Source organism: Pseudomonas sp. B21-041 (assembly GCF_024748675.1).
In the GTDB taxonomy this organism is placed as follows: domain Bacteria; phylum Pseudomonadota; class Gammaproteobacteria; order Pseudomonadales; family Pseudomonadaceae; genus Aquipseudomonas; species Aquipseudomonas neuropathica.
The window spans coordinates 2,540,835-2,770,728 of the sequence record NZ_CP087175.1; the positions used below are offsets into that span (position 1 = coordinate 2,540,835).

Consider the following 229,894-nt stretch of genomic DNA (forward strand, 5'->3'; position numbering starts at 1 on the left):
AGTTCGGTTACTTGCCGTCGTGAAGGCGTACGTTCAGCTCGTCGAAGACGATTGTCCTGTCATCGTCTTTGCTGATCCACTCTTGTAGCGTTTGCCTTTGAGAGTCCGACCAGAAATGGGCATCGACTAGTTTGGTGTCAGCGTCGAGAGGATGCGCGTCGATGAAACTGTCGATCTCCGGTCCTTCTGAAGGAAGACCTAACTGATCGAACAGAGTTTTCAAGTTATAACCTTCCAGATCCATCGTGTTCTCCTTTTTGATTTGCGCCGGGATGGCACAATCGGTCGCTCTCTTTATCTGAGGCAGCCATTCGCCAGGAGTTCGATCTTCGACTCAAGTGAGCGGGCGAGGGCGCAGGCTTCGTTGTGATCTTCACGGAAACCTCTTACGCGCCCGGTCGATGTTTCCTTTATATGGAAGAAAGCGTTGCCGGCGGGTACCACTTGGAAACGCGGGTAATCGTCGTTGATCGTGGTGGCACTTAGTATCAGCGACGATTCGATCCGGGCGTCAACGGTCATGGCAAAGTGAGTCCGAGTGCACATATGAAGTCCTTTTCATCAGTTGGCCGGTATTTACCGGCCGTTTCGGGTAGTCGGAATGAGCATCGCTGCTCTAGAATCGCCAGTACCTGTTGACGACAGGGCTTATCTAAAGCAATTTTTCGCCAGCGATATGTCGGAGAAGTGCTTTTTTTCGTGAGAATTTTCCCTAAAGTTCGTAGTCAGACTGCTCTTGCTGACGCTGAGGAATTTTCCTTCAGGTTTTGGCGACATCGGGATGAGTTTCCCGAGTGACAATCCAGTAGTCTTACCAACCTCGCGTTGAATGAGCACTCTGCTCGATTCGGGCTTTATTGATTTGTTTGCAGTGACATCGGCCTGGCCGTTTTTTTGCCGTGCGCGTTTTCCGTGTGCGGTTTTTTCAGATGTGGGGATGTTTCTTTGGCAGTCAGTAATCTCGATATGCATGCTTTGTTCGTGTTGGGTGATTTGCGTGCAAAGCTGGTCAAGCTGTTCCAGTCGCGTTTTGTTTACATCACCGAGCAGAACGCCGAAGGCATTTACGTGGCCGAGATCGACACCGAAAGTGCCTTGGTGGTCGATGACAAACCGGGGCTCAAGCTCAAGGTCGGCGATCATTTCAGTGCATCGGTCTTGCCCAGCCGCGAAGGCGGCAAGATGGATCTGCGTTTTCGCGAAATCAAACTCACGGTCTATGGACTGGGTGATTACGCTTTCGTCGAAACCGCTGACGGGCACGCAATCCTGTTCAAGGAAGGCCATAGCGTGGTGACCGTGTTCGCCGCCCATGAGCAATTGCAGGAAGGCCTGACCAAAACCCTGAAAGCCGTTACGGCCAAAGCCGCCAAGTGGCGCAAGGGTGAGCTGGTGACGTTCAAGGCCAGCGAGTGAGCCGCGCGGATTTCCATGCGCAGAACCTCGACACTGCACGCGAGGAAGCCCTGCGGCTGTTCGCCGCCAAGGCGGAACAGCAAGGTGCCTGGCTGAATTGGGTGGCTGCGCAGATCTATCAGTTGCGCCCCGCGGAATACGCCAGCATGGTCAGGCGCGAGCTGCAAAGCTTGCAGGAAAAGTCTGATTCATAACCTCGTCCGCAGCATGACCCGGAAAAAGCAGGAACCTCGGCTACAGTCAGTTGACTGAGTATTCAGAGGCTTGCGGTCTTCTGTCAGGCCAACCTGCCATTGCTGTGAACAGCACGAGGTGCAATGCATGAACGGATTTCGACGGTTATTGGCCGCCAGCGTGGCCACGTTTGGTTTGCTGGCATCAGCGCCATCGGTGATGGCCGCGCAGGCGCCGATCCACTTTGCCGACCTGAACTGGGAAAGCGGCAGCCTGATTACCGATGTTCTGCGGGTCATCGTCGAGAAGGGCTACGGCTTGCCGACCGACACGTTGCCCGGCACCACCATCACGCTGGAAACCGCACTGGCCAACAATGACATTCAGGTCATTGGCGAGGAGTGGGCCGGGCGCAGTCCGGTGTGGGTCAAGGCTGAGGCCGAAGGCAAAGTCGTCAGCCTGGGCGATACCGTCAAAGGCGCTACCGAGGGCTGGTGGGTGCCGGAGTACGTGATCAAGGGCGACCCGGCCAAAGGCATCAAACCGCTGGCGCCGGATCTGCGCAGCGTCAGTGATCTGAAAAAGTACAAGGACGTGTTCAAAGATGCAGAAAATCCGAGCAAGGGTCGGTTCCTCAACAGTCCGATCGGCTGGACGTCGGAAGTGGTCAACAAGCAGAAGTTGACGGCTTATGGTCTGCAGGACGATTACACCAATTTCCGCAGTGGTTCGGGTGCGGCGCTGGACGCCGAGATCAGCTCTTCGATTCGTCGCGGTAAGCCGGTGCTGTTTTACTACTGGTCGCCGACGCCGCTGCTGGGCAAATTCAAACTGGTGCAACTTGAAGAGCCGCCGTTTGATGCCGAAGCCTGGAAGACGCTAACCGATGCGGATAATCCCAATCCGAAACCGACCCGGTCGCTGGCTTCGAAGCTGTCGATTGGTGTGTCTACGCCGTTCCAGAAGCAATATCCGCAAATTGCCGAATTCTTCAGCAAAGTGGACTTTCCGATCGAGCCGTTGAACAAGGCGTTGGCCGAGATGAGCGAGAAGCACACGGCGCCGCGTGATGCGGCGGTGGCGTTCATGAAGGCCCACCCGGATGTGTGGCAGGCCTGGTTGCCGAAGGATGTGGCGGATAAGGTATCCGCTGATCTGAAATAGAGGCTGTAGCGCCCGGCCTCATCGCGGGCAAGCCCGCTCCCACAGGTATTGTCGTTGAATGCAAATTTTATGTACGACACCAAACACTGTGGGAGCGGGCTTGCCCGCGATGCTTTTAAAACTTCGTCTGCACGGCCAGTTCGAAGGTGCGCGGTGTCCCCAGGTAATACGCCGGCGAAACATGCGCAAACTCGGCATACACCTCATTGGTCAGGTTACGCACGCGCCCGGTGACGGTGGTATGCGAATCAACCTTGTAGCTGAGAAAGCTGCCGAACAATGTGTACGACGGCACGGTCATGGTATTCGCAGTATCGGCATACACCGATGCCACATATCGTGCATCCACCCCACCTTGCCATTGCGGCGAAAAATCATAAGTCAGCCACAGATTGCCAACCCGATCCGGCACGTTGGTCGGCGTGTTGCCCTTGCGTGATACCACCACGCCGGCGGCATTCTTTTCGGTGAAATCATCGTATTGCGCATCGACCCAAGCGAAGTTGCCTTCAGCCAGCAGCTTGTCGGTGATCCGCAACGAGCTGGCGATCTCTAAACCTTTCGACGTCTGCTGACCGACCGGAATACTGCTGGTCGGGTCCAGCGGATCGGTCACGGCGAAGTCCTTTCGCTCAATGGTGTAGGCCGCAATCGTCGCCGAGCCGCGCCCGTTCAGATAATCAAATTTGCTGCCAATCTCCCATTGCTTACCGGTGGAAACGTCGAAGTCTTGCGTGCCGTTCGGTTGCTCGGCGGCGGTGCTGTATTGCACGTAGACGTTGGCCGACGGAATGAATTGGTAAGTCAGGCCGGCGCGGCCGGTGACTGGTTCCCAACTGCGCTTGAGGTGTTTCGGGTTGGTGGCGGTTACCGTGCGATGGTTGGTCACGTCGAGGTCAATGTCGTCATAGCGCAGGCCGGTGAGCAGCGACAGTTTGTCGGTCAACGCTAAACGGTTTTCCACGAACAATGCTTTGGTGGTGACCTCGTTGGTTTTGTCGCTGATCAGCTTGGGGTTGGTGCCCGGGATGTCGTAAAAATGCCCCGGACGGTAGTTGTTCGGGTCAACCGAGCTCGCACCTTTGACGTTCAGCGGCGAGTTGGTGGTCTGGTTGACCTTGTATTCGAAGCCCCCCGACCACGTCGTATCGAGACCGAACAGCGTGTTGTCATGGCGCAACTCGAACTGGTTGCCGTTCTGCTCGCCTTGATGACGCACCTGATACGCAGTGGAGCGATTCACCGCGGTGTTGTCGGCGTTGTACTGGTAGGTTTCGAGGTTGCGGTAATCGCGTTGGCTGTCGAGGTGGTACAGCGTATTGCGCAGGGTGGTGCTGTCGTTGATCCGGTAGTCGATGATCGAACGGACCCAGATCGTCCGCTGCTCGTAGCGACCGTCCTCGACGTTGTAGTTATTGAAGCGGTTGTGTTTATCGATCTTCAACTCGCCGGCCTTGGGATTGAGCACGGGCGTGCCCCAGTACGGACTGTCTTCGTGTTCATCCTGATATTCCAGGGCCAACGTGTGCGACAGGTCGGGTGTGAGATCGCTGAGCAGCGAGAACGCCACGCTCCAGGCATCGCGCTCCTGGCGGTCGATGTAGCCGTTGCTGGTGTTGTGACTGACGTCGAGGCGCGCGTAGTGCTGCACGTCGGCGCTCGGGTCGGTGAGGGCGTGGTTGAGGCCGAAAGCGGTTTCGCTGGTGTCGTAGGTGCCGTAGCTGACCCGGCCTTCAACCGCTTGTTCATCACGGGTGGCGAGTTTGGTCGCGTAGTTCAGCGATCCCCCCACCGAGCCTGCGCCGTTGATCAGCGACGACGGGCCGCCGACCAGTTCCACACGATCATAGATCCATGAATCGACGGGCCGCGCGAGTCCGCCGGAGACGTTGATGCCGTTGAACATCTGGGTGATCTGGCTGCTGGTGAAGCCACGATAGGAGACGAAGCCGCCGAACCCCGGCGGTGCGCTGGCGTTGACCCCAGGCAAGGTGTTGGCGGCGTCCTGGAAGTTCTGCGCGCCATGGCGTTCGATGTCATTGCGATTGGCGATGGCCACCGAGGCCGGCGTGTCGCGCACGCTCAAACCCAGTCGCGACGCCATGCCGCTGGATTGGTCGAGGCTCAGACCCGGTTCTGCGCCGGACTCGCCATCGATGGTGATCGGCGCCAGATCCACGGTGGATTGCGCCCAGACGTTAACGGACAGGCAGCCGCACAGGCTCGCCAGCAGAGTGAGTTGTTTCATCATTGAATCCTGAATGCTTGTCTAGGAGTCAGCGCACAGGCAAACGCCGCGCGTTGGCGCAGTGGGCTGACAAATCAAAAAGGCAGAGACACTCAGGCGAGCGGTGGGGCGCGAGGATTGGCCGACGGCCAGGTGAAGCGGGCAGGGAGGTCGGCGCTGACGATGGGCGCCAGTGGTGGGCTGTGTTGTTCGGGCAGGATCGCTAGCGTCAGGCTGGAGTTGAACGCCGGGCCCATGCCGCCGCCGACCGAGCACAGCGGGCAGCCAAATGCCTTGGACAGGGTCGGCAGTTGTTCTTCAGTGGGGTTGCTGGCGAGCGGCGCTTGAGTGGCCGGGTCGACTGTACAGAACTGGCCGCCGATACCGTTCAGCTGCATGCCGACCATTTGTCCGTGACCGATGCTGCAGGCGAACACGTTGAACAGGACGCAGCAATAAAGCATCCAGGCCAGTAGTGAGCGATCGGAACGGGAGAATTTCATGGGGCGGCACTTTACCGTACCGCTGATCGGTCGTGCACTTGGAAAAAATGCGACTAGGCTGATTTGTTCAAATCCCTTTCCAAGGATTTCAACCATGACCTTTGTATTGGCTCAATGGCTGGTGACAACGTTTGCGGTGATCGCCTTGATGCACGTGTATTGGGCGCTGGGTGGGCAGTGGGCGGCAGCGGTGGTGGTGCCGCAGGTGCCGGTGCGCGGATTTGTCGCAACGGTGCGGCCGGCGTTCAAGCCGTCAGGCTGGCTCACGTTGATCGTGGCGGCGGCGTTGCTGGTGATTGCTGCGTTGGTGTGTATGCGGGTTGGCTGGGGAGTGCCGGCGGTGACACACAAAGCGCTGCAATGGGTGATCAGCGCGATTGCGCTGTTGATGTTTGCCCGGGCGATTGGTGATTCGAATCTGGTCGGGTTTTTCAAGGAAGTGACGGATTCACGGTTTGCGCGGCTCGACACCTGGGTGTATTCGCCGTTGTGTGCGGTATTGGGAGCGGGGTTGTTGGCGGTGGCTTGGGTTTGAGGTGAGTCGGATATCGCTATCGCGAGCAGGCGCACTCCTACATTTGGAATGCGTTCCCCTGTAGGAGTGAGCCTGCTCGCGATGGCGTCATATCAGCCCCTACAAATCTTCAGCTACCACTCTCGGTGCGGCGGCTACTGACCTCGGCCGGCACATCATCCCCAGCCATGCGCTTGCGGAACAACGCCGCCCGCGCCAGCAGCAAAGTAGTCACCGGCACAGTAATCGCCAGCAAAACCGGAATCAGCCAGGCATGTATGACCGGCCCGGACTTCAGCGCCGAAAAACAGATGATCGATGCCAGCGCCACACACCATGCGCCTAGCGTCGAAGCCAGTGCCGGCGGATGCATGCGCTGGAAGAAATCCTTCATACGCAATAATCCGATCGCACCGATCAGCGCAAAAAGCCCGCTGAGCACCAGCAGGATCGCCACCGGAATCTCGATCCATAGCGACAATTCAGCGTTCATTCGATCACCTCGCCACGCAGCAGGAATTTCGCCAGGGCAAACGAGCCGACGAAGCCGAACAGCGCAATCAGCAGCGCCGCTTCGAAGTAAGTGTCACTCGAATACCGAATGCCAAGGGTCAGCATCATCAACATCGCGACGATGTACAGGTAGTCCAGCGCCAAGACCCGATCTTGCGCCGAAGGGCCTTTGAACAGGCGCACCAGGGTCAGCACCATCGCCAGCGAGAACAGGAACAGCGTCAGCAGGATCGCGTTCGACAGTAATGGGCTCATTCGAAAATCTCCATCAGCGGCCGCTCGTAGGTGCTCTTGAAGTGCTCGATGAACTGCGCTTCGTCATCCAGATCCCAGACGTGCAACAACAAAATGCTGCGATCCAGCGCCAGCTCTGACCATACCGTGCCGGGCACCACCGTGCAGATCATCGCCAGCGTTGCGAGGCCGTGAGCATCGCGCAGGTCCAGCGGGACTTTGACAAAGCCCGAGCGCGGAGGGCGCCGACCAGCATTGAGCACGCCCCACGCCACGATCAGGTTGGACATCACCACATCACGGCCCACGAGCAGAAACAGGCGCAGAATCGTTCCCGGACGGCGAATGCGAACTTGTTTCGGACGCAGTTTGCGCATCATCAAAGGTGCAGCAAAACCCAGTATCGCGCCGAGCAGCAGATTGCCCGGGCTGATCGACAGGTTCAGGGTCAGCCACAAGGCGCACAGCGCCAACGACAATAAAGGTGCAGGAAACACGCGCTTCATGGCTGCACCTCCAGCATCGCCGATTTGGCTTCCGGGCTCGGGACGGCGCGGGTGCCGAGCACCGCCATGACGTATTGCTGCGGGTTGTTCAGTGCCTCGGCGGTGGCCTGGGTGTAGCGCAGCAGCGGCTCAGCCTTGAAGGTCAAGACGATGCTCAGCCCCAGCAACAGGAAGATCGGCGCGCATTCGAGTTTGCGCAGCAGCGGCGAAGGGCGCTCCTCCGGGGTCCAGAAGCGCTGGATGCCGAGGCGCGAGAACGCCATCAACGACGTCAGCCCGGTGAGGATCAGCAGTGCCAGCAACGCCCAGGCCGCGTTGGATATCGGCGCGCCGGTGCCCAGGCCTAGCGGATTGAGCAAGGCGCCGATCAGGCTGAGTTTGCCGATAAATCCGGACAGCGGCGGCATGCCGATAATCAGCAAAGCGCAGGCGATGAAGCTCAGGCCGAGAAACGCCATAGTCCACGGGATAACCTGGCCGACCACGGCTTTCTGCTCGTCATCGAGGTTGATGCCTTTGGGCGGTTGCAGGGATTCCTGTGGGCGTGGCAGCAGTTCGCTTTCGTCTTCCAGCGGGATCTCGTTGGCCGAACGCGAACGTTCGATCAGTTCTGCCAGCAGGAACAGTGCACTCAGCGCCAGGGTCGAGCTGACCAGATAGAACAGCGCCGCGCCGATCAGGTTTGGCTGGGCGAAACCGACGGCCGATAACAGAATCCCCGCCGACACCAGAATGCTCAGGCTGGCCATGCGCTCCAGCCGTTGCGCGGCCAGAATCGCCAGCGCCGCACAGGCCATCGTCGCCATGCCGCCGTAGATCAGCCAGTCGCCACCAAAGAATGCCGACGCTCCGGCCTGGCCGGAAAACAACAGGGTCCACAGACGCAGCAGGGTGTACACGCCAACCTTGGTCATGATCGCGAACATCGCCGCCACCGGTGCACTGGCGGAAGAATAGGCGGGTACGAGCCAGAAGTTCAGCGGCCACATGCCGGCCTTGGCCAGGAAGGCGACAGCGAGAATCCCCGCGCCGGCGTGCAGCAAGCCGCGGTCGGCCTCCGGCACCAGTGGAATCTTCAGCGCCAGATCGGCCATGTTCAGCGTGCCGGTGACACCGTAGATCAGGGCCGCGCCAATCAGAAACAGCGACGAGGCAAGCAGGTTGATCGAGATGTAATGCAACCCCGACGAGACCCGTGCCCGACCCGAGCCGTGCAGCAACAGGCCATAAGACGCGGCGAGCAAGACTTCGAAGAATACGAACAGGTTGAACAGATCCGCCGTCAGAAACGCGCCGTACAGGCCCATCAACTGAATCTGGAACAGCGCGTGGAAGCTTGAACCGGCGCCGTCCCAACGGGCCATGGCAAACAGCAGGGCGCTGACGCCGATGATCCCGGTCAGCACCAGCATCAGCGCCGACAGGCGATCAACCACCAGCACAATGCCGAACGGCGCCTGCCAGTTGCCCGGCAGGTAAACCCCGATGGAGCCGGGCACGCCGGTGGTTTGCGTCCATTGCAGCAACAGCACCGAAATGAACAGGCCGACGAGGCTGGAGAACAGGTTGATTTTTGCCTTCAACGGTCGGTGCCGCTCGCCGAGCATCAGCATGATGGCGGCGGTCAGCAGCGGCAGCAGGATCGGTGCGGCGATCAGGTGAGTCATCGCCATCATTCCTTAGGCTCCCGGCCGTCAACGTGGTCGGTGCCGGTCAAACCGCGTGAAGCGAGCAGCACGACGAGGAACAGCGCGGTCATGGCGAAACTGATGACGATCGCGGTGAGTACCAGTGCCTGTGGCAGCGGGTCGGTGTAGTGCAACAAATCCTGGGTGACACCGTCCTTGATCACCGGCTCCTTGCCGATGAACAGGCTGCCCATGCTGAAGATGAACAGGTTGACGCCATACGACAGCAGGCACAGGCCCATGACCACCTGGAATGTCCGTGGCCGCAGTATCAGCCAGACGCCGGACGCGGCGAGCACGCCGATGGCGATTGCGATGACTTCTTCCATCAGACGGCTCCTTTACTAGCGACGGACTTGGGCAGCGATGCGGTCTTGTGACCCCGCACCGATTGGTGGGCGAGTGCGGTGAGGATCAACAGCGTCGAACCGACCACCACGCCGTACACGCCAATGTCGAAGAACAGCGCGCTGGCGACATGGATGTCACCCAGCACTGGCAAGCTGAAATGCCAGGTGTGTGTGGTCAGGAACGGATAACCGACCAGCATCGCGCCCAGACCTGTAGCGGTGGCGAATAGCAATCCGGTGCCCATCCAGCGCAACGGCCGCAGGCTCATTTGTGCCTCGACCCACTGTGTACCGGCGACCATGTATTGCAGGATGAAAGCCACCGACATCACCAGGCCGGCGACGAAACCGCCGCCCGGTTGGTTGTGCCCGCGCATGAACAGGTAGCACGACACCACCAGCGCAATCGGCAGCAGCAGACGCACCAGCACTGCCGGCACCATCATGAAGCCGAGCGCGGTGTCGCTGGCGGAACGCGGGTTGACCAGATCGGTGACCACGTCCGGTGCCAGCAAGCGTTGCTGGGCTGGCAATTGCAGGCTTTCTTTCGGAGGACGGAAGCGCCGCAGCAGGGCGAATACGGTCAGCGCCACGGCAACCAGCACGGTGATTTCGCCGAGGGTGTCGAAGCCACGGAAATCCACCAGCATCACGTTGACCACGTTGCTGCCGCCGCCCTCAGGCATGGCGCGGCTCAGGTAGAACGAGGAGATGTCGTTCGGCGTTTGCCGCGTCAGCATCGCGTAGGACAGCAGCGCCATGCCGCCGCCGACGGCAATCGACAATAGCAAGTCGCGCAGACGACGAATGCGTGCTTTGCGCAGGCTGCTCGGCAGTGGCGAGACTTCTTCGATGCGGCGTGGCAACCAGCGCAGGCCGAGCAGAATCAGCACGGTGGTGACCACTTCCACTGCCAGTTGCGTCAGGGCCAGATCCGGAGCGGAGAACCAGACGAAGGTCACGCAGGTCATCAACCCGCAGACGCTGACCATGGTCAGGGCGGCGAGACGGTGATACTTGGCTTGCCACGCGGCGCCGAGCGCGCAGGCGATGGCCAGCAACCACAGGGTCACGAAGACAATGGAACCGGGGATTTTCGGCCGGTCGCCCCAGCTCAGCGTGCTGTGCAACATCGGGATCAGGCCGGCGAGTACCGCCGCCAATACCATCAGGAACAATTGCATCTGCAGACGCTTGGTGCCGAGTCGTCGCTCCAAGCGTCGGGCCATACGCATCATGACGACCAGACTACGCTCGAACAGGCGCTTACCGTTGAAGCGCCCCACCAGTGGCGGGTATTTAAAGCGCCCGCGCTTGAGCTGTTTGCGCAACAACAGATAGACGACGATGCCGCCGGACATGGCGATCAGGCTCATGATCATTGGCGCGTTGAGGCCGTGCCAGATTGCCAGGCTGTATTCCGGCAAGGTGCCACCAACGACGGGCAGTGCTGCCGCCGCGAGCAACGGGCCGACGATTTGCGCCGGGAAAATCCCCACCAGCAAGCAGGTGAACACCAGCAACTCGACCGGCGCACGCATCCAGCGCGGCGGCTCGTGCGGGGTGTGGGGTAGGTCGGTGGCCGGCGGGCCGAAGAACACATCGACGGTGAAGCGCAACGAGTAGGCAACGCTGAATGTACCGGCGATGGTCGCGACAATCGGCAGCGCCGCTTCAACCCACGCCGTGGCATTGATGAACACGGTTTCGGCGAAGAACATCTCTTTCGACAGGAAGCCGTTAAGCAGCGGCACGCCTGCCATCGAGGCGCTGGCAACCATGGCCAGCGTCGCTGTGAAGGGAATCAGTTTGATCAGGCCGCTGAGTTTGCGGATATCGCGAGTACCGCTTTCATGGTCGATGATGCCCGCGGCCATGAACAGCGAGGCTTTGAATGTCGCGTGATTGAGGATGTGGAATACCGCCGCCACAGCGGCCAACGGACTATTGAGACCCAACAACAGCGTGATCAGGCCGAGGTGGCTGATGGTCGAGTAAGCGAGCAGACCTTTGAGATCGTTCTGGAACATCGCGCAATAGGCGCCGAGCAACAGCGTACACGCACCAGCGCCGCTGACGATGTAGAACCATTCTTCGCTGCCGGACAGCGACGGCCAAAGACGCGCGAGCAGGAAAACCCCGGCCTTGACCATGGTCGCCGAATGCAGATAGGCCGAAACCGGAGTCGGCGCCGCCATTGCGTGGGGCAGCCAGAAGTGGAAAGGGAACTGGGCGCTTTTGGTGAGGGCGCCAATGAGAATAAGGGGAAGGAGGATAGGGTAGAGCGAATGTGCGCGAATCATGTCGCCGGCGGCCAGGACCTTGTCGAGGTCATAGCTGCCGACGACATGGCCGAGAATCATGACCCCCGCCAGCAGGCATAACCCGCCGGCACCGGTGACCATCAACGCCATATAAGCACCGCGACGGGCGTCGGCGCGGTGGTGCCAGTAACCGATCAACAGGAACGAGAAGAGGCTGGTCAGCTCCCAGAAAAACACGATCTGAATCAGATTGCCGGAGATGACCAGACCGAGCATGGCGCCCATGAACGCCAGAAAAAACGCGAAGAAACGCGGCACCGGATCGTCCGGGGACATGTAATAACGGGCATAGAGAGAAACGAGCGTGCCGATGCCAAGTACCAGCATCGAAAACAGCCAGGCGAAACCGTCCATACGCAGAACGAAGTTCAGACCGAGGCTGGGCAGCCACATGAACTCTTCGCGGATCACGCCGCCGTGGGCAATTTGCGGGTACAACATCGCGACCTGGACGGTGCCGATCAAAGCGACCAGACCTGCCAACAGTGATTCGGTATTACGCGCGTTGTGAGGCAGCACCGCTGCCAGACAGCTGCCAATGAATGGCAGAAGCAGTAGAACTATCAGGGACATAGGCTTCTAATCTGCGGAAGTTTGTGAAGCATCATACGTGCCAGCTCCCCGATCACCAAACGCCAGGATGTCTCAGAATCCTACAAAGTAGTCTGGAATTTTCTGTTTGGCATTGTTTCAGGTAGATCGATGTTGCTTGGAATGGCCTCATCGCGAGCAGGCTCATTCCTACAGGGGGGAACGCATTTCAAGTGTAGGAGTGAGCCTGCTCGCGATAGCTATAGTCCAGGCACTAAAGATATTGCAGATTAACCTTGAGTTTCTCGCTCCAGCTCTGCTTCGGCTTCTGCAACCTTACCCTTGGTCTTCAATTCACTGACAATCACCGCCGCGACAATCAACCCGGCGCCCACCAGCGCAATCGCCGGCAACCGCTCCCCGGCAATCCGCCCGACAATCCCGGCCCACACCGGCTCACCGGCATAGATCAACGTCGCCCGGGTTGGCGAAACACTCTTCTGCGCCCAGTTCATCGCCACCTGAATCGCCGCACTCGCCGCGCCCAACCCCAGCGCGGTCACCAGCAGGGTCAAGGAAAAGTCCGGTATCAATTCGCCAGTCGGCACCACCAGCAGGAACGACAACACCGAAGTCGTGGCCAGTTGCACCACGGTGACCCGACGCACATCCACCTGGCCGGCGTAGGTACTGATCAAAATGATTTCGGCGGCAATCGCGATCGCACTGATCAATGTGGCGATTTCACCTGGACTGAAATTCAGCTCAGCCCCGGACGGCCCCGACAGCAGCATCAAACCGGTGAACGCCAACATGATGCCAATACTCGGCATCAAGCCCGGACGACGCCCGAGCACCAGCCATTGCAGCAACGGCACGAACGGCACATACAACGCGGTGATAAATGCAGATTGACTGCTCGGGATCGTTTGCAAGCCGACCGTCTGCAAGCCGTAACCAAGCATGATCGCCACGCCAATAAAGGCGCCGGCCTTGAGTTCGAACAGGGTCAGTTCGCGTAGATGACGCCATGAGAACAGCGCAACGATACAAGCCGCTGCCGCAAAACGCAGGCCGACAAAAAACATCGGGCCGCTGACCGTCATCGCGTGCTGCACCAGCAGGAACGTGCCGCCCCAGACCATGGTAATCAGCACCAGCACGCACTCGGCTTTGCTGAAACGAGAGAAACGGAGGGGAGTGGGGGAGCTGTTCTGCGACGTCATGACCTTGCGCACTATAAAAAGGAGGCCGCACAATGCGCCCAACGTTGCGCAGTATACTGCCCAACCTCACCGAGTGAGCAATATAGTGCACAAAGATTCAATGCAACGGGCATCCGTCCTGCAACACGTCAGCCAGAACGTCCGGCGTCTGCGGCATGCCGCCGACCTGAGTCAGACCGCGCTGGCAGAAAAGTCCGGTGTCAGTCGGCGAATGCTGGTGGCGATCGAGGCGGGCGAGAAGAATGTCAGCCTGACCACCCTTGATCGCGTCGCCGAAGCGCTCGATGTAGCGTTCAGCGATCTGATCCAGGCGCCGGATGCGCGTGATCCGAGCCGCATCAATGAGGTGGCCTGGGCGGGCACTCACCCAGGCAGCAAAGCGGTGCTGCTCTCCAAAGCCACGGCGACGCGCGAAGTCGAGCAATGGGAATGGTGCCTGCAACCGGGCGAGGTCTACCCCTCGCAAGCCGATGCCGAGGGCTGGAGCGAGCAGATTTTCGTCTTTGAGGGTTGCCTGACCCTGATGCTCGGCGATCAGCCGCAGCACATCGGCACGGGCGAGTTTTTTATGTTTGCCAGTAACCAGCCGCATTCCTATCGCAACGATGGGGATGTGCCGGCGCGGTTTGTTCGTAATGTGGTGATTTGAATGAATCAGCGTGCAGACATCCTGATTATCGGCGGCGGCCTCAGCGGCACGATGCTGGCCGTGCAATTGTTGCGTCTGCCGGGCCGGCGCCATGTCCTGATTATCGAACCGCGTGCCGAGATCGGTCGAGGCGAGGCCTATAGCGCGGTCGAGTTGGGTCACACGCTCAACGGCAACGCCGCGCGGATGAGCGTTGATCCGGATAATCCCGATGACCTGACGCAGTGGCTCACCGAGCACATTACTGCTGGCGGCTGGCCAGAGTCTGCCGAGCAGAAGGTGCCGATCAGTGAACTGTTTCCGCCGCGTGGATTGTTCGGGGTCTATGTGCAGCAGCGCTTGGCCGAAGCGCGCCTTGTCGGTGCGAGAAATGGCTCGAACGTTGAACACCTTCGCGCGGAGGTCGTCGACCTGCAAGTCGAGGCCGATTCAGTGCAGCTCACACTGAGCAATGGTCAGGCACTGCGCGGTGGCTACGCGGTCTTGGCGACTGGAATGTTCCCGGCCGCGCGAACCCCGCAGAAAACCTCCAGTGGTCTCAACGCCGCAGCGCTGGATCCGTGGGATGTCGCGGAGATGCGTCAACTTGACCCGCAATCGACCGTATTGATCATCGGCTCTGGCCTGACCATGGTCGATGCCGTGGTGTCGTTGGAGCAGGCCGGGCATCGCGGGCCAATTGAAGTGTTTTCCCGGCACGGTTTGTTGCCCCATGTGCGCCGACAACCGCCGGCCTGGATGGATTTTCTTGGCGACGATCACAGCCTGTGCACGCCTCGGCAGCTGTTGCGCGAATTGCGTCGGCAATGCCAGGCAGCCATCGCACAAGGCATCGATTGGCAAGCGCCGCTGGACACGGTTCGCGTGCACATCGCCCGCTTATGGAGCCAGGCGACTGACACGCAGCGTCGACAATTCGTACGGCATGTACGTCCGTGGTGGGAAAGTCATCACCACCGTTCGCCGCCGTTGAGTGCGGCGCTGGTTGAACGGTTGCATGCAGAAGGACGGTTGCGGATTCAGGCGGCTTCGTTCAAAGGGCTTGTGCCGAGTCCGCAAGGTGGCGTCAGCATTTGTATTCGGCGTCGCGGTGAGTCTGGAACTTGTGTAGTGCAGGGCGCTGCACTGATTAATTCCAGTGGCATCGAATACGACTGGCGCCGCGTGGCACGACCGTTGCCGCAGCAGTTACTGGCGCGGGGTTTGGTGCAGCCGGGGCCATTGGCGCTGGGAATCGCAGCGGCAGTGGATGGCGCGGTGCTGGATGCCGAGGGGCGTGCGACTGGCCGGTTGTTTGCCATGGGGCCGCCATTGCGCGGGATGTGGTGGGAAAGCACGGCGGTGACGGATGTGGCGTTGCAGGCCAAGGCGTTGGCGGCGCGGTTGGTGGGATAAGGTTGATAGTGTTCTTTCGGGCCTCTTCGCGAGCAGGCTCGCTCCCACAGGGGGACTTGGGTTGTAAACACCCTTTGCGCTACACACCAGACCCTGTGGGAGCGAGCCTGCTCGCGAAATCGGTGGATCAGTCGACATCACAGCGACTGATATACCGCTATCGCGAGCAGGCTCGCTCCTACATTTGTTGCGTGGTAACCGAAAGAGTTACGCCACCACTCGATAACACGGCACATACGCCGCGCCACCCGGCAGTTTCATCCGGTGCTGGGCGACGAAAGCTTTGAGCAGCGCATCGAGCGGTTGCATGATCGCCGCATCACCACGGATCTGGTACGGCCCGTGTTCTTCGATCAGGCGAATGCCCTTGTCCTTGACGTTGCCGGCGACAATGCCCGAGAACGCTCGGCGTAGGTTGGCCGCCAGTTCGTGCGGTGGCTGGTCGCGGTGCAGTTTCAGGTTGGCCATGTTTTCGTGGGTCGGATCGAACGGGCGCTGGAAGCCTTCGTCGATTTTCAGCAGCCAGTTGAAGTGGAACGCATCGTTACGCTCGCGGCGGAACTGCTTCACCGCTTTCAGGCCTTGAGTCATCTGCCGCGCCACCTCGGCCGGGTCGTCGATGATGATTTCGTAGTGCTGCTTGGCCGCTTCGCCCAAGGTCGCGGTGACGAAGGCGTCGAGTTGTTCCAGATACGGCGCGGCATGTTTCGGCCCGGTGAGGATCACCGGGAACGGCAGCCCCTTGTTGTCCGGGTGCATCAGGATGCCCAACAGATAGAGGAACTCTTCAGCCGTACCGGCGCCGCCTGGGAAAATGATGATGCCGTGGCCAACGCGCACGAAGGCTTCCAGACGTTTCTCGATGTCCGGCAGGATCACCAGCTCGTTGACGATCGGGTTCGGCGCTTCGGCAGCAATGATGCCCGGCTCGGTCAAACCCAGGTAACGACCGCCATGAATACGCTGTTTGGCGTGGGCAATGGTCGCGCCTTTCATCGGGCCTTTCATCACGCCGGGGCCGCAGCCGGTGCAGATGTCGAGGCTGCGCAGGCCCAGTTCGTGGCCGACTTTCTTGGTGTATTTGTATTCTTCGGTGTTGATCGAGTGGCCGCCCCAGCACACGACGATTTTCGGCTCGACACCCGGACGCAACGTGCGCGCATTGCGCAGCAGGTGGAAGACGTAATCACTGATGCCTTGCGAGGTGCTCAGGTCGATGCGTTGGCTGTCGAGTTCGTTTTCGGTGTAGACGATGTCGCGCAGGGCGCTGAACAACATTTCGCGGGTGCTGGCGATCATTTCGCCGTCAACGAAGGCGTCGGCCGGAGCGTTCAGCAGCTCCAGGCGTACACCGCGATCCTGCTGGTGAATGCGGATTTCGAAGTCCTTGTAGGCTTCGAGGATGGTCTTGGCGTTATCGACATGGGCGCCGGTGTTGAGGATGGCCAGGGCGCACTGGCGGAAGAGGGTGTAGGTGCTACCGGATCCGGCTTCGCTCAGTTGCTGAACTTCACGTTGAGAAAGGGTTTCCAGGCTGCCTTTCGGGCTCACCGAGGCATTGATTACGTGTCGTTGGGTCATGCAATGATCCTTAAAACGATGTCATCTCAAGACTAGGCGATGGCATCCGAATAGTGTGTATCCATGAATGAAGATGGCACGATCTGCGCTGTACCGCCATGTCCCCGTTGGACGCTGAAAAGATGAAAAGGAGCCCCAGCATAGCTAAATCCGCGGTAGAGGCGATAATGCGCCGGCCGGTTTTTTCAGTTAGCCCTTTTGTCGCTCGAGGAAGTCATTTGTGATGTTCGAGATTCAGCCGATGGATGCCGCCACTTTTCGCCAGCAGACCCGCCGCAGCACGATCATCATCGCCGTGCTGTTCCTGGTGCTGGCGATGTTGTTTTCCAGCGTGGCGGTGGCGCTGTTCGGCGAGCCTGGCGGCGATAACCTGCGCTTCAATGTCGGCGGCGTGTTTGTGGCGTTTCTGCTGACCGCAGCGTTACTGCGCGGGCGCTTCTGGAATCAGAGCTGGATGGCGCCAGCGGTGTACAGCTGGCGGCTCAAGCGCAATCTGATGAGCATCACCAACGTCATGCATCAGGTCACTGCAGCCGTGGAGCAGAATGATCCGACGGCCATGAAGGTTCTGCGCTTTTACCATCTCGGGTTAACGCAAATGCACGAACTGGACGGCAACTCCAGTGATCACGGGCAACTGTGGCGAGAAGTTGAAACGCACAAGGAGCGGATGCAGGCGCTGGGACTCGATACCGAGCAGACGCGCCTGGATCCGGCCTGGCTGGAGGCGTTGAAGCCAACTTCGCGCTGAAACGTCCGCAGTATAAGTTTCAGCCAAAGATCATTGAGCGATGAGTGCCTGCACCGGCGCGGGCCCCATCGCCAACTGCTAGCGCTACTGAACCGGCAGCCAATGCCGCATCTCCGCAGGCAAATACGCCGGCGACGCTGGTTTGTTGTGTCGCGTCAGTCTGAATAAACGGCCCCATCGGGCCATCCTCGAATGTACATCCCAATTGTTCAGCCAGCGGGCTGGCCATGCGTGTGCGCGGCATGGCAAACAGGCCTGCAACGGCGATGACCTGACCATCGCTGAGCACCACGTCCGCACGCTCGCCACGGATGTGACTGACCGGCCGGGTTTCCAGAATTACACCGCGGCGATCCAGTTCCGCCAATTGTTCGGCATCCGGCTCGAAGACACCGTTGGTGAAGAACGTGGTCGGACCCCAATCCGGCAGTAGCAGGGCGTGATGAATCGACATGGGTGACGTCGCCAATACGCCGATCGCGCCTTGATTCAGTTCATAACCGTGGCAGTAGGGGCAATGGAAAACACTTTGGCCCCAGCGATGCCTGAGACCGTCGATGTCCGGCAACTCGTCGATGACGCCCGAGGCCAGGATCAGTCGCTTGGCGCTGAGCCATTGGCCGCTCTCTGTGCGCAAATCGAATCCGCTGTCAGTCCGAGTCGCTTCAACTGCTGTATCCGTTAGCCATTGCACGCTGGGGTAAGCCAGTAATTGTGCGCGTGCTTCGTCAGCAATTTGCTCCGGAGCACGTCCATCCTGGCCGAGGAAACCGTGGGATGTTTCGGCAAAACGGTTGCGTCGCAGGCCCGAATCCAGCACCAGCACATTGCGTCGGGCGCGGGCCAGTTGCAGGCCGGCGGACAGCCCGGCATAGCTGCCGCCAACGATGATGACGTCGTACACCATGAGCGAATCTCCTCTTGAGTTTTCAAGGCACACCGTAAGTTACGAGAAATATTGCTGTCAATAGTCTCGTAACTTCAGACCTTGCAAGCGATACTCGGCGCATCTTCTCAAAGGCTTGAAAAAAGGATCATCGATGAGAAACGACACGCGGTTATCGCGCATGCTCCATGTGTTGATTCACATGGCCCGCCATGAAAAGCGCGCGACCTCGGAAACCATCGCCGGCATGCTTGGCACCAACCCGGTAGTGGTGCGGCGCACCATGGGTTTGCTCAAGGAGCAGGGTTTTGTGACGTCAGAGAAGGGCCATCAGGGCGGCTGGGCGCTGGCCAAACCGCTGGCGCAGATCACCCTGCTGGATATCCACCAAGCGTTGGGCACGCAGTCGATTTTTTCCATCGGTTTGTCGACGGATCACCCGGAGTGTCTGGTCGAGCAAGCGGTGAACGCCGCACTGACCCGAACCTTCGATGAGGCGCAGGCGCTGTTGCTGTCGCGGTTGGGCGGCATCACCCTGGCGGACCTGGCAGCGGATTTCGAGGCCCGCTTCAAGTCAGTCGGCGAGGATAATTAAAGCGGTGAAGCGGCGCGACGATGTTTCCATGAGCGAATTGCCCGCCCGTACACCAGCAGGTTGACCGCCAGCACCACGCTGCCGAGTGCCAGTTGAATCTGCGGGGTGAGCCCGGCCGGATAGATGATCGGCCAGATGTAATGCTCGATGAAGCCGCCGGCATATTCGGTCTGCCCGGCGGCGTGGCGCATGAGATTTTCCCAGTAAGTCAGCGGGCAGGTCAGATGCAGCACCTCGACCGCCACGCCCCAAGCAGCGGCCGGCAAATGCAGCCACATCACCCGTGGCCATTTGAGGACCAGCAGCCCGCCAAACAGCACAAACAGAATGAAGGACAAATGAAACAGCACCAGCCCGTCGGCTGCGATTCGGTACAGCATGTCGTCTCCCTGACGCGGTTGTGAATGGCGCTATGTTACGCCGCTCAGGGCATTAAAGGTCAGTGCGAAAGTCAGCGAATTGCGCGCGCATCCGGCCGATTTCCCACAAGTGCGCAAGATTGTTCAAGCCAGAAAAGCGAAATGGCTGGCACAGTCTTCGACCGTTTTCCTGGTTGAAGAACGTTTATGTCTGATTCACTTATGCCGCGCAGTGCGTTCCTTCGCGGCGCTGTGGCGATCATGCCGTTGTCTCTGGCCACCGCGCCGTGGGGACTGTTGGCCGGCTCGATGGCGATCGAAGCCAACCTTACGCCGCTGCAAGGCCAAGGCTTGTCGAGCATCGTGTTTGCCGGGGCGGCGCAATTGGTGGCGATCGGTATGCTCAAGGGCGGGGCGGGTATTTTTTCGATTCTGTTGACCACGCTGCTGCTGACTTCACAGCACTTGCTGTATGGCATGAGCATGCGTTCGGTGATTTCGCCACTGCCGGGGCGCTGGCGCATCGGGCTGGGCTTTTTGCTCACCGACGAGTTGTTTGCACTGACCAGTCAACATGATCGTCAACAATTCAATCGCTGGTATGCGCTCGGCGTCGGCCTGACGTTCTACATCGCCTGGAACCTGTTCACCCTCGCCGGCATTGTCCTTGGCAGCAGCATTCCGGGGCTTGAGCACCTGGGGCTGGACTTCTCGATTGCCGCCACCTTCATTGCCCTGATTACACCGGTAGTGCGCAACGTGCCGACGGTGGTTTGCGTGGCAGTGTCGCTGTTTTGTTCGGTGTTGTTCAGTTACTGGCAATGGGGCTCGGCGCTGGTGTTGTCCGGTCTGGCCGGGATGACGGCAGGGTTTATCTGCAACAAGCTGTATCGGGAGCGCACATGATGGTTTGGGCGGTGATTTTCGGCATGGGGATTCTGGTGTTTCTCAATCGCTACGTGTTTCTTGAACCGCGTTTGCCGGTGCGCTTGAGTAGTAATGCGCGGCAGTTTCTCGGTTTTGCAGTACCGGGGATGCTCACCGCGATCTGCGGGCCGATTGTCTTCATGCCGGACAAACAGCTGAATCTGCAGTGGGACAATCCGTACCTGCTTAGTTCGCTGGTAGCGATCGCTCTGGTGATTTACACGCGCAGTACTTTGCTCAGTATGTTGTTGAGCATGGCGTTCTTCTTTTTGCTGCGGTGGTGGTTGTAAGTTGTGCGTTTGAAACTGTTCTACGCTTCAAGGATAACGGGTAACTGATGACGGGAGGTGTACATGACGACTGAGCCAAAGCAGCCAGAGACGGATGACCAAGACACGGATCAACCGACGCAAGAAGAAATAGAGCGGGAGAAACACAACGAACAGACCTGGAAGCGCGATGAATCCACAGAGCTTTCAGATCCAGACCGCAAGTTTTGAAGATTTTTACGAAAAAGCCCCGCACATGCGGGGCTTTTTTTGGGTTCAGAGATCGTCCAGCTGCGTGAAATCGGGGTGTGAAGCCCGATATCCCAATGTTCGGTCGATCCATGCGTTCAGCTCGTTGACCATCACCGGCGCGTGGCCGGGATACCCTTCGAGGGTGGTGCGCAGGATGCGTTCGATATCGGGAACGGCACGCAGGTTTCGGGTCTTGATGTAGTGGCCGATAAAACAGTCGAGTTCAAAGCGTTCTGTCATGGACAGATAAATACACTCCAGGCCGCTGACCTGTTTGATTGCAAAATCGTCGCGCAACTTATTTCTCTGCAAGGCTTGTAGACGTTGTGGGGATTCCTGGTTTGTTGACTCTTTGGTCAACTGGTATACCAATCGGAAAGGCGGCGCGCATGCTAGCCGTAGTGCATCTAAATGTATGTATGACGGTTGAAATGTCAGACAGGCGGTTTGTTCACTCGAACGTGTGTTTTATTTGCAGCGTTTCAAAGATGAAACAGAGTTTGTAACGGCAGTGATTCGCCTTTATGAGTCGCTGAAGGTTGCAATAGTTTTATTCTTCTAACGCTGCGTCAAAAGATCGCAGCCTTCGGCAGCTCCTACATGGATAGACGCGTCAAGGCGGTAAATGTTTAAGTCTCCTCGATAATCAAACTGGCCCCCTGATTGCGCACGTTACCGACGGCTTTACCGACTTTGTACCACTCGAACACTTCACTGCCTTCACCTTCGAACAACAGCATTTGCTCGGCGCGTTCAACGGGTGTCGCGGGGTCGAGCCATTCGCGCACCAACTCTGCGCGGAACACCACCGGTCGGCGATCGTGGATATCGAGCATGCCGCCGGCGGCATCGGCGGTGATGATCACGAAACCGTCGTCGTCTCGGGCCGCTGTTTCGGCTGTCGGAAATTGGCCAATGGCAGCGCAGAAAACCGCCCCATGATCCGCCCGACGAATCAGCCACGGTTGTCGGGATTTGTCTTCGCTATCAACCCATTCAAACCAGTTGTCCACGGGCACAATCAAGCGATGTCGCCAGATCGCCCGGAAGAACGGTCCGTGGGCGACTTTCTCTACCCGGGCATTAATCGGTGGTGGGCGATCCTTGGCCCAATGCGGGCGCCAGCCCCAGCGCAGATTGTCGGCTTGCAGGTGTTGCTCTTGTTGATGCAGGACGGCCAGCGCGGTGGTCGGCGCCGCGTTGTAACGATTGAGCGGTGCATCGCCGACGTGATTGATCAACGCGTCAGGAATGCTCAGCACGGCGACAAAGTCGTGAATGCCACGGTACTGCGAGAGTCTTCCGCACATGGCTGAATCTCCGGTTGGAGATTTCAGCTTAGTCGCTGGCGCCTTGGCCGGTGAATGTGTCACGCCAACTCAGCCAGCGGCGTTCGAGCATGGCCAGCAAACCATCGCTGAATTTACCGAGCAAGGCGAGCACGATAATCGCGGCCAGCACGATGTCCGGCCGCGAGGTTTCCCGGCCGTCACTGAGCAGATAACCCAAGCCTTTGGTGGCCGCGATCAGTTCCGCTGCCACGAGAAACATCCACGCCAGACTCATGCCGCTGCGCAACCCGGTGAACAGGCCGGGCAGGGCGGCCGGCAGCAATATTCGTCGCACAAGTTGCAAGCGGCTGAAGCCATAGATGCGGCCGACTTCCACCAGTTTGCGGTCAATGTTGCGTATGGCCGCGACGACGTTGACGTACACCGGAAAGAACGCACCAATGGCGATCAAGACAATTTTCGAGGTCTCGTCGATGCCCAGCCACAACAACAGCAAGGGCACCCAGGCCAGGCTCGGGATTGAACGCAGGGCGGCGAAAGTCGGTTCCAGATAGGCCTCGGCTTCGCGGCTCAAACCGACCCAGGCGGCAAACACCAGCGCCAGACTGGCGCCAATGGCAAACCCCAGCAGCACGCGTATCAGGCTGGCGCCGATGTGTTTCCACAGCGCACCCTCAGCGAGGTCGGTGAGGGTCAGGGCAATCTCGCTCGGTGCCGGCATCTGGTAGGACGGCAGCCACCCGATGCGTACGATAATTTCCAGCGCAACGATGATCAGCAGCGGCAGGGCCAGGCCCTTGCAGCGGCGCTGCCATGCCGGATTTAAACGCGCAGGACGCTGGCGCGATACGGCAAGTGGCGCGGGCAAGTCTTTGCTGTGAGTGGTCATGGTTTTTGGCTCCGCTCACAACAAATCCGCGACGGGCGCGGATTTGTCCTGAGGCTGATCGGTTACTGGCGGGCGACGGCTTGCTGCACACCGCTGTCGAGCAATTGATCGATGACTTGATCGACATTCACCCCACGGCGCACCAGTTCCTCGGAGACCAGAATCGGCGCCGCTGCCTTGGAGGCACTGATGTCCTGTTGGGTCAGTTGCGGGCTGCTCAGATCGGTACGCGACAGTTGCAACTTGGCTACGTCCAGCGGCAAGCCGGACTCCTTGGCGAGGAGGGCGGCGAACTCATCAGGATTTTTCAGCGCCCAGTCGCGGGCCTGTTCGTAGGCTTTGATCACGGTTTCGATAGTCTGCGGATGTTCTTTGGCGTATTGCTCGGTGACACTGACCACGCCGTAGCTGTTGAACGCCGGGTTGCGGTAGAGCAGGCGCGAACCGGCCTGCACCTGACTGGCGGCCATGTGGGGATCAAGGCCGGCCCAGGCGTCGACATCGCCTTTTTCCAGCGCGGTGCGGCCATCTGGATGTTGCAGATGAACCAGTTCCACATCGTCTTTTTTAAGTCCGGCCTGTTGCAGGCTGCGTAGGGTGAACAGGTACGGGTCGGTGCCCTTTGTGGCGGCGATCTTCTTGCCCTTGAGGTCGGCGACGGTCTGATATGGCGAATCCTTGCGCACCACCAGCGCTGTCCATTCGGCGCGGCTGTAGACGTAGACCGATTTGATCGGGCTGCCATTGGCCCGGCTTAGCACGGCGGCGAGGCTGGCGCTGGAGGCGAAATCCACGCCCCCACTGTTCAGGTATTCCAGCGAGCGGTTGCTGCCCTGGCTCAATACCCAACTGACTTTGGTTTGCGGCAAGGCCTTTTCGAGGAAGCCGAAGTGCTTAAGCACCAGGCTGACTGGCGAGTAATAGGCGTAGTCGAGATGCACTTCAGCCGGCGCGGTTTCAGCCGCGTGGGCGAGCGGTTGCAGGCTCAGCACCATGGCGCTGGCAGCCAGCAGGGTTTTGAGTCGGGGAAAGAACGATGTCATGGGGGCGCTCCGGCAAAGGCACAGGTTTCTTATGTCCAAAAAGATATTTTTATCGAATGCTTCCTGCATGAATGGAATATTGCAGGCTCTGTGCCATGTGCTTGAGAGCGCCGGTTTATAAGGGTTTTAACGCCAGGTGCAGGATTTCAGCTGTTGCGTGGGAAACAGTGTGGTTCGCAACTGTTGCCAAGCAAACAGCAAGTATCAACCGTGATGAGCTTATGCATTTATCGAATTTCAAAACCGCGAATCAACAGCGTTATGGTCTATGCAATTACTTTCGCAGGACTCGCCATGAAGCTTTCTCGTTTCCTCCGCAGTGGGTTAATCACTGCATTATTTACCTCGCCGCTTTCCTACGCAGCCGAGCCCTTGGTCCTGCACGTCGGCGATCAGAACTACTACAACATCCGTGCCTCGGTGGAGGCGTCCGGCGTGTTGAAAGACGCGCCTTATAACGTCGACTGGAAGCACTTCCAGGCCGCTGCACCCTTGGCGGAAGCCTTGCAAACCGGTTCGCTGGATCTGGGCTTTCTGGGCGATTCCGGTTTTCTGTTTCTGGCTGCCAAGCAGGCGCCGGTGAAACTGATTGGCGTATCGCGGCAGAATCCGGACACCATCGCGTTACTCGTGCCAAAGGATTCGCCGGTAAAAACCATCGCTGATCTGAAGGGCAAGAAAGTCGCTTATTGGCCTGGCGCCTGGAGTCAGCAGTTGACCTTGCGCGCCCTGGAGCAGGGCGGTCTGCCGGAAAACTACGTCGATTTCGTCAAGCTGATGCCGATCGATGCCGCCGCAGCGTTGCCACAGGGCAGTATTGACGCTTTCCCGGTGTGGGAACCGTACATTTCCCAGCAGATCGTGTTCTCCGGCGCGCGACCGATCCTGACCGCAAAAAATCTGATGCCGGGGCTCAGCGCTATCGCCGCGTCGACGCCGTCCATCGACAGCAAGCGTGCCGCCATCGCGGATTTCCTCGGCCGTTTGAAACAGGCGCGAGCCTGGGTCGACAGCCACACCGATGACTACGCCGATCTGTGGGCAAAGAAAGCCAATCTCGATCAGCAGGTGTCTCGGCACTGGTTGCGTCAGGCGCACATGACTGTGGGACCTGTAGACGAGCAGGCGGCTTCAGACCTGCAAAGTACTGCTGATTTCCTGTTCAAAGTGAAAGCGCTGCCGGCTCCGTTGGCCACCGCTGGCATTATCGACACGTCTTTTCAACAGGCATTGGCTCACTGAGCGAGCGCCGGAACCAAACCCTGTGTACCTTATCCAACCTCGGCTCGAATATCCGAGCGCAGGGATGGATAAGGGCGAGGGAGTTTTGCCAATCGATCACATGACGGCCGTCGCCGTGCTCAAGGCAAAACATGACATCCGGATTCAAACTTCTTTGTGCTGCGCTGATTGCGCTTGGGCTGGCCGGTTGCATCGCCGCCCCGATAGAAATGACTGCGCAAACCGAAACGCGCCTGAAGACCCAGGCGCCGGTGCGTTTTCTGTTGACGTTCGACGATGGCCCCAGCGCTTCGAGTTTGTGGAATCCGTCGGCCACAGTGCTCGACAGTCTCAAGGACAATCCGCTGCAGCCAGACATCAAAGCGGTGTTCTTTGTGCAGACGCGTGCGCCACGAGCGGGCAACAGTGACATTGGTCGCAGCATCATGCGTCGTGAACATGATGAGGGGCACATTCTCGCGTTTCACACCGCGACCCACTGGCACACCAATCATCGTTTGCTCGACCCGCAAGAACTCGAAGAGTCGCTGACCAACGGCACGGCTGATATCGCTGCCATCACTGGCGCGCCGCCGAAGTTGCTGCGCCCGCCGTTCTGGAATTACGACAAACGTACCTTTGCCGCCTATCAGCAGCACGGCTTGCATGTGTTGCTCACGGATTTAAGTGCCAACGACGGCAAGATCTGGGGCTTCAATGCCAGCCCGAGGCGCCGGGCCAACCTATTGCGGCAGTTATCGGAAGTCCGTGAACGGATTGCCCTTGGCGAGCTGCCGACTGTGGACGGGGTGATTCCGGTGGTGGTGACGTTCCATGATCTCAACCGCTATACCGCGCGGCACACGCGCGAATACCTGCAGATTCTGCTCGATAGCGCCGCTGCCACGGGCGTGAAGCTGGCTGACAAGCCTTTCTACGATGATCACGCTGAACTTGAGAAAGCGGCATTGGCTCGTACGGTGGAAAAAAGCTCGGAGCCGGTGAGTTTGCCGGGGATGTGGAACTGGATATGGGATCACGACGCGCACTGAGGGCGGGGTGGAAAGTTGTGATCGGGTTGGCATTTTGTATCGGGCAAGCCACAACTGGCTCATCTATGCTCAACGAGTCGACCGACCCATCGCCTGCGAGGCGTGCACTCATGCTTGCCATTAACGATATTTGCCGGATTGTCGAATCCGGCTTTCCTGCGTTCAAGTGCGAGTGCATTCCGAATTCGCAGGGCCTGCTGCAGATCAAGGTTTATGAGGCTGACAGCGAGCGCGTCGAATTGCTGCTCACTGGCGTTTCCCCGGAACACCTCGTCACGATCCGTGACATTTCCAACTTCATCGGTGAATTACGCACCGAAATGAGCGCTGGCCGTCGAGCCTTCGCGGGCTAACACCTCATAAACGCCGTTGAAACGCTTCAACGATGCGCAGCGTCGCCTCGCTGGTGTGCAGATTGCGCACCGCGTCCAGCGGATGCCAGATGCAATCAATGATCTCGTTCTGCGGCCGCAATTGCTCGAAGTCCAGCACGGAGACCTCGTAGACATGATGCTGTGTGCTGCCGCTCTGCAATTCCATTAAATACAACACATCGTCGGCGTCCAGGCCGGTTTCTTCTCGCAGTTCACGTACGGCAGCCTGCGCTCGGGTTTCCCCAGGCTCGACCTTGCCGCCGGGCAATGTCCAGCGGCAGCGGGGTTTGCGTACCAGGAGAACGTGGCGATCCTGTTCGCATATAACGGTTGCGCGTACTTTCATCTGTTACCTGTTTATTGCTTGTCACGAAATGGTAATAAAACTGCAATATTTGAGCCGGAGCCAGCAACAAAGGTTTCATTGGAGTTTGGAGCGTTTGCGGCGGGGAAAAGTGCCAGAGCCATGGCGGACGCGGCTTGCGACACCCGGTCGGCATTTCGGGCGGATCAGGGTGTAAGGTAAAAGCGTGAAGCTGGATCTGACCGTTAGCGAAATGGAGGTGTCCATGAGCATGCCGATGTTGAACAAGATGCACATGAACGGCTATGACGTGCTAAGCGTGAACAATGGCCCATGGCGGGTTTGCACCCAGGGCGATCGGCTGGCGTCGTTTGGCAGCCAGGAGGAAGCACTGGCCTATGCCGCCGCACTGCCTGGCTACAAAAAACGCTCGACGCGCGCGCAAAGTCACAAAACCCACTGACAGGCAGGCTGTAACGAAAGAGCCCCGGCATGTGTCGGGGCTTTTGTTTGAGGTAGGCGGGTGGGTCTCAGTGGACCTTGGTTCGACTGATGGCGCGGGCTTTCACTTCCTTGGCATAGAGTTGCAGCCGTTCCTCATCGCTTTGCAGCACCTCACAGGATCTCAGCACGCTTTGCGCATCTGCCTCGTTACCGGATTTGCGCAGTTGTTCTGCGATACGTTTGAGGTCGACCGCCGACCATCTCAAGTCCGATGCAACGCTTTGCAGGTCGCGTTGAAGTTCGTGTTCGTATTCATTGAGCCGCATGATCACCTCCAGAACATTCTCGGTAGAAAAGAGTAGTCGCATTTTTCGTCGATGGGCAAAGCCTGTTCGTCAGCACGCTGAACGGTTGTGAAAAGTTGTGCAGATTGCGCCAAGGGCGCGGTGCCACGATGGATGTAGTGCCGCTTACACGCTACATTCACTTTTTTCAGATCAGGAATACACCATGCGGATATGGATCGGGAGTCTGGCGTTGACCCTGTTGGCAGGTTGCTCGTTGCCGGCATCGCTGGTGCCGGGTGAGCCGAATATCAGCAAGACCAGCGCCAAGTCGCCCAAGGACTATGCTGCGTGTTTATTACCGTTGTGGCAGAAGGATGTGGCCAAGACTTCGCAGACATCGATTTCCAACGGCTTCCGCATCACCGCGCCGAGCATCATCACGGCGGACGAGATTCTCGACATCGTCAAGTACAAGGATGGCAGTCGGGTTTCGCTGTATCAGGGGCCTCCGTGGGCCAAGTCCGGGTCGTTGCGCCAATCGGTGCGTGACTGCCTGTAACGACGCCTGCATAGACAAAAAAGCAGAAGCCGTATCGTCGGTTTCTGCTTTTTTTTGCCTGCCTGGAGACTGATAAGGTGGGATCTGATTCGCGAAATGAGCGGTGACAGTTGCGCACGAAGGGTTTCCTCCGTGTGCACTAGGCTTTTGCTGGGCGGTCGATAGTCAGATCGGCCGGTCTTTCAAGGAGCCTCGGATCATGGATGATCTGGTCAAAGAAGTTATTCCGCTGTTGCAGTACCTGATTCCCGGTTTTTTGTCGGCGTGGATTTTTTATTCGCTGACGGCTTTCAAACGACCCGATACGTTTGGGCAGATTGTGCAGGCGTTGATTTTTACGTTTGTGATTCAGGGCGCGGTATTGGGGATTGGGGCAATTTGTCTGTGGGTGGGTTCGAAAGGCTTTTCTTTAGGGAAATGGGATGCTCGGGCGGAAGCATTGTGGGCATTTATTGTTTCAGTATGTCTCGCCGGGCTTTTCTGTTATTTGGCTTCAAACGGGATGTTGCATGTGTGGCTACGCAAGCGACACCTGACACGCAAAAGCTCCCATCCTAGCGAGTGGTACAGCGCTTTTGAACGACAGGATCGCCTTGTCACTTTGCAACTGAATGACGAGAGGCGATTGTTTGGCTGGCCTTTGGAGTGGCCTTCCAGTCCCTCGGAGGGGCGATTTATCTTGCTGAATCCACAATGGCTTGGCGATGGTGGCGAGGTGTTTACTTTTGGCGCCGAATTAATGGTGATAGATTCCTCAAAAGTTCAGTGGGTCGAATTCAATTCTGTCGAGGAGGTTGTTTCATGAGCGCAAAAGCACCCAATCCCATGCCACCTCACGTGGCACGTCTCTTCGTGGGCCCAGACGGCAAGCCATTGGCAAAACCCCTGGTTAAAGGACCCAGTGCGCCTCCACCGCCAAAGCGCTAATCAGCGTCGCCAGTCACCTGGCCCCACCCCTCAGCCACCGCCCGGCGAATCGCTTCCAGCAACATCGCAAACGCCGGGTTGTCGTTGTTCTCCCGCCAGATCAGATGCAGCTCGCTCTGCACCCCTTCGCCCAAATCGATATCGCGAAACACTACATTTTTGAACACCACACTGGTGGCGCAACGCGGCACCAGTGCCAGGCCCATGCCCGCATTGACCAGTGCCAATATCGTCAGCGACGACCCCAGCCATTGCACATAATCCGGCGCAACCCGGGCTGAACGCAGCATGCCGGTCAGCAATTCGTTGAACGGCGGATAAGCAGCGTGGGAGTACATCAGGAAGGGTTGTTTATCCAGGTCATTGACCGACACTTCAGTCGCCGTTGCCAATGGATGTCCGCTTGGCACTGCCAGCACAAACGGCTCGCGCACCAGGCACTCGGTGGCGTACCCCGGTTCCAATAGCGGCGCGCGGGCGATGCCCAAATCGATGCGTCGCGCGCGCAGGGCTTCGTGCTGCTGGTAAGTGTTCATCTCCGACAGATCGATTTTCACCTGCGGTTGTTTCAGGCGCGCCTCGGCAATCACCTTAGGCAGAAATTCATACACCGCGCTGCCGACAAAACTGATGTTCACCGACCCGATGTCGCCCTCGGCAAACCGCCGGGCAGTGACGGCTGCTTGCTGTGCGCGCTCCAGCAGGTTCTGTGCTTCGATGAAGAATGCTCGGCCCGCTGCGGTGAGAGCGACGCTACGAGTGCTGCGGGTAAACAGTTCGACACCGAGGTGATGCTCAAGCAACTGAATCTGCCTGCTCAGCGGCGGCTGGGTCATGTTCAGTCGCTCAGCGGCGCGGCGAAAGTTGAGTTCGGTGGCGACGGTGGTGAAGCAGCGTAGCTGGGTCAGTTCGAACATTGATCTAATCCGGGTATCAATCGAATGCCAAGTTAGATTAGACGGGATCAATGGTCGCCGTCCATGATCGGCCCATCGCTTTACGCCATCCCTAAAAAAACAAGATCGGGAGTCGCCCCTTGAAAACCCTCCAGAGTCCGCTGGACGTCACGGTTCTCGCCCGTGCCGCCGCCAAGGTCAAGCGCCACGTGCTGCCGCTGTTCGTGGTGATGTTCATCGTCAACTACATCGATCGGGTCAACATCGGTTTTGTGCGCAGTCACATGGAAACCGATCTGGGCATCGGTGCGGCGGCTTACGGCCTCGGTGCCGGTTTGTTCTTCGTTGGCTACGCGCTGTTCGAAGTGCCGTCCAACATGCTCCTGCAACGTTACGGCGCACGGGTCTGGCTGACGCGGATCATGTTCACCTGGGGCGCGGCCGCCATGGCCATGGCGTTCGTTAGAGGAGAAACCAGTTTCTATGTGCTGCGCTTTATTCTCGGCGCGGCCGAGGCAGGGTTCTTTCCGGGGATCATTTATTACTTCACCCAATGGCTGCCAGCCTCCGAGCGCGGCAAGACCATGGCGGTGTTTCTCAGCGGTTCGGCGATTGCCTCGGTGATCTCCGGCCCGGTCTCCGGTGCGTTGCTGCACATCAGCGGCCTCGGCCTGCATGGCTGGCAGTGGATGTTTTTGATTGAGGGCGCGGCTTCAGTGGTGCTCTGCGCATTCGTCTGGTTCTGGCTGCAATCGCATCCGCGTCAGGCCAAGTGGCTGAGCGAAGAAGAGCGCGAAGCGCTGGTGGCGGCGATTGCCGAGGAGCAGCGCGCTCGTGAGGCGTCGCAGGTGGCCAAACCGTCGATGTTCAAGTTGTTGGCGGATCGGCAGATTGCGCTGTTCTGTTTCATCTACTTCTCCATTGCCCTGACCATTTACGGCGCGACGTTCTGGCTGCCAAGCATGATCAAGAAGATGGGCAATCTCGGCGACTTCCAGGTCGGCCTGCTCAATTCGATTCCGTGGATCATTTCGATTGTTGCCATGTACGGTTTTGCGGCGATGGCCGGCAAGTGGAAGTTTCAGCAAGCCTGGGTCGCGCTGACGCTGGTGATCGCGGCGATCGGGATGTTCATGTCGACCACTGGCGGGCCGATCTTCGCCTTCGTTGCGATCTGTTTCGCCGCCATCGGCTTCAAGGCTGCGTCGGCGTTGTTCTGGCCGATTCCGCAAAGCTATCTGGATGCGCGCATTGCCGCTGCAGTGATCGCGTTGATCAACTCCATCGGCAACCTCGGCGGCTTCGTTGCGCCGACGGCGTTCGGCATCCTCGAAGAAACCACTGGCTCCATTGAGGGCGGTCTGTATGGCCTGGCGGCGACGTCGCTGATCGCGGCGGTGGTGATCTTCTTCGCCCGCACGGCGCCAGGAGCCAAAGGCAAAACCCCGGCAAAGCCGCATGACGACACCGCCGTTATTGCGACGGCCCGCCCGGCCGCGAGCCATTGAATTGATTGTCGATCTGTCAGGAGCGTTATCTTGAAAATCACCCGCGTAACTGTGACTCCGATTGCCTTTCGCGATCCGCCGCTGCTCAACGCCAGCGGCATTCATGAACCCTTCGCCTTGCGCTCGATCATCGAGATCGAAAGCGACAACGGCTACATCGGCCTCGGCGAAAGCTATGGCGATGCCCCGGCGCTGGCGATCCAGCAGCAGTTGCAGGCGCAACTGATCGGTCTCGATCCGTTCAACCTCAACCAGTTACGCGCGATCGTGCAGGCCACCGTTGCCGCCAACAAACCCGCCACTATTGCCGGTGCCGAACTCGCGCCCGGTTCTCATGCCAGCAAAGCGGTAAGCAATGCTTATTCGGCGTTCGAAGTAGCCTTCCTCGATTTGCAGGCGCATTACCTGAATGTGCCGCTGGTGGACCTGCTCGGTGGCGCGATTCGCGATCAGGTGCCGTTCAGCGCCTATCTGTTCTTCAAGTACGCGCAGCATGTCGATTCGCCCTACAAGCCGGATAACTGGGGCGAGGCACTCAGCGAGCAGCAGATCGTTGCCCAAGCTGCACGGATGATCGAGGCGTACGGTTTCAAGAGCATCAAGCTCAAGGCCGGTACGTTGCCGCCGGAGCATGAGGTGGCGTGCATCAAAGCGTTGAAAAAGGCTTTTCCCGGTTACCCGTTGCGCATCGATCCGAACGGCAACTGGTCGCTGGAAACCTCGATTCGCATGGCCGAATTGCTCGGCGATGATTTGCAGTATTACGAAGACCCGACCCCGGGCCTCGACGGCATGGCCGAACTGCACAAGCGCACTGGTCTGCCGCTGGCGACCAACATGGTGGTCACCGATTTCGACGAGTTCCGTCGCAGCGTTGCGCAGAACAGTGTGCAGATCGTGCTTGCCGATCACCATTACTGGGGCGGCCTGCGCGACACGCAGACGCTGGCGAAAATGTGCGATGTGTTCGGCGTTGGCGTGTCGATGCATTCCAACTCGCACCTGGGTATCAGCCTCATGGCAATGGCCCATGTGGCGGCGGCGGTGCCGAATCTGGATTACGCCTGCGACACCCATTACCCGTGGCAGGAGCCGGATGAGGAGGTGATCAAGGGTGGCAAACTGCTGATTGTCGATGGCTGCGTGAAGATCACCCGCGCGCCGGGGCTTGGGCTGGAGCTGGATCATGAGCAGTTGGGCAAGCTGCATGATCAGTATCTGACGTGCGGGATTCGTCAGCGTGATGATGTGCGGCAGATGCAGCGCTACAAGCCGGACTGGAAGGCGGTCAAGCCACGGTTTTGAGGTGTTTGATTTGACGCCATCGCGAGCAGGCTCACTCCTACAGTTGGAATGCGCTTCCCTGTAGGAGTGAGCCTGCTCGCGATTGGCGTCCTCATGTTCACAACGTTTTTACCAGCCAATCCCGAAACGCTTTCAGCGACGGCAAATTCTCATTGCGCGGCGGATACACCAGGTAATAGCTGCGCCGACTGGTAATCGGCTCGCCCAGTTGCAACAACTCACCACTCAACAACTCATCCTCAACCAGAATCCGCGGCACCAAACCCACACCAATATTGGCCCGCACTGCCTGAATCAAGTGCGAAGTCATTTCAAAGCTCGGCCCGATGCGCATGCTGCGGTGCGGCAGACCTTGATGGCTGAACCACTCCGCCCACGCCTGGGCATTGCTGCTGACATTGAGCAGCAGTTGCCCGGCTATGTGTTGTTCGGCGTCGTCGCGTTCGGCGTCGGACAACTGCGCACTGGCGATCACCACCAGTTCCTCGGTGTGCAAGGGCAGGGCGGTCAACCCCGGCCAGTCCCCGCCGCCGACGCAGATCGCCGCATCGATTTCGCTGGTATCGAAATCGATCGCTTCGATCCGCGAATGTAAATGCACGGTCATACCCGGGTGCGCGGTGTAGAAATCCTTGAGTCGCGGCAATAGCCACTTCGAACCGAAAGTCGGCAGCGTTGCCAGGCGCAAGCTGTGAATGCCCGAGCCAAATGCCATGGCCTGCAAGGTCGCGCTGCGAATCTGCCCAAGCGCTTCGGCGAGTTCGCGCTGATACATGCGCCCGACATCGGTCAGCACCACTTGCCTGCCTTCGCGCGTGAACAAACGCATGCCGAGCATCTTCTCGAGAATCTGCACCTGACGGCTGACCGCACTCTGCGTCAGCGACAGTTCGTGGGCGGCGCGGGTGTAGCTTTCATGGCGCGCGGCGGCCTCGAAAGCCAGCAATAACGACATGGAAGGAGTGAGCGTGCGCGGATTCATTCGTAAAAGTCATCAATAGCGGGTCGAATTTACGGTTGTCCCTGCGTTCGCCAGCAATGAACATGGACACCATGAGATGGCGGAGCCTGACGCAATCATTCGTTGCGTACAACTGTTCACCGCCACACGGCCCGATTTGACCGAGATACCCTGACCGATGATTGCCCAGCTGTCCCCCGCCAAAGCCCTGGCCAACGATTACCAGCAGTTCCTCACAGCCCTGAAAGCCAGCGGCTTTCGCGGTGAAATCAGCGCCGATTACGCCAGCCGTGTGGTGCTGGCGACCGACAACTCGATCTATCAGCGCCTGCCGCAAGCGGCGGTGTTTCCGCTGGACGCTGATGACTTGGCACGGGTGGCGCGGCTGATCGCCGAACCGGCCTATCAACAAGTGGTGATCACCCCTCGCGGTGGCGGCACCGGCACCAACGGCCAATCGCTGACGGACGGCATCGTCGTCGACCTGTCGCGGCACATGAACCGCATTCTGGAAATCAACGTCGAGCAGCGCTGGGTGCGCGTGCAGGCCGGAGTGGTCAAGGATCAGCTCAACGCCGCGCTGAAATCCGCCGGGCTGTTTTTTGCCCCGGAACTGTCGACCTCCAACCGCGCCACCGTCGGCGGCATGATTAACACCGATGCCAGTGGTCAGGGCAGTTGCACCTATGGCAAGACCCGCGACCATGTGCTCGAACTCGACATGATCTTGCGCGGCGGTGAGCGTCTGCACGGTCTGCCTCTTGAGGAAAGCGAACTCGAAGCCCAGTGCGCCCGCGAAGATCGCGTCGGTGAAGTCTACCGCTGTGCGCGGCAAATCATTGATGAGCAGGGCGAGCTGATCAAAGAGCGTTTCCCCGATCTCAACCGTTGCCTGACCGGTTATGACCTGGCGCACCTGCGTGAGGCGGACAACCGTTTCAACCTCAACAGCGTGCTTTGCGGTGCCGAAGGCTCGCTGGGGTTTGTCGTCGAAGCGCGGCTGAATGTCTTGCCGATCCCCAAGCACACAATGTTGGTGAACATCCGCTACGCCGGGTTCATGGACGCACTGCGCGACGCCCGCGCCTTGATGGCGCTCAAGCCGCTGTCGATCGAAACCGTTGACTCGAAAGTCTTGCTGCTGGCGATGCAGGACATTGTCTGGCACGGCGTCGCCGAGTATTTCCCGGAAAGCGCCGAGCGCCCGACCTTGGGCATCAATCTGGTGGAGTTCTGCGGCGACGATCCGGAGGATTTGCAGCGCCGGGTCGAAGCATTCGTCGACCACTTGGGCTGCGACCGCACGGTTGAGCGTTTGGGCCATACGCTGGCGGTCGGTCATGCGGCGGTAAACAAGGTCTACGGCATGCGCAAACGTGCGGTAGGCCTGCTCGGCAACGTCGCCGGAGAAGCGCGGCCGCAGCCTTTTGTTGAAGACACAGCGGTGCCGCCGCAGCATTTGGCCGAGTACATCGCCGAATTACGCGACTTGCTCGACAGCCACGGCTTGCAGTACGGCATGTTCGGCCACGTCGATGCAGGCGTGCTGCACGTGCGGCCGATCCTCGACATGAAAGACCCGCAGCAAGCGGCGCTGGTGCGTCCGGTGTCCGATGGTGTCGCCGCGCTGACCCAGCGTTACGGTGGCCTTCTGTGGGGCGAGCACGGCAAAGGCTTGCGTTCGGAATACGCGCCGGCCTTTTTCGGTGAACTCTACCCGGCGCTGCAAGCCTTGAAGGCCGCGTTCGACCCGTTCAACCAGTTCAACCCAGGCAAGATCGCCACCCCGGCCAACACTGGCGCTGCGCTGCTGAAAATCGACGAAGTGACTTTGCGCGGTGAACTCGATCGACAGATCGACGAAAAGGTCTGGCAGAGCTACGGCGCGGCCATGCACTGCAACGGCAACGGCGCCTGCTACAACTTTGACCCCGACGACGCCATGTGCCCGTCGTGGAAAGCCACCCGCGAGCGCGCTCAGTCGCCCAAGGGCCGTGCCTCGTTGATCCGCGAGTGGCTGCGTTTGCAGGGTGAGGCGGGTGTCGATGTGTTGTCCGAGGCGATTCGCAAGCCGGCGTTTTTCAGCACGTTGTGGCAGCGCTGGCGCAACAGTCGTGCGCAGGCCGAAGACTTCTCCCACGAAGTCTACGACGCCATGGCCGGTTGCCTGGCGTGCAAATCCTGTGCGGGACAGTGCCCGGTCAAGGTCAATGTGCCGGAGTTTCGTTCGCGTTTTCTTGAGCTGTATCACAGCCGTTATCTGCGCCCGGCGCGGGATTACCTGATCGCCTCGCTGGAATACAGCATCCCCTACATGGCGCGGATTCCGGCGTTGTACAACGGGTTGATGGGCGCTGAATTTGTTCGCAGCCTGTTGGAACGGGTCGGTGGCATGATCGATGTGCCGTTGCTCAGTCGCTTTGATTTCCATGCGGCGATGCGCCGCTGGCAGGTGCAAGCGGCGACGGCGTCGACCTTGGCGACGCTGACTCCAGCGCAACGTGAACGCAGTGTGGTCATCGTGCAGGATGCCTTCACGCGCTACTTCGAAGCGCCGCTGTTGGCTGATCTGGTCGAGCTGATTTCGCGTCTGGGTTATCAGGTGTATCTGGCGCCGTTCAGCGCCAATGGCAAACCGCTGCACGTGCAGGGCTTCCTCTCGGCGTTCAACCGCGCGGCGCTGCGCAATGCCCGGCAGTTGCGCGAATTGGCGGACATCGGTGTGCCGTTGCTGGGCCTCGATCCGGCGATGACGCTGGTGTACCGCCAGGAATACCTTAAAGTCCCGGGCATGCAGCAATGCCCGGAGGTGGCACTGGTGCAGGAATGGTTGCTCAAGGTGATGCCGGAGCAGGCGCCGCAGGATAAAAACGCCTCGTTCCGACTGCTCGCCCATTGCACCGAGAAAACCAACGCCCCGGCCGCGACTCGGCAGTGGGAGCAAGTGTTCGAGCGCGCAGGGTTGAAACTGGCCACGCAAGCCACCGGTTGCTGCGGCATGTCCGGCACGTATGGCCACGAGGCGCGCAATCGTAAAACTTCAGCGGTGATCTACGAGCAGTCGTGGGCCCGTCAGGTGGCGGCGCCGGCAGAGCAGGGCGAAGCGTTGGCCACGGGGTATTCCTGCCGCAGTCAGGTCAAGCGCCAGTCGGATCAGGCACTGCGCCATCCGTTGCAGGTGTTGCTGACGGCTCTGCGTCGCTGAGTGGTTCATCGTCTGGAGCGTTGTCCCAGATCAGCCGAGGGTCGAAGCTCATTGCCGAGAGCATGGTCAGCACCACGACCATGCCGAAGAACAGGATGCCCGGTCGCGGTTCGATATCGCCCAGTGTCTGGAACTTCACCAACGCTGCGACCAGTGCGACCACCAGCACATCGAGCATTGACCAGTAGCCGATCAGCTCGACGAAGCGGAACATTTTCGAGCGCTCCCGGCGTGCCCAGCCACTGTCGCGTTGCACAGTGATCAACAACAGCGACAGGGCGACGAACTTGACGCCCGGCACGGCGATACTGGCGATAAAGATGATCAGTGCGATGTCCCACGCGCCATGCTGCCAGAACTCCAGCACGCCGCTCATGATCGTGCTGTCGGCGCCGCTGCCAAGCATGGTGGTGTTCATCACCGGCAGCAGATTGGCCGGCACGTAAAACGCCAGCGCCGCGAGCATGTAGGCCCAGGTGCGCGCCAGTGAATTAGTCTTGCGCCGATGCAGCGGCGCGTCGCAACGGGGGCATTCATGTGGCTCGTCGGTCATGTCGCAGGCCAGGCCACAGCTGTGGCACAGGCACAGGTTGAGTTCGCTGGCAGTCGCGGGTCGGTTCATGGAATGTCCCATAGGTCGCGGATATCGCGGCCGGCAATCCTGATCATCATCAAACTCAGCACGGCCAATGCGAACAGGCCGATGCCGGGCAACACGTCGAGCAATCCCGCCAGTTTGAACACCGCGACCATCGCCCCCAGCAGGCACACTTCGAGCATGCTCCACGGCCGCAGGGTTTCCAGCCAGCGCATGCACACCTTGAAGCCCGGTGCGCGTCGCGATGACAGGGCGAAGCTAAGCACCCAGGTCAGCAGGACCAGTTGAAATGCCGGGGCAATAATGATCGAAATTGCCGCGACCATCGCTATGAAGGTGATCGGCCCCTGACTCAGCGCCAGCACCGAATCCCACAGCGTCGCACTGTTTTTCAGGCCTTTGAGGCTGATGCTCATCACCGGATAGAAATTGGCAAACAGCCACAGCATCGCCGCCGTGAAGGTCAGTGCCAGGCGCTGTTCGACGGTCAAACCGTTGAAACGCTGGAGTACGCCGCCGCAACGCACGCACGAGGTTTTCTGGTGTTTGCCCAGCACGGCTTTTTCGTAAACGCAGTCGCAGTGCTCGCAGATGATCAGGTGTTCGGTGTTGACCATGGACAACGCTCGACAACAGGCCGCAAGGGCAGGGGACTTGATCACTATAGAAGCCTGAGGCCATTGGGCAACCTGGACGGTGTGATCGGCTGCGGTTTTCTGAGAATTGCTATCGATTGGGCTTTGGATTTTGCTTTTTAGTGTTATAAGGTAACGCAAAATTTTCAGGGCAGTCCTTGTCGGCGCCCGCTGTTAACCCTTCGATTGCGAAACGCTCATGACAATTGCGCTCCCCCGTTCTGCCTCGCCCACTGGCCGGCTGCTGTCCATTGACGCCCTCAGAGGCTTGGTCATTCTGTTCATGCTGCTGGACCACGTGCGCGAAACTTTTTTGCTGCACCGCCAGGTCGCCGACCCGATGGACATTGCCAGCACTGAACCGGCGTTGTTTTTCAGTCGCACGCTGGCGCATCTGTGTGCGCCGGTGTTCGTGCTGCTGACGGGATTGTCGGCGTGGTTGTTCGGCGAAAAGTACGCAGGCAAGGCCGATGTCAGTGCGTTTCTGTTCAAGCGCGGTCTGTTTCTGGTGGTGCTGGAGTTCACGCTGGTGAACTTCGCGTGGACCTTCCAACTGCCACCGAGCGTGATTTATCTGCAAGTGATCTGGGCGATCGGTTTGAGCATGATCGCCTTGTCATTGCTGGTGTGGCTGCCGCGCTGGTTGTTGCTGGCGTTGAGCCTGATGATCATCGCCGGACACAACCTGCTCGACGCGGTGCATTTCCCGGTGGAGTCGGCGCTGCATGTGCCGTGGGCGATTTTGCATGATCGCGGCTGGATCGAAGTCAGCGAAAATCTGCGCCTGCGCACCTCCTATCCGTTACTGCCGTGGATCGGTGTGATCGGTCTGGGTTATGCGCTCGGGCCGTGGTTTGCTCGTGGCGTTGAAGCAGGTTTGCGTCAATGCCACCTGCTGATCGCGGGTAGCGCCGGGCTGCTGGGTTTTGTCGGCTTGCGGCTGATCAACGGCTATGGCGAAAAACCATGGGTCGTGGGTGACACGTCGGTGCAAACCCTGATGAGTTTTTTCAACATCACCAAGTACCCGCCGTCGTTGTTGTTTATCGCGCTGACCGTGAGCGTCGGGCTGTTGCTGCTACTGGCATTCGAACGCTTGCAGGATCGCCGCTGGATTCGCTGGCTGACTGTGTTCGGTTCGGCGCCGATGTTTTTCTATCTGCTGCATCTGTACGCGTTGAAGGTGTTGTACCTGATCGGTGTGGCCCTGTTCGGGCTGAATCAGGGCAGCTATTTCGGCTTCTCGTCAGTGGCGGCGATCTGGCTGGCGGCAGCGCTTCTGTCAATTGCGCTGTTCCCGGCCGTGCGCTGGTTCTCGGCATTGAAGGCCCGTCGCCGCGACATCGCCTGGCTCAAGTATCTGTAAACGCCTAGCGCCGGTTGCGCACGAAGTCGATAAACGCTTTGAGCGGTGCTGGCACATGACGCCGGCTCGGGTAGTACAGGTGCAGGCCCGGATAGAACGGGCACCAGTCTCCCAGCACTTGCAGCAGACGCCCGCTGGCCAGGTGTTCGCTGACCATGTCTTCGAACACATAGGCCAGGCCCAGCCCTTGCAGCGCGGGCCCGACCATCAGGCTGACATCGCCGAGGGTTAACGGGCCTTTGACTTCGATTTCCTGGGCGATGCCGCCACGTTCGAGTTCCCAGCGGTACATCGAGCCGCTGGGAAAGCGGTGGCGGATGCACGGCAGTCCGTGCAGGTCTTCGGGTTTTTGCGGTGCTGCGTGGCGTGCAAAAAACGCCGGTGAACCAACGACCACTGAACGCATTGTCGGGCCGATCGGCAGCGACACCATGTCAGCCTCAAGGCGATCGCCGAAGCGCACGCCGGCATTGAACCCATTAGCGACGATATCCAGCAGCGCATCGCTCTCGACCACTTCCAGACGGATGTCTGGATAGGCCAGCAAAAACTCGCTGGCAATCGGCAGCAGCACCAGTTCACAGGCTTGCCGTCCACAGGTGATGCGCAGGTTGCCCGAGGGTTTATCGCGGAAATGGTTGAGGTCTTCCAGCGCATCGTCGATGTCGCGAAACGCCGGTTTCAACCGCGCATACAGACGCTCGCCAGCCTCGGTCAATGCCACGCTGCGAGTGGTGCGATTGAACAGGCGCACGCCAAGACGATTCTCTAGTGCCTTTACTGAATGGCTTAACGCGGACGGCGTCAGGCCTAGCTCGATTGCCGCTTTGCTGAAATTCAACTGCTGAGCGGTGCAGAGGAATACCGAAAGATCTGCCGCTGAAGGGGTTTTCATCTGTGAATGCCTTTCACAAAGTCATGCAAATTTGTTGGGATTATCACATCAGTAACACGGCCTTAAAGTCGCTTCAACTCATCAAGAAGACCCCGGCACCACCGCTAGGGTCGCAGACAGGAGGGGTTGATATGCGTACCTGGTTCATTACTGGCGCTTCCCGTGGTTTTGGTAGCCTCATTGCAGAACGCGCCCTGCATGCCGGCGATGCGGTGATCGCCACTGCACGTAACCCGCAAGACATCACTGACCGTCTCGGCGAGCAACCGAACCTGCTGGCGGTGCGTCTCGACGTCACCCGTGAAGACGAAGCTCACCAAGCGGTTGCTGAAGGAATCAAGCGGTTTGGCCGTATCGATGTGCTGATCAACAACGCCGGGTTTGGCGTACTCGGCGCGGTGGAAGAAACCAGTGCCAGCGAGACCGAGCGCCTGTTCGCCACCAACGTGTTCGGCCTGCTCAACGTCACCCGCGCGGTGTTGCCGCCTATGCGGGCGCAACGCAGTGGCCGGGTGATCAACATCTCGTCGATCGGCGGCTACCAGGCTTATATGGGCTGGGGTGTTTACGGCTCGACCAAATTTGCCGTCGAAGGCATCACCGAAGCGCTGCATCAGGAACTGGCGCCGCTGGGCATTCAAGCCACGGTGGTCGAGCCGGGCTTCTTCCGCACGGATTTCCTTGATGAACAGTCGCTGATCAAAACCCGGCTTGAGCTGGCGGACTATGACGAAACCGTTGGCAAGATGCGTGCGTTCGCCGAGGCGGCCAACCATGCGCAACCGGGTGATCCGCAGAAGTTTGCCGAGGCGATGCTGGCGCTGGTCAATGCGCCAAATCCGCCGCAACGCCTGGCGCTGGGCAGTGACACGGTGGCGCGGATCGAGGCGAAGAATCGGTTGGTGGCGCAAGAACTGGCCGAGTGGAATGAGCTGGCGCTGTCTACCGATTTCGCCAACTGAACGCCGGAGCTGTGAGAGCGAGGTTGCTCGCTCTCATCTTTTTGGTGCGCAAACTTCGGTGGATTTTTCTGCGGTTTTCGCGCCTTATTCGCTGCGTTATGCAGCATTGTGATTGCTCAAGGGATGGAATGATGAACGCTATGACTCCGCCGCACGGAACGCGCGACAAGTTGCTCATACTGGCGGCCGTGTGCCTCTCGGCGCTGGTTCTGCCGTTAAGTTTTACCGGAGGCGCGGTGGCGACGCCGGCCATTGGCCGCGATCTGGGCGGCAGTCCGGTGGCGCTGACCTGGATCACCAATGCGTTCATGTTGTCGTTCGGCAGTTTGCTGATGGCCGCCGGCGCATTGGCTGACGTGTACGGACGCAAACGCCTGTTTACCTTCGGCATGCTGCTGTTCACCGCCGCCTCGATCGCGCAGAGTCTGGCGCCGTCGGTGTTCTGGCTGGATGCGTTGCGCGCGGTTCAAGGAGTGGCGGGAGCGGCGGCGCTGGCCAGCGGCTCGGCGGCGCTGGCGCAAGAATTCGAAGGCCATGCCCGAACCCGGGCGTACAGCGTGCTCGGCACTACGTTCGGCATTGGTCTGGCTTTCGGTCCGCTGGTGGCCGGCGCGTTGATCGAGGCCTTCAACTGGCGGGCGATTTTTGTCTTTACCGCGTTGATTGGAATCATCGCGCTGGTTTTCGGTGTGCCGCGCATGCGTGAAACCCGCGACCCGCATGCCAAAGGGCTGGACTGGCCGGGCACGCTGCTGTTCAGCGCAATGCTGGCGCTGTTTACGTTTGGCCTGATCCAGGCGCCGGACAGTGGTTGGGACAGTCCACTTGTGCTCGGTTTGCTGTGCGCTTCGGCGGTGCTGCTGGCCGCCTTCGTGATCGTCGAAATGCGTGTCGAACGGCCGATGCTTGATCTGACCCTGTTCCGTTATCCGCGATTCATTGGCGTGCAGATGCTGCCGATCGGCACCTGTTTCTGCTACATCGTGCTGGTGGTGATGTTGCCGCTGCGCTTCATCGGCGTTGAGGGGCTGAGCGAGATAGACGCCGGTCTGCTGTTACTGGCGTTGTCGGCGCCGATGCTGGTGGTGCCGATGCTGGCCGCATCGCTGGCGCGCTTCGTTTCCGCCGGCATCTTGTCCGGTGCCGGATTCCTGATGGCCGCTGTGGGCTTGCATTGGCTGAGTCTGTACAACGTCGGTGAGCCGAAAATCGCCTTGGTGGTGCCGATGCTGCTGATCGGCATGGGCGCCGGTTTACCGTGGGGGCTGATGGATGGTTTGTCGGTCAGTGTCGTGCCGAAAGAGCGCGCCGGCATGGCGGCGGGCATCTTCAGTACCGTGCGCGTGGCGGGTGAGGGGATTGCTCTGGCGATTGTGGCGGCAGTGCTGGCGTCATTGCTGCACGCTGATCTGTCGAGTGCCCTGCACGCAGTGACAGGCAGCGCTGAGGCGTCGCTGATCGCCGAGACCGCGCACCGGGTGACCACCGGCGATATGGCGCATGCGATCAACACCGTGCCAGGTCTGGCCAATGAACGTTTGGTGCAAGGTTATGCGGCGGCGTTTCAGTATCTGCTGCACATCCTGACGGTGATCACCCTCGCATCGGCGGCGGTGGTGCTGGGATTGTTGAGCAAAGATCGCAGCGTCGCCGAGCCACAACAGGCTGCTGCATAAAGCCAATGTGGGAGCGAGCCTGCTCGCGAAAGCGGAGTATCAGTTGGCATAAATGTCGACTGATGCACCGCTATCGCTGGCAAGCCAGCTCCCACAGGGTTCCAGGGTGTCTGCAGCATCAGTGGTTACACCGCAGTCATTGTGGGAGCTGGCTTGCCAGCGATGGGGCCGGTGCATTCAGCATCTTCATCGCTTGATGTACCGCTATCGCGAGCAGGCTCACTCCCACAGGGTTTTCCGGTGTCTGGATTATTTACGATCCAGCCACACGGTCTGCGCGTTGCAGAACTCGCGTACGCCGAAGTGCGACAGTTCACGTCCGAAACCGCTCTTCTTCACGCCGCCAAAGGTCACGCGCGGATCGCTCGCGGAGTAGCCGTTGATGAACACGCCGCCGGTGTCCAGTTCGCTGGTCAGTTGCTGGGCCAGTGCCACGTTGGCGGTGTAAATGGTCGCGGTCAGGCCGAACTCGCTGTCGTTGGCCAAGGCCACGGCATGCGCGCAATCGCGGGCGGTGATGATCGAGGCGACCGGGCCGAACAGTTCCTGTTTGAACGAAGTCATGCGGTCGGTGACATCGGCCAGCACGGTCGGCTCGTAGTAGTTGCCCGGGCCTTCAGACTTGCCGCCGCCGAGCAACAGCGTTGCGCCTTCTTCAAGGGTGTCGCGCACTTGCTGGTCGAGTTCATCACGCAGGTCGAAACGTGCCATCGGACCGATGTAGGTCTCGGCGGACAGCGGATCACCGACCTTCAACTTGCGCGTGGCTTCGACGAATTTACGCGTGAATTCTTCGACCACGCCTTCTTCGATGATCAGCCGTTTGGCTGCTGCGCAGACCTGACCGGAGTTCTGGTAGCGACCGATCACAGCGGCTTGCACGGCTTCATCCAGATCGGCGTCGTTGAGCACGATGAACGGGTCGGAACCGCCGAGTTCCAGCACGCATTTCTTCAGCGCGGCACCGGCCTGAGCGCCGATAGCCATGCCGGCACGCACGCTGCCGGTCAGGGTCACGGCGGCAATGCGCGAATCGGCAATCGCGGTGGAAACGCCTTCCGGGGTGACATTGATCACTTCAAACACACCATCAGCGAAACCGGCGCGAGTAAACGCGTCGCGCAACAGGTAGGCGCTGCCCATCACGTTCGGCGCATGTTTGAGCACGTACGTGTTGCCGGCGATCAGCGCCGGTACGGCGCCGCGCAGCACTTGCCAGATCGGGAAGTTCCACGGCATCACTGCGAGGATCGGGCCGAGCGGACGGTATTCGATGCGCGCCTTGCCGCCTTCAACTTGCGTTGGTTCGGCGTCGAGCATGGCCGGGCCGTGTTCGGCGTACCACTCGCAAAGCTTGGCGCATTTCTCGATTTCGCCACGGGCCTGAGCAATTGGCTTGCCCATTTCCTGAGTGATCATGGTGGCCATGGCTTCGCTGGTTTCGCGCAGAGCACCGGCGAGGGCGGTCAATAAACGCGAGCGATCCTGCAGCGGCTTGCGCTTCCATTTGCCGAAGCCATAAGCGGCGCGGGTCAGTGCGGCGTCGAGCGCTTGCGCGGATTCAAACGCGTAGTGACCGATCTGCTCGCCGGTGGCGGGATTGATCGAGATGGCGTGGGTCTGGCTGGAAATCTGGCTCATGGCATCGTCCTGCATGTTCGTCGGATGGGCCTAGAGTAGGGTGGTGTTTGTTTTCTGGAAACTGAATAATAAAGATCGTTTCTTTCACGATTGGAGAATGACTGTGGATCTGGTGCAGCTGGAAATCTTCAAAGCCGTTGCCGAGCACGGCAGCATCAGCGCCGCCGCCGCGCAGATTCATCGCGTGCCGTCGAACCTGACCACGCGGATCAAGCAGCTTGAGCAGGATCTGGGCGTTGATCTGTTTATCCGCGAGAAAAGCCGTTTGCGCCTGTCGCCGGCCGGGTGGAGTTTTCTTGAATACGCGCGACGGATTCTCGACCTGGTGCAAGAGGCCCGGGCGACGGTGGCGGGGGAGGAACCGCAGGGCGCGTTTCCGTTAGGCTCGCTGGAAAGCACGGCGGCGGTGCGTATTCCCGAATTGCTCGCGGCGTACAACCAATTGCACCCCAAGGTCGATCTCGACCTCTCGACCGGCCCCTCGGGCACGATGATCGACGGCGTGCTGTCCGGGCGTCTGGCTGCAGCGTTTGTCGACGGCCCGGTGCTGCATCCAACGCTGGAAGGCGTGCCGGCGTTCGAGGAAGAAATGGTCATCATCGCCCCGATCAGCCACGCGCCCGTCAAGCGCGCGGCGGATGTCAACGGCGAGAATATTTATGCCTTCCGTTCCAACTGTTCCTACCGTCACCACTTTGAAAAATGGTTCAGCACCGACGCCGCTGTACCGGGCAAGATCTTCGAAATGGAGTCCTATCACGGCATGCTCGCCTGCGTCAGCGCCGGTGCAGGTCTGGCGCTGATGCCGCGCAAAATGCTGCAGAGCATGCCCGGCAGCGCGACCGTCAGCGTCTGGCCATTGGCCGCGGACTTTCGTTATCTGACCACTTGGCTGGTGTGGCGACGGGGCACGGTATCGCGCAGTCTGAGCATGTTTGTGCGCTTGCTGGAAGAGCGCGGGGTGGTGCGCGCAGATGCATGATCGCGTCCGCCGCGCACTGGATCGCTGTTATTGCCCGTCGACGCTACGTGGCAGTTGCAGCGGATTGCCCTCGCGCAACGGCTGTGGCAACAACTCATCCGGAAAACCCTGATAAGTCACGGGACGCAAGAAGCGTTCGATCGAGGTCATGCCGACCGAGGTGAAACGGCTGTCCGACGTCGCCGGAAACGGCCCGCCGTGCACCGTGGCGTACGTCACTTCCTGTGGATGCGCGAAGGCGTTGGCCACGATGCGTCCGGTGCGGCGTTCGAGGATCGGCAGCAGGCGCCGCGCGAGTTCCAGGTCCACCTCTTCAAGGTGGATGGCAGCGCTGAGCTGTCCCCTGAACGAGCGGGCGACCGCCAGCAGTTCCTCGGCATCAGTGACCGCCACCAGCAGCGCCGACGGGCCGAACACTTCGTGGGCCAATCCCGGTTCACTGAGCAATTGGTGTCCCTCGACTTCCAGCAACGCAGCGCGTCCGGCGAATGTGGCATCGGCCGGCGTGCCTGCCGCGATCACCTGCGCGCCGGCACCTTCCATCACCATCAGACCCTCGACGTAGGCGCCATGAATGCCCGGCGTCAGCATCGTCCGCGCCGGTGCCGCGCTGACCCGTTTGCGCATGGCGCTGCGCAGCTCTTCAAACCCGGCACCACGGATGGCAATCAGGATCGACGGACACAAACAGGCCTGACCGACGTTGACCAGCATGCGCTCGATAAAGCCGTCGCCGATCTCGGTGCCGCGAGCCGCCATGGCCTCGGGCAGGATGAAGGTCGGGTTGACGCTGGTCATTTCGGTGAATACCGGGATCGGCTCGGGGCGCAATTGCGCGCGGCGATAGAGCGCCATGCCGCCCTGTTCAGATCCGGTAAACGTCACAGCCTTGATCAGCGGATGATCGACCAGCGCTTCGCCAATGGCATTGCCGCCACCACGCACCATCGAGAAAACACCTTCGGGCAAGCCATGCGCCTGCACGGCTTTACGAATGGCGCGGGCCTGGATTTCCGAGGCGCCGGGATGCGCGTTGTGTGCCTTGAGAATCACCGGTGCCCCGGCCGCGAGTGCCGACGCGGTATCGCCACCTGCCACCGAATAGGAAATCGGGAAGTTGCTCGCGCCGAAAATCGCCACCGGGCCGATGGCGATTTTTTGCAAGCGATGATCCATCCGTGGGCGCGGCTGACGCTGGGGTTGCGCCGGGTCGATGGCCAATTGCAGAAAGCGGCCCCGGCGCACCACATCGGCGAACTGGCGGAACTGGATCGCGGCTCTCAAAGCTTCGCCCTCAAGCTGTGCTTCGGGCAGTCCGGTTTCCAGTGCCGCGCGTGCCGCCAGTTCGCTACGAACCTCATCGAGGTTGTCAGCGATGCTCTCGAGAAACGCGGCACGCTCGGCCAGCGAGGTGTGGCTGTAGTGGTCGAACGCGGCATCGGCGAGTGTTGCAGCCTGATCAACCTGTGCCGCACCGCCGAAAGCGAAGTCCGGTTCTATCCGTTGATCGGTGGCCGGGTTCAGCGCTTTCATCGTGCCTTCGGTGGCGGCGACATCCGCCGCGCCGATCAGCAAATGGCCGGTCAGATTCATTGCGCTTCACCCTGGGATTGGAGGTTGGCAATTAGTTCGTCAGTGCTGGCAATCACGTGAGCGAATGTCGGGCCGTTGAGTTCGTGAGCGGCGTGCATCATTTCCGCTTTGAAGGCCGCTGTTGCATCGCGTACCAGGGTGACGTGGTAGCCCAGTTCCGAGGCATAGCGCGCGGTGGCTTCGATGCAGGTATTGGCCAGCAGGCCGACGATGATTACGTGGGTGACGCCTTGCTGCTTCAGGCGAAAATCCAGGTCGGTGTTGGCGAATCCACTGGAACCCCAATGTTCCTGAACCACGATATCGCCATCCTTCGGGGCGAAATCCGGGTGCCATTCGCCGCCCCATTCGCCCCGGGCAAAATGATGCATGTGCATGATTTTGCATTGCGTCGGGGTCGGGTGGTCCCAGGTTTCGTAGTCGCCTTTTTCCCAGCGATGATGGGGTACGATGACCACCGGAATGTTCAGGTCGCGCACCGTGCGATCGAGTTTGCGCAGGTTGTCGAGCAGGCCGTTCTGCTCGGCCATGGGTTTGATCAAAGGGAAAATCTTGCCGCCCTCCGAGAGAAAATCGTTGTACGGATCGACCAACAGGTAGGCGGTTCTGTCCAGCGGATAGGGGGTATTCGACATGGCTGCTTGCTCCGGCAATGGGATTATCGGTGCACAGGGCTTGTCCCGGCATCGTGTAGATATGATAATCATAGTAACTGTAAAAGAGGCAAGCCCTGATGGCAGTAAACGATAGTCTTCCCGATACGCTGTGCCCGATTTCCCGGGCCGAGACGATCGTCGGCGACCGCTGGACCGTGCTGGTTTTGCGCGAGTTGTTCATGGCCAATCATCGCTATGACGAGATCCAGGCGCAGACCGGCGGTACGCCGCAGATGGTTGCCGCGCGTCTGAAATGCCTGGAAGCGGAGGGGCTGGTTGAGCGCCGGTTGTACAACGAAAGGCCGAAACGCTACGAGTACCACCTCACGGCGAAAGGTGAGGCGTTCTACCCGGTGATCATCGCGTTGCGGGCGTGGGGAGAGACCTGGTGCAAGGCACCGGAGGAGGGACTGGCGGTGAACATGACCCACAAAAACTGCAACCACGACGCCGGCCTCGGGCCGCTGTGCGAGCACTGCGGTGAACCGTTGCGTCGGCAAGATTTGATCAGCCAGCCACAAGCAGCCTACGCCGCCGAACGGCAGGCGCGGCGTGAGGCGTTCAAAAGCAAATAACCGCGATTACGGCGTGCCGTTGCGACCGTGCAGCACGTAGCCGGGGCGCAGGTTCAAGCGATTGTAATAGGCTTTCACTGCGGCAAAATCCGGGTGAGCCAGTGGGGTTTCGAACCAGCGGTTCACCGACAGCCCGATGGGAATGTCCGCCAGGGAAAACTGTTCGCCGCTGACGTAGGCGCCGGTCTTCTCCAGTTGCCGGTCGAGGATTGCCATGTTCTTCGACCATTGCTCAATCCCGACCGCCAGTGCGGCGCTGTCCTGATGCTCAGGCGACTGTCGCACCAGAGACAGAAAGGCGTACGACCACGAGCGATTCAGCTCCGACGCTTGCCAGTCGATCCACTGATCAATCCGCGCCCGTGTTTGCGCGTCAGTCGGGTAGAGGTGCGAACCGTCGTAGCGCGACACCAGATAACGAATGATCGTGTTCGATTCCCACAACGTGAAGTCGCCGTCCTGAATCACCGGCACCATGGCACAGGGATTGAGCGCGAGAAACTGCGCATCGTGCGTCGATCTGAATCCCGAACCCCAGTCTTCACGCTCGAAAGGAATCTGCAGTTCAGCGCAAGTCCACAGGACTTTGCGCACGTTGATCGATGAGGCTTTACCCAGTATTCGCAGCATTGGATTTCCCTTACCCAATAATCGTCAGGCCTGAAGTAATACCACACCGCAATAGACAAGGCCCGCACTGGGCGGGCCTTGGTTGTTCATCAGGTCAAAATCACAAACTGCTCGCCAGTTTCCCGCCCATCATCCGCCGACGATAGGAGGTGTCCCGATTGGCCAGCCAGAAGTACAGCGGCGAGGTCACCAGCAGCCCCACCAGCCAGGACAGGTCCGCACCGTTGATGTGCGCCGACACCGGGCCGACGTAAAGCGGCGTGTTCATGAACGGGATCTGCACGGCGATGCCGATCGCGTAAGCCAGCAACGCCTGCGGGTTGTAGCGGCCGTAGATGCCGCCGTCGACCTGGAAGATCGACTGGATGTCGTACTGACCTTTGTGGATTGCGTAGAAGTCGATCAGGTTGATCGCCGTCCACGGCACCAACACCACCAGCAACACCAGCACCATGTCGACGAAGTGGCCGATAAAGTCTTTCGAGGCGCCGACAGCGGCAAAGCAGCAGGCCAGCAACACGATGATCGAGATCACCGCACGGCTTTTGGCGGTAGGAATCCAGCGGTAGGCGAAGGTTTGCACCAGGGTGATCAGCGACAGCACCGCGCCGTAGAGGTTGAGGGCGTTGTGGCTGATTACGCTGAGCAGAAACAGCACCAGCATCAGCGGGCCAATGGAACCGGTGGCGAGTTTCACCGCGTCCATGGTGTCCATGCCGACGGGCGTTGCCAGCACCGCGACGGCACCGAAGATGAACGCCAGACTCGACCCCAGCGCTGAACCCAGATACGTGGTCCAGAACGTCGACGAGACTTTAACGTCCGCCGGCAAGTAACGCGAATAATCAGACACGTAAGGCGCAAACGCGATCTGCCACAACGCCGCCAACGACACAGTGGCCAGCCAGCCGGACAGGTTGAAGCTGCCGCGAGTGAGGAAGTCGTCAGTCTGAATATGGGTGAAAATGTAGCCGAAACCGACAACGATGCCGATCCCCAACACCCACGTGCCGATGCGGTTGAGCACGTGGATGAAGCGGTAACCAATGATGCCGATAATCCCAGAACCGACTGCGCCGATGACGATGCCGACCGGCACCGGAACGCTGTCGACCACGCCATGCAGCGACTTGCCGGCCAGCACGATGTTGGAGGCGAAAAAGCCGATGTACATGACGCCGGCAATCAACACCACCAGCAACGCGCCGAGGGAGCCGAACTGCGCACGGCTCTGGATCATCTGCGGGATGCCCATCTGTGGGCCTTGCGCCGAGTGCAGCGCCATCAACACGCCGCCGACCAGATGGCCGACGAGAATTGCGACGATGCCCCAGAGCAGATTCAAGTGAAACAACTGCACGCCCAGTGCACCGGTGACGATGGGCAACGGCGCGATGTTGCCGCCGAACCAGAGCGTGAACAGATCCCTGACCTTTCCGTGGCGATCTTCGGGGGGCACGTATCCTATCGTGTGTTTTTCAATCAGCGGAGCGGAAGTTGCTGCAGGGATAGCCATGACGAACTCCAAGGCAAGGATGAGTACGTGGACGTACTTCGGCAAGCGCCGGCACGGGCGGCGCATTTCTTGTTGAAGTGATCATGTGCAAAGCGTCGGGATTGATAAATTAGTAAGTTTGTTGCTACAGACCTTAAAAAAAATATGCTTCGGCTGGCGCCCGCGTCCGGTATGTTCAAGCTTGATCGTGCGCCAGGGAAACAGGGCGAACACTCGCGCTCTTCGGGAGACTCACATGGCTGCCTATAACCTGCGCCAGCTCAAATACTTCGTCACCACGGCCGACTGCGGCAGCGTCGCCGAGGCCTCGCGCAAGCTCTACATCGCGCAGCCGTCGGTCTCCACCGCGATCAAGCATCTGGAAGAAAGCTTCGGCGTGCAGTTATTCATCCGTCACCACGCCCAAGGCGTCTCGCTGACGCCCAGTGGCTCGCGCTTTTATCGCAAGGCGCTGGAGCTGCTGCGGGTGGCTCACGAGTTTGAACAAAACGCGCTGGCCGATAATGACGTGGTCGCGGGACAGATCGATATCGGCTGTTTCGAAACCGTCGCACCGCTGTACTTGCCGCGCTTGATCGCCGGCTTCAAGGCGCGCTGGCCAGGGGTGGAAATCCGCATTCGTGATGGCGAACAACAAGAGTTGGTACAGGCCCTGACCGCCGGCAGCATCGACGTGGCGATGATGTTTGAACACGACTTGGACAGCACCATCGAAACCACGCCGCTGATGCCACCGCAGCAGCCTTATGCGTTGCTGCCGGCCAGCCACCGCTTTGCGCAACAGGCAAAGGTCTCGCTGGATGATCTGGTGCTGGAACCGATGATCCTGCTCGACGTGGTGCCGAGCCGCACCTACTTCGTGAGCATCTTCGAGGAACGCGGGCTGACGCCGAACATCGTCTTCAGCTCACCGTCGATCGAGATGGTGCGCGGTATGGTCGGCAACGGTTTCGGCTTTTCGATTCTGGTGACCAAACCGTTCAGCGACTACACCTACGACGGCCAGCAAGTGGTGTGCGTGCCGCTGGCGGAAAACGTCACCGGTTCGGGATTGTCGGCGGCCTGGCTGCGCCGGGTGCAACTGACCAAACCGGCGCAGTTGTTTGTCGATCATTGCCGCGAAGAACTGGCCCGAGTGCACCCGTGAGGGCGGTCGGGCCGGGGTTCAATCACTGATAAACGCAAGCATGCGCTGAAGCATCTGATCGCACGCCTGCAACTGATCGAGGCTGACAAACTCATCGGGCTTGTGACCCTGATCCATGCTGCCGGGGCCACACACCACGGTGGGAATGCCCACCGCATCAAACAACCCGCCTTCAGTGCCGAAGGCCACGCTGCCGAAATCCGTTGAACCGCAGAACGCAGAGATCAACTCAGCGGCCTGACTTTGCGCATCGGTGGCCAGCCCCGGATACGCCGATAAGGCGCTGAAGCGAATATCACTCTGCGCACTGACCGCGCGCATACGCGGCAGCACTTCGCGCTCGGCGTAGGCTTTCAGTGCTTCGGCGACGAGCGCTGGATCCTGCGAGGGCAGGGCGCGGATCTCGAAATCGAAACGGCAATCGGCGGGCACGATGTTCAAGGCCTTGCCGCCGCTGATCACACCGGTCTGCACCGTGCTGTAGGGCGGGTCGAAGCGCGCATCGTGATGCTCCGGCGCTTTCAGTTGCTGGCCGAGGCGACCCAGTTCGCCGATCAGTTCGGCGGCGTATTCAATCGCGTTGACCCCGAGCGGCGCATAGGCCGAATGGCAAGGATGGCCCTGCACATCGCAGCGCATTGCCAGTTTGCCCTTGTGGCCGAGCACCGGTTTCAATTCGGTCGGTTCGCCGATGATGCACAGCAACGGTTTGATCGGGCGTTGCTGCAAGACCTTGAGCAACGAACGCACGCCGAGGCAGCCGACTTCTTCGTCATAGGACAAGGCAATGTGCACCGGCATGCGCAGCGGCGTTTTAACCAGCAACGGCACCAAGGCCAGCACGCAGGCGATATACCCCTTCATGTCCGCGGTACCGCGCCCAAACACCTTGCCGTCGCGTTCCGTCAGTTCGAACGGCGGCAGCGTCCACGGCTGACCATCGACCGGCACCACATCGGTATGCCCGGACAGCACGATGCCCGGTTGATCCACCGGACCGATCGTGGCGAACAGGTTGGCTTTGCTGCGCTCATCGTTGTAGATCAGCGCGCATGGCACGTCGAAACCTTCGAGGTAATCGCGAACGAATTCGATCAGTTGCAAGTTGGATTCACGGCTGGTGGTATCGAACGCCACCAGCGCCTTGAGCAACTCGACGCTGTTCATCGGTCATCACCGGCCACGCCATAACCCGGCGCCTTGGCCGGATCGAGGGCGCGGTCGATGTAGTCCTGAAGCTGAGGCTCGTAAGCGTTCCAGAGTTTTTGCAACTGACCGATCGGGTCTTCATCAGCCCAGTCGACGCGCAGGTTGACGATCGGCCAGGTCTGCTCGCCGACCACCACAACAGCGGCGGAGTGCACCGGGCCGGCTTCGCCACCGAGCGCTTGTGCGGCGTGCAGGGCTTTGAGCAGACGATCAGCGAGTTGACCTTCGCCGTCCTCGAAGGCGCTGACCATGGCTTCGATCACCGAACGCCCGGCAAGCATGTTGCCGGCGGCGACGCACTGTTCGCCGCTGACGGCGTTGTGCACACCGAGGGTTTGCGCACCGCTGAAATGTGCGGTCTGGCCGAGGTGGTTGATCGCGGTGATCTGGCGGTACTGGCTGTAGCCGTTGCGCGTGAGGACTTTGTCCAGCGCATCGTCCGGCGCCAAACCTTGCTCCATCAGCGCGAGGACTTCCGGGCCGAGAGACGGCAGGGTGATGTTCTGGCTCGACACCGCGCCAACACCCGGCAGCAGCCACGGGCAACGGGCACCGACGGCGATGCTGGAGGAACTGATGGCGACACCGAACTGACCGGTTTCGGCGCAGCGGGCTGTGATTGAAAAGGTCATCTGCTTACTCCTTACTAGGAAGATGTTGTCCTTGAGGGCCTCATCGCTGGCAAGCCAGCTCCCACAGGTTTGGGGTCGATCAAAAAACCTTCAAACAACTCCAAACCCTGTGGGAGCTGGCTTGCCAGCGATAGCCGCGACTCGGTGTGATGCCTTACTCAGGAATCACCGCAATCACATCAATCTCCATCAACCACTGCGGCTGCCCCAGCGCCGACACCACCAGTCCGGTGGAAATCGGAAACACACCCTTGAGCCACTTGCCGACTTCGCCATACACCGCCTCGCGATAACGTGGGTCGATCAGGTATGTGGTGGTCTTGACGATATGACTCATGTCGCTGCCAGCCTCTTCGAGCAGTTGCTTGACGTTGCGCATGGCCTGTTCTGCCTGCGCGCGCGGATCACCCAGACCGATCAGATTGCCGTCGAAATCAGTGCCGACCTGACCGCGTACATACACGGTGTTGCCGGCGCGCACGGCCTGGCACAGGTCGTTGTCCAGTGTCTGGTTCGGGTAGGTGTCCTTGGTGTTGAACATGCGGATGCGAGTGTGGGTGGGCTGGCTCATGAACGGCTCCTGAAGAAGGTATGCCCGGCGCAATCGGCGCCGGGGCGTAAAGGGCTATCAAGCGTCGACGGTGTCGGCGGCTTTGCTGTGGCTGTTCTGGTGCAACTCGGCCTCGCGCTGTTCGGCATCGCGGTAGTCGAGGTACTTGCGCTGGGTGGCGATGTGGTCGGCGACATGTTTGGCGTCGTGCCAAACGCCCCAGATAAATGACGAGCCACGGCGCGACTGCCACGGCAGACCGAGGAAATACACCCCAGGCTCACTCGACACGCCGCGCTGATGCACGGGCTTGCCCTTGTCATCGAACGCTGCGACCTGCAACCACGAGTAATCCACGGCAAATCCGGTGGCCCAGATGATCGCGGTGACGCCAGCCTTGGCCAGATCCAGATCGGCTAGCGGATTTTTCACGCACTCGGGGTCGGGATAGGTTTCGCGCGCTTCTGGTTCTTCCGGCAGATCGAGGCCGTTGCGCTCGATGTAGGCATCGGCGGCATCCAGCAACGCCAGATAATTCTCGTCGCCGCGAGTGAGGTTGCCGACCAGGTCCTGCTTGAAAGTCACCACGCCGTTATTGAACGATTCGGTGACGCCGACCAGGGTCATGCCGCGATGGGCCAGACCACGGAAATCGATGGTGCGACCGCCATGAGCGCCGCTGACTGCGATGGTCACGTGCTCACGACCGGGTTTCATCGCCGCTTGATCCCACTCGCCGAGCACGCCGAGCCACCAGCAGAAATCCCGGTTGCGATAAGCGCGAGGCGGGCGGTCATGGGCGCCGACCGACAGGTAAACCTGTTTGCCGGAACGTTGCAGCTCATCGGCGATCTGCACGCCGGAAGAACCGGCACCGACCACCAGCACTGAGCCTGCCGGCAGTTGCTGCGGGTTGCGGTAGTCAGCGGAATGGATCTGCAACAGACGTTCGTCTTGCGGGGCAATCGCCGGGATCACCGGTTTCTGAAACGGCCCGGTAGCGGCGACAACACGGTTGGCTTCGATCACACCTTCGGAGGTTTCAACCGTGAAGCCCGGACGACCGACATTGCGCACCACGCTTTTCACCTCAACGCCGGTACGGATCGGCGCATTGAATTTCTTCGCATAGGCTTCGAAATAGTCAGCCACACGTTCTTTCGGGGCGAAACCGTCGGGATCGACGTCATCGAATTCTAGCCCCGGGAAGCGGTCGTGCCACGCCGGGCCGTTGGCCACCAGCGAGTCCCAGCGCCCGGTGCGCCAGCGTTCGGCAATGCGATTGCGCTCCAGCACCAGGTGCGGCACGCCGAGTTTGCTCAGGTGCTCGCTCATGGCGACGCCTGCCTGGCCGGCACCCACGATCAGCGTGTCTGTTTTTATTATTTCAGGGGTCATCTCTACATCCTTCCTAGCAAGGCAGTGGGATTCGGGCCGCTGTTGGCTTGTCCGTTTGGCTTGAGGTCAGACTAGGGAGGAGGGGGATATCGGTAAAATATTATTAAGCTGGGATGTGAAGATAAAATTCTGATGCAGAAGGGCCAAAGCCTTTGAATACGCGGCTTTCAGTTGTTGGAGCGAGGGAGAGAGGGGCGAGCGTGGCCCCTATATTTCGCGCGAACCTTTGTGCGCTGGTTTGTCGCCGGTCAGGAGTTTTTTCGCTGTTTCGGGTTCATCCGGCAATTGGCCGCTGAGATCCCAGATTTCGAGCATTTTTGCGTATTCAAAAGCGTGGCGCGGGTCGAGCTGGATCCAGTGCTGGAAAGCCTGACGTTCAGCCAGCGGGCAATTGTTATCGTGCAGGCGCATGCACCAGTCAGCGGCTTGGTTAGCGATGTCTTCGTCTATTTCGTTGCAGTCGGAAGGGGGCATGGGCAGGTTCCTGTTTGGCCGGATAACGCACCCTACGAAGCGGACTGGGAAAAAAATGTCAAAACGGCGTAATGATCGTCTGGGTGCGTTTGCAGCGGACCTTCACGCAGTCCGTGCGGTTGCCATTATCGGCAAAACGCAAGCAAATGCCGACTCCCTTTTACTCGGTAATGCCCCGACGATAGATCGTCTCGGTCGAGACGCAGAGCCGCAAAAAGTCCGTCAAAGTGATCTGACGGACTTGTTCGTGGGGTTTTTCAGCGCTGGAGGAATGCCAGCAGATCCTCATTCAAGGCCTGCGCATGCGTCACCGCAAAACCGTGTGGCGCCCCGGCGTAAACCTTCAGTTCAGCGCCCTTGATCTGCGCCGCCGCCTGCTTGCCGGTGGTTTCGAACGGTACGATCTGGTCGCCGTCGCCATGGATCACCAGCGTCGGCACGTCGATCTTGGCCATGTCCGGGCGGAAGTCGGTTTCCGAGAACGCAGTGACGCAATCCACGGTGCCTTTGAGCGAGGCAAGCAGGGCGATATTCAGGGTTTGCGTGAGCACGCCGTCAGAGACTTTCTGGCCTTGGTTGGTGCCGTAGAACGGCGCGGCGAAATCGGCGATGAACTGCGCACGATCCTGCAGCAGGCCGCCCTTGATGCCGTCAAACACTGAAGTATCGACGCCCCGCGGGAAGTCGGCTTTCTTGCCGAACAGCGGTGTCACCGCGCCCAACAACACCAGACCGGCAACGCGCTCGCTGCCATGCCGGGCGATGTAGCGGCTGACGTCGCCGCCGCCCATGGAAAAGCCCACCAGCGTCACGTCACGCAGGTCCAAATGGTTGATCAGCTGCGCGATGTCATCGGCGAAGGTGTCGTAGTCATATCCGGTCCACGGCTGATCGGAACGGCCGAAACCGCGACGATCAAAGGCAATGGTGCGATAGCCACGGCTGCTCAGGTATTCCATCTGGTATTCCCACATGTCGGCATCCAGCGGCCAGCCGTGGCTGAACAGCACAGGTTTACCGCTGCCCCAATCCTTGTAGTAAATCTCGGTACCGTCTTGCGTGGTGAAGGTGCTCATGGAAACTCCTGCGTCAGGGATCGCGAGTGATGCCGAAATGGCGACATTCACTATCAACGCAAAGCGATCCGGCTACTTGTATGCAGGTGCTGGTTTTAGGTCGGCTCGGTCGTGGATCCGCGCCAGAGTTGTATGATGCAACTCAAGGCCGCCCGGCCGCCCACTGAATCGAAGGAGTACGTTTACGTGAAACGCAAAAGTCTGCAGGGCAATGCCTGCCCGGTTGCCCGCACGCTGGATCTGATCGGTGACTGGTGGTCGTTGTTGATCATTCGTGATGCGCTGGACGGGATTCGGCGTTTCAATGACTTTCAAAAGAGTTTGGATATCGCCAAGAACATGCTCAGCGCGCGCCTCAAAGGTCTGGTGGAGCAGGGGATTTTGCAAGCGCTGCCAGCCGCCGACGGCGGCGCTTATAAGGAATACGTGCTGACTGAGCGCGGCAAAGCCTTGCAGACCGTGATCGTCGCGCTGTCGCAGTGGGGCGGTGAATTCATGTACGCGCCGGGTGAGCCGGGGTCGGTGATGGTTGATGCAAAGGATCGTCAGCCGATTCGCAAGCTGGCGTTGACCTCGGCCGATGGTCGCCTGCTTGCACCCGATGACGTCGCGACGCGACTGGGTGTTGAGCACTGACGAACAAAGGTTTGACGTCAAAATGATGGCCAACTAATATCGCGCCGCTATTCTGATGTCATCCTTGGCGCCAGTCCTTAATCGAGAAACTTCGTCCGTGAATAAACGCGCATTACTGCCTCTGGCTGTGATTTTCACGCTTGTAGGCTGCCATTCCACTGTTCGGGATTCCTCCCCGAGCCTGCTCAAAGACGGTGTTCAGTTGGGCCAGAACACCGTTGCCACGGATGACCAGCACGCCAAGGTCATCATGAAGGCCACGGGTGGCACCAATCCGGTGGAGTTTTCCATCCGGCGTGCGGATGACCCTGACCGTCGCATGGAGGTGCTTGGCACCGTCGTCGATTCAGGTCGGGGCCATGTTTTCGGCTGGATCGCCAAGCTCAATGAAGTGGCCAACAGCGCCACGGTCAAGCGCTTCCCACAAGTGGAGGCACAAGCGGATGCCGACAAGCCCTTTGAAATTTCGGGGTATTCGAACAGCCGGGTTACGGGAGGTATTTATACCTGTGGGCCGCTGACCACTGTTTTCACTCCCGAGCGTGGCAAGGTCTACCAGGTGGAGTTCCAGTTCAGCGGTGAGCATTGCGAACAGCATGTTTATGACGTTACTCAGCCCCGGCAGCGCACGCTCGTAAAGAGTTGAGTCGGCACGCACAGCGCACTGAATTTATCGAAAAAAAGGAAATACCCTGTGAAACGGAATCTCTCCCTGGCACTTATCATTCTGGCCGCCACATTGTCTGGCTGCGCCACTAATAAGCCGGTCGTTGACCCATCGCTGGTCGGTTCATGGAAAGGTCAGCGCGACGAAAACGGCAAATGCCAGTTCATGTCCTGGAAAAACCAGTTCAACGCCGACGGTACTTTCTCCATAACCTTTTTCCGCGACGCCAAGCAGACACAGAAGGTGCAAACCGAGCATGGCACCTGGACAGCTACCAATGGCAAGAGTGTGCTGAGAACCAATGGCGTCGCTGCGCCTGATGTTTACACCTACAAGCTTACTGATGCTGACACGGTGCATTACGTCAATGTGGAGAAAAGTCCTTCGGCGGATTGCCAGGAAGATTATGCCTTTGATGAGCACCGTATTCGCGGGTAAGCCAGTCAGAAGCATCGCGGGGCTGCAACGGCCCCGTTTGTTCAATTCTTGATACAAACCCGACAAAAGGTTTAAACGATAGTTTGACGTCAAAATGATGGCCATCTAATATCGCGCCACTATTTTGATGTCACTTTCGTATCGAGGGATCGAACATGTCCTCACCCGCCCTCGTGGCGAGGTTGTGCGTAGCGTTGCTGTGCCTTTCTCCACTCCAGATTGCCGTTGCCGCCCCTACACCCGGCGACACCGACCTCATCCGTGATCGCCAGAACCGCCTGCTCGAAGAGCAGCAGCGGCGCCTTGAAGAACTCAAGGATCTGCCCGGCAAAGACGCCAGACCTGCGCAACCGGCAGCCCCCACCGATACTCGGTGTTTCCCGATCAAAGACATCGAGCTCAAGGGCGCCGACAGCCTTTCCGAGCGCGACAAGACTCGCCTGCTCAAACCCTACATCGGCGAATGCCTGGGCGTACCTCAGCTCAACGAGCTGCTAAAGGTCATCACCGATCACTACATCGAGAAAGGCCTGGTCACCAGCCGCGCCTACTTGCCGCAGCAGGATCTGTCCACCGGGCACCTGCAAGTGCTGGTGGTCGAAGGCAAGCTCGAAGGCATGAAGGGCGCGGAAAACAGCCAGCTCTCGGAGCGCGAACTGGCTATGGCCTTTCCCGGCAAAACCGGTGACCTGGTCAACCTGCGCGAGATCGAGCAAATGGTCGATCAGCTCAATCGTCTGCCTTCGAACCAGGCAAAAATGGAGCTGGCGCCCGGCCAGAATGTCGGTGGCAGCGAAGTGCTGGTCAACAACACCCCGCAGAAGCCATGGCGAGTCGGGCTGTCGCGCAACAACGACGGCCAGCGCAGCACCGGTGAGCAACAGTGGGGCACCACGTTTGACTGGGACAGCCCGCTTGGCCTGGCCGATCAGTTGAGCCTGCGCGGTGGTCACGATGCGATGACTGACCATCAGCACACCTCGCGTAACGCCATGCTCAATTACAGTTTGCCGTGGGGCTGGTGGACGTTCAGCTACACCTACAGCCAGAGCGAATACCGCTCGCAAATCGCCGCCAACCTCTACAACTTCAAGCAGACCGGCGACAGCGAAAACCATCAGTTGCGCGCCGAGCGGGTGATCCACCGCGACGCCGTCAGCAAGACCTCGCTCAGCGCGGGTCTGTCGTATCTGCGCACCAACAACTTCATCGAAGACAGCAAACTTAAGCTGAGCAGCAACCGCATCAGCGAAGCGCAGTTCGGCTTCAACCACGGTCGTCGGATCGGCAGTGCCTTCGTCAACTTTGACGCGGGTATGCAAGAAGGCATTGGCGCCTTCGACGCGCAGGGCAGTCACGATCCTGGCCCCGGCGAGCCTAATGCACGCTACCGCAAATACACCGCCACCCTGAGCTACCTGCAGCCGTTCAAGTTGTGGGGCGAGTCGTTCAGCTTCAGCAGCCTGATGACCGGCCAGCGCAGTGAAGATGTGTTGTTCAGCCCGCAACGCACCAGCCTTGGTGGCTCTTCGTCGATTCGTGGTTACAAGGATCAGTCGCTGTCGGGCGACAGCGGTGGTTACTGGCGCAACGATCTGCGCTGGTCGCGCCCGGTGACCATCGAATGGCTGCAACCGGTGTTCTCCGAATACGGCACCAGCCTCGGTTACGACCAGGGTGTGATCCAGAACGGTCGCTACAACGGCGATCAGCACGGGCGCATGTCGAGCAACTCGCTGGACCTGTTCGCCCGTGGCAAATACCTGTCCGCCGGGGTGACGTTTGCTCATTCCCTGGAACGCCCGGATGCGCTGACCGAGCGTGAAGCACCGATCTACTTCCGCCTGGATTTCTTCCTCTAATACCGCCCGCCCCGAGATTCTGAAATGGACATTCGTCAACTGGCCCCTCTGGCCAGCCAGCCTGCTGCTGCCGAAAAAAACCGCGAACTCTTCCTCGGCATGCCGAAACGCGGGCTGGCGTTTCTGTTGGCGAACGTCATGTTCTGGCAACCGATGTGGGCGCAGGCTGACGGCATTGTCGTCGCCAATCCGAATACCTCGCTGGATCGCGCCGGCAATGGCGTGCCGATCATCAACATCGCCACGCCCAATGCCAGCGGTCTGTCGCATAACCAGTTCCACGATTACAACGTCGGTGCGCAGGGCGTAATTCTCAACAACGTCACGGCACGCACAGAGCAGTCGCAACTGGGCGGGATCATTCTCGGTAACCCGAACCTGCGCGGTGCAGCTGCACAAACCATCCTCAACGAAGTCAACGGCGGCAGCCCGAGTCAGCTGCGCGGTTATACCGAAGTGGCGGGGCAATCGGCGCGAGTGATCGTCGCCAACCCTTACGGCATCACCTGCAACGGTTGCGGGTTCATCAATGCGCCACGAGTGACGTTGACCACTGGTAGACCGGTACTCGACGACGGTCGGCTCGATCACTTTCAGGTTGATCAGGGCAGCGTTTCCATCGATGGCCAAGGCCTGGATGCCAGCACTGTCGACAGCTTCGAAATCATCACCCGCAGTACGCAAATCAACGCGCAGATTCACGCCAAACGCCTGAACATCACCACCGGGCGCAACGACGTCAACGCCGATACCCTCAACGCCACCGCGCGCGCCGATGATGGCAGCGCCAAACCGCAACTGGCCATCGACTCTTCGGCGCTCGGCGGGATGTATGCCGGGGCGATCAAACTGGTGGGGACCGAGCAGGGCGTCGGCGTGAAGCTGGCGGGTGATCTGGCGGCCAGCGCCGGTGACATCCAGATCGACGCCAATGGCCAGTTGAGCATTGCCAAGGTCACGGCCAGCAATGCCATCACCGTCAAAGCGAAAAGCCTCGATGCCCAGGGGCCGGTTTACGCCGGTACGCAGTTGGTCGTGCAAACCGCCGAACAACTGATCAACCGCCAAAGCCTGGCCGCCCGCGACAGCGTCAGCCTGAGCAGCGGCAGCAAGCTGACCAACCAAGGTGTGATTGAAGCCGGGGTCAACGCCGATAACAGCCGCAATGCCGCCGGTGATCTGTCGATCAACAGCGCCGCCGTGAGCAACACGGGTAGTGTCTTGGCCAGCCGCACCCTGAACGCCACCGCTGCGACCGTGTTCGACAATCAGAACGGCATCGTTCAGGCAAAAACCGTCACGCTCAACGCTGCGCGCCTGGTCAACCAAGGGCTGAATTCACGCATTTACGGTGAGACCCACCTGGCCTTGAGCGCTCCGGCCATCGTCAACCTCAACGGCCTGATCCGTTTTGCCGACGGGCAAGCGGCGAGCCTGATCGTCGACAGCCTGGACAACCGTCACGGGCGTATTGAAATCGCTGATGGCAGTCTCAAGCTCAATGCCCGAGATGTGAAAAACACCGACGGCAAAATCATTGCCGGGCGCCTGGACATCGATGCCCGTCAACTCGACAACAGCAGCGGCCTGATCGGCGCCAGCCAGAGCGACGCCAAAGTGGTCGCCCGTGAGCGTCTGGACAACGGCAAAGGCAAGCTTCAGGCGAAAACCACACTGGCAGTGTCTGGCGGCGAATTGCTCAATCAGGGCGGTACGCTGGCGGCTGACCAGATCAAGGTCACCGCGGCGCGCCTCGATAACAGCGACAAAGGTGTCATCAGTGCCGAAAACGGTACAGCCGAACTGACGCTGACGCAGGATCTGAATAACCACGATGGCAAAGTGCAGGCGTCGGAACGCCTGACGGTGGCCGCGCAGAGCATCAACAACCGCAACGCCAGCCTGACCGGCAAGACCCTTGAGGTGACCAGCGTTGGCGCGCTCGACAACGCCCAAGGCACGATTTCCTCCGCTGACACTTTGATCACCAGCGCAGACCTGGACAACAGCCAGGGTCTGATTCAAGGTACTGATCGCCTCAATCTGACCGCGCAGGATCTGCAAAACGCCAGCGGCAAACTGCTCGGTGGCGTGGTCGATGCAAACCTGCGCAATCTCACAGGCAACAAAGACGGCACGATCAGCGCCGAAACCGCCCAGCTCACGCTGGTCGTCCAACAGCACCTGAACAACGCTTTGGGACGGCTGCAATCCAGTCAGGCGGACGTCGAGATTCAGGCCGGTTCGGTCGACAACCGTGGAGGTGTGGTTGCCGCGAAACAACTGTTGCTGGTGGCGAAGGACGGCCACGTCGACAACCGTGGCGGGCGCATGATCGCCGACGGTCTCAAGCTGCAAGCAGGCAGCCTCGATAACAGTGACGGCGGCCTGTTGGCGGCGGGTGCCGATGGCGCGCGATTGATCCTCAAGCAAACCGCACCGGGCCAATCGCAACTGCTCAACCACAAGGGCCGGATCCAGAGCGACGCCGACCTGCACATCGAAAGCGACGTCGTCGATAACAGCGCCGGCGTCCTGCTCGGCAACACCATCGACATCCACGCCACGCAACTGAGCAACAACGACAAGGGCGGCATCGTCGGCAACGGCGGTGATGTTGTCCTCAACATTGCCGGTGTATTCAGCAACCTGACAGGTGTGGTCGATGCCGGCGATCAGCGTCTGCTGCTCGATCAGCTCACTTCGCTGGACAACCGTGGCGGCACCCTGCAAGGCAAGCGTCTGGACATCACCAGCAGCGCAATCAACAACAACGCAGGCGGGCAAATCATCGCCGGCAGCGATGGCCTGAAAATCACCGGCAAGACCCTGCTCAATCAGCAGGGCATCATCCTCGCCAACGGCAGCCACGCCGAACTGGCGCTGGGCACCGGCAGCCTGCGGAACCAGGGCGGCACCCTGCAAGCCGACTCGCTGGACATCACCAGTGCCGACCTCGACAACAGCGCAGTCAACGGTAAGGCCGGGCTGATTTCCAGCCTGATCGATGACCTGACGCTGACCGTAACCCGTCTGACCAACCGCGCCGGCAAACTGTTCGGCAAGGATCAGCTGATCTTCACCGGCACCAGCCTGGACAACACCGGCGGCGAGATCAGTGGCAATCAACTGGGCCTCGAAGCGGTCGGGCAGATTCTCAATCAGGGCGGCCTGATCGAATCGGCCAACAGCCTCAAACTCACTGCCGGCGGCTTGGATAACAGCGCTGGCGGCCAGATCCGTGCGCTAGGTGGCGCCGCAAGTCAGATCAAACTGACCGGGAACCTGAACAATCAGAGCGGCGTGATCGAAATCGGCAGCCAGGACTTGGTGCTGTCCGGCGCGCAACTGAATAACCTCAGCGGCAACGTGCGCCACGCGGCGCAGGGTCTGTTCGATCTGGACCTGAGCCAACTGATCGGCAGCCAGGGCAGCCTCACCGGTCTGGGCAAGGGCGTGTGGGATGTCGGCGCGGTCAATGGCGTTGGCACTTGGCAGCTCAACGGCGGGCTGACTTACACCAGCGCGCAGGACCTGATGCTCAACGCCGGCGACCGGATCGCCAGTGCTTCGACACTGAATCTGAATGTCGCCAACCTGAACAACGCCGGGCAATTGGCAAGCGATGGTGACCTGACGCTGAACCTGGGGGGTAACCTGCTCAACAGCGGCAAAGTCTCGACGCAGCAAAAGCTTACGATCAACGCCAACGACGTGATTCAACAGGACGGTCGACTGGTCAGCGGTGGCGATACCGTCATGACCCTGCGCGGCACGCTGGACAACCTCGGCCGCCTCATCGCCAACCAGAGCCTCATGGTGACGGCGGCGCAGATAAACAACAAAGGCACCCTCGGCGCCCAAGGTAACCTCGAATTCACTGCCGCCAACGGCATTTACAACGGCGCCGATACGCTGCTGTTCAGCGGCGGCACGATGAAGCTGCACGGCAACAGCCTGAACAACTTCTATGGCGACATCTACAGCCGCGGCAACCTGACATTCGATGCGGTCGGTGGTGGTCGTGCTGCAGTCTTCAGCAACCTGTCGGGCACCGTCGAAGGCGAGGGTGATATCGACATCAACGCGGTCTCGGTGGAAAACGCCAAGGCGGAATTCGAGATAACCTCAGGGCAGTCGTCCGGCAGCCTCAGCTGGGTCTGCGGTCAGCATTGCGGCGGCGGTGACGGCTGGAAACGCGGCTACATCACCATCACCACCGACTTCGACGACCGGGTCCTCAAAGACTCCCGTGCGGCGCGTTTCGTCGCCGGCAAGAACTTCACCATTCACGCCAATCAGGTGGAAAACCGTTACAGCCTGCTGGCAGCAAATGGTGATCTGAGCATTACGGCCGACAGCCTGCTGAACAAAGGCGCGGTGTCGCGTTCGGGCCATCGCGTGGTGCAGATCGGCACGCCGGGGCACATCGACAACAGCCTGTGGGATCAGATGGAGTTCATCGATATCCCGGCCTTCAACGCGGCGACTGCGGCGGGCAATTTCGATGAAGCTCGTTTCGAAGAACTGGTCAGCCGCTCCAGCGATTCGCGCTTTGCTCAAACCAGCGACGTCACCACCTGGAATGACAACGGCAACAACGTTTACGCGGCGGTGCTCCAGGCCGGGGGCAAGGTCAAGCTGGATGTGACCAACAGCATTCAGAACGGCACGTTGTACGAGAACACTTATGGCCAACTGACCGGCTCGTTGTCCAGCGACCAGACCGATGCGGTCGGTGGCATCAACATCAATCTGGGCAAGCGCAGCACCGATGCCAGTGTCCAGGCACCGACCGCCGTGACTCGCATCGAGCATGTCGATGCCGACGGCGTGAAGCAGATCAGCTTTGTTCCGGCCGACTTCAAAGGTGTGCCGTTTGCGGCGGTTGATCCGACGGCGTCTTCGACGTTCCGTTTGCCGAAAGGCCCATACGGCATGTTCGTGCAGAGCACCAATCCGCAGAGCCGTTACCTGATCGAAACCAACCCGGAGCTGACCCAGACCACGGCGTTCATGAGTTCCGACTACCTGCTCGGCAAACTCAATTTCAGCGCCGATGAAGCCGCACGCCGCCTCGGCGATGGTCGCTACGAATCGCGTCTGATCAGTGATGCGGTGATGGCCCAGACGGGCCAGCGTTTCCTCGCCAATGGCCTGGAGAACGACTACGAACAATTCCGTTACTTGATGGATAACGCGCTCGCCAGCAAGAACGAACTGAACCTGGCGGTCGGCGTGAGCCTGACCTCCGCGCAAGTTGCCGCACTGACCCACGACATCGTCTGGATGGAAGAGCGCGTCGTCGATGGTCAGAAAGTGCTGGTGCCTGTGCTCTACCTGGCCCAGGCCGAATCGCGCAACGTGCGTGGCGGCAGCCTGATTCAGGGCCGCGATCTGGAACTGCTGGCCGGTAACGATCTGGTTAACGTCGGTACCTTGAGCGCGAGCAAAGACGTTTCTGTCGATGTGAAGGGCAGCCTCTATCAGGGCGGCCTGGTCGAAGCCAATGAGCGCATCAAGCTGATGGCCACCGACAGCATTCGCAACGCACTGGCCGGCGAAATCCGTGGCAACCAGGTCGAACTGACCAGCCTCAAGGGCGACATCGTCAACGATCGTACCGCCATCGCGGTGCGTGATGGCAACGGCATGCGCACCCTCGTCGATGAGGGCGGCAACATCACTGCGCGCGATAGCCTGACCATTAAGTCCGGCAATGATCTGGTCAATTCGTCCTCAATCAGCAGCGGCGGCGACGCCAGCCTGAGCGCCACCCGCGACATCAACCTGCTGGCGACGCGCAACGAAAACGAACTGCACGAAGTGTTCAATGGCGGCCATCGCTCCGTCATCACCACCACCGTGGAAAACCTTGCGTCGACGGTGAAAAGCGGTGGCAACCTGACTATGGACGCTGGACGTGACATTAATGTCATCGCCAGTACCGCTGAGGCCAAAGGCAATCTTATAGCCGACGCAATACGTGACCTGAATCTGGTTTCGGCCGGCGATGAACACAACGTCGAAACCCGCAGCAAGGACGGCAGGGAACGCGTCCACCAAGAGGACAACCACACCGTCCAGAAAGCCGCTGAATTCATCGCTGGCGGCGACGTAAAAACCAACTCCGGCCGCGACACCACACTGGTCGCGAGCAAGATCAGCGCGGGCAACGAAGCCTACGTCTACGCGGGCAACGACCTGAACCTGCTGGCCGCGCAGAACAAGGATTACACCCTGTACGACATGAAGGAAAAGGGTGGATTCGGCGCCAAGAAAATGAAGCGTGACGAGGTTACCCAGATCACTCATGTGGGTAGCGAGATCAAGACCGGGGGCGATCTCACGCTGGTCAGCAAGGGTGATCAACGCTACCAGGGCGCCAAGCTCAACAGTGGTAAAGACCTGACTTTGGACAGCGGTGGCAGCATCACCTTTGAGGCAGTGAAGGATTCGCATCAGGAAAGCCACGACAAGAGCAGCAGTAGCGCGGCCTGGACCAGCATGGAAAGCAAAGGCCAGGTAGACGAAACACTGCGCCAAAACCAACTGACTGCCAAAGGTCAGACGCTCGTTAAAGCTGTTGATGGGCTTCACATAGACATCAAACAGATCAACCAGCAAACCGTCAGTCAGGCAATCGACGCCATGGTGCAAGCCGACCCGAGTATGGCCTGGTTGAAAGACGCCGAAGCGCGAACTGATGTGGATTGGCGTCAAGTCCAAGAGCTGCATGACCGCTGGGATGAAAGCCATTCGGGGTTGGGTGGCCCTGCGATGATCATCATCATAATCATCGTCACCTACTTCACCGCTGGTGCGGCGTCAGGCCTTGTGGGTGCAGGTGCGACTGCTGGTTCCGGCACAGCAATGTCGGCTGGCCTAGCCGCGACAGCCACCAGCGAAGCAGTGGCAGCAGGTTGGGCGAACGCGGCACTCACCGCCATGATCACTTCGGCAGCCAGCACGGCGGCCGTCAGCACCATTAACAACAAAGGCAATCTCGGAGCGGCGCTCAAAGAAACCTTCAGTGCTGACAACCTGAAAAATTACATTGTGGCCGGAGGCACCGCGGGTCTGACCACCGGTTTCTTCAATGACTGGACCTCGAGTACGACCGGTACATCCCCCGCGTTGACGGAATCCACCAAAGGCGCATTGGCCAACACCGGAAAAGTTATCGTCGCCGATTCCGGTGGTCTGAGCAGCCTGCAAGGTATCGCGCATTTTACCGAAAACCAGTTGTTGCAAAACTCCACCTCCGCGTTGCTCAACAAAGCCCTGGGCCGTGAAGGCAGCTTGGGTGATGCCGTGCAAAAAAGCCTGGTGAATGCGTTTACCGCCTATGGTTTCAACCTCGTGGGTGATATCGGGGTGAGCAAACACCTGGAGGACGGTGGTCTGGAGAAGATAGGCCTACATGCGCTAATGGGAGGCTTGAGCTCCATGGCAGCGGGGGGGGACTTCAAAACGGGCGCATTGGCAGCTGGAGTCAACGAAGCGTTCGTTGACGATTTGGCGTCGGCGTATTCCGGGATGTCGAAGGACGACAGAGATCGATTGTTGCTGATGAACTCGCAACTGATCGGGGTTTTGACGACCGCTGTGCAGGACCCGAACGCAGATGCCGCCAAGCTGCAGCTAGGGTCATCGATCGCACAGAGTGGTACTCAATACAACTATTTGAGCCACCAGGATGTAGAAGACCTGGAAAAGGCGCTCAAGGAATGTAAAGACAACTGTGATGCGGTTCGAGCTGAGTTTGCCAAGCGTGATGCGGATAACACGGCGCGGCTCAATAACTGTTGGGCGACCGGTGATTGCGAGAAGATCAAGGCTGAGATTGATGAAGGCTCTCGTGAATTAAACAAACTTTGGCAAAATGACAAAACGGGGATTACGGATCAATTCCTCCATAGCAATATCGCCGACTCCACCAATGCGAGGACGCGAGCTAGCCTAGACCACCTTCCGAAAGGGGATCCGGCTAATGCGGTGAAATTGTTGGCTGCAGCGGGGATCATTGCTCTTGCGCCGGAAGCGATTGGTTTGCTTGGACAGTATGCCACGAGAGGTGCAGCTACCTGCGCAGCCAACCCAGTGTTGTGCGTGAACGAAGCCGGGGTCGTTATCGCTGATTTGGGGTTGTCGGAAGCACTTCCTGTCGGGTTGGGGGCCGCAGCTGGAAGTTTAACGACCAAGGAGCTGAGTGATCTTCGCGCTTTGATGGAGATCGAAGCGAAAACTGGCGCTAAGCTAACGGCTGATGAGGTTTTGGCTGTCGTCAGGCCGGCAGCGTCAGGTGCAAAAGGGGAAATACTCAAGACCGAAAAATACTTCAGAGTCGAAGGTGGCGGTGCTGGCTCTGCAACAAGTCAAAATCGCATCACGGCGAACGCCGATGGAAGCATCAGTATCAATCCTGGCTGCACAGGACAGCTTTGCGTAAGCGTTGGAAACGCCGATCATGCCAGCTACTACCTGACTAATAAGCGTCCAGATGGATCTGTGGTTGTATTTGATGTGGATGCTAAACTCCATAAGGAAATTATGGCTAATGCGATACCCCAACGACCAGTCCCAGGTATCCCACGAGATCCGACAGCGCCAAAAATTGTAGATCCAAGTAAGCCAGGTACTGCTCTGGAGCTCCCCCAAATATGGGAGTCACTGCTTGAAAAAAACTCGAGCAATGCACGTGTCTACTCTCAAGAGGCCTTTTTAAAGGAGTTTGGGCATTGATTTTTAACAAAGCAATATTTGAAGACTTGTCGAGCGGGGAAAAAAGTATTTGCTTTTTTGTCCATAAAGCAAAGTGCTATTGGGTTTTGGACCATAAATATAATTTTTCTCTAGATGCGGAGAAGGACTATCTTGGATACTTGAATAAAGGTCATATAACACAGGACCAATATGCGCAAGCGTGCAAGGAATTTAGAGGCGGGCTTTTAAAGCTGAAGTCGGAAAATTTTCTTCAATATTTAAGTTGCGTAGCTGAGGGGGTACTTGTTAGAGAGGATTTTGAAGGGGTCTTTGACATGGATGGTGATTGTAATGCTGGAAAACTGTTGAGTAGAATTGAGAATTATTACTTGTCAGGAGTAGAGCTGAATGTAGATGAGTTCAGTTTTGCTGGGCGATTGGCATCTCGATTACCGATGTTTTATGTGAATTTTGATAGAAAAATATACATGCACATGGACTTTGGCCGATCCCATGAAGATCTTGCATATCCTGATTGGTTTTCCAAGTGCTCAGATTTCAATTTCTTGATACCAGATGTAGAGCGATATTGGGTTAGGTGTGGTGACTATTGGAAGTTCAGGTTTGTTCAGGGTTTTTATTAGTAGCTAATTTTGAAAATCGAACACCCAATTAGCCGACAGAACAAGGGGGTTAATGGGCGGGGCCGCAGAGAAAAGGGGATAAATGGGGACAGACCACGTTTAGAAAACATTCCGAAAACGTGGTCTGTCCCCTTTTTATTTACGGTCGGCATGTCCATATGGGCCGAAGGTGGTGCCGCTCGCACCGCTCTGCACGCGTTGATGGGGGGCGCCGTCTCCAGCATTACCGGTGGTGACTTCAAAAGCGGAGCAATTGCCGCCGGCGCAAGCCAAGCCATGGCAGGCGCGCTTAACTCGACATTTAACGATCAGCCGAATTTGCGCCAGGCGTTCTCCCAGATAGTTGGTTTGACCGCCGCTGGTTTGGCCGGCGCAGACATCAACAAGGCATCGTGGGTTGCTTTGATGGCTGACGAGTACAACCGCCAGCTTCATCAAAAAGAAGTCTTGGCGTTGGAAAAGCTGCAAGAAGAGAATCCCGAAAAAGCGTACCAACTCAAGGCGGCAGCTTGCGCGATAGTTCATTGCAGTGCCTCGGTTCACCCTGATGACCAAAAAAATTATGATGCACTCACAAAGCTGGAAGCCGATGGCAGTGGCTTCAAGGATGCTCAAAGCGCGCTGTTCGCTACCGGAGCTTTTGACGAGTATTCGAAATGGGATCAGGTCAACGACGGCCTGCTGCGCAATGAAGAAAGTGCTCAACGCACAGGCAACGCCGGCCGAGCGATATTCGGAGCCGCGGGCGCTGTTGCAGGTTACAGCGGCGCGATACTCACAAGCCCGGCCTGCGTGACTCTTGTTGGTTGCGCCCTGCCTGGTATGTCCGCGGCAGCGGGTGCAGCCTCCTTTCTGGAGAGCTGGGAAGCTACTGGAAGACTGTTTGCACCATATGAATACACCCAGGGCGACAGGGTGCTCGCGTCCTTCAGCAGTGAAACCTATCCGGGCGATGTGAACCCGCTTCGTGATTACGGTACGGAAGCTGCGAAAGCTGCAGTGGAGATGTTGCTGCTCAAGGGCGCCGGAAAATACCTGGAGGGAAGTGGGGAGCTTCTGTTGACTTCAGGTGGCAAGAAGGGAGGGAGTCTCCCAGGCAGCACCTCGGCAGTCGATAAAGTTGAATTCAATGCGACTCGCGATGCAGAAGGTTTTGGGTTGTCTGCCCAGCGTGACTTTGTCCCGGGGAAAGTGCATCGTGCGGAAAATATCAACGCTGGACAGGTAACGGATCGTGATGGTCTTCCGCGTGTTGATGGTGAGAAAGCGGCGAATGACTTGCTCCTGAAAGAACAGTCAGGTGGAATAGATGCTCCATACTGGGGAACACAGCGTCCGGCTTGGAAGGAAGGGACAATGGTGACGGATAGCGTGGTAAATGAACCACGTATAACGACGATGACCATTAACGAAGCGCAGTATATAAAGATGCAGAAAGAAATGGACGAAGGAAGAAATCCCTCATCTGTGCTAGGAGCTTGGGCCACGGATACACCAATAAACTCTGTGGCAGATGTTCGAAATAAACTCGCAGTCTCGGAAGAGTTTAAAAGTGGGAAGCTGTATCAGATTAGATTGACGATCAAGCCTGGGGTAGGAGTACGGGACGGGGATGTGGGCAATATGTGGGATGCAATAAATGGTACTCGCTTGCCAGGTGGTGGGCATCAAGTGAACTTTATGGATAAGCCGCCCCGAACCAATCCAGAGCTTTATGAAGTTGATATGGACTCGCTGAGGTTGCTCAAGTGATGGATTTTGTTTATGAGGTTGTTACAAGGCGCGAGTTTGATGACGGGTTCGTTTCTGACCAGTTTGTTCGCTGGGATGGAGTAAGTAGCAGTCTTGAGGAAATAAAGCAGAATATTCTATATGTAGAAAAGCATAAGGTTGTTGCCCTGCGGCAGAGGTTGGTTTTGGATAGTGGTGCAGAGGTTGATATTCCGATCTTCGAAACCCTACATATTTTGCCTGACAGGACTGGAGTCTTAGTGATATTTGAAAAGGAGCCTTCTAGGTTCGGTGTCTCTCATGCACCTTGGTTTTTCAGTTTTCCTAATAATGCTGCAATTTATAATGTTGACGGGTCATTGCGCCATCAGCTGTGCAATCCGTATGGTAAAAATAGTTATATCGGTGCCATACACTCTGGAGCGATGCCCGATCATCCAGATAAGCTGGGAGTTCTAATCGGCACAGTTGGTCATGAGCCAGAATGGCTGTATTTAGTTGATCCGAATAGTCCGCAGTTGATTTCTACTGGAAAGTGGATTCGTTATTAGCTTGGATAACTGCAGATAAATGGGGACAGACCACGTTTAAAAAGTACTCCGAAAACGAGGTCTGTCCCCTTTTTATTACTCTTACCATCAAAGAGCTTGCGACAGGTAAAACGCTTTATTGGCGCCCTGGAATGAAATCAGTAAAAGAGGTGAAATAATGTGAAGCGCTCTCTCTCTTGGACGGTCGGTTTTGGCAGAACCTGTGAAGGTGGCACGCAAAGAGATCCATCTTGGAATGATGTCGTTGCGCACCTTGAAGAGTCCTGCCGAAATTTGGGGAGTGTAACTCTGGATATTGAAGAATTAGCAGGCTTCGAACTCTTGACATTGCAGGTTGTCGCAGAGACAGGCAAGTACGCACTGACGCTCGGCGTTGATGATGGCGATGACTACGATGTCAAAGTATTTTGCGGCGATAAAAATCGTGGCGGAATCATGCATATCCAAGGCGACGCCGTTGCTGGTTCAGCCATCTGCTCAAATTTTGAGATTGTCGTGGAGATATTCAAGCAGCTCTTCGACAGTGGCGGAGTGTCGCCAGCGCTCATGAACTGACTTTTAATTCGAGCGACTCCGGCTAAAACAAAAAACGCCCCAAATCAACTGGGTAAACGGGGACAGACCACGTTTAGAAAACACTCTGAAGGGTAAACGGGGACAGACCACGTTTAGAAAACACTCTGAAAACGTGGTCTGTCCCCTTTTTGCCTAAGGATGCTCAAAGTGCGCTGCTCGCTACCAAAGCCTTTGACGAATATTCGAAATGGGATCAGGTAAACGACGGCCTGCTGCGCAATGAAGAAAGTGCTCAACGCACAGGCAACGCCGGCCGAGCGATATTCGGAGCCGCGGGCGCTGTTGCAGGTTACAGCGGCGCGATACTCACAAGCCCGGCCTGCGTGACTCTTGTTGGTTGCGCCCTGCCTGGTATGTCCGCGGCAGCGGGTGCAGCCTCCTTTCTGGAGAGCAGGGAAGCTACTGGAAGACTGTTTGCACCATATGAATACACCCAGGGCGACAGGGTGCTCGCGTCCTTCAGCAGTGAAACCTATCCGGGCGATGTGAACCCGCTTCGTGATTACGGTACGGAAGCTGCGAAAGCTGCAGTGGAAATGGTGCTGCTGAAAGGTGCAGGGAAGTACTTGGAGGGAACCGGGTCTTCGATTTTGGTATCTGGTGTGAAGAAGGAGGGGGTAGTAGCCGACGGCGTCATTGGAGCGTCGAATACTGATAAGCCGGTCCCTCCCGCTTGGTACCGCGAAGACAGCTCAGCAGGCGCCTCCTTCAATAAAACTGACGGCCTGCCAGATGGATACCGACGTGTATTGAATACCAGAACGGGCAATGCTGAGGTTCTTGCACCAGATGGACAGCTCTATTTCGACACTGGCAATGGACTGAAGCCGAAGGTGGGCGGTAATCTTGCTGAGTTGGCGGAGGCTGAACGACGGATTAATGGTGCAAAAAATGGAGGTGCGAGTGGGTTCAGTGGCGGTAAACCAACAGTGGTGGATGACTCATATAGTCCAAGTGCTGTTACTGAAAGGTCTAAAGTAAGTAGAGATGACTATGGTCGTGAAAATGCGGCTAATGAGTTTTCTGCTGGCCTTCCAAACTATACAACTCATTCAACAGCAAAGAGCAATCAGTCAGCGGCGCCACGAGATCTGAATGAGCAGACGTTGTGGAACAGAGTGATAGAAAACCCCGCTGCCGGTCGTGATACGAAACTTGCTGGCGATAAAGACTTTCCGCGGAGTGAGGGATGGCAGAAAATGGAAGTAAGTCACCGTCTGCCCAGCGGAGAAAATATAACCGTTCACTACCAGTATAACTCCGTTACCGGTAAAGCATATGATATGAAAATTACCACCCCGCAGCAGCTGCCGCCTGCGCTGCAGCCTGGAAGAACTATTGAGTGATGCTGATATGATTGTTCGAGAAAATGGGCGGGAAAAGCCTGTGCAGGTGTTTGGGATTTACTGGATAGAGAACGAGCGCTTTTACTGGGTAATTCCCTATGATGGCTACGGTGGACTGATGGCACTCAGTGAAAAAGAGGTCAATATTATTGATTCTTCTTTGTCGAATGATCTTATTCTTTGCAAGGATGCGGATGGGGGGGACATGATTCTGCATTGGGCAGCGCAAGATTTGATTGAAGATCTCGTGGAGCGAGACCCACTAGCAATGGTTGAGTTCTTAGGGCGAATAAAAAATTAAGCGAATAAATGGGGACAGACCACGTTTAGAAAGCACTCTGAAAACGTGGTCTGTACCTTTTTTACCTTGCCATGGCGAGTTATTTTTCCGGCATTGACCCAAGGGAGCTTACAACGGTTTATCCTCCTTCGATGGACCCTGGATTTCTGGCCAGAGAAGCGGGGATTCGCGTTGGTAACGACGCTGTTGCTCTGCCAGGTGAGGCAGTTAGGGCAGCGGAATCGATCTGGAAGGCAGTGTCATCACCTTTAGACACGATTGGTGCAATCGCTGGGGGCATAGGTGGGTTAGCGTTGGGGTTCAAAGACTGGATTACCAGTCCGATCCCGTCGCATACGCTGGAAAAACAGTTTGATAAAGTAGCGACCGCGTCCGCCCAAGAGTTGGGCGGTATGGCTTTCGATGCGGCCACCGGGCTTATCACCGCCTATATTGGGGGCAGAGCCGTTGAATGGGTTGGTGAGAAGTGGGTTAGTGCAAAAGGCACCGCGGGAACCCCAGTAACGAAGGGGCCTTGCTGCTTTGCTGCGGGTACGAAAGTTTCTACACCGCAAGGCGACCGCGTTATTGAGTCGCTCAAGGTGGGAGATGTGGTCTGGAGCAAGCCTGAGAAAGGGGGCAAGCCGTTCGCTGCAGCCATTCTGGCAACGCATCAGCGCTCGGATCAGCCGATCTACCGCCTCAAGCTCAAAAGTGTTCGTGGCGCTGGCGCAGCGGAAGGCGAAACCCTGCTGGTTACGCCGAGCCACCCCTTCTATGTACCCGCCAAACATGACTTCATTCCTGTCAAAGATCTGGAGCCGGGTGATCTACTACAGTCACTGGCTGATGGCGACACCGAAAACACCTCGTCCGAAGTCGAATCGCTAGAGCTGTACCTGCCCGAGGGCAAAACATACAATCTGACGGTCGATGTGGGGCATACGTTCTACGTTGGCGAACTCAAGACCTGGGTACACAACACTGGGCCTTGTGATTTGCCTCCGGATTATTTTGCGGGTGGTGCAAAAGTAAGTGCTGATTTCCCTGAGGGGTTGAGTTTTAATCCCAATATCAAGAGCCACCTCAGCAGTTTTGATGGCTTTACGCAGAAGAACGGGATTAGCGGCACCCATAACTTGGATGCTTTCAATCAGGCGGCGGCTACAAATGGGTTGAAGATACTCAGCGAAACACCAACTTCCGTCGCTGGAGTTACTACTGTCAGATATCAAATACCTGCATATGATCGGGCCGGGAATATTGTTGGTTTCAAAGACAAGGTCTTCCCGAAAACTGTTTATGACCCGAAAATATTTGCCGATCAGAAAATACTTGATCTAGGGCAGCAGGCCGCAGCCAGTGGCTATAAGGAAGCGTTATCTAAAGGGTTGAGTCAATATGACTCTGTTGCAGGGCATGTCACCTTTAGGGTGTATTTAGATAAATCCACAGGAACGGTGACAAACTTCCACCCAAAGTAAAGGTGAGGTGCTTATGAAAGAATTGTTCGGTCAGCCATATGGCGAGTCAGATCCCTACTGGGCCGTTAAAGGGTATTTTGACAGAATGTATAATGATGGCTACTTCATTGAGGCGGTTGGCTATATCGTTAAGAGGTGGGGGTTCAGTACGGATGGGGCATACTGTAACTTCCCTGATGAAAATAGTCTGTTTGATGAGGAACACTTTGAGGGAGTTGAATTTGCTTATGGCTATCCGCCTATCGATGAATGCACAGTTGTCGTGAGTGAAGCTACTTGCTCAGAATACATTCGATTAGCTTGTGAGAAATATCTTAAACGCCACCCTGAAGATACCGCGAAAATAAAAGAACTTTTGGATAAACTCTCTTTCTAGTTTTGCGAATAAATGGGGACAGACCACGTTTAGACAGAACTCCGAAAACGTGGTCTGTCCCCGTTTTTCCATGCGGAAACGCTTAAGAATGTAAGTAACCCAGAGGCGCAAGCGGCCCGACAGGCAGCTTTGGATACTTTAAAACGTATTTCTGACTCTCTAAATGGTGCGGGTATATGAAAAAGACATTTCGTCAAATAGATGAGAGTAATGGGTTTAAGTGGGAAGTTGAGCCTGATTCTGATGAGTCTGCGCTGGAGTCATGGCACAGGTCGATTCTGGACACTCCGATAAACGAGCTTGAGATCGGCGACCTTTGCAGATCGGTCAGGCAAGATATGTATACGTCGGAATTATTGCCTGTCGTGGTTCGCGAGTTGGATAAGGAAGTGCTGGTAGGATTTCTGGATGACGCCGAGTTGCTAAAAGGAACCTCAAAATTATCGGAGGCAGTCTGGGCGAAGAATTTACTGCTGACGCAAAAAATGTTGAATATTCTGCGGCGAGATAAAGAGCTTATTGCTGCGGAGCCTCGCGCTGTCGAATATGTCGAATATGCTCAGGCGCTAGAGAGGAAACTGCTGGCAGCGCTTAATGGTAAATGACACAAGGTGCAAAAAATGGAGGTGCGAGTGGGTTCAGTGGCGGGATGAATGGGGACAGACCACATTTAGAAAGCGCTCTGAAAACGTGGTCTGTCCCGAATGGCACTTACTTAACATGTTTTGGGTGCCCGTTTTTTCTGACATCTGCCCTTGCTGACCGACGTGGTTTGGTCAGCAAGGGGTAGGCTTGAGGTCTTCGTTTTATGGCTCGCGGCTCGATACGACCAGGCCGATTTGCGACGCGCCTCTGAGCAATCAGCATCAATAAATTCGACAGGCCATCCTCGTCTTCGGAACTGCCAAAGAAAAATGGGGACAGACCACGTTTAAAAAGTACTCCGAAAACTTGATCTGTCCCATTTTTATTCCCTGGAATGGTAGTGCTGGTGACGCCGGCAACCCATGTTGGCTAGTTATATACCGGCGGCAGTGCAAAAGGCGCTAGGAGTAAGATTGAAATGATTTACGGCGATCCGTTTATATTCTCAATTCAGTTTGATGTAGTGAGAGATTGGACTGATTCAAGTTGTTTCTGGGTAAACGGCTTGTTTTCGTTGTTTGTTGGTGGGGAAAGGCTCCTTGATGTCGTGGATGTCGCCGAGCTTAAAACTGCCGTGAACTTCTACGCAAAAATGGAATTTGAAAATATAGAGGAGGCCGATTCAGCGATTTCTGTAAAAGAATTATTTGCTTCCGCGCATCGTTATTTTTTCAAAGGGGAGTCCGCCATTTTAGAAGGCGTGCAAGATATGACGTGCACCTTCTTGGGGGACGCCGGTCTGTTTATTTATTTTCAAAAAACAGAGCATGCGGACAGGCTGGTCTGGAGTAAGGACTTTGGAAACATTGTCCATGAGGCGTTGCTGCCTCGGGGGGCAGTGGGTGGCGTAATTGAAGGTATTGAAGAGTTGTAGAGTTGGCAGCGGCATGGCTGGTCAGAATGTCCTGACAAGATAAATGGGGTCAGACCACGTTTAATGTAGTTGGCTGCAACAATACGTAAAAATTTGCCGTCATTTGTGCCTTGCGGCCCGCTAAGCTTTCAGTTCGACCAATTGAAAGGATTCATCGATGCCGCGTAGACCACGAGTTTTGATACCAGGCGTTCCGTTGCACTTGATTCAGCGAGGAAACAATAGGTCTGTGTGTTTTTTTACCGACGAAGACTATCTTTTTTATCTGGAGCTTTTAGACGAACAGGCTTCTAAAAATGAATGTGATATTCATGCGTGGTGCCTAATGACCAATCATGTTCACTTGTTAGTCAGTCCTCATTATGCCAACAGCGCAAGCCTGCTGATGAAAGGTGTCGGCCAGAGATACGTCCAATACATAAATCGTGCGTATAGTCGCAGCGGAAGTTTGTGGGAAGGCCGGTATCGTTCATGCCTTGTTGAAAGTGAACGATATTTGTTGTGCTGTTATCGATACATCGAAATGAATCCCGTCAGAGCGAAAATGGTAAATCATCCGGCAGAATATCGCTGGTCAAGTTACCGTGTTAACGCACAATCAGAGCGATCACACACTGTTACTCCTCATGCTCAGTATTTGGCGCTTGGAGGGCAGGGCGGGCAGCCGGCAGATGCTTACCGCGAACTGTTCAAAAATGACTTAGAATCAGAATTGGTTGACCAGATTCGTGACGCGACCAATGGAAATAATGTTTTTGGCGGTTCAAAGTTTGCTGTTGATGTCGAGGCAATGATCGGTCGTCGCGTGCAGCGAGGGAGCCCGGGGCGGCCAAAAAATTGACCATCTAGTGAAAACGTGGTCTGTCCCCTTTTCTTGTCCTTTTCTTTGTCCCCTTTTCTTTCTGTCGCTGTTCCTGCAGGTAAGAATTCGGTGCAATGGCTTCAAAAAAATCACGCGATAAAGTATGGTTGATTTCATGGCGTAAAAGTAAGTATAGGTTCGGTGAGGCAAATGAGTCAGTTGAATAATAAAGCTTGGGCTTACGTTAAGTTTAATAAGGATTTTATTTTCATTGAGACCTACTCCGGCTATTTTAATTGTCTGCCGGATCCTGAGGGGAAGAGGTCTTTGCTGTTGCACACCTGTGAAGATAGCGAGCTGGGAGAATGTGTTTTGGCGGCCTTGGCCGTTAGCCGAATGATTGACCCGAAGGAAAATCCAGAGTTTTTTGATTTTAGAGGTCGCGTGGTCACTCAATATAATGAGTGGATAGCTAATCTAATGAAGGAATTTGGCTACAAAACCAAACGTGCACTGTTTAAGGATATGAAAATCTGCTCACTGGACGCCGTTAATGGACTTGTAACAATTCGTCCCAGTCATCATGAGAAACTGGAGGCCTGGAGTGGCAAGGGGATAACTGACAAAGACTATGTCGTTATTTCCGCTACTAGTGCCTGTAACGAGGTTGGCGCGGCACTTCGTTTGGCATTTAGTCGTTGTTCATAAACTTGGATTCAGTTCGACAGGCTCTGTTCACGATTGAGTTGAAAATCTTAAAGGGTGTAAATGGGGACAGACCACGTTTAGATAGTATTCCGAAAATGTGGTCTGTCCCCAGTTCACCTAAAAGTGAGTTCTCTATGAAGGTGAACTTCGTAATAGAGCCTTTTTTATTGCTGGAAGTGAGATCGGAGGCGGAAGTCTTGGGGTTATCTTCAAAACAGTATGTTGCAAAATTTTATTCAGAGTTTGGTGCTGTGGCTTTTGAGGATATTGCTGGTCTGGTGATGCATGTTCGTCAAGAATTTCAATAGATTGAGTGGGTGAATGAATAAGAGGTGTACGTGGCTATTTATATAGAGATGGATAAGGTTGTAGAGACTGAAGCATATGTGGAATATACGTTTGGCCGGGGCGGTGACGTGGGTCTGATACAGCTAGATAAAATAAAGGAAACTATAAGCGTCATTAAAGAGTGCCCGTTGGATGGAAGCGGAAAATGGTCGGAAAGAGCGGGTATGAAGCTCGCTCAGCTTTTCGTAAAAGGCGAGTATCCTGAGAAAACCCAGTGGGCTTCTTGAGAAAGGATAGAGAGAAAATGGGAAAAATGGGTAAAGATTCTCGGGGATTCCCCGCGCTAATTGAGTTAAATCCCGGGTTTATTGCGTGTAGATCATAAGTGATGAAGAATTTTTTCTATTATCAATCGCTTCCTGACTCGATGCCTGTAGAAGATGTGGCAAACGAGTTTCATGAACTGCTGATCGAGAAACCTTTTTCTGGAAAATCAAAGTTTGATTTTTTACAGGCTCTGTTAGAACTCAGCGATCGTCAGTGGCACACCTATGAACAGTTGTGCGAGTCACTAAAGACTCAAATAGAAAAAACCTTGATCAATGAGTGGGATGGGTTTGATTTTGATTTTGCTCAGGGGGCGATCGTCGTTGCGGCACACCTTGGATTGGCGGGACTGTTTGACTTTATATCAAGCCAGAATGTCAGTGAGCTTTCGTCAGAAGTGGCTATCGAGATCAAAGAGGCAATTGCTGAGCTGGGTAGTAATATCGCTGATCCGTATAGTGGTATGAAATTGATAGGTGGAGACTACGTTTAGCGAGCATTTGGAAATGTCAGCTAGCCCCGTTTTCCACCGTTTCGAAGTCAACGTAGCCTCATCGAAGTCTGAACCATTTGGAATGGAATGGGGACAGACCACATTTAGACAGCACTCCGAAATGTGGTCCATTCCCGTTTTTCCTTTCGGATTATTGACCGTGGTAACCCATAATGAATGAATCCTATCCAACAGCATGCGAGCAGTGTAGAGGCGAATTAGTTGTCTTCAATGAGGGTAGCACTCAGGGAACACGCTGCGATCTGTGTGGCTGGTCGGTAGTTACCACCAATATGCCCGGCATCCAACTGGATGAGTGCAGGTATGAGGTTCGCTGTCGCGGCGACTATTGGAATCAAGCACAGATAAGGGCGGTTTCCGAGGTGACAGGTCACAATTTTTTAATGTCGAGAGATATGCTCCAGCAAGGCTCTACTCTGGTGTTTAGCGGTCAGGCGAAGTCGGTTCTACGGGTTAGAAATATTCTTGTATCAGCTGGGGTCGCTTGTGAGATTACGCCTGATTTTTGCTGGATATAAATTGACTCTGGCGATGAAGGCCAATTTTTCGCAGGCGGCCATGAGTCAACAACAGGAGTTGATGATTGACCAGGTATAGAGGCGGATTTCACAAGATAGATTTTTTGAGTTTTGATTCTGCGGTGGGAATATCCCAAAAGAATATTTGCATGCTGAACTGAAAAGCCCCGAACTGCTCGGGGCTTTTTTATTTGGGACAAGCAATCAGCAGTGACTCAGCGAAATACCGGCACCACATGCTTGATAAACAGCTCCAACGATTTCTTCTTCTCCTCATGCGGCAAGCTGTTGTCACACCAGAAACTGAACTCATCCACCCCCAATTCCTGGTAGTACTTGATCCGCGGAATGATCTCTTCCGGCGTACCAATCATCGCGGTCTTGTGCAGGCTCTCCAACTCAAACTCCGGACGCCCGGCAAACTTCTCTTCCGGGCTCGGCGCGAGGAAACCGTTGACCGGAGTTTGCTTGTTGCCAAACCACGCATCGAACGTGCGATAGAAACGTGAGATCGCTTTCGCCCCGACTTTCCAGCCATCCGGATTATCAGCGGTGTGCACGTGAGTGTGACGCAGCACCATCAGTTGCGGGCGTGGCACGTCGGGGTTGTTGTCCAGCGCAGTCTGGAATTTGTTCTTCAGGTCGAGGACTTCTTCGTCGCCCTTCATCAGCGGCGTGACCATCACGTTGCAGCCGTTGGCCACAGCGAAGTTGTGCGAATCCGGGTCGCGGGCGGCGATCCACATTGGCGGGTTGGGCTTTTGAATTGGTTTCGGCACGCTGGTCGAGGTCGGGAATTTCCAGATATCGCCGTCGTGAGCGTAGTCGCCTTGCCACAGGGCGCGGACCACCGGGACCATTTCGCGCAATGCCTGGCCACCGCTGGAGGCGGGCATGCCGCCGGCCATGCGATCGAATTCAACCTGATAGGCGCCACGGGCCAGGCCGACTTCCATGCGACCGTTGCTGATCACGTCGAGCAACGCGCATTCGCCAGCAACGCGCAACGGGTGCCAGAACGGCGCGATGATGGTGCCGGCGCCGAGATGAATGGTGGTGGTTTTGGCCGCGAGGTAGGCGAGCAGCGGCATCGGGCTTGGCGAGATGGTGTATTCCATCGCGTGGTGTTCGCCGATCCACACGGTGCTGAAACCGCCGGCCTCGGCCATCAGGGTCAGTTCGGTGAGGTCTTCGAACAGTTGGCGGTGGCTGACGCTTTCGTCCCAGCGTTCCATGTGGATGAACAGGGAAAATTTCATGACGCTTCCTCGGGTCTTTTATTGTTGAGGCTACAAAACTTGTAGGAGTGAGCCTGCTCGCGATGGCGGTGTGTCAGAAAAGACATCGACATCGGATAAATCGCTATCGCGAGCAGGCTCACTCCTAGAGTTGAATTGTGCGGGGCTGACGATCAGGCCAGGACGGGCAGGGCGCCCATCTTGCCGTGGCAATACACCAGCGGCCCGGCGATTTGCTCGGGGACGATCAGGTTCTTCACCGCGCCGACCATGATGGCGTGGTCGCCGCCTTCGTATTCGCGCCACAGTTCACACTCGATGATAGCTGTAGCGTTGGCGAGGATCGGGTTACCCAGTTCGCTCAAGGTCCATTCGATGCCTTGCGCCTTGTCCTTGCCTTTGCGGGCGAAGGCGTAGGCTTCGCTTTGCTGGCCGCCGGACAGAACGTGGATGGCAAAGCGTTTGTTTTTGATCAGCACCGGGTAGGAATCAGAACTGTAGTTGGGGCAGAACAGCACCAGCGCCGGATCCATCGACAGCGAGCTGAATGCACTGGCCGTCAGGCCGACGATCTGACCGTCATCGTCCAGCGTGGTGATAACGGTTACGCCGGACGGGAACGAGCCCATGACTTGTTTGTAGATGGCGGCATCGATCATTGGTCGGTCCTCGGGTGATGTGTTGCTGTTTTTATGTGTTTGTTGGTCTGATGGTATACCAGTATTCGATCTTTGCAAGGGCTTTTAAGCTGAACCGATAAACGTGCCGCGTTCGTCGGAAACTCAGCATTTACGGGGCTTTCGGCTGGTCTGCAGGCCACGGTTTCAGCGAGGATGGCGTATCAGCTGGCGTCGTAAACTACGGATCAGTCTTGTGAGTTGTTTGGAATACCATAATATGGTCTGCATCTGAGGGGCGGCCAGAGAGTCCCCCCGGTTTGGCTTCATACAACGATAAGAACAGACAAACTCGAGTTCATGCATATGTCCCAGATGTCCCGGCAAGATCCGTTGATCGAGAACCATACGGTCGACTACGTCCCACTCGCGGAACGCCACGGGAAGGCCCGCGACCTGTTCACCCTTTGGTTCAGCACCAACATTGCGCCACTGCCCATCGTCACCGGCGCCATGGTGGTTCAGGTGTTCCATCTCGATTTGCTTTGGGGGCTGCTGGCGATTGCGCTGGGGCACCTGATCGGCGGCGTGGTGATCGCGCTGGCGTCGGCGCAAGGCCCGCGCATGGGCATTCCGCAGATGGTCCAGAGTCGCGGCCAGTTCGGCCGTTATGGCGCGCTGTTGATCGTGTTTTTTGCGGCGATCATCTACATCGGTTTCTTCATTTCCAACATCGTGCTGGCCGGTAAATCCATCGTCGGCATCGCGCCATCGGTGCCGGCGCCTCTGAGCATTCTGATCGGTGCACTGGCGGCCACGGCGATTGGCGTGATCGGCTACAACTTCATCCATACGCTGAACCGCATCGGCACCTGGGTGATGGGCAGCGCGTTGCTCGCTGGGTTCATCTATATCTTTGCCCATGACTTGCCGGCGAATTTTCTCACCCGCGGCAGTTTCAACCTGTCCGGCTGGCTGGCGACGGTGTCGCTGGGGATCATCTGGCAGATCAGTTTCTCGCCGTACGTGTCCGATTACTCGCGCTACCTGCCTGCGGATATCGGCATTGCCAAGCCGTTCTGGGCGACTTATCTGGGCGCGACGCTGGGGACGATTCTGTCGTTCAGCTTTGGCGCCGTTGCGGTGCTGGCGACCCCGGAAGGCACCGAAGCGATGGTCGCGGTCAAGCAATCGACCGGTTGGCTCGGGCCGATTCTGATGGTGTTGTTTCTGCTGAATATCATCAGCCATAACGCGCTGAATCTGTATGGCGCGGTGCTGTCGATCATTACCTCGATTCAGACGTTTGCCAGCCAATGGACGCCCAGCATCAAGGTGCGCGTGGTGTTGTCGAGCGTGGTGCTGGCCGGTTGCTGCGTGGTTGCGTTGGGCGCGTCGGCGGACTTCATTTCCGAGTTCATCGGTTTGATTCTGGCGCTGCTGCTGGTGCTGGTACCGTGGGCGTCGATCAACCTGATCGACTTCTACCTGATCAAGCGCGGCTGCTACGACATCACCTCGATCTTCAGCGCTGATGGCGGGGTTTACGGGCGATTTAATCTGCACGCGATCATTGCCTACTTCATTGGCATCCTCGTGCAACTGCCATTCGCCAACACGTCGCTGTATGTCGGACCGTACGCCAATCTGGTTGAGGGTGCGGACTTGTCCTGGCTGGTGGGCCTGGTTGTCACCGTGCCGTTGTATTACTGCTTGGCAACACGCAGCCAGACTCAGCAGAGCAGGGCGGCGAGATTGGGTTACACCGACTGAGCTGATCCGCTTCACCACAATGCCCGGCCAAGTGCCGGGCATTGTTGTTTCCGCATCCCGGCGGTCAATCAAATTGGCCACATCGATCCCCTTTTGGCCCATCCCCCACTGTGCTCCAGCTACGCTGTCAGCAAGAATCAAAACCACAACAAGACGCTCGACCCTTTTTACCCTTGGCTACCTTTACAGCCGCTGCCGTGTACAGAACATAAAAACCATCGAACTCACGCTGCCTTTTGGGGAACAACCATGGTCACGATGAAACGCATTCTGGGTGCCACTGTGTGTGGGCTGACGCTGCTGGCCGGCGCTGTCCAGGCTGAGCAACGCGAACTGCGCGTGTACAACTGGGCGGATTACATCCTGCCGTCCGTGCCCAAGGATTTCGCTGCAAAAAGCGGCATCAAAGTGACCTGGGACACCTTCGACACCAATGAATCCCTGGAAGCCAAGCTGCTCACCGGCAACTCCGGTTACGATCTGGTGGTGCCGTCAAACCAGTTCCTTGAAACGCAGATCAAGGCTGGCGTGTTCCAGAAACTCGACAAGTCGAAACTGCCGAACTGGAGCCACCAGGATCCGGAGTTGTTGAAACTGCTGGGCAAGAACGATCCGGGCAACCAGTACGGCGTGCCTTACATGGTCGGCACTGTGCTGATCGGCTTCAACCCGGCCAAAGTCAAAGCGGCACTGGGCGACAACGCGCCGGTGGACAGCTGGGATCTGGTGTTCAAACCGGAGAACATGGAAAAGCTCAAATCCTGCGGCGTGGCGATGCTTGATTCGCCGACGGAAATCCTGCCGCTGGCCCTGCATTACCTGGGCCTCGACCCGAACAGCCAGAACCCCGCCGACTATGAAAAAGCCAAGGAGCTGATGCTCAAGGTTCGCCCGTACGTGACCTACTTCAACTCGGCCAAGTACATGACCGACATCGCCAACGGCGACATCTGCGTGGCCATCGGTTACTCCGGCAGCTTCTATCAGTTCGGCAACCGCGCCAAAGAGGCGGGCAACGGTGTGGTGGTCGACTGGCGCTTGCCGAAGGAAGGTGCGCCGATCTGGTTCGACACCTTCGCCATTCCGAAGAGCGCGAAGAACGTCGCCGAAGCGCATGAGTTCCTCAACAACCTGCTCGACCCGAAAGTGATCGCACCGATCAGCGACTTCCTCGGCTACCCGAATGCGAACAAGGATTCGATGCCGCTGATCAACAAGGAAATCACTGACAACCCGAACCTGACACCGACCCCGGAAGCGCTGAAAAACCTCTACGTCGTGCAGCCGTTGCCGCAGAAACTTGAGCGCGTGCGCACCCGCGTGTGGACCAGCATCAAGTCCGATAAGTAACACCGATCCCCTGTAGGAGTGAGCCTGCTCGCGATAGCGGTCTGTCGGACAACGCGGTGTTGACTGGCAGACCGCTATCGCGAGCAGGCTCACTCCTACAGGGTCTTGTGGTGTGTCATTCAGTGCGGCGTTCGGCATCTCTGGTCATGACCAAGCTGAGCAGGACTGAGCCAAGAATCACCCCACCCACCACCGCCAGCGACCATTCCACCGGCATGTGCAGCCACGGCATCAAGACCATCTTGCCGCCGATAAACACCAGCACAATCGCCAGCCCATACTTGAGCAGATGAAAGCGGTCCGCCATATCTGCCAGCAGAAAATACAGCGCGCGCAGGCCCATGATCGCGAAGATATTTGAAGTGAAGACAATGAACGGGTCAGTGGTCACGGCGAATATCGCCGGGATGCTGTCGACCGCAAACATCAAGTCACTGGCCTCGATCAGCACCAGCACCAGAAACATCGGCGTGGCCCAGCGCACGCCGTTCTGCAACACGAAAAAGCGTTCGCCATGAAAGCTGCTGGTGATGCGCATATGCCCGCGCACCCAGCGCAGCAGCGGATTCTTGTCCAGATCCGGCTGGTGGTCGGCAAACACCAGCATCTTGATCCCGGTAAAGATCAGGAACACCCCGAACGCATATAGCAGCCATTCAAACTGCGACACCAGCCACACCCCGGCAAAAATCATCACCGCGCGCATTACGATCGCCCCGAGCACGCCGTACAGCAGCACTCGGCGCTGCAACTCGGGTGGCACGGCGAAGTAGCTGAAGATCATCACAAAGACGAACATGTTGTCGATCGACAACGATTGCTCGATCAGATAACCGGTGAGGAATTCGAGGGTTTTTTCCCGGGCAATCTCGGCGCCGAACGCGCCGTGCAGATACCACCAGAGCAGGGCGGCGAAACTCAGTGCCAGCAGGCACCAGGCGATGACCCAGGACAAGGCTTCGCGCACTGAGACCCGATGCGCCTTGCGCCCACCGAAGACAAACAGGTCCAATGCCAGCATGGCAAGTACGAAGACGATGAAGGCGCCCCACATCCATGGTTCGCCGATATTGATGTTGGTGGCTGGCATGTCACGCTCCCTGTCTATTCTTGGATTGGGGTCAGACGAGGCCATGCTAGCGACCAGTTTGCGGCAAAGAAAAATCGTTTATTTCTGCGCAACAGTTCGTTAAAAACGAACTATCCGCCCTCGTTAACAGCTCGGGCACTTTTTACGGAGCAATGTTTTCAGCGATGAATACCGACATTCTCGAACCTCAAGCAGTGTGCAGTCCGATCACCAGCAGCGCGATTTTCATCGTTGCGACGCTCAACGACGGGGCTGAAGCCGCGCAAACCGTCAAAGACTGGTGCGGCGATGTTGCCGGGCTGGTGCGTTCGGTTGGAAAGCGCGTACCGACAGGCAATCTGACGTGCATCTGCGGTTTTTCCTCGAGCGTTTGGGATCGCCTGTTTGGCAATCCGCGCCCGGCGTCGCTGCACGGTTTTCGCGAATTTGGCGGGGAAGGGCGGCACGCTCCCGCCACCCCGGGCGATCTGCTGCTGCACATTCGCGCCGATCAAATGGACCTGTGTTTTGAACTGGCCACGCAAATCATGGCGGTTCTCGGCGATGCGGTGACCGTGGTCGACGAAGTGCAGGGTTTTCGTTATTTCGACATGCGCAGCATCATCGGTTTTGTCGACGGCACGGAAAACCCGGTCGGGCGCAAAGCGGTCAACTTCACCATTGTCGGTGACGAAGACCCCGACTTCAGCGGCGGCAGCTACGTGCTGGTGCAGAAATACCTGCACAACATGGCCGCGTGGAACGGCCTGAGCGTTGAAGCACAGGAGCGCGTTATCGGTCGCACCAAGCTCTCCGACATCGAACTGGATGACGCGGTCAAACCGAGCAACTCGCACAGCGCGCTGACCACCATCACCAACGCAGCCGGCGAGGAAGTGAAAATTCTCCGTGACAACATGCCGTTCGGCCGGCCGGGGGCAGGGGAGTTCGGCACCTTCTTCATCGGTTACGCGCGCTCGCCGGAACCGATGGAGCAGATGCTGGAAAACATGTTCGTCGGCAAGCCGCCGGGTAATTACGACAAGTTGCTGGATTTCAGCACGGCGGTCACCGGTAGCCTGTATTTCGTGCCGTCGGCGGATTTACTGGAAGAGCTGGCGGATCGCTGATCAACGAAAGAACTCCCCCGGCGTTTCACCGAACTGCTGACGAAACGCCGCGATAAACGCCGATGTCGAGTCGTAACCGCAGGCCAGCGCGACGTCGGTGACGCGTTCACCTTTCTCCAGCGGTGTCAGCGCGCCGAGCAGGCGCAAGCGCTGGCGCCAGGCGCGGAAGGTCAGGCCGGTGTCGCGCAGAAACAGGCGGGTGAGGGTCTTCTCGGTGACGCCGAACTTCTCGCTCCAGTGGCTCAGCGTGGTCTGTTGTTCCGGGTGTTGTTCCAGGCTCTGGTAGATCTGCTTCAAGCGCGCGTCTTGCGGCAGCGGCAGCATCAGGTCGATCTGCGGCGCTTCGGCCAGTTGATCGAGGATCACTTGCGCCAGACGTCCATGCGGGCCGCTCTGGTCGTACTCCACCGGAACCTGACTGAACGCGCGGATCAGTTCCCTGAGCAGATCGCTGACGCCGAGTACATGACAGCGCTCGAGCGCCCATCCGGCAACGCTGCAATCTATGTACAGGCTGCGCATTTCCGTGTGCGGCGAGCTGAACACCCGATGCGGTACGCCCGCCGGGATCCACACCGCGCGTTCGGGCGGGGCGACAAAGCGGCCGGCGCTGGTCTGGATTTCCAGCACACCCTGAATCGCATAGGACAACTGCACCCACGGGTGACTGTGGCGCCGGGTCAGGGCGCGATTGGGCAGCGATTCGGTGCGCCCATACAGTGGACGCGGCAGGCTGGGCAGCCCGGGAATGCTGCGCCGAACGCTTTTGTCATGTCCTTTAGGCGGCATCTTGTGGCCCTTCGGCGTTAGTCGGTAATTCGCAGCCACGTTAGAGTCGTCGGCACGCCCTGGCAACCCCCGGATGAACCGACCATGACTCGCCCACGCTTTTTGCCCGACAACTTCACCCTGACGCTGATCGGCGTCGTACTGCTGGCCAGTTTCCTGCCGGCCAGCGGCCGCGTCGCCGTCGGCTTCGGCTGGCTGACCAACATCGCCATCGCGCTGCTGTTTTTCCTGCACGGCGCCAAACTGTCCCGCGAATCGATCATCGCCGGTGCCGGTCACTGGCGCCTGCACTTGCTGGTATTTGGCCTGACCTTTGTGCTGTTCCCGATTCTCGGGCTGGCGCTGAAACCGCTGTTGTCTCCACTGATCGGCGACAAGCTGTACATGGGCATGCTTTACCTGTGCGCACTGCCGGCAACGGTGCAATCGGCGATCGCCTTCACTTCGCTGGCGCGCGGTAATATTCCGGCGGCGATCTGCAGCGCGGCAGCTTCTAGCCTGTTCGGGATTTTCCTCACGCCATTGCTGGTGACGCTGCTGCTCGACGTCCACGGTGATGGCGGATCGACGCTGGATGCGATTCTGAAAATCAGCGTGCAGTTGTTGCTGCCATTCATTGCCGGGCAGATCGCCCGTCGCTGGATCGGCGCGTGGGTGGGGCGCAACAAGAACTGGCTGAAGTTCGTTGATCAGGGTTCGATTCTGTTGGTGGTCTACGGCGCATTCAGTGAAGCGGTCAACGAAGGCATCTGGCATCAGATCCCGCTAGTCGAACTGCTCGGGCTGGTGGTGGTTTGCTGCATCCTGCTGGCGCTGGTCTTGCTGGCGTCGACGCTGCTCGGCAAGGCGTTCGGTTTTAGCCAGGAAGATCGCATCACCATTTTGTTCTGCGGCTCGAAAAAGAGCCTGGCCACCGGTGTGCCGATGGCGCAGGTGTTGTTTGCCGGTAGCACGATTGGTGTGTTGATTCTGCCGTTGATGCTGTTCCATCAGATTCAATTGATGGTCTGCGCGGTGCTCGCTCAGCGTTATGCGAAACGGCCGGAATCGGTGCCGGAGCTGATGGCGCAAGTCGATCCATGATGCTGACCGCCTGGTTCCTCCAACCTCCGACGCCCGGCGACCCATCAGTTCAACCCGTTCGTCCTATTGCGGGAAGTTGCTGCATCTGACTTTGATCAAGGTGTTAGGGCAAGCACAGTGTTGTGTGCAGGGCGAGCAGCTATGGCCCAGATCTGAATTGATCTCATGAGTTCAGGAGTATTTTGTTGGAGCAGCGTTCAAGATGACTTAATGAATGGGGCTGTTGCGCCTATCGGATTGGCACGTTGGTTGTTGCACAGATATGATGAATCAAAGCTTGAATCGCTTCGACGCTTGAATCGGCTGACCGGCCAGTTACCCCTATGACTCCAGGCGGTTTTTTCCCTTCCTGATCCCGACAGGAAGAAGTCATCGTCGCCTGTCTGGATCGATCTTCTATGACATCTCAAGGACATCAAGGCGCAACCGGAACTGTTGCGGAAGATGAACATGCCTCCAGAGCGACTCCCCTCGCCGGATTCGAGTACCAGATAGATGTCTCAGTCTGGCTTGCTCTCGATTTGATTCTGGTATCCCGACAGACCAGAGAGGTGGTGCTCGAGCCGGCAAGTCAGGAAGATCTTGAAGCAGAACTTTCAGGTCAAGAGCCGGGACGGCTCGTGAGTCTGGTGCCGATGGCCGACTATACATTGGTTGTCCAGGCTAAGAGGCGTGAAGGTAATGCCTGGACACCGAAGACGCTCAAAAGCCTGCTTGAATACGGCAGTACAATCAGGCCCAGTGCATCCACTCGGCTGGCCGATCCCCGCTGCCGTTACTTGCTGGTTACCAGTGCGGGCCTGAACGGTGATGCGCAAAAGCTCGGTCGGCGCAGACCGGGAATGTGGCCCGGCCCGGACACATTACCGCAGTTGATCGCTAAGGGCCTCAATCACGACATCACCGGGCGATTTGCTGTCATTGCCAATCAGGACGACGAGCGTCTTCGCGTTGATATTGATCGACTTCTTCGAGAAAGCTGTCGCGTACCCAATGCTCGACTTGAGGCGTGCCTCATCCAGTTGCGAGAAGCCGCTCGTGCCCGAATAGTGCGAGCAGGGGGGGGGCGTTTGGAGCGTCAGGAACTCGAAGACATCATTCGCCGGCATGACGGCTATCTCGCGAGCTCGCCAGAGCTCGAGCATTATGTTTACCCGACTAACTGGTCAGATCTGCGAGCGCAGATGGCACAGAAATCGGCGGCGATTCTGGTCGGCCAATCCGGTACAGGGAAAACCCTTGCGACTCAAATGCTCTATGACGAATTGCGCAAAGTACATCCCGGGCTGACGCGAGTATTGATCAGGCAGGGCCCTTCACAACTGCGCGACGATACGACTCCAGCGCCCGTACTCTACGACATCGAGGATCCGTGGGGGCGGTTCGACTTTGATCAAAATAGTCGCGCGTGGAACGATCAACTCGGCCGTTTTTTCGCCAGTGCCAGAACCGACAGAATGATAATTGCAACGTCGAGACGGGACGTTGCATTAGCATCAGGCTCTTTGGATACGATAAAAAACTGGGAGATCAAACTGGAGGCTGAGCACTACGGTTCGGATCAACGGCACAGGCTCTACACGACTCGAGTAGACAGTTTGCCGCAAGCACAGCAAAAGCTCACTCGTCTGTCTGAAACCCAAGTGCTGGGCGAACTTGCTACGCCGCTAGAAATTCAGAAATTCTTCGATGCCATACGAGCGTTGGATCCTGAGGATTTTCACAGCGATTTTTTTATCGTGAATGAGGCCATTCGTCGTGCACACCAAAACTCGATAGAGCAAACGGTCATTGAGCAGATTGAGGCACGCGGAGATATAGACGCTGCCGCGATACTTTGGGCCCTCCTTGGAACCGGCGACCAAGTGACTCGCTCGATCCTTCTTGTGGTCGAGGATGGTCTATGTGACATGGATGAAAAAAATTCCGCGAATGTCTCTTCGCTGGTTGATTGCTTTGTCGCCGCTCGTAACTTCCGCCAAAACGAAGCAGGTGACCTTACCTATTACCATCCGAGAGTCGAAGCCGGAATCACCCGAGCGCTTGAGAAAAATCGTCGGCAAGTACGGCAGGCGTTGCGTCGACTGATTGATTTTCTGGTTTTGTGCAAGCGTCCAACAATCGAATGGGGCGTTGCAACAGCGGCTCTCATACTTGAACGGGTCGGCACTTCCTTTGCAATTGAACCTGGTGAAGCCGTGCAAGCCAGGATTGATGCATGGCTGGAAGCAAGGCTTATGGAAGGCGGGAAGGAGTTCGAACAGTATCTAAAATGCGCTGCCAATGTGGGGTCCAGCGCGAGCAACGCTGCAGAGGTTGCTCGCTTTTTATTGACTCGAGCCCCAACCGCGTATGCCGGAAGGGATGAGTGGGAAGCGTTGATGCGACCGGCTGAGTGGTATCGCGCGCGCGCGGTTTCAATGTCTACAAAGCCTCTGTTGGAAACGTTCATACGAACACTGTTGCCGATTGATTTTGCTAGTTATCCGGCAAACTTCGCCCAAGAACTTTCAAAATTTGTACACGGTCTGGAGTCTGCTTTTATGGATGCTGCACGCGCAGTAGTTCAGGCCGGCGACTTGTTTTCGCATGACGCTATTGCTTATGGCGCGCTTCAGGACTTCGACGGGTTCGAAGAAATAGTTGATTTGGCAGTGAGCTTTCTGACGCCAACGGAGGACGACCTTCGCAAACGTGCGATAGATTACCTTGATGTGGTCAACTGCGTTTATGACGAGGAGCATGAGTTCTTTCTTCACGACAATGACCAAGGGCAGGCGGCCCGTCAGTTTCTCGAAGCATATGTCAATGTCGCTCGTGCCAAACGAAACTGGGAATGTTTGGCGCGTCACCGGCATATAAAATGGCTTAGGCATCATTGGCTGTGGAGTTTCTCTAGAGATGTTCGCTTGCATTCACTGGACGATGACGAACTTGCTGCAGCCTTCGCTGTTGGATACGGGACAGAGGAGGAGGAATACCTCTGGTTGGCGTTATTGTCAGACTGGAAAGAGCAATACAGTGTTGCCCTTCACACGCGGCTGCGTGAAGGGGCGTCGACGTTTGCCGTCGACTCTTCAGCATTGGCTTGCGTTTTAAGGAATGATCAACAGGGCTGGCGGGAGCTTTTGGCTTATCTGAGACAAGAGCGGAATGTTGAGCGATTTGTAAATATCGGGCGAGGGCTCGCGCATCTTCATTGCGATGAAACCCAAAAAGGCCAGAACGCGCTGGCTGAGGCGGCTCGGATGCAATTACCTGCGCCGTTCAACGAAATCTGCGCTGCGGAAATCGAGCTGAAGAAAGAAAAACGGGTCGTTCTTTCGCAAACAGCGCTGCAAACGTTGCAAGGTATTGAGAATGCAGACGCTTTGATACGCTCCCTCCGGTTGCAACTGGATGCACACTGTCCGCTATTCATCGAGCCGGATGTGTGCTGGGCATTAGAGACAAGCTATGACTTCGACACGGTTGTGAACGCGGTATCGGCAGCTATCCGGCATGGGATGGCATCATATGTGAACGCTGCTTTGAAAAACCAGTTCGCGCATGCCGTAGCGATGGCGCTCGGTGCCATTGCCTCATCGCTGGAGGGGCCTTTGCCGGCGTACCTGCTGGATCTTGCAAACCATCGAGGGAGCCCGGTTCGATTGACTTTGGCAGAAGCGCTCTGTGCAAATGTTCATCCTTCCTATCAGCAAACGCTGATCAAGCTTGCCAAGGATCAATGGTGTCAGAGTGACCTGTACCCCAATTCGGAGTATCCAATAGCGCGGGTTGCAATTGCTGGACTCATCGAACTTGGCGGGGTCGAGTATCGTGACGGTCTCGAGCTGTGGAGCAAGGCCATACTTTCCTCAGACGATGAAGTGCTCGCCGGTATTTTCCGCGTGCTGGCGAACTCTGGTGCAAATCTACAACGAATGCTTTTTGATTGGGCAATGACACCGGATACAGGCCGTTCGCAATCTGCTGCTATTGTTGCTCTCCTGGATTCACGCGAATCTATCGATCAGCGACTGATCGAAGAGTTTAGCGCCGACCAGATCGCTACGTGCCATGCACTGGGGGCGGGTCTTCTAGCAGTGCTTCTGGGGGAGCGAGGTTCTGTTGTATCAGTACAGCGGCTAGCAAAGGATTTGGCAATTAACCGCGTGCGTAGTTCTCTTTTATTTCTCGTAGCGGGCGTGCTGAATAAACGCGATCCTGTTGTTGCGAGGGAAATAGTGCAGTGGGTTACCTCCGATCCGGAAGTATTGGATTGGGCCCTGTCATGCACGACTACTACCATTGATGAAGCCCGGATTGCGGAGTTCGGGGAACCAGAGATCATTTCTCAGATCCGGCGGTATAAAACTCGGCTCAGTAATTAAATCCGCCCGAATACTTCACCGCGGCTGCCCGCGAGGGCACGTTCAATGTGCGCAACAACGACGACACATGAATCCGCACCGTGAACGGCGAAATATCCAGTTCACGGGCGATTTCCTTGTTGGTCTTGCCTTGGGCGATCAAGCGCAGCACGTCTTGCTGACGAGGCGTAAGGGCGGCGCCGGTTTCCAGCGGCAGCAAGCCGGACGGCGCAAACTTCACCAGCACCTCACCTTCACGAATCGCCAGAATCGCCTGACCGATTTCATCGGGGGCAATGTTTTTGCCGATAAAACCGTCAATGCCAGCGGTCATGACTTCGCTGATCAGCGACTCATCATCGACCATCGACACCACAATCAGCGTGGTACGCGGCAAGCGTCGACGCAGTTCGGCGAGCTGGCTCACACACGTGAGCCCGGGGAAGCGCAAGTCGAGAATCAATGTGTCCGGCTCGCCCAAAGGCAGCAGCGCCAATACGGCGTCGAGATCGCCCGCTTCTTCGATAACGGCTTCGGGCAGCAACCGCTGCACCGTGCGCAGCATCGCCTCGCGAAACAGCGGGTGATCGTCGGCTATGATAATTCGGCAGGTCATGGCTTGACCCTCCCTGGGTCAGGCGTTACTCAAGGCTTGCACCTTAGCACCGGGCGCGAAGGTTGCCTGTAGGCTGATTCGGAAACTGACGATTGCCGCACAAGGACGTTTAACCATGAAGTTCGAGAAAAACACCGAACTCGATCAGGCCAACCTGCGCATCATCATTGCCAGTATTGCCGTGGTTTACATGCTGATACTGGGTTTTTTGCCAGGCCAGCGCTTCGATACATACCTGCCGATCATTACCTACATCATTGTGTTTTTGTTGGCCTCGATCGCCCTGCGTCAGGCGATTGCGCGCTGGCCAGGGGATTACCCGGCGCGACGGATTTTCGCCATGATCCATGATTACACCGGTACCTGCTTTGGTCTGGTGGTGGGCGGCGAGATGGCGTTGCCGCTGTACGCGGTGATCATCTGGGTCAACCTCGGCAATGGCATGCGCTATGGCTCGCGCTATCTGGCGATTGCCACGGCGCTGGCGCTGCTGGCATTGCTGTGTGTTTATCGCCTGACGCCGGTGTGGCAGGCGCAACCGTTCATGGTGTTGATGCTGATGCTCACCAGCACGGTGATTCCGTTCTATGCGCACTTGTTGCTGGAACGCACGCGTAAGGCCTCCGAAGAGGCGGTGGCGGCGAATCTGGAAAAGTCGCGGTTTCTCGCTCAGGCCAGTCATGATTTGCGTCAGCCGATTCATTCCATCGGTCTGTTTACTGCCTGTCTGCGTGAGTCGAGACTGGGCGAGGAGGAACGGCGCTTGGTCGACAATATCGACCGTTCGTTGCTCAACGTTTCGCAACTGTTCCGCTCGATTCTCGATCTGTACACCCTTGATAACGGCCGGGTTCTGCCCAAACTGCAAACCCTCAATTTAGGGGAATGGCTCGCGGATCTGATTCGCCAGAACGCTGAAGCCGCGCGTTGGGCCGGGGTCGAATTGCATGTGCGCCCCTGTGAATATTGGGTGCGCACGGATCCGGCGTTGCTCGCGACCATGGTCCAGAACGTACTGTCCAACTGCTTCAAATACGGTGCGCATCGGCCGGTATTGATCGGTGTGCGTCGGCACGGGGCAGGGCTGTCAATCGTTGTTTATGACCGTGGCAACGGTATCGCCGAGGAGCATCAGGCCAAGGTGTTCGAGGAGTTTTATCGGGTACGGCAAGTGCGCGACAAAGACGTCGAAGGCGTGGGCTTGGGGCTGTCGATCGTCAAGCGTCTGGGTGAGTTGATTGGTGTCGGCGTTACTCTGCGTTCGCGGCTTGGGCGCGGAACAGCGGTGACTTTGTACGGGTTGCCGATCGCCGCGCCAGCGCCGTTAACGGTCAATCGGAATGAGGCGCGCCAAGTCGGTTTGCTGACCGGGCTGAAGGTGTGCCTGGTGGAAGATGACCGCAATGTGCTGCTGGCGACTTCAGCGTTGCTGGAGCGCTGGGGCTGTGTGGTTCAGGCCGAGTTGACGGCTCAGGATCTGGTCACCGACTGCGACATCATCGTCGCCGACTATGACCTCGGCACCCATGCCACCGGCATCGAATGTATTGATGATGTGCGCAGGCAGCGCGGTTGGGCGGTACCGGCGATGATCATCACCGGGCATGACGTCGAGAAAATCCAGGCAGCCCTGCACGACCGCGACATCGCCATCCTGTCCAAACCGGTACGCCCGGCCGAACTGCGCGCGACCTTGCGAGCCCTGCGCGATCGCCAGCCCGAACCCACCGAAAATGCCTTGTAGGTGTCCATGGGGCTGTAGGAGCTGCGGCACGCTGCGATCTTTGATGTTGATGAGAAGGGCAAGATCAAAAGATCGCAGCCTCGTTGCACTCGACAGCTCCTACAGGGTCAAGCGTCTAGCGTTTGCACAGGTAATCCTGGGTGATGGTGGTTTGCAGGCAGTTGTATTGGCCCATGGTGCGGCAGATGTTTTTCTCCGAGCCGGTCACTTCGGCGTTCTTGTAGCCCCAGGTCTTGCAGCGTTGTGCGGCGACGGTCAGGCCTTGTTCGGCGCTGGTCTGGCCGCTTTCGAATTGGCCCAGTTCATAGGAGACCTGGACGATGCCATCGTTTTTGCTGCCGCCAGTGGCTTCCCATTGTTTTGGCGTGGCGCAGGCAGTGAGGAAAAGGGCGCTGAGGGTGAGTGTCGCGATCAAGATTTTCATGAGCAAACGGAGTCCTTTACCGGGCGGAGAAGTTATTGCAGTGGGATTGGCGAGGCGCCTTTCGGCAGGCACGACAGCGGCGGCGACATCATGCCCATGCTGGCCACGGCGATGATTACGCCGCTGGGCAATTCACAGTTGTATTCCCCGGCCGGGGTGTACGCGGTGTAGTAGGTGAGGGTGCTGTCGTTGCGGATGTTGTCGATTTTCGACACCGGTTTACCGATCACCGTCTGAGCGCGTTCTTTCATGCTCGCTTCAGTCGGTTTCACGGTCTGGCAGCCGGCCACGCTGAGCAGCACGGCACCGAATACGGCGATTTTGGTAAGGTTTGCATGGAGTTTCATGGTGTTTCTTCCTTGGTGTTGTTCTGATTTCCAGGCACAACGATCCCGCACGCTGCGAACTGGCAACGTTGAGGAACATCGGGGGTTGCGGGGGAATATAACGCCAGCGGACAGGCCGGTCGATTAGCACAAATGTGCTAGTGCGGCGCTCAACAGGCAGCTCGCTAAAACCGCCTGTTGCGCCGAAGGAGGATTACTGTGGACTGTTGAACTGGTCGGAATAACTGCCGGTCATCAGTGCGGAGGCGACGCGATCAGAACCAACGCCGACACGAGAATAGGCAAACCGGTTGATGCCGGTGCGATCGGCGCCATCTGCCGCCAATGCGCCTGCACCGACATGATCGGCACCATCAGAAGCGACTGCGCCCGCGCCAACATGATCGGCACCATCAGAAGCGACCGCACCCGCGCCAACATGATCGGCGCCATCAGAAGCGACCGCGCCTGCACCGACATGATCGGCGCCATCAGAGGCGACCGCACCCGCGCCAACATGATCGGCGCCATCAGAAGCGACCGCGCCTGCACCGACATGATCGGCACCATCAGAAGCGACTGCGCCCGCACCGACATGATCGGCACCATCAGAAGCGACTGCGCCCGCACCGACATGATCAGCACCATCAGAAGCGACTGCGCCAGCGCCGACATGGTCAGCACCGTCGGAAGCTACAGCACCCGCGCCGACATGATCAGCACCATCAGAAGCGACCGCGCCCGCGCCGACATGATCAGCACCATCAGAAGCCACGGCGCCTGCACCGACATGATCAGCACCGTCGGAGGCTACCGCGCCTGCACCGACATGATCGGCACCATCGGAAGCCACCGCACCTGCACCGACATGATCGGCACCATCGGAAGCCACCGCTCCGGCCCCGACATGATCCGATCCATCGGAAGCCAACGCCTGCGGTTGTGCAGCCCAGACATTGGGCACCACCACGGTCGCCACGACCGCCAGAAGCACGCCTGACAACAGCTTGTGTTTCATAGTTTTCTCCATGACCCGGCAGCCACAAAGCGATAAGGCATCGTCCGCCGCTTGTTCGCTGGCGTTATGACTCATTGGCCTGGGTCAGTCTGGTGGGCGAAAGGCACGGGCACACCGTCAGGCGTGCGGGTGTCGACAGAATCATGATCGAACTGATTGAGTATAGATCGCGATAGCGAGGCGGTACGGCGGGGGGATCGGCGGCCTTTAGGCGCTTATCTTCCTGCCCGTTTTGAGCAAAGCTCAAATCAGTCTAAAAACTCTGATTCAAGTCCACGAGGCTTTGCTAGGCTCAAAGATGTAGGCGAAGACGCAGACTGATGCGCAATCGGATAGCAAGGGGGCGTGGGGCGCGCTCCGAAAGGTACACGGTTAGAAAGATCTCCGCGCTGAGATCCAGCCCTTATGCCGTGTGAAGCAGCCGAGGCACTAACTTTCAATTTGACCCGGTACTGTGGGAAGCCCGATAAACCTTGTAAGCCAGAGACCAGCACTGGCCGCCTGCTCGAACACCAAAGCCCGCTACGTGCGGGCTTTGTCGTTCCTGCCAGGTCAGATCGATTGCAGTGCCTGCGCCAGATCGGCACGCAGGTCTTCGACGTCTTCGACGCCCACCGACAGACGCACCAGGCCATCGCCAATCCCCAGTTTCGCCCGGGTATCAGCCGGAATGGTCGCGTGAGTCATGATCGCCGGATGCTCGATCAGGCTCTCCACACCGCCCAGACTTTCCGCCAACGCAAAGATCTTCACGTTCTCCAAAAACCGCCGCGCACCTGCCAGATCGCTGTTCAGATCAACAGAAATCATCCCGCCAAAACCACGCATCTGTCGCTTGGCTAACTCATGCTGTGGATGCGACGGCAGCCCTGGATAGTAGACACGTTTGACCTGCGGCTGCTGCTCCAGCCACTGCGCCAGATCCAGTGCATTGCTGCAATGACGTTCCATGCGCAGCGCCAAAGTCTTCACCCCGCGCAGGGTGAGAAATGCATCGAACGGCCCGGCAATCGCACCGACCGCGTTCTGCAAGAAGCCCAGCTTCTCGGCCAGTTCTTGGTTCTGGCCGACCACGGCGATGCCGCCGATTACATCGGAGTGACCGTTCAGGTACTTGGTGGTCGAGTGCAGCACGATGTCGAAACCCAGCTCCAGCGGCCGCTGGATATACGGGCTGGCAAAGGTGTTGTCGGCCACGCTGATGATCCCGCGAGCGCGGCAGATACGGGCGATAGCGGCGAGGTCCGACAGGCTCAGCAGCGGGTTGGTCGGTGACTCGACAATCACTAGGCGGGTGTCGTCCTGCAGCGCCGCTTCGAACGCCGCCAGGTCAGTCAGATCGACGTAGCTGAAACGGTGTCCGGCACTGCGCTGACGGACCTTGTCGAACAGGCGGAACGTGCCGCCGTACAAGTCATTGCCGGAGATGACGTGCGAACCGGCATCGATCAGTTCGAGCACCGTGGAAATCGTTGCCAGCCCGGAGGCGAACGCGAACGCCTGGGTGCCGCCTTCCAGGTCCGCCACGCAACGCTCCAGGGCAAAACGCGTCGGGTTGTGCGAGCGCCCGTAATCGAAACCCTTGTGCACGCCGGGGCTGTCTTGCAGATAGGTGGAGTTGGCGTAGATCGGCGGCATCAGCGCGCCGGTGGTCGGGTCCGGTTCCTGCCCGGCGTGGATCACCCGGGTCGCGAAGCCTTGGGATTTATCGTCGTGCTGACTCATGCGAGGGATCTCCGTAATTGGTTGAGCATGTCGGTGCGGGTGATCAGGCCATGGAAGCCCGATGCATCGGCAATGATCGCGACGAGGCCACGGCTGAGCACCGCTTCCAGCTCAGCAAGGCTGGCGCCAGGGGCGAGGGTTTGCAGTTTGTCGGTCATCACGCTGGACACTGATTGGCTGAAGCGGGCGGCGTCTTCGTGCACCGCCAGCAGGATGTCCGACTCGTCGATCACGCCGACCAGTTGCTTGCCTTCCACCAGCACTGGCAGTTGTGAGACATCCGCCAGGCGCATGCGCTGGAACGCGGTCAGCAGAGTGTCGTCGGGGCCGACACTGATCACGCGGCCGTCCTCGAAACGCCGGGCGATCAGGTCGCGCAAATCGCCGTAGCCCTTGCGCTGCAACAGGCCCTGATCGGTCATCCACTGGTCGTTGTAAACCTTCGACAGGTAGCGCGTGCCGGTGTCGCAAACGAAGCTGACCACACGTTTCGGCTCGGTCTGTTCGCGGCAGTAACGCAGCGCCGCAGCGAGCAGAGTGCCGGTCGACGAGCCGCCGAGAATGCCTTCGGCCTTGAGCAACTGGCGGGCGTGAGCGAAGCTTTCTTCATCGCTGATCGAATAGGCGTGGCGCACGCTGGAGAGGTCGGTGATCGACGGAATGAAGTCCTCGCCGATGCCTTCCACCGCCCATGAACCGGGCTTGGGCAGAGAGCCGTCGCGGCTGTATTGCGCCATCACCGAACCGACCGGGTCGGCTAGGACCATTTCCAGATCCGGCTGCACGCGTTTGAAGAAGCGGCTCAGGCCCGTCAGCGTACCGGCCGAACCGACACCGACGACGATCGCGTCCAGGTCATGTTCGGTCTGCGCCCAGATCTCCGGCGCGGTGCTGCATTCGTGGGCCAGCGGGTTGGCCGGGTTGTTGAACTGGTCGGCGAAAAATGCGCCGGGAATATCTTTCGCCAAACGTGCGGCGACATCCTGGTAATACTCGGGATGACCCTTGCCGACGTCGGAGCGGGTGATGTGCACTTCGGCGCCCATGGCCTTCAAGTGCAGGACTTTCTCGGTGGACATTTTGTCTGGCACCACCAGCACCACGCGATAACCTTTGGCGCGGCCAACCAGTGCCAGACCCAGGCCGGTGTTGCCAGCGGTGGCTTCGACGATGGTGCCGCCAGGTTGCAGACGACCATCACGCTCGGCAGCGTCGATCATGGCCAGACCGATACGGTCCTTGATCGAACCACCGGGGTTCTGCGATTCGAGCTTGAGAAACAGTGTGCACGGGCCAGTATCGAAACGAGTGACTTGAACCAGCGGAGTGTTGCCTATCAGCCCAAGTACGGCAGGGCGTGATTCCTTTGACATTTCTTCACCTCTTAATGGTGTTGATCGCGTTCCAATCGCGGGGAAAAGACTCGCGTGCAACATAGGCTCAGACATCTTCTGTCGCAACCTTTAGTCGGCCGCAAATGCTGCCATTTCGATCTAACGATAGATCGAAATCAGAGACCTGCCGGGGCGGGTTCGAGTGCGTTTACACAGAGGCGTCATTGAGTTTTCAAAGGGCGTCTTCATGGCGACGAACAGCTTGAATTGGCGAGAAATTCCCTGCCGCAAAAAACCGTTCAGCCTTCACGTACGCTCTCGGCTCCGGAGTGTTTACAAGTGACAAGCAGCAATATTTTGATCATGAGGGAAACTCGTGTTGATCACGATTAAAATGAGTTTGTCTCACTAGCGACCGATGCCGACAATGGCCGCCATCAACAGGACATTGGAGTTGTTTGTTATGGCACTGGCCCATTCCCTTGGATTTCCGCGCATCGGTCGCGACCGCGAACTGAAGAAAGCGCAAGAGGCGTTCTGGAAAGGAGAACTGAACGAGGCCGGCCTGCGAGATGTTGGTCGTGAGCTGCGCAAGGCCCACTGGGACTTGCAGAAAAACGCCGGTATGGAATTGCTGCCGGTCGGCGATTTCGCCTGGTACGACCAGGTCCTGACGCACTCGCTGATGTTCGGTGTGATCCCGGAACGCTTCCGTCCACACGACGGCAAAGCCACTCTGCAGACCCTGTTCGGCATGGCCCGTGGCGTCAGCGACAGTTGCTGTGGCGGTGCGCACGCCCAGGAAATGACCAAGTGGTTCGACACCAACTACCACTATCTGGTCCCGGAATTCAGTGCGGATCAACAGTTCCAGTTGGGCTGGGAGCAGTTGTTCGAAGAAGTCGAAGAAGCCCGTGCGCTGGGCCACAACGTCAAACCGGTGATTATCGGCCCACTGACGTATCTGTGGCTGGGCAAGGCCAAGGGCGCGGAATTCGACAAGCTGGAATTGCTCGATCGTTTGCTGCCGCTGTACGGCCAGATCTTCGCGCGCCTCGCCGCTCAAGGCGTGGAATGGGTGCAGATCGACGAGCCGATTCTGGTGCTTGATCTGCCGCAGGAATGGAAGAACGCGTTCGAGCGTGCCTACAACCAGATCCAGCGTGATCCACTGAAGAAACTGCTCGCTACTTACTTTGGTGGTCTGGAAGAAAATCTTGGTCTGGCGGCGAACCTGCCGGTCGATGGTCTGCACATTGATCTGGTGCGCGCACCGGAGCAGTACCCGACCATTCTCGATCGTCTGCCGGCCTACAAAGTGTTGTCCCTGGGCGTGGTCAACGGGCGGAATGTCTGGCGCTGCGATCTGGAAAATGCCTTGGCGACGTTGCGCCATGCTCATGAGCGTCTGGGTGAGCGTCTGTGGGTCGCGCCGTCCTGTTCGCTGCTGCACAGCCCGGTGGATCTGGGCCGTGAAGACAAACTCGATGCCGAGCTGAAAAGCTGGCTGGCCTTTGCCGTTCAGAAGTGTGAAGAAGTGGCTGTTCTGACGCATGCCGTCAATGAGCCGGAAGCGCCGAAAGTGCTGCGAGCATTGACTGAAAGCCGGTCGGTGCAGGCCGCTCGCGCTGCTTCGCCGCGCATTCACAAACCTGCGGTTCAGGCGCGGGTTGCGGCGATCACGGCCAAGGACAGCCAGCGTCAGTCGCTGTTTGCCCAGCGCATCGCCAAACAGCGCGCGGGTCTTGATCTACCACTGTTCCCGACCACGACGATCGGTTCGTTCCCGCAAACCGCGTCGATCCGCCTCGCTCGCCAGTCGTTCAAACAGGGCAAGCTGACCGAAGCTGAATACACTGAAGCCATGTACAGCGAGATCCGCCACGCAGTGGAAATCCAGGAGCGTCTGGGCCTCGATGTACTGGTACACGGTGAGGCCGAGCGTAACGACATGGTCGAGTACTTCGCCGAGCAACTGGATGGCTACGTGTTCACCCGTTTCGGCTGGGTGCAGAGCTACGGTTCGCGTTGCGTGAAACCGGCGGTGATCTTCGGCGACCTCAGCCGCCCGAAAGCCATGACGGTCGAGTGGATCCGCTACGCCCAAGGTCTGACCGACAAGGTCATGAAAGGCATGCTGACCGGCCCGGTGACCATGCTGATGTGGTCGTTCCCGCGTGAAGACGTCAGCCGTGAAGTGCAGGCCCGGCAACTGGCGCTGGCGATCCGCGATGAAGTGGTCGATCTGGAAGCCGCCGGCATCAAGATCGTGCAGATCGACGAAGCGGCGTTCCGTGAAGGTCTGCCGCTGCGTCAGGCGCAGTGGCAGCCTTATCTGGACTGGGCGACGGAAGTGTTCCGTCTGTGCGCCTCCGGTGTGCGCGACGAAACGCAGATCCATACGCACATGTGCTACAGCGAATTCAACGATGTGATCGAGTCCATCGCGGCGATGGATGCCGACGTGATCACTATCGAAACCTCGCGCTCGGACATGGAGTTGCTGGATGCCTTCGAAGCCTTCGCTTATCCGAACGAAATCGGCCCGGGTGTCTACGACATCCACTCGCCACGCATCCCGGATGCTTCGGAAATGGCTAATTTGCTGCGCAAGGCTGCCAAGCGGATTCCGGCCGAGCGGCTGTGGGTCAACCCTGATTGCGGTTTGAAAACCCGTGGCTGGCCAGAGACTGAGGCGGCGCTGGTGCACATGGTTACCGCCGCCCGGCAGCTGCGTAAAGAGCTGGCGTAACGCTCGGGTTGCATGAAATAAAACACCTGTGGGAGCGAGCCTGCTCGCGAAAGCGTCCTGTCAGTCAACATCATTGTTGAATGATCTACCGCCTTCGCGAGCAGGCTCGCTCCCACAAGGTTTTGGGCAAGTTATGAGATTCTGAATGGCCTCGCGGGACCTGTTGTTGCTACTGTGGCCAGCCGCAGTTCAGGTGTTTGCCGCTACATGAGTGATCAACCCGTTATCCAAACCGTGTCTGACGCAGACATTCCCGAGGTGCTGGATTTTGTTCTAAAGGCCCGTGCCGAGCTTTTCCCCAAGCTCAGCGCAACGGGCATGCCCGACGATCTGGCGCGTTTTGCCGAGGTTTATCTGCGTGGGGCAGGGCGCTTTCTGATTGCTCGCCACGAAGGGCAGATCGTGGCCTCGATCGGCTATCTTCCTTACGACCGGCGATTCCCGAACCTGGATTATCCCGACCGCAATGTGGTGGAAATCGTGCGCCTGTTCGTCGTGCCTTCACAGCGGCGATCCGGGCTGGCCGGCGCACTGTATCGATCACTCAAGGATCTGGCACTCGCTGACGGCGTCGAGTTGATCTACCTGCACACCCATCCGTTTTTACCGGGGGCCATCGCGTTCTGGCAACGGCAGGGCTTCAAGATTATCGACGTCGACGCTGACCCGGTCTGGCAAACAACCCACATGCACAACGTCATGAGTGAAATCTGAGAATCTGCGCCCCATCGAACGGGTCCGTCAGGTAATGCGCCCTGACCCCGAACGTCTCCTGTAAGCGCTGCGGTGTCAGCACCTCCAGCGGCTTGCCCAACGCCACCAGCCGCCCGCGTTCCAGCACCGCCAGACGATCACATTTCAACGCCTGATTAAGATCATGCAGCGCAATCAACGTGGTCACCGGCAACGCCTGCACCACGTTGAGAATGGTCAGCTGATGTTGGATGTCAAGGTGGTTGGCCGGTTCGTCCAGCAACAGGATTTGCGGTCGCTGCGCCAGGGCCCGAGCGATGTGTACCCGTTGTCGCTCACCACCGGACAAGCTGCGCCAGAGACGGGTGCGCAGGTGCATCGCGTCGACGTCGGTCAGCGCCTGCTGAACAATGGCGTCGTCGGCCGCCGACCACGGTTGCAGCGCCGACAGCCAGGGCGTGCGCCCCAGCGCGACAGCGTCGAACACGCGAATGCCGTCATCTGTGTCGGCTTGTTGTTCAACCACCGCGAGTTTTTGCGCAATGCTGCGTCGGGCCATTTTGCCCAGGCGTTGACCATCGAGCAGCACCTCGCCAGCGCTCGGTTCACGCAGCCCGGCCAGTAACTTCAACAGAGTGGATTTGCCCGCGCCATTCGGCCCGACAATGCCCAGGGTTTCGCCACGCTGAACCTCAAGGCTGACACCGTTGAGCAACTCGGCGCCGCGCACCCTGAAGCTCAGGCCGGAACAACTCAAAACACTGTTCATCGCGCCGACCTGCGGCCGACCAGAATCAAGGCGAACACCGGCGCGCCGACCAGCGCGGTAATCACTCCGACCGGAATCACCTGGCCCTTGATCAGGGTGCGCGACAGCACATCGGCGGCTATCAGAAACACCGCGCCACCCAACGCACTGGCCGGCAGCAACCGCGCATGACCGGTGCCCAGCAACAGACGCGCGGCATGAGGAATGACCAGACCGACAAAACCGATCGAACCGACAATCGACACCATCACTGCCGTCACCAGCGCCGCACAACCGATCAGCAGAATCTGCACACGCCGCACCGGAATGCCGAGCGACGCCGCCGAATCCGCACCAAAGGTAAATGCATCCAGCGCCCGCCGATGCCACAGGCACACAACCAACCCCAACACGGCCACTGGCACCGCCAGCCACACCGACGGCCAGCGCACGCCGCCGAGATTTCCCAGCAGCCAGAACATGATCCCGCGTGCCTGCTCGGAGCTTGCCGAGCGGGTGATCAGAAACGCCGTCAGCGCATTGAACAGCTGCGAACCGGCGATCCCCGCGAGAATGATCTGCCCTGTACTGCTGGCGGAGCCGCTGACCCGCGCCAGCACAATCACCAGCACGAACGCCGTGACCGCGCCGGCGAAGGCACCGACCGAGAGTGAGATGATCCCGGCACCTACGCCAAGCAGCGCGACCATCACGGCCCCGGTCGAGGCGCCGGCAGAAATGCCCAGCAGATACGGATCGGCCAACGGATTGCGCAGCAGCGACTGCAAAATCACTCCGCAGGTCGCTAAGCCGGCACCGCATGCCGCCGCGACCAATGCCCGGGTCAGGCGGTAGTTCCAGACGATGCCTTCATCGATCGGGTCGAGGACATGCCCGGCGCCCCACAATTTGTTCGCCAGCACTTGCAACACTACGTCCGGTGCAATCGAGGTTTCACCGATGGCCACGCCGGCGACCACTGCAATCAACAGGGTCGCCAGGGCCAGGAGCGTGCGGATCAGGCTGGCACTCATTGCGACAGGTCATAGCCGTTGATGGCCGTGGCCAATTGCTCAATGCCCTCGAACATGCGCAGGCTCGCCTGCATGGCCATGGCATCAAGAATGATGATGCGATTGTGTTTCACCGCGTCCATGTTGCGCGTCACCGGATCACTGCGCAGGAAGGCGAGTTTCTTTTCATAGTCGTCGGCGGGGAAACGTCGACGATCCATGCGCGCGATGACCAGGAAGGTCGGATTGGCCTTGGCGATGGTTTCCCAACCGACGGTTGGCCACTCCTCATCGGACGCCACCACGTTGCGCACGCCGAGGGTGCTGAGCATGAAATCGGGAACGCCTTTGTGCCCGGCCACGAACGGCTCGATGTCCATTTGTGCGCTGGAGAACCACACCAGCGCGCTGGCGTCTTTGAGCTGTTTGCCTTGGGCGGTGGCAATCGATTTGGCGAGACTGGCCTTGAGTTGATCATTGAGCTGCTGGCCACGCTCCTGAACATCGAAGATCTGCGCCAGTTGGCTCACGCTTTTGTAAATCGTCTCGATGCGAAACGGCGCCAGTCGCGTGCCATCGGCGCCGACGAGGTTGTCCTTGGCTTCGCAATCGGAAGGCAGCAGATAGGTCGGAATCTTCAGTTCATGAAACTGCTCGCGAGTGCCCACCGCGCCTTGCGGGCCGACCATCCATTCCAGTTCCACGGCGACCAGTTCCGGACGCTTGCCGATCACCGATTCGAAACTTGGCTCGTTGTCAGCCAAACGCTCGATCTTGTCGTCCTGGGCTTTGTATTTGGCCAGCACATTGTTGAACCACAACGAGGTGCCGACGACTTTGTCGCCCAGGCCCATGGCGTAGAGCATTTCCGTGCCGGCCTGGCCGATGGTCACGGTGCGCGTCGGTGCGTGCTGGAAGGTCAGGGTGCTGCCGCAGTTTTCGACCGTCAGCGGATAGACCGTCGGTGCCGCCTGCGCCAGGGCGCCAAGGCTCAGGCCGGTGATCAGGGTGGCAACGCGGGGCAGCAGCATGGGGCAGTCTCCAGGGGAACCGTACGGGAGCGGGAGAGTACGGATTGGAAACACACCATCGAACGCAGTCAGGAAAACAGCGCAAGGCCGGGCAGCCAACGAAGACGCGCACGGCACGATGTCCTTCCCGGACACCCCGCCGGTTAGTAATCACTGTGCCGGCAGGTCTCCTGACTGATGCGTCATCGCCTGGCTCCGGCCTTCCCGGGATTCACCCAGTGGCAGTCGTGGAGCAGGCTCGGCATCTACAGTTGCGGGGGCAGTTCCGATCAGTGCTGTGCAAGCACCTCGGATTCCCTATTAGTCCCGTTCGGGAACCGACGGCGGCATGGTAGTCGATCGAGCCGCTGAAGGGGAGACGAATCTGCCGTGGCGAGGATTAGTGTTGGCTCATCAAACCGTGCAATACGCCCAAACGCAGGCCCGGTTCGGAGGGCAGCATTTGTGCGATACCGAATACTTTGAATGCCGCCAGCATTAACACCAGACCGCCGGGCAGAATGCTCTGGCGGTGTGGTTGCAGACCGGCAAGCTTGAGTTGTTGCACGTTGTTTACCTTCAACAACAGCAGCGACAGGCGCAGCAGTCCGCCGTAGGTGATGCCGTCCTGACCGAAGTCGTTGAGGCGATTGGTCTTGAGCACTTTGGCGAGCATGCGCGCGGTGCCGGACGAACCGATGGTCTGCTGCCAGCCTTGCGCGCGATAGCGCTTGGCGACATGTTCAAACTGCAGAATGGCGAAGCGTTCAGCCTCCTGTAGCGCGCCGGCGGACACATCGCCGCCGCGAAAGAAACGCGTGCTCAAGGTGCCGCTGCCGATGGCGATGCTTTCGGTTAACAAGGGTTGTGAGCCCTGGCCGAGGATCAGCTCGGTGGAGCCGCCGCCGATGTCGACTACCAGGCGCAGGTCGTCGGCGCTGGGCAAGGCGTGAGTTACGCCGGCGTAGACCAGCCGCGCCTCTTCATGGCCGCAAATGACGTCGATGGGAAAGCCCAGATGCCGCTCGGCACTGGCCAGAAAAAGTTGCGCGTTGTCCGCTTCACGCACCGCGCTGGTGGCCACCGCACGAACACGGCCGGCCTCGAAACCACGCAGCTTCTTGCCGAACCGCGCCAACGCCTGCCAGCCGCGATCCAGTGCCAGTGCATCCAGCGCACCACCGTCAAAGCCTTCGGCAAGGCGCACCGGCTCGCGCAGGGTTTTCACTTCCTGAATCTGCAAGCCTTTGCGGCTGCGCACCGACTGGCCGATCATCAGGCGAAAGGCGTTCGAACCCAGGTCGATGGCGGCAAACAGCGAGGCGTCGTCTTTCATGGGAATCCTTGCAGAGCATCCGTCGCGAGGCTCAAGACGGTTTGCGAGGATTCTGCCGTGATCTTGATGACATCCTGATGACGGGGGCGGGGCGGTTGAATGAATTTTCGGCTGTCATGACACAGTCATTATCCGGCGTCTATGCTGCGGTCAATACATCGCGTGTTCTTAAAGTTTTTGCTGCCATTTTTGGCAGCTTTTTTTTGCCCGCGATCTGGCTGTTGATCGTTCCCACGCTCTGCGTGGGAATGCCTCTAGGGACGCTCTGCGTCCAGTGACGCGGAGCGTCACGGGCTGCATTCCCACGCAGAGCGTGGGAACGATCAGCGCGGGGTGCGGACGATCAATTAGCAGGACTGCGGAGTTTCGCCCCGGGCCAGGCGCGCATTGATGTCGTCGATCACTTCGGGCAGCTCGGCGATGGTGTCGATCAGGTAGTGCGGGCGCGAAGGGGCGAACATTTTGCCGATTCGCGCACGCTCTTCCGCCAGTCGATCCGACGGCAACGCCTTGTATTGCTCATAGGTCAGGCCCAGTGCGTTGCCGGAACAGGTCAATGCCACCGTCCACATGCCGGCTGCGCGCCCTTCGAGAATCCCCGGCCAGGTGTCGTCGACCTTGACGCAGGCGGCCACGTCATCGATGCCCAGGGCAATCACGTTGGCCAAGGCCTGCGCCGGATACGGCCGGCCATTGGGCACTTCATCGGTGGCGACGACATGGTCGGCGACGTAGCCATTTTCCCGCGCCAGTTCGACGACCTTGGCCATCACCACCGCCGGGTAGCCCGAGCACGAACCGATTTTCAAACCCTTGTCGCGCAATGCCGCAATGGCTTCGAGTGCGCCCGGAATCAGCGCCGAATGCAGGGCGATTTTCTCGATTTGCAACGGCATGAAACGTTCGTAGATTGCCGTTACATCGTCATCACTCGGCAAGCGATCAAACGCTGCACGATAGCGTTCAGCAATCTGTGGCAAGTTGCACAGCGTGCGGATGTGATCCCACTTGCCCATGCCCATCGGCCCGCGCGCTTCTTCAAGCGATACCGCGACGCCGAACTCGGCAAAGGCTTCGACGAAGATTTGCGTTGGCGCAAACGAGCCGAAATCGACAACGGTGCCGGCCCAGTCGAGGATCGCGGCTTGCAGGTGAGTCGGTTGTTGGTACTGCATGGTCAATCTCCGTTTTCAGGTAAGCGTGGGCCGTCCCTCGGCAATGAGGTAGGCGGTTCAAGGGTCAGTGCTGATCAGGTCAGCGGTGGATTCGCATCAAACAGTTCGGCAATCACCGGTCGGTTGCGGCGGATGCCGAGGCAGCACAGGTGGTATTCGATGAAAAACGGGTGATCGACAAAGGTGATCGGCTTGGTGCCCGGGGTTTCGGCGTACTCGACCGCCGAGACAAACCCGATGCCGATGCCCTTGACGATCGCGTGGACGATGGCTTCGCGGCTGTTGAGTTGCATGACGCAATTGAGATCGATATTGAGGCGCTTGCAGCTTTCTTCCACCAGTTGCCGGGTGCGCGCACTGGATTCGCGCATCACCCATTTTTCGCCGCTGATTTCACTGATGTGAACCTGCGCCTGACTTGCCCACGGATGGTCATCGCGGACCACGGCGATGATCGGATAACGGTGATACAGCCGCGTGTGGAAGCGCTCATCGAATTCCGACAAGGCCAGAATCGCCACGTCGATATCGAAGTTGAATAACCGCGCCAGGGTGTCCTTTTCCGAGGAAAACGAGGTTTCCAGTTCGATATCCGGGTGGCGCTGCATCAGCTCATAGGTCAGGTTCATCGCAATTGGCGGTGACACCGCGCCGAGGCGCAGCATGCCGGTCTTGCGCTGCTTGAAGCTCTGCAACAGTTGCACGGCTTCATCCTCCTGACCGAACAGGCCCTGAGTGATCGCATAGAGCTTGTGCCCGGCGGCGCTCATTTCGATGTAGCGGCCACGGCGATGGAACAGCTCGACCGAGAAGGTCTTCTCCAGAGCGTTGACCTGTTCGCTGACGGTCGGCTGACCGACGCTGAGAAACTCGGCAGCAAGGGTAAAGCTGCCGGTCTTGGCCACCGCATGAAATGAACGCAACCACTTGTGATACTGGTACATGCAAGCCCCGTCAGCGTCGAATGAACAAGGCCACTGCCGCACTGCACAGGCAGGCGCTGGTGACCACTATGAAGATCAGAGACGTATTTGCCGTGGTGTCAAGCAGACGCCCGATCAGTGGCTCGGCCAATCCGGCGAACAGGTACGAGGAAAAGTTCATGATCCCGGTCGCCGTACCGGCGCGTTTGGCCCCGACCAGATCCGGGCACAGCGCCCAGAAACTCGAGGCTGGGCCGTAGACGAAGAAGCCGCAAAGGAACAGGGCGATCAGGCCGATGACGCTGTGTGGGGGCAGGCTCCACATCCACAGGCTGGTCGCGGCGCCGAGGAACATATAGAGCATGATCGCCAGATAGCGCTTGGAGCCGAACAGTTTGTCCGACACCCAGCCGTTGCTCAGTGCACCGACCGCCATGCCGACGGGGAGGGCGACAGTGATCCATTTCGGATCGATCATGCCGTCACCACTTTTCCAGTCAGCGCCGAGAAAGTGCACCGGCACCCAGACGATCAAGCCGTAGCGCGCCGCGTTCTGAAAGCCCAGTGACAGCGCGGCGATGAGCAGGCGAGGGTTCTTCAGCACGGCTTTGTAGCGTTGTGCCGAGGATTCGACTTCGCCCTGTGCCGCTTCCTGATGTTTGTCGTCAGCGTTGGCCACGCCGGTATCACCCACCGGCTCGAAGCCCAGATCCTGCGGGCGTTCGCGGGCAACCAGATAAAAAATGATCCCGCCGGCGAGCATCAGCAGCACTGGCAAACGGAAGATCCAGCGCCATTCCAGTTGCAGCACTTCGAGCACGACGATAGAGGTGACGTACGACAGAATCGACGCGCAGCCGGCGGCGAAAGTGTAGAAACCGTAAACCTTGCCGCGCTCACCCGCCGCCCACCAATTGGCAATCAGCCGACCGCCCGGCGCCCAGCCCAAGGCCTGAAAGTAGCCGTTGACGCCCCACGGCAGAATCAGGCTGGTGAAACCACTGGCAAAACTGGTCACCCAGTTCGCCGCGCAGGACAGCACCGCACCGAGGGTCATGATGCGCCGGCCACCGAATTTGTCGGCGAGGTTGCCGTTGATCGCCTGGCCAATCGCGTAGGCCCAGAGCATCGCCGCAGAGGCCCAGCCGAGGGTTTCTTTGCTCAAGCCGAACTCGGCCTGAATCCCCGGAATGGCAAAACCGAAGGTCTGCCGACCGGTGTAGAAAAACAGGTAACAGAACATCGCCGCCAGCAGCATGCGCCACTGGGCGACCCGGAACGAGGCGGAACGGACGGCGAGACCAGGCATTGTTTCGGCACGATTCATGATCTTTTCCTTATTGTTGTCGGTTCCCGCCGGGTGTCGTCGGCGGGGTGCACTCTTTTTTGGTGCGACAGGAAATCACCGCGGCTGCATGCCGCTGGCGGTGCTTGGGTGACTCGGGTGTTATCAGGCGTCAGGCGGCTTGTGAACCGATGAAGTTCTTGCCGCGCGCACCCTGCATCGCGAGCTGGATGATGGCTTCGGCGTCCTTGGCCGAGACGCCGTAATCGGCAAACTCGGTCTTCACCCCGAGGCTGTGCAGGAACTCGCGCAGTTGCTGTTGGGCTTTGCCCAGGTCCGCGCCGAATACCCGTTGCAAGGTACGGTCGCGCGTGGCGTCGTGGCCCCAGGCCAAACCCAAAACCAGCGGTAAGGTGAAGGAGCAGGCGATGCCGTGGGGCAAACCGTGGCGCAAGGTCATCTCATAGGAAATCGAATGCGCCAGCGCGGTTTTGGTGTTGGAAAATGCCAGCCCGGCCTTGAGTGCGGCGAGGGCCATGCGCGTGCGCAACTCTTGGCTCGACAGATCTTTGTGCAAACGCGGCAGGCATTCGAGAATGTCTTCAATCGCGGAAATGGCAAAGGTGTCTGAGACCGGGTTGGCGTTGACGTTCCAGATCGCTTCCAGCGCATGGGACAGGGCATCGAGCCCGGTGGAAACGGTGACGCCGGCCGGTACGGTGAGCATCAGTTGCGGGTCGATGATCGCCACCCTTGGCCAGGTGCAGTCCAGGTGCAGCGAATATTTCTTTTGGCTGGCGCTGTCCCAGATCGTCGCCCACGGGGTGACTTCGCTGCCGGTGCCGGCGGTGGTCGGTGCGGCGATCAGTTGTTTGCACCGGGCTGGCGTGAAGGGCTTGCCGCTCGACAGCAGGCTCAACAGTTCATCGAAACGGCCGGATTCGGTGCCGACGATCAATGCCTTGGCGGTATCGATGGCGCTGCCGCCACCCACGGCGAGGACCACGTCACAGTCACCGGCGTGTTGCCAGAAGTGCTCGTAAGTGCTGCGCAGATGGGCGACGTCGGGGTTGGGCTGAACGTCTTCGAACACATAAACCAGACGCGCACCGAGCAAGGCTTGCAGGCGATCGACCAGCCCCAGCCCTCGCGCTTCGGGAAAGGTCACGAGGGCCACGGTCTGCTGCTCGGTGATGGCGGCAAGGTCTTGCAGGCTGCCCCAGCCGAAGCGGGTATCGACGGGGTTCTGAAAACGGGCAGTCATGGTGGATCCTTCTTGTTGTTGTCGTGTGGCGCCATACTCAGCGCCCGTCGACAACGGCTCAAATCGATAATTCGCAGGTTTGAATCGGCTCAGCCGATAACAGCTTTACGCTAGTGCGCCGAACCGCTCTGGATGGCGGCACGCAACCGGCCGGAAACGGCATCGGCGACGATCACCATGAAGGTGATGACGATGATGCAGGTCGCAGTTTCCTGGTATTTGAACAATTTGAGACTGCTCACCAGTTCGAAACCCAAGCCACCAGCACCGACCATGCCCAGCACCGTGGCCGAGCGCAGGTTGACTTCGAAGCGGTACAGAATCACCGCAATCCATGCGGTGATGACCTGCGGCAGCACACCAAACACGATCACCTGCAGTGGTCGCGCACCAGTCGCTTGCAGCGCTTCAATCGGGCCTTGGTCGATCTCTTCGATGCTCTCGGCGAAGAACTTGCCAAGCATGCCCAGGCCATGCAACGCCAGCGCCAATACGCCGGGGAACGGGCCGAGTCCAACCGCCGAGACGAAGATCAGCGCGAGGATCAGTTCATTGATGCTGCGGGTGAAATTCAGTGCCTGACGCGTGGCGTGAAATACCCAGCGGTTGCGGCTCAAATTGCGTGCCGCGAGAAACGACAGTGGAATCGCCAGCAACACGCCGAGCAGGGTGCCCCAAATGGCGATCTGCAAGGTTTCCACCGCTGGCGCGAGCAGACGCGGAAGAATGCTCAGATCCGGTGGGAAGGTGCGCGAAAGGAAATCACCGATCTGTGGCAACCCCGCCGCCAGTTCACCGAGGCTGAGCTGCGCGCCTTGTGCGCTCCAGTTCAGCGTCCACAGCACGATCAGGACGACGGCGCCGGTGGTCAGCCAACTGCGCGGGCCACGGGGCCGGTCGCCGACCCACTGATAGTTTTGCGATTGCATGCTCAGGCCCTCGATGCAGTGCAGTAGGACAGGGTGGGCGTGGGCACGTCAGCAGGGGATTGCGCCGATTGCCCCGGATAGATTCGCGCCAGATCGGCGTCGGTCATGCTCAAGGCTTTGCCATCGAACACCAGGCTGCCATTGGCCAAGCCGACCACGCGGTCGCCAAACTCACGGGCGTATTCGACCTGATGCAGATTGCACAGCACAGTGATGCCCAGTTCGCGGGTGGCATCGCGCAAGTACTGCAACACCAGGCGAGCGGTTTTCGGGTCGAGACTGGCAATCGGTTCATCGGCCAGAATCACCTGCGGCCGTTGCGCCAAGGCGCGGGCGATGCCGACGCGCTGTTTTTGTCCGCCAGACAACGAATCGGTGCGCTCGCCAGCCTTGTGCGCCAGTTCGACGCGCTCCAGACATTGCATGGCCAGCGCCACATCGTCACGGCGGAACAGCTGCAGAATCGAGGCGATGGTGCCGACGGAACCGAGGCGACCGGTCAGCACGTTCTTCAGCACACTCAGGCGCGGCACGACGTTGTGGTGCTGAAAAATCATCGCCACTTCACGGCGCAGAACGCTGGTGTCAGGGCAGGCGAGGGCGTCGATGCCGGCCACGTTCAGCGTGCCGCTGTCGGCCTGCGCCAAGCGATTGATACAACGCAGCAAGGTCGATTTGCCAGCGCCGGACTGACCGAGCACCACGACGAATTCGCCGGCCGCGACCTCCAGGTTGATGCCACGCAACACCGGGTTGCTGCCGTAGTGTTTGGTCAGTTGGCGGATGCTGATCATTTCATGCTCCGCAAATCGAGATCGAGCACCTTGGCGGTTTCGCGCACCACGTCATACGACGCGTCGGTGGTGGGCTGGAAGCCGTTGAGCAGGCCCTGATCGCCCCACGGCACGTCCTTGATCGAGGCCAGTGCATCGGCGACTTTCTTTTTCAGTTCCGGATCGAGCGCCTTGCGCCAGACCATCGGCGACTCAGGAATCGGCTTGGAACTCCAAACTATTTCGAAGTCATACTGCTTCACCACACCTTTGGCCACGGCGCTGGCGAAGATGCGGTCAGCCACGGCCGCCGCGTCGACTTTCTTGTTCTCCACCGCAAGGATGCTGGCGTCGTGGGAACCGGAGAAAATCACCCGTTTGAACAGGCTGTCCGGAGCAAAACCGGCCTGCTCAAGGCCTGCTTTCGGGAACAGATGGCCGGACGCGGAACTTGGGTCGACGAACGCGAACGTATGGCCCTTGAGGTCTGCCAGTGAATGAATACCGCTGTCCTTGCGCGCCAGAATCACGCTTTTGTACGCGCTCTGCCCGGTCTTCTTGGTCACCGCCACCGAGAACGCCTCGACATCCGCCACCGAGGTCGCCAGCACGTAGGAGAACGGCCCGAGGTAGGCGACATCGAGCTTGCCCGAACGCAGCGCTTCGATGATGCCGTTGTAATCGGTGGCCACGAACGGCACCACCGGCATGCCGATTTTGGCTTGCAGATCGTCGAGCACCTGTTTGCTCGATTCGATCATCGCCTGGGAATCTTCAGAGGGGATCAAGCCAATGGTCAATTTGTCCTTGGCCCAGACTTGGCTGGCGCCGAGGGCAATGACGGTGAGGCTGGCGACACGCAGAAACTGTTTGATTGTTTTCATGGCATTCCACGGTGTGGTTGGGAGTTGCCACAGGCTAGGTCTGTCACGTGACAGTCATTCAATCAATTCAATATGGGAAACAGCAGCTAACTATTGATGGAGTCTATGGATGTCCAGCGCGAAATTGCGGGCCTTTCTCGCCGTTGCCCGTCACGGCAGTTTCAGTGCCGGTGCGCGGGCGACAGGGCTCAGCCAACCAACACTGACCACGCAAGTACAAGCCTTGGAACGCCAGCACAATGTTGAGCTGTTCCATCGGCGCGGGCGGCGGATCGAGCTTTCCGATGTCGGGCGGCAGTTGCTGCCGATCGCGCAACGGATTGCCTTGCTGGAACTGGAAGCGCACAACCTGCTGCGCGACTCTGGACGGCTCGACAGCGGCCAGCTCAAGGTTGGTGCGGTGGGGCCGTTTCATGTGATCGAGATGGTCGACAGCTACCTGCAACAACACCCGAACATCGACGTGTCGATCCGCGTGGGTAACTCGGCACAGGTGCTGTCGGATCTGGAAAACTATGTGACCGACATCGCCGTGCTGGCGGGGCGTCAGGATGATCCGGCGTTGTGTTCGGTGCGTTATGCGCGGCACGCGATCATTTTGTTCGCGCACCATGAACATCCGCTGGCCAATCGTGGCAGCGTGCGGTTGGAGGAACTGGAAGGGCAGCGGCTGCTGCAACGCGAGCCAGGCTCGACCACACGACTGGTGCTGGAACAGGCGCTGAATGCGGCGCAGGTCAAACCGCGCATCGCCATGGAAATCGGCAGCCGTGAGGCGTTGCGTGAGGCGGTGGTGCGTGGGCTGGGGTTGGGGGTGGTTTCAGAAGCGGAGTTCATTGCCGACCCGAACATCCGCACGATCAGAATCGAGGGCGAGGAGCTGTTCACCGAGACTTATTTGTACTGCTTGGCGGAGCGGCGTTCCAGTCGGCTCATCTCATCGTTTTTCGACGCGGCGCTGGGTTGATTTGCAATTTCCCGTGAGGCTTGGCTAATATACGATCCATATACACATCGTATCGGATCCATATATGGGCATCGTAAAGATTTCAGAGGACATGCACGAGAACCTGCGTATCTCCAGCAACGCCCTCAGCCGCTCGATCAACGCGCAGGCCGAGCACTGGATGCGCATCGGCATGCTCGCCGAGCTGCACCCCAACCTCGACCACAGCGCCATTTGCCGCTTGCTGATCCGTGCCGAACAGAACGGCGGGCTGGATCTGCAACAACTGACTCAGGAAGCCGTCAGCGCATGAGAAACCAGATCAAGATCAACACCCCGGCCGACATCGCGCAATCGCGTGCTGCCGGCAAACTCGCCGCTGAAGTGCTGGCCATGCTGGTGCCGCATGTGAAGGCGGGCGTCACCACTGATCAGCTCGATCAACTGTGCAACGACTACATCGTCAACGTGCAGAAAGCCGTGCCGGCGAATGTCGGTTATCACGGTTTTCCGAAAACCGTCTGCGCCTCGGTCAACGATGTGGTCTGCCACGGGATTCCGTCGGGCACACCGCTGAAGGATGGCGACATCGTCAACCTCGACATCGCGGTGATCAAGGACGGCTGGTTCGGTGATACCAGCCGCATGTACGTGGTCGGCGAGGCAACACCTGAAGCGCAGCACCTGATCAAGACCACCTATGACGCCATGTGCGCGGGGATTCGCGTGGTGAAACCGGGCGCGACGTTGGGCGACATCGGCCACGCGATTCAGAGCCTGGCGGAGAAAGAAGGTTTCAGCGTAGTGCGCGAGTACTGCGGGCACGGGATCGGAAAGGTCTATCACGATGAGCCGCAGATTCTGCATTACGGCTTTCCCGATCAGGGAATGAAGCTCAAGGCCGGGATGATTTTTACCGTGGAGCCGATGCTCAATGCCGGCAAGCGTCATGTGAAAAATATGCCGGATGGCTGGACCGTGCTGACCAAGGACGGCTCGTTGTCGGCGCAGTGGGAACATATGGTTGCGGTGACGGAGACGGGCTTCGAAATTCTCACCGCCTGGCCGGACGAAATCGAAGGCTACCGCGCTATTGTCTGATACCGCGTCGACTGTTTCCCTCACCCTAGCCCTCTCCCAGAGGGAGAGGGGACTGACCGGGTTGTTCTTTCGAGGTACGCCGACGTGTGATACCGAGTCGAACTCGGATTTGAACAGCATGGCGACTGGTTCCCTCACCCTAGCCCTCTCCCGGAGGGAGAGGGGACTGACCGGGTTGTTTGGATGAGGTACACCGACTTGGGATACCGAGTCGAACTCGGGTTTTGAACAACACGAAGATCGGCTCCCTTTCCCCCTCGCCCCCCTTGGGGGAGAGGGCTGGGGTGAGGGGGTAGATCCCACAGACAACACGCTATCAGTGAGCGCCGGCAGCCTTGTTCAGATCGCTTTCGGTCCATTCGGTGTAGACGCACGCATCGGCAGTGGCCCAGCGCACTTGCACCGGGTCGCCAGCCTTGAGCGGCATGCCGGCGGCTGACAGTGCTTTCACCGTCATCGAAGTCCCGCCCGAGGTGACCACGCTGCAAGTCTGGCTCTCACCGAGAAACAGCACTTCCACAACCTTCGCTGAAACCTCATTCCAACCCGAAGGCAACGGCTCGCTAATCGCCTGCGCCACGCTCAACGCCAGTGCCTTTTCCGGCCGCACCATCAGCAACACATCCTGATCGGTGTACAACCCAGCGGTCAGTCGAATCGACAATGACTGTCCTTCAAACGAAGCCGCCGCATTGCCCTGTGCCTTAAGCTTGAGGAAGTTCGAATTGCCGAGGAACGACGCCACAAACGCATTCGGCGGATTCTGATAAAGGTCATAACCGCTGCCCAATCCAACAATCTTGCCATGACTGAAAATCGCAATGCGCTGCGACAAACGCATGGCTTCTTCCTGGTCGTGGGTCACGTAAACAATGGTAATGCCCAGGCGACGATGCAGTTGGCGCAGTTCATCCTGCAGATCTTCACGCAGCTTTTTATCCAGCGCACCGAGCGGTTCATCCATCAGCAGGATGCGTGGTTCGTAAACTAGCGCCCGGGCAATGGCGACACGTTGCTGCTGGCCGCCAGACAGTTGCGAAGGGCGGCGATGCGCGAACTGTTCCAACTGCACCAGTTTCAGCATTGCATCGACACGCTTGTCGCGCTCGGCGGCGGCCAGTTTGCGGATCGCCAAAGGAAACGCGATGTTGTCGCGCACCGACAGATGCGGGAACAGCGAATAACGCTGGAACACCATACCGATGTCACGCTTGTGCGGCGGCACATTCACCAGCGACTGACCGTTGACGAGGATCTCGCCGCTGCTCGGTGTTTCAAACCCGGCGAGCATCGACAGCGTGGTGCTTTTGCCCGAGCCGCTGGAGCCGAGGAAGGTGAGGAATTCACCGTCCTTGATGTCCAGCGAGATGTTGTCGACGGCAGCAAAGTCGCCGTAGTGCTTGTTCAGATTGCGCAGGCTGACCAGGGGTTTGTCATTCTGCTGGGAAGCGTCTTTGATCACGGCACTCATGTCGTACTCCTGGGCGCTCAGGCGCTGATTTCGTTGCGCCGGCGCAGCGCGGCGGCGATGACCATGACCAAAACAGACAAGCCGATCAGCAGCGTCGAAGCGACGGCGATCACTGGCGTCAGGTCCTGGCGCAGGGTGGTCCACATTTTTACGGGAAGGGTTTGCAGGGTCGGGCTGGCCATCATCACGCTGAGCACCACTTCGTCCCACGACACGAGGAAGGCGAAGAGGGCGCCGGCGACCATGCCCGGACGAATCGCCGGGAATGTCACTTTGAACACCGCTTGCAGGCGTGAAGCACCGCAAATCACCGCCGCGTCTTCAATCGACTGATCGAACAGTTTCAGTGAGTTGATGATCGAGATAATCGTGAACGGCAGCGCGACGATCACATGGCTGACGACGAACGCGAACATCGTCCCGGTGTAACCGAGCTTGAGGAACAGCGCGTACACCGCCACGGCGATGATCACCAGCGGCACGATCATCGGCAGCGTGAACAGGCCGTAGAGCATTTCCCGACCGGGAAAACGCCCGCGCACCAGCGCAAACGCGGTCGGCAAACCGAGGGCTACGGCGCAGATCGTGGTCAGCACGGCGACCTTGAGGCTGGCCGCTGCGGCGTTCATCCAGTCGGGGTTGGAGAAGAACTGGCCGTACCATTTCAGCGTCCAGCCCGGTGGCGGAAACACCAGCCATTGCGAAGAACCGAACGACAGCAGCACGATGAAGACGATCGGCAACAGCAGGAACAGACCGATCAGCCCGGTGGTGGCGTAGAGGCCGAAGCGCATGCGCCGGCTCATCGCATTGGGGGTCAGGAGCATGTCGGCTTACCTCGCGTTACTGGCGCCAACCGGGGATTCCGGCTGAAGCTTCAGGTAGAAGTAGAACAGCACCAAAGTGATCGCGATCAGCAACGCAGCGCCGGCACTGGCCAGGCCCCAGTTGAGGAACGATTGCACCTGCTGAATGATGAACTCCGGCAGCATCATGTTCTGCGCCCCGCCGAGCAGTGCCGGGGTGACGTAGTAACCGAGCGACATGACGAACACCATCAAGCCACCGGAGGCCAGACCCGGCCGACACAGCGGCAGGAACACCCGGAAGAAGTTGGTCCACGGACTGGCTCCGCAAATCGAGCCGGCCTGCAGAATCATCGGGTCGATGGCCTGCATGGTTGCCTGCAACGGCAGCACGATGAACGGGATCATGATGTAGCTCATGCCGATCACTACGCCGGTGAGGTTGTGCACCATTTCCAGCGGCTGATCAATGATGCCCATCGCCATCAGAGCCTTGTTGATCACGCCCGACGCTTGTAGCAGCACCAGCCACGAATAGGTGCGGGCGAGCAGGCTGGTCCACATCGACAGCAGCACGATGTTGAGGATCCAGCGCCCCCAGCCGCGTGGCACCAAGGTGATCGCCCAGGCCAGTGGAAAGCCCAGCAGCAAGCTGAACAGCGTCACCAGCCCGGCCACCGAGAAGGTGTTGAGCAGCACTCGGGCGTAAGCCGAGTTGGCGAACAGTTGTTCATAGTTGCCAAGGCCTGGCGTCGGTTCAAGCACGCCGCGCAACAGCAGACCAATCAACGGCGCGAGGAAAAACAGGCCGATGAACAGCAGCGCTGGGGCGAGGTTGCCGGCGCCGCGCCAGCGTTGTCTGAGGGACGGGGCTTGCTGCATCGCAACCGCCTGTGTTCCGTGGGCCGAACCGGCAGCGCCGGTGGCGCCCCCGGTGGCAGTGGAGGGACGGGGCGCGGTGGCCGCCATTTTCATTTGACCAGCCATTCGTTCCACCGTGTCGCGATGGCCTGGCCGTTTTTGGCCCAGTACGCGAAATCTAGAGTGATCTGATCCTTAGCATAGGCAGTCGGCAGGTTGGGGGCCAGCGTCGAATCCAGACGCTCCACACTGTCGAGGTTGACCGGGGCGTAGGCGGTCAGGTTGGAGAAGTCGGCCTGGCCCTTGGCGCTACTGGCGGCGGCCAGAAACTTCATCGCCGCGTCCTTGTTTTTCGAGCCTTTTGGAATCACCAGAATGTCGGCCATGACCAGGTTCTGTTTCCAGCTCACACCGACCGGTGCGCCGTCTTCTTGCAGGGCGTGAATGCGACCGTTCCAGAACTGGCCCATGCTCGCTTCACCGGAGGCCAGCAGTTGCTGCGACTGCGCGCCGCCGCCCCACCAGACGATGTCTTTCTTGATGGTGTCGAGTTTCTTGAAGGCGCGATCGAGGTCGAGCGGGTAAAGCTTGTCGGCAGGCACGCCGTCGGCCAGCAGCGCCAGTTCGAGTACGCCAGGGCTTGGCCATTTGTACAGGGCGCGTTTGCCCGGGTAGGTTTTGGTGTCGAACAGGGCGCTCCAGTCCTGTGGCTTGTTGGCGCCGAGTTTGCCCTCGTTGTAGCCGAGGACGAAGGAGAAGAAGAACGAGCCGACGCCGTGATCGCTGACGAAACGCGGGTCGATCTTGTCGCGCTGGATGACTTTGAAATCGAGGGGTTCGAGCAGGCCTTCAGCGGCGGCACGCAGGGCGAAGTCGGCTTCGACATCGACCACGTCCCACTGCACGTTGCCGCTCTCGACCATGGCTTTGAGTTTGCCGTAGTCGGTCGGGCCGTCCTGCACGACGGTGATGCCGCTGGCCTTGCTGAACGGATCGGCCCAGGCCTGTTTCTGCGCATCCTGGGTGCTTCCGCCCCAGCTGACGAAGTTCACGCTCTCGGCAGCCATTGCAGCCTGACCGGTGACGCTGAGCAGTCCCGCGAAAAAGATCGCGGTTGCAGCTTTGTTCAACACCATTTTTACGCCCTCATTGTTGTGTTTTTGAGCGGGCTTGCGTTGTTGCCCGCCTGTCGGGAGCAGTAGATGGACCTTCGTTGGAATGTCCGGTCTATGGAATATCATATTATGGTATTCCAAACTTTGTGCAAGCACTTTGCCTTACCAGTTATCTGGAGGCTGATGGTTTTTCACTTGAGAGATGTGTAGAAATTTTAGATCCAGCCCCTCATCGGAACGCCGCCCGCCCAGCCCTCTCCCAATGGGAGAGGGGGAAAGGGAGCAGATCTTCATGTCGTTCAAAACCGCGCTCGACTCGGCATTGGAAAGGGAGCCGATCTTTGTGCTGTTCAAAATCTGAGTTCGACACGGTATTTCAGGTCGGCGTATAGCGACTAAACACCTCGGTCAGCTCCCTCTCCCTACGGGCGGTCCGACGTTTCGGGAGGGCTGGGGTGAGGGCCGCTTCACTCGGTAAACGGAATACTCTCGACCACTTCCAGGTCATACCCGGTCAACCCGGCGTATTTCAGAGGAGGGCCCAGGTGACGTAGCTTGCCCACCCCAAGATTCTGCAAAATCTGCGCCCCAGTCCCGACCTCCGAATAAATTCGCGATTGCGAACGGCTGAACTGTCTCGGCGGCTGGGTCAATTGCGGCACCCGCTCCAGCAACGCCTGCGAAGATTCATGATTGGCCAGCACCACAACCACCCCATGGCCCTCAGCCGCCACCCGTTGCAACGCCGCCCACAGCGTCCAGTTCGTTGGCCCGCTGTACTCGGCACCGACCAGATCACGCAGTGGATCGATCACATGCACGCGCACCAGCGTCGGTTCTTCACGGCGCAGATCGCCCATGACCATCGCCATGTGCACGCCGCCCTCGATGCGATCCTCAAAGGTGATCAAGCGAAACGTGCCATGCACCGTCGGCAGCTCCCGTTCGCCGATGCGTTCAATGGTGTGTTCGGTGCTCAGGCGATAGTGGATCAGGTCGGCGATGGTACCGATCTTGATCCCGTGCTTGCGCGCAAACACTTCCAGATCCGGGCGACGGGCCATGGTGCCGTCGTCGTTCATCACCTCGACGATCACCGAGGCCGGCGTAAAACCGGCCAGACGTGCCAGGTCGCAACCGGCCTCGGTGTGGCCGGCGCGGGTCAGCACGCCACCTTCCTTGGCGCGCAACGGAAAGATATGGCCCGGCTGCACCAGGTCTTCAGCGCGGGCATTCGGCGCGACGGCGGCGGCCACGGTGCAAGCGCGATCTGCTGCGGAGATGCCGGTGGTCACGCCCACCGCTGCTTCAATCGATACGGTAAACGCGGTGCTGAACACGCTGCCATTGGCCGGGACCATTTGCTCCAGGCCCAAACGCTGGCAATGTTCGTCAGTCAGGGTCAGGCAGATCAGCCCGCGCGCTTCACGGGCCATGAAGCTGATCGCCTCGGGCGTGCAACGGTCGGCGGCCAGCAGCAGGTCGCCCTCGTTCTCGCGATCTTCGTCATCGACCAGCAGGACCATTTTGCCGAGACGATAATCTTCGATGATTTCTTCGATGCTGTTGAAGGCCATGCTGGACTCTCAGGGTTCGTTGGAAATATATTGGTATACCATAATACAAAATCAACAATGAGGTCACTATGAAGGCGTACTGGATTGCTCATGTGGATATAGCCGATGCCGATCATTACAGCCAATACACCCAGCGCGCGCCGGTGGCGTTTGCTGAGTTTGGTGCGAAATTTCTGGCGAGGGGCGGGCGCAGCGAAGCGATGGAAGGACGCGAGACGCCACAGCGCAGCGTGGTGATCGAATTCGAAAGCTACGAAAAAGCCGTGGCGTGCTACCACTCGGCGGCGTATCAGGAAGCGAAAAGTTATCGCGAGGAATGGGCGAAGGCGGAAATCATCATCGTCGAAGGCATCGCCCCACTCTGAAGCCTAGGGTATTGATCGTTCCCACGCTCCGCGTGGGAACGCAGCCCCCTTTCAAAGCCGAACGCGGAGCGTCCGAAGAGGCATTCCCACGCGGAGCGTGGGAACGATCAGAACGACCGCATTCGCGAGCAGGCTCGCTCCCACAGGGGTATAGGTGGTGATCAGCGGATGAAGTGAATCTTGCCGCTATCGTCATTGCCCATGTAGATCCCATACACCCCAGCCTGGCGTTCTTCGATATAGCGCTCGAGAATCTGCCGGATCGCCGGGTAATAGATCTGCTCCCACGGAATGTCTTCAGGCGCGAAGAACTTGTAATCGAGGGTTTCCGGCCCGTACTGCCCGGTGATCTCCAGTGCGATCGCACGGAAGATGATGTACACCTCGCTGATCTTCGGCACGCTGAAAATCGAGTACGGCGAGACGATTTCCGCGCGCACGCCGCTTTCTTCCCAGACTTCACGGATGGCCGCTTGCTCGGTGGTCTCGCCGCTTTCCATGAACCCGGCGGGCAGCGTCCAGGTGCCCGGGCGCGGTGGGATCGCCCGTTGGCACAACAGGTATTTGCCGTCCTGCTCGATGATGCAGCCGGCAATGATTTTCGGATTGATGTAATGGATGTAGCCGCAGCCGCGACACATCAGGCGCTCGTGCGTATCGCCCGCCGGTATCTGCTGACCGAGGTCAGGGCCACCGCATTTCGGGCAATAGCTCGGGCTGAACATATCAGTGACCTATACGCGGTTCTTTCAGCGCGATGGGCAGGGTCATGGCCGGGGTTGCGCCGGTCTCTTCCTGCTTGCGCTTGAGATAGTCGAGCGCCACCGCAGCGGCAGCGCGAACGTGATCGACACAGGCCTGATGCGCCACCAGCGGATCGCCGCTTTTGATCGCCTCGACCATTTTTTCCATTTCCTGATTACTCGCGCCGCGACGGTTTTCCTGGGAGACCGAGGTCGCGCGCAGGTAGCTGATGCGTGCCTGCAACTGGCGTAGCTGAGTCGCCGCGACATGGTTGCCCGAGCCTTCGAGCAGCACGTCGTAGAAGCCTTGCACCGAGTCGATCACCTGTTGCAGTTCGCCGTCCTTGAGCGCCTTGCGGTTCTCGTCGAGGGCTTTTTCCAGGGCCTTGATGTCCTTGGCTTTGGCGCGCAGGGTGAACAACTGCACGATCAAACCTTCCAGCACGCAACGCAATTCGTAGATATCCACGGCGTCGGCCAATGTGATGATGGCGACACGCGGGCCTTTGGCATCGGCGAACTCGACCAGACCTTCGGATTCCAGGTGACGCAAGGCTTCACGCACCGACGTACGGCTTACACCGAGGCGATCGCACAGATCGCGCTCGACCAGACGATCGCCGGGCATGAGCTGGAAATTCATGATCGCGCTACGCAGTTTATCCAGCACGATTTCACGCAGGGTAACGGGGTTGCGATTGACCTTGAAGCTGTCGTCGAGTGGCTGGCGTTTCATGGGGTCCGCTCATTCGGTTGGCTGTCCATGCCAGACGGGCATCTAAACAGCCGAGGGGTTAACTGGAGGCCTCGGCGTCGGCTTCGGCAAAGGCTTCACGGGCCAGCCGGAAACTGTCCACGGCTGCCGGAACGCCGCAATAAATGCCGACCTGAAGCAGAATTTCGCGTATTTGCTCACGACTCAGGCCGTTACGCAAGGCGCCGCGCACATGCAGCTTGAGTTCATGCGGACGGTTGAGCGCCGAGATCATCGCCAGGTTGATCATGCTGCGCTCCTTGAGCGACAAACCCTCACGCCCCCAGACATGGCCCCAGCAGTATTCGGTGACCATTTCCTGCAGCGGACGGGTGAAGTCGTCGGCGTTGTCGATTGAACGCTGAACGTAGGCTTCGCCGAGCACCTGAGTGCGGATCTTCAGACCTTTTTCGTACTTTTCGTTACTCATCATTCCTCCTGTGACCACGATCCCTTGTAGGAGTGAGCCTGCTCGCGATAGCAGTGGATCAGTCGACATCAATGTTGAATGTCAGTCCGCTATCGCGAGCAGGCTCACTCCTACAGGGGGATTTGTGTGAATCCGTCAGGCCAGGGTCGGCAACGGGCCGAGCTTGCCTTTGTGGTAGATCATCGGCGTCACCGGTTGCTCGGGCAGGATCAGGTTCTTCACCGCGCCAACAATGATCGCGTGGTCGCCACCATCGTATTCACGCCACAACTCGCACTCGATGATCGCGGTGGCTTTAGCGAGAATCGGGTTACCCAATTCGCTCAAATGCCACGCGATGTCCTTGGCCTTGTCCTTGCCTTTACTGGCGAACGCATAGGCCTCAGCCGTCTGGTCAGCCGACAGCAAATGGATCGCAAATTTCTTGCTGTCACGCAGCACCGGGTAGGTGTCGGAAGCATAGTTGGGGCAGAACAGCACCAGTGCCGGGTCAATCGACAGCGCACTGAAGGCGCTGGCGGTGATGCCGACGATGCCGCCATCCGGGTCGAGGGTGGTGACCACCGTGACGCCGGACGGGAACGAGCTCATGACGTCTTTGTAAATGCCGGGTTCGATCATTTCGCAGGACTCCTAGCGCATCACAAACGGATCAGGCATTGGCGCCTGGGAAAGGTTGATCCACACCGTTTTCAGTTCGGTGTAGGCCAGCACCGAATCGATGCCGCTTTCGCGTCCATAGCCACTGTTCTTGAAGCCGCCGATCGGCGCCATCGCTGACACCGCGCGGTAGGTGTTGACCCAGATAATTCCAGAGCGCACATCGCGCGCCAGACGATGGGCACGACCGAGATCGCGGGTCCAGATGCCGGCGGCGAGGCCGAACTGCGAGTCGTTGGCGATCGCCAGTGCTTCGGCTTCATCTTTAAAGCGGATCACCGACGCCACCGGGCCGAAGACTTCTTCCTGCATGATCTTCATCGAATTGCGGTCGCATTCGAACAGCGTCGGCTCGTAGAACCAGCCTTCGCCGAGATCGGTCGGACGCTTGCCGCCAGTGCGCAAACGCGCGCCTTCAGCGATGGCGTCGGCGACCAGACCTTCGACCACCGCCAATTGCTGCGCGGTGGCCATCGGGCCCATTTCACTGTGGTCTTCCTGCGGGTTGCCGATGCGAATGCGCTGGGCGCGTTCGACCAGTCGGCTGACGAATTCGTCGTAGATCTCGTCCTGCACCAACAGCCGCGAACCCGACACGCAGCTCTGCCCGGAGGCCGCGTAGATCCCGGCGATCGCGCCGTTGATCGCGCTGTCCAGATCGGCGTCGGCGAAGATGATGTTCGGCGACTTGCCGCCCAGTTCCAGCGACAGCTTGGCGAAGTTCTCGGCGCTGCTGCGCACCACGTGCCGCGCTGTCGCCGCGCCGCCGGTGAAGGCAATCTTGCGGATCAGCGGATGGCGGGTGAGGGCGGCGCCAGTGCTCGGGCCGTAACCGGTGACGACGTTGACCACGCCCGGCGGAATGCCGGCTTCGAGGGCCAGTCGCGCCAGTTCAAGAATGGTTGCGGACGCGTGCTCGGAAGGCTTGATCACAATCGTGTTGCCAGCGGCGAGGGCCGGGGCGAGTTTGATTGCGGTCAGGTACAGCGGGCTGTTCCACGGAATGATCGCGGCGACCACGCCCATTGCTTCGTGCACGGTGTAGGCGAACAGGTCGGGCTTATCCAGCGGCAGCGTGCCGCCTTCGAGCTTGTCGGCCAGGCCGGCGGTGTAGTGGAAAAACTCCGGCAGATAACTGACTTGCCCACGGGTTTCGCGGATCAGCTTGCCGTTGTCGCGGCTTTCCAGCTGCGCCAGTTGTTCTTTATTTTCGGCGATCAAGTCGCCGAGACGACGCAGCAGTTTGCCGCGCGCAGTGGCAGTCAGGCCACGCCATGCCGGGCTGTCGAAAGCAGTCTGTGCCGATTGCACGGCGCGTTCGACGTCCGCTTCATCGGCGTCGGGCAACTCCGCCCAGGCTTGGGCCGTGGCCGGGTTGAGGCTTTCGAAGGTCTTGCCGGAGAGGGCGTCGACCCATTCTCCGCCGATGCACATCTGGAAGCGTGCGAGTGTCATGCAACGATCCCCTTTATATGGTTTTGTCGGGAGTGTGCGAATTCGAGAAATTCCAGCAGCGTCTGGTTGACCAAGCGCGGCGACTCTACCGGCATCATATGCCGTTGCTCAGGCAGCACGGCAACCTTCGCACCGGGGATGCGTCGGGCCAGTTGCTCGGCCATTTCCGGGGTCGAACCCGGATCGAGTTCGCCAGTGGCAATCAGCGTCGGCGCCTGAATGCTGCCCAGGTCGTCGGCGCGGTACATGTCTTGGGTAGCGAACAATTCATAAGTGGTCAGGTAACCCTGCGGATCATTACCGGCCAGGGTCTGGCGGATCGCAGCGATCTGCGCCGGGTTGGCCGCTTGATACTCGCGGCTGAACCAGCGCGACAACGCCGCTTCGGCATTGGCGTCCGGGCCATGTTCGGCGGCTTGCGCGGTACGGGCGATGACGCCGGCACGCTGTTCTTCGCTGCGGTTGAACACGCTGTTCAAGACCACCAGGCTTTGCAGGCGCTCCGGGTAATGCAGGGCAAAGGCCCGCGCGACCAGGCCGCCCATGGAGAAACCGATCACCGCTGCCTGCGGCAGATTCAAGTGATCGAGCAACTCCAGCAACTGATCGGCGTAACCGAGCAGGGCGGTGCCGCTGGCCGGTCGCGGGCTGGCGCCATGGCCGAGCATGTCGTAGGCGATCACCCGGTACTGGCTGGACAGGCCGACAATCTGCCCGCCCCACATTTCTTTGTTCAGGCCCACGCCGTGGATCAAAACCACGGGCTGGCCTTGGCCGGTCGCCAGGTAACTGGTGCCAGCCGGGGTGAGTTCAGCGGTGAGCCGAATCATGGAGCGCTCCTGCAGTGCCTTTTTATTGTGATTACTGGGCTTTTTCGGCGGCCAGTTCTTCCAGATCGATGTAGCGGTTACCGATGCGCGGGTGCAGGCGACCACCGTCGGCGCAACCCAGCACGACGACGATTTCGTCGGCGCGTGGCGCGTCTTCGATCTGCATTTCCAGGGTGATGTAGTGCGAACGCTGACCTTCGTCGTCCTTGTGCATCATCGGGATCTGGATCGAAGTGCCCGGGCCGCCGCGCTTGTTGGTAAAGCTCAGGTAGCTCTTGGCGTTGACCGCTTCGCGGTAGTGATTGCCAAAGCGCAGGGTGTGGATCACGGCGGAGGCGTGTTCGATCTCGCCATCAGCGCCGACCACAGCGGCTTTGCCGTAGGCCTCGATTTTTTCCGCACCGCCGATGATGCCGACCAGACGTTCAACCATCAGCGCGCCGAGGTCGGAGCAGTTGGCACGGATCTGCGGTTTGAGGTCTTCAACGAAACCGTTGCCCACCCATGGGTTTTTCATCACCACGGCGAGGCCAACCATGGTCACGGGTTTGTCAGTGGCTTTGCCGCCTTCGATAAAAGTTTCTTCGACATAGCTGACGATCTTGCGAATTTCGAAACTCATGAGCTGCTCCGTTGGGGGATTAAGAGTGTCTGTGCGTCTGATGGTATACCATAATACCGATCGTGCAAGTCCCTCCGGTAACTTTTGCCGCATCACCCCGGCGAATGGTCATGTATTCAAATCCCAAAGCCCCCACAACTCCCTGTAGGAGTGAGCCTGCTCGCGATAGCGGTGTGTCATCTGAGCAATTGCTAACTGATACACCGCTATCGCGAGCAGGCTCACTCCTACAGGGGGGAATCCGTCGGCAATGCGGTTAACAAAAGATAACGTGGCGCCGATTGTCAGACGTTTCGAAAGCCCGATAGGATGAGCCAGCTTCCGAAGTGGCTCTGGATTGCGGGTTTCAGGACTATGCTTCTGACCAGCCATCAGCGGAGCACACTTGCGGCGCCCTTGAAGGCCAGATGGCCTAACAATAATAAAGAGGGGAAGGTCTATGAGTCGTTGCCGCCCGCCGGCGTTACGCAACACCGCGTTGCTGGCCACAGCACTCTCCATGCTGGGCTTGGCCACGTTATCGGCACCGGTGATTGCCGCCGAGGCGCCGGCCGATGTGGTCTATGCCACCGAATCCGCCAAAGCCGCGAAAAGCCTGATACTCGATGTCGTCCACGCTGGCGCACGCCTGGTCGCGGTCGGCGATCGCGGGCACATTCTCTATTCCGATGACCAGGGCAAAACCTGGAAGCAAGCCAAGGTGCCGAGCCGGCAACTGCTGACGGCTGTGTATTTTGTCGACGACAAACACGGCTGGGCGGTCGGCCATGACGCGCAAATCCTCGCCAGCGCAGACGGCGGTCTGACCTGGGCCAAGCAATTCGAAGACCTCAAACGTGAATCGCCGCTGCTCGACGTCTGGTTCAAGGACGTCAACAGCGGCCTCGCCGTGGGCGCGTACGGCGCGTTGATGGAAACCACCGACGGCGGTAAAAACTGGGAAGACGTCAGTGACCGCCTCGACAACGAAGATCAATTCCACCTCAACGCCATCGCAGCGGTGAAGGACGCGGGGCTGTTTATCGTCGGCGAGTCGGGCAGCATGTTCCGCTCCGCCGATGACGGCCAGACCTGGGAAAAACTCGAAGGCCCGTACGAAGGTTCGCTGTTCGGCGTGATCGGCACGGCGCAACCGCAGACCCTGCTGGCGTGCGGCTTGCGCGGCAACCTCTACCGCTCCACCGATTTCGGTAGCACCTGGGAGCAGGTCGAGCTGAAAGCTGCGCGCGGATCGCTGGAATTCGGCCTGTCCGGCGCGACCCTGCTTGAAGATGGCTCGATCGTGATCGTTGGCAACGGCGGTTCGGTGATCAGCAGCAGCGACAACGGCGAGACCTTCAGCGTGTTCAACCGTCCGGATCGTATTTCCCTGTCGTCGGTCACCGCTGCCGGCGACGGCAACCTGATTCTGAGCGGGCAGGGTGGCGTTCACACCACGCTGCCAAACGGTGCCGAGATCAATAATAAGAAGGCGGGGCTATGACTTCCTTGATCACTCCTCAGCAGGACAAGGCGACGTTTCTTGAGCGCCTGATCTTCAACAACCGTCCGGCAGTGATCCTTATCTGCCTGGTGGTGAGTATTTTCCTGTTCTGGCAGGCCACGCTGATCCGGCCGTCGACCAGTTTCGAAAAAATGATCCCGCTCAAGCATCCGTTCATCGAGAAGATGATGGAGCACCGCAACGATCTGGCGAACCTGGGCAACACTGTGCGCATTTCGGTGGAAGCCAAGGACGGCGACATCTTCTCCAAGGAGTACATGGAGACTCTGCGCCAGATCAACGACGAGGTGTTCTACATCTCCGGCGTCGACCGTTCTGGCCTGAAGTCGCTGTGGAGCCCGAGCGTACGCTGGACCGAAGTGACCGAAGAGGGTTTCGCCGGCGGTGAAGTGATCCCGCAGAGCTACAACGGCTCGCAAGACAGTCTCGATCTGCTGCGCAACAACGTACTCAAGTCAGGTCAGGTCGGGCGTCTGGTGGCCAACGACTTCAAGTCGAGCATCGTTGACATCCCGCTGCTGGAGTCCTACCCGGACCCGGAAGACCAGGGCAAGTTGCTCGCGCTGGACTACCGCAAGTTCTCCCATGAACTCGAAGACAAGATCCGCAACAAGTTCGAAGCGCAGAATCCCAACGTCAAGATCCACATCGTCGGATTCGCCAAGAAGGTCGGCGACCTGATCGACGGTCTGGTGATGGTGGTGTTGTTCTTCGGTATCGCTTTCGTCATCACCCTGATTCTTCTGTTGTGGTTCACCAACTGCGTGCGCAGCACCATTGCGGTGTTGAGTACGACGCTGGTGGCGGTGGTCTGGCAGCTCGGCTTGATGCACTTCTTCGGTTTCGGACTCGATCCGTATTCGATGCTGGTGCCGTTCCTGATTTTCGCCATCGGTATTTCCCACGGCGTGCAGAAGATCAACGGTATCGCCCTGCAATCCAGCGAGGCCGACAACGCATTGACCGCTGCGCGGCGCACCTTCCGCCAACTGTTCCTGCCGGGGATGATCGCGATTCTTGCGGATGCGGTGGGCTTCATCACCCTGCTGATCATCGACATCGGGGTGATCCGTGAACTGGCCATCGGCGCGTCGATCGGCGTGGCGGTGATCGTGTTCACCAACCTGATCCTGCTGCCGGTCGCCATTTCCTATGTCGGCATCAGCAAGCGGGCGATTGCCAAGAGCAAGAAGGACGCCAACCGCGAACACCCGTTCTGGCGCTTGCTGTCGAACTTCGCCAACCCGAAAGTCGCACGTATTTCGGTGGTGCTGGCGCTGATCGCCTTCGGCGGCGGCCTCTGGTACAGCCAGAACCTGAAAATCGGCGACCTCGACCAGGGCGCGCCGGAACTGCGTCCGGACTCGCGCTACAACAAGGACAACAACTTCATCATCAACAACTACTCGACCAGTTCCGACGTGCTGGTAGTGATGGTCAAGACCAAGGCTGAAGGTTGCTCGCGTTATGAGGCCATGGCGCCGATCGATGAGCTGATGTGGAAGATGCAGAACACCGAGGGCGTGCAGTCGGCGATCTCGCTGGTGACCGTGTCCAAGCAGATGATCAAGGGCATGAACGAGGGCAACCTGAAGTGGGAAACCCTGTCGCGCAACCCGGACGTGCTGAACAACTCGATTGCCCGCGCCGACGGTCTGTACAACAACAGTTGCTCGCTGGCGCCAGTGCTGGTGTTCCTCAACGATCACAAGGCTGAAACCCTCGATCGTGCGGTGCACGCGGTGCAGGAATTCGCCAAGGACAACAACAAGGACGGTCTGGAATTCATCCTCGCCGCCGGTAACGCCGGCATCGAAGCGGCCACCAACGAAGTCATCAAGCAGGCTGAGCTGACCATCCTGATTCTGGTGTACATCTGCGTGGCAGTGATGTGCATGATCACCTTCCGTTCGTGGGCGGCGACGCTGTGCATCGTCCTGCCGCTGGTGCTGACCTCGGTACTCGGCAACGCGCTGATGGCGTTCATGGGCATCGGCGTGAAAGTCGCGACCTTGCCGGTGGTGGCGCTGGGTGTGGGGATCGGTGTCGACTACGGCATCTACATCTACAGCCGTCTGGAGAGTTTCCTGCGTGCGGGGCTGCCGTTGCAGGAAGCCTATTACCAGACGCTGAAATCCACCGGTAAAGCCGTGCTGTTCACCGGTCTGTGCCTGGCGATCGGTGTGTGCACCTGGATCTTCTCGGCGATCAAGTTCCAGGCCGACATGGGCCTGATGCTGACCTTCATGCTGCTGTGGAACATGTTCGGGGCGCTGTGGCTGCTGCCGGCACTGGCGAAGTTCCTGATCAAGCCTGAGAAACTGGCGGGGCAGAAGGGCAATTCGCTGTTTGCGCATTGATCTGAAAGGCTGAAACGACAAAGCCGCAACCTTAGGGTTGCGGCTTTTTTGTGTTTTAAGATCAAGAGCCCCCTCACCCTAACCCTCTCCCGGAGGGAGAGGGGACTGACCGAGGTGTGCGGCTTGATACATCGACCTGAAACACCGAGTTGATTATGGATTTAACGCAAATCATTCGACCTGAGATACCGAGTTGATTATGGATTTAAAGCAAATCATTCGACTTGAGATGCCAGTCGGTTATGGATTCACTGCAAATCGTTCAAGTCGGCGTAAATCCCGAATATCCCCCAATCGGTCCCCTCTACCTCTGGGCGGTCCGACGTTTCGGGAGGGCTAGGGTGAGGGCAAGCAGTCTCAAGCCTTAAGTGAGTTCAGCGCCAAGCACGACACTCAAAGCACTACGCGCATCATCCAGCTGCACCAACGTCGCATGCCGAGCCCCCAGCGCATCACGATTCTCGATCGCCGTCAAAATCGCCTTATGCCGTGGCAACGCCAATTCATGCAGATTCGGCCGCTGATTCGAATGCTTCAACGCCTCGGCAATCGCCACCGACAACATATTGCACAGATTCGCCAACAAGTCGTTGTGTGTCGCATCGGCAATCCGGCTATGGAAATCCAGATCCGGCTGCAACAACGCTTCCGGCGTCGGCGCCGCTTCCATGCGCTGATACGCCTCGCCAATCGCGGCAATATCAGCCTCGGTCGCATGTTGAGCAGCGAGGGCGGCAGCCGCCGGTTCGATGATGCTGCGCACACTGGTCAGCACATTGAAGAATTCATTCTGCGGGCTGCTTTGCATCAGCCAGTGCAGCACGTCCGGGTCGAGCATGTGCCATTCGCGCCGCGCCTTGACCACCGTGCCAACCCGAGGCTTGGAATACACCAGCCCCTTGGCCACCAGCACCCGCGTGGCTTCGCGTAACACCGGCCGGCTGACCGCGTACTCCTCGCAGAGCAGGGCTTCGGCGGGCAGTTTGTCGTCGGGCAAGAAGCGTCCGGAGACGATCTGCATGCCCAGTTCCTGGACGATGCGCGAATGCATGCTTTTGCGGTCGGAAGGTTTGCGGTAATCCATGGGGAGTGGCGCGATCCTGAGCGATGGAGATGCCGCGCATCATAGCAGGCACCAGACAATCTTGAGGCGGGTAATGATCGTTCCCACGCTCTGCGTGGGAATGCTGCCCGGGACGCTCTGCGTCCCATTTCAGAGCTGGAACGCGGAGCGTCCCTTGAGGCATTCCCACGCGGAGCATGGGAACGATCGGTGGAGAAGGTCAGTGAGAGTGGCGCGGGACTTCAGCGCCGCGGCAGCCTACCAGGAAGTCGAAGTCACAGCCCTGATCCGCCTGCAGCACATGGTCGATGTACAACTGACGATACCCGCCCACCAACAACTGCTGCGGCGGCTGCAGATCCGCCATGCGTGCCGCCAGTTCGGCATCCGGAATATCCAGGTGCAGCCGCCCGGTGGCGCAATCCAGCTCGATCCAGTCGCCTTCCTGCACCGTCGCCAAAGGCCCGCCGGCCGCCGCTTCCGGCGCCACGTGCAAAACCACCGTGCCGTACGCCGTGCCGCTCATCCGCGCATCAGAAATGCGCACCATGTCGGTCACACCCTGTGCCAACAACTTGGCCGGCAAGCCCATGTTGCCGACTTCGGCCATGCCCGGATAACCCTTCGGCCCGCAGTTCTTCATCACCAGAATCGAATCTTTATCGACCTCCAGTTCCGGATCGTTGATCCGCGCCTTGTACATGTCGAAGTTCTCGAACACTACCGCGCGGCCGCGATGCTGCATCAATTCCGGGGTCGCGGCGGACGGCTTGAGCACGGCACCCAGTGGCGCCAGATTGCCGCGCAATACGCAAATGCCGCCGTCAGCACGGATCGGATTGTCTAGGGTGCGGATCACCTCGTCCTCGCCATAGATCGGCGCGTCCTTGGTGTTCTCGCCAATCGACTTGCCATTGACCGTCAGTGCATTCGGGTTAGGGATCAGATTGGCTTCACCGAGACGCCGCAGCACTGCCGGCAAACCACCTGCGTAATAGAACTCTTCCATCAGGAAACGCCCAGACGGTTGCAGGTCGACAATGGTCGGCATGCCACGACCGATACGGGTCCAGTCGTCCAGATCCAGTTCAACGCCGATGCGTCCAGCGATAGCTTTCAAGTGAATCACCGCGTTGGTCGAACCACCGATGGCGGCGTTGACCCGGATGGCGTTTTCGAAGGCTTCCTTGGTGAGGATCTTCGACAGTTTCAAATCTTCGCGAACCATCTCCACTGCACGCATACCGGACATGTGCGCCAACACATAACGTCGCGCATCCACCGCCGGGATCGCCGCGTTGTGCGGCAGGGAAGTGCCCAGTGCTTCAGCCATGCAGGCCATGGTCGACGCCGTGCCCATGGTGTTGCAAGTGCCTGCCGAACGCGACATGCCACCCTCGGCCGCAAGGAAATCGTCAATCGTGATGGTGCCGGCCTTGACCTGCTCGCTGAGCTGCCAGACCACGGTGCCCGAGCCGATGTCCTTGCCCTTGTGCTTGCCGTTGAGCATCGGCCCGCCAGTCACAACAATCGCCGGCACATCGCAACTCGCCGCGCCCATCAGCAGCGCTGGAGTGGTTTTGTCGCAACCGGTCAGCAGCACCACGCCGTCGATCGGGTTGCCGCGAATGGCCTCTTCAACGTCCATGCTCGCCAGGTTGCGAGTGAGCATGGCGGTCGGGCGCAGGTTCGATTCGCCGTTGGAGAACACCGGGAATTCCACTGGAAAACCACCGGCCTCGATCACCCCGCGTTTGACGTGCTCCGCGATCTGGCGGAAGTGCGCGTTGCACGGGGTCAGTTCCGACCAGGTGTTGCAGATGCCGATGATCGGCTTGCCATGGAACTGGTGGTCGGCGATGCCCTGATTCTTCATCCAGCTGCGGTACATGAAGCCGTTCTTGTCGGCCGTGCCAAACCATTGGGCGGAGCGCAGGGTGGGTTTCTTATCAGACATGATCGATTCTCTTATTGTATGACTATAGTGTTCCAACTACGGCCTAATCTAAGCGCAAAATCCTAGGTTTGGAAGTGTTGTTGGTGAATTAGTATTACTATATAGTCGTTTTCGACGGAGGGATGGCCCTGACGGTTTTTCCGTGAGAGGCGTCCCCCGAGGTTCTATAAAAACAACAATCGGAGACCGATCTCATGAGCCAGGAACTGCGGCTAATCCGGCGCATTACGCTGAAACTGATTCCCTTCCTGATCCTGCTGTACCTGATCGCCTATGTGGATCGCTCCGCCGTCGGCTTCGCCAAGCTGCACATGGGCGCTGACATCGGCATCGGTGACGCCGCCTACGGCCTCGGTGCCGGGCTGTTCTTCATTGGCTACTTCCTTCTCGAAATCCCCAGCAACCTGATGCTCGAACGCTTCGGGGCACGGCGCTGGTTTGCGCGGATCATGATCACCTGGGGCGCGATCACCATCGGCATGGCCTTCGTTCAGGGCCCGCACAGTTTCTACGTGATGCGCTTTCTGCTCGGCGCGGCCGAGGCGGGGTTCTTCCCCGGCGTTCTCTACTACATCACCCAATGGTTCCCGGTGCGCCATCGCGGCAAGATCCTTGGCCTGTTCATCCTCTCCCAGCCGATCGCGATGATGATCACCGGCCCGGTATCCGGCGGTTTGCTCGGCATGGACGGCGTCCTTGGCCTGCACGGCTGGCAGTGGCTGTTCATCGTCATCGGCACCCCGGCGATCCTCCTGACCTGGCCAGTGCTGCGCTGGTTGCCTGACGGCCCGCAACAAGTGAAATGGATGGATCAAGCCGAGAAAGACTGGCTGACCGGTGAGCTGAAAAAGGATCTGCAGGAGTACGGCCAGACCCGCCACGGCAACCCGCTGCATGCGCTGAAAGACAAACGTGTGTTGCTGCTGGCGCTGTTTTATCTGCCGGTGACGTTGAGCATTTATGGCCTCGGTCTATGGTTACCGACGCTGATCAAACAGTTCGGCGGCAGTGATCTGGTCACCGGTTTTGTGTCGTCGGTGCCGTATATCTTCGGGATAATCGGCTTGCTCATCATCCCGCGCAGTTCCGATCGTTTGAATGATCGTTACGGGCATCTGGCTGTACTTTATGTGCTGGGCGCGATTGGCTTGTTCCTGAGTGCGTGGCTGTCGCTGCCCGTGGCGCAATTGGCGGCGTTGTGTCTGGTGGCGTTTGCGCTGTTTTCCTGCACAGCGGTGTTCTGGACCTTGCCGGGGCGCTTCTTTGCCGGCGCGAGTGCGGCGGCGGGGATCGCGTTGATCAACTCGGTAGGGAACCTGGGCGGATACATCGGGCCGTTCGTGATCGGGGCGTTGAAGGAGTACACCGGGAATCTCGCGTCCGGCCTGTATTTCCTATCGGGCGTGATGGTGTTCGGCTTGATCCTGACGGGCGTGGTTTACCGCGTGCTGGAACGCAAACACGTGCTCCCGGTTGACCAATTTGCCGCCAGCGCCCGTGGCGCTACCCGCACCTGAACCCCATCGACCCATCACCACCGAACCTGTGGGAGCTGCGGTGCGACGACTCGACTTGCCAGCGATAGCAATCTGTCAGACACATTAATGCTGAATGTGCCGCCGTCATCGCTGGCAAGCCAGCTCCCACAGGGTTTTGCAGTGTTTCGAAGTTTTGTGTAAAGGAGAGGACATATGCATCTGGTTCAATTCGAATTAAGCAACCGCGAACGCCGCGTCGGCGTGGTCGACAACGATCTGGTGCGCGAAGTGCTAGACGCGCGCAGCGTGCGCGATCTGGCGCTCGCCGCCATCGAAGCCGGCAACACGCTGGAACAGCAAGTGCAGATCCTCGGCCTCGGCATCAGCCACGACTACGCCGAACTGCTCGCGCAACTGCGCATCCTGCCGCCCCTCGATCACCCGGACCCGGCGCACATGCTGATCAGCGGTACTGGCCTGACTCACCTGGGCAGCGCCTCGGCCCGCGACAAGATGCACCAGCAGGCCGGCGACGAAGCGGCGATGACCGACACCATGCGCATCTTCAAATGGGGTGTGGAGGGCGGCAAACCGGCGGCGGGGCAGGCCGGTGTGCAACCAGAATGGTTCTACAAAGGCGACGGCAGTATTGTCGTTCGCCCGGGTCAGCCGTTCCCGGTGCCGCCGTTTGCTGAAGACGCTGGCGAAGAACCAGAGATGGCCGGCCTCTACCTCATTGGCAACGACGGCAAGCCTTATCGCCTGGGTTTTGCGGTGGGCAACGAGTTCTCCGATCACATCATGGAGCGCAAGAATTACCTGTACCTCGCGCACTCGAAATTGCGCAGTTGCAGTTACGGCCCGGAACTTCGCACCGGTGAACTGCCTCAACATCTGGCAGGCACCAGTCGCATCCTGCGTGACGGCGAAGTGCTCTGGCAGAACGAGTTTCTCAGCGGCGAGGCGAACATGTGCCACAGCCTCGCCAACCTCGAATACCACCATTTCAAGTACAGCCAGTTCCTGCGTCCGGGGGATGTGCACATTCACTTCTTCGGCACCGCGACCCTGTCGTTCGCCGATGGCATCCGCACCCAGCCGGGCGACGTCTTCGAAATCAGCCAGGCCGAATTCGGCGCCCCGCTGGTCAACGGCATCGTCCCGGTTCCGGCGGCATTTGAACCGGACAGCATCGGCACCCTTTAAGGAGATCCCATGACTCAGATTCTCGGTCACAACTACATTGGTGGTCAGCGCAGCGCCGCTGGCGACGTCAAACTGCACTCCGTCGATGCCACGACGGGCGAGCAGTTGCCGCACGATTTCATTCAGGCCACGGTTGAGGAAGTCGACGCAGCGGCCAAAGCTGCCGCTGTCGCGTACCCGGCTTATCGCAGCCTCAGCGCCGAACGCCGCGCGCAGTTTCTCGACGCAATTGCCGATGAACTGGATGCCCTCGGTGATGATTTCGTCGCCGTGGTCTGCCGCGAAACGGCGTTGCCCGCCGGACGCATTCAGGGCGAGCGCGGACGCACCAGCGGGCAGATGCGTCTGTTCGCCAAGGTTCTGCGTCGGGGTGATTTCTACGGTGCGCGGATTGATCTGCCGTTGCCGGATCGCCAGCCATTGCCACGTCCTGATCTGCGCCAATACCGCATCGGCCTCGGTCCTGTTGCGGTGTTCGGCGCAAGCAACTTTCCACTGGCGTTTTCCACGGCGGGCGGCGACACCGCTGCGGCGCTGGCCGCCGGTTGCCCGGTGGTGTTCAAGGCCCACAGCGGTCACATGGCCACGGCTGAGCTGGTCGCTGACGCGGTGATTCGTGCAGCGGAAAAAACCGCGATGCCTGCCGGTGTGTTCAACATGATCTACGGCGGTGGCGTCGGTGAATGGCTGGTCAAGCACCCAGCGATTCAGGCAGTCGGTTTCACCGGTTCGCTCAGAGGCGGACGTGCGCTGTGCGACATGGCCGCTGCACGCCCGCAACCGATCCCGGTGTTTGCCGAGATGTCGAGCATCAACCCGGTGATCGTCCTGCCGCAGGCCCTTGCCGAGCGTTCGGAAACGGTTGCCCGCGACTTGACTGCTTCAGTGGTGCAGGGCTGCGGTCAGTTCTGCACCAATCCGGGCCTGGTCATCGGCATCCGCTCGCCAGAGTTCAGCGCGTTCGTGCAGCAGGTTGCGGGTTTGATCGGTGATCAACCGGCGCAAACCATGCTCAACGCCGGCACCCTCGGCAGCTACGGTAATGGCTTGCAGAAACTGTTGGCGCATCCCGCCATTGAGCATCTGGCCGGCAATCCGCAGCAGGGTAATCAGGCTCAGCCGCAATTGTTCAAGGCCGATGCGAGCCTGTTGATCGATGGCGATGAAGTGCTGCAGGAAGAAGTGTTCGGCCCGACCACGGTGATTGTCGAAGTGGCGGACAAGGCGCAACTGAGTGCCGCATTGCACGGCCTGCATGGGCAACTGACCGCGACGATCATTGGCGAGCAGGCGGACTTTGAACGTTTCCCTGAGCTGACGCCGTTGCTGGAACAGAAGGTCGGGCGGATCCTGCTTAACGGTTATCCGACCGGTGTCGAGGTGTGTGATTCGATGGTGCATGGCGGGCCGTATCCGGCGACGTCTGATGCTCGTGGCACGTCGGTGGGCACGCTGGCCATCGACCGTTTCTTGCGTCCGGTGTGCTTCCAGAATTACCCGGACAGCTTGCTGCCCGAGCCGCTGAAGAACGCCAACCCGCTGCGCATCCAGCGCCTCGTCGACGGCAAGCCCTCACGCGACGCCCTCTGACACGCTGCCCCTGTAGGAGCTGCCGAAGGCTGCGATCTTTTGATCTTGATCTTAAAAAACAAAATCAAAAGATCGCAGCCTTCGGCAGCTCCTACTCGGGGAGTCGAGCGCCATGAGCTATCATTGGCCCTTTCCCCCCTAGAAAGACTGTTTGCCATGACTGCCCAAACCCTTCTCAACGCCCTCGAACACTGCGGTATGGTCGAAATCGACGGCCTGCATGCCTTCGAATTCGCCCTCGACGAAGACGACAACCTGCACATCGAATGCATCGACGGCCGAGCGGCCAAGCATTGGGAATTCACGCCGGCTCAGGTTGCCGCTGCAACCTTCGACGACTCTTTGCAGAGCTGGTTGATCGTCGGCTATTTCAATGAAACCAAAGCGATCGGCGAACACCGCTTGGTTTGTCATGGCGACGTAGTCAGCAGCAGCGACGACGAGGACGAAATTGATGAAAATGCGTAAATTCTGGCCGCTGCTGATGGCCGGCAGCGTCGGTGCCATGGGGCTTTCCAGCGCATCCGCCGAGAACTTCCAGCTGCTGGTCGGTTCCTACACCGCCAACACCAGCCAGGGCCTCTATCGAATGAACTTCGACAGTGCCACCGGCCAGATCGCCGCCAAACCGCTGCAAGTGGTCAAAAGCGAAAATCCGTCATGGCTGACCCTGTCCAAAGACCAGCGTCGCCTGTTCGTGGTCAACGAAAACGGCCCGGGCCAGAAAGACCCGGTCGGCCGTGTCAGCAGCTATTCGATCGATCCGAAAACCCACACGCTGACCCTGATCAATCAAGTTCAAAGCCTGGGCAACGAGCCGACCCATTCGAGCCTCAGCGCTGACGCCAGCCACTTGTTCGTCAGCAACTATTCGGTGATGGAAGATCCGGGTGGAACGCTGGCGGTACTGCCGGTGGGTGCTGACGGCAAACTCAAACCGGTGGTGCAGATGAGCGCGCACCCGGCGAGCCGGGTCAACCCGGAGCGCCAGGCCTCCAACCACGTCCATTCGACGGTCTCTTCGCCGGACGGCCGCTACGTGTTCTCCAATGATCTGGGCGCGGACAAGGTTTTCATTTATCAATTCGATCCGAAAGCCAACCCGGAGCTGCCGCTGACCCCAGCGAAAGCTGCATCCGTGGCGTTGCCTGCCGGCAGCGGCCCGCGTCATTTGCTGTTCAGCGCTGACGGTAAACACGCTTGGCTGACCATGGAAATGAGCGCGCAGGTCGCGGTGTTCGACTACCACGACGGCGTGCTGACCCAGACGCAACTGGTCGATCTGGCCGCCGGCCAGCCGACTTCGGACAAGGCTGCGGCGGCGCTGCACGCTTCGGCGGATGGCAAGTTCCTCTACGTCAGCAACCGTGGCACCGCTAATCAGCTGGTGGTGTTCGCGATCGATCCGGCAAGTGGCCAGCTCAAAGAACTGCAAAAGCGCTCGGTGGAAGGTGATCACCCGCGCGAGTTCAGCCTCGATCCAAGTGGCAAATTCCTGCTGATTGCCAACCAGAAGAGCAACGAAATTGTCGTCGTCGAGCGCGATGGCAAGACCGGTCTGCTCGGCAAAACCGTGCAGAAACTGCCGATGGACGCGCCCAGCGACCTCAAGTTTATCGTGCGACAATAAGCCACAGGCCCCGGTTTAAGGGGCCTGTCTCTTTGTATTAATCGCGCTGATATCCGGTAATGCTACAAAGCATTTCAAGCGATCAACCCTTGAGCGTTAAGTTTGCTTCACAGCCCAACCGGGCAAGCAAGCCAACCGAACACGAGGGTTACCGCCATGAACTTCAATCTCTTCTCCGTGATTGCCGCTTCCGCCATCTCCGCCACCGTTGTGCTGCCAGCCAGTGCCAACGTTGAAATCAACAGCAAAAAATCCCACACCCAGAGCTACACCCAGAAATACCTGCAACAGAGCGCCAACTTCTACGCCGCCCTGGATCACAAAGCCCAACACTGAAATGCCCGTTCTGCACAACTCCCTGTAGGAGCTGCCGAAGGCTGCGATCTTTTGATCTTGTTTGATCGTTCCCACGCTCTGCGTGGGAATGCCTCTAGGGACGCTCTGCGTCCAGTGACGCGGAGCGTCACGGGCTGCATGCTCACGCAGAGCGTGGGAACGATCGGAAAAAGCAAAATCAAAAGATCGCAGCCTTCGGCAGCTCCTACACGTGTGCGCGTGTTTTTCGCGACCTGATAGGTTTTTTCAAACCTGCAAATAGACTGGCTAAATAATCAACGAAGCTGATGTTTACTATGGCAAACCCTGAGTGGTTAGCGCGGCTTTTTTGATTGATTCTGTGGACATCGAAACATGCCCACGGGAGAACACCATGGCCAGCGCAATCCTTCATTCAGCCAAACGCGGCGCCTACCTGGCCATCGGTCTTTACATGGTCGTGGTGCTGGTCGTCAGTATCGCATCGCAGATGGAACACAGCTTTGACGCACCGATTCAAGTCGCCCACCCAGGCATCCAGTTTGAAGTCCGCTCGCAAAGCGTGATGGTCGACCGGGCCGAACTCGCGGGAGTCGGCGGAGCATGAAAGGTTACAGACTCTGGGTGATCGCCGGTTTGGCGTTTTTCACCAACGGCGCTTCATTATTGGGTATCGGTCAAGGCTCGGTGGGCGCACTGGCCCGGGCCATAGAGGCCAATCACAACATCGCGCACAACATCGAACGAGCGAATACCTTGGGGCTGATGGCCGGCAATCCGCCGGTAAAGGTTTCGGCTGATTTTCTCGGACCGTTCGAGATAGATTGCATGGCACTCGGCATGTGCAACGCGCTGGCATAGACAACACGATTGATCGTTCCCACGCTCCGCGTGGGAATGCAGCCCCGGACGCTCCGCGTCCGATTGGAACGCAGAGCGTCCCTTGAGGCATTCCCACGCAGAGCGTGGGGAACGATCAAAGCAGGAAGGTAAGGGTTATTTCTTCATGATCGAAGTGAAGAGCTCGGATTCGAGGAAGCGCAGCAACCAGGCCTGTAAGCGAACATAAGGAGTCTGCGCAAACCACTCACGATCAACATGGGCGAACTGCCGAACGAAGGGCAGCAGGGCAATATCTGCGAGGCTCGCATGGTCGGTCAGTAAGTAATCGCGATCGGTCAGCAGTTCATCCAGACTCTGCAAGAACAACGCCCCCTCAGCCCGATAAACCTCCATCGGCTGCTCGGGGTAGCGCTCGGCGTATTTGTAGCGATTCAACTGCACCTTGAACCCCTGATCATTCGCTTCGATCAGTTCGGCAATCCGTGAATCACCCGCCAGCAACCAATCATCCGGATCATTCTGCGCCAGCGCCCAGCGCATGATCTCCAGGCTCTCATCAATCACCCGACCCTCCGCATCCAGCACCGGCACCGTGCCCTTGGGCGAGATCGCCAGCATCGCGGCCGGCTTGGCCTTGAGACTGACCTCAACGATCTCCACCGGCACGTTCGAATAACGCAGCGCCATCCGCGCGCGCATCGCGTACGGGCAGCGGCGGAAGGAATACAGCGTGTTCATTTCACCTCCAGCGTGCTCAAACCATTGCCTTGGCGCTGCACCTGAATCTGCACCGGAATCCGCTCGTGCATTTCCTGCACGTGGGAAATCACCGCCACTTTGCGGCCCTGCGCCTGCAAGCCATCGAGCGCATCCATCGCCAGTTGCAGCGACTCCGGATCGAGGCTGCCAAAACCTTCATCGATAAACAGCGATTCGATTTTCAGCGTGCTCGACGCCATCGACGCCAGGCCCAGCGCCAACGCCAACGACACCAGGAACGTCTCGCCGCCGGACAACGAATGCACCGAGCGCAGTTCATCACCCATTTCCGTGTCCATCACCAGCAGGCCGAGCATGCTGCCGCCGCGTTTCAAGCGATAGCGTTTGACCAGTTGCCGCAGTTGCACATTGGCGTGATGCACCAGCAAATCCAGGTTGTAGGCCTGGGCGATCTTGCGGAAGGTGTCGCCGGTGGCCGAACCGATCAAGGCACTCAGGCGCGCCCAGCGTTGATATTCGGCGTAGGCAGCGGCGATCTGCTGGGCCAGCGCCTGATTGGCGTTCTGCCGGCGCTGATCTTCGACCTGTTCGGCACGCATTTCGGCGCATTGCTGTTCGCTGACGGTGAACTGGTTCTGCAGGTCGGTGAGGGCGCTGGCCAGTTGTTCGGCATCGAGGTTGCCGTTGTGCTGCGCCTGATGATCGAGCAACAAGCGATCCCGCTCCTGCAACAACACCTTGGCCTGTTCGATGGCTTTTTCGTTGTGCTGCAAGCGCTGGCGCAGTTCGGCGACTTGCCCGTCGTCAACTCGCAACAGGTCTTCGAGGCCACCGTCATCCAGCTCCGGATGGCGGGCGCGCCAGTCGGCAATCTTGCCGGCCAGATCCAGCGCTTCGTCTTCCAGTGCCTGCAAACGTTCCTGCTGCGCCTTAAGCTCGGCAGCGTTCTGCACGAGTTGCGTGCGCACGCTTTGCAGTTCCTGCGCGGTGCCGGTTTCGGCATTGCGCGCCTGCTCAACCGCTTGCTCAAGCTGCTGCTGCCAGTGCTCGGCGCTGCTGTGCTCGCCAAGCAATTGCGCTAGTTTCTGCTGGCAGGTGAGCTGCTGCTCGGTCAGCGACGTGAATTGCTGATCGGCGCTGAGCAACTGCTGTGCACGGGTCTGTTGGCGGTCCTGTTCTTTCTCCAGCGTCTGTTGCCGCTGTTGTTGCTCGGCCTGTTCTTCCTTGTGCTGTTCGACCTGCGCGAGACGTTCGGCGATCTGCCGGTCAAGCTGCAGGAACGTTGCCGCCGGCTCCTTTCGCAGGGCTTCAAGGGTGTCGGTCGGCAGCAGATTGCCGAACGCGGCCAGTTCTTCGTCGAGGCGCTGACGGTCGCTGCTCAACTCGCGCTGCTGATTGCTCAGGTGCTGCGCCGCTTGCTGATGCGCGGTTTCGGCCTGACGCAATTGCTGGGTCAGACGCGCGGCGTCCTGTTGCAGGGTGAGCAGGGCGCTCTGGCGTTGTTCGTCCTGAGTGATGCTCTGGTTCAGTTGCTCGTTTTGCCGGGCGAGCCAGGCATCGCGCTTGTCGGCATCCTGATTGAACAACTGCGCGGACAGCGGATGCGCGTCGAGGCTCGGCGCCAACGCTTGCTGCTGGGCGGCCAGTTGTTCTTGCTGTTGCAGCAGTTCTTTCTGCTGAGCAATGACGCCAACGACTTCGGCGCGCAGTTCAGTGAGTTTTTCCTTGAGCTGATCGACGACTTTCTGGGCGTTGGCCTGCTCGCTTTCATCATGACGACCAAGGCTTTGCAGCAGCGCTTCGGGCTGATGATAGGGATGCTCGTTGCTGCCGCAGACCGGGCACGGCTGATCGTCCTGCAACTGCGCGCGCAATTCTTCGACACTGGCACTGCGCGCCAGACGCTGGCGTTCAAGCAGCTCGCGAGTGACGTTGAGGGTTTGCTCGGCGATGGCCAGCTCGGCTTTGGTTTTCACGCCGTCCTGAGTCAGGCGTTCGCGTTCCTGCTGGGCGCTGAGCTGGCGCTGTTGCAACTCGGCGCTGCGCTTGTCCAGATCCTGTTGCGTGGCCCACAGGCGTGATAAATCTTCGAAGGCGCGCAGTTGCTTGCGGTTGTCCTGCAGCAGCGTGCCGAGGATGCCGATCTGCTCAGCGACGGCGTCGGGTTCGGCGCCGGCCTCTTTGAACAGTACTTCCAGTTGCTGCTTTTGCGTGGTCAGCTCTGCGGCGCTGCGCGTGGCGTTTTCTTCGAGGCTCGCCAGTTCCGCCTGACCCTTGTTCAGGCGATTGCCGATCAACATCAACTGTTGCAGGCGATCGCGGTAGGCATTCCACGCATCACTCAGCGGTGCCAGATGGGTACTTTGCTCCAGCTCAGCGGCGATGCGTTGCAGGCGTTCGGCGACTTGGGTCTGTTTATCCAGCAAGGCTTGAATGGCATTCTGGCCCTCGGTGCAAGCCTGCTGCGCATTGAGCCTGGCTTCGGTACTTTGCGCGACATCCTTGGCCAGACGGGCGAGGGTGCTTTGCTCTTCGAAGGCCTGACGCAATAGCGGCGCGTTTTCACTTTGCCGTTGCTGCGCTTCGCTCAGGGCAACTTTCGCCGCTTCCAGAGTTTGCTCCAGTTGCGTCTGGCGCTCAGTCAGTTCGGCATTTTGCCGGGTGTGCGCGGCGATTTGCGCGGCCAGTGGCGTCAGCAGGGCATCGAGTTCGCTTTTGCGCGCGAACTGATGCCGCTGCGTGCCGAGCTGCTCCAGTCGCGTCAGTTTCACCCGCTCGCCGGCCAGACTTTCCGAATGCTGTTGCGCGCTGTGCAGTTGCTCGGCGGCCGCTTGCTGCGCGTCCTGCAACACACGTAAATCCTTGAGCCAGCCGTGCTGTTGCTCAAGCTGCTTGAGCTGCGCCTGCTGCAACTTCATTTGCTGTTGCGCGGCATTGAAGCGCTCATCCAACTCGGCCCGCGCTTCGGGCGCCAACGGGGTCACGCCGGTCGCCTGATCCTGCAACAGCTTATGCGCTTCGCGGGCTTCTTTAGTCTTGTCGAAGGCGCGGCGGCCGAGACGGGTGTACAGCGCGGTGTCGGTGAGTTTTTCCAACAGTTCGCTGCGGTCGTTGTCGTCGGCCTTGAGGAACGCACTGAACTCGCTCTGGGCCAGCAGCACGGCGCGGGTGAACTGTTCGAAGTTCAGGCCGAGCGCAGCTTCCAGCTGAGTTTTGTATTCACCTTTCTGGCTGGCGAGCAGTTGATCCTGATCGATGTCGCGCAGGCTCTGCCGGCTGGCCTGCAACTTGCCGCCGGCCTTCTCGCGCGCACGGTTAGCTTCCCAACGTGCCCGATAGCGACGGCCATCGACACCGACGAAATCCACTTCGGCATAACCTTCGCCGGTGCCGCGACGCAGCAAAGTGCGCGGGTCGCCGGTGGCAATTTCGCCGTCGGCATCCGGGACTTTGGCGTCACGGCCAGTGTTGTTCAGACGCGGCACCGCGCCAAACAACGCCAGGCACAAGGCGTCGAGCAAAGTACTTTTACCAGCGCCGGTCGGGCCGGTAATCGCAAACAAACCGGCACTGGCCAGCGGTTCAGCAGTGAAATCGATTTCGAAAGGCCCGGCCAGCGAGGCCAGGTTCTTCAAGCGAATGGCGAGAATCTTCATGGCTGCTCGCCCTCCAGTTGTACGTCTTGCAGCAGTTCGGCGAAGTCCTTCAGCGTTTGCTCGTCGACCTCGCTGCCATAGTTGTCGAGCCAAGCGCGGCTGAACAGTTCCTGCGGAGTGAGCTGGTCGAGTTCGATCAGCGCGGTGCCGTCTTCGACGCCGTCAGCACCACGATTACCGGCGTATTCAGCGGCGATACGCACCAGGCGCACGGCTTTGCCTTGCAGGGCGCTTTCGACTTGATGGCGCAGATCCGGCTGTGGCTCGTCGAGGGTTACGCGCACTTCCAGCCACGGTTGCCGCTGGGTTTCGGCGAGCAGATCGATGTTCGGCAGATCGGCCAGTTGCAGCAGGATTTCGGCCAGCGGTGCCGGGCCGATGCGCTGCAGATTGACCGAGCGCGGGATCAGTTTCGGCTCGACGCTGACCAGGGTTTCGCCGTCGAGGGTGACGTCGAGAATCTGGTGCTGATAGCTGATCTCCGAGAACGACAACGGGATCGGCGAGCCGCTGTAGCGAATGCGTTCTTCACCGTTGACCTTCTGCGGCTTGTGCAAATGGCCGAGGGCGACATAGCTGATGCTCGGCCCGAACAGGCTGGCGGGCAGGGCTTCGGCGTTACCGATGATCAGGCTGCGCTCGGAATCTTCCGACACCGAACCGCCAGCCATGTGCGCGTGGCTGATGGCGATCAGCGCCTGACCGGGTTGGCGCTTGGCGTTGGCCGCTTCGATCAGCCATTCGTGCACCTGACCGATGCCGCGCAGATAGTTGTCGCCCAGATGCGCGCCCGTCACCTCTGCCGGACGCAGGAACGGCAGCGCCAGGCACCACGCGGCGATTTCGCCTTGGGCATTTGGCAGTGGCAACAGCAAGCGGTCGGCGTCCAGTTGCCCGTCATCCAGCCACAGCACCCGACCCAGCGCGTGGGTGCGCAAACGGCGCATCAACGGCGCGGGCAATTCAATCCGCGAACCGGAGTCGTGGTTGCCGGCGATCATCACGATGGTCAGCAACGGCTGCTGTTCGTGGGCGCTGACGATGAAGTCGTAGAGGCGTTCCTGAGCTTTGACCGGCGGATTGACCGTGTCAAAGATGTCCCCGGCGATCAGCAGCACATCCGGCTGCGCCAGTTGCAGTTGGCGCAGCAGCCATTCGAGGAAGCACGCATGCTCGAAATCGCGCTCCTGGCCGTGCAGGTTTTGCCCAAGGTGCCAGTCGGAGGTGTGGAACAGACGCAAGGTGGACTCCGCAACATTTAAAGAGGTGATGGCCGCGGGGAAATGATGGGCGGCGAAAGAGGGGAGAGTTTACAGATTATTGCGGCGGGAGGGCTTGTCCGGACCGGACGTAGCCGGGCATTTCGACGAATCCCTTCATTGACGACCCAACGCCGGTTACCTACCATTGAGCCACTATATTGATATCATTTTGAAGTCGAACAATCCGTCGGGCTTCCACCTCCGCGCCACGATAGCTCACACAGCGATATAGAGTTTGGAGCAAGTGCAATGAAACGGGTCAATTCGATACCTTCTGTTACTGACACCCAAGCGTATTGTTCCTGGAAAAAACAATGGTCTAGCCAAGAAGATCTGGATGTTCATTCGTACATCTTTGATCAATGCAGGCCCGACCATGTTTTGATGTTTTCCACTATGCTCTTCCCTGACTTTGTGGTAGTCGAGGGTGGTGTATTTTTAGGACGAAATTTTTCAGACGAAGTGTTCGACACGTGTTTTGCCCTTGCCTCCGGTGATCTTTCAAAGACTGAGCAGTTATTGAATGTTGTGAGGATCTATGACGTTTTTGGTCAGGGTGCCCGTGATGTTTCGGATGATGTTTTTCTTCAATTGTGCAATGTGATTGGTTTTTCGTGGCGCATGGTGCTGAAAGAGAAGTTTCCAGAGAAGATCTTCTGTGTAGAGGTGTTGAACTCAGAGCAGAACTATGGCCCGAATATTACTTTCTACCAGGTTGGGCCACTGAGTTTGGGAGCCGGAACATGAGACGTCAGGACTTGGAGCAAGAGGCGGATTTTTATGGGACTTCGAGAAAACTCTCGTCTTTGGATGAGTGGCATCTATCCGTGCGCTATACACCCGTGCAGCACCTGGTGCTTGGCGGAGTGGCGTGATGCTTGAGGGAAGTGTGTGAAACTTAACAGTGAAATGGAGCAAATGCTCGTTCGTGCGGGACGTGCTTCTCTGGACGGCGAGTTGGCGGATATCGCAAGGTCCGGTTTCGTGGAACGGGATGGCTGTGTTTTTCTGGCGAGTCTGGAGAGCTTCCAGAAGCACGTAAGCCTGAAGAGTTTCCTAGATAGAACGGGATATGAATGTTTCGTAAATTCGATCCATGCCGATGATTTTGTAAACGCTGATTTTTTGGCATGCGCGTGCTCCTATCTGTCTTTAGTTTTTGAGACGTGGAACAAGTCATGTATGCCGGGAGTTCTGCAGGGAGTCATTTCGGGTGACGAATTCGATGCGACGGTGAAGTTTCATCTGCTGCGCCCAGGGGAAACCTGGCTGAGCGATGACCTTGAGGGGTATGAGGACGCAGTGCTTACCGTTGAATCGAATGACAACGGGTTTCTTGAGGCATACGGAGTATGAACATCTAACGGGGGTAAATGGGACAGACCACGTTTAAATAAACGTGGTCTGTCCCCGATTCTGCATAAATAAACGTGGTCTGTCCCCGATTCTGCATGTCCCCGATTCTGCAGTTGGTGTAACGACCGTCAGGTTCGTGCGTGAAGACCCAGGGTCAGTCCGTCCTGACGCGATGAGAGTTACTTACATAATTGATGGGAAGGCTAAAACCGTACTCTTTAAAAACGAGCCCCATCAAATTCCGGAGGTTATATAGTGATTACTGAAGATATAAAAATCGTCCAGGAAATCTTCCAGGAAGTCGAAGCCGGTATCGTCCATGGCTACGATGCATTCAGCTACGGTGTCGAGTTGGGTGAGGGATACATTGAGACGGAGCTGGGTGTTGAGAAGGACGGAGTGGAGGACTGGAACGTCGAGACCGATATGAACGACGCGAAAATTCTGCGTCTTGTAGGCGAATTACAGGCCAACGCAGACAAGCGTGGAGAACCATGGAAGTCATTTGTCATGTCTTATCGCGAAGGCGAGCAAGTGAAAACGAAATTCCAGTATTGATTCGAGATGCCACATTCTGGCATCCCGGGATTGCAGCAGGCGGCACTTGCCGCCTCTTGTCGTTTACCTGACAGGTACAGATAGACTGCGCTCGGACGGAGGATAATGGGACAGACCACGTTTAGAAAGTGCTCCAAAAACGTATTCTGTCCCCGTTTTACCCTCCGAAAACGTAGTCTGTCCCCGTTTTACGCTTCGTTGCCTGCGCTTCGTGGCAGCATCTCGAAGCGTTTCCTCCTTCATACCGGAGGATAATGGGACAGACCACGTTTAAATAAACGTGGTCTGTCTCGAGGGATCAAAGGTCTTTAATTTATGACAGTTGTGAATGAAGAAGGCCATCTCCTGACTGTTATTGCTGAAATTGGCGTATTGGAGTGGCAAAAGTATCAACAGCGTTTTCCAAAAGTAAGGGTGGGGAATGAAATGCAGCGGGAGGATCATTCTGCGCTGCCACCCTTCATCGCTTTCAGATTTGAGTGTATTAGCACGGTTGATAGCGACAAGTTGAAGGCTGCCGTGGAGGGGTACAAGGGAGCTTTATCATGGTCGATTGTTGGCCGGTCACGCGAAGGGCTACCCGGGATTAACTGGATGATTGCACCGTCAAGGTTGTGGGAGGTGGGTGAATGTGCTTTGCAAGCAAACATGACGGCAGCGGTCTATTTGTCTATTCATGAACCTTTACTTGGTCCAGTGGCATACGAGGATTTAATTGGACTGACGGGACATGTTCGTTCTGTGTTCGATCACTGAGGGATCCAACCCCCACCAAATTCCGGAGGTTATTTAGTGATCACTGAAGATATAAAAATTTTCGAAGAGATTTTCCAGCTGGTTGAAGCCGGCATAATCCATGGCTATGACGCGTTCCGATATGGTGTGGAACTTGGAGAAGGCTATATAGAAACGGAATTAGGCGTCGAGAAAGACGGAATTGAGGACTGGAACGCCGAAACCGATATAAACGGGGCGAAAATTCTTCGTCTGGTCGATCAGTTGCAGGCAAACGCAGTTAAACGCGGTGAGCCATGGAAGGCGTTTGCTCTCTCTTATCGCGAAGGCGAACAAGTGAAAACGAAATTCAAGTATTGATCGGGGACGCCGCATTTCCGCGTTCCGGGGCATGAACGGGTGGCTCTGGCCACCTGTAGTTTATCTGACCAGCGCAGCAAGACAGACCCAGAGTGATGCCTGTCTATCCAGTCCGAAGGGGGAGTTTCTTAGTGCCCTTCGGCAGGCGAGCGTCAGCTTGTTGCAAGTCAGACCTGCCGATACATCCCTCAAGTGTTCGTTGAGGGATCGTGGGTTCACTTCGGATAAAGCGGCGGCAACCCGCTGTCACCCACCGGATCCTGCACCCGTTCCGCCGCCGGAATAGTGCGGATCGCCCGCCACAAATCCTCACCCTGCCAATGCTGCCCCGTCTCGCTGTACAGCGCACCATTCAACCCATCCAGCGCATCCGACAACGGCACAAACCGCGCTGCCATGTCCGCCAGTGTCTCCGGCTGCTGACGCGCCCACGCATCCAGTGCCTGCCGCGTCGCCTGCGGATCATTCGCCTGGCTTGCGCGTTTGATGTCATCCATCAAGGTGCGTGGGCTCGGGCCGGTTTGGGCGGCGCGATGCACCGCTGGTTGCCAGCGTGCGCGCCACCACAGGCCGAAGCCGAGGAGGGTGGTGCAGGCGAGGATCAGCGTGCTGAGTTTCCACCACCACAACACATCGTTATCGACGATGCTCGGCTGCAGGTTGCCGGTCGGGGTGTCGACTTGCAGGCTCGGGTTGTTGGCTACTTGCAGCGTGCGCGCGGGCAGGCTGCTGTGTTCCAGATGGTCTTCGAAGGTGTTCCACCAGACCACGTCCACCGTCGGCAAGTCGATGGCGCCGCTACGGCTCGGCACCAGCGCTTCGCGTTCTTCGCGGCTGCCGACGATGCCACGGTCAGTGCTCTGGTTGCTCAGCACCGGTTGATCGGGGTAGCGGCGCAGGCCGTTGACGTCTGTGGCGGGCAGCGCCGGCAGTTGCGAGGCGGCCAGGCCTTCGACTTTCAATGTCAGGCTGCGGGTCAGGGAATCGCCAACCTGAGTGTGTTCCGGTTCCGGGTTCCAGCTTTCGCTGAGGCTCAGGCTGCGCGCGGGCAGCCATGGCGCGTCGACCGGATAGGTCAGGGGTTTGGGTTTGACGGTCAGGGGGATTTCAGAAGAACTGACGCGCATCAGTTTGCCCGGTTTCGGCCCCTGTGCATTGGCGTCCTGAGACGGCTGCGTGTCGACCAGTGTGGCGCTGAAGGTCTGCGGCGCAATGGTCAGCAAACCGCTGTGCTGCGGGTAGATCGCGTAGCGCATTTCGATCACGCCATGGCGCACACCATTGAGGTCTTTTTCGTAGGTGCGCGTGTCGCCCAGTTGCTCGATGCGTGCATCGACGATTTGCAGCGGCGTCAGGCTGCTGTCGTCGTACAGCGACACCGAATGGTAGATGCGCAGGGTCAGGATCGCCTGCGCCTGCACATAGACGCTGGACTGATCGAGGCTGGCTTCGATGAACACCGGGTCAAGGCTGTTCTTGTTCTCGCGGGTGTCGCTTTCGACCACTTGTACGGTGATCGGCTGGCTCTGCGCGTCGCCCAGTTGCAGCGGCGGGATTACCACGCTGCCGTTCTCTTTCGGCAGCAGAGTGATGATCCAGCGCGTGGTCGCGCGGTTGTCGCCATTGAGGGTGTTGAGCTGGTTGACCTGCCGCGTGCCGCGCACTTCGAACAACGCTTCCAGCGCGGTCAAATCGGGTTTGCCGAACTGGGTGACGTCGCTGGTTTCGAGGGTGAGTTCGACCGTCTCGCCGGAGTTCAGGCGACTGCGATCCACACTGGCGGTCAGCTCGGCCGCCTGGGCGGTGGCCGTGCAGAGCAGCAGGGGCAGCAAGAGAGCGGTGAAGCGGGTCATCGAGTGTTTTCCTGATCCTGATGTTGTTGCTGTTCGTACCAGAATTTGCGTCGCAGCAGTTCGCCCGGATCATCCGGGATCTTGCCCAGCCATTGTTCCAGTGCCTGGCGTTGCTCGCCTTCGAGGTTGTCTTCACTCGGGCGCAGCGTCGGCACGGTGTCCGTTTGTTCTTCCTCATCGCTGCCCGGCACTTCGTTCGGGCCTGGCTGCGGCGGCGTGGTCGGTGGCGGTTCGCTGGCCGATTCGCTCGGTTGCGCTTCGCTCTGGGTTTCACTTTTTACCGCCGGTGGCGGCGTGGTCGCGGGCGCTGGTTCGTCGCCCGGCAGACTTTGCTGCTCGCTTGGCTTGGTGTCCGGCTCGGCGGGCGGGGGGGCGTTTTTCTGCTTGAGCAGATTTTCCACCAGCGACTTGTTGGTCTGCGCCGGGCGTAAATCCGGTTGCTGTTCCAGTGCCTGCTCATAGGCGTCGATTGCCGCTTCCAGCTCACCGCTTTTCGCCAAGGCGTTGCCACGATTGTAGTGGGCGCGGGCATCGCTGCCTTCGGCGAAGCGCTGGGCGGCGCCACTGTAGTCGCCGGCCTCGTACAACGCCACCCCTTGCCATTGGTGATCGTCAAAATGCTGCGCGGCCTCGGCCGGGCGCTTCTGTTTGAGCAGGTGCAGGCCCTGTTGATCGGGGCGCAGCCACAAATCCTCAAAGTCAAAAGCGTAGCTCGGCTGTGGCAAGCAAAACAGCAACGGCAGGCAGAACAACCAGCCGCGACGCCCGGCACACGCCGCGAGCAGCAACAGCGGCAACAGCAGCCAGTAACCTTGATCGGCCCAGGTATCGAGGCGCACGGTCTGGCCGTCGTCGCGCAGGCTGCGTGGACCGTTGAGCAGGCCGAGCGCGCCAAGATCCGCTTCGTCGAGGCGGGCCGGGTGGTATTCGCCGCCGACGCTGTTGAGGAAAGCGCTCAGGCCCGGACTGTCGAGTTGCGGCACGCGAATCGCGCCCTGTTCGTCCTTGAGGAAACTGCCGTCCTCTTGAGCGATTGGCGCACCTTCGGCGGTGCCGACGCCGAGCATCAACAACTGCGCAGATTGTCCGCTGAGGGCGCGGCGAATGCCTTGGCGTTCTTCTTCGTTCAATGACGAGCCGATCAACAAAATCCGTCCCTGACCGAGCGCGCCCTGTTTCAGCAGGGCCAGCGCTTTGTTCACCGCCAGATCGGCACGATGGCCGCTTTCAGGCATCAACGACGGTTTCAGGGCATCGAGCAAATTACGACTGGTCGCCAGGTCATCCGACAGCGGTACCAGCGTGTGCGCGCTGCCGGCATAGACGACGATGGCGGTCTGCGCATCGCTGCGTGCCTGCAGCAGATCGAAGAGCTTGCGCCGCGCCTGTTCCAGTCGCGTCGGCGGCGAGTCGGTGGCGAGCATTTCCGGGGTCAGTTCCAGTACCACCACCAACGGATCGGCGGGTTTCTGGCTGGTCTGTTCGACGCGCTCCCAACTCGGCCCGAGTAGCGCCAGAACCGTCAGCAGCCACGCCACGCCAAGGGCAACCCACGGCAGTTTGCTGTCGCGACCATTGCCGCCACTGAGCAGGGTGGCATGAAACGCCGGCGGCAAAATCATCTGCCAGCGCCCGGCGCGTTTCTGCCGATGCCAGAGTTGCCAGATCAGCCAGCCCAGCAGCGGCAGCAACAGCAACCACCACGGACGGAACCAGTGCGGCCAGAGCGCGATCATCGGCGCCTCCGCAAACGCAAGCGCTTAAGGCGCTCACGCCAGTCAGGCAGCGGACTTTGCAGATACAGCTCCTTGGTGAACAGGCGTTGCAGCGGGTTGTCCGGCCACAATTCACGCGCGACCAGCAACAGGCTCAACCACAGCGCCAGCGCCAGAGGCCAGTGATACAAGGCTTGTGCCGGGCGGGCCTGGGTCGGTTGTTGGGTCACGGGTTCGAGTTGGTCCAAGGTATCTTTGATTGCTTGCAGTTCTTTGCCGTCGTGGGCACGGAAATACTGGCCACCGGTGACTTCGGCGATGGCTTTGAGCGCCGGCTCGTCGAGATCCAGACTCGGATTGACGCCGAGCAGGCCGGTCGAACCGCTGTCCTCAGGGTTGGCGCCAATCCCGATTGGATAGATTTTTACGCCTTCGCTCGCAGCGAGTTTTGCCGCCGTCAGCGGATCGATCTCGCCGCCGTTGTTGGCGCCATCAGTGACCAGAATCAGCACACGGCTTTGCGCCGGACGCAGGCGCAGGCGTTTCAATGCCAGACCGATGGCATCACCGATGGCGGTGTTCTTGCCGGCAATGCCGATGCGCGCTTCGTCGAGCCAGACGCGCACGGTGTGGCGATCAAAGGTCAGCGGCGCTTGCATATAGGCTTGGCTGCCGAAGAGGATCAGGCCGACACGGTCGCCATCGCGACTTTCGAGGAAATCACCGAGCAGATGTTGCACCAGCGTCAGCCGACTGACTTCTTCGTCCTGCCACTGCATATCCGGGAAATCCATCGAACCGGACACGTCCACCGCCACCAGCAGATCACGCCCACTGGCAGCAATCGGCAGCGGTTCGCCGAGCCATTGCGGGCGGGCGGCGGCGGTCAGCAGTAACAGCCACAAGAGCATGAACGGCGCCTGTTGACGCCACGCGGGCAGGTTGGCGCGAGCGCGACGGCGGGCGAGGCCTTCCAGATCGGCGAGAAAGCTGACTTTCAACGCTGGTTCGCCGCTGTCGGCGACCGGCAGCACCAGGCGCATCAGCCACGGCAGCGGCACCAGCACAAAGATCCACGGCCAGGCGAACTCAAACATGTTTGCGAATCCATGTATCGACCGCTTGGGTCAGGCCGGCGATGGCTTTGTCATCGAGTTTGCACTCCGGTTTATAGGCGCCTTCGACCAGCACCATCCAACGGGTGAGGCCCGCCGCCGGGCAACGGTTGTCGAGAAAGGCCAGCCATTTACGCCCATTGAGGGTGTGGCTCTGGCTGTAGGGATAGTGGTTGCGGCACAGGCGTTTGAGCAGGCCGTTGAGTTGCTGCAACCACGCCCCGGCCGGAGCACCGTCGTAGGGTTTGGGCATTTGCGCCAGTTCGGCGAGGGCGGCAATGCGCACTGGGTCGAGCGGCTGCTCGGCGCGGACAATCGGGCGTTTCTTCATCGGAATGAAACGGCGAAGTTTCCACACAGCGAAACCCAGCAGCGGCAGCAATAGAAGCAGCAGCCACCAACCTGGTGCCGGCGGCCAGAAGGCAATCGGTGGCGGCGAGATCAGCGGTTGCAGTTGTTCGAGGCCGTTCATCGACCTTTCCCCGGACGCTGCGGATTGAGGAATTCGCGCATTTGCTCGACCATTTCGCTTTGCGTGCTCAGCGGCATCAGCAATACCCGCAGCTTCTGCGCGAGCAATTCCCAGCGCGCGATGCGTGCTTCGGCCTGGGCGCGATAGGTCTGGCGCAGGTCGAAATTCAGCGTATCGAGTTCGAGTTGCGCGCCGCGTTCGGCGAATCGGAGAAGACCGGCGGCGGGCAGGGCGTGATCGAGGGGATCGGAAATCGGCAGCATCAACAGATCGCAATGGCGCGAGAGCAGGCTCAATTGTTGTTCAGCGCTGTCGGACAACGCGCGCTCGTCGCAGATGACGATCACCAGACTGCCCGGGCGCAGCACTTCGCGGGCACGGCGCAGCGCCACGCCAAACGCATCGCGATCCGGCTCGCGCTCGCTGTGCAGCGACTGGTTGACCTTGACCAGGCGGTTGAGCAATTGCAGCAGGCTCTGTTTGCTGCGCCGCGGTTTGATTTCGTAGTGCTCGTTGTCGCCGAACACCAGCCCGCCAACGCGATCGTTGTGGCCGAGCGCGGCCCAGCCGATCAGCGCCGCTACTTGCGCTGCCAGTACCGATTTGAACATCAGCCCCGAGCCGAAAAACAGCCGTGTGCTTTGCTCGACCATGATGAAAATCGGCCGCTCGCGTTCTTCATGGAACAGCTTGGTGTGCGGTTCTTGCGTGCGCGCCGTTACGCGCCAGTCGATGGTGCGCACGTCGTCGCCGGCCTGATAAACCCGCACCTGATCGAAGTCGACGCCACGGCCACGGAATTTCGAGTGATGCAGGCCGATCAGCGGGCTGCGCTGGCTCGGCGTGGAAAACAGCTGCACTTCACGCACGCGGTGGCGCATCTCGATCAGCTCGGCGAGGCTGACGCGGATGCCCGGTTCGGACGGCAGGGTGGCGTTCATGGGGGTCAAGCGACGGCTACGACGTCGAGAATCCGCTGCACCACCCGATCCTGATCGATGCCGGCGGCTTCGGCTTCAAACGACAAAATGATGCGGTGACGCAACACATCGAACAGCACCGCTTGAATGTCTTCCGGGCTGACGAAGTCGCGACCGGCCAGCCAGGCGTGAGCGCGGGCACAGCGGTCGAGAGCAATCGAGCCGCGCGGGCTGGCGCCGTAGGCGATCCACTCGGCCATTTCCGGGTCGAACTTGGCCGGGTTACGCGTGGCCATGACCAGTTGCACGAGGTATTCCTCCACGGCGTCGGCCATGTACAGACCGAGGATTTCCTTGCGCGCGGCGAAGATCGCCTGTTGGCTGACGCGGCGTTCGGGTTTGGTTTCACCGTTCAACGCTTCGCCACGGGCCTGTTGCAGGATGCGGCGTTCGACGGCAGCGTCCGGGAAACCGATTTTCACGTGCATCAGAAAACGGTCGAGCTGTGCTTCCGGCAGCGGATACGTGCCTTCCTGCTCGATCGGGTTTTGCGTGGCCATTACCAGAAACAGCGGCGACAACTCGTAAGTGCTGCGACCGACACTGACCTGACGCTCGGCCATGGCTTCGAGCAGCGCCGATTGCACTTTGGCCGGGGCACGGTTGATTTCGTCCGCCAGCACCAGGTTGTGGAAGATCGGCCCTTGCTGGAACACGAAACTGCCGGTTTCCGGGCGATAGATTTCGGTGCCGGTGATGTCGGCCGGCAGCAGGTCAGGGGTGAACTGAATGCGATGGAACTGGGCTTCGATGCCCTCGGCGAGTTCTTTGATCGCTTTGGTCTTGGCCAGACCCGGCGCACCCTCGACCAGCATGTGGCCGTCGGCGAGCAGGGCGATGAGCAAACGCTCGATGAGTTTTTCCTGGCCGAGAATCTGCGTTGAAAGAAAGGTTCGCAGCGCCAGCAGCGCTTCACGATGTTCCATCGGTGACTGTTCCTGGAAAGGGGTGGCCACAGGCGTTCGGATAACGCCGGGGCTGGGGGCGTTACTTTAATCCATCGCGGGGGGTGGCGACTAACGGCATTTTGTAGAAAAAGGCAAAAGATCGCAGCCTGCGGCAGCTCCTACAGGTGATTGCATTCCAATGTAGGAGCTGCCGCAGGCTGCGATCTTTTGGCTGTCTGTGAAGGCCTCATCGCTGGCAAGCCAGCTCCCACAGGGACCGATGTGTTGCATAGATCGCGTTCACACCGCTGATACCTGTGGGAGCTGGCTTGCCAGCGATGAGGCCAGTCTGGACGCCATCAAACTTCGTTAATGAAGGTACCCGTCCCATCAAGGATATTCGTCAAGGTCTCGACAACCTCATCCAGATCAACCATGTCCGGGTTAAAGCTGATCTCCAGCACATCATCCCCGTTCAGCGCATCGGCATCCGCCGCCGCAATCTCGATCTTCAACAGATTCGAACTCAGGGTGACTTTCACCCCGTCCAGCGTCGAAGGTTCGCCATCCAGAGTGATCTCCAGCTCATCCTCATCCGGGTAGCGACTCATCAGGAACATGTCGCCCTTGTCGCTGTGGCAGCAGAGCATTGCCATGTTGTCTTCTTCGTCATCGCACGGGTTGACGATCAGTAGGGCGGTGGTCATTTGCATGGTCAATTCCTGCCTCGAGGGGCGTGTTGGTCGCTAATGGGCGCGATTCTGCCAGTCCTCGGGAATTTCTGCATGTGAGAGTGTCAGAGGATGTGTCGTGAACGCGACATGGATCAATGGTCATTTCTGGCACGCATGTACCGTAAAAACGGGCATTCAGACCGGCATTTTCCGCCACGACTGCTAGTGTTTACCGGTGCCAGACCCTCGGTTTACGTGCCAATGACCGAATATGTCGCAGCACCGCAAGCAGACACATTGTCGCACCCTTTAAGCTGCGCAACGGATGAGCACCCGTAAAGGCATTGTCGGCACCGCTGGCAGTCGCTTTTGCAGATGCTCATTCTATGGAAGGTGAATGTGACCTGAGTGTCCCGTCCAGCTTCACCCACCTGTCCCCCTGTTTCCTCTGCCCGAGAATCAGGAACAGGGCGACACAAGCCCCGAAAGGGGTGTTGCACGCGACGCTTTCCATCAATAACAAGCTTAAGCGGAGTACCACAGATGGCGTTCTTCACCGCAGCCAGCAAAGCCGACTTCCAGCACCAACTGCAAGCGGCACTGGCGCAGCACATCAGTGAACAGGCACTGCCACAAGTGGCGCTGTTCGCTGAACAATTCTTCGGCATCATTTCTTTGGACGAGCTGACTCAACGTCGCCTCTCCGACCTCGCTGGCTGTACTCTTTCCGCGTGGCGCCTGCTTGAGCGCTTCGATCACGCGCAACCGCAAGTGCGCGTCTACAACCCTGATTACGAGCGTCATGGCTGGCAGTCGACCCACACCGCGGTCGAAGTCCTGCACCACGACCTGCCATTTCTGGTCGACTCGGTTCGTACCGAGCTGAACCGCCGCGGCTACAGCATCCACACCCTGCAAACCACCGTGCTCAGCGTGCGTCGTGGCAGCAAGGGCGAGTTGCTGGAAATCCTGCCGAAAGGCACCCAGGGCGACGGCATTCTGCAAGAGTCGTTGATGTACCTGGAAATCGACCGCTGCGCCAACGCGGCCGAACTGAATGTGCTGAGCAAAGAGCTGGAACAGGTTCTCGGTGAAGTCCGCGTCGCGGTCGCCGATTTCGAGCCGATGAAAGCCAAGGTGCAGGAAATCCTCACCAAACTCGACAACAGCGCCTTCGCCGTCGATGCCGACGAAAAGAACGAAATCAAAAGCTTCCTGGAATGGCTGGTGGGCAACCACTTCACCTTCCTCGGCTACGAAGAATTCGTAGTCACCGATCAGGCCGATGGCGGCCATATCGAGTACGACCAGAACTCCTTCCTCGGCCTGACCAAACTGCTGCGCACCGGCCTGACCTACGAAGACCTGCGCATCGAAGACTACGCCGTTGCCTACCTGCGCGAACCGACCCTGCTGTCGTTCGCCAAGGCTGCGCACCCAAGCCGTGTACACCGTCCGGCCTACCCGGACTACGTGTCGATCCGTGAAATCGACGCCGACGGCAAAGTCATCAAAGAACACCGTTTCATGGGCCTGTACACCTCCTCGGTGTATGGCGAGAGCGTGCGGGTCATCCCGTTCATCCGCCGCAAGGTCGAAGAAATCGAAACGCGCTCCGGCTTCCAGTCCAAGGCTCACCTGGGCAAGGAACTGGCGCAGGTGCTTGAAGTGCTGCCGCGTGATGACCTGTTCCAGACCCCGGTCGACGAACTGTTCACCACCGTGATGTCGATCGTGCAGATCCAGGAACGCAACAAGATCCGCGTGTTCCTGCGCAAAGACCCGTACGGGCGTTTCTGCTACTGCCTGGCCTACGTGCCGCGCGACATCTATTCCACCGAAGTTCGCCAGAAGATCCAGCAAGTGCTGATGGAGCGCCTGAAGGCCTCCGATTGCGAATTCTGGACATTCTTCTCTGAGTCGGTACTGGCGCGCGTGCAGTTGATCCTGCGTGTCGACCCGAAAAACCGTCTCGACATCGACACCGTGCTGCTGGAAAAAGAAGTCGTACAAGCGTGCCGCAGCTGGCAGGACGACTACGCCGCACTGACCGTCGAAAGCTTCGGCGAAGCCCACGGCACCAACGTACTGGCGGACTTCCCGAAAGGCTTCCCGGCCGGCTACCGCGAGCGTTTCGCTGCGCATTCGGCCGTGGTCGACATGCAGCACCTGCTGAGCCTCAACGAAAAAAATCCGCTGGTGATGAGCTTCTATCAGCCGCTCGGTCAGGTCTCCGGCCAGCGCGAGCTGCATTGCAAGCTGTACCACGCCGACACGCCGCTGGCGCTGTCCGACGTCTTGCCGATCCTGGAAAACCTCGGCCTGCGCGTACTGGGCGAATTCCCGTACCGTCTGCGTCACACCAATGGCCGCGAGTTCTGGATCCACGACTTCGCGTTCACTGCCGCTGAAGGCCTCGACCTCGACATCCAGCAACTCAACGACACCCTGCAGGACGCGTTCGTCCACATCGTTCGCGGCGACGCCGAAAACGATGCGTTCAACCGTCTGGTACTGACCGCCGGCCTGCCATGGCGCGACGTCGCGCTGCTGCGTGCTTACGCGCGTTACCTGAAGCAGATTCGTCTGGGCTTCGACCTGGGTTACATCGCCAGCACCCTGAACAACCACACCGACATCGCTCGCGAACTGACCCGGTTGTTCAAGACCCGCTTCTATCTGGCGCGCAAACTCAGCGACGACGATCTGGAAGACAAGCAACTGCGTCTGGAACAAGCGATTCTGACCGCACTGGACGACGTCCAGGTGCTCAACGAAGACCGCATCCTGCGTCGTTACCTCGACCTGATCAAAGCCACCCTGCGGACCAACTTCTATCAGACTGACGCCAACGGCCAGAACAAGTCGTACTTCAGCTTCAAGTTCAACCCGCACGCGATCCCTGAACTGCCGAAGCCAGTGCCGAAGTTCGAAATCTTCGTCTACTCGCCACGCGTTGAAGGCGTGCACCTGCGCTTCGGTAACGTCGCTCGTGGTGGTCTGCGCTGGTCCGACCGTGAAGAAGACTTCCGTACCGAAGTCCTCGGCCTGGTAAAAGCCCAGCAAGTGAAGAACTCGGTCATCGTGCCAGTGGGTGCGAAGGGCGGCTTCCTGCCGCGTCGCCTGCCACTGGGCGGCAGCCGTGACGAGATCGCGGCCGAGGGCATCGCCTGCTACCGCATCTTCATTTCCGGTCTGTTAGACATCACCGACAACCTGAAAGACGGCGCGCTGGTACCGCCATTGAACGTGGTTCGCCACGACGATGACGACCCGTACCTGGTAGTAGCAGCGGACAAGGGCACTGCGACCTTCTCCGACATCGCCAACGGCATCGCCATCGACTACGGCTTCTGGCTGGGTGACGCGTTTGCGTCCGGTGGTTCGGCCGGTTACGACCACAAGAAAATGGGCATTACCGCCAAAGGCGCGTGGGTTGGCGTACAACGCCACTTCCGCGAGCGCGGCATCAATGTTCAGGAAGACAGTATCACTGTTGTCGGCGTCGGCGACATGGCCGGTGACGTGTTCGGTAACGGCCTGTTGATGTCCGACAAGCTGCAACTGGTCGCTGCCTTCAACCACATGCACATCTTCATCGACCCGAACCCGAACCCGGCGACCAGCTTCGTCGAGCGTCAGCGCATGTTCGACCTGCCGCGTTCGGCCTGGACCGACTACGACACCAGCATCATGTCCGAAGGTGGCGGTATCTTCTCGCGCAGCGCGAAGAGCATCGCGATCTCCCCGCAGATGCAGGAACGCTTCGACATCAAGGCTGACAAGCTGACCCCGACCGAACTGCTGAACGCCTTGCTCAAGGCACCGGTGGATCTGCTGTGGAACGGCGGTATCGGTACTTATGTGAAAGCGAGCACCGAGAGCCACGCCGATGTCGGCGACAAGGCCAACGATGCGCTGCGCGTGAACGGCAACGAGCTGCGCTGCAAAGTCGTGGGCGAGGGCGGTAACCTCGGCATGACCCAACTGGGTCGAGTGGAGTTTGGTCTGAATGGCGGCGGTTCCAACACCGACTTCATCGACAACGCCGGTGGCGTGGACTGCTCCGACCACGAAGTGAACATCAAGATCCTGCTGAACGAAGTGGTTCAGGCCGGTGACATGACCGACAAGCAACGCAACCAGTTGCTGGCGAGCATGACCGACGAAGTCGGCAACCTGGTGCTGGGCAACAACTACAAGCAGACTCAGGCCCTGTCCCTGGCGGCGCGTCGTGCCTACGAACGCATCGCTGAGTACAAGCGTCTGATGGGTGATCTGGAAGGCCGTGGCAAGCTGGACCGTGCCATCGAGTTCCTGCCGACCGAAGAGCAGATCAACGAGCGCATTGCCGAAGGCCACGGTCTGACCCGTCCTGAGCTGTCGGTGCTGATCTCGTACAGCAAGATCGACCTCAAAGAGCAGCTGTTGGGCTCCTTGGTGCCGGACGACGACTACCTGACCCGCGACATGGAAACGGCGTTCCCGCCGACCCTGGTCAGCAAGTTCTCCGAAGCCATGCGTCGTCACCGTCTGAAGCGCGAGATCGTCAGCACCCAGATCGCCAACGACCTGGTCAACCACATGGGCATCACCTTCGTTCAACGACTCAAAGAGTCGACCGGCATGAGCCCGGCGAACGTCGCTGGCGCTTATGTGATCGTGCGCGACATCTTCCACCTCCCGCACTGGTTCCGTCAGATCGAAGCGCTGGACTACCAAGTCAGCGCTGACGTGCAGTTGGAGCTGATGGACGAGCTGATGCGTCTGGGTCGCCGCGCTACGCGCTGGTTCCTGCGTGCCCGTCGCAACGAGCAGAACGCTGCCCGTGACACCGCGCACTTCGGTCCGCACCTGAAAGAGCTGGGTTTGAAGCTCGACGAACTGCTGAGCGGCGAAATCCGCGAAAACTGGCAGGCGCGTTATCAGGCTTACGTCGAAGCCGGTGTGCCGGAGTTGCTGGCGCGTATGGTGGCGGGCACCTCGCACCTGTACACCTTGCTGCCGATCATCGAAGCGTCCGACGTGACCGGACAGAACCCTGCCGAAGTGGCCAAGGCCTACTTCGCCGTGGGCAGTGCGCTGGACATCACCTGGTACCTGCAACAGATCAGCGCGCTGCCGGTTGAAAACAACTGGCAAGCCCTGGCCCGTGAAGCGTTCCGTGATGACGTCGACTGGCAGCAACGGGCGATCACCATCTCCGTCCTGCAACAGGGCGACGGCACTCAAGACGTGGAAGCACGTCTGGCGCTGTGGATGGAACAGCACGAAAGCATGATCTCGCGCTGGCGCGCCATGCTGGTGGAAATCCGCGCTGCGAGCGGCACGGATTACGCCATGTATGCAGTGGCGAACCGTGAACTGCTGGACCTGGCGTTGAGTGGGCAAGCGGTCGTGCCTGCGGCTGCTGCGAATGCCGAGCTTGAACTGGCATAAGTAAGCGCTGAATGAAAAAGCCCCGGTATCGTGAGATGCCGGGGCTTTTTTATGTCTGAGGGTTTTTTGGTGGCTGTTATGGCGTCATCGCGAGCAGGCTCACTCCTACAGGGGAGCGCATTCCAACTGTAGGAGTGAGCCTGCTCGCGATGGCGTTCTTTATATCAATACAACTTCTGACTTTGTTTACTATCCAGCATTGACACTTTATCCGCAGGCCTTGCGACCAAATTGTTGAGCGACTGGTCAAACTTCTGCAACGCCCGAACTTGCACATCCTGCTGCTGATTAATATCCGCCACTATCTCTTCCGACCGTTTGAAGTCCGCCCACACTGGCGTCAATTCCCGTGCATCCGAACCTTTCGCCGTACCGATATAGTTCAGCTGCGCATCATAAAAATCGGCACTGACGTCGGCCTTGATGTCGGAACTGCGCGAAGTGATCAACTGGCTGTGAGTGTCGACAATCGCCACCACATCAGGCTTGGCCGCACGCAGACTCTGCATATCCGGATACACCGTCACCGAGCCGAACTGACGCTGCAGCGAGGCGTTGACCCATTCCACCGCCATGTCTGGTTTCGAGCTGGCGACATAGGCGTCGTGGATCGGCTGCACCAGCAGGCTCTGGCCGAAACCGGTGCCGGCGTTGGCTTGATAGTCACGCAGGTATTCACGGTTGGTCTGGGTACTTGGGCTGTAGACCACGCCGAGCGATACGCCGGGACCGCTTTTTACCTGAGTGGCGCTACTGCGGCCGGTGGGATGAGTCAGCAGAGTATCGAGAGAGGAAACTGCTTTTGGGGCCGTCGGCACTGAACAGGCAGAGAGGGTTAAAACCGATATCGCCAGTACACTGGTGAACGCAAGTTTCATGGTGTTTCTCCCGTGAAACAACATCAGTCGGAAAGTTTAAAAGTCGTAAATCACGACCGTTAATTCAGACTAAACCCGTCAACCTGACAATTTGCTGAGCTAACAACAGTTGATTAGGTTCATTTGCTGTAACCCGGCGCGGTTAATTGCCCCGGGAAATAAAAAGGCCCAAATCAACGATTTGAGCCTTTTTATTTATGGCTGGTTAAACAGCCATCAGTTTTTCAGCGGGATCAGCACTTGTTCATCCGGGGCCAGCACCATGAACACCAGCAACTTGGCGGGTTTGCTTTGGCTGGCATTTTTCGACACCAGATGCTCGGAGCCGGCGGGTTCGTACCAGAACTGGCCCTTCTTGTAGGTGATCGGTTGTTCGCCCTTCACTTGGGAAATCACTTCACCTTCCAGCACGTAAGCCATCGCCGTGCCGTCGTGTTTGTGGGCGATTGAGGATTGGCCGGGTTTGTAGTCGACCTCGATCATCATGGCTTTTTTGCCGGGAGCGTTTTTCAGCATCTGGTCTTGCAGGACGGTGACTTTTTCCGAGGGATCGTGGGCGAAAACGGCCGAGGTGCAGAGGCTCAGGGCGAGGGCGGCGGCGAAGAAGGGCAGGGCTTTCATGGCGGGTTACCTGTGATGATCGGGGTGTTGCTGATCACAGTAGTCCGCAGGGCGGGGCATTCAAACGGCCAATATTCGGGAAGATTGGGTGACCAATCGGCGGTTATTCAGCGTGTTTGAGTACGCCATCGCTGGCAAGCCAGCTCCCACAGGTTTTGTGTCGTTCATTAAATTATCGAACGACGCTGAACCCTGTGGGAGCTGGCTTGCCAGCGATAGCGTCAGATCAGACGATAGGGAAGCTGTTGAAATCCACACTATTGGCCAACCGACTATCGATCAAGTCAATAAACCCCTGCGCCTCGGGCCGGTTGAAATGCGCCTGCATCGCCGCTTCCGACTGCCAGCGGGCACTGACCGTCCAGCGGTGGCTGTCCTCGGGCAGCGGTCGACCAGGTAGGAATCGCAGCCCGGCGTTTCGCGCAGGGTTTCGACGATCTTCTGCAGTTGCTTGCCCAGTTCATCCGAGCGGCCGGCGGCAGCCTGCACCTGCACCGTATTGATCACTTCGTTGGACATTGCTCACACTCCTGAATCAGGCCGGACGAATCCTGCTCATTGAGGGATAACGCCTGTGCAGAATAGGCCTGCACTTGTGGATCACCAATAACCAATCGGCGGTTAAATCTTTAGGCCAATCGCTCAGGCGACCTGCTGGAGGATGTCGCGCAGGCGATCCAGAGCGATATCGATGTCTAGGGTTTCGATGGCGCCAAAGCCGAAGTACAGGCCGTTTTTCGGCGTTTGCTGGTAATAGAAACCGTTGATCGCATACAGGCCGACTTCGACCTTTTTCGCCAGTTCGATCACCAGCGGTAGGTCGATCGGAACCTTGCAGAACACCGTCATGTGGAACCCGGCACTCGGCGGCACCGCCTGCAGCCACGGCGAAAGATCGTCGGCCATGCGCGCCAGAATGCGCTCGCGGCGTTGCGCATAAATGGTGTGGCAGCGGCGGATATGCTTGAGCAGGCAACCCTCGGCGATGAACTTGGCCAGCGCCCATTGCGGCAAGGTCGAGGCGTGTAGATCGGTGAGTTGCTTGGCGCGGATCACCGCCTCGAGGATCGCTGGCGGCAGAATCGCATAACCCAGGCGCAGCTCCGGCAGCAGGGTTTTCGAGAAGGTGCCGACGTAGGCGACGATGCCGCGCTGGTCGAGATTGAACAGCGAATCGGTCGGCCGACCTTCGTAGCGAAACTCACTGTCATAGTCGTCCTCGATGATGATCGCGCCCAACTCATGCGCGCGAGCCAACAAGGCTTCGCGGCGTGCGTGGCTCATCGGCATGCCCAGCGGGAACTGGTGCGACGGCGTGACATAGATGAGGCGGGTGCCCTCGGGAATATGTTCAACCTGAATGCCCTCGGCATCCACCGGAATCCCGACCACCTCGGCGCCATGGGTGGCGAACAGCAGACGCGCTGGCGGATAACCGGGATCTTCCATTGCCACCAGACTGCCCGGGCGGATCAGCACACGGGTGATCAGGTCCAGCGCCTGTTGCGCGCCATTGCACACGACGATGTCTTCATCCTGGCAGTTGATGCCCCGGGAAAACGCGATGTGCCGGGCAATCGCATTGCGCAGCGCCGGCAAGCCTTCGGGCAGGCTGTAGAAACCCTTGGACTGCGCCATCTGCCGCATCGCGTGAGACACGCAGCGGCGCCAGTCATCTTGCGGGAACTGGCCCTTGCTGGTGGCGCCGCCGATAAAGTCGTAGCGCAGCGAACCTTCCAGCGTCGGATGGCGCAGAAACACCGGCAGATTGCGCCAGCTCTCGATCACCTCGGCGCCGGCCAGTTCGGTGTGGCTCTGTTTGCGCTGGATCTGCGCCGGGCGCGCGTTGACGTAGGTGCCTTTGCCGATCACCCCGGTGAGAAAGTTTTCGTAGGTCAGTTGCGCGTAGGTGTCGGAAATGGTCTTGCGCGAAATGCCCAGTTGCTCGGCGAGCAGACGGCTGGGTGGCAATTGCGTGCCGGCAGCCAGACGCCCGGATTCAATGGCCCCGCGCAGTTGCTGATACAACTGACCGGCAAGATCCTTGCGGCCGTTGATCACGACGTGAAGTTCCATACCGACGAGGCTCCTGGGGCTGTTTGGCGTGCCCGCCAGATTACCGCTGTTGTTTGATTCGCAATAGTTGCCTATCCGAAAAACCCGAAATTGGCTCAATCCCTGTAGGAGTGAGCCTGCTCGCGATCGCGGTGGCACATCCGACAAAAATGTTGCCTGACACACCGCTATCGCGAGCAGGCTCACTCCTACAGGGATTTGTGCTCGGCTCATGGTGATTGGTGTAGCGGTTTTCCGTGCAATTGGGGCTGTAACGCATCGCTGTCGGCGTTTACGGTGCACTCATTATTCCGTCCACCGAGAACCGCCATGTCCCCGCGCCTGGATTACTACAACGCTTCGCCCAAAGCGATGAAAGCGATGATTGCCATGGAGGCGCTGACCGCCCACCTCAGTATCGAACAGCCGCTGCTGCAATTGATCAGGATCCGCGCTTCGCAGCTCAACGGCTGTGCGTTCTGCACCGACATGCATTCAGTGGATGCGCGACGGGCCGGGGAGAGTGATCGGCGCTTGTATGCGATTGCGGTGTGGCGCGACAGTAATTTCTTCAACCCGCGCGAGCGTGCGGCGCTGGCCTGGGCGGAGGCGGTGACGTTGTTGGCGGAGAGCCGTGTGCCCGATGAGGTGTATCAGCAGGCGCGCGAGCAATTCAGCGAAGGCGAACTGGTCGATCTGACCATGGCCGTGACCACCATCAACAGTTGGAATCGCCTTGCGGTGAGCTTCCGCCAAACCCCAAGCGATTGAACCCGCCCTGATCGTTCCCACGCTCTGCGTGGGAATGCCGCAACGGACGCTCCGCGTTCGGCTCTGGATGGGACGCGGAGCGTCCCGGGCTGCATTCCCACGCGGAGCGTGGGAATGATCGGTGGCGTGTCATTGCGGTGGGCGTTGTGGTTTCACTGATGTGCCAAAGGTATTGCCCATCCGCGTACTGGTCGCGGCCGGCGTCGCCAGTCCAACCTGATTCGGCGGCCGTTTGTTCACCGGCACATTCAGCGCCTCCTGGTTCTTTTCCGCCGCCGCCGCGCCTTCCGGGTTGTTGCCCATCTGCTGGCTCAAACAGTCGTAATTCGGCGCCTTGTAGCCGCCGACCGTCACCTCGACACAGCCCAAGGGTTCCTCGGCATAAGCGCTCGACAGCGCCATCAACAACAGTCCGCCAAGGCTCAATCGCCACAGTGTGTTCATGCTCGCCTCCTGGCCGGCCCGACGGGGCCGCGCTATGGCTTGAGTCTAGTGCAAGCCTTGCGCAATTCCCGTGATGGTTTTTTTGCACCGCCCGTCACACCAGATTCATAAACAGCCCTCAGGATGACGATTTCCAAGGATTCGTCAGCCGTGCAGCGAGGCAATTCCACGGACGGTTTTCAGCGTTCAACGAGGCTTGTGCGCCGGATGTGTCTGGGGTGGCTGCTTGGCTGCGCGGCGGGCTACGCCATGGCCGATGCGGTGCCGGCGGACCTGCGCATGACGCTGCACATTCCGGCACAGGATCTGGCCCACGCGCTGGATCAGTACAGCCACGCCACCGGCGTTGCGGTGCTGGTCGACAGTCAGTTGAGTCGTGGTCGTCGCTCGCTGGCGGTGGACGGTGAATACACCGCCGCCGATGCCCTGCGTCGATTGCTCGGCGGCAGTGGGTTGATGGCGCGTTATGCGCGGGACGATGCATTTACGTTGCAAGTGGCGCAGGTCGAAGACGTGCCGGCGCCGCCGCAAAAACAGACGCCGGAAAGCGTCGCCGTCAACCGCAGTTACGCGACGGCCGTGCAAGCGGCGATCGAGCGCAACCTGTGCCGCTCGCCGCTGACCCGTCCGGGCAGTTATCGCGCGGTGTTGCAGGTGTGGGTTGGCCGTGACGGCTTGGTGCAGCACAACCGGTTGGTCACTTCGACCGGTGATGTACGGCGCGACAACGCGCTGGTGGAAAGTTTTCGCAACCTCAAAATCGACCGGCCGACGCCCAGCGCCTTGCGTCAGCCGGTCACGTTGCTGTTGTTACCGGAGTCGTCAGGGAAACGCATGGAATGCACCAAATGGGAAGGAGTTTCCGGGGGATGAAAGACACCGGACAAGGTTCGATGGTCCAACTGTTCCTGGCCTCCTACGAGGACTTTCGGGTGCGCCTGCGCAGGCGTCTCGGTTCGGAAGATCTGGCCAACGACGTGCTGCACGAAACCTACCTGCGGGTTGACCGCATGGAGACGCCGCCGAACGTCCTGCGGCCCAATGCCTACCTCTATCGCATGGCCCTGAACATCGCCGCCGACCGCCGTCAGGCCGATGCACGTCTGCTCACCGGCGAGGAAGTCGAGGAGCTGCTGCAAATCGGCGACGAAGCGCTGGACCCGGCGCGGGTGGTCGGTGGGCAGAAGGAAATCCAGTCGCTGCTCAGTGCGTTGTACGAGCTGCCCGCACGGCGCCGGAAGATCTTCATCGCGGCGCGTCTGGAAGAGGCGCCGCATCTGGAAATCTCGCAGCGTTTCGGCATTTCCACGCGCATGGTCGAGAAGGAAATCAAAGCCGCGTTAGGCTTCTGCGCTGCGAAGCTGGAAAGAAAAGTGTTTCAGCGGTTCGGTCGCGGGGCCGGAAAACCGTCTTCTGAATAGTGCCCGATCAATTCGTTGAGAATCTGCGCGTTTGAACATCTTTCGACTGACACCTGCCGAGCCATCGGCGGCCGACAATCTGCACAGCGAAGCTCGCGACTGGCTGGTCCTGCTGACCTCCGGCCGCGCCACCGTGGCCGACGCCCGCGCCCTGCGCGACTGGTGTGCGCAGAGCGCCGAGCATGCCCGCGCATTCGAAGAGGCCAAGCGGTTGTGGCAGCAACTGCAACCGGCCGTGGAGCAAATGCAGGCGCCGCGTCGTTTCGGTCGCCGCGCCTTTCTCGGTGGGGCGATTGCTGCTTCGGCGGCGTTTTTGCTGGTGCGCGGGACGATTCCTGGTGGTTTTGAAGGGCTGGGCGCGGACTACATTACTGAAGTCGGCCAGCAGCGGCGTTTTGAACCGGTGCAGGGTGTGAGTCTGGAGCTGAACACTCAGACGCGGATCAATCAGCGTGCGGTGTCTGACGGTGTGCAGGGGTTTGAGCTGGTCAGTGGTGAGGTTGAAGTGCAGACAGCGCGGTTGCCGTTGGCGATGCAGGCTGGAGGAGGGTGGTTGCGGGCCAGTCAGGGGCGTTTCAACCTGCGTAATACTGATCAACAAGTTTGCGTAACTTGCCTCGACGGCGCCGTTGAAGTCGATGTAGAAGGCCGCAGCCTGCGCCTCGAACCGGGCCAGCAAGTGACCTACGACGCGCAGCAGGTCGGCAGCGTGCAAAGCGTCGACACAGCCGCCGTGATGAACTGGCGCCAACAAGTGCTGGTGTTCAACGGCGCAACCCTCAGCCAGATGATCGACGAAATCAACCGCTACCGCCCCGGGATGTTGCTGCTGCTCAACCGCGAACTCGGCCAACGCCGCGTCCAGGCCCGCTTTAGCCTTGATCAGCTCGCCGGCGTTGCGCTGCTGATTCGCGATGCTTATGGCGTTAAATGCACTGAGTTGCCGGGTGGCGTTGTCGTTTTGAGTTAGTGGGTTTGACTGGGTACATATCCGTTGCTGCGGTAAAGGCCGCTTAGGGTTTCGCCCTTACGGCGACTCACTTTTTTTACAAACGCCTAAAAAAAGTAAGCAAAAAAACGCTTGCTCCTACGTACGGCCCGCTCGCTAAAGCTCGGGGTACCTTCGCTGCGGGATCCATCCGGGCGCATCGCCTACGGTTTGCTTCGCTGCACCTCCTCTCGATGCATTTGGCTTCGCCAAACGGTCGCTGCGCTCCCACGCCCGGATGAATCCCTCCACTCAGCCTTCCGACGTCGCCCGTGGATCAAGATCAAGATCAAAAGCTGCAGCCGAGCTAACGCTCATCCTGTTGAGTGGGGCGGCTTTGCCGCTTGGGTTGTACGCAAATTATAAACTGTGGGAGCGAGCCTGCTCACGAATGCGGCCTGCCAGCCAACCAATCTCTTGCTGATGCACCCGATCCAACTGTAGGAGTGAGCCTGCTCGCGATGACGACCTCACAGCCAACCAATCCCCACTGACCTCACCCAATTCCTGTGGGAGCTGGCTTGCCAGCGATGACGGCCTGCCAGCCAACCAATATCTACCGGTTGTACTCAATCCCTGTGGGAGTCTGGCTTGCCAGCGATGGCGGCCTGAAAGCCGACCAATTTCCAACTGATTTCAACCAATCCCAATGTAGGAGCTTTGCAGGGATACGCATCAATCCAACGGCCCAATCACCTGCCGATACTTCTCCACCCCCTGCACCGTCCCCCGACTCAAGCGAATCTCCAACCCCAACGGATCCTCCCGCCGATTCCCACTCAACTGCCGCCACCCCTTATCCACCTCCCAAACCCGCACCTGCACATCACTGACATCACTCAAAACAGCAACCCCATTCCCAGGCGCCGGCAACGGATACCGACTCCGCGCCTCAGCCACCGCCCGATACAACGTGTCGCCCTTGACCCACCATCGCACACGCTGCAACGCCCCTGGCTGATCCGCCGCCGTGCGAATAATATCCAGCCGAAACGCCTTACTGTCGCTACTGCGCACAGTCAGCGCGGGCGGGGCGCTCGGCGGCTCATCATCCACCCCAACCTTCTTCGGCTCGGTCAACTCAATCCCCGCCCGCATCTCCACATCCCGCTGCAACTGATTCAGCGCCCGCAACAAACCGTCACTCTGCTCACTGCTCGCCTGCAAATGACTGTCCGCCCGCGTCACACTGTCTAGCCCGCGCCAAGCAATCAAACTCACCACCGCCATCAACAAAATCGCGACCATCACCTCAATCAGCGTAAAACCCTGCTGGCGCTTCATTGCAGGCTGATCCTTCCACTGCCATCACGCACCACACTCAAGCGATTCAACCCATCCGACAACGTCAATTGCAGCGGCGGATTAATCCACTCAGCGTTCAGCACAACCCTCTGTTTCGGCTCCACCCGCACCTCCATCTTCGGACTCTGCCAGGCACGCGGCCGCAACTGCGGATCCTGCGCGAAATGATCAAACCCCTTGCCACTGTCACTGCGCCGACTAAACCGAAACCCCTTGGCATCACTCACCCACACAATCGGCCGACCATCCGCCCGGGCCTCCGCCTGCGCGACCTGCAGCAACTGCGCCACACGCTCGGCATCCTTGCGCAGCAACTGCAACGGATCCGGCTTGATACTCAGGCTGATCGCCGCACTGGCGATGCCGATGATCACCAGCACCACCATCAACTCGATCAGCGTAAAGCCCTCTTGCCTGTTCATCGCGCGCGCGCTCCTTTGCGTCCTGCGCCATCGTGCACGGCCAACATGTAAGGCGTGTGAAATAAAACGGAGAGAATTGCCGCGTAGGCTGACAGCAGGGATAAAAAGGAGATTCAACCCATGACCTTCACCGCACGCGTTTCCCCACCCCAAATGGTCCAGGCCCTCGCACTGCTCGCCGCGCTGGTCGGCGTGGCGACGTGGTCGTCGCTGCTGCTGACCGCCGCCGAATCACACACCCCGGCAGCGGCCCCGCAATTGCTGGCCGCGCGCAGCGATAGCCCGGCGTTGCAGTGGTTTTCCAATCAAACGGCGCCGATGGACATCAAGGTGAGCGGGGTGATGGCGGGGAGTCGGGGGGCGGTGGCGATATTGAGCCTGAACGATGGGCCGCCGAGGAGTTTTTTGCAGGGGGAGAAGGTCGGGCCTGGGGTGAAGTTGGTGGCGGTGGAGGGGGATGGGGTGGTGATTGAGCAGGGTGGGGAGAGGGTAAGGTTGGGGGTGGAGAGGTTGGTGGAGGGGGTGGTGTTGCCGCGGTTGGTGAGGCCTTGAGTTGTGAGGTTGGAGGCAATAATTTTGTTATTTGAGTTGGAGGGTGCCTTCTGGATTGCCGATTCGAACGTCTCGCCAAATGAAGAGAACGGTCAAATGGAACATGTTTCTGAGTGTTTTTCCCCACGAGCAGACTTGAAGGAGTTTGCTTGCTAAATCGGTAGCTTTGGTCAGAGATTCATACCTAGGTGGTTTTTCCTTCCGGCCAGCGCTAATCTCGTCGTTAGGTTGTGCATCGCACCAGTAAATTTTTGTAAGGATGGCATCAATGATGGATCAGCATCCGTTTCCATTTGATTTCGAGGCAGGCCTGGTTATGCAGGCATTTGGCAAAGAAGTTATTAAGCAATTAAGAGAGTTGCAACAGACGTACGTTGATCCTAGAAATGTTCAACGATTTGTTCATGGTAGATCGTGGCAGTCTCATCAGAGCTATGATCCTGATCAAGTTTCAGAATTGGAGCGATATCAGCATCAAATGAATGTTGAGTTTGACGACGTAATGTTGCGGCAACTTGAGCTTATAGAGAATACGCTGAGTAAATTGTCGAATGAGATGGCTGAGTCTTTTGTAAGAAGTCTGTACGCTACGGTTTCAGATGTCTGTGACAAATATGGCAATGTGGTCAGTGCGGGTAAAGAACCTGCGAAAGCATTCATTGAAATGCTTGAAAAAATTGAATTTGGTGTCGATCGAGATGGAAATGTCTCTATGCCTCAAATACATGCCGGAACTGCAGCAATAGAGTCATTTAGGCGTGATTCAGCCATGAATTCAATAGATTTTGAGAATAAGATTGCCGAAATAAAAGAATTGAAATCAGCAGAGGCTCTTGAGAAGGAAGCGGTGCGAAAAGCCAAATTTTCAAAGGAGCAACAATGAAGTCGCAGCGAGTTCTACTTAGTATCGGCTGTAATGAGTACCAGAGCCTTGGAAAGCTTTCTGGTGCAGAGAGTGATGCAACAAAAATCCATTTGGAGCTTACGGAAACTAAGTTGGGGTGCATAGAGCCAGAGCACTCTCTTCTAGTACTCTCTCCCACGCTAAGTGATGTCAGGGCAACACTAGAGCAGTTGCAGGATCGTTTTAAAGAAATAGAAAGTCTAACAATTTTCTTTGCCGGTCATGGGGGAGTTGTTAACGGAACTTACTATCTTTGCATGTGCGATACCCGTAACGATAGAATGTCAACAACCGGATTAGCATTAAGCCATGTATTCGAGTTTATCAATGAAATAAAGGCCGCACATTGCAATTTGATTATTGATGCTTGTGAGGCTGGCGGTATGATTTCTGATATGGGAACCCTTCTTAAACCTGAGATTGTCGGAAAAGCACGAAGTTGTGGAGTTTCAATTTTTGTCTCTTCTGCATCTGATCAGGCTGCTTCGGAAGATAATTCTGGAGGATGGGGGACTACGGCAATATTGCGGGTACTAAGTGGCGAAGTTGACACTGGATCAAGGGCTCCATTTTTGGATCTCTTGGACATAGGGCGGGCAGCTGCTCAATACGTGGCAACCACTAGCGCTGGAAGGCAACTACCATCGGTCTGGGGTATGAACTTATATGGGCCTATGCCAATTTACGGTAACCCCCATGCAGTCGACAAAACGCCCAACTCGCTTTTGCAAATTACCGGGATATCGCCTACATCAACCACTGGTATGGTGATTGGAGCCAGTTCCTCAGAACTGCTAGGTCTAATGTTTGCTCCCGCATCGGAACTCACTCCTGAAAAGCTATACGGAAAAATGTTCCAAAGCACGGAGCATCTTGAGAAAATACCTGGTGCAACTGCGACATTTATTGAAAGTGTCTGGCGCTCTCTGGGTACATCGGTTAAAAAGCAGGAAAATTCTTTCGCTCATATAGAGCTGACGGCAACATGCATCGCGCTTCTTCTTCGCTCTGTACCAGATGATAAAGATTCGGCAATTTGCGTGCGCAATCTTGCGGAAGATATTTTTGTCGAGTTACATGCAGTGTTGGAAGGCATAGTGGATTTTCTGAAAGAAAATCCCAAGGGCCTCTGCCGGCACGGCATACCGGATTTGTTTTACCTGCCTCAGAGAATATCAAGAATATTAGGTTGGATAGGCGCAGGGCTATTCATCGCTAAACAATATGGTCTGGATGTTACAGTAATTAGGGATCTTAGTGCCAAGTTTAGTCGATACATTGCTGATCATTATGCGGCATCAGCAGTGGGAATGTCAGAGTCTGAAACACCCTTTTTAGCAGCCTTCCTGCTCAGTTCGGTTGAGCACGGAGATACAGAAATATGTGAGCAAATAATAAGTTCATTTTATAATGCCCTTATAGAAAGTGACGGTGCGCTTGCTAGAGCTGATTTGTCTTCGAATAAGGTATTTGGCTACTTGCGTGCAAGAGAAAATAATAATTTACCCTCTCAGAGAGAATTTAGTAGTCATCCTTCCGAATCTTTAGCGTTCGTTTTGTTGATGGGGGAGGTGCTTTCATTGCAAGATTTGATTGATTTTAATTTGGAACATTTGGATCATTCGCACCTCAATATTTTTATACCAAATGATCATTCGCAATTTTCTTTACCTTGTATCGAAAATGGTCTCAATCACGTATTCCAGATAGGGCATGGCGTTTGGGGGGTTAGTGATTTGGTGTCTCGTTGGCGTACCTCCTGTGCTCCTCAGTTTGCTAGTGATACTTCGTTGCGTTTTGCAGAGGTAAAGGTCGGTGCGCTTTGTTCATCATTGATATTTCCGAACAGAGTTCCATGGTTTTTGTTTGTGGGTACAGGTGTTGATTGAGTTTGGAGGACTTTTGCTAGTTTGATCTGGCTGTTATTTTTTGGGGGGGGCAGTGGGTCAGGCTGGGCAGATTTCAACTGTTGCAAGTTCCGGATCTGTGTTTTTTGTAACGTGATCTAGCAGGTCTGCGTAACTGTTAATTTGTCATCAAGGGTGGCTGACTTCTTTGAAGTGAGTAGTGTATGGGTACTAATAAATATTTGCTCGGGATTAGCTTGGTCAAAGAACAACTAGCTCGATATACACATGAGTCCGTGTTGAATTGCGCGCTTGAGTATTTGGGCATGAGAGTAGCCGACGGCACCCACGAAGCAGGAAAAATGCCATGGATTGTCATGTTTATGCTGAAAATTGCTGTGTTGGGGCGTGCTGGGGCTAAAGAGATTTCTAAGACAGAGTTTCACAGAATTGCTAACGACATTTTTCATTTGCAAAGCGCTGCGGCTGCCTTAGAGACCGGCAGTATTGAATTGAAATTAAGGGCTATGGTTTTATCTCAGTTGCTTTACCAAAAAAATACTACAAGCGGTATGCGTGAGTTATTAACTCAAGGGGCTGTATTGAGTCGCCCTGATGATTACTATAACGAGCTTTTCGTGAGGTTTTTTGGTTTGACTCTAGATAGTTATTTGAAGATTTCTATTTTTATTGTAACTAGGCTGGATAAGCAGCAAAAAGAAGGCGTTGTGAAAATGCCAATATCTGAGATTCTTTTTTACCTCTGTCCTGGGATTCCCTGTACACATGTTTTGGCTTTTATACGTCTGGCTAGTTGCGAATCTGAGGCTATTCCGAGTTTTATGGAGTTTCATGATTTGGGCGGGATCTATGAGAGCGAGTACTTTCAAGAGACCCCGTTCAAATATATTCCTTTCATAATGGAGTCGGGTTGTCTTGTAGCATTTAATTCCAGTTTTTGCATAACTGCGTTGTGTGCTTTGGCTCCTGCATTATTAAAGAAAGAATTTCCAGCATTTAAGGATAAATTTGGAGGTGATATGGAAATAAGGGTTGGAGAAATTATTGGTGGTATGTGTTTTGATAAGGTGGTCACGGAAAGTGAGTTGCGCGAAGTTTTGATGCAGCAAGGTTTAAAGAGTAAGTTGGTCGATTATGTGGTGAGAGAGGGCGATCGAATAACTTTGATTGAGTGTAAGGCGATTGAGCCTACGGACCTCATGAAGTGCACCGCCGATGCAAGTGTATTAAAAAGTCTTCTAGAGTCGAGCTATATCAAAGCAATTCACCAAGCACAGTCTGTCGCGAATGGCTTGTCGAAAATAAAAGAATTTGATGGTTGCAGTTATCGATTGTTGGTTGTGACATTTGGTGATCATTATGTTTTCGGTGGAAAATATATATCGGAGTGTATAGATACCGAGCTGCCAGGCCGGATCGCACAAATGTATGATGGCTTGCCCATTCAGATGGATAGAATTAGTTATCTTGCACTTCAGGATTTTGCAGGCTTGATCTATGGTCTGAATGAAGAGGGTCGATCTCTAAGCACGTTTTTGGACTCGGCGTGTGACGCTCAGTTTGATCCAGAAACACGACGATTTACGTTGGGTCATGTAGTTGAAGAGTTGGTTGTGAAAATTTCTGGGGCTTGGGCAGCAGGACTTGGTGATGAAATGAATAAAAAGCTCGAAGAACTTACACAGTTAATTGGAGAGAATCCAAAATTTTGGAAGAGTGATCCGTCGACATTCCTTGTGCGCTATGGCTCGCTCCTAACCGCTCTCAATCCCAGTTATGCAGAGCTATAATAGTTTTTACAAACAAAAGGGGCGGACACCCTGAGCGATCCCCGATTTTCTTACAGGCAATCAAGAAGTTGGAATATTGAAGATGCCTGCATGAGTTTGTAACTTGGTTTGCACCACACAAATACAAGAAAACGAACCCATGCGGGCCATCCGATGTTTACACAGAGCGCTCGCTCAAGCACGGTTCTCTATCCATTCTCGCCGCCTGATATCACTGATGAGTTTTGTCAGTTCGTTGCTGCATGGACGTCGCCTGACGCTGACTTTACAACTCTGATTTTCTTGAAGTATTTTTTTCATCAAATGTTAAATAGTCATCCACTACTTTTTCCATTTCTTCTTTAATTTCTACGAGCTTTTGTTGAACATCTCCGTCGTAACTAATTGGTTTGACGATATTTAGCGCAAAGAACAAGTAATAAATTGCGCCCATAAAGCCTACAATGCTAAGTGGCTCGAAAGCGGACCCAAACGCTAGACCTAGCGTCAACCATATCAAGGCTTTCACCACATGGCGCGATGCCCTTAGCCAAAGCAGTGAGGCAAAATAAGCGCTTTCTGCGCGGTCTTCAGAGCTAAGTGCACGAAGCCGTATGTACTGTTCTTTTAGTTGCCTAATCCGAGATTTTTTAGAGTTTGCGCGAAAGCTGTCGAAGCAGTAGGCGGCTACTTTTTGGCCAATATACAATGCCAGTGCAAATAACGCAGACCCTAAGGCTCCTTGAACAATTACAGGGAAGTCTTGAATTGACGCGATGAGCTTTTCCATTTTTATCTCTAATTTGAAAATTAGGTATTTTGCCGTGCCTTCCGCCCTAAGAGAAGGGTTTTTATACACTCTGCGTCTGCGAGGCACGACAGGTAGAGATCGGCCAGTTCCAGCCATCATAATGAGCTGCTTTGATTGATAGCTGAAAATTAAGAACGGAAGCTATTGCCAATGCAAGTCTTTGGACATGACCGAGCGGCTGCCCGAAAGTCAATAGGGGGCAAGATCGCTATCTTGGAGGAAGGAGAACGTCAAGATGTATCGTAAAAATAGCATTATTCTCGTGGCGGAGGTTGTCATGTGTGCCTGACAGCCTCGGCCATTTCTTTCCCTCTGCTGAGCTACTACGAGCAGACTATTACGCCTTCGCCTTAACATTATCCAACGCATGATCCACCGCCAATTCCCCCGTATTACCAGATGCGCAATCTCAGTTCTATCTTGCGGTGAGTTGATCCTGAAGGGCTGCAACGTTGTTGAGCGTTTCCCAAGTAATATCGCTGGGTTAAGGACGGGTAAGGAGACGCATCTGTTAAGGGATACGTGACGCAATGAGGCCTCGATAAACACCAATGTTTAAAAAGACATCTCCAAACACTCTCCCAGGCTACACATCCTTGCGCCTTTGCCTACAGCTACGCCAGAATCCGCCGGCTTGTGCGCCTTGGGGGTGGGTTCTATTGTGGTCCGGTCGCTGACGAATCAGCGATCGGGTTTGGTAGCCCGGCTTAGACTTGGCGCATAGCGTCACCCGATACAGGCCTTTGGGGCTGTGTATTTATGGTGGCCATGCGCAGGGCGTCTTCGGGCGCGCCGGTTCTCCAAGTCACCGGTCTACCAACCTTCGTATGGCCACCACCCCTTCGTTTGGTAGCGAAAGATGATGGCTCCTTTTCTATGATTTGGAGATTCACTCATGATCAAACCAACACCCAACCCGCCCGAAACCGCCTCGGTTTCCCCCTACGAATCCATCGATTCCAGAAAACTCCACGAAGCCGCCGACCGCGCGCTCGACCATTACCTCTGTCCACCCGGCTCCACGCCGCCCCCACGTAAAAACCGTGGGATGTACGCCGTGACGGCGGACAACAAAACCGAAGAACTGCTGGTCGATGCCAGTGCAACACTCGCTTCGGCCAAAACCATCGCCCAGAACGTCTCCAGCCTGTTGCCGGCATCGCAGCGCCAAGCGCTGGCGGGGATTGCGCAGTTGATCATGCTCGGGGAGTTGGCGGTGAATCGGGCGTTGGATAATTTGCAATTGCCGGAGTGATGCGGGTGCCGGGATCACCTGGTGATTGATCGGGTGTTCATTCTGGCGCTTTCGCGAGCAGGCTCGCTCCCACAGGGTTTTATGCTGATTGCAGATGTTGTGTACGACGCTGGAACCTGTGGGAGCAGTTGATTATTACCGTGCCGTTTTCGTGTGGTTATTGAGGGCCTTCAGGACATTCGCGGGTCCATCGCGTCACCGTCATGTCTTTGAATTGCTCTCCAATGATGTCGACGCGTAGGCAAGTTCCTTTCTTCGCGTAGTACAAGATGCAGCGCGAGCTATCAAACGAGCAGGTATCCAGTTCGAAGAACTTGTGTGCAGCCAGCTCCTTCTCCACGCCGCTGTATTCATAGCCGTCGGTGGTGTGCATACGCGTCGGCTTCCATCCTTGTTTGACTAGCTTGGACTTGACCGCAACCAAAAGCTCACCGACGACTATGCCTGTTGGCTTGCGATTGTCGTTTGGCTCCTGTGAGTCATGGGCAAACGCTGCGCTGATACCCGTGCAATAAAGCGCGACAAGTACGAGGATTGAAGCCTTCATTTGATGGCTCCTATCTCCGATTTTCAGCACGACAGACACTTCGGATACTCGGCGTAAGGTTGCGGATCAGTTTATTGCTGCTTTCGGCATCGCGCCCGGTATGTCACCGACCTTGAACTTCGGCAGACCTGATAAATCAGTTCCCCGCCGCCTCTCTCAACCGCACCAGCTTAAGAATGGCCTCGTACAGGCTGGTCGCGCCCTTGTTGCTTTGGGTCAGTGGCACATCCACCTTGGTTCCATCACGCTTGGCAATCGTCAGCTTTTTATTCATCAGACCGCTGATGGTAACGTCGGCGATATCAGCAAGTGCCACGCGGTGCGACTCCTTGAATGGCAAGTACGCATACACGCGCTCAAGATCAACCAATACGCCCTTGTCGCCGGAACCAAACACCGTGTCGTCGAAGTAGAACACCACCTCGTCCTTGGCAAGGTTCAGCGCGTTTTTGGATTCGAATGTCAAAATTTTCTTCGCCGGCAAGTCCGGCGCTGCATAGAACTTGTGGTCGGCATTGGACCTGAAGCCCTCGGCGGCCATCGCTACGGTCAACCCGCTGGCGCTGTGTTTTGCGGCGCCCGGTAGTGTGGAGGTTATGGCAGATGGCGAGCTTGTCTGAGTCTCGCTCGCCACGATTTTCTCGATCACTCGCTCACAGTGTTCGTCGAAACGGTCGTAACAGATGAATTGCGCATAGCGCTCGATGTCCGGACGACTGGCGTTGAAACTTTCCACCGTGCTCAGATCGCACTGGCGCATTTGCTCCTGGATCAGCGTTTGCTTTTCCTTGAGCAGGCCTCCCATGCCGAAAAACTCCACTACATCATCCAGCCGCCCTTGATCACCGCCGAACTTGCGCAGCAGGATCGGGTAGATGCGCTCGTTGTAGGGATAAGCACTGATCGCCTTGATCGCCGACGGCAGCACGGCATCGTCGGGGATCAGGCCTTTTTCAATGTTCTCGGTAATCGCTTGGGACTTTCTGATCTCGTCCTTCGAGTAGCCATGCAACTTTCCGGGTGAGTCGGCATTGATGGCGTCGAGCGTCGCGAGGTACGCCGCATTGACGATATTGCTGGCACCGTCTGCAAAAGCCTTGACCGTTGCCGGACTCTTGAAAATCTCGTCTTTCTTGAACGAGTTGCCGAGTGCGCTGACCCCTTTGGCCATCAGGTTGAATACTCCATGACCAATATTGGACATGAGGTTTTTCGCGTCGGCATCGTATACCGCTTTCTCTGAGCCGTAGCCTACCCATTGGCGGCGGCCATGGCGGCGATTGGTGCGATGGGCATCCTGCTCGGCAGTGCGCTCGACAATGGCCTCGTATTGCTCGGCCAATACGCCGAAGTCTTCATCCCACGAGTCGTAGCGCTCCATGAAGGCGTCATAGAAACGTTCTTCGTCGATATCGTAGATCCCGTGGGCCACGGTGAGTTTGATACTTTGACCTATTGCCTGGATGCGGATCTCGTGTGCCAGATCGTCACCGTCTTCGTAGAGGTTATCCAGGTCGGAAAACAGGTCGTAGAAGCCGCCATTGATTTTCCGCGACCATGTCGAGGCAATCGTCGAGAATGCTTGCCTGACCAGGTTGGTATCAAGCTTGCTCTGCGGTGTGTCGAGGGCGTGGCCGTAGAGTTCGATCTTCTGAATGCTTGCATCCATTGCGTGTCACCGTTCCAGGTTCGCGGGGAAAAGTAGGGGGGTAGGGCAGCTCTATCAAGGTGTAGCGCTGCCTTGATAATAGTGGCACAAGGCCGCCGCATACTACCTGCATTACTTCCCGTTTTCGACAGCAACTAAAGTCGCAATAGACCTGACCCGCGACAGCGGGCGCCTTGGATAAGGGGAGGGATCTATTTAGGGGCAAGTGGTGGAATGCTATCTCGATAAACACCAACGTTTAAAAAGACATCTCCAGACACTCTCTCAGGCTACATATCCTTGCGCCTTTGCCTACAGCTACGCCAGAATCCGCCGGCTTGTGCGCTTTTGGGGCGGGTTCTATCGTGGTGCGGTCGCTGACGAATCAGCGATCGGATTTGACCGTCCGCCCAACATCAAGGCGCGCCAGCGTTCTGCACGTGTTCAGGCATTGTCTGAAATCATGTCGCGGTGGCTGTGCGTGGGACACCTTCGGGTGTGCCGGAGTCCTTGATGTCCGGTCGGTCAACCCGCGTACAGCTGCCACCCAGTTTGTTTGACCGCGAACGGTGGCGGCTCCAGTCATCAAGGAGCTTCACCATGATCAAACCAACACCCAACCCGCCCGAATCTAACTGCACGTCTCCCTACGAATCAATCGACTCAAAAAAACTCCACGAAGCCGCCGACCGCGCGCTCGACCATTACCTCTGTCCACCCGGTTCCACGCCGCCGCCACGCAAAAACCGTGGGATGTACGCCGTCACTGCCGACAACAAAAACGAAGAACTGCTGACGGATGCCAGCGAAACGCTTGCTTCGGCCAAAACCATCGCGCAGAACGTCGCCAGTCTGTTGCCGGCGTCGCAGCGTCGGGCGTTGTTGGGGATCGCGCAGTTGATCATGCTCGGGGAATTGGCGGTGAATCGGGCGCTGGATAATTTGCAATTGCCGGAGTGATACGGGTGTCGGGGGCACTTGGTGATTGATCAGGTGTGAACTCTGGCGCCTTCGCGAGCAAGCTCGCTCCCACCTTTGAGTGTGTTCCAAGGTGGGAGTGTGCTGGTTCTTCAGCCGCGATAAATTTCGAGACGATGTACGCGTTTCTGTAACTGTGAGTGGCGGGGTGCTTGCTAGCGTCAATCGACTGCCAGGTTGTCTCGAGCCCACTGTTCAGCCGTTGTGACCTGAATCGACTGCTGTTCGTTGAAAGTCCCCGCTTTAGGCCACGACACGCCTCTGCCTTGGGCAAATACGGCGCGGTATTTTTTGATGTGGTGAGTGGGGTCTTTTTCCAGTTCCTGCATCAGGTGAGGAACCGTCCAGACGTTACGCTTGAACGGCCGCCCCAGCACACGTTCAAGCAGGCTCGCCACCTGCCCATACGTCACCGTGTCGCCAGACAGGTAGACGATCTCATTGCGAAAGCGCGGTTCGAAGAAAACGATATCCGCTGTCAGCTTGCCGATGTCCTCCGGTGTCGTGAGCGTCACGCTGGTTTCCAGGCTGCCCAAGGCGTTGACGGTGTGGTTTTCAAAATCGACGACTTCAAAGACCGGCTCGAACAGGAAGCTGGTGAACATGCCGGTCGAGATGATCACCCACTCGGTTTTATCCTGCGCGCGGAGCAACTCGCGCACGTCGAGTTGCGCATCGAACAAATCCTGCGGGCTGCCCCGGCCAATCACTTCGAAATCGACGCCAAACTGCCAAGGGAAGTAGCGCTTCACGCCGGACCTGAGCGCTGCTGTCGCCAGTTTCATCGGCGTTTCACGGCCCGCGACCATGCCTGCGCAGCCTATGACGGTATCGAATGCTGCGAACACTTCGGCCAGTTGATCGATGGAATCGTTAACCAGGTCTGCAGCGACTAGCTGGATGCCCAGACTGCGCAGTTCATCGATTTCCCGCTTTTTCTCGGGGGCTTGCGTGTTGATGGTCGAATCCCTGAGCAGGACGCTGATGGTGCTGCCGGGCGAGCGCTTGGCTACCCGCGCAAGATTGCGCAGCACCGGCAGGCCGAGTTCGCCGGCGCCGAGTACGAGAATGGATTGTGGGGAAGGGTGGGTCGCTGCGGTCATGATGTCTCCTGAGATTCGTCTGTATGATTTGTCGATGCTGGCACGATTGCGCAGCGCTCAGAAGAAGGCACACGCGTGATACCAGGGGGACACATGACCGATGAGGAAACCCTTAGCCAGGCAGAAGCGATCTGCCAGACGCTAAGACGAGACGATGATGGCGTGCGGCGCGAAGTCCTGGCTCACGCCGGTAGCCGCTGGTCACTGGGTATCCTGCATGCCCTGGGTGTGTACGGCACGATGCGTCATGCCGAGATCAAACGGCAAATGACGGGCGTGACACAGCGCATGTTGACCAAGACGCTGCGGGCGCTGGAACGCGATGGTTTGCTGATACGGCGGGAGTTGGATCAAGTGCCGCCCCATGTCGAGTACGAGCTGACGGCGTTGGGTATGGAGCTGTTGGTTCGCATGTCGCCGATTTGGACTTGGGTTGTGGAGCACGTGGATGATTTTCGCGAGGCGCGCCGGGTGTTTGATGGTCAGAGTGGGAAAAAGCCTGCTTGGCAGGTTCCGGCGGTGGGGCTGGTTGATTTGGATGGGGCTGATTGATTGGTTGCTTTGGTTCAGGCCATTGCGCAGAACGTGGCGAGTCTGTTGCCGGGTTTGGGGGCTTGCGAGTAGAAGCGGCCCTCACCCCAGCCCTCTCCCGGAGGGAGAGGGGGCCGACCGAGGTGTCTTGCGGGGTACGTCGACCTGGAAGATTTTGGTGATTATGGGTTTGGTGAAAGGCCTTGGCGATTATGGTTTTGGTGAAGGACCTTCGATTTGGCTTTTTGAGCTTGGCCATTTTGGATTCAGTGCATGGCTTTCAAGTCGGTGCAGCTCTCGAATATCCCCCAATCGGTCCCCTCTACCTCTGGGAGAGGGCTAGGGTGAGGGGCTTTCCGTTCGGGACAACAAAGTCTCCAGCCTGGCCAACGGCGGCGCATCCTGGTTGCGGTCAAATACCTGAATACCAATCTTGAGTAAGCGGCCATTTTCGGCTGCGCTGATCAGTTGCTCACACCGCAGCAACAACCGCCCCTGATCACATTCCTGCGCTTTCATGCCCATCGGCAACCTGCCTTCCAACCGCAACTCCGCCATCCGACTCTGCGCCGCAATCATCGCCACCGACCGATCCCTTAAAACCCCACTACTCTGCGTCATCAACCCCGCCACGCGCACAGCCGCCGACATCGCCACGGCAATAATCGCCAGCGCCACCAGCACTTCAATCAGGGTGAAACCCTCTTCCCGCGAACGCGCACGCATAACTGGCCCAAACCCCAAACCCAGCCCCCGACGCTAACCCGCGTGCTTGACGGCTTGACGACGAAAACACCCGAGGATTTTCAACATCACTGACATATCTTCTTGCAACACTGCGCGTCGAATCGAATCAAGCCAGGGTATGTCGAGATGGATATCGCACCTTTCAAATCGCGCCAGCAACCGATGCGCACGCCGCGTGGGCAGCAGGGTTTTACCCTGATCGAGATCATGGTGGTCGTGGTGATTTTGGGGATTTTGGCGGCGATGGTGGTGCCCAAGGTGCTCGACCGGCCGGATCAGGCGCGGGCGACGGCGGCGAAGCAGGATATTGGTGGGTTGATGCAGGCGTTGAAGTTGTATCGCCTTGATCACGGTACTTACCCGAGCATGAACCAGGGGCTGAAGGTGTTGGTGGAGCGGCCGGCGGATGCGAAGAACAGCAATTGGCGCTCGTACCTGGAGCGCTTGCCTAACGATCCGTGGGGGCGTCCTTATCAGTACCTCAACCCTGGCGCGAATGGCGAGATCGACATCTTTTCCCTCGGTGCCGACGGTCAGCCGGACGGCGACGGCGTGAATGCCGATATCGGTTCCTGGCAGTTGTAAGGCCGGCCATGAACAGCCGCTCGCCTGAGGGGGCGAAGCAACAGGGCATGGCGATTATCAGCGCGTTGTTGATTGCGGCCGTGGTGGCGGTGATTGCGGCGGGCATGTTGACGCGCCAGAGCGTGTCGACCCGGGCGCTGGAGGCGGATCAGCAGCGTGTGCAGGGGCGTTGGCTGGTGCAGGGCGGGCTTGAGATCAGTCGTCAATTACTTTGGGATGCGCGTCAGCGCGATCCGTTGACGCGGCTCGATCAGCCGTGGGCGCAGCGTCTCTCCGCGCAAGGTTTTGAAGGGCGGCTGGAGGATGAGCAGGGCAAGTTCAACCTGCGCAATCTGGTGGCCAATGAGCGTGTCGATGAGGCGCAGGTCGCGGCGTTTCAGCGCTTGTGCGAGTTGATCGGGGTCAGCGCCGGTTTGAGTCAGCGCATCAGTCAGCGGGTGATTGCCTCTTATCCGCGACTGCTGAATCCGCAGATAGCCGAGGCGCCGAAAAGCGGTTTCGACAGTGGCCGCGCGACCTCGCCCAACGCTTCACACAAACCGCAAAAACCGACGTTGCCGATGCTGCGCAGCATCGATGATTTGCGCAGTGTCGACGGCGTGAATGAGGCGGTGATGGGCAAACTGGCGCCGTACCTGACGGTGATCCCCGCGACGACCTGGCTCAATGGCAATACGGCCACCGCGCCGGTTTTAGCGGCTTATGTACCGGGGCTGTCGCTGGAGCGCGCGAATGCGCTGATCGCCGAGCGCGATGCCGGGCGCTGGTTTATCAACCGTGGTGATTTTGTTAACCGCTTGCGCATGCCGCAATTGGAACTGACCAGCGTCAAGGTCGGCATTACCAGTGACTGGTTTCGCCTGCGCGGTGAGGCGCGGCGTGATCAGCGGCGGGTCAGTCTTGAGGCGTTGTTGCATCGCAGTCAGGACCGCTTACCGCAGGTGATCTGGTCGCGGGTGGGCGTATGAGCCAGTTGAAAGTGGCGTTGCCGACTTTGGCGGAACTGGATCTACACAGTCAATTGCACTGCGCCTGGCTGGATCGGCAGGGTCAGGTCACGCGGGAAGAACGCCACAGTCTGAGCCAGTTGAGCAAGCAGGCGAAACTGCCGCCGCTGGTGTGTTTTCTGCACCCGGCTGACAGCCTGTTGGCGAGTCTCGATTTGCCGCCGTTGCCGGCCAGCAAGATTGTCGCGGCGGTGCAGTGTGCGGCGCAGGCCTTGATGCTCGGCGACAGCAGTGAGATGCACATTGCGCACAGCTCGCGGGACGAGGCCGGGCAGGTGCAGATTGCTTGGGCGCCTAGGCAACAGTTGTTGGGTTTTGGCCAGTTGCTCAAAAGCGCTGGGCTGAACCTGCGCGGTCTCTACCCGGCACCCTACAGTTTGCCGGCGCTGCCCGGCACCGTCGCTTGCGTGCAGGACGGGCATTTGTTGCTGCGCGATAGCGTGCAAGCGGCGCGGGTGCAGCCGTTGTTCGATGACGGTTTCGACGGTGTCGTGTGGGAACCGGGCGTCACTTTGCATTGGATCGGTGAGCAACCGCCGCCGGGTGCTGAACTGCCGATGGCGGGTGTGCAGCGCTGGACCGGGCCGCTTCCGGGTTGGGGGCTGCATGGCGCGGTCCAGCAACAACAAACCGAGCATCGCGGCTGGGGCAGGGCGATCGCCCTGTCAGCGTTGGCCGTGGCCATTTGGGTGATCGGTTTGAACCTTTACGCCGCTCGCGAGGCCGGGCAGGGCCAGCAGTTGAAAACCCAGATGAACCTGCGGGTAAAGCAGGCGTTTCCCGAGTTGCCGGTGATTCTCAACCCGTTGCAACAGGCTCGCCAGCAATTGGCGGCGCGGCAGAAGGGCGCGGCGGATGATCCGGCGCAGACCTTCAATCGTTTGGTGTTGCAGGCCGGCAGTGGCATGCCGTCGATGGCCGGCAGTGTCGAGCGGCTGACGTTTGTCGACGGCGTCTTGCAACTGAGTCTGCTGAGTGAAGCCCGTCGCGGCGGCAATGATCAGGAGTGGCAAAGTACCTTGGCCCAGGCCGGTATCAGCGTTACGGCGGATGACGAGGGCTGGACCTTGCGTCCGGCCACTGAAGCCAGCCCAAGCGACAGCGATGACAACGGCGGAGCAGAAGAAGATGAATAAGGCCTCGCTCGCGCTCTATCGCGCCAAGTGGCAACGCTTTAACGCTCAGGTGCAGGCCCGTTGGCAGCCGTTGGCGCTGCGCGAAAAACGCATGGTTGGCGGTATGGCTGTAGCGCTGGTGGGCCTGCTGCTGTGGGTTGCGCTGATCCAGCCACCGCTGAAGAAAATCGCTTATTGGGAAGCCGAGATGCCAAAGCTGCGCGCTCAGACTGAAGCGCTGGAAGTATTGCTGCGTGAAGTCAGCGTGCGTCCCGCCGGGCAAAGCGTGGCGCAGTCGCTGGAGCAGACTCTGCAGGCCAGCGGCCTCGCCGGGCACTATCAGTTGCAAGCCGGGGAGGCGGGCGCTTGGCAGTTGACCTTCGACGCGGCACCGGCCGACGCCGTGCTCGACTGGCTGTTGAGCAACCCGGCACAACATTCTCTGCAAGTGGTCGAGGCCCGTTTGCAACGCGCAGACAACCCCTCGACCGAAGTCACCGCCGGCACTTTGTCAGGCACCGTTCGCATGGATCAGGCGCTGGGCGCTAAGGAAGCTTCATGAAGGGGTCAGGATCCAAACCGGCACGTCTGGCGTTGCCGATGCTGCTGATGGCGTTGAGCGCGTGCAGCAACACCACCACACCGCAGAATCAGCCGCCGTTGCTGGTCGACAGCGAGCTGGGCCGGCCGCTGGCCAACACCCAGCGCAGCGGCGACGCGGTGCTCGATCGCGAGCGCGCGCAGGCTCAGGCGCGACCCGTGCCGAAGCAATTGCACAACATCACCCAGCGTGCGCGCAGCGGCGCGGCACCGTCGGGCATTGCCTTGCCGAGTAATCCTCTGGGTGATCAACCGGTAACGCTGAATTTTGTCGACGCGGATATTCAAGCGGTGGTGCGCGCGTTGTCGCGTTCCACCGGGCAGCAGTTTCTCGTCGATCCTCGGGTCAAGGGCACGTTGACGCTGGTCTCGGAAGGTCAGGTGCCGGCGCGGCAGGCGTACGACATGTTGTTGGCGGCGTTGCGCATGCAGGGTTTTAGCGTGGTCGATGTTGGCGGTGTGGCGCAGGTGGTGCCGGAGGCGGATGCGAAGTTGCTCGGCGGGCCGATTTACAGCGCCGACAAACCGGCGGGCAACGGCATGCTCACGCGCACGTTTCGTCTGCAATACGAGAACGCAGTCAACCTTATTCCGGTGCTGCGGCCGATCGTTTCTCCGAACAATCCGATCAACGCCTATCCGGGCAATAACACCATCGTCATCACCGACTACGCCGAGAACCTGACCCGCGTTGCGCAGTTGATTGCGAGCATTGATTCGCCGAGCGCGATCGACACCGATGTGGTGCAGATCCAGAACGGCATTGCCGCTGACATCGCGCCGATGGTGGCTGATTTGCTCGATGCGCCGGGCAATGATCCGACGCAGAAAATCGCCGTGATCGGTGACCCGCGTTCCAACACCATCATCATTCGCGCCGGCAGCCCGGAGCGCACGGAACTGGCGCGTAACCTGATCTACAAACTGGATAACGCGCAGAGTAATCCGAGCAATCTGCATGTGGTTTATCTGCGTAACGCGCAAGCAGCGAAACTGGCGCAGGCGCTGCGCGGTTTGCTCACCGGTGAGAGCGACAGCGGCACCAGCGACAGTGCGCGCTCGGTGCTCAGTGCCATGGGCGCAAGTACCGGCGGCAGCGCTGGGCAGAATGGCCAGAGCGGCACGCAAACCAGCGGCAGCACCTCGACCACCAACAGCAGCGGTAGCACGGGTGGCAGTTACGCGCAGGGCAGCAGTGGCAGCGCAACCGGCAGCGGCGGTACGCAGAACAGCGAACAGAACGTCGCCTTCAGTGCCGGCGGCGTGACCATTCAGGCTGACGCCACCACCAACACTTTGCTGATTTCCGCGCCGGAGCCGTTGTATCGCAACCTGCGCGAGGTGATTGATCTGCTCGACCAGCGCCGCGCGCAAGTGGTGATCGAAAGCCTGATCGTCGAAGTCGGCGAGGACGATGCCAGTGAGTTCGGCGTGCAGTGGCAGACCGGCAACCTCGGTGGCAATGGCGTGATCGGTGGCGCGAATCTGGGTGGCTCGGGGATCAACGTCAGCGGCAAAACCAGCATCGACGTACTGCCGCAGGGTTTGAACCTGGGTTACGTCAACGGCACTGTCGACATTCCCGGTATCGGCAAGATTCTTGACCTGAAAGTGTTGGCCCGGGCCTTGAAGAGCAAGGGTGGCACCAACGTGCTGTCGACGCCGAACCTGCTGACCCTCGACAACGAAGCGGCAAGCATTTTTGTGGGGCAGACCATCCCGTTTGTCAGCGGCAGTTACGTCACTGGCGGTGGCGGCACCAGCAATAACCCGTTCCAGACCGTGACCCGTGAAGAAGTGGGTTTGAAGCTCAATGTGCGCCCGCAGATTTCCGAGGGCGGCACGGTCAAGCTCGACATCTATCAGGAAGTCAGCAGCATTGATGAGCGGGCTTCGGCCAGTGCCAATTCGGCGGGCATCGTCACCAACAAACGTGCAATCGACACCAGTATTTTGCTCGACGACGGCCAGATCATGGTGCTCGGCGGGTTGCTGCAGGACGGCTACAGCCAGAGCAATGACGCGGTGCCGTGGCTGGGCAGCTTGCCGGGGATTGGAGCGTTGTTTCGCAATGAACGCCGGGCGATCACCAAGACCAATCTGATGGTGTTCCTGCGCCCATACATCATCCGCGACAGCGAAGCGGGGCGCAGCATCACGCTCAACCGCTACGACTTCATGCGCCGCGCCCAGGGCGGTTTGCAGCCGGAACGCAGCTGGGCGATGCCGGACATGCAGGCGCCGCAGTTGCCGACGGCGGCGCAGGGTGTGCCTGCGGTGTTACCGAGCTCCGGCCCACGCGCAACCATCAAAGCGGTGCCCATCCAATGACTCCCCCATCACCCTTTGATTTGGAAAACGGACCTGTAGGAGCTGCCGAAGGCTGCGATCTGTTGATCCTGCTCTTCGACGGACCCAAACGGCCAAAAATCAAAAGATCGCAGCCTTCGGCAGCTCCTACAGGGATTGGGGAGGGTTTGAGATGAGTGTGTTGCCTTACGCCTGGGCCAAGGCGCAGCGCATTCTTTTGTGCGATGGCGTGCTGACGGTGTGCCCGTCGACGCCGGGCTGGTCGATCAGCGAGGCGCGGCGTCAGTTTGGCGCGACCACGATTCAGCGGGTGCGCGATGATGAGCTGGATGGCTTGCTTGCCAGCGCTTATGCCGATACGGGCAGCGCGGCGGCAGTGGTCGGTGCGGCGGAAAACGAAGTCGACCTCGACCGCCTGATGCAAGACATGCCGGAAATCACCGACCTGCTCGACACTCAGGACGGCGCGCCGGTGATTCGCATGATCAATGCCTTACTCACGCAAGCGGCGCGCGACGAGGCCAGCGACATTCATATCGAACCGTTCGAAACCCATTCGGTGGTGCGCTACCGCGTCGACGGCACGCTGCGTGACGTGGTCTCTCCGCGCAAGGCTCTGCACGGTGCGCTGGTGTCGCGGATCAAGATCATGGCCCAGCTCGACATCGCCGAAAAAACGCCTGCCGCAGGACGGTCGCATTGCCCTACGCGTGGCCGGTCGACCGATCGATATTCGTGTTTCAACCGTGCCGACCGGCCATGGCGAACGGGTGGTGATGCGCTTGCTCGACAAACAGGCCGGGCGCCTGCATCTGGAAACCCTCGGCATGGACGCGCAGGTATTGGCCAAACTCGATCACCTGATCCGTCAGCCTCACGGCATCGTTTTGGTCACCGGGCCGACCGGCAGCGGCAAGACCACCAGCCTCTACGCCGCACTGGCGCGGCTCGATGCAAGTACCAGCAACATCCTCACCGTCGAAGATCCAGTGGAATACGACCTGCCGGGCATCAGCCAGATTCAGGTCAACGCCAAGATCGACATGACCTTCGCCCTGGCGCTGCGAGCGATTTTGCGGCAAGACCCGGACATCATCATGATCGGTGAAATCCGTGATCTGGAGACCGCACAAATCGCCGTGCAAGCGTCGCTGACCGGGCATTTGGTGTTGGCGACCTTGCACACCAACGACGCAGTGTCGGCGGTCAACCGCTTGATCGACATGGGCGTCGAGCCGTTTCTGCTGGCCTCGTCGATGCTCGGGGTTTTGGCGCAGCGACTGGTGAGGCGGTTGTGCAATCAATGCAAGGAAGAAGACCCCACCGCGCCCGGCACCTGGCGCCCGGTCGGCTGCCCGGAGTGCAATCAAACCGGCTACAGCGGCCGCACCGGCATCCACGAATTGTTTTGCATCGACGACGACATCCGCACCCTGATCCACCAAGGGGCGGGGGAGCAGGCCTTGCGCGCCTCGGCGGCCAAGGCCGGGATGTTCAGCCTGCGTGAGGACGGTGAACGCTGGATCCGCAGCGGCGCCACTGCCCCTGAAGAAATCCTCCGTGTGACACGGGACGCCTGATGAATCGCTATCGTTTTGAAGCCGCCGATGCCACCGGCAAGATCGAATCCGGGCACCTTGAGGCGGACAGCCAGGCTGCCGCGTTCACAACATTACGCGGGCGCGGGTTGACCGCGTTATCGGTGCACAAGGAAAGCAACGTCGCCCAGCACGGCGGCGGTGGATTGTTCAGCGCCAAACTCTCGGACAATGACCTGGCCTGGGCCACGCGGCAATTGGCGAGTCTGCTCGGGGCCAGCCTGCCGTTGGAAGCGGCGCTGAGTGCCACGGTCGAGCAGGCCGAGAAAAAGCACATTGCCCACACCCTAAGTGCCGTGCGCGCGGATGTGCGCAGCGGTATGCGACTGGCGGAATCACTGGCGGCGCGGCCACGGGATTTTCCGGAGATCTATCGCGCGCTGATTGCGGCGGGTGAAGAGTCTGGCGATCTGGCGCAGGTCATGGAGCGGCTGGCCGACTACATCGAAGAACGCAACAACCTGCGCGGCAAGATTCTCACCGCGTTTATTTATCCGGGCGTGGTTGGGCTGGTGTCGATCGGCATTGTGATTTTTCTGCTCAGTTACGTGGTGCCGCAGGTGGTCAGCGCGTTTTCCCAAGCGCGGCAGGATTTGCCGGGGCTGACCCTGGCGATGCTCAATGCCAGCGATTTCATTCGTGCGTGGGGCTGGTTGTGTGCGGCGCTGATCGCCGGGGCGTTCTGGAGCTGGCGTCTGTACCTGCGCAATCCGGCGGCGCGTTTGAGTTGGCATCATCGGGTGCTGAAATTGCCGTTATTCGGGCGTTTCATTCTGGGTCTGAACACCGCGCGTTTCGCCTCGACGCTGGCGATTCTTGGCGGTGCCGGGGTGCCGCTCTTGCGTGCACTGGAAGCGGCGCGGCAGACATTGTCCAATGATCGCCTGAGCCTGAGTGTCACTGAGGCCACGGCCAAGGTGCGCGAGGGCGTCAACCTGGCAGCAGCGTTGCGGGTGGAAAATGTCTTCCCGCCGGTGCTGATTCACCTCATCGCCAGCGGTGAAAAAACCGGTTCACTGCCACCGATGCTCGAGCGCGCAGCGCAAACCCTGTCGCGTGATATCGAACGGCGAGCGATGGGCATGACCGCGCTGCTGGAGCCGCTGATGATTGTGGTGATGGGCGGGGTGGTGCTGGTGATTGTGATGGCGGTGTTGCTGCCGATCATTGAGATCAACCAACTGGTCCAGTAGCCGGTTTTGATGGTGTCTGATCGGGCCCCTTCGCGAGCAGGCTCGCTCCCACAGTGTTCTGTGTTGTGAAGTCAATTGCATTCGATCATTGAGAGCACTGAGTTGATCCAGTAGTGGTGTGTCAGATGTTTTTAGGGTGTCTGACCTGGCCTCATCGCTGGCAAGCCAGCTCCCACAGGTTCTTGTGTTGTGTCGCAGATCGCATTGACAACATGGCTCCTTGTGGGAGCTGGCTTGCCAGCGATGGGGCCAGTCAGGGCAACAAATAATCCAATCTTTTTTCCAGGACTTCAGCATCACCCGACCCTCAAAAGAACCATCCTCGGGTTCTCCTTTCTGTCATCTGCAACCACCCGCCAACGCCTCCAGCCCGATTCCGCCAAACCCGCGATCCAGACGCTGCGCGACACCCGACAAACACCCGAGAAAATCCCTTCGGAAACACCGCTCACCTCCCGAGGTTTTTTCCTTTATCTGTCACCGGAAGCTGCGAATTTCTCAGTGCGACTTAACCAAGGCCAACGCTAGCGAGGGCCCCGGTGAGTCCTCCCAGTGTCATGCAAGTCACCCGAAAACCTGTGTTCCCAAACCTAGTTGAAAAGGAGATTCTTCATGTTCAAGCGCACTCTGATCGCAGCCTCATTGACCGTCGCCGCTCTGGCATCCGCCCAGGCCATGGCCGTAACCGGTGGTGGCGCCTCACTGCCTGCCGCTCTGTACAAAGGTTCTGCCAACAGCATCCTGCCTGCCAACTTCAGCTACGCCGTGACCGGTAGCGGCATCGGCAAAAGTGCTTTCCTCTCCAACACCGCTTCGCAATTCGGCACCACCGGCACTGTACACTTCGCTGCCAGCGATTCGATTCTCAACGCTACGGAACTCAGCAACTACACCGCCAACTTCGGTACTTCCTACGGCCCGCTGATTCAGTTGCCATCGGTTGCCACCTCGGTAGCGATCCCTTACAAAAAGACTGGCAACACCACCCTCAACCTGACCAGCGCGCAACTGTGCGACGCCTTGTCCGGTGCCAAGACCACTTGGGGTGAACTGCTCAACAACGACGCCAAAACCGACCCGACCCTGATCCGCGTGGTCTATCGCACGGCTTCCAGCGGCACCACTGAAATTCTCACTCGTCACCTGAACTCGGTGTGCCCTGGCCAGTTCGCCGTCAACACTACCTTTACCAGCGCTCGTCTGGGTGGCTCTCCGCTGCCGGGCAACTGGGTAGGTGTGGTCAACACGGCTGACGTCGCTACCGCCGTGAACGCTGTAAACGGTTCGATCGGTTATGTCGGTCCGGACGGTGTGAACGCGTCGAGCAACGCCGTAGTGGCGCGCATCAACGGTGTTCAGCCTACCAGCGCCAACGTCAATGCTGCCCTGTCATCGGCTGCTCTGCCAGCCACTCCATCCAACCCGGCGCAGTGGGTACCGGTCGTAGCCAACCCAGGGACCGGCTATGCCATGGCGGCCTACACCAACTTCATCTTCGGCCAGTGCTACAAGGACGCCGCTGTTGCCGCTGACGTGAAGGCCTTCCTGACCCAGCACTACAGCACTCCAGGCAACGCTGTTGCTACCGCTGCCCACGGCTTCATTCCGGTTCCAACCAACTGGAAAAACGCTGTGACCGCCAACTTCATCACCAACTCCTCCGGCAACAACCTGGACATCAACAACGCCAGCGTCTGCAACGGCGTGGGTCGTCCTTTGTAAGTCCTGCTACACGCACAATGAAATGGCAGCAGCCTTAGGGCTGCTGCCATTTTTTTTGGCCGATTTACACCTCAATCATGAAGTTTGTGTGACATCCGTTCGGTCGTGGCCCTCGCCAACAGCCTATGTCGTAACAGCAGGTTTTTGCTGGCCTGCAGCTTCGTGTGGCAATCAAAAAGGATCTCGTAGTGATGCTCGCTCGCCCATCCCGTCGCAATATCCCCGGCCAGACTTTCAGGCGTGACGTTGCCGATCCGGCGCTGTGGTTGCTCAAGCCCCTGGCGCACGCGGTGGCATTGTGTCTGGTAGCCGGCAGTGCCGAGGCGGCGACCGCGTTCAGCTCTGGCTGGTTCGCGGCCAAGGGCGCTGCGCAACAAGCCGCGGCCGCCCGGCCCGGTGCGGCTGGTTTGCCGGGGATGACGCCACCCTTGGCGCAGCAGCAAAAAGCCAACCAGCAACTGCAACGCTCGTTGCAGACCCTCAACAACACCGTGGCGGCCATTGCCGCACAGCAGGCGGCTCAGGCTGCCGGGCGCGCGGTGGCCTTGGGCAGTCTGCAGACCGTTCCGGACGGGCTGGGCGAGGGCGGCCTCAAGGTCGACAACAGCCTGACTCAGGGTTGGCTGAACGCCAAAGGCCCGCAGCAGACGCAAGCCGATGGCAAGACCAACGTGAAGATCGAGCAGACGGCCGACAAGGCCATTCTCAACTGGGAGACCTTCAACGTCGGGCGAAATACCACAGTCGAATTTGCTCAGCAGTCGAATTGGGCCGTGCTCAACCGTGTCAACGATCCGAACGCACGCGCCAGTCAGATCCAGGGCCAGATCAAGGGCGACGGCACGGTGATGCTGATCAACCGCAACGGCATCGTGTTCAGCGGCAGCAGCCAGGTCAATGTGCGCAACCTGGTGGCCGCCGCCGCCAATATCACCGACATCCAGTTCCGGGATCGTGGTCTGTATTTCGACAGCAACGGCAGCCAGCCGACGTTCAGCGATGCCGCCGGCAAGGTGCTGGTGGAGCGCGGTGCGCTGATTGAAACCCACAAGCCCGTCGTCTCGACCGACGCCGGTGGCTATACGCTGTTGCTCGGCAAAGACGTTGTCAATGACGGCACCCTCAACACCGCCAAAGGCCAGACCGTGCTGGGTGCCGGTGATCGTTTTTACATCCGCAAAGGCTCAGGCACAGAAGGCAACACGTTTTCGACAACCTTTGGCAACGAAGTCACGCCCGGCTTCAAGGCTGGCGAGAGTGGCGGCCGGGTCAGCAACAGCGGGTTGATTCAGGCTGCCACGGGTGACATCACCCTGACCGGGCATGAAGTGGAGCAGGGCGGCGTGTTGCTGAGCAGCACCTCGGTCGCCACTCGCGGGACCATTCACCTGCTCAATCCGGCGAGTGACACGAGCGGCAGCGTCACCCTGGCGCCCGGCAGTGTCACGGCGGTCATGCTCGACAGCAGCGACCTGACGGCGCTGGACAGTCAGCATCAGGCGGCCCTGAGCGGGGTCAACCTCAATAACAGGATTCGCGGCGATCAGTCGCGTATCGATCTCCAGAGCGGCGGCAGTGTCGAATTCCAGAACGGTTCGATCACCCTGGCCACCGGGGGGCAGGTCGCTGTCACCGCGCAGCGTCGCAGCCTGGTTGGCGAAGGCGCGGTGATCGACGTTGCCGGCGCTGTCGGCGTCAAGGTGGCGATGGAATCGAACAACATCAAGATCAACGTGCAGGGCAACGAGCAGCGCGATGCGTCGGTCAATCGCGAGAACGGCGCGCTCAATAGTAACGATGTCTGGGTCGATGTGCGTGAACTGGTCTACGTGCCGGCCGGCACCAATGGCTATGCGACGGACCGTTGGTACACCGCGGGTGGCCTGCTGGAAGTCGGCGGTTATCTGGGCACCCAGGGGCATGGCATCGGCGAGTGGATGGCGCAGGGCGGCACAGTGAGTTTTGCCGGCAACGACGTGGTCACGCGTAAAGGATCACTGATCAACCTGTCCGGCGGCACCCTCGATGTGCAAAGCGGCGAGATTCGACAGAGCTGGCTGCGCGGTGCAGACGGTCGTCTTTATGAAGTCTCGCGTGCGCCGGGGGATCAGCTCTACAACGGTTTGTACAAGGGCTACGAGGATCACAGTGAGCGGTGGGGCCAGACCCGCACGTTCTACAACCCGCTGATTGCACCGTCCAGTCGTACAGAGTCGGGTTACACCGTGGGTCGCGATGCCGGGCAACTGGTGGTCAGCACTGGAAACGCGGTGCTGGACGGGCAACTGCTGGGTGAGGTTTTCCAGGGTGAACGACAGACTCAGGCGCCGCGTGCGGTCATCGACGGTTATGAGCAGAGCCAGACTGCGCTGGCACGGCGCGCGCAGTTGATTGTCGGCAGTTATCTGCCGAGCTATCAGGCGGCGTCCGGCGGATTGCGCTACACCCTCAATCCGCTGCTGGATCAGGTTCTGATCGGCGGCGAACGGCGGGACGAGGAATTCACCGGGGATCTGAACGGCGCCGTCGCGCAAGACCGTCAGGGCAAGTTGTTTCTCGACGCCGGCCAGCTCAATGGCTTTGATCTCGGCGCACTGAAGATTTCGGCGCTTGAGCGGATTGAAGTCAACGACGCGCTCAAGGTAGACACCGGGGGTGACATCACGCTGTACGCACCGGATGTCCGTGTTGCGGCCGATCTGACGGCGCGCGGCGGCAGTCTGAATCTGGGCAACGTGCTGAACCAGCTGCGCAGCAGCACCCTTGACGACATGCTGATTGCTGCACCGGCGGGTGAACCGGTGCAGGTGACAATCGCCAGGGATGTACGCCTCGACACCCGTGGTCTCTGGAGCAATCTGCGTACCGATCCGGACGATGTGGCAAGTCTCGGATACCTGAACGGAGGCCGGGTCTCGATCCGCAGCAGTGGCGATATCGATGTGGCGACGGGCAGCTTGATCGATGTGTCGTCCGGTGGTGCGATTCTGGCCAATGGCAAGACCCGGGGCGGCAAGGGTGGCGACGTGAGTCTTGAGTCCAGCGCGATTTCTGCGCTGGGCGATTCGCATCTGACGATGGCCGGCGACATTCTCGGTCATGGCGTGACGGGCGGCGGTACGCTCGCTATTCAGGCCAATCGGGTGCGGATCGGTGCGTCCGCAGACACGCTGCCCGAACATGCCTTGCAGCTGACGCCCGAGTTGTTCGACAACGGTTTCTCTGCCTACCGGGTTACCGGTCTGAACGGTCTAGAGGTGACGGCGGGCACACAAATCGATGTGACGATGCCGGTCTACCGTTTTGCCGACACAACGCTGAATCCGGTCAGCGGGGTCGACCCGAGCCAGGCGATGGAGCGGTGGACACCCACGCTGTATCAGGAAGACCCGCTCAAGGGCGTACTCAGTCAGCGCGCCGGTGCGAGTCTGGCGCTGCAAGCCGGCTCGAGTGAACTCGACCGGTTCGACACCGCCAGCACCCTGACGCTGGGACGCGGATCGCGCATCACGGTCGATCCCGGACAACGGATCAATCTGCGCGGGACCGGGCAGATCACCCTGGAAGGCGAACTGCAGGCCTGGGGCGGAACCCTGGATATACGTCAGCAACAGTTCGGCTCGATCGACGTTGCCACTTCACAGCAACAAGCCGACAGCAAGGCGCACAACCGCTCGATCTGGATCGGCGAGCAGGCGCTGCTGGACGTCGCGGGGCGTGCCCACACGGCGGTCGATGCGTCGGGTCGGGTCTACGGTCAGGTCGACAAGGGCGGCAGCATTATCATCGGCGGCGAAATCGATCCCAAGCGTGCGACGGCGACGGCGGCCGATGCATTTCTGATTGTGCGCGAAGGTGCACGTCTGGATGCCTCCGGGACGCAGGCCGTGCTGGACATCTCCGGGCAGGGTCCGACCCGCGTTGCCTCGGATGGCGGACGTATCAGCCTGAGTTCGTATAACGGCCTGTGGATCAATGGTCAATTGCGCGCCGCTTCAGGTGGCAGCGGTGCTGCCGGCGGACGGCTGGAGGTAGCTCTGGAGACCCCGCTGTACGCTACGCAGAAGGCGGGTGCCGAGGTTCTGCGAGCTCGGGAAATCGTCATTGGTCACGGACCGGGCGATGCAGTGTTGCCCGTGGACCTCAAGCCCGGTGACGCCGCGAACACTCTTCGTTACGGGCATGCCCGCCTGAGCACCGATACGTTGATGTCGGGCGGATTCGACAATCTGAGCGTGTTCAGCAACGGCCTCTTGTCATTTGACGGCGACGTCGACCTGCACATGAATCAGAGTCTGAATCTCTATGCTGGGGCCTTGTCCCTGGCGCAGACTTCCAGCGACTCGACGCGGGTCAATCTATCAGCGCCTTCGGTGCGGCTGTCCGGTGTGGGGACTTATTACGGTGTGGTGGGCACCATTCGTCCCCGGGTCCTGAACAGTCCGACTGCGCAAGTTTCGCCGGCGCAGTTCAACGTCAATGCCAACGTACTGGATATTGCCAACAGCCTGTCGTTCGGCGCGCAAGGGTCGATCTTGCAGAACAACGACGCCCCGGTTGAAGTCAGCCGTCGCGGCTTTGACCAGGTATCGCTGACCAGCACCGGGGACGTGCGGTTTCTTGCGCCCACCAGTGGCCAGGTGAAGTCAGAGTTGTGGACACCGGGGGACCTGAATCTGCGCGCCGCGCAGATCTACCCTGCGAGCGGGGTCTCGGCCGAAGTCCGGGTCGGCTATCAGAGTCAGAGTTCTCTCGCCGATACCCATCGGACATTGCGCATCACTGGCCAGGGTCCGGCGCCGACAGCGCTGCCGTACTCGGTGTTTGGCACGCTGGCGATGAGCGCCAGCCGGATCGATCAGGGCGGTGTTCTGCGTGCGCCTCTGGGCGTCATCAGTCTGGGTGATCTGCTGACCAAAACCCAGGAACTGCGCCTGCTGCCCGGGAGTACGACGTCGGTCAGTGCGGCCGGTCTGGTGATGCCTTATGGCGGCACCACCGACGGTATCGAATACCTTTACAACGGCGCGCCGATCATATTGAAAGGCATCAGTGGCGACAGCGCCGGGGTGAGCCTGCGCTCGCAGTACGTGGATGTGCAGTCCGGCGCGTTGATCGACCTGTCGGGCGGCGGAGATTTGCGCGGTGCCGGGTTTGTCTCCGGTCGCGGTGGCTCCACCGATGCGCGGTTCAGTCCACTGGTGCGTAATGCCAGCGATGGAACGTTCAGTCTGCCGGGGCTGGCCAGCAACCCGGTGTACGCCATTGTCCCGGGCGATCAGAGTGCATACGCACCGATACTGGGGGAAGCGGGAGCGGTCGATCCGCGCATCGGTCAGCAGATCACCCTGGGCAGCGGCGTGCCAGGGTTGGCGGCAGGCACTTATACATTGTTGCCTTCCACCTTCACGTTGCTGCCGGGCGCGTTCCGGGTGGAAGTGAACGGCCAGGCCGCCCCGGGCGCCACCAACGGCGCGGTTGCAATGCGCAACGGCTCGTGGACAAGCAGTGCGCGGATGTCGATTGCCAATACCGGTGTGCGGGACAACCTCGCCAGCCAGGTCATCGTGACATCGGCGGATGTGTTGCGGCGTTACTCGCAATACAACGAAACCACTCTGGAGCAGTTCATCGTCAGCGATGCGGCGCGCCGGGGTGTTCCGCGTGCGCTGGCGCCCATGGACGCTAAAGCGCTTAACCTGTTTGTCATCGCGGGGGGCAAGCAGGATACCGCACTGGACTTCAACGGCCGGATCGCCTTCGCAGCCGCCAAGGGAGGCGTGGCCGGGACGGCGGTGATTCGTGGCGGCAGTGGCGACAGCTTTGAGATTCTCGCCACCGGGCAGTCAGCCACGAAAGGCTTTGCCGGCGTCTCGCTGAATGCCGATACGCTCAACCGGCTGGGCGCTTCTCGTCTGGCGATCGGTGCGACCCCGACGGTGAATTACGGCACGGCCGGTAACATCGTCAGTTTCACGGGCAGTACCTACAACATCACCTTGCGTGAAGGTGCGCTGCTTTCAGCACCCGAAGTGCTGCTCTGGACCAACAGTGGGGACGGTGCCATCACGGTCGAGGCCGGTGCCGGCGTCAACTCTCTGGGACGCGGCGAGGTGCCGTACGACTCCTCGAGCGGTTTCGTCTATCAGCCCGGCGCCGCGAGTCTGCTGGTGGTGTCCAACGGCTGGACGAATGTGCTGGCGCCAGAGGTCAACGTCAGCACTGCGTCTGGCAGCATCCGCATCGGTACCTGCGATCGCCAGGCATGCGCCAATCCGGCGATGCTTTATTCGAATGGCAGCATTACGGCGGCCACCAACAATCAGTTCGAACTGGCCGAAGCGGTGCGTTTCGGCACCCGTCACTTGGCATTGGCTGTGGGTGCGGTCAACATCGGTACCACTGAAACACTGGCGGCGGTCGGTCGCCTGCCTGCCGGCCTGACGTTGAATCAGGGCGTGCTGGACCGGTTGCTGCGCGGCGATACTCAGTTTGCTGCGCCAGCCCTGGAAACGCTCAGCCTGACCACTCGCGACGCGTTCAACTTCTACGGCAGCGTCGCGCTGGACACTCTGGATCCTCAGACCGGGCGCAGCAGGTTGCAGAATCTGATGATCACGACCCCGGCCATCTACGGCCTGGGGGATACGAGCGACGTGGCGACCATCCGCACGGCCAACCTGATCTGGAACGGCACCACTCAGGCGCCCGGGGCCGTGGCCAGCGGCGGTGCGGGCACCGGGCACGGCACGCTGAACATCGAGGCTCAGCGCATCGATTTTGGCTACGGCCCTTATTCCCAACCCAACGGCCTGGATCAGAACGCTCGTCTTGCGCTGGGCTTTGCCAACGTCAACCTCAACGCCAGTGACCGCATTACCGCCAACCACAAGGGCAGCCTCGCGGTTTATGAAACGCAGGGGGCTTACGACCCGATCAAGGGTTATCTCTACAGCGGCGGCAACCTGAACCTGCGCACACCTCTGCTGACCGGGGAGGGCGGCTCGGTGAATGCGCTCAAGGCCGGCGGCAGTCTGGTATTGAGCGGGCCGACCGGGGTGGCGCCCGCCGATGCACTGGGTGCCGAACTGACGCTGGAGGGGCGTAATGTGGTGCTCGACGGCCGGATTGCGCTGGCCAGCGGCAAATTGCAGGTCAAGGCCGAGGGCGATCTGACCCTGACGAGCGGGGCTACCCTAGACTTGGCGGGCCGCACCCTGCCATTCAACGATATCAATCAGTACAGCTGGGGCGGCGACGTGGCGTTGTACAGCCGCGACGGCAATATTCGTCAGGCGGCCGGCTCGCGCATCGATCTGTCAGCGCAGAACAATCAGGCCGGCAATCTGAGTGTCGTGGCACTGTCAGACACCGCGGGCGAGGTCGATCTGCAAGGCGAAATCCGTGGCAGCAGTACAGGGCATTACGATGCCGGCGGCACGTGGGTACCCTACAAATCCGCTGGCGTGGACATACGCGCGCAACACCTGGGTGGAGCGCTGAATGAACAGTTTGCTGCGCTCAACCAACGCTTGAACGCCGGGCAAGTCTTCGGCAGTCGCAGCTTCCAGTTCAAACAGGGCGACCTGGTGATCGGCGATGGCCTCAAGGCGGGCGAGGTCTCGGTATCGGTGGACAACGGCAGCCTGACGGTGAACGGCCTGGTCGATGCCAGCGGCGAACGTGTCGGCAATATTCGCCTGTCGGCCGCCCATGGCCTGAATGTGGCGGGCGGCGCGGTACTGGATGCTCACGGTCGGGTACTGCGGGTCGACAGTTACGGCAAGATTATCGACGCGCCCAACCGGGCCATGGTCGAGCTCAGCTCCGGCGACGGCCTGCTGACCCTCGCTCCCGGTGCACGGATAGACCTGCGCCATGGCACGGACGCGGCAGTCGGCACCCTGGCGGGTCAGAATGACGGTCGCCTGCGCGGCACACTGGAACTGAACGCACCGCGACTGGGCGCCGATGACATCGCCATCGATGCCCGTGGCGCGTTGATCATCCAGGGTGCGCGGTCCATCGGGCTCAATGCCGTGCGCCGCTATACCGATGCCGCCGACGGGGTAGATCCGGCGGCCAGCGGTCGGCCTTATCAAATCATCGACCAGGCTTACCTGAACCGCATCCACGGTGACAACGACCTGTTCATCAACGCAGCCTTGGGCAACGCTGATCTGTTGCAGCGCAAACTGGCAGGGTTGAACAATGCGGGGTATGCCGATGCCTTCCATTTGCGACCAGGTGTAGAGATTGCGAGTAAAACCGCCGACGGCGATATGGTGGTGCAGGGCGATCTGGACTTGTCCGGCTATCGCTACGCCAGTCTCAACCCGAACACCGGCAAAACTTCGCTCTACGGTTCTGGCGAGGCGGGGAGCCTGGTGATTCGAGCCGGGGGTGACCTGGACATCTACGGCAGCATCAACGATGGCTTCGCGCCGCCACCGGAAACCGTGGACGATGCGGGATGGAAACTGCTGCCGGGCGTCCAGCCGTTTGGCGGCGATCTGATTGTGCCGGGGGCGGGCGTGACGCTGGCCGAGGGCACGTTGTTCCCAGCGGGCGTCAAGCTGAACTATGACTTGCCGATCCAGGCCGCCGTCCTCGCCAGCGGTACGCTGTTGCCCACCGAGGGCGTGCTCGCCGGCCCCTACACGTTGCCGGCCGGCACCGTGTTGAGCGCAGCCGTACACGATGCCTCCGGTAACCTGCTGTATGGCGCCGGAACGCTGCTCAATGACAGTGTGATATTGCCGGCCGGCAGCCGCCTGGGCGCCGGGACCCGACTCGCTCAGGCTACCGGGATGCAGGCCATGCTCTGGCCAAAAGGCGTGCCGCTGCCCAGTGTTCTGGATGACCAACAGCGTGCGGTGGGGGCGAAGTTGAGTGGGTCGCTGGCGCTGCTGCGCGGCTCCCTGATTCCGTCCATGACCGATGTGGTGCTGGCTGCCGACACACCCTTTATCGAACTTCGTTCATTGAACGGTACACGCCAGGGCGCGAACTGGGCGATCGCGAGCATGTTGCCGTCGGGCAGCGCATCGTGGTCGATGCGGATAGTTGCAGGTGCCGACCTGGAAGCCGCTGACAGTCGTGTGGTGAAACCCGTCACCAGTGGCGGTGACTTACGGCTGGCAGACACTCACCTCGGGATTATCGTCACCGAGAAAAAGCTCGACAGCACCTGGTCGGCGGATAACCCGTTGGGGTATCCGGCGGGCAGCGTCGTCAGCGATGAGGACAGTTTCTGGTGCGATCTGATTCCCGGGGTCTGTCTCCCACCGGCCAAGTTCCTGTGGGCGGATGGCAACATGATGGGCATACCCGCCGGAACCCCGGTCAGTGACGACGATCTGTTCTGGTGCGACATCGATCCGGGGAACTGCCTGGCCAACAAGGGCGGGATAACCGCCAATCCCCACTCGCAGATGTTCAGCGTGCTGCGCACCGGTACTGGCGATCTGGATTTGATGGCTGCGGGCAATCTGCGCATGGACTCACCGTTCGGCGTTTATACGGCGGGCACTCAGTCCAGCGATGTCGATTCACGTTTCAACCAGGCCCGCGGCCGCCTGTCTGACGATGGATCGGTACTGGGCAGCGCCGGCAGCGCTTACGAAAAATGGGTCAATGGCGGTTCAGAAAGCCTGTATCAGGCGTGGTATCCGCAGATGGGCGGCAACCTGACGATCGGTGCCGGTGGTTCGGTGTCGGGGGACACGCTCGGGCGGCGCAGCTACGCAATGAACGCGCCACTGCGTGAACAGGTCCCCAGCGTTGCTGTGGGCAACTGGCTCTGGCGTCAGGGCGACGCAAAGGCGGATCTTCCTACGGCCTGGTGGATCAACTTCGGCAGCTACGCCACGCAGCCCTTGCCGGACCAGAGCACCGACACCGGGTCGTACCTGGTCGGGTTCACCGGCTTCGGCACGTTGGGCGGCGGCAATATCAGCCTGCGCGCTGGCGCGGATGCAGGCATGCTCAGGGCCATAGGCGATCAGTTGCTTAACCCCCGCAGTCAGGGACTGATCGTGGCAGTGGGCAGCACCGGCCGCGTTGGCGCTGACGGTAGCCTGCAGTTGACCGGCGGTGGCGACATGGACATTCGTCTTGGCGGCATGCTCAATCCGTCATTGCAGGCGAGGTCGGGGCAGAACGGCACGACACCGCCGCGACACGACCTTCAAGGCGCCCTGATCAATCTACGGGGTGCGGCACAGCTGACCGGCGCTGCTGCGGGTGCGATCAACCTGCAATATGGCGTCGAGCAATTCCAGCAGGACGCCCGGGAAACCAGAGCCTACGATTTGTTCAGTGCCAGCACCGGAGCGGCCGGCGGTGGCGTGGTCTTGATACCGGGTGATTCGGGGATGCGCATCAGCACACGCGGCGACCTGGTGATAGGGGGCGCGGCGGATCCGGGTCGGGTCAGGCTGCAGAACTCCACGCCGTTCACCACTGACAATGGCGAGGTCCATGCGGGTGGTGGACTGAGCGGCTTCTCGTTGTGGACCGGGCACACGGCCATCGATCTGTTTTCCGCCGGAGGCAATCTCACACCGAGCACACAGATGGCTGAAGTCATCACGACGTCGTCTCAAACCGTAAGTGGAATGAACAGCTCGCCGACTGATGGTCGCTTTGTATACCCCTCGATTCTTCGGGCCGTTGCAGGCCAGGGTTCCATCTATGCGGGACCGTCGGCCGCTTTCGGTGCATCAAGCAATCTGTTTCCGGCGGTGGGGTACTCGTTATTGCTGGCGCCTTCGACAAACGGGCAACTGTCGTTGCTGGCCGGTGACTCCATCTACGCCGGCGGTTATGCGATCAATCAGTCCGGCGCGAGCCCGGCAGCCATTGCGACCCCCTTTGCGCCTGCCTTCTCGGGATACGGAGCCAGCGCGAACGTGCCGTTGGTCAGCAACTACAGCCCCGATGGTGTGATCCCGAAGGGAAACCTGCGTTATCCGCTGTTTGCCTTTGGCGCCGACACCTTCTCGGGGTTAAGCGATGTACAGGGCCCGGCGCGTTTCTATGCCTTGACTGGTGATCTGGTCGGTTTACGCAGCGGCGAAACGCTGAGTTTTTCCCCGTCCGCTCGTACCTGGTATGAGGCGGCGGGGCCGGTGTGGATGATGGCCGGTCGCGATATCGTCGCGTCCGGTACTTTCCTGGGGCAGCCGACAATCGCGCCGAATGAGGAATTGGGCGGAACCCGACAAAACGTCAGTTCGACCGGCAACCTGTTCATTCACAACGACCCGCGGGATGTCTCGCGCGTATCTGCCGGGCGCGACATTCTCTACAGCAGCTTCGATATCGCCGGCCCGGGCCTTTTGGATGTCAATGCCGGGCGCAACATCCTGATGGAGAATCAGGCCGCTATTACCAGCCTCGGACCGATCACGGCGGGAGACAGCCGATCGGGGGCAAGCATCGTGTTGCAGGCCGGCGCAGGAGTGCAGGGGCCGGACTACACGCGATTCATTGCGCGTTACCTTAACGCGCAGAACCTGGCCGATCCGAACGCTTCCCTCAACGGCCAACCGGGCAAAGTGGTCAAGACGTACCTGGACGAACTGCAGAGCTGGCTGACCCTCGGCTATGGCTTCAGCGGCAACGCGGAGCAGGCGCAAGCGTTCTACGCCGCACTGCCGAGTGCCGAGCAGGCGATCTTCGCCCGCCAGGTGTACTTCGCCGAACTGCGTGCCGGTGGCCTGGAATACAACGATGTCGATGGCCCGCGTACTGGCAGTTATCTGCGCGGTCGCAACGCCATCGCTGCGTTGTTCCCGACCACTGATGTGGCGGGCAATCCGATCCGTTACGACGGCGACATCACTCTGTACGGCGGGGCAGGGGTCAAGACCCTGTTCGGCGGCGACATCCAGATGCTCACGCCGGGCGGCGGTCAGGTGTTCGGCATCGAAGGCGCGGCGCCGCCATCGACAGCGGGGATCATCACCCAGGGTTCGGGCAATATTCAGCTCTATTCGCAGGGCAGCATTTTGCTCGGCCAGAGCCGGATCATGACCACCTTCGGCGGCTCGATTCTCGGCTGGTCCGCCGAGGGCGATATCAACGCCGGTCGTGGCTCGAAAACCACGGTGGTCTACACCCCGCCGAAACGCGTGTACGACACTTGGGGCAACGTGACCCTGTCGCCGTCGGTGCCGAGCACCGGCGCCGGTATCGCCACGCTCAACCCGATTGCCGAAGTAGCGCCGGGCGACATCGACCTGATCGCGCCGCTGGGCACCATCGATGCGGGCGAGGCGGGGATTCGCGTGTCGGGCAACGTCAACATCGCCGCGCTGACGGTGGTCAACGCCGCGAACATTTCGGTGCAGGGCAAGGCGACGGGTGTGCCGGTGGTGTCGGCGGTGAATACCGGGGCGATTACTTCGGCCAGTTCGGCGGCATCGTCGGCCACCCAAGCGGCGGAAGACGTGGCGCGTCAGCAGCAGGCGGCTTCGCGACAGAATCAGGCGTCGGTGTTTACCGTGCAGGTGTTGAGCTTCGGCAACGAGCAGCTCGCACCGTCCCGCGATGGCGCTAGCCGTGCACCGGCCCCGGGTTACAACCCGAACAGTCCGGTGCAGGTGTTGGGCGCCGGGGCGCTGGATGAACAGGCGAAACAGCAGTTGACCGAGGAGGAGCGCGGGCAACTGACGTTGTAAAAGACTCTCGTGTAGTACGTTTGGGCGGCCGGTTGGTCGCCCTTTTTTTATATTTATGAGGTTCGTGGGTATTGTTGTCGGGTGTGGACTAACGTCAGGATTTTGATGCGCCCGTTCACTCGATAGACCAGTAGATAGTTTGGATTGACCACCATTTCCCGAGTGCCTGGTACTCGACCGGATCTGTAACCATAGGGAATTGATGAAAGCCTTTGCGTTGCTGCACCCACTTTGCGCTGCAGAGCCGCTGAAGCGTTGGAATTGTATTGTTCAATGTAATCGATAATGTCAGCCAGATCGTCCAGAGCTTGATCACTCCATTCAAGCGGCAGTGTGTCGATTCTTGCGTTTCTCTTCTAATAGTTGGTCGAGCCGCACCATGGCTTCCTCATGGGGAATGCCTGGGCGAGGATCATCCAGTGCAGCCTGCACCTTGGCACGAAACCAGCGATCGTAGCTCTCTGCCTCTTCTTCGGATTCGAACTCAGAATAAAACGGGGAAAGCAATATGCTCATATGACCTCCGTGATCAATGTCAAGCAGTCTAAGGGGGGAACGGCCCGTTGTCGTCACTGGCTGATGATGCACCCCATGAACCCTTGAGCAACCATGGGATAACGGAGCCCAGTATCTGCAAGCGCACCCTTTAAATCTGCCAGACGTTTCCCCCTGTTGTCCGGTAATCTCGACCGCCGCTGTAGGCGTATTCCACCCATGCGTTTTTCAGGTTTTCAGGCTACAAAACCGGGTGTTGTTTCCTACAAATACACTCAGAACGCATAGGGAATACTCACCTTCGCCCACAACATTTCCCCCTCCGGCCGGTTCTCCACGTCAAATTCCTTGGCCCAGCGAATCTCCGCACTGGCGTACTTGAGAAAGGTAAAGTGCAGCGCCGGGCCAATCGCGAACACCTTGCCGCGCACACCATCATCGACGTCCTGCCCGGCAAACTGCACGGTGTGGCCGAACTGTTTGTCGTCGGTGGTCTGCTTGAGGAAGTAGCCGTTGACGCCGAGCATCAGGTCGTCGGTGATCTTGTAGCTGGCCGAATAATCGAAGTGGAAGATCTGCCCGGACTTGTAGTCAGTGTCCTTGTTCTTATCATTGAAGCTGTAGGTGGTCTTCATCGAGACTTCGGTGCGTTCAGTCGGCAACCAGGTGAACGAGAACAGCGGCTTGTAGGTGTAGAAATTGTTGCTGGTGTTGGCCAGTCGATCGACGCTGTATTCGCCGGTGGGCACGGTGATTTCCACGGCGGCGCCGAGGGTCAGGTTTTTGCCCATGTCCCACAGAATGATCGGCGCGATGGTGGTATCGCCCATGCCTTCGCGGGTGTCGCTCAAGCCGAACACCGAGACTTCCTGCTTCAACCACGGCTGGGCGATGTAACCGGCCAGACGCCCGCCGAACACGCGCACGGGGCTTAAATAATCGAGACGCGGAATCACCGCAGTGGATTCGATTTCGACCTTCGGTACCTTGCCGCCCAGCGAACTGATGTTGAGCTTTGTCGACTTGTAATGGTTGTAGTAGAGATTGAACGCGACCATGTTCTGCGGAAGGCTGTCGACTTCCAGCGGCAGCATGAAGAAGCCGTCGGTGCCGGTGCCGATGTTGTCGACCCCGGCTTCGGTGGCCAGGGCGGGCAACGTCAGGGTGCAACCTGCGATGAAAAGGGCGAGCGGCAAGAAGGATGTTGCACGGTTCTGGCTCATGACTGTCCTCATTATTATTGTGATTGGGACCTGGTACCGGTCGCTCGGAGCGCCGGTACGCTAGAAATAAGCGTTTGGCGTACGTTGGGGCAGGGTATTGGCGGACACCGAGGGGGGCATCTGCGGACAGTCCGTAAACCTTGTGCTAACTTCCTTCGACATAACCGGTTACAAAAATAACAATCAAGCGTGATCCGGAATGTCAGCCCCCATGAACGTAAAAGTCCAAGACCCGACCTTTGAACTGGCGCTGGTCTCGCCGTTCCTCCTGCAAACCCTCGCCGAAGTCGTGCAGAACAGAGGAATCGATTCCCAGAGCCTGTGCCGTGGGCTGGGTTTCACCCTTGAGGATCTGCAGGATCCGGCGCAGCGGATTTCCTATCGCCAAGCCGTGGCGATGATTCAGCGCGCGCTCAAAGTGCTGCCCAATCAGGGGTTGGGATTGTGGGTCGGCGCGCAGAACGTACTCGGTACTTTGGGTCTGCTTGGGCATGTGTTGTCGCTGTGCAAGACCTTGCGTGATGCCTTTGCGCTAGGCATTCGTCATCAACACACCTCGGGCGGGATTGTGGTGTCCAGTGTTGATGTGGTCGGCGCTCAGGTGCATCTCGATGCTGAATGTCGTCTGCCATTTGCCGATGTGCAGGTGTTTGCGGTCGAGGAGTTCTTCGCCAGTTTGCTGGTGTATGGCCGCGCGCTGGTGGGGGGTGAGTTCAAGGCGATTGCCGTGGAATTTGTGCATGCCGCACCGGATTACCTCAGCGAATACCAGCGCCTGCTCGGGCCGGACGTGCGCTTCGGTTGCCTGCACAACCGCATGCTGATCGATGCGCAATGGCTGGACGTGAATCTGCCCAATCATCATTCGCTGGCGTTGCGTCAGGCGGTGGCATTGCTGGAGCTGGAAGCGGCGCAGGTGCATCAGAAACTTGATTTGATTCAGGCTGTGGAACGGGCGATTGCCCGGGATTTGAGTAGCGGCAGTCACATCGAAAAGATTGCTGGCGATTTGAATATGAGCAGCCGTACGTTGCGCCGGCGTTTGACTGAGCATGCGCTGACGTTCGAGGCGTTGCTGGAGCAGGTGCGGCAGGCGCGGACCCTGAGTTTGCTGGCCAATCCTGATATGCCGATTGAGCGGATTACCGAGGAAGTCGGCTACAGCGATGTGCGCAGTTTTCGCCGGGCGTTCAAGCGTTGGACGGGGTTGAGCCCTAGCGCTTGGCGTAATGACGCACACCCTCACCCCAGCCCTCTCCCGGAGGGAGAGGGGGCCGACCGAGGTGTCTTGCGTCTTACATCGACCTGAAAGGTCTTTGTCGATTATGGATTCACCGATGCACGCTCAATTCAGTGTCTTACCTCGAACATCCCCTCACTGCAGCCCTCTCCCGGAGGGAGAGGGAGCCGACCGAGGCGTCTTGCGAGTTACATCGACCTGAAAGATTTTTGTCGATTATGGATTCGGTACAGCACGTTCAAGTCGGTGTAGATCTTTAATATCCCCCAATCAATTCCCTCTCCCCCCGGGAGAGGGCTAGGGTGAGGGGCTTTTGACTCCATCCAAACCCCCACAAACCCTCCGGCCACAGGTAAACTCCCGCGCACTTTCCCAAGGAGTTCACATGAGTTACTACCAGCCGGGCATTCTCGCCACCCCTGTTCCTGCGCAAGCGCGTCACCTGTTTTTCGCCCTTGAGTCGGTTGAAGCCCTGCCGCAGGCGCTCGACAGCCTGCTCAATCAGGTGGACGGCAAGTCGGCGGTGGTCGGTTTTGGTGAATCCCTGGCTAAGGCGCTCAACATGCAGATTGACGGCCTGCGCAGCTTCCCGGCGCTGACCGGCGTTGGCGTCGAGAACCCGTCAACCCAGCACGCGCTGTGGGTGTGGCTGCACGGCGTCGACCGTGGTGAACTGCTCAACCGCTGCAACGCTCTCGAAGCCGCACTGGCACCAGCCCTGCGTCTGGTCGAGATGCAGGAAGCCTTCCGCCACAAGGACGGCCACGACCTGACCGGCTATGAAGACGGCACCGAAAACCCCCACGACGAAGCCGCCATCGCTGCCGCCCTGCAAAGCGCAGGCACCGACGGCATGGTCGGTGGCAGCTTCGCCGCGATCCAGCAGTGGCAGCATGACCTCAAGGGTTTCCACAAGCTTTCGGCCGACGACAAAGACAACATCATGGGCCGTCGCCTCAGTGACAACGAAGAGATCGACGACGCGCCAGTCTCCGCCCACGTCAAACGCACCGCGCAGGAAAGCTTCGCGCCGGAAGCGTTCGTTGTGCGTCGCTCGATGCCGTGGATCGAAGGTGATCGTGCCGGCCTGATGTTCCTCGCTTTCGGCTTCTCGCTGGATGCCTTCGAAGCACAACTGCGCCGTATGAGCGGCCTGGAAGACGGCATCACCGATGGTCTGTATCGCATCAGCCGGCCGATCACTGGCGGCTATTACTGGTGCCCGCCGCTGAAGGACGGTCACCTCGATCTGCGCGCCTTGCGCATCGGCTAAAGGAAGAGACATGAACGTGGTGCGCTGGGGCATGATCGGTTGCGGCAGCGTCGCTGAACGCAAGAGCGGCCCGGCCTTCTACAAGGCGCCCGGTTCGGCGTTGGTGGCGGTGATGGGCCGACGCCTTGAGGCCGTGACTGACTATGCCGCGCGCCACGGCATCGAGCGGGTTTACACCGACGTCGATGCGCTGATCAACGATCCCGAGGTGGACGCGGTGTACATCGCCACACCGCCCGACAGCCACCACGCCTACAGCCTCAAAGTTGCCGCTGCGGGCAAACATTGCTGCGTGGAAAAACCCATGGCGCTGCATGCCGGGCAAAGTCGCGAGATGCAGCAGGCGTTTGCCGATGCCGGTTTGCATTTGTTCGTTGCCTACTATCGTCGCTCATTGCCGCGTTTTGCGCAGGTGCGGCAATGGCTGGAGGAGGGGCGCATCGGTGACGTGCGGCATCTGAGCTGGACGCTGACCAAGGCGCCTTCGCCGGCGGATCTGGACGGTCGCAGCAATTGGCGCACAGATCCGGCGGTGGCCGGTGGCGGTTACTTTGCCGATCTGGCCAGTCATGGCTTTGATCTGTTTCAGTATCTGCTCGGTGACATTGTTGACGTCGCCGGATTCACCGCGCATCAGGCAGGGTTATATGCAGCGGAAGATGCCGTCAGCGCCAGTTGGCGTTTCGCGTCAGGCGCGCTGGGCATGGGCTGCTGGAGCTTTGTCGCGGATAGGCGCGAGGATCGCGTCGAGATCATCGGCAGTCTCGGGCGGATCATTTTTTCCGTGTTCGATGAACATCCCGTGCAGTTGCATACCGATGAAATCATCAGCCTGGAAATCCCTCATCACGAACATATTCAGTGGCATCACGTGCTGGGCATGAATGCGCACATTCGTGGTGATTCACAACATCCCGCCGTCGCCGAACAAGCGCTCAAGACCGACTGGGTCATGGACCAGATCCTCAAACGCCACTGACCTCCAGTCTTACACCATCCCCTGTGGGAGCTGGCTTGCCAGCGATAGCGGTGGTTCAGATAGCCAATCAGTTGGCTGACAGAACGCCATCGCTGGCAAGCCAGCTCCCACAGGGAATCGCGTGTGTCATGCATCTAAGGTTATGCCCAAACAATATTTCTCACCTTGTCATAACAACTCTAAGATCACGTCATAACTCGTTATAACAAGTGATCCCGTGATGACCGATAACGTTCTCTCCCTTAGCAGCGTCCCGCTGCACACCCAACTGCGCGACGTCCTCCGTGCGCGGATTCTCGACGGCGAATACCCGCAAGACAGCCAGATGCCCTCCGAAAGCGAACTCGGTGCGTTGTTCAAAGTCAGCCGCATCACCGTGCGCCAGGCGCTGGGCGATCTGCAAAAGGAAGGGCTGATCTTCAAGATCCACGGCAAAGGCACCTTCGTCGCCAAACCGAAAACCTTTCAGAACGTCAGCAGCCTGCAAGGCCTCGCCGAGTCGATGACCGGCCGTGGCTATGAGGTGATCAACCGCCTGCGCAGCTTCAAATTCATCCCGGCCGACAAGCGCGTCGCCGAGCGTTTGCAAGTCGCTGAGGGCGAGATCGTCGCGCAGATCAAACGTGTACGGCTGATCAATCGTGAGCCGATCTCGCTGGAAATCACCTACCTGCCCAAAGCCGTCGGCGAGCGGCTGGAGAAGGCCGATCTGGTCACCCGCGACATCTTCCTGATCCTTGAAAACGACTGCGGCATCGCCCTCGGCCATGCCGATCTGGCCATCGACGCAGTGCTGGCTGACAGCGATCTGACCCAGGCGCTGAACGTCGAGGCCGGCTCACCGATCATGCGTATCGAGCGTCTGACCCACGACGCGCAAGGCCAACCGCTGGACTTCGAACACCTTTACTACCGTGGCGATGCGTTCCAGTACCGCCTGCGGATCGACCGGCAAAAAGGGGAGCAGGCATGACCCGCAACGTGCTCGAACAGGAATACGACATTGTCGTCATTGGCGGTGGCACTGCCGGCCCGATGGCCGCGATCAAGGCCAAGGAAAAGAACCGCGACTTGCGCGTGTTGCTGGTCGACAAGGCCAACGTCAAACGCAGCGGCGCGATCAGCATGGGCATGGACGGCCTGAACAACGCGATCATTCCCGGCCACTCGACACCGGAGCAGTACACCAAGGAAATCACCATCGCCAATGACGGCATCGTCAATCAGGCCGCCGTTTACGCCTACGCCACCCACAGTTTCGAAACCATCGAGCAGCTTGACCGCTGGGGCGTGAAGTTCGAGAAGGACGAGACCGGCGATTACGCGGTGAAAAAAGTCCACCACATGGGCGCCTACGTGCTGCCGATGCCGGAAGGGCACGACATCAAAAAAGTCCTCTATCGGCAGTTGAAACGTGCGCGGGTGAGCATCACCAATCGTCTCGTCTGCACGCGGTTGCTGACTGACGAGGAGGGCACCGTCAACGGTGTGATGGGCTTCGATTGCCGCACGGCCGATTTCCATGTGATCAAGGCCAAGGCAGTAATTCTCGCTTGTGGCGCTGCCGGGCGACTCGGTCTGCCTTCGTCGGGCTACCTGATGGGCACCTACGAGAACCCGACCAACGCCGGCGACGGCTATGCGATGGCCTATCACGCCGGCGCCGAACTGGCCAACCTCGAGTGCTTTCAGATCAACCCGCTGATCAAGGATTACAACGGTCCGGCCTGCGCCTACGTGACCGGTCCGCTGGGTGGCTACACCGCCAACAACAAGGGTGAACGCTTCATAGAGTGCGACTACTGGAGCGGGCAGATGATGTGGGAATTCCACCAGGAACTGGAGAGCGGCAACGGCCCGGTTTTCCTCAAACTCGATCACCTGGCCGAGGAAACCATCCAGAACATCGAGGAAATCCTCCACAGCAATGAGCGCCCGAGTCGTGGTCAATTCCACGCCAATCGCGGCACCGATTACCGCACGCAAATGGTCGAAATGCACATCTCAGAAATCGGTTTTTGCAGCGGTCACTCGGCGTCCGGTGTGTGGGTCAACGAACGCGCCGAGACCTCGGTGAAGGGTTTGTATTCGGCGGGTGACATGGCCGCTGTGCCGCACAATTACATGCTCGGCGCCTTCACCTACGGCTGGTTTGCCGGGCATAACGCCGCAGACTTTGTCGCCGGCCGCGAGTTTTCTGCGCTGGATGCCGCGCAGATCGAAAAGGAAAGGGCCCGGGTCTACGCCCCGCTGGATCGCGAACATGGACTGCCGCCGGCGCAGGTCGAGTACAAGCTGCGGCGTTTCGTTAACGACTACCTGCAACCGCCGAAAGTGACCAAGAAGATGCAGATCGGCCTGCAACGCTTCAGCGACATCGAGCGCGATCTCGAGCAGATGAAGGCCAACAACGCCCACGAACTGATGCGCGCGATGGAAACCAGCGTGATCCGCGACTGCGCCGAAATGGCCGCTCGCGCCTCGTTGTTCCGCGCCGAAAGCCGCTGGGGTCTGTACCACTATCGCGTTGATCATCCGCAGCGCAACGACAGTGAATGGTTCTGCCATTGCCATTTGAAGAAGGGCGATGACGGCCAGATGACCAGTTTCAAGAAAGCCGTCGAGCCTTACATCATTCCGCTTGATGCCGAGGAAATGCAGGCTTACGACCGTTTACGGGTCGGCGCATTTGCCGCTTGATGCACTACTGAAAGAGAGTCCGACCCATGGCCTATCAAGCTCAAGAAATCTTCTTCCGCTCCAACGCCCCCGTCACCGTGGACGAGGACAAATGCATCGCTGAAAAGGGCTGCACCGTGTGTGTCGATGTCTGCCCGATGGACTTGCTGGCGATCAACCCGGCGACGCAGAAGGCCTACATGGCGTTCGACGAATGTTGGTACTGCATGCCGTGCGAGAAGGATTGCCCGACGGGTGCCGTCAAAGTCGAGATCCCCTATCTCCTGCGTTGAAACCCGATCCCCTGTAGGAGTGAGCCTGCTCGCGATAGCGGTGTGTCAGTCAGCACATCAACATCTGGAAAACCGCTATCGCGAGCAGGCTCACTCCTACATTTGGAACTGTGACAACCCAAAGCCATCCGGTGAACCCCGGACGCTGGATTCACCGAAAACCCCTCGTTTCCCACCGCGCCCTGATCGCGGCGGAGACGAACTCAAATAAATGATTCGAGGGGAAACACTCATGTTGCGTGCAGCAATCGCCGGTCTGGTACTGGCTTCGTTCACTTTGTCGGCCTCGGCCGAAACCATCCGCATCGCCATCGGCACCCAGGACACCACCATCAATTGCGCCGCTGGCGGTCTGTTGATTCGTGAACTCGGTCTGCTCGACAAATATCTGCCCCACGACGGCGCTTACCAAGACGCGAAGTACGACGTGCAGTGGAAGAACTTCACCAGCGGCGCGCCGCTGACCAACGAGATGGTCGCCGGCAAACTCGACTTCGGCGCCATGGCCGATTTCCCAGGTGCGTTCAACGGTGTTGCGTTCGAAACTGCCGGCAAGCACAGCCTGTTCATCAGCGTACTGTCGGGGAGCATCAAGGGCAGCGGCAACGGCATCGTCGTGCCGAGTGCGTCCGGCGTGCAATCGCTGAGCGAACTCAAGGGCAAGACCATTTCCGTGCCGTTCGCCTCCACCGCCCACGGCATGTTGTTGCGCGCGGTGGCGGAGCAGGGCTGGGATCCGCTCAAGGACGTCAACATCATTGCCCAGCCACCAGAAGTCGCCGGCTCGGCGTTGCAGGCCGGCAAGATCGACGCCCACGCCGATTTCGTGCCGTTCGCCGAGCTGTTTCCGAGCCGGGGCTTCGCCCGCAAGATCTACGACGGCGCCCAGGCCAATGCGCCGACGTTCCATGGTGCGCTGGTGGATCAGGCGTACGCGAAGAAGTACCCGGAAGTCGTCGTCGCCTATTTGCGGGCGAGCATCGAGGCCAATCAACTATTGGCCGCTGAGCCGGAGAAATACAGCGAGTTGATCGCCAAAGTCACCGGCGTCGATGCCGAAGTGAACTACCTGTTCCACGGCCCACTCGGCGTGCAGACCCGCGACTTGAGCTGGAAGCCGGAATATCGTCAGGCGGTTGGTACGGCCATCGATACGTTGAAGCTGTTGAAGAAGGCTGATCGTGGCCTCGATCTGAATACGTTCATCGACGATCAATACATCCGCGCCGCGTTCAACGCGTCGGGTCTGGACTACACGGCGCAGCTGGCCAACTACGCACAGACGCCACTGAAGGCTACGGATGCGACAACGGGGAAAGCGATTACTGACTTCAGTCATGTCGCGGAAATCTGGGTGCGCGGTGAGGACAAAGTGCGCCGCTATGCCTCCGCTGAGGCCGCTTTCACTGCGTTGGCGGCGTTGAAGCAGGAAGGCAAAAACATCCGTGCCGTGTATGCACAGGCCAGTGACAGCGGGATCAAGTTGCTGGCTGAGCAGGCGTGGTTTGCCAGTGATGCGAAGGGCCGGTTGAGTGCGTTTTTGCTTAAGGGGCAGGCTCAGCAATATGCGTCGGCGCGGGGTGGCAAGGTTCTCGATTTCGCCGATGCCACTACTCAAGCGGTTGCTGTCCGCTGATAGAAAATCAAAAGCCCCTCACCCTAGCCCTCTCCCAGAGGGAGAGGGGACTGACCGAGGTGTTTGGACTCGCTACGCCGACCTGAAATACCGAGTCGAACGCAGGTTTTGAAAAGCACGCAGGTCGGCTCCCTTTCGAGTCGAACGCAGGTTTTGAAAAGCACGAAGATCGGCTCCCTTTCGAGTCGAACTCAGGTTTTGAAAAGCACGTAGGTCGGCTCCCTTTCCCCCTCGTGCCCCTGGGGGAGAGGGCTGGGGTGAGGGGGTAAATATCAGTCATCACACAGATCCAGAACCGGAAACCCGCTCGATGAAAACACCCATCCGCTGGACATCAAGAGCCGCGTCACTGCTGCTCTGCCTGCTGTTCTGGCAACTCGCCGCCAGCCACCACTGGAACCTCGGCCTGGTCACCTTCGCCAACGTGCCGACACCCATCGCGGTGATCGAAGCGGCGCTCGGTTTGGGCGATTCTGGCAAGTTGCTCCAGCACCTGACCGCCAGCCTCAGCCGTGTGTTCGCCGGCTACCTCGCGGCGCTAGTCATCGGCATTGCTCTCGGTCTGGCCATTGGCCGTTCGAAGTGGGCCGAAGACCTGCTGCTGTCACCGCTGGAAGTCCTGCGCCCAATCCCCGCCGTCGCGTGGATCCCCCTGGCGATCCTGATGTTCCCATCCTCCGAACTGTCGATGGTCTTCATCACCTTCACCGGCGCGCTGTTTCCGATTCTGCTCAACACCGTGCACGGCGTCGAAGGCGTCGACCCGCGTCTGATCGCCTCCGCGAAAAGCCTCGGGGCAGGGCGCCGGTCGATCCTGCTGGAAGTGATCCTGCCCGGCGCCGCACCCAGCATCATCACCGGCCTGGCGATCGGCATGGGTACCTCATGGTTCTGTCTGGTCACTGCGGAAATGATCTCCGGTCAGTTCGGCATCGGTTATTACACCTGGGAGTCCTACACGATTCAGAACTACGCCGACATCGTCGTCGGCATGTTGCTGATCGGCGTGCTGGGCATGGGCAGCAGTCTGCTGATCAAACGCCTGGGCGGGTTGTTCACGCCTTGGCATCGACCGCGAGGAAAAGCCTGATGAGCGTGATGCAAACCCCGGAAGGGCGGATCGACATTCGCCAGTTGTCCATCGTCCTCGGCGCAGGGCGTGAAGCGTTCGAAGCCGTGCGCGAACTTGATTGCCAGATTGAACCGGGCCAGTTCGTGTGCATTCTTGGTCCGTCTGGTTGCGGCAAATCGACCTTGCTTGGCGCCTTGGCCGGGCACCTCAGTGCTCATGCCGGCAGTCTGAAAGTCGATGGCGCGGCGGTGTCCGGGCCGTCTCCACAGCGCGGCATGGTGTTCCAGCACCACACGTTGTTTCCGTGGCGCACGGTGCGTGACAACGTCGCCTTCGGCCTGAAAATGCGTGGCATCGGCAAGGCTGAGCGCCATCGCGCCGCCGATGACATCCTTAAACTGGTCGGCCTCGACGGATTTGCCGAACGCTGGCCCGATCAACTCTCCGGCGGCATGCAGCAGCGGGTGGAGATCGCCCGCGTGCTGGTCAACCGCCCGCGTCTGCTGTTGATGGACGAGCCGTTCGGCGCGCTGGATGCGCTGACACGTCTGAACATGCAGGAACTACTGCTGGACATCTGGACGCGTATCCGTACCACGGTGGTGTTCGTCACTCACGACATCGACGAGGCACTGTTCCTCGCCGACCGCTTGCTAGTGATGAGCGCGCGACCGGGGCGAATCATCGAAGACCTGCGCCTGGATTTCGCCCGGCCACGCACCAGCGAACTGGTCACCAGCCCCGAATTCTCCCGACTCAAACGCCACTGCCTCGATCTGCTGCGCCACGACAACGACCGACCGCTGCCGCGCCTCAACCCGCTCGGTCTGCCTCCCGAAAACCCTTTGCCGCGATTTGCCCTATGACCTCTATATTTGCTGTGACCGATAACCAGGACATTCTCGATCTGCAACCGCGCCTCACCGCTGAAGACGCCGGTGTGCGACGCATTGCGCTGATTGATCTGGCGGATCTGGAAGAACCGGATGGCTTGCTCTGGCTGGTTGATCGCCTGAGGCAAGATCCCGCCGAAGAGGTTCGCGCTGAAGCCGCACGTTTGCTGGAAGCCTGGGAAGATGAGGGCGTCGTGCAGGCCTTGTGTGAAGCCTTGACCGACACGTCGCCCGCCGTGCAATCGGCCGCCGCGCAGAGCCTGAGCTTGCTCAAAACGGAAGCGGCGGGGCAGGTGATTTTGCCGTGGACCGATCACGCCGACGTCAGTGTGCGTATCGCCGCATTCCGTGCCTTGCGTGAGTTGCGTTTCGCCGCAGCCGCGCCGGCAGCGGTTTCGGCGCTGAACGATGCCGACGCCAGCGTTCGTCGTGAAGCCGTGGGCGTGCTCGGCTGGCTCAAGCAGCTCGACGCATTGCCCGCCCTGGCACGATTGGCCAGCGCTGACCCCGACACCGAAGTACGCCGTGCTGCGACTGGCGCTTTGGGCTTGGCCTCCAGCGCCGAAGTGTTGCCAGCCCTGCGCCAGGCCTTGCGGGATGACGCCTGGCAAGTACGCGAAGAAGCCGCGACGACCTTGGGCAAGGTCGGCCACATTGACGCTGGTTCCGCGCTCGTCGAAGCCTTGAGCGATGATTATTGGCAAGTGCGCCTGCGCGCCACTCGCAGCCTCGGCCGTTTGCGTTTCGCCCCGGCGCTGGACGCCCTGATCGACACCCTCGGCCATCGCATCAGCAACCTGCGCAAGGAAGCCGCGCTGGCCTTGGGCGAACTGCATGATCGCGGCGCCGTGGCCGCGTTGCAGGCTGCGCAGGACGACGGCGACCCGGAGGTGCGCAAAGCCGTGCGCATCGCCTTGAGTCAGTTGCAATGAACCCGCTGTCGATGGCTAATTCGCAAAGCGAAGGCACCTTGCGCTTGAGCTGGCCGGACGCCCGCGAACAACAGCTCTATCACGCCGAACTGCGCCGCCAGTGCCCGTGCTCGCAATGCCGCGCGTTTCGCCTCAAAGGCATGACACCACTGGTGGATGATCGCGTGCGCCTGATCGAACTCAACCCGCAGGGCTACGGCGTGCAAATGATCTTCAGCGATGGCCATCAACGCGGCATCTACCCGTGGGCCTATCTGGCAAACCTCACCTCCTGAGAGCACCATTCCCTGTGGGAGCTGGCTTGCCAGCGATGGCGGCTTGTCAGTCAACACAGATGCCGGATGTGCCGGCCTTATCGCTGGCAAGCCAGCTCCCACAGGGATCTTCAGTGTTTGGTTAATTCGTGGCCGTCATCGCCGGCCGGCAGCCATGAAAAATATCCAGCCCCGGCTGATACACCGACGTCCTCACATCAAACAACCCCAGCACCGAGTGGAACAGGTTGTCATGGCTCAGGTCCGCCTGCCCGGTCTTGCCTTGCAAACAACCGCGATCGATCCCTTCACTGGCGAGCGTGCCATTGCCAAACCACATCACCATCGGCACATGGGTCTGCGCTTGCGGCGCCAGCGCATACGGCGCCGCGTGCAGGTACAGCCCGTTCTCGCCCAGCGATTCGCCGTGATCGGAGACGTAAACCATCGACGTGTCCAGTGAGTCCTGATTGCGCTTGAGCAGTTCGATGACCTTGGCAAGGAAATGGTCGGTGTACAGAATCGTGTTGTCGTACACGTTCACCAGTTCATCGCGGCTGCAACTGCCCAACTGGTTGGTGTGGCAGATCGGTTTGAAGCGCTCCATGTCTTTCGGATACCGCTCGTAGTACTCGGGGCCGTGGCTGCCGTCGGCGTGCAGGACGATGATCGCGTGGCCCTTGAGGCTGTCGATGTAGCTTTGCAGGTCTTGCAACAGCGCCTCGTCGAGGCAGTTGTTGCCGTCGCAGAATGGCCCCGGCTGATTCTTCGAAATGTCGCGATGCGGTACGCGCAGGCAGGTGCCTTTGCAGTCGCTGTTGTTGTCGAGCCACAGCACTTGCACGCCGGCACGCTGGAGAATGTCAAGCAGGCCTTCGTAGGTTTTGCCTTTCTTGTCGCTGTAATCCTCACGCGGGAACATCGAGAACATGCACGGCACCGAGACCGCCGTCGACGTGCCGCAGGAATGCACCTGAGTGAAGTTGAGGATGTCGAGTTTGCTCAGTTCGGGATTGGTATCGCGCTCGTAGCCATTCAGCGAGAAGTGATCGGCGCGAGCAGTTTCACCGACCACGAAGACCATCAGCGATTTCTTCTCGCGGCTGGCCGCCTTGGCGCTCATCACCGCGTCTTCGCCGATGGCCTGCACCACGAAATGCTTTTTGATGCCCAGGCGTTGCTTGGTGTACTTGCTGATCGCGTAGATGTAGTTGGTCGGGTTGATGAAGTGGGTGAGTTTGTCTTCTTCGCGGAAGATTGGCGCGTAGGTCGAATAGAACGCGCCCACCGAGGCGGCGATCACCAGCACACAGGCGATGATCACCAGCATCTTGTTGAGCAGACCGCGAAAGAACGGCCGATAACTGACCGGCCAGCGCCAGATCAACGCCGCCGGCAATACACCGAGCAACAGCACGTAAGCCAGCAGCTTGCCGCTGAACAACGCGGTGGCTTCGGCGGGGTTGGTTTCGAAGACGTTCTGCATCATCACCGTGTCGATGGCGATGCCGTATTCATTCATGAAATACGCGGCGCAGGCCGAGAGCAGGGCGACCACGGTGAGCACCGGTTTCAGTGTCCAGCGAAACGACACCAGTGTCAGCAGCAGGGTGATCGCGGCCCACAAAAACAGCGCGAACGAGGCGAAAAACGCCAGTTTGTGCGCGCCTTGCAGGGTGATCAGAGTGCCCAGCGCCTCCCAGGTCGCCAGGTTGTACAACGCCACCAGCGCCAGGGAGAACAGCAGCACCAGCCGGGTAGGCGTGATGGACGGTAAGCGCAGTCCGTTGCCCAAAGCCATGTCAAACATTCCTCTACTTGAATAGAACATCACGCGGTTACGCGTGTAACTGTAGAAGAGCATTAGTAAAAAATTTGTAAACATCCTGTAACAAGTTCGACCCCCATTTCCTGTAGGAGCTGGGTCAGAAAGATTTGCTGACGCTGGCGACGACGGTGGCGGTGCAGACGTCTTTGAAACCCCAATTGCTCAGACATTGGGTTTGTGAGAGATCGGTGTCGATGTAGCTCAGGCCCAGTACCACGCCGGCGAGGTTATGGGTGAGTTTGACTTCCCACTCGCGATAGCTGTCCTCGGCCTGCCCGGACGCCGAGTACAAATGCGGATCCTTGAAATCCATATTGCCGTAACGCAGCTTCAACCCCGAGTCGTACGGCAGTTCAGTTTCATAACCGATGTAGCTGTACAGCGAACTCTGTTTGCTATCAATTCCCGGCGCATCACTGGAGTAATACGCCGCCAGCTTCACCCCATAAACCCCGAGAATCCCGTAGACCTCGCTCTGGTTGAACTGGCTTTCCTTGGGGTAGGCGTACTTGATGTAGCCCAGATCGAGGCTGACTTCCTCGGTCGCCTGCCACAGCCAGCCGCCGTAGTAATCGACTTCCTGACGGGTTTTCAGGCCACCGCCGAAATCGACGTTGGAACTCCACGCGCCGAGGTACAGACCGCTGCTGTGCGCGAGAGTCAGGCCGGCCTGCATGGCAGGGTCGTTCTGGGTTTGCGAGATGCCCCGGGTGCGGTAATCACTGGCTAAAGTGAGATCCACCAACAGCGCAAAGTCATCGTTTAAAGGGATCGCAAAGCTGCTCAACGGCAGCAGACTGAAAAAACTCAGGGCGAACAGGGGCAAGGCTTTCATGTGAAGTCCCGATGTTGTGATTGTTATGGGGGCAGGAGGTAAACCTGTAGGAGCTGCCGAAGGCTGCGATCTTTTGATCTTGGTTTTAAAATCAAAGTCAAAAGATCGCAGCCTTCGGCAGCTCCTACAGGGGGATCAATGTTGTTATTGGGTGGCGGTGTAGACCTGACGGCCGCCGAACCAGGTCTGCAAAACCTGGGTGTCATGCAGGGCCTTGTTGTCGACGCTGAACACATCGCGGTCGAGCACGATAAAGTCAGCCTGCTTGCCCGGCGTCAGCGAGCCGATCTGCTTCTCCAGGCCAATGGTCCGCGCGGCGTTGACGGTGTAGGCGTAGAACATGGTTTCACGGTCCAGACGCTCATCGGCATTGAGCACACCCAACGGTCCGACACGGGTAATCGCCTGGGCCATGGCGTTGAACGGATTCGGTGTCGACACCGGCCAGTCACTCGCGCCGGCGATCGTCGCGCCCTGTTTCAGCAGCGAATGCGCCGGGTACTGATAGCGGAAGGCGAGGGCGCTGACGTAGGGCTTGATCATGTCGGTGGTGTAGTCGTCGGCACTGGCCCACAGCAGTTGCATCGAGGCGATGACGTTGAGCGGTTTGAAGCGGGCGAACTCTTGCGGGTTGACCATTTGCAGGTGAGTGATCGAGTGGGTCACGCCGCTCTGGCGATCCTTGCGCGCCTGGGCGATGCCGTTCAGCGATTCCCGCACCGCACGGTCGCCGATCGCGTGGATGTGCACCAGCCAGCCGCGCTGGTCGATGGCGCTGACCAGTTCGCCGAAGTGTTGTGGATCGATCAGCAGTTCGCCCTGTTTGTGCGAGTTGCTGTACGGGTCGATCATCGCCGCGCTCTGTGCCGGGAATTCAATCACGCCGTCGGCGAAGATCTTGATCCCGGGCAGGGTCAGGTTGGGAATGCCCTGGAATTGCTGGCGCACCTTGTCCAGCGTATCGAGGTCGGAGGGTAGGCTTTTCGGGTTGGCCACCAACAGCGCCGCGACGTGCACGCTCATGTCGCCGCTTTCCGACAGGGCTTTATAGGCCGGCAGCACGCCGACGGTTTTCTCGGTCGGTTTGAGGGCGAACACCGCTTCACCCGGTGCGGCGTTGGCGGCAGGGTCCATCCACGCGGTGATACCCAGGCTGTTGTTGTAGCGCACCGCTGATTTGGCAGCGCTCAACATGTCGGTAGGGCTTGGCACTGGCATCTTCGAGGCGACCCGGTCCCAACCGGCGTCGACCACAAAGCCGTTCGGCTCACCGTTGGCCAGTTTGCCGATGGTGTCTTTTTCTGCGTCGGGCAGGGTTTTCAGCATGGCTGCGTCGATGCCAGCGCGCTTGAGCATGACGTTGTTGGCCCACGCCGTGTGGTGGTCGCTGCCGATAAACACCACCGGTACGCTGGCCCATTCGCCGCGGTTGAAGGTTTTGCCCAAGGCCTCGGCCTGCGCCCAATAAACCGAACTCATGCCGGCAATGCTCAGCACGTCGCCGTGTTTGGCCTTGCCGTCTGCACGCCAGTCGCGCAGGCGTTTTTGCAGTTCGTCGAGGCTGACGACTTCGTCTTCCATGTTCGCCGAGACCATTTCCAGTCCGCCGAAAATCGCGTGGGAATGGCTGTCGATCAGGCCGGGCATCAGCGCTTTGCCTTTGAGATCGATGACTTGGGTGCCGGATTCGATCAGGGCTTTGATCTGCGCGTCGGTGCCGACCTTCAGCACTTTGCCGTTCTCTACGGCGAGGGCTTGCGCCTTGGGTTGTGCGCGGTCGGCAGTGAAAATCTTACCGTTGAGCAGGATCAGATCAGCAGCGGCCATGGCTTCCATCGAGGCAAAACTTACAGCGACTACCAACAGACTCGGGATGAATCTTTTCATTGAAGATTTCCTTGTTATTGCGTCTGATGGCGAGATTAGTGGCTGACAGCGGTCGACAGAACGCCTCCCTCACGAAAAACGTTTTTGCCTGAATGGAAAAAGCATGGACAAACTGGGTGCATTGAAAATGTTCGTGGTCACTGCGCAGCTCGGCAGTTTCAGCCGCGCCGCCGAGCAGTTGGGCAAGACCCCGTCGGCGCTGACCAAAGCGGTCAATCACCTGGAATCGGAGCTGGGTGCACGCCTGTTTGAGCGCAGCACACGGCGGATTCTGCTTACCGAAATCGGCCGGGTGTACCTGGAAACCGCACGGCTGGTGTTGCAGCGGCTGGACGAGGCCAGCGAGGAAATCGAGCAGTTACAGCACGGCTTGCGCGGCAACCTGAAAATCACCGCACCACTGGCGTATGGGCGGGCGTTTCTCGATCAGGTGTGTGACGGCTTTTTGCAGCAATACCCGCAGATCAGCCTGCAAGTGGATCTGTGCGATGCCTTCGTCAACCTGCTGGAAAGTGGTTATGACCTGGCGCTGCGTGAAGGCCACGATGACTTGCCGGGGCTGATTGCGCGGGTGGTGGGTAGCAATCGACTGGCCCTGTGCGGCAGTCCGGAGTACCTGGCGCGCAAGGATTTGCCGGTGACTCCGCAAACCCTTGAGCAGCATGAGTGGCTGCTCTATCAGCACCCATTGCTCAGCCGCGAATTCTGGTGGGCCGAGCGCGATGGGCAGCGCTTGAGTCTGGCGCAACCGGCGGCACCGCGGTTGCGCAGCGACAATTACGACTTGCTGCTGGCCAGTGCTTTGGCCGGGCGCGGTTTGCTGCATACGCCGCTGTGGAGCGCCGCACCGTACATTGCCGACGGGCGACTGGTGCGGGTCATGGCCGATTACGACATCGACCCGGATACCTTCGGCCCGCACATTCTCGCGGTGTACCCGAGCCATCGGCGGGCCACGGCGAAGGTGGTGGCGTTCATCGATTACATCTCGGCATTCCTCATCGAACGTGGCCTGAGCTGACAGCCCATTCCTCCGTAGAAGCAGCCTTCGGCAGCTCCTGCAGGGGCGTTATGCCAGGACGGTCAGCCATGCCGAGAGCAGCAGCAACAACGCCAGTGCCGCATTCATGCGTTTGAACGCCCGTGGCGAACCCATCAACCGTGCGCTGCCCACACCCAGCAATGCCCAGAACGTCATGCACGGCAGCGACACCAGCAAAAACGCCAGTGACAACACCAGCAGCCGCAGAGTCTTGTCACCCCCGCCAACAAACACGCTGACCACTGCCACCGCCATCATCCACACCTTGGGATTGACCAGTTGCAGCATGGCAGCGCCCAGCACGCTGAAACTTTCTTCCTGGGCATCCGCCGGGTTCAGTGATGGCGGCGTGCTGCGAAAGATCTGCCACGCCAGCCAGCTCAACCAGAGCACGCCGCCCCAGGCCATGGCATGCTGCACACGCGGGTAGCGCAGCAACGTTTCGCCGGCACCGAGGCCGACCATCAGTACGATCAGGGCCGCCGCCGCGCAGGCGCCAAAAATGATTGGCAATGTGGCGAGCAGGCCTTGGCGCGAACTGTGGCTCAACACCAGAATATTGGTCGGCCCCGGCGTG

208 protein-coding genes, 3 pseudogenes and 1 riboswitch (2 of these 212 only partly in view) are annotated in these 229,894 nt (G+C 58.8%); of the genes and pseudogenes, 109 read left to right on the forward strand and 102 right to left on the reverse strand.

What is annotated here, in order from left to right; translation table 11 throughout:
- On the forward strand, position 1 holds a 1-nt sliver of the coding sequence (locus LOY43_RS11275; protein WP_258709643.1) for a hypothetical protein. It extends 203 nt beyond the left edge of the window; just 1 of its 204 coding nucleotides falls inside the window; the start codon falls outside the window, past its left edge; the stop codon is cut by the window's left edge — 1 of its three bases falls inside, at position 1.
- A 6-nt stretch (positions 2-7) separates the two neighbouring features.
- Here LOY43_RS11275 and LOY43_RS11280 read toward each other — a convergent pair whose 3' ends face one another.
- The 3 genes from LOY43_RS11280 to LOY43_RS11290 form a co-directional block, all read right to left on the reverse strand.
- Positions 8-244 carry a DUF2789 domain-containing protein gene (locus LOY43_RS11280; protein ID WP_258709644.1) on the reverse strand — a complete coding sequence of 79 codons (237 nt, stop codon included), beginning with the start codon at positions 242-244 and terminating at the stop codon, positions 8-10.
- A gap of 50 nt (positions 245-294) precedes the next feature.
- Positions 295-546 (reverse strand): hypothetical protein, encoded by a 252-nt coding sequence (locus LOY43_RS11285; RefSeq protein ID WP_095049997.1) that lies wholly within the window; start codon positions 544-546, stop codon positions 295-297.
- 102 nt (positions 547-648) lie between these two features.
- Positions 649-972, reverse strand: coding sequence for a hypothetical protein (locus LOY43_RS11290; protein WP_141231802.1), 324 nt, complete (start codon positions 970-972; stop codon positions 649-651).
- Between LOY43_RS11290 and LOY43_RS11295 the strand changes: the two genes are divergently transcribed.
- The 3 genes from LOY43_RS11295 to LOY43_RS11305 all read left to right on the forward strand — a co-directional run bounded on the left by LOY43_RS11295 (position 967) and on the right by LOY43_RS11305 (position 2,754).
- The gene (locus LOY43_RS11295; protein WP_176471300.1) at positions 967-1,416 is read left to right on the forward strand and encodes a hypothetical protein; all 450 of its coding nucleotides are present in this window, start codon (positions 967-969) and stop codon (positions 1,414-1,416) included. The genes LOY43_RS11290 and LOY43_RS11295 overlap by 6 nt on opposite strands.
- The gene (locus LOY43_RS11300; protein WP_258709645.1) at positions 1,413-1,610 is read left to right on the forward strand and encodes a hypothetical protein; all 198 of its coding nucleotides are present in this window, start codon (positions 1,413-1,415) and stop codon (positions 1,608-1,610) included. Before LOY43_RS11295 ends, LOY43_RS11300 begins: the two co-directional genes overlap by 4 nt.
- 127 nt (positions 1,611-1,737) lie before the next feature.
- Positions 1,738-2,754, forward strand: a complete 1,017-nt coding sequence (locus LOY43_RS11305; RefSeq protein WP_220558602.1) for an ABC transporter substrate-binding protein — start codon at positions 1,738-1,740, stop codon at positions 2,752-2,754.
- A gap of 115 nt (positions 2,755-2,869) precedes the next feature.
- On the opposite strand, the gene LOY43_RS11310 is transcribed toward LOY43_RS11305, so the two are convergent.
- Together LOY43_RS11310 and LOY43_RS11315 are read right to left on the reverse strand one after the other, a co-directional pair.
- Positions 2,870-5,002, reverse strand: a complete 2,133-nt coding sequence (locus LOY43_RS11310) for a TonB-dependent siderophore receptor (RefSeq protein ID WP_258709646.1) — start codon at positions 5,000-5,002, stop codon at positions 2,870-2,872.
- 92 nt (positions 5,003-5,094) lie between these two features.
- Entirely contained in the window at positions 5,095-5,484 is a 390-nt protein-coding gene (locus LOY43_RS11315; RefSeq protein ID WP_016982997.1) for a DUF2946 domain-containing protein, read from the reverse strand.
- A gap of 94 nt (positions 5,485-5,578) precedes the next feature.
- Between LOY43_RS11315 and LOY43_RS11320 the strand changes: the two genes are divergently transcribed.
- Positions 5,579-6,019: a DUF3995 domain-containing protein gene (locus LOY43_RS11320; RefSeq protein WP_095050003.1), complete on the forward strand. Its 441-nt coding sequence runs from the start codon at positions 5,579-5,581 to the stop codon at positions 6,017-6,019.
- Between the two features lie 109 nt (positions 6,020-6,128).
- Here the strand turns inward: LOY43_RS11320 and LOY43_RS11325 are convergent, their stop codons facing one another.
- The 7 genes from LOY43_RS11325 to LOY43_RS11355 all read right to left on the reverse strand — a co-directional run bounded on the left by LOY43_RS11325 (position 6,129) and on the right by LOY43_RS11355 (position 13,370).
- The gene (locus LOY43_RS11325) at positions 6,129-6,491 is read right to left on the reverse strand and encodes a Na+/H+ antiporter subunit G (protein WP_093437301.1); all 363 of its coding nucleotides are present in this window, start codon (positions 6,489-6,491) and stop codon (positions 6,129-6,131) included.
- Positions 6,488-6,766 (reverse strand): K+/H+ antiporter subunit F, encoded by a 279-nt coding sequence (locus LOY43_RS11330; protein WP_007910754.1) that lies wholly within the window; start codon positions 6,764-6,766, stop codon positions 6,488-6,490. Before LOY43_RS11330 ends, LOY43_RS11325 begins: the two co-directional genes overlap by 4 nt.
- A complete protein-coding gene (locus LOY43_RS11335) occupies positions 6,763-7,251 on the reverse strand; it encodes a Na+/H+ antiporter subunit E (RefSeq protein WP_095050004.1) in 489 nt (162 codons plus the stop codon). The genes LOY43_RS11330 and LOY43_RS11335 overlap by 4 nt, the downstream gene beginning before the upstream one ends.
- Positions 7,248-8,927, reverse strand: a complete 1,680-nt coding sequence (locus LOY43_RS11340) for a monovalent cation/H+ antiporter subunit D (protein WP_095050005.1) — start codon at positions 8,925-8,927, stop codon at positions 7,248-7,250. The genes LOY43_RS11335 and LOY43_RS11340 overlap by 4 nt, the downstream gene beginning before the upstream one ends.
- Positions 8,924-9,268: a Na+/H+ antiporter subunit C gene (locus LOY43_RS11345; RefSeq protein ID WP_007910763.1), complete on the reverse strand. Its 345-nt coding sequence runs from the start codon at positions 9,266-9,268 to the stop codon at positions 8,924-8,926. The genes LOY43_RS11340 and LOY43_RS11345 overlap by 4 nt, the downstream gene beginning before the upstream one ends.
- Positions 9,268-12,186, reverse strand: a complete 2,919-nt coding sequence (locus LOY43_RS11350) for a monovalent cation/H+ antiporter subunit A (RefSeq protein ID WP_258709647.1) — start codon at positions 12,184-12,186, stop codon at positions 9,268-9,270. Before LOY43_RS11350 ends, LOY43_RS11345 begins: the two co-directional genes overlap by 1 nt.
- 248 nt (positions 12,187-12,434) lie before the next feature.
- On the reverse strand, positions 12,435-13,370 hold the full coding sequence (locus LOY43_RS11355; protein ID WP_258709648.1) for a DMT family transporter: 936 nt from the start codon (positions 13,368-13,370) through the stop codon (positions 12,435-12,437).
- Between the two features lie 85 nt (positions 13,371-13,455).
- Here LOY43_RS11355 and LOY43_RS11360 point away from each other — a divergent pair, with 85 nt between their 5' ends.
- Both LOY43_RS11360 and LOY43_RS11365 read left to right on the forward strand, forming a co-directional pair.
- Entirely contained in the window at positions 13,456-14,019 is a 564-nt protein-coding gene (locus tag LOY43_RS11360) for a helix-turn-helix domain-containing protein (RefSeq protein ID WP_093437325.1), read from the forward strand.
- A complete protein-coding gene (locus tag LOY43_RS11365) occupies positions 14,020-15,414 on the forward strand; it encodes an FAD/NAD(P)-binding protein (protein WP_258709649.1) in 1,395 nt (464 codons plus the stop codon).
- Between the two features lie 207 nt (positions 15,415-15,621).
- Here the strand turns inward: LOY43_RS11365 and ppnN are convergent, their stop codons facing one another.
- The gene (ppnN, locus tag LOY43_RS11370; RefSeq protein ID WP_034152412.1) at positions 15,622-16,995 is read right to left on the reverse strand and encodes a nucleotide 5'-monophosphate nucleosidase PpnN; all 1,374 of its coding nucleotides are present in this window, start codon (positions 16,993-16,995) and stop codon (positions 15,622-15,624) included.
- A gap of 223 nt (positions 16,996-17,218) precedes the next feature.
- On the opposite strand from ppnN, the gene LOY43_RS11375 reads away from it, so the two are divergent.
- Positions 17,219-17,746: a DUF3087 domain-containing protein gene (locus LOY43_RS11375; protein WP_095050009.1), complete on the forward strand. Its 528-nt coding sequence runs from the start codon at positions 17,219-17,221 to the stop codon at positions 17,744-17,746.
- Positions 17,747-17,765: 19 nt separating this feature from the next.
- On the opposite strand, the gene LOY43_RS11380 is transcribed toward LOY43_RS11375, so the two are convergent.
- Complete coding sequence (locus LOY43_RS11380; protein ID WP_258709650.1) at positions 17,766-18,653, reverse strand: NAD(P)/FAD-dependent oxidoreductase; 888 nt, start codon at positions 18,651-18,653, stop codon at positions 17,766-17,768.
- A gap of 133 nt (positions 18,654-18,786) precedes the next feature.
- On the opposite strand from LOY43_RS11380, the gene LOY43_RS11385 reads away from it, so the two are divergent.
- Positions 18,787-19,227, forward strand: coding sequence for an Rrf2 family transcriptional regulator (locus tag LOY43_RS11385; protein WP_095120329.1), 441 nt, complete (start codon positions 18,787-18,789; stop codon positions 19,225-19,227).
- On the opposite strand, the gene LOY43_RS11390 is transcribed toward LOY43_RS11385, so the two are convergent.
- Positions 19,224-19,607 carry a DUF2784 domain-containing protein gene (locus LOY43_RS11390; protein WP_095125725.1) on the reverse strand — a complete coding sequence of 128 codons (384 nt, stop codon included), beginning with the start codon at positions 19,605-19,607 and terminating at the stop codon, positions 19,224-19,226. The genes LOY43_RS11385 and LOY43_RS11390 overlap by 4 nt on opposite strands.
- A 186-nt stretch (positions 19,608-19,793) precedes the next feature.
- On the opposite strand from LOY43_RS11390, the gene LOY43_RS11395 reads away from it, so the two are divergent.
- The 3 genes from LOY43_RS11395 to LOY43_RS11405 all read left to right on the forward strand — a co-directional run bounded on the left by LOY43_RS11395 (position 19,794) and on the right by LOY43_RS11405 (position 21,013).
- A complete protein-coding gene (locus LOY43_RS11395; RefSeq protein WP_186623563.1) occupies positions 19,794-20,492 on the forward strand; it encodes an AzlC family ABC transporter permease in 699 nt (232 codons plus the stop codon).
- Positions 20,492-20,803, forward strand: coding sequence for an AzlD domain-containing protein (locus LOY43_RS11400; protein ID WP_174244501.1), 312 nt, complete (start codon positions 20,492-20,494; stop codon positions 20,801-20,803). Before LOY43_RS11395 ends, LOY43_RS11400 begins: the two co-directional genes overlap by 1 nt.
- 63 nt (positions 20,804-20,866) lie before the next feature.
- Positions 20,867-21,013: a hypothetical protein gene (locus LOY43_RS11405; RefSeq protein WP_175559648.1), complete on the forward strand. Its 147-nt coding sequence runs from the start codon at positions 20,867-20,869 to the stop codon at positions 21,011-21,013.
- A 45-nt stretch (positions 21,014-21,058) separates the two neighbouring features.
- Here LOY43_RS11405 and LOY43_RS11410 read toward each other — a convergent pair whose 3' ends face one another.
- The 4 genes from LOY43_RS11410 to LOY43_RS11425 all read right to left on the reverse strand — a co-directional run bounded on the left by LOY43_RS11410 (position 21,059) and on the right by LOY43_RS11425 (position 24,258).
- The gene (locus tag LOY43_RS11410) at positions 21,059-21,331 is read right to left on the reverse strand and encodes a hypothetical protein (protein WP_093437355.1); all 273 of its coding nucleotides are present in this window, start codon (positions 21,329-21,331) and stop codon (positions 21,059-21,061) included.
- Positions 21,332-21,663: 332 nt separating this feature from the next.
- The gene (locus LOY43_RS11415) at positions 21,664-22,344 is read right to left on the reverse strand and encodes an SOS response-associated peptidase (protein WP_258709651.1); all 681 of its coding nucleotides are present in this window, start codon (positions 22,342-22,344) and stop codon (positions 21,664-21,666) included.
- 28 nt (positions 22,345-22,372) lie between these two features.
- Complete coding sequence (locus LOY43_RS11420; protein ID WP_258709652.1) at positions 22,373-23,215, reverse strand: ABC transporter permease; 843 nt, start codon at positions 23,213-23,215, stop codon at positions 22,373-22,375.
- A gap of 62 nt (positions 23,216-23,277) precedes the next feature.
- Positions 23,278-24,258, reverse strand: a complete 981-nt coding sequence (locus LOY43_RS11425) for an aliphatic sulfonate ABC transporter substrate-binding protein (RefSeq protein ID WP_095050016.1) — start codon at positions 24,256-24,258, stop codon at positions 23,278-23,280.
- Positions 24,259-24,552: 294 nt separating this feature from the next.
- Between LOY43_RS11425 and LOY43_RS11430 the strand changes: the two genes are divergently transcribed.
- From LOY43_RS11430 to LOY43_RS11440, 3 genes are all read left to right on the forward strand, one after another.
- Entirely contained in the window at positions 24,553-25,500 is a 948-nt protein-coding gene (locus LOY43_RS11430) for an ABC transporter substrate-binding protein (protein ID WP_258709653.1), read from the forward strand.
- A gap of 131 nt (positions 25,501-25,631) precedes the next feature.
- A complete protein-coding gene (locus LOY43_RS11435) occupies positions 25,632-26,531 on the forward strand; it encodes a polysaccharide deacetylase family protein (protein ID WP_095125719.1) in 900 nt (299 codons plus the stop codon).
- Between the two features lie 110 nt (positions 26,532-26,641).
- Positions 26,642-26,884 carry a DUF1652 domain-containing protein gene (locus tag LOY43_RS11440; protein ID WP_095125718.1) on the forward strand — a complete coding sequence of 81 codons (243 nt, stop codon included), beginning with the start codon at positions 26,642-26,644 and terminating at the stop codon, positions 26,882-26,884.
- Between the two features lie 4 nt (positions 26,885-26,888).
- Here LOY43_RS11440 and LOY43_RS11445 read toward each other — a convergent pair whose 3' ends face one another.
- Positions 26,889-27,251 carry an NUDIX hydrolase gene (locus tag LOY43_RS11445; RefSeq protein ID WP_220558612.1) on the reverse strand — a complete coding sequence of 121 codons (363 nt, stop codon included), beginning with the start codon at positions 27,249-27,251 and terminating at the stop codon, positions 26,889-26,891.
- Between the two features lie 223 nt (positions 27,252-27,474).
- On the opposite strand from LOY43_RS11445, the gene LOY43_RS11450 reads away from it, so the two are divergent.
- On the forward strand, positions 27,475-27,672 hold the full coding sequence (locus tag LOY43_RS11450; RefSeq protein WP_095050021.1) for a DUF2188 domain-containing protein: 198 nt from the start codon (positions 27,475-27,477) through the stop codon (positions 27,670-27,672).
- 67 nt (positions 27,673-27,739) lie between these two features.
- Here LOY43_RS11450 and LOY43_RS11455 read toward each other — a convergent pair whose 3' ends face one another.
- Positions 27,740-27,979, reverse strand: a complete 240-nt coding sequence (locus LOY43_RS11455) for a hypothetical protein (RefSeq protein WP_016983018.1) — start codon at positions 27,977-27,979, stop codon at positions 27,740-27,742.
- 184 nt (positions 27,980-28,163) lie between these two features.
- Between LOY43_RS11455 and LOY43_RS11460 the strand changes: the two genes are divergently transcribed.
- A complete protein-coding gene (locus LOY43_RS11460) occupies positions 28,164-28,499 on the forward strand; it encodes a hypothetical protein (protein WP_095125716.1) in 336 nt (111 codons plus the stop codon).
- Between the two features lie 199 nt (positions 28,500-28,698).
- A complete protein-coding gene (locus tag LOY43_RS11465) occupies positions 28,699-29,304 on the forward strand; it encodes a DUF6338 family protein (protein WP_258709654.1) in 606 nt (201 codons plus the stop codon).
- Between the two features lie 118 nt (positions 29,305-29,422).
- On the opposite strand, the gene LOY43_RS11470 is transcribed toward LOY43_RS11465, so the two are convergent.
- Positions 29,423-30,343 carry a LysR substrate-binding domain-containing protein gene (locus LOY43_RS11470; protein ID WP_258709655.1) on the reverse strand — a complete coding sequence of 307 codons (921 nt, stop codon included), beginning with the start codon at positions 30,341-30,343 and terminating at the stop codon, positions 29,423-29,425.
- 119 nt (positions 30,344-30,462) lie between these two features.
- On the opposite strand from LOY43_RS11470, the gene LOY43_RS11475 reads away from it, so the two are divergent.
- Positions 30,463-31,830: an MFS transporter gene (locus tag LOY43_RS11475; RefSeq protein ID WP_258709656.1), complete on the forward strand. Its 1,368-nt coding sequence runs from the start codon at positions 30,463-30,465 to the stop codon at positions 31,828-31,830.
- A 30-nt stretch (positions 31,831-31,860) separates the two neighbouring features.
- Entirely contained in the window at positions 31,861-33,135 is a 1,275-nt protein-coding gene (locus LOY43_RS11480; RefSeq protein WP_258709657.1) for a glucarate dehydratase family protein, read from the forward strand.
- A gap of 97 nt (positions 33,136-33,232) precedes the next feature.
- Here LOY43_RS11480 and LOY43_RS11485 read toward each other — a convergent pair whose 3' ends face one another.
- Positions 33,233-34,117, reverse strand: coding sequence for a LysR substrate-binding domain-containing protein (locus LOY43_RS11485; protein WP_095050036.1), 885 nt, complete (start codon positions 34,115-34,117; stop codon positions 33,233-33,235).
- Between the two features lie 157 nt (positions 34,118-34,274).
- Between LOY43_RS11485 and LOY43_RS11490 the strand changes: the two genes are divergently transcribed.
- Positions 34,275-37,301, forward strand: a complete 3,027-nt coding sequence (locus LOY43_RS11490) for an FAD-binding and (Fe-S)-binding domain-containing protein (RefSeq protein WP_258709658.1) — start codon at positions 34,275-34,277, stop codon at positions 37,299-37,301.
- On the opposite strand, the gene LOY43_RS11495 is transcribed toward LOY43_RS11490, so the two are convergent.
- Positions 37,234-37,923 carry a paraquat-inducible protein A gene (locus LOY43_RS11495; protein ID WP_095125707.1) on the reverse strand — a complete coding sequence of 230 codons (690 nt, stop codon included), beginning with the start codon at positions 37,921-37,923 and terminating at the stop codon, positions 37,234-37,236. The genes LOY43_RS11490 and LOY43_RS11495 overlap by 68 nt on opposite strands.
- Positions 37,920-38,516 carry a paraquat-inducible protein A gene (locus tag LOY43_RS11500; RefSeq protein WP_095050039.1) on the reverse strand — a complete coding sequence of 199 codons (597 nt, stop codon included), beginning with the start codon at positions 38,514-38,516 and terminating at the stop codon, positions 37,920-37,922. Before LOY43_RS11500 ends, LOY43_RS11495 begins: the two co-directional genes overlap by 4 nt.
- A gap of 217 nt (positions 38,517-38,733) precedes the next feature.
- Between LOY43_RS11500 and LOY43_RS11505 the strand changes: the two genes are divergently transcribed.
- Positions 38,734-39,900: a DUF1624 domain-containing protein gene (locus tag LOY43_RS11505; RefSeq protein ID WP_258709659.1), complete on the forward strand. Its 1,167-nt coding sequence runs from the start codon at positions 38,734-38,736 to the stop codon at positions 39,898-39,900.
- Between the two features lie 4 nt (positions 39,901-39,904).
- Here LOY43_RS11505 and LOY43_RS11510 read toward each other — a convergent pair whose 3' ends face one another.
- Entirely contained in the window at positions 39,905-40,795 is an 891-nt protein-coding gene (locus LOY43_RS11510; protein WP_258709660.1) for a LysR family transcriptional regulator, read from the reverse strand.
- Between the two features lie 131 nt (positions 40,796-40,926).
- Between LOY43_RS11510 and LOY43_RS11515 the strand changes: the two genes are divergently transcribed.
- A complete protein-coding gene (locus LOY43_RS11515; protein ID WP_095125704.1) occupies positions 40,927-41,757 on the forward strand; it encodes an oxidoreductase in 831 nt (276 codons plus the stop codon).
- 131 nt (positions 41,758-41,888) lie between these two features.
- Positions 41,889-43,433 carry an MFS transporter gene (locus LOY43_RS11520; protein WP_258709661.1) on the forward strand — a complete coding sequence of 515 codons (1,545 nt, stop codon included), beginning with the start codon at positions 41,889-41,891 and terminating at the stop codon, positions 43,431-43,433.
- A gap of 249 nt (positions 43,434-43,682) precedes the next feature.
- Here the strand turns inward: LOY43_RS11520 and LOY43_RS11525 are convergent, their stop codons facing one another.
- Positions 43,683-45,074 carry an aldehyde dehydrogenase family protein gene (locus LOY43_RS11525; protein ID WP_095050044.1) on the reverse strand — a complete coding sequence of 464 codons (1,392 nt, stop codon included), beginning with the start codon at positions 45,072-45,074 and terminating at the stop codon, positions 43,683-43,685.
- A 103-nt stretch (positions 45,075-45,177) separates the two neighbouring features.
- Between LOY43_RS11525 and ptrR the strand changes: the two genes are divergently transcribed.
- Positions 45,178-46,056 (forward strand): putrescine utilization regulator PtrR, encoded by an 879-nt coding sequence (ptrR, locus tag LOY43_RS11530; protein WP_095050129.1) that lies wholly within the window; start codon positions 45,178-45,180, stop codon positions 46,054-46,056.
- Between the two features lie 27 nt (positions 46,057-46,083).
- On the opposite strand, the gene LOY43_RS11535 is transcribed toward ptrR, so the two are convergent.
- Complete coding sequence (locus tag LOY43_RS11535) at positions 46,084-47,649, reverse strand: aldehyde dehydrogenase (NADP(+)) (protein WP_095125701.1); 1,566 nt, start codon at positions 47,647-47,649, stop codon at positions 46,084-46,086.
- Positions 47,646-48,284 (reverse strand): isochorismatase family cysteine hydrolase, encoded by a 639-nt coding sequence (locus LOY43_RS11540; RefSeq protein ID WP_095050046.1) that lies wholly within the window; start codon positions 48,282-48,284, stop codon positions 47,646-47,648. Before LOY43_RS11540 ends, LOY43_RS11535 begins: the two co-directional genes overlap by 4 nt.
- Before the next feature lie 98 nt (positions 48,285-48,382).
- Here LOY43_RS11540 and LOY43_RS11545 point away from each other — a divergent pair, with 98 nt between their 5' ends.
- Positions 48,383-48,880 carry a helix-turn-helix domain-containing protein gene (locus tag LOY43_RS11545; protein ID WP_099758736.1) on the forward strand — a complete coding sequence of 166 codons (498 nt, stop codon included), beginning with the start codon at positions 48,383-48,385 and terminating at the stop codon, positions 48,878-48,880.
- 6 nt (positions 48,881-48,886) lie between these two features.
- On the opposite strand, the gene LOY43_RS11550 is transcribed toward LOY43_RS11545, so the two are convergent.
- Positions 48,887-49,510 (reverse strand): glutathione S-transferase family protein, encoded by a 624-nt coding sequence (locus LOY43_RS11550; RefSeq protein ID WP_258709662.1) that lies wholly within the window; start codon positions 49,508-49,510, stop codon positions 48,887-48,889.
- Positions 49,511-49,610: 100 nt separating this feature from the next.
- The gene (locus LOY43_RS11555) at positions 49,611-51,026 is read right to left on the reverse strand and encodes a cytosine permease (protein WP_095050049.1); all 1,416 of its coding nucleotides are present in this window, start codon (positions 51,024-51,026) and stop codon (positions 49,611-49,613) included.
- Between the two features lie 235 nt (positions 51,027-51,261).
- On the opposite strand from LOY43_RS11555, the gene LOY43_RS11560 reads away from it, so the two are divergent.
- Positions 51,262-52,173, forward strand: coding sequence for a LysR family transcriptional regulator (locus LOY43_RS11560; RefSeq protein WP_095125698.1), 912 nt, complete (start codon positions 51,262-51,264; stop codon positions 52,171-52,173).
- A gap of 18 nt (positions 52,174-52,191) precedes the next feature.
- On the opposite strand, the gene argE is transcribed toward LOY43_RS11560, so the two are convergent.
- From argE to LOY43_RS11590, 6 genes are all read right to left on the reverse strand, one after another.
- The gene (gene argE / locus LOY43_RS11565) at positions 52,192-53,340 is read right to left on the reverse strand and encodes an acetylornithine deacetylase (protein ID WP_258709663.1); all 1,149 of its coding nucleotides are present in this window, start codon (positions 53,338-53,340) and stop codon (positions 52,192-52,194) included.
- A complete protein-coding gene (locus tag LOY43_RS11570) occupies positions 53,337-54,014 on the reverse strand; it encodes a DUF1028 domain-containing protein (protein WP_095050052.1) in 678 nt (225 codons plus the stop codon). The genes argE and LOY43_RS11570 overlap by 4 nt, the downstream gene beginning before the upstream one ends.
- A 154-nt stretch (positions 54,015-54,168) precedes the next feature.
- Positions 54,169-54,585 (reverse strand): RidA family protein, encoded by a 417-nt coding sequence (locus LOY43_RS11575; RefSeq protein WP_099758743.1) that lies wholly within the window; start codon positions 54,583-54,585, stop codon positions 54,169-54,171.
- A 57-nt stretch (positions 54,586-54,642) separates the two neighbouring features.
- Complete coding sequence (locus LOY43_RS11580) at positions 54,643-55,962, reverse strand: NAD(P)/FAD-dependent oxidoreductase (protein WP_258709664.1); 1,320 nt, start codon at positions 55,960-55,962, stop codon at positions 54,643-54,645.
- 207 nt (positions 55,963-56,169) lie between these two features.
- The gene (locus LOY43_RS11585; RefSeq protein ID WP_095050054.1) at positions 56,170-56,436 is read right to left on the reverse strand and encodes a DUF4880 domain-containing protein; all 267 of its coding nucleotides are present in this window, start codon (positions 56,434-56,436) and stop codon (positions 56,170-56,172) included.
- Positions 56,437-56,693: 257 nt separating this feature from the next.
- Positions 56,694-57,512, reverse strand: a complete 819-nt coding sequence (locus LOY43_RS11590) for an alpha/beta fold hydrolase (protein ID WP_258709665.1) — start codon at positions 57,510-57,512, stop codon at positions 56,694-56,696.
- Between the two features lie 186 nt (positions 57,513-57,698).
- Here LOY43_RS11590 and LOY43_RS11595 point away from each other — a divergent pair, with 186 nt between their 5' ends.
- The 14 genes from LOY43_RS11595 (at position 57,699) to LOY43_RS11665 (ending at position 77,414) form a co-directional block, all read left to right on the forward strand.
- Positions 57,699-58,148, forward strand: coding sequence for a helix-turn-helix domain-containing protein (locus LOY43_RS11595; protein ID WP_099759412.1), 450 nt, complete (start codon positions 57,699-57,701; stop codon positions 58,146-58,148).
- Between the two features lie 97 nt (positions 58,149-58,245).
- The gene (locus LOY43_RS11600) at positions 58,246-58,794 is read left to right on the forward strand and encodes a hypothetical protein (RefSeq protein WP_095050131.1); all 549 of its coding nucleotides are present in this window, start codon (positions 58,246-58,248) and stop codon (positions 58,792-58,794) included.
- A gap of 48 nt (positions 58,795-58,842) precedes the next feature.
- Entirely contained in the window at positions 58,843-59,253 is a 411-nt protein-coding gene (locus LOY43_RS11605; protein WP_258709666.1) for a lipocalin family protein, read from the forward strand.
- 155 nt (positions 59,254-59,408) lie between these two features.
- Positions 59,409-61,115, forward strand: coding sequence for a ShlB/FhaC/HecB family hemolysin secretion/activation protein (locus LOY43_RS11610; RefSeq protein ID WP_258709667.1), 1,707 nt, complete (start codon positions 59,409-59,411; stop codon positions 61,113-61,115).
- A 24-nt stretch (positions 61,116-61,139) separates the two neighbouring features.
- The gene (locus LOY43_RS11615; protein WP_258709668.1) at positions 61,140-69,860 is read left to right on the forward strand and encodes a DUF637 domain-containing protein; all 8,721 of its coding nucleotides are present in this window, start codon (positions 61,140-61,142) and stop codon (positions 69,858-69,860) included.
- Positions 69,857-70,465, forward strand: coding sequence for a hypothetical protein (locus LOY43_RS11620; RefSeq protein WP_258709669.1), 609 nt, complete (start codon positions 69,857-69,859; stop codon positions 70,463-70,465). Before LOY43_RS11615 ends, LOY43_RS11620 begins: the two co-directional genes overlap by 4 nt.
- A 9-nt stretch (positions 70,466-70,474) precedes the next feature.
- Positions 70,475-72,217, forward strand: coding sequence for a DUF637 domain-containing protein (locus LOY43_RS11625; protein WP_258709670.1), 1,743 nt, complete (start codon positions 70,475-70,477; stop codon positions 72,215-72,217).
- Entirely contained in the window at positions 72,217-72,747 is a 531-nt protein-coding gene (locus LOY43_RS11630) for a hypothetical protein (protein WP_186625723.1), read from the forward strand. The genes LOY43_RS11625 and LOY43_RS11630 overlap by 1 nt, the downstream gene beginning before the upstream one ends.
- 159 nt (positions 72,748-72,906) lie before the next feature.
- Positions 72,907-73,302, forward strand: coding sequence for a DUF6911 family protein (locus tag LOY43_RS11635; protein WP_150693585.1), 396 nt, complete (start codon positions 72,907-72,909; stop codon positions 73,300-73,302).
- 149 nt (positions 73,303-73,451) lie between these two features.
- A complete protein-coding gene (locus tag LOY43_RS11640; protein WP_258709671.1) occupies positions 73,452-74,669 on the forward strand; it encodes a hypothetical protein in 1,218 nt (405 codons plus the stop codon).
- Positions 74,662-74,970 (forward strand): hypothetical protein, encoded by a 309-nt coding sequence (locus LOY43_RS11645; protein ID WP_224789351.1) that lies wholly within the window; start codon positions 74,662-74,664, stop codon positions 74,968-74,970. Before LOY43_RS11640 ends, LOY43_RS11645 begins: the two co-directional genes overlap by 8 nt.
- Before the next feature lie 131 nt (positions 74,971-75,101).
- A complete protein-coding gene (locus tag LOY43_RS28720; protein WP_309475324.1) occupies positions 75,102-76,433 on the forward strand; it encodes a polymorphic toxin-type HINT domain-containing protein in 1,332 nt (443 codons plus the stop codon).
- A 13-nt stretch (positions 76,434-76,446) separates the two neighbouring features.
- Positions 76,447-76,809, forward strand: a complete 363-nt coding sequence (gene cdiI, locus LOY43_RS11660; protein ID WP_258709672.1) for a ribonuclease toxin immunity protein CdiI — start codon at positions 76,447-76,449, stop codon at positions 76,807-76,809.
- Positions 76,810-76,985: 176 nt separating this feature from the next.
- Positions 76,986-77,414, forward strand: a complete 429-nt coding sequence (locus LOY43_RS11665) for a contact-dependent growth inhibition system immunity protein (RefSeq protein WP_258709673.1) — start codon at positions 76,986-76,988, stop codon at positions 77,412-77,414.
- 106 nt (positions 77,415-77,520) lie between these two features.
- On the opposite strand, the pseudogene LOY43_RS11670 reads toward LOY43_RS11665, so the two are convergent.
- Positions 77,521-77,706 (reverse strand): annotated as a pseudogene (locus LOY43_RS11670) (IS4 family transposase); the annotation flags it as partial.
- Between the two features lie 166 nt (positions 77,707-77,872).
- On the opposite strand from LOY43_RS11670, the gene LOY43_RS11675 reads away from it, so the two are divergent.
- From LOY43_RS11675 to LOY43_RS11700, 6 genes are all read left to right on the forward strand, one after another.
- Entirely contained in the window at positions 77,873-78,328 is a 456-nt protein-coding gene (locus tag LOY43_RS11675; RefSeq protein WP_258709674.1) for an immunity 42 family protein, read from the forward strand.
- Positions 78,329-78,485: 157 nt separating this feature from the next.
- Positions 78,486-79,169, forward strand: a complete 684-nt coding sequence (locus tag LOY43_RS11680; RefSeq protein WP_258709675.1) for a transposase — start codon at positions 78,486-78,488, stop codon at positions 79,167-79,169.
- A gap of 171 nt (positions 79,170-79,340) precedes the next feature.
- Positions 79,341-79,838 carry a contact-dependent growth inhibition system immunity protein gene (locus tag LOY43_RS11685; protein ID WP_258709676.1) on the forward strand — a complete coding sequence of 166 codons (498 nt, stop codon included), beginning with the start codon at positions 79,341-79,343 and terminating at the stop codon, positions 79,836-79,838.
- A 134-nt stretch (positions 79,839-79,972) separates the two neighbouring features.
- Entirely contained in the window at positions 79,973-80,146 is a 174-nt protein-coding gene (locus tag LOY43_RS11690; RefSeq protein ID WP_176471298.1) for a hypothetical protein, read from the forward strand.
- A 30-nt stretch (positions 80,147-80,176) separates the two neighbouring features.
- Positions 80,177-80,413 carry a hypothetical protein gene (locus LOY43_RS11695; protein WP_095125770.1) on the forward strand — a complete coding sequence of 79 codons (237 nt, stop codon included), beginning with the start codon at positions 80,177-80,179 and terminating at the stop codon, positions 80,411-80,413.
- 101 nt (positions 80,414-80,514) lie between these two features.
- Complete coding sequence (locus LOY43_RS11700; RefSeq protein WP_099758765.1) at positions 80,515-80,946, forward strand: hypothetical protein; 432 nt, start codon at positions 80,515-80,517, stop codon at positions 80,944-80,946.
- A gap of 754 nt (positions 80,947-81,700) precedes the next feature.
- Here LOY43_RS11700 and LOY43_RS11705 read toward each other — a convergent pair.
- Both LOY43_RS11705 and LOY43_RS11710 read right to left on the reverse strand, forming a co-directional pair.
- Positions 81,701-82,744: an LLM class flavin-dependent oxidoreductase gene (locus tag LOY43_RS11705; protein WP_258709677.1), complete on the reverse strand. Its 1,044-nt coding sequence runs from the start codon at positions 82,742-82,744 to the stop codon at positions 81,701-81,703.
- 152 nt (positions 82,745-82,896) lie between these two features.
- Complete coding sequence (locus tag LOY43_RS11710) at positions 82,897-83,382, reverse strand: flavin reductase family protein (protein WP_016987069.1); 486 nt, start codon at positions 83,380-83,382, stop codon at positions 82,897-82,899.
- 324 nt (positions 83,383-83,706) lie between these two features.
- Between LOY43_RS11710 and LOY43_RS11715 the strand changes: the two genes are divergently transcribed.
- Together LOY43_RS11715 and LOY43_RS11720 are read left to right on the forward strand one after the other, a co-directional pair.
- On the forward strand, positions 83,707-85,113 hold the full coding sequence (locus tag LOY43_RS11715; RefSeq protein ID WP_258709678.1) for a cytosine permease: 1,407 nt from the start codon (positions 83,707-83,709) through the stop codon (positions 85,111-85,113).
- Between the two features lie 249 nt (positions 85,114-85,362).
- Entirely contained in the window at positions 85,363-86,463 is a 1,101-nt protein-coding gene (locus LOY43_RS11720) for a polyamine ABC transporter substrate-binding protein (protein ID WP_095050069.1), read from the forward strand.
- Positions 86,464-86,578: 115 nt separating this feature from the next.
- Here LOY43_RS11720 and LOY43_RS11725 read toward each other — a convergent pair whose 3' ends face one another.
- On the reverse strand, positions 86,579-87,553 hold the full coding sequence (locus LOY43_RS11725) for a TerC family protein (protein WP_258709679.1): 975 nt from the start codon (positions 87,551-87,553) through the stop codon (positions 86,579-86,581).
- Positions 87,554-87,717: 164 nt separating this feature from the next.
- On the opposite strand from LOY43_RS11725, the gene LOY43_RS11730 reads away from it, so the two are divergent.
- A complete protein-coding gene (locus tag LOY43_RS11730; protein WP_258709680.1) occupies positions 87,718-88,662 on the forward strand; it encodes a Dyp-type peroxidase in 945 nt (314 codons plus the stop codon).
- On the opposite strand, the gene LOY43_RS11735 is transcribed toward LOY43_RS11730, so the two are convergent.
- Positions 88,663-89,451 (reverse strand): helix-turn-helix domain-containing protein, encoded by a 789-nt coding sequence (locus LOY43_RS11735; RefSeq protein WP_095111479.1) that lies wholly within the window; start codon positions 89,449-89,451, stop codon positions 88,663-88,665.
- Between the two features lie 84 nt (positions 89,452-89,535).
- Between LOY43_RS11735 and LOY43_RS11740 the strand changes: the two genes are divergently transcribed.
- Both LOY43_RS11740 and LOY43_RS11745 read left to right on the forward strand, forming a co-directional pair.
- A complete protein-coding gene (locus LOY43_RS11740; RefSeq protein WP_258709681.1) occupies positions 89,536-90,534 on the forward strand; it encodes a bile acid:sodium symporter family protein in 999 nt (332 codons plus the stop codon).
- A gap of 398 nt (positions 90,535-90,932) precedes the next feature.
- Positions 90,933-94,907, forward strand: a complete 3,975-nt coding sequence (locus LOY43_RS11745; RefSeq protein WP_095125685.1) for a hypothetical protein — start codon at positions 90,933-90,935, stop codon at positions 94,905-94,907.
- On the opposite strand, the gene LOY43_RS11750 is transcribed toward LOY43_RS11745, so the two are convergent.
- Positions 94,897-95,502, reverse strand: a complete 606-nt coding sequence (locus LOY43_RS11750; protein WP_095125684.1) for a response regulator transcription factor — start codon at positions 95,500-95,502, stop codon at positions 94,897-94,899. The genes LOY43_RS11745 and LOY43_RS11750 overlap by 11 nt on opposite strands.
- Before the next feature lie 115 nt (positions 95,503-95,617).
- On the opposite strand from LOY43_RS11750, the gene LOY43_RS11755 reads away from it, so the two are divergent.
- Positions 95,618-97,246 carry a hybrid sensor histidine kinase/response regulator gene (locus LOY43_RS11755; RefSeq protein WP_258709682.1) on the forward strand — a complete coding sequence of 543 codons (1,629 nt, stop codon included), beginning with the start codon at positions 95,618-95,620 and terminating at the stop codon, positions 97,244-97,246.
- A gap of 115 nt (positions 97,247-97,361) precedes the next feature.
- On the opposite strand, the gene yecR is transcribed toward LOY43_RS11755, so the two are convergent.
- From yecR to LOY43_RS11770, 3 genes are all read right to left on the reverse strand, one after another.
- A complete protein-coding gene (gene yecR, locus LOY43_RS11760; RefSeq protein ID WP_095125683.1) occupies positions 97,362-97,670 on the reverse strand; it encodes a YecR family lipoprotein in 309 nt (102 codons plus the stop codon).
- A 32-nt stretch (positions 97,671-97,702) separates the two neighbouring features.
- A complete protein-coding gene (locus LOY43_RS11765; protein ID WP_095125682.1) occupies positions 97,703-98,017 on the reverse strand; it encodes a hypothetical protein in 315 nt (104 codons plus the stop codon).
- A gap of 234 nt (positions 98,018-98,251) precedes the next feature.
- Positions 98,252-98,671, reverse strand: coding sequence for a hypothetical protein (locus LOY43_RS11770; protein WP_258709683.1), 420 nt, complete (start codon positions 98,669-98,671; stop codon positions 98,252-98,254).
- Between LOY43_RS11770 and LOY43_RS11775 the strand changes: the two genes are divergently transcribed.
- A complete protein-coding gene (locus LOY43_RS11775) occupies positions 98,670-98,996 on the forward strand; it encodes a hypothetical protein (protein WP_258709684.1) in 327 nt (108 codons plus the stop codon). The genes LOY43_RS11770 and LOY43_RS11775 overlap by 2 nt on opposite strands.
- Before the next feature lie 570 nt (positions 98,997-99,566).
- On the opposite strand, the gene LOY43_RS11780 is transcribed toward LOY43_RS11775, so the two are convergent.
- On the reverse strand, positions 99,567-100,739 hold the full coding sequence (locus LOY43_RS11780; RefSeq protein WP_016987095.1) for a cystathionine gamma-synthase: 1,173 nt from the start codon (positions 100,737-100,739) through the stop codon (positions 99,567-99,569).
- Entirely contained in the window at positions 100,736-102,112 is a 1,377-nt protein-coding gene (locus tag LOY43_RS11785) for a cystathionine beta-synthase (RefSeq protein ID WP_093437711.1), read from the reverse strand. Before LOY43_RS11785 ends, LOY43_RS11780 begins: the two co-directional genes overlap by 4 nt.
- A 424-nt stretch (positions 102,113-102,536) precedes the next feature.
- Here LOY43_RS11785 and metE point away from each other — a divergent pair, with 424 nt between their 5' ends.
- Positions 102,537-104,825 carry a 5-methyltetrahydropteroyltriglutamate--homocysteine S-methyltransferase gene (gene metE, locus LOY43_RS11790; RefSeq protein WP_258709685.1) on the forward strand — a complete coding sequence of 763 codons (2,289 nt, stop codon included), beginning with the start codon at positions 102,537-102,539 and terminating at the stop codon, positions 104,823-104,825.
- A 207-nt stretch (positions 104,826-105,032) separates the two neighbouring features.
- Positions 105,033-105,539 carry a GNAT family N-acetyltransferase gene (locus LOY43_RS11795; RefSeq protein WP_177409278.1) on the forward strand — a complete coding sequence of 169 codons (507 nt, stop codon included), beginning with the start codon at positions 105,033-105,035 and terminating at the stop codon, positions 105,537-105,539.
- Here the strand turns inward: LOY43_RS11795 and LOY43_RS11800 are convergent.
- The 4 genes from LOY43_RS11800 to LOY43_RS11815 all read right to left on the reverse strand — a co-directional run bounded on the left by LOY43_RS11800 (position 105,523) and on the right by LOY43_RS11815 (position 109,625).
- Positions 105,523-106,287 carry an ABC transporter ATP-binding protein gene (locus tag LOY43_RS11800; RefSeq protein ID WP_095050078.1) on the reverse strand — a complete coding sequence of 255 codons (765 nt, stop codon included), beginning with the start codon at positions 106,285-106,287 and terminating at the stop codon, positions 105,523-105,525. The two genes, LOY43_RS11795 and LOY43_RS11800, sit on opposite strands and share 17 nt — an antisense overlap.
- Complete coding sequence (locus LOY43_RS11805) at positions 106,284-107,288, reverse strand: iron ABC transporter permease (RefSeq protein ID WP_258709922.1); 1,005 nt, start codon at positions 107,286-107,288, stop codon at positions 106,284-106,286. The genes LOY43_RS11800 and LOY43_RS11805 overlap by 4 nt, the downstream gene beginning before the upstream one ends.
- Positions 107,289-107,296: 8 nt before the next feature.
- Positions 107,297-108,310 (reverse strand): ABC transporter substrate-binding protein, encoded by a 1,014-nt coding sequence (locus tag LOY43_RS11810; protein WP_258709686.1) that lies wholly within the window; start codon positions 108,308-108,310, stop codon positions 107,297-107,299.
- Between the two features lie 142 nt (positions 108,311-108,452).
- Positions 108,453-108,647, reverse strand: a riboswitch (cobalamin riboswitch).
- Positions 108,648-108,689: 42 nt separating this feature from the next.
- The gene (locus LOY43_RS11815; RefSeq protein WP_095050081.1) at positions 108,690-109,625 is read right to left on the reverse strand and encodes a Ppx/GppA family phosphatase; all 936 of its coding nucleotides are present in this window, start codon (positions 109,623-109,625) and stop codon (positions 108,690-108,692) included.
- Positions 109,626-109,633: 8 nt separating this feature from the next.
- Between LOY43_RS11815 and LOY43_RS11820 the strand changes: the two genes are divergently transcribed.
- On the forward strand, positions 109,634-109,903 hold the full coding sequence (locus LOY43_RS11820; RefSeq protein WP_258709687.1) for a hypothetical protein: 270 nt from the start codon (positions 109,634-109,636) through the stop codon (positions 109,901-109,903).
- Between the two features lie 69 nt (positions 109,904-109,972).
- Here the strand turns inward: LOY43_RS11820 and phnX are convergent, their stop codons facing one another.
- The 7 genes from phnX to phnD form a co-directional block, all read right to left on the reverse strand.
- The gene (gene phnX / locus LOY43_RS11825; protein ID WP_095050083.1) at positions 109,973-110,800 is read right to left on the reverse strand and encodes a phosphonoacetaldehyde hydrolase; all 828 of its coding nucleotides are present in this window, start codon (positions 110,798-110,800) and stop codon (positions 109,973-109,975) included.
- Between the two features lie 74 nt (positions 110,801-110,874).
- A complete protein-coding gene (locus tag LOY43_RS11830) occupies positions 110,875-111,744 on the reverse strand; it encodes a LysR substrate-binding domain-containing protein (protein WP_095050084.1) in 870 nt (289 codons plus the stop codon).
- Positions 111,745-111,754: 10 nt separating this feature from the next.
- Entirely contained in the window at positions 111,755-113,050 is a 1,296-nt protein-coding gene (locus tag LOY43_RS11835) for an MFS transporter (RefSeq protein ID WP_258709688.1), read from the reverse strand.
- A 130-nt stretch (positions 113,051-113,180) separates the two neighbouring features.
- Positions 113,181-114,272: an iron-containing alcohol dehydrogenase PsrA gene (gene psrA / locus LOY43_RS11840; RefSeq protein WP_258709689.1), complete on the reverse strand. Its 1,092-nt coding sequence runs from the start codon at positions 114,270-114,272 to the stop codon at positions 113,181-113,183.
- A gap of 110 nt (positions 114,273-114,382) precedes the next feature.
- Positions 114,383-115,201, reverse strand: a complete 819-nt coding sequence (gene phnE / locus LOY43_RS11845) for a phosphonate ABC transporter, permease protein PhnE (protein WP_258709690.1) — start codon at positions 115,199-115,201, stop codon at positions 114,383-114,385.
- Between the two features lie 2 nt (positions 115,202-115,203).
- Complete coding sequence (gene phnC, locus LOY43_RS11850) at positions 115,204-115,995, reverse strand: phosphonate ABC transporter ATP-binding protein (protein WP_258709691.1); 792 nt, start codon at positions 115,993-115,995, stop codon at positions 115,204-115,206.
- Positions 115,992-116,858 carry a phosphonate ABC transporter substrate-binding protein gene (gene phnD, locus LOY43_RS11855; protein ID WP_258709692.1) on the reverse strand — a complete coding sequence of 289 codons (867 nt, stop codon included), beginning with the start codon at positions 116,856-116,858 and terminating at the stop codon, positions 115,992-115,994. Before phnD ends, phnC begins: the two co-directional genes overlap by 4 nt.
- A 109-nt stretch (positions 116,859-116,967) precedes the next feature.
- On the opposite strand from phnD, the gene LOY43_RS11860 reads away from it, so the two are divergent.
- From LOY43_RS11860 to map, 3 genes are all read left to right on the forward strand, one after another.
- Entirely contained in the window at positions 116,968-117,825 is an 858-nt protein-coding gene (locus LOY43_RS11860; RefSeq protein WP_095050090.1) for a LysR substrate-binding domain-containing protein, read from the forward strand.
- 64 nt (positions 117,826-117,889) lie between these two features.
- Positions 117,890-118,117: a ParD-like family protein gene (locus tag LOY43_RS11865; RefSeq protein WP_007918027.1), complete on the forward strand. Its 228-nt coding sequence runs from the start codon at positions 117,890-117,892 to the stop codon at positions 118,115-118,117.
- Complete coding sequence (map, locus tag LOY43_RS11870; RefSeq protein WP_007918026.1) at positions 118,114-118,905, forward strand: type I methionyl aminopeptidase; 792 nt, start codon at positions 118,114-118,116, stop codon at positions 118,903-118,905. Before LOY43_RS11865 ends, map begins: the two co-directional genes overlap by 4 nt.
- A gap of 316 nt (positions 118,906-119,221) precedes the next feature.
- Here the strand turns inward: map and LOY43_RS11875 are convergent, their stop codons facing one another.
- From LOY43_RS11875 to ribBA, 5 genes are all read right to left on the reverse strand, one after another.
- The gene (locus LOY43_RS11875) at positions 119,222-120,376 is read right to left on the reverse strand and encodes an ABC transporter ATP-binding protein (protein WP_258709693.1); all 1,155 of its coding nucleotides are present in this window, start codon (positions 120,374-120,376) and stop codon (positions 119,222-119,224) included.
- A gap of 17 nt (positions 120,377-120,393) precedes the next feature.
- On the reverse strand, positions 120,394-121,203 hold the full coding sequence (locus LOY43_RS11880; protein WP_007918021.1) for an ABC transporter permease: 810 nt from the start codon (positions 121,201-121,203) through the stop codon (positions 120,394-120,396).
- A gap of 6 nt (positions 121,204-121,209) precedes the next feature.
- Complete coding sequence (locus tag LOY43_RS11885; RefSeq protein ID WP_220558854.1) at positions 121,210-122,157, reverse strand: ABC transporter permease; 948 nt, start codon at positions 122,155-122,157, stop codon at positions 121,210-121,212.
- Positions 122,154-123,179, reverse strand: a complete 1,026-nt coding sequence (locus LOY43_RS11890) for an ABC transporter substrate-binding protein (protein ID WP_095050093.1) — start codon at positions 123,177-123,179, stop codon at positions 122,154-122,156. The genes LOY43_RS11885 and LOY43_RS11890 overlap by 4 nt, the downstream gene beginning before the upstream one ends.
- A gap of 446 nt (positions 123,180-123,625) precedes the next feature.
- Positions 123,626-124,735 carry a bifunctional 3,4-dihydroxy-2-butanone-4-phosphate synthase/GTP cyclohydrolase II gene (gene ribBA, locus LOY43_RS11895; RefSeq protein ID WP_095050094.1) on the reverse strand — a complete coding sequence of 370 codons (1,110 nt, stop codon included), beginning with the start codon at positions 124,733-124,735 and terminating at the stop codon, positions 123,626-123,628.
- Positions 124,736-124,803: 68 nt separating this feature from the next.
- Here ribBA and LOY43_RS11900 point away from each other — a divergent pair, with 68 nt between their 5' ends.
- On the forward strand, positions 124,804-125,100 hold the full coding sequence (locus LOY43_RS11900; protein ID WP_095050095.1) for a DUF1330 domain-containing protein: 297 nt from the start codon (positions 124,804-124,806) through the stop codon (positions 125,098-125,100).
- A 161-nt stretch (positions 125,101-125,261) separates the two neighbouring features.
- Here LOY43_RS11900 and LOY43_RS11905 read toward each other — a convergent pair whose 3' ends face one another.
- The 7 genes from LOY43_RS11905 to LOY43_RS11935 form a co-directional block, all read right to left on the reverse strand.
- A complete protein-coding gene (locus LOY43_RS11905; protein ID WP_201232809.1) occupies positions 125,262-125,825 on the reverse strand; it encodes an NUDIX hydrolase in 564 nt (187 codons plus the stop codon).
- 1 nt (position 125,826) lies between these two features.
- Positions 125,827-126,579 carry a GntR family transcriptional regulator gene (locus LOY43_RS11910; protein ID WP_007918001.1) on the reverse strand — a complete coding sequence of 251 codons (753 nt, stop codon included), beginning with the start codon at positions 126,577-126,579 and terminating at the stop codon, positions 125,827-125,829.
- Between the two features lie 58 nt (positions 126,580-126,637).
- A complete protein-coding gene (locus tag LOY43_RS11915) occupies positions 126,638-127,027 on the reverse strand; it encodes a carboxymuconolactone decarboxylase family protein (protein WP_027613073.1) in 390 nt (129 codons plus the stop codon).
- A 135-nt stretch (positions 127,028-127,162) separates the two neighbouring features.
- Positions 127,163-127,648: a flavin reductase family protein gene (locus tag LOY43_RS11920; RefSeq protein ID WP_095050098.1), complete on the reverse strand. Its 486-nt coding sequence runs from the start codon at positions 127,646-127,648 to the stop codon at positions 127,163-127,165.
- 12 nt (positions 127,649-127,660) lie between these two features.
- Positions 127,661-129,142: an aldehyde dehydrogenase gene (locus LOY43_RS11925; RefSeq protein ID WP_095050099.1), complete on the reverse strand. Its 1,482-nt coding sequence runs from the start codon at positions 129,140-129,142 to the stop codon at positions 127,661-127,663.
- On the reverse strand, positions 129,139-129,972 hold the full coding sequence (locus LOY43_RS11930; RefSeq protein WP_258709694.1) for an alpha/beta fold hydrolase: 834 nt from the start codon (positions 129,970-129,972) through the stop codon (positions 129,139-129,141). The genes LOY43_RS11925 and LOY43_RS11930 overlap by 4 nt, the downstream gene beginning before the upstream one ends.
- A 31-nt stretch (positions 129,973-130,003) precedes the next feature.
- Positions 130,004-130,594: an amino acid synthesis family protein gene (locus LOY43_RS11935; RefSeq protein ID WP_007917992.1), complete on the reverse strand. Its 591-nt coding sequence runs from the start codon at positions 130,592-130,594 to the stop codon at positions 130,004-130,006.
- Between the two features lie 439 nt (positions 130,595-131,033).
- On the opposite strand from LOY43_RS11935, the gene LOY43_RS11940 reads away from it, so the two are divergent.
- Entirely contained in the window at positions 131,034-132,077 is a 1,044-nt protein-coding gene (locus LOY43_RS11940) for a YCF48-related protein (RefSeq protein WP_258709695.1), read from the forward strand.
- Positions 132,074-134,458 (forward strand): RND family transporter, encoded by a 2,385-nt coding sequence (locus tag LOY43_RS11945; protein WP_095050102.1) that lies wholly within the window; start codon positions 132,074-132,076, stop codon positions 134,456-134,458. The genes LOY43_RS11940 and LOY43_RS11945 overlap by 4 nt, the downstream gene beginning before the upstream one ends.
- Before the next feature lie 364 nt (positions 134,459-134,822).
- On the opposite strand, the gene LOY43_RS11950 is transcribed toward LOY43_RS11945, so the two are convergent.
- Together LOY43_RS11950 and LOY43_RS11955 are read right to left on the reverse strand one after the other, a co-directional pair.
- Complete coding sequence (locus LOY43_RS11950) at positions 134,823-135,542, reverse strand: FadR/GntR family transcriptional regulator (RefSeq protein ID WP_064392969.1); 720 nt, start codon at positions 135,540-135,542, stop codon at positions 134,823-134,825.
- A gap of 199 nt (positions 135,543-135,741) precedes the next feature.
- Positions 135,742-137,478: an IlvD/Edd family dehydratase gene (locus tag LOY43_RS11955; protein ID WP_093437804.1), complete on the reverse strand. Its 1,737-nt coding sequence runs from the start codon at positions 137,476-137,478 to the stop codon at positions 135,742-135,744.
- A gap of 194 nt (positions 137,479-137,672) precedes the next feature.
- Between LOY43_RS11955 and LOY43_RS11960 the strand changes: the two genes are divergently transcribed.
- The 8 genes from LOY43_RS11960 (at position 137,673) to LOY43_RS11995 (ending at position 144,558) form a co-directional block, all read left to right on the forward strand.
- On the forward strand, positions 137,673-138,995 hold the full coding sequence (locus tag LOY43_RS11960) for an MFS transporter (RefSeq protein WP_077573249.1): 1,323 nt from the start codon (positions 137,673-137,675) through the stop codon (positions 138,993-138,995).
- Positions 138,996-139,169: 174 nt separating this feature from the next.
- Positions 139,170-140,162, forward strand: a complete 993-nt coding sequence (gene araD1 / locus LOY43_RS11965; protein ID WP_093437819.1) for an AraD1 family protein — start codon at positions 139,170-139,172, stop codon at positions 140,160-140,162.
- Positions 140,163-140,171: 9 nt separating this feature from the next.
- Complete coding sequence (locus LOY43_RS11970; protein ID WP_258709696.1) at positions 140,172-141,752, forward strand: aldehyde dehydrogenase (NADP(+)); 1,581 nt, start codon at positions 140,172-140,174, stop codon at positions 141,750-141,752.
- A gap of 156 nt (positions 141,753-141,908) precedes the next feature.
- On the forward strand, positions 141,909-142,220 hold the full coding sequence (locus tag LOY43_RS11975) for a DUF5629 family protein (protein ID WP_220558680.1): 312 nt from the start codon (positions 141,909-141,911) through the stop codon (positions 142,218-142,220).
- On the forward strand, positions 142,207-143,382 hold the full coding sequence (locus LOY43_RS11980; RefSeq protein ID WP_258709697.1) for a lactonase family protein: 1,176 nt from the start codon (positions 142,207-142,209) through the stop codon (positions 143,380-143,382). Before LOY43_RS11975 ends, LOY43_RS11980 begins: the two co-directional genes overlap by 14 nt.
- Positions 143,383-143,538: 156 nt before the next feature.
- Positions 143,539-143,718, forward strand: coding sequence for a hypothetical protein (locus tag LOY43_RS11985; RefSeq protein ID WP_007917967.1), 180 nt, complete (start codon positions 143,539-143,541; stop codon positions 143,716-143,718).
- A 373-nt stretch (positions 143,719-144,091) separates the two neighbouring features.
- Positions 144,092-144,304, forward strand: coding sequence for a hypothetical protein (locus tag LOY43_RS11990; protein WP_258709698.1), 213 nt, complete (start codon positions 144,092-144,094; stop codon positions 144,302-144,304).
- Positions 144,301-144,558, forward strand: a complete 258-nt coding sequence (locus LOY43_RS11995; RefSeq protein WP_258709699.1) for a hypothetical protein — start codon at positions 144,301-144,303, stop codon at positions 144,556-144,558. Before LOY43_RS11990 ends, LOY43_RS11995 begins: the two co-directional genes overlap by 4 nt.
- A 135-nt stretch (positions 144,559-144,693) precedes the next feature.
- Here LOY43_RS11995 and LOY43_RS12000 read toward each other — a convergent pair whose 3' ends face one another.
- Genes LOY43_RS12000 through LOY43_RS12010 form a run of 3 tightly spaced genes read right to left on the reverse strand, consistent with a single transcriptional unit; the run spans position 144,694 to position 150,157 of the window.
- On the reverse strand, positions 144,694-145,278 hold the full coding sequence (locus LOY43_RS12000) for a glutathione S-transferase (RefSeq protein WP_258709700.1): 585 nt from the start codon (positions 145,276-145,278) through the stop codon (positions 144,694-144,696).
- Positions 145,275-148,916 (reverse strand): AAA family ATPase, encoded by a 3,642-nt coding sequence (locus LOY43_RS12005; protein ID WP_258709701.1) that lies wholly within the window; start codon positions 148,914-148,916, stop codon positions 145,275-145,277. The genes LOY43_RS12000 and LOY43_RS12005 overlap by 4 nt, the downstream gene beginning before the upstream one ends.
- On the reverse strand, positions 148,913-150,157 hold the full coding sequence (locus LOY43_RS12010) for an exonuclease SbcCD subunit D C-terminal domain-containing protein (protein ID WP_093437857.1): 1,245 nt from the start codon (positions 150,155-150,157) through the stop codon (positions 148,913-148,915). The genes LOY43_RS12005 and LOY43_RS12010 overlap by 4 nt, the downstream gene beginning before the upstream one ends.
- A 270-nt stretch (positions 150,158-150,427) precedes the next feature.
- Here LOY43_RS12010 and LOY43_RS12015 point away from each other — a divergent pair, with 270 nt between their 5' ends.
- The 5 genes from LOY43_RS12015 (at position 150,428) to LOY43_RS12035 (ending at position 153,187) form a co-directional block, all read left to right on the forward strand.
- A complete protein-coding gene (locus LOY43_RS12015) occupies positions 150,428-150,925 on the forward strand; it encodes a hypothetical protein (RefSeq protein WP_258709702.1) in 498 nt (165 codons plus the stop codon).
- Between the two features lie 144 nt (positions 150,926-151,069).
- The gene (locus tag LOY43_RS12020) at positions 151,070-151,534 is read left to right on the forward strand and encodes a hypothetical protein (protein WP_099758852.1); all 465 of its coding nucleotides are present in this window, start codon (positions 151,070-151,072) and stop codon (positions 151,532-151,534) included.
- 255 nt (positions 151,535-151,789) lie between these two features.
- Entirely contained in the window at positions 151,790-152,092 is a 303-nt protein-coding gene (locus LOY43_RS12025) for a hypothetical protein (protein ID WP_175554550.1), read from the forward strand.
- Positions 152,093-152,407: 315 nt separating this feature from the next.
- Positions 152,408-152,848: a hypothetical protein gene (locus LOY43_RS12030; protein ID WP_258709703.1), complete on the forward strand. Its 441-nt coding sequence runs from the start codon at positions 152,408-152,410 to the stop codon at positions 152,846-152,848.
- A 36-nt stretch (positions 152,849-152,884) separates the two neighbouring features.
- On the forward strand, positions 152,885-153,187 hold the full coding sequence (locus LOY43_RS12035) for a hypothetical protein (protein ID WP_258709704.1): 303 nt from the start codon (positions 152,885-152,887) through the stop codon (positions 153,185-153,187).
- A 215-nt stretch (positions 153,188-153,402) separates the two neighbouring features.
- On the opposite strand, the gene LOY43_RS12040 is transcribed toward LOY43_RS12035, so the two are convergent.
- The 7 genes from LOY43_RS12040 to LOY43_RS12070 form a co-directional block, all read right to left on the reverse strand.
- Positions 153,403-155,040 (reverse strand): BatD family protein, encoded by a 1,638-nt coding sequence (locus tag LOY43_RS12040; RefSeq protein WP_258709705.1) that lies wholly within the window; start codon positions 155,038-155,040, stop codon positions 153,403-153,405.
- Positions 155,037-156,776, reverse strand: coding sequence for a tetratricopeptide repeat protein (locus tag LOY43_RS12045; RefSeq protein ID WP_258709706.1), 1,740 nt, complete (start codon positions 156,774-156,776; stop codon positions 155,037-155,039). The genes LOY43_RS12040 and LOY43_RS12045 overlap by 4 nt, the downstream gene beginning before the upstream one ends.
- Positions 156,773-157,852, reverse strand: a complete 1,080-nt coding sequence (locus tag LOY43_RS12050) for a VWA domain-containing protein (RefSeq protein WP_258709707.1) — start codon at positions 157,850-157,852, stop codon at positions 156,773-156,775. Before LOY43_RS12050 ends, LOY43_RS12045 begins: the two co-directional genes overlap by 4 nt.
- Positions 157,845-158,342 carry a DUF4381 domain-containing protein gene (locus LOY43_RS12055; RefSeq protein ID WP_038369283.1) on the reverse strand — a complete coding sequence of 166 codons (498 nt, stop codon included), beginning with the start codon at positions 158,340-158,342 and terminating at the stop codon, positions 157,845-157,847. Before LOY43_RS12055 ends, LOY43_RS12050 begins: the two co-directional genes overlap by 8 nt.
- Positions 158,339-159,283, reverse strand: a complete 945-nt coding sequence (locus LOY43_RS12060) for a DUF58 domain-containing protein (RefSeq protein ID WP_095125662.1) — start codon at positions 159,281-159,283, stop codon at positions 158,339-158,341. Before LOY43_RS12060 ends, LOY43_RS12055 begins: the two co-directional genes overlap by 4 nt.
- Positions 159,284-159,288: 5 nt before the next feature.
- On the reverse strand, positions 159,289-160,248 hold the full coding sequence (locus LOY43_RS12065; RefSeq protein ID WP_007913915.1) for a MoxR family ATPase: 960 nt from the start codon (positions 160,246-160,248) through the stop codon (positions 159,289-159,291).
- A gap of 320 nt (positions 160,249-160,568) precedes the next feature.
- A complete protein-coding gene (locus LOY43_RS12070) occupies positions 160,569-160,922 on the reverse strand; it encodes a hypothetical protein (RefSeq protein WP_095050118.1) in 354 nt (117 codons plus the stop codon).
- 504 nt (positions 160,923-161,426) lie between these two features.
- Between LOY43_RS12070 and LOY43_RS12075 the strand changes: the two genes are divergently transcribed.
- Positions 161,427-166,322, forward strand: a complete 4,896-nt coding sequence (locus tag LOY43_RS12075) for an NAD-glutamate dehydrogenase (protein WP_220558690.1) — start codon at positions 161,427-161,429, stop codon at positions 166,320-166,322.
- A 164-nt stretch (positions 166,323-166,486) separates the two neighbouring features.
- Here LOY43_RS12075 and LOY43_RS12080 read toward each other — a convergent pair whose 3' ends face one another.
- The 4 genes and pseudogenes from LOY43_RS12080 to LOY43_RS12095 all read right to left on the reverse strand — a co-directional run bounded on the left by LOY43_RS12080 (position 166,487) and on the right by LOY43_RS12095 (position 169,897).
- On the reverse strand, positions 166,487-167,200 hold the full coding sequence (locus tag LOY43_RS12080; RefSeq protein WP_258709708.1) for an ATPase: 714 nt from the start codon (positions 167,198-167,200) through the stop codon (positions 166,487-166,489).
- Between the two features lie 216 nt (positions 167,201-167,416).
- Positions 167,417-167,821 carry a cupin domain-containing protein gene (locus tag LOY43_RS12085; protein WP_095050121.1) on the reverse strand — a complete coding sequence of 135 codons (405 nt, stop codon included), beginning with the start codon at positions 167,819-167,821 and terminating at the stop codon, positions 167,417-167,419.
- 226 nt (positions 167,822-168,047) lie between these two features.
- A pseudogene (locus tag LOY43_RS12090) lies at positions 168,048-168,340 on the reverse strand (putative quinol monooxygenase).
- Positions 168,341-168,463: 123 nt separating this feature from the next.
- The gene (locus LOY43_RS12095) at positions 168,464-169,897 is read right to left on the reverse strand and encodes a PLP-dependent aminotransferase family protein (protein ID WP_186624275.1); all 1,434 of its coding nucleotides are present in this window, start codon (positions 169,895-169,897) and stop codon (positions 168,464-168,466) included.
- A 309-nt stretch (positions 169,898-170,206) separates the two neighbouring features.
- Here LOY43_RS12095 and LOY43_RS12100 point away from each other — a divergent pair, with 309 nt between their 5' ends.
- Complete coding sequence (locus tag LOY43_RS12100; protein ID WP_095050123.1) at positions 170,207-170,647, forward strand: carboxymuconolactone decarboxylase family protein; 441 nt, start codon at positions 170,207-170,209, stop codon at positions 170,645-170,647.
- A 129-nt stretch (positions 170,648-170,776) separates the two neighbouring features.
- Here LOY43_RS12100 and LOY43_RS12105 read toward each other — a convergent pair whose 3' ends face one another.
- The gene (locus LOY43_RS12105; protein WP_077573225.1) at positions 170,777-171,091 is read right to left on the reverse strand and encodes a hypothetical protein; all 315 of its coding nucleotides are present in this window, start codon (positions 171,089-171,091) and stop codon (positions 170,777-170,779) included.
- 207 nt (positions 171,092-171,298) lie between these two features.
- Between LOY43_RS12105 and LOY43_RS12110 the strand changes: the two genes are divergently transcribed.
- The 3 genes from LOY43_RS12110 to LOY43_RS12120 are packed head-to-tail and all read left to right on the forward strand — an operon-like array spanning position 171,299 to position 173,482.
- On the forward strand, positions 171,299-171,964 hold the full coding sequence (locus LOY43_RS12110) for a secretin and TonB N-terminal domain-containing protein (RefSeq protein WP_258709923.1): 666 nt from the start codon (positions 171,299-171,301) through the stop codon (positions 171,962-171,964).
- A complete protein-coding gene (locus LOY43_RS12115) occupies positions 171,961-172,512 on the forward strand; it encodes an RNA polymerase sigma factor (protein ID WP_095050126.1) in 552 nt (183 codons plus the stop codon). The genes LOY43_RS12110 and LOY43_RS12115 overlap by 4 nt, the downstream gene beginning before the upstream one ends.
- Positions 172,513-172,543: 31 nt before the next feature.
- On the forward strand, positions 172,544-173,482 hold the full coding sequence (locus LOY43_RS12120) for a DUF4880 domain-containing protein (RefSeq protein ID WP_258709709.1): 939 nt from the start codon (positions 172,544-172,546) through the stop codon (positions 173,480-173,482).
- 693 nt (positions 173,483-174,175) lie between these two features.
- Here LOY43_RS12120 and LOY43_RS12125 read toward each other — a convergent pair.
- Entirely contained in the window at positions 174,176-174,784 is a 609-nt protein-coding gene (locus LOY43_RS12125; protein WP_258709710.1) for a prepilin-type N-terminal cleavage/methylation domain-containing protein, read from the reverse strand.
- On the reverse strand, positions 174,781-175,227 hold the full coding sequence (gspH, locus tag LOY43_RS12130; protein ID WP_258709711.1) for a type II secretion system minor pseudopilin GspH: 447 nt from the start codon (positions 175,225-175,227) through the stop codon (positions 174,781-174,783). The genes LOY43_RS12125 and gspH overlap by 4 nt, the downstream gene beginning before the upstream one ends.
- 120 nt (positions 175,228-175,347) lie before the next feature.
- Here gspH and LOY43_RS12135 point away from each other — a divergent pair, with 120 nt between their 5' ends.
- The 4 genes from LOY43_RS12135 (at position 175,348) to LOY43_RS12150 (ending at position 180,341) form a co-directional block, all read left to right on the forward strand.
- Positions 175,348-175,779 (forward strand): type II secretion system protein N, encoded by a 432-nt coding sequence (locus tag LOY43_RS12135; protein ID WP_258709712.1) that lies wholly within the window; start codon positions 175,348-175,350, stop codon positions 175,777-175,779.
- A gap of 268 nt (positions 175,780-176,047) precedes the next feature.
- Entirely contained in the window at positions 176,048-176,662 is a 615-nt protein-coding gene (locus tag LOY43_RS12140) for a hypothetical protein (RefSeq protein ID WP_258709713.1), read from the forward strand.
- Positions 176,659-178,572, forward strand: a complete 1,914-nt coding sequence (locus LOY43_RS12145; RefSeq protein WP_258709714.1) for a caspase family protein — start codon at positions 176,659-176,661, stop codon at positions 178,570-178,572. Before LOY43_RS12140 ends, LOY43_RS12145 begins: the two co-directional genes overlap by 4 nt.
- A 182-nt stretch (positions 178,573-178,754) precedes the next feature.
- Complete coding sequence (locus LOY43_RS12150; RefSeq protein WP_258709715.1) at positions 178,755-180,341, forward strand: hypothetical protein; 1,587 nt, start codon at positions 178,755-178,757, stop codon at positions 180,339-180,341.
- 265 nt (positions 180,342-180,606) lie between these two features.
- On the opposite strand, the gene LOY43_RS12155 is transcribed toward LOY43_RS12150, so the two are convergent.
- Positions 180,607-181,110: a hypothetical protein gene (locus tag LOY43_RS12155; protein ID WP_258709716.1), complete on the reverse strand. Its 504-nt coding sequence runs from the start codon at positions 181,108-181,110 to the stop codon at positions 180,607-180,609.
- 916 nt (positions 181,111-182,026) lie between these two features.
- Here LOY43_RS12155 and LOY43_RS12160 point away from each other — a divergent pair.
- The gene (locus LOY43_RS12160) at positions 182,027-182,386 is read left to right on the forward strand and encodes a DUF6124 family protein (RefSeq protein ID WP_095122814.1); all 360 of its coding nucleotides are present in this window, start codon (positions 182,027-182,029) and stop codon (positions 182,384-182,386) included.
- Positions 182,387-182,543: 157 nt separating this feature from the next.
- On the opposite strand, the gene LOY43_RS12165 is transcribed toward LOY43_RS12160, so the two are convergent.
- Together LOY43_RS12165 and LOY43_RS12170 are read right to left on the reverse strand one after the other, a co-directional pair.
- The gene (locus LOY43_RS12165; RefSeq protein WP_258709717.1) at positions 182,544-182,933 is read right to left on the reverse strand and encodes a hypothetical protein; all 390 of its coding nucleotides are present in this window, start codon (positions 182,931-182,933) and stop codon (positions 182,544-182,546) included.
- Between the two features lie 136 nt (positions 182,934-183,069).
- Positions 183,070-184,602: a hypothetical protein gene (locus LOY43_RS12170; protein ID WP_258709718.1), complete on the reverse strand. Its 1,533-nt coding sequence runs from the start codon at positions 184,600-184,602 to the stop codon at positions 183,070-183,072.
- A gap of 579 nt (positions 184,603-185,181) precedes the next feature.
- Between LOY43_RS12170 and LOY43_RS12175 the strand changes: the two genes are divergently transcribed.
- On the forward strand, positions 185,182-185,541 hold the full coding sequence (locus LOY43_RS12175) for a DUF6124 family protein (RefSeq protein WP_141128567.1): 360 nt from the start codon (positions 185,182-185,184) through the stop codon (positions 185,539-185,541).
- A gap of 179 nt (positions 185,542-185,720) precedes the next feature.
- Here LOY43_RS12175 and LOY43_RS12180 read toward each other — a convergent pair whose 3' ends face one another.
- Positions 185,721-186,662 (reverse strand): aromatic alcohol reductase, encoded by a 942-nt coding sequence (locus LOY43_RS12180; protein WP_258709719.1) that lies wholly within the window; start codon positions 186,660-186,662, stop codon positions 185,721-185,723.
- 93 nt (positions 186,663-186,755) lie between these two features.
- Here LOY43_RS12180 and LOY43_RS12185 point away from each other — a divergent pair, with 93 nt between their 5' ends.
- Positions 186,756-187,214 (forward strand): helix-turn-helix domain-containing protein, encoded by a 459-nt coding sequence (locus tag LOY43_RS12185; protein WP_258709720.1) that lies wholly within the window; start codon positions 186,756-186,758, stop codon positions 187,212-187,214.
- Between the two features lie 318 nt (positions 187,215-187,532).
- On the opposite strand, the gene gspI is transcribed toward LOY43_RS12185, so the two are convergent.
- Complete coding sequence (gspI, locus tag LOY43_RS12190) at positions 187,533-187,919, reverse strand: type II secretion system minor pseudopilin GspI (RefSeq protein WP_258709721.1); 387 nt, start codon at positions 187,917-187,919, stop codon at positions 187,533-187,535.
- Positions 187,920-188,066: 147 nt separating this feature from the next.
- Between gspI and gspG the strand changes: the two genes are divergently transcribed.
- The 9 genes and pseudogenes from gspG to LOY43_RS12235 all read left to right on the forward strand — a co-directional run bounded on the left by gspG (position 188,067) and on the right by LOY43_RS12235 (position 210,756).
- The gene (gene gspG, locus LOY43_RS12195; protein WP_122660866.1) at positions 188,067-188,525 is read left to right on the forward strand and encodes a type II secretion system major pseudopilin GspG; all 459 of its coding nucleotides are present in this window, start codon (positions 188,067-188,069) and stop codon (positions 188,523-188,525) included.
- A gap of 8 nt (positions 188,526-188,533) precedes the next feature.
- Complete coding sequence (gene gspK, locus LOY43_RS12200) at positions 188,534-189,493, forward strand: type II secretion system minor pseudopilin GspK (protein WP_095125641.1); 960 nt, start codon at positions 188,534-188,536, stop codon at positions 189,491-189,493.
- A complete protein-coding gene (gene gspL / locus LOY43_RS12205) occupies positions 189,490-190,668 on the forward strand; it encodes a type II secretion system protein GspL (RefSeq protein WP_258709722.1) in 1,179 nt (392 codons plus the stop codon). The genes gspK and gspL overlap by 4 nt, the downstream gene beginning before the upstream one ends.
- A complete protein-coding gene (locus LOY43_RS12210; protein WP_258709723.1) occupies positions 190,661-191,209 on the forward strand; it encodes a type II secretion system protein M in 549 nt (182 codons plus the stop codon). Before gspL ends, LOY43_RS12210 begins: the two co-directional genes overlap by 8 nt.
- Entirely contained in the window at positions 191,206-193,578 is a 2,373-nt protein-coding gene (gene gspD, locus LOY43_RS12215; protein WP_258709724.1) for a type II secretion system secretin GspD, read from the forward strand. The genes LOY43_RS12210 and gspD overlap by 4 nt, the downstream gene beginning before the upstream one ends.
- A gap of 151 nt (positions 193,579-193,729) precedes the next feature.
- Positions 193,730-195,137: pseudogene (gene gspE / locus LOY43_RS12220) on the forward strand (type II secretion system ATPase GspE).
- Positions 195,137-196,348, forward strand: a complete 1,212-nt coding sequence (gene gspF / locus LOY43_RS12225) for a type II secretion system inner membrane protein GspF (protein WP_258709725.1) — start codon at positions 195,137-195,139, stop codon at positions 196,346-196,348. The pseudogene gspE and the gene gspF overlap by 1 nt, the downstream one beginning before the upstream one ends.
- A 612-nt stretch (positions 196,349-196,960) precedes the next feature.
- Complete coding sequence (locus LOY43_RS12230) at positions 196,961-198,070, forward strand: substrate-binding domain-containing protein (RefSeq protein WP_095049840.1); 1,110 nt, start codon at positions 196,961-196,963, stop codon at positions 198,068-198,070.
- 191 nt (positions 198,071-198,261) lie between these two features.
- Positions 198,262-210,756, forward strand: a complete 12,495-nt coding sequence (locus LOY43_RS12235; protein ID WP_258709726.1) for a filamentous haemagglutinin family protein — start codon at positions 198,262-198,264, stop codon at positions 210,754-210,756.
- A 53-nt stretch (positions 210,757-210,809) separates the two neighbouring features.
- Here LOY43_RS12235 and LOY43_RS12240 read toward each other — a convergent pair whose 3' ends face one another.
- The 3 genes from LOY43_RS12240 to LOY43_RS12250 form a co-directional block, all read right to left on the reverse strand.
- Positions 210,810-211,097, reverse strand: coding sequence for a type II toxin-antitoxin system RelE/ParE family toxin (locus tag LOY43_RS12240; RefSeq protein ID WP_309475329.1), 288 nt, complete (start codon positions 211,095-211,097; stop codon positions 210,810-210,812).
- The gene (locus LOY43_RS12245; RefSeq protein ID WP_258709727.1) at positions 211,078-211,272 is read right to left on the reverse strand and encodes a stability determinant; all 195 of its coding nucleotides are present in this window, start codon (positions 211,270-211,272) and stop codon (positions 211,078-211,080) included. The genes LOY43_RS12240 and LOY43_RS12245 overlap by 20 nt, the downstream gene beginning before the upstream one ends.
- A 254-nt stretch (positions 211,273-211,526) precedes the next feature.
- On the reverse strand, positions 211,527-212,474 hold the full coding sequence (locus LOY43_RS12250; protein WP_258709728.1) for a transporter: 948 nt from the start codon (positions 212,472-212,474) through the stop codon (positions 211,527-211,529).
- A 211-nt stretch (positions 212,475-212,685) separates the two neighbouring features.
- On the opposite strand from LOY43_RS12250, the gene LOY43_RS12255 reads away from it, so the two are divergent.
- The 11 genes from LOY43_RS12255 (at position 212,686) to LOY43_RS12305 (ending at position 223,746) form a co-directional block, all read left to right on the forward strand.
- Positions 212,686-213,783 (forward strand): AraC family transcriptional regulator, encoded by a 1,098-nt coding sequence (locus LOY43_RS12255; protein WP_258709729.1) that lies wholly within the window; start codon positions 212,686-212,688, stop codon positions 213,781-213,783.
- Between the two features lie 316 nt (positions 213,784-214,099).
- Positions 214,100-214,987 carry a Dyp-type peroxidase gene (locus tag LOY43_RS12260; protein WP_095126454.1) on the forward strand — a complete coding sequence of 296 codons (888 nt, stop codon included), beginning with the start codon at positions 214,100-214,102 and terminating at the stop codon, positions 214,985-214,987.
- 10 nt (positions 214,988-214,997) lie between these two features.
- On the forward strand, positions 214,998-215,966 hold the full coding sequence (locus LOY43_RS12265) for a Gfo/Idh/MocA family protein (RefSeq protein WP_258709730.1): 969 nt from the start codon (positions 214,998-215,000) through the stop codon (positions 215,964-215,966).
- 220 nt (positions 215,967-216,186) lie between these two features.
- Complete coding sequence (locus tag LOY43_RS12270) at positions 216,187-216,939, forward strand: GntR family transcriptional regulator (protein WP_016774450.1); 753 nt, start codon at positions 216,187-216,189, stop codon at positions 216,937-216,939.
- The gene (locus tag LOY43_RS12275) at positions 216,936-218,666 is read left to right on the forward strand and encodes a fumarate reductase/succinate dehydrogenase flavoprotein subunit (RefSeq protein ID WP_258709731.1); all 1,731 of its coding nucleotides are present in this window, start codon (positions 216,936-216,938) and stop codon (positions 218,664-218,666) included. Before LOY43_RS12270 ends, LOY43_RS12275 begins: the two co-directional genes overlap by 4 nt.
- A 26-nt stretch (positions 218,667-218,692) precedes the next feature.
- Positions 218,693-218,938: a ferredoxin family protein gene (locus LOY43_RS12280; RefSeq protein ID WP_007959413.1), complete on the forward strand. Its 246-nt coding sequence runs from the start codon at positions 218,693-218,695 to the stop codon at positions 218,936-218,938.
- Between the two features lie 211 nt (positions 218,939-219,149).
- Entirely contained in the window at positions 219,150-220,574 is a 1,425-nt protein-coding gene (locus LOY43_RS12285; protein WP_220558713.1) for an ABC transporter substrate-binding protein, read from the forward strand.
- Between the two features lie 310 nt (positions 220,575-220,884).
- Positions 220,885-221,664, forward strand: coding sequence for an ABC transporter permease (locus tag LOY43_RS12290; RefSeq protein ID WP_258709732.1), 780 nt, complete (start codon positions 220,885-220,887; stop codon positions 221,662-221,664).
- The gene (locus LOY43_RS12295) at positions 221,664-222,512 is read left to right on the forward strand and encodes an ABC transporter ATP-binding protein (protein ID WP_258709733.1); all 849 of its coding nucleotides are present in this window, start codon (positions 221,664-221,666) and stop codon (positions 222,510-222,512) included. Before LOY43_RS12290 ends, LOY43_RS12295 begins: the two co-directional genes overlap by 1 nt.
- Complete coding sequence (locus LOY43_RS12300; protein ID WP_095049853.1) at positions 222,509-223,471, forward strand: HEAT repeat domain-containing protein; 963 nt, start codon at positions 222,509-222,511, stop codon at positions 223,469-223,471. The genes LOY43_RS12295 and LOY43_RS12300 overlap by 4 nt, the downstream gene beginning before the upstream one ends.
- A complete protein-coding gene (locus tag LOY43_RS12305; protein WP_095049854.1) occupies positions 223,468-223,746 on the forward strand; it encodes a DUF971 domain-containing protein in 279 nt (92 codons plus the stop codon). The genes LOY43_RS12300 and LOY43_RS12305 overlap by 4 nt, the downstream gene beginning before the upstream one ends.
- Positions 223,747-223,867: 121 nt before the next feature.
- Here LOY43_RS12305 and LOY43_RS12310 read toward each other — a convergent pair whose 3' ends face one another.
- The 3 genes from LOY43_RS12310 to LOY43_RS12320 form a co-directional block, all read right to left on the reverse strand.
- Positions 223,868-225,526, reverse strand: a complete 1,659-nt coding sequence (locus tag LOY43_RS12310) for a phosphoethanolamine transferase (protein ID WP_095049855.1) — start codon at positions 225,524-225,526, stop codon at positions 223,868-223,870.
- A 124-nt stretch (positions 225,527-225,650) separates the two neighbouring features.
- Positions 225,651-226,388 (reverse strand): TorF family putative porin, encoded by a 738-nt coding sequence (locus LOY43_RS12315; protein WP_220558717.1) that lies wholly within the window; start codon positions 226,386-226,388, stop codon positions 225,651-225,653.
- 144 nt (positions 226,389-226,532) lie between these two features.
- Entirely contained in the window at positions 226,533-228,275 is a 1,743-nt protein-coding gene (locus LOY43_RS12320; RefSeq protein WP_258709734.1) for an amidohydrolase, read from the reverse strand.
- 103 nt (positions 228,276-228,378) lie between these two features.
- On the opposite strand from LOY43_RS12320, the gene LOY43_RS12325 reads away from it, so the two are divergent.
- A complete protein-coding gene (locus LOY43_RS12325) occupies positions 228,379-229,296 on the forward strand; it encodes a LysR family transcriptional regulator (protein ID WP_095049858.1) in 918 nt (305 codons plus the stop codon).
- A gap of 48 nt (positions 229,297-229,344) precedes the next feature.
- Here the strand turns inward: LOY43_RS12325 and LOY43_RS12330 are convergent, their stop codons facing one another.
- Positions 229,345-229,894, reverse strand: partial view of a LysE family translocator gene (locus LOY43_RS12330; protein ID WP_095049859.1) — the 3' portion only. It continues 47 nt past the right edge of the window; only the last 550 of its 597 coding nucleotides appear in the window; its start codon lies beyond the right edge, outside the window — the gene reads right to left on this strand; the stop codon is at positions 229,345-229,347.

Excerpts from the sequence above, each read along its gene's own strand:
- LOY43_RS11280 (WP_258709644.1), bottom strand. The coding sequence starts at position 244 with ATGGATCTGGAAGGTTATAACTTGAAAACTCTGTTCGATCAGTTAGGT.
- LOY43_RS11285 (WP_095049997.1), bottom strand. The coding sequence starts at position 546 with ATGTGCACTCGGACTCACTTTGCCATGACCGTTGACGCCCGGATCGAA.
- LOY43_RS11295 (WP_176471300.1), top strand. The coding sequence starts at position 967 with ATGCATGCTTTGTTCGTGTTGGGTGATTTGCGTGCAAAGCTGGTCAAG.
- LOY43_RS11290 (WP_141231802.1), bottom strand. The coding sequence starts at position 972 with ATGCATATCGAGATTACTGACTGCCAAAGAAACATCCCCACATCTGAA.
- LOY43_RS11305 (WP_220558602.1), top strand. The coding sequence starts at position 1,738 with ATGAACGGATTTCGACGGTTATTGGCCGCCAGCGTGGCCACGTTTGGT.
- LOY43_RS11310 (WP_258709646.1), bottom strand. The coding sequence starts at position 5,002 with ATGAAACAACTCACTCTGCTGGCGAGCCTGTGCGGCTGCCTGTCCGTT.
- LOY43_RS11315 (WP_016982997.1), bottom strand. The coding sequence starts at position 5,484 with ATGAAATTCTCCCGTTCCGATCGCTCACTACTGGCCTGGATGCTTTAT.
- LOY43_RS11320 (WP_095050003.1), top strand. The coding sequence starts at position 5,579 with ATGACCTTTGTATTGGCTCAATGGCTGGTGACAACGTTTGCGGTGATC.
- LOY43_RS11325 (WP_093437301.1), bottom strand. The coding sequence starts at position 6,491 with ATGAACGCTGAATTGTCGCTATGGATCGAGATTCCGGTGGCGATCCTG.
- LOY43_RS11330 (WP_007910754.1), bottom strand. The coding sequence starts at position 6,766 with ATGAGCCCATTACTGTCGAACGCGATCCTGCTGACGCTGTTCCTGTTC.
- LOY43_RS11335 (WP_095050004.1), bottom strand. The coding sequence starts at position 7,251 with ATGAAGCGCGTGTTTCCTGCACCTTTATTGTCGTTGGCGCTGTGCGCC.
- LOY43_RS11340 (WP_095050005.1), bottom strand. The coding sequence starts at position 8,927 with ATGATGGCGATGACTCACCTGATCGCCGCACCGATCCTGCTGCCGCTG.
- LOY43_RS11345 (WP_007910763.1), bottom strand. The coding sequence starts at position 9,268 with ATGGAAGAAGTCATCGCAATCGCCATCGGCGTGCTCGCCGCGTCCGGC.
- LOY43_RS11350 (WP_258709647.1), bottom strand. The coding sequence starts at position 12,186 with ATGTCCCTGATAGTTCTACTGCTTCTGCCATTCATTGGCAGCTGTCTG.
- LOY43_RS11355 (WP_258709648.1), bottom strand. The coding sequence starts at position 13,370 with ATGACGTCGCAGAACAGCTCCCCCACTCCCCTCCGTTTCTCTCGTTTC.
- LOY43_RS11365 (WP_258709649.1), top strand. The coding sequence starts at position 14,020 with ATGAATCAGCGTGCAGACATCCTGATTATCGGCGGCGGCCTCAGCGGC.
- ppnN (WP_034152412.1), bottom strand. The coding sequence starts at position 16,995 with ATGACCCAACGACACGTAATCAATGCCTCGGTGAGCCCGAAAGGCAGC.
- LOY43_RS11375 (WP_095050009.1), top strand. The coding sequence starts at position 17,219 with ATGTTCGAGATTCAGCCGATGGATGCCGCCACTTTTCGCCAGCAGACC.
- LOY43_RS11380 (WP_258709650.1), bottom strand. The coding sequence starts at position 18,653 with ATGGTGTACGACGTCATCATCGTTGGCGGCAGCTATGCCGGGCTGTCC.
- LOY43_RS11385 (WP_095120329.1), top strand. The coding sequence starts at position 18,787 with ATGAGAAACGACACGCGGTTATCGCGCATGCTCCATGTGTTGATTCAC.
- LOY43_RS11390 (WP_095125725.1), bottom strand. The coding sequence starts at position 19,607 with ATGCTGTACCGAATCGCAGCCGACGGGCTGGTGCTGTTTCATTTGTCC.
- LOY43_RS11395 (WP_186623563.1), top strand. The coding sequence starts at position 19,794 with ATGTCTGATTCACTTATGCCGCGCAGTGCGTTCCTTCGCGGCGCTGTG.
- LOY43_RS11400 (WP_174244501.1), top strand. The coding sequence starts at position 20,492 with ATGGTTTGGGCGGTGATTTTCGGCATGGGGATTCTGGTGTTTCTCAAT.
- LOY43_RS11405 (WP_175559648.1), top strand. The coding sequence starts at position 20,867 with ATGACGACTGAGCCAAAGCAGCCAGAGACGGATGACCAAGACACGGAT.
- LOY43_RS11415 (WP_258709651.1), bottom strand. The coding sequence starts at position 22,344 with ATGTGCGGAAGACTCTCGCAGTACCGTGGCATTCACGACTTTGTCGCC.
- LOY43_RS11420 (WP_258709652.1), bottom strand. The coding sequence starts at position 23,215 with ATGACCACTCACAGCAAAGACTTGCCCGCGCCACTTGCCGTATCGCGC.
- LOY43_RS11425 (WP_095050016.1), bottom strand. The coding sequence starts at position 24,258 with ATGACATCGTTCTTTCCCCGACTCAAAACCCTGCTGGCTGCCAGCGCC.
- LOY43_RS11430 (WP_258709653.1), top strand. The coding sequence starts at position 24,553 with ATGAAGCTTTCTCGTTTCCTCCGCAGTGGGTTAATCACTGCATTATTT.
- LOY43_RS11435 (WP_095125719.1), top strand. The coding sequence starts at position 25,632 with ATGACATCCGGATTCAAACTTCTTTGTGCTGCGCTGATTGCGCTTGGG.
- LOY43_RS11440 (WP_095125718.1), top strand. The coding sequence starts at position 26,642 with ATGCTTGCCATTAACGATATTTGCCGGATTGTCGAATCCGGCTTTCCT.
- LOY43_RS11445 (WP_220558612.1), bottom strand. The coding sequence starts at position 27,251 with ATGAAAGTACGCGCAACCGTTATATGCGAACAGGATCGCCACGTTCTC.
- LOY43_RS11450 (WP_095050021.1), top strand. The coding sequence starts at position 27,475 with ATGAGCATGCCGATGTTGAACAAGATGCACATGAACGGCTATGACGTG.
- LOY43_RS11455 (WP_016983018.1), bottom strand. The coding sequence starts at position 27,979 with ATGCGGCTCAATGAATACGAACACGAACTTCAACGCGACCTGCAAAGC.
- LOY43_RS11460 (WP_095125716.1), top strand. The coding sequence starts at position 28,164 with ATGCGGATATGGATCGGGAGTCTGGCGTTGACCCTGTTGGCAGGTTGC.
- LOY43_RS11465 (WP_258709654.1), top strand. The coding sequence starts at position 28,699 with ATGGATGATCTGGTCAAAGAAGTTATTCCGCTGTTGCAGTACCTGATT.
- LOY43_RS11470 (WP_258709655.1), bottom strand. The coding sequence starts at position 30,343 with ATGTTCGAACTGACCCAGCTACGCTGCTTCACCACCGTCGCCACCGAA.
- LOY43_RS11485 (WP_095050036.1), bottom strand. The coding sequence starts at position 34,117 with ATGAATCCGCGCACGCTCACTCCTTCCATGTCGTTATTGCTGGCTTTC.
- LOY43_RS11490 (WP_258709658.1), top strand. The coding sequence starts at position 34,275 with ATGATTGCCCAGCTGTCCCCCGCCAAAGCCCTGGCCAACGATTACCAG.
- LOY43_RS11495 (WP_095125707.1), bottom strand. The coding sequence starts at position 37,923 with ATGAACCGACCCGCGACTGCCAGCGAACTCAACCTGTGCCTGTGCCAC.
- LOY43_RS11500 (WP_095050039.1), bottom strand. The coding sequence starts at position 38,516 with ATGGTCAACACCGAACACCTGATCATCTGCGAGCACTGCGACTGCGTT.
- LOY43_RS11505 (WP_258709659.1), top strand. The coding sequence starts at position 38,734 with ATGACAATTGCGCTCCCCCGTTCTGCCTCGCCCACTGGCCGGCTGCTG.
- LOY43_RS11510 (WP_258709660.1), bottom strand. The coding sequence starts at position 40,795 with ATGAAAACCCCTTCAGCGGCAGATCTTTCGGTATTCCTCTGCACCGCT.
- LOY43_RS11515 (WP_095125704.1), top strand. The coding sequence starts at position 40,927 with ATGCGTACCTGGTTCATTACTGGCGCTTCCCGTGGTTTTGGTAGCCTC.
- LOY43_RS11520 (WP_258709661.1), top strand. The coding sequence starts at position 41,889 with ATGAACGCTATGACTCCGCCGCACGGAACGCGCGACAAGTTGCTCATA.
- LOY43_RS11525 (WP_095050044.1), bottom strand. The coding sequence starts at position 45,074 with ATGAGCCAGATTTCCAGCCAGACCCACGCCATCTCGATCAATCCCGCC.
- LOY43_RS11535 (WP_095125701.1), bottom strand. The coding sequence starts at position 47,649 with ATGAATCTGACCGGCCATTTGCTGATCGGCGCGGCGGATGTCGCCGCC.
- LOY43_RS11540 (WP_095050046.1), bottom strand. The coding sequence starts at position 48,284 with ATGTCGAATACCCCCTATCCGCTGGACAGAACCGCCTACCTGTTGGTC.
- LOY43_RS11545 (WP_099758736.1), top strand. The coding sequence starts at position 48,383 with ATGGCAGTAAACGATAGTCTTCCCGATACGCTGTGCCCGATTTCCCGG.
- LOY43_RS11550 (WP_258709662.1), bottom strand. The coding sequence starts at position 49,510 with ATGCTGCGAATACTGGGTAAAGCCTCATCGATCAACGTGCGCAAAGTC.
- LOY43_RS11555 (WP_095050049.1), bottom strand. The coding sequence starts at position 51,026 with ATGGCTATCCCTGCAGCAACTTCCGCTCCGCTGATTGAAAAACACACG.
- LOY43_RS11560 (WP_095125698.1), top strand. The coding sequence starts at position 51,262 with ATGGCTGCCTATAACCTGCGCCAGCTCAAATACTTCGTCACCACGGCC.
- argE (WP_258709663.1), bottom strand. The coding sequence starts at position 53,340 with ATGAACAGCGTCGAGTTGCTCAAGGCGCTGGTGGCGTTCGATACCACC.
- LOY43_RS11570 (WP_095050052.1), bottom strand. The coding sequence starts at position 54,014 with ATGACCTTTTCAATCACAGCCCGCTGCGCCGAAACCGGTCAGTTCGGT.
- LOY43_RS11575 (WP_099758743.1), bottom strand. The coding sequence starts at position 54,585 with ATGAGCCAGCCCACCCACACTCGCATCCGCATGTTCAACACCAAGGAC.
- LOY43_RS11580 (WP_258709664.1), bottom strand. The coding sequence starts at position 55,962 with ATGACCCCTGAAATAATAAAAACAGACACGCTGATCGTGGGTGCCGGC.
- LOY43_RS11585 (WP_095050054.1), bottom strand. The coding sequence starts at position 56,436 with ATGCCCCCTTCCGACTGCAACGAAATAGACGAAGACATCGCTAACCAA.
- LOY43_RS11590 (WP_258709665.1), bottom strand. The coding sequence starts at position 57,512 with ATGAGCACCTTCACCACGCAAGACGGTACCGAGATTTACTACAAGGAT.
- LOY43_RS11610 (WP_258709667.1), top strand. The coding sequence starts at position 59,409 with ATGTCCTCACCCGCCCTCGTGGCGAGGTTGTGCGTAGCGTTGCTGTGC.
- LOY43_RS11615 (WP_258709668.1), top strand. The coding sequence starts at position 61,140 with ATGGACATTCGTCAACTGGCCCCTCTGGCCAGCCAGCCTGCTGCTGCC.
- LOY43_RS11630 (WP_186625723.1), top strand. The coding sequence starts at position 72,217 with ATGGATTTTGTTTATGAGGTTGTTACAAGGCGCGAGTTTGATGACGGG.
- LOY43_RS28720 (WP_309475324.1), top strand. The coding sequence starts at position 75,102 with ATGGACCCTGGATTTCTGGCCAGAGAAGCGGGGATTCGCGTTGGTAAC.
- cdiI (WP_258709672.1), top strand. The coding sequence starts at position 76,447 with ATGAAAGAATTGTTCGGTCAGCCATATGGCGAGTCAGATCCCTACTGG.
- LOY43_RS11665 (WP_258709673.1), top strand. The coding sequence starts at position 76,986 with ATGAAAAAGACATTTCGTCAAATAGATGAGAGTAATGGGTTTAAGTGG.
- LOY43_RS11675 (WP_258709674.1), top strand. The coding sequence starts at position 77,873 with ATGATTTACGGCGATCCGTTTATATTCTCAATTCAGTTTGATGTAGTG.
- LOY43_RS11680 (WP_258709675.1), top strand. The coding sequence starts at position 78,486 with ATGCCGCGTAGACCACGAGTTTTGATACCAGGCGTTCCGTTGCACTTG.
- LOY43_RS11685 (WP_258709676.1), top strand. The coding sequence starts at position 79,341 with ATGAGTCAGTTGAATAATAAAGCTTGGGCTTACGTTAAGTTTAATAAG.
- LOY43_RS11690 (WP_176471298.1), top strand. The coding sequence starts at position 79,973 with ATGAAGGTGAACTTCGTAATAGAGCCTTTTTTATTGCTGGAAGTGAGA.
- LOY43_RS11700 (WP_099758765.1), top strand. The coding sequence starts at position 80,515 with ATGAAGAATTTTTTCTATTATCAATCGCTTCCTGACTCGATGCCTGTA.
- LOY43_RS11705 (WP_258709677.1), bottom strand. The coding sequence starts at position 82,744 with ATGAAATTTTCCCTGTTCATCCACATGGAACGCTGGGACGAAAGCGTC.
- LOY43_RS11710 (WP_016987069.1), bottom strand. The coding sequence starts at position 83,382 with ATGATCGATGCCGCCATCTACAAACAAGTCATGGGCTCGTTCCCGTCC.
- LOY43_RS11715 (WP_258709678.1), top strand. The coding sequence starts at position 83,707 with ATGTCCCAGATGTCCCGGCAAGATCCGTTGATCGAGAACCATACGGTC.
- LOY43_RS11720 (WP_095050069.1), top strand. The coding sequence starts at position 85,363 with ATGGTCACGATGAAACGCATTCTGGGTGCCACTGTGTGTGGGCTGACG.
- LOY43_RS11725 (WP_258709679.1), bottom strand. The coding sequence starts at position 87,553 with ATGCCAGCCACCAACATCAATATCGGCGAACCATGGATGTGGGGCGCC.
- LOY43_RS11730 (WP_258709680.1), top strand. The coding sequence starts at position 87,718 with ATGAATACCGACATTCTCGAACCTCAAGCAGTGTGCAGTCCGATCACC.
- LOY43_RS11735 (WP_095111479.1), bottom strand. The coding sequence starts at position 89,451 with ATGCCGCCTAAAGGACATGACAAAAGCGTTCGGCGCAGCATTCCCGGG.
- LOY43_RS11740 (WP_258709681.1), top strand. The coding sequence starts at position 89,536 with ATGACTCGCCCACGCTTTTTGCCCGACAACTTCACCCTGACGCTGATC.
- LOY43_RS11745 (WP_095125685.1), top strand. The coding sequence starts at position 90,933 with ATGACATCTCAAGGACATCAAGGCGCAACCGGAACTGTTGCGGAAGAT.
- LOY43_RS11750 (WP_095125684.1), bottom strand. The coding sequence starts at position 95,502 with ATGACCTGCCGAATTATCATAGCCGACGATCACCCGCTGTTTCGCGAG.
- LOY43_RS11755 (WP_258709682.1), top strand. The coding sequence starts at position 95,618 with ATGAAGTTCGAGAAAAACACCGAACTCGATCAGGCCAACCTGCGCATC.
- yecR (WP_095125683.1), bottom strand. The coding sequence starts at position 97,670 with ATGAAAATCTTGATCGCGACACTCACCCTCAGCGCCCTTTTCCTCACT.
- LOY43_RS11765 (WP_095125682.1), bottom strand. The coding sequence starts at position 98,017 with ATGAAACTCCATGCAAACCTTACCAAAATCGCCGTATTCGGTGCCGTG.
- LOY43_RS11775 (WP_258709684.1), top strand. The coding sequence starts at position 98,670 with ATGGTCAGCACCGTCGGAAGCTACAGCACCCGCGCCGACATGATCAGC.
- LOY43_RS11770 (WP_258709683.1), bottom strand. The coding sequence starts at position 98,671 with ATGTCGGCGCTGGCGCAGTCGCTTCTGATGGTGCTGATCATGTCGGTG.
- LOY43_RS11780 (WP_016987095.1), bottom strand. The coding sequence starts at position 100,739 with ATGAGTCAGCACGACGATAAATCCCAAGGCTTCGCGACCCGGGTGATC.
- LOY43_RS11785 (WP_093437711.1), bottom strand. The coding sequence starts at position 102,112 with ATGTCAAAGGAATCACGCCCTGCCGTACTTGGGCTGATAGGCAACACT.
- metE (WP_258709685.1), top strand. The coding sequence starts at position 102,537 with ATGGCACTGGCCCATTCCCTTGGATTTCCGCGCATCGGTCGCGACCGC.
- LOY43_RS11795 (WP_177409278.1), top strand. The coding sequence starts at position 105,033 with ATGAGTGATCAACCCGTTATCCAAACCGTGTCTGACGCAGACATTCCC.
- LOY43_RS11800 (WP_095050078.1), bottom strand. The coding sequence starts at position 106,287 with ATGAACAGTGTTTTGAGTTGTTCCGGCCTGAGCTTCAGGGTGCGCGGC.
- LOY43_RS11810 (WP_258709686.1), bottom strand. The coding sequence starts at position 108,310 with ATGCTGCTGCCCCGCGTTGCCACCCTGATCACCGGCCTGAGCCTTGGC.
- LOY43_RS11815 (WP_095050081.1), bottom strand. The coding sequence starts at position 109,625 with ATGAAAGACGACGCCTCGCTGTTTGCCGCCATCGACCTGGGTTCGAAC.
- phnX (WP_095050083.1), bottom strand. The coding sequence starts at position 110,800 with ATGCAGTACCAACAACCGACTCACCTGCAAGCCGCGATCCTCGACTGG.
- LOY43_RS11830 (WP_095050084.1), bottom strand. The coding sequence starts at position 111,744 with ATGTACCAGTATCACAAGTGGTTGCGTTCATTTCATGCGGTGGCCAAG.
- LOY43_RS11835 (WP_258709688.1), bottom strand. The coding sequence starts at position 113,050 with ATGAATCGTGCCGAAACAATGCCTGGTCTCGCCGTCCGTTCCGCCTCG.
- psrA (WP_258709689.1), bottom strand. The coding sequence starts at position 114,272 with ATGACTGCCCGTTTTCAGAACCCCGTCGATACCCGCTTCGGCTGGGGC.
- phnE (WP_258709690.1), bottom strand. The coding sequence starts at position 115,201 with ATGCAATCGCAAAACTATCAGTGGGTCGGCGACCGGCCCCGTGGCCCG.
- phnC (WP_258709691.1), bottom strand. The coding sequence starts at position 115,995 with ATGATCAGCATCCGCCAACTGACCAAACACTACGGCAGCAACCCGGTG.
- phnD (WP_258709692.1), bottom strand. The coding sequence starts at position 116,858 with ATGAAAACAATCAAACAGTTTCTGCGTGTCGCCAGCCTCACCGTCATT.
- LOY43_RS11860 (WP_095050090.1), top strand. The coding sequence starts at position 116,968 with ATGTCCAGCGCGAAATTGCGGGCCTTTCTCGCCGTTGCCCGTCACGGC.
- LOY43_RS11865 (WP_007918027.1), top strand. The coding sequence starts at position 117,890 with ATGGGCATCGTAAAGATTTCAGAGGACATGCACGAGAACCTGCGTATC.
- map (WP_007918026.1), top strand. The coding sequence starts at position 118,114 with ATGAGAAACCAGATCAAGATCAACACCCCGGCCGACATCGCGCAATCG.
- LOY43_RS11875 (WP_258709693.1), bottom strand. The coding sequence starts at position 120,376 with ATGAGTGCCGTGATCAAAGACGCTTCCCAGCAGAATGACAAACCCCTG.
- LOY43_RS11880 (WP_007918021.1), bottom strand. The coding sequence starts at position 121,203 with ATGCTCCTGACCCCCAATGCGATGAGCCGGCGCATGCGCTTCGGCCTC.
- LOY43_RS11885 (WP_220558854.1), bottom strand. The coding sequence starts at position 122,157 with ATGAAAATGGCGGCCACCGCGCCCCGTCCCTCCACTGCCACCGGGGGC.
- LOY43_RS11890 (WP_095050093.1), bottom strand. The coding sequence starts at position 123,179 with ATGGTGTTGAACAAAGCTGCAACCGCGATCTTTTTCGCGGGACTGCTC.
- ribBA (WP_095050094.1), bottom strand. The coding sequence starts at position 124,735 with ATGGCCTTCAACAGCATCGAAGAAATCATCGAAGATTATCGTCTCGGC.
- LOY43_RS11900 (WP_095050095.1), top strand. The coding sequence starts at position 124,804 with ATGAAGGCGTACTGGATTGCTCATGTGGATATAGCCGATGCCGATCAT.
- LOY43_RS11905 (WP_201232809.1), bottom strand. The coding sequence starts at position 125,825 with ATGTTCAGCCCGAGCTATTGCCCGAAATGCGGTGGCCCTGACCTCGGT.
- LOY43_RS11910 (WP_007918001.1), bottom strand. The coding sequence starts at position 126,579 with ATGAAACGCCAGCCACTCGACGACAGCTTCAAGGTCAATCGCAACCCC.
- LOY43_RS11915 (WP_027613073.1), bottom strand. The coding sequence starts at position 127,027 with ATGAGTAACGAAAAGTACGAAAAAGGTCTGAAGATCCGCACTCAGGTG.
- LOY43_RS11920 (WP_095050098.1), bottom strand. The coding sequence starts at position 127,648 with ATGATCGAACCCGGCATTTACAAAGACGTCATGAGCTCGTTCCCGTCC.
- LOY43_RS11925 (WP_095050099.1), bottom strand. The coding sequence starts at position 129,142 with ATGACACTCGCACGCTTCCAGATGTGCATCGGCGGAGAATGGGTCGAC.
- LOY43_RS11930 (WP_258709694.1), bottom strand. The coding sequence starts at position 129,972 with ATGATTCGGCTCACCGCTGAACTCACCCCGGCTGGCACCAGTTACCTG.
- LOY43_RS11935 (WP_007917992.1), bottom strand. The coding sequence starts at position 130,594 with ATGAGTTTCGAAATTCGCAAGATCGTCAGCTATGTCGAAGAAACTTTT.
- LOY43_RS11940 (WP_258709695.1), top strand. The coding sequence starts at position 131,034 with ATGAGTCGTTGCCGCCCGCCGGCGTTACGCAACACCGCGTTGCTGGCC.
- LOY43_RS11945 (WP_095050102.1), top strand. The coding sequence starts at position 132,074 with ATGACTTCCTTGATCACTCCTCAGCAGGACAAGGCGACGTTTCTTGAG.
- LOY43_RS11950 (WP_064392969.1), bottom strand. The coding sequence starts at position 135,542 with ATGGATTACCGCAAACCTTCCGACCGCAAAAGCATGCATTCGCGCATC.
- LOY43_RS11955 (WP_093437804.1), bottom strand. The coding sequence starts at position 137,478 with ATGTCTGATAAGAAACCCACCCTGCGCTCCGCCCAATGGTTTGGCACG.
- LOY43_RS11960 (WP_077573249.1), top strand. The coding sequence starts at position 137,673 with ATGAGCCAGGAACTGCGGCTAATCCGGCGCATTACGCTGAAACTGATT.
- araD1 (WP_093437819.1), top strand. The coding sequence starts at position 139,170 with ATGCATCTGGTTCAATTCGAATTAAGCAACCGCGAACGCCGCGTCGGC.
- LOY43_RS11970 (WP_258709696.1), top strand. The coding sequence starts at position 140,172 with ATGACTCAGATTCTCGGTCACAACTACATTGGTGGTCAGCGCAGCGCC.
- LOY43_RS11975 (WP_220558680.1), top strand. The coding sequence starts at position 141,909 with ATGACTGCCCAAACCCTTCTCAACGCCCTCGAACACTGCGGTATGGTC.
- LOY43_RS11980 (WP_258709697.1), top strand. The coding sequence starts at position 142,207 with ATGAAAATGCGTAAATTCTGGCCGCTGCTGATGGCCGGCAGCGTCGGT.
- LOY43_RS11985 (WP_007917967.1), top strand. The coding sequence starts at position 143,539 with ATGAACTTCAATCTCTTCTCCGTGATTGCCGCTTCCGCCATCTCCGCC.
- LOY43_RS11990 (WP_258709698.1), top strand. The coding sequence starts at position 144,092 with ATGGCCAGCGCAATCCTTCATTCAGCCAAACGCGGCGCCTACCTGGCC.
- LOY43_RS11995 (WP_258709699.1), top strand. The coding sequence starts at position 144,301 with ATGAAAGGTTACAGACTCTGGGTGATCGCCGGTTTGGCGTTTTTCACC.
- LOY43_RS12000 (WP_258709700.1), bottom strand. The coding sequence starts at position 145,278 with ATGAACACGCTGTATTCCTTCCGCCGCTGCCCGTACGCGATGCGCGCG.
- LOY43_RS12005 (WP_258709701.1), bottom strand. The coding sequence starts at position 148,916 with ATGAAGATTCTCGCCATTCGCTTGAAGAACCTGGCCTCGCTGGCCGGG.
- LOY43_RS12015 (WP_258709702.1), top strand. The coding sequence starts at position 150,428 with ATGAAACGGGTCAATTCGATACCTTCTGTTACTGACACCCAAGCGTAT.
- LOY43_RS12030 (WP_258709703.1), top strand. The coding sequence starts at position 152,408 with ATGACAGTTGTGAATGAAGAAGGCCATCTCCTGACTGTTATTGCTGAA.
- LOY43_RS12040 (WP_258709705.1), bottom strand. The coding sequence starts at position 155,040 with ATGACCCGCTTCACCGCTCTCTTGCTGCCCCTGCTGCTCTGCACGGCC.
- LOY43_RS12045 (WP_258709706.1), bottom strand. The coding sequence starts at position 156,776 with ATGATCGCGCTCTGGCCGCACTGGTTCCGTCCGTGGTGGTTGCTGTTG.
- LOY43_RS12050 (WP_258709707.1), bottom strand. The coding sequence starts at position 157,852 with ATGTTTGAGTTCGCCTGGCCGTGGATCTTTGTGCTGGTGCCGCTGCCG.
- LOY43_RS12055 (WP_038369283.1), bottom strand. The coding sequence starts at position 158,342 with ATGAACGGCCTCGAACAACTGCAACCGCTGATCTCGCCGCCACCGATT.
- LOY43_RS12060 (WP_095125662.1), bottom strand. The coding sequence starts at position 159,283 with ATGAACGCCACCCTGCCGTCCGAACCGGGCATCCGCGTCAGCCTCGCC.
- LOY43_RS12065 (WP_007913915.1), bottom strand. The coding sequence starts at position 160,248 with ATGGAACATCGTGAAGCGCTGCTGGCGCTGCGAACCTTTCTTTCAACG.
- LOY43_RS12070 (WP_095050118.1), bottom strand. The coding sequence starts at position 160,922 with ATGCAAATGACCACCGCCCTACTGATCGTCAACCCGTGCGATGACGAA.
- LOY43_RS12075 (WP_220558690.1), top strand. The coding sequence starts at position 161,427 with ATGGCGTTCTTCACCGCAGCCAGCAAAGCCGACTTCCAGCACCAACTG.
- LOY43_RS12080 (WP_258709708.1), bottom strand. The coding sequence starts at position 167,200 with ATGAAACTTGCGTTCACCAGTGTACTGGCGATATCGGTTTTAACCCTC.
- LOY43_RS12085 (WP_095050121.1), bottom strand. The coding sequence starts at position 167,821 with ATGAAAGCCCTGCCCTTCTTCGCCGCCGCCCTCGCCCTGAGCCTCTGC.
- LOY43_RS12095 (WP_186624275.1), bottom strand. The coding sequence starts at position 169,897 with ATGGAACTTCACGTCGTGATCAACGGCCGCAAGGATCTTGCCGGTCAG.
- LOY43_RS12100 (WP_095050123.1), top strand. The coding sequence starts at position 170,207 with ATGTCCCCGCGCCTGGATTACTACAACGCTTCGCCCAAAGCGATGAAA.
- LOY43_RS12105 (WP_077573225.1), bottom strand. The coding sequence starts at position 171,091 with ATGAACACACTGTGGCGATTGAGCCTTGGCGGACTGTTGTTGATGGCG.
- LOY43_RS12110 (WP_258709923.1), top strand. The coding sequence starts at position 171,299 with ATGTGTCTGGGGTGGCTGCTTGGCTGCGCGGCGGGCTACGCCATGGCC.
- LOY43_RS12115 (WP_095050126.1), top strand. The coding sequence starts at position 171,961 with ATGAAAGACACCGGACAAGGTTCGATGGTCCAACTGTTCCTGGCCTCC.
- LOY43_RS12125 (WP_258709710.1), bottom strand. The coding sequence starts at position 174,784 with ATGAAGCGCCAGCAGGGTTTTACGCTGATTGAGGTGATGGTCGCGATT.
- gspH (WP_258709711.1), bottom strand. The coding sequence starts at position 175,227 with ATGAACAGGCAAGAGGGCTTTACGCTGATCGAGTTGATGGTGGTGCTG.
- LOY43_RS12135 (WP_258709712.1), top strand. The coding sequence starts at position 175,348 with ATGACCTTCACCGCACGCGTTTCCCCACCCCAAATGGTCCAGGCCCTC.
- LOY43_RS12140 (WP_258709713.1), top strand. The coding sequence starts at position 176,048 with ATGATGGATCAGCATCCGTTTCCATTTGATTTCGAGGCAGGCCTGGTT.
- LOY43_RS12145 (WP_258709714.1), top strand. The coding sequence starts at position 176,659 with ATGAAGTCGCAGCGAGTTCTACTTAGTATCGGCTGTAATGAGTACCAG.
- LOY43_RS12150 (WP_258709715.1), top strand. The coding sequence starts at position 178,755 with ATGGGTACTAATAAATATTTGCTCGGGATTAGCTTGGTCAAAGAACAA.
- LOY43_RS12155 (WP_258709716.1), bottom strand. The coding sequence starts at position 181,110 with ATGGAAAAGCTCATCGCGTCAATTCAAGACTTCCCTGTAATTGTTCAA.
- LOY43_RS12160 (WP_095122814.1), top strand. The coding sequence starts at position 182,027 with ATGATCAAACCAACACCCAACCCGCCCGAAACCGCCTCGGTTTCCCCC.
- LOY43_RS12165 (WP_258709717.1), bottom strand. The coding sequence starts at position 182,933 with ATGAAGGCTTCAATCCTCGTACTTGTCGCGCTTTATTGCACGGGTATC.
- LOY43_RS12170 (WP_258709718.1), bottom strand. The coding sequence starts at position 184,602 with ATGGATGCAAGCATTCAGAAGATCGAACTCTACGGCCACGCCCTCGAC.
- LOY43_RS12175 (WP_141128567.1), top strand. The coding sequence starts at position 185,182 with ATGATCAAACCAACACCCAACCCGCCCGAATCTAACTGCACGTCTCCC.
- LOY43_RS12180 (WP_258709719.1), bottom strand. The coding sequence starts at position 186,662 with ATGACCGCAGCGACCCACCCTTCCCCACAATCCATTCTCGTACTCGGC.
- LOY43_RS12185 (WP_258709720.1), top strand. The coding sequence starts at position 186,756 with ATGACCGATGAGGAAACCCTTAGCCAGGCAGAAGCGATCTGCCAGACG.
- gspI (WP_258709721.1), bottom strand. The coding sequence starts at position 187,919 with ATGCGTGCGCGTTCGCGGGAAGAGGGTTTCACCCTGATTGAAGTGCTG.
- gspG (WP_122660866.1), top strand. The coding sequence starts at position 188,067 with ATGGATATCGCACCTTTCAAATCGCGCCAGCAACCGATGCGCACGCCG.
- gspK (WP_095125641.1), top strand. The coding sequence starts at position 188,534 with ATGAACAGCCGCTCGCCTGAGGGGGCGAAGCAACAGGGCATGGCGATT.
- gspL (WP_258709722.1), top strand. The coding sequence starts at position 189,490 with ATGAGCCAGTTGAAAGTGGCGTTGCCGACTTTGGCGGAACTGGATCTA.
- LOY43_RS12210 (WP_258709723.1), top strand. The coding sequence starts at position 190,661 with ATGAATAAGGCCTCGCTCGCGCTCTATCGCGCCAAGTGGCAACGCTTT.
- gspD (WP_258709724.1), top strand. The coding sequence starts at position 191,206 with ATGAAGGGGTCAGGATCCAAACCGGCACGTCTGGCGTTGCCGATGCTG.
- gspF (WP_258709725.1), top strand. The coding sequence starts at position 195,137 with ATGAATCGCTATCGTTTTGAAGCCGCCGATGCCACCGGCAAGATCGAA.
- LOY43_RS12230 (WP_095049840.1), top strand. The coding sequence starts at position 196,961 with ATGTTCAAGCGCACTCTGATCGCAGCCTCATTGACCGTCGCCGCTCTG.
- LOY43_RS12235 (WP_258709726.1), top strand. The coding sequence starts at position 198,262 with ATGCTCGCTCGCCCATCCCGTCGCAATATCCCCGGCCAGACTTTCAGG.
- LOY43_RS12245 (WP_258709727.1), bottom strand. The coding sequence starts at position 211,272 with ATGAGCATATTGCTTTCCCCGTTTTATTCTGAGTTCGAATCCGAAGAA.
- LOY43_RS12250 (WP_258709728.1), bottom strand. The coding sequence starts at position 212,474 with ATGAGCCAGAACCGTGCAACATCCTTCTTGCCGCTCGCCCTTTTCATC.
- LOY43_RS12255 (WP_258709729.1), top strand. The coding sequence starts at position 212,686 with ATGAACGTAAAAGTCCAAGACCCGACCTTTGAACTGGCGCTGGTCTCG.
- LOY43_RS12260 (WP_095126454.1), top strand. The coding sequence starts at position 214,100 with ATGAGTTACTACCAGCCGGGCATTCTCGCCACCCCTGTTCCTGCGCAA.
- LOY43_RS12265 (WP_258709730.1), top strand. The coding sequence starts at position 214,998 with ATGAACGTGGTGCGCTGGGGCATGATCGGTTGCGGCAGCGTCGCTGAA.
- LOY43_RS12270 (WP_016774450.1), top strand. The coding sequence starts at position 216,187 with ATGACCGATAACGTTCTCTCCCTTAGCAGCGTCCCGCTGCACACCCAA.
- LOY43_RS12275 (WP_258709731.1), top strand. The coding sequence starts at position 216,936 with ATGACCCGCAACGTGCTCGAACAGGAATACGACATTGTCGTCATTGGC.
- LOY43_RS12280 (WP_007959413.1), top strand. The coding sequence starts at position 218,693 with ATGGCCTATCAAGCTCAAGAAATCTTCTTCCGCTCCAACGCCCCCGTC.
- LOY43_RS12285 (WP_220558713.1), top strand. The coding sequence starts at position 219,150 with ATGATTCGAGGGGAAACACTCATGTTGCGTGCAGCAATCGCCGGTCTG.
- LOY43_RS12290 (WP_258709732.1), top strand. The coding sequence starts at position 220,885 with ATGAAAACACCCATCCGCTGGACATCAAGAGCCGCGTCACTGCTGCTC.
- LOY43_RS12295 (WP_258709733.1), top strand. The coding sequence starts at position 221,664 with ATGAGCGTGATGCAAACCCCGGAAGGGCGGATCGACATTCGCCAGTTG.
- LOY43_RS12300 (WP_095049853.1), top strand. The coding sequence starts at position 222,509 with ATGACCTCTATATTTGCTGTGACCGATAACCAGGACATTCTCGATCTG.
- LOY43_RS12305 (WP_095049854.1), top strand. The coding sequence starts at position 223,468 with ATGAACCCGCTGTCGATGGCTAATTCGCAAAGCGAAGGCACCTTGCGC.
- LOY43_RS12310 (WP_095049855.1), bottom strand. The coding sequence starts at position 225,526 with ATGGCTTTGGGCAACGGACTGCGCTTACCGTCCATCACGCCTACCCGG.
- LOY43_RS12315 (WP_220558717.1), bottom strand. The coding sequence starts at position 226,388 with ATGAAAGCCTTGCCCCTGTTCGCCCTGAGTTTTTTCAGTCTGCTGCCG.
- LOY43_RS12320 (WP_258709734.1), bottom strand. The coding sequence starts at position 228,275 with ATGAAAAGATTCATCCCGAGTCTGTTGGTAGTCGCTGTAAGTTTTGCC.
- LOY43_RS12325 (WP_095049858.1), top strand. The coding sequence starts at position 228,379 with ATGGACAAACTGGGTGCATTGAAAATGTTCGTGGTCACTGCGCAGCTC.